This is a genomic window from Pacificispira spongiicola, from assembly GCF_012926505.1.
GTDB classification, from domain to species: domain Bacteria; phylum Pseudomonadota; class Alphaproteobacteria; order UBA8366; family Aestuariispiraceae; genus Pacificispira; species Pacificispira spongiicola.
Window position 1 is genome coordinate 57672 of the sequence record NZ_JABBNT010000002.1, and the last position, 230686, is coordinate 288357.

General features: G+C 60.4%; 226 protein-coding genes, 1 tRNA gene and 1 riboswitch (2 of these 228 only partly in view). Of the genes, 101 read left to right on the forward strand and 126 right to left on the reverse strand.

The window, feature by feature from the left end; all coding sequences use genetic code 11:
• The 5 genes in view from HH303_RS05510 to HH303_RS05530 are tightly spaced (at most 2 nt apart) and all read right to left on the reverse strand, a layout consistent with a single transcriptional unit that may run on beyond the window.
• A protein-coding gene (locus HH303_RS05510) for a TrbI/VirB10 family protein (protein ID WP_169624240.1) crosses the window boundary here: on the reverse strand, positions 1-415 show its 5' end (the start). 674 nt of this gene lie to the left of the window's left edge; the window shows 415 of its 1089 coding nt (coding positions 1-415); its start codon is at positions 413-415; its stop codon lies beyond the left edge, outside the window.
• On the reverse strand, positions 415-1395 hold the full coding sequence (locus HH303_RS05515) for a TrbG/VirB9 family P-type conjugative transfer protein (protein ID WP_169624241.1): 981 nt from the start codon (positions 1393-1395) through the stop codon (positions 415-417). Before HH303_RS05515 ends, HH303_RS05510 begins: the two co-directional genes overlap by 1 nt.
• Complete coding sequence (locus HH303_RS05520) at positions 1392-2117, reverse strand: VirB8/TrbF family protein (RefSeq protein ID WP_169624242.1); 726 nt, start codon at positions 2115-2117, stop codon at positions 1392-1394. The genes HH303_RS05515 and HH303_RS05520 overlap by 4 nt, the downstream gene beginning before the upstream one ends.
• On the reverse strand, positions 2105-2287 hold the full coding sequence (locus HH303_RS05525) for a hypothetical protein (RefSeq protein WP_169624243.1): 183 nt from the start codon (positions 2285-2287) through the stop codon (positions 2105-2107). The genes HH303_RS05520 and HH303_RS05525 overlap by 13 nt, the downstream gene beginning before the upstream one ends.
• A 2-nt stretch (positions 2288-2289) precedes the next feature.
• Complete coding sequence (locus HH303_RS05530) at positions 2290-3447, reverse strand: hypothetical protein (RefSeq protein ID WP_169624244.1); 1158 nt, start codon at positions 3445-3447, stop codon at positions 2290-2292.
• A 19-nt stretch (positions 3448-3466) separates the two neighbouring features.
• Between HH303_RS05530 and HH303_RS05535 the strand changes: the two genes are divergently transcribed.
• Together HH303_RS05535 and HH303_RS05540 are read left to right on the forward strand one after the other, a co-directional pair.
• Positions 3467-3961, forward strand: a complete 495-nt coding sequence (locus HH303_RS05535) for a hypothetical protein (protein ID WP_169624245.1) — start codon at positions 3467-3469, stop codon at positions 3959-3961.
• Between the two features lies 1 nt (position 3962).
• Entirely contained in the window at positions 3963-4316 is a 354-nt protein-coding gene (locus tag HH303_RS05540) for a hypothetical protein (RefSeq protein ID WP_169624246.1), read from the forward strand.
• 12 nt (positions 4317-4328) lie between these two features.
• On the opposite strand, the gene HH303_RS05545 is transcribed toward HH303_RS05540, so the two are convergent.
• The 10 genes from HH303_RS05545 to HH303_RS05590 form a co-directional block, all read right to left on the reverse strand.
• Positions 4329-5060, reverse strand: coding sequence for a hypothetical protein (locus HH303_RS05545; RefSeq protein ID WP_169624247.1), 732 nt, complete (start codon positions 5058-5060; stop codon positions 4329-4331).
• On the reverse strand, positions 5057-5611 hold the full coding sequence (locus HH303_RS05550; protein WP_169624248.1) for a hypothetical protein: 555 nt from the start codon (positions 5609-5611) through the stop codon (positions 5057-5059). Before HH303_RS05550 ends, HH303_RS05545 begins: the two co-directional genes overlap by 4 nt.
• Before the next feature lie 29 nt (positions 5612-5640).
• Positions 5641-8007 (reverse strand): VirB4 family type IV secretion system protein, encoded by a 2367-nt coding sequence (locus HH303_RS05555; RefSeq protein WP_169624249.1) that lies wholly within the window; start codon positions 8005-8007, stop codon positions 5641-5643.
• Positions 8004-8324, reverse strand: coding sequence for a hypothetical protein (locus HH303_RS05560; RefSeq protein WP_169624250.1), 321 nt, complete (start codon positions 8322-8324; stop codon positions 8004-8006). The genes HH303_RS05555 and HH303_RS05560 overlap by 4 nt, the downstream gene beginning before the upstream one ends.
• Positions 8325-8327: 3 nt before the next feature.
• Positions 8328-8645 (reverse strand): hypothetical protein, encoded by a 318-nt coding sequence (locus HH303_RS05565; protein ID WP_169624251.1) that lies wholly within the window; start codon positions 8643-8645, stop codon positions 8328-8330.
• A gap of 11 nt (positions 8646-8656) precedes the next feature.
• Positions 8657-9052: a hypothetical protein gene (locus HH303_RS05570; protein WP_169624252.1), complete on the reverse strand. Its 396-nt coding sequence runs from the start codon at positions 9050-9052 to the stop codon at positions 8657-8659.
• Between the two features lie 23 nt (positions 9053-9075).
• Positions 9076-9804, reverse strand: a complete 729-nt coding sequence (locus HH303_RS05575) for a nucleotide-binding protein (protein ID WP_169624253.1) — start codon at positions 9802-9804, stop codon at positions 9076-9078.
• Positions 9805-9816: 12 nt separating this feature from the next.
• Positions 9817-10140 carry a TraK family protein gene (locus HH303_RS05580; protein ID WP_169624254.1) on the reverse strand — a complete coding sequence of 108 codons (324 nt, stop codon included), beginning with the start codon at positions 10138-10140 and terminating at the stop codon, positions 9817-9819.
• Between the two features lie 617 nt (positions 10141-10757).
• Positions 10758-11489 carry a response regulator transcription factor gene (locus tag HH303_RS05585; protein ID WP_169624255.1) on the reverse strand — a complete coding sequence of 244 codons (732 nt, stop codon included), beginning with the start codon at positions 11487-11489 and terminating at the stop codon, positions 10758-10760.
• Positions 11486-13441, reverse strand: coding sequence for a PAS-domain containing protein (locus HH303_RS05590; RefSeq protein WP_169624256.1), 1956 nt, complete (start codon positions 13439-13441; stop codon positions 11486-11488). The genes HH303_RS05585 and HH303_RS05590 overlap by 4 nt, the downstream gene beginning before the upstream one ends.
• A gap of 255 nt (positions 13442-13696) precedes the next feature.
• Between HH303_RS05590 and HH303_RS05595 the strand changes: the two genes are divergently transcribed.
• The 7 genes from HH303_RS05595 to HH303_RS05625 all read left to right on the forward strand — a co-directional run bounded on the left by HH303_RS05595 (position 13697) and on the right by HH303_RS05625 (position 20607).
• Positions 13697-14452, forward strand: a complete 756-nt coding sequence (locus HH303_RS05595; RefSeq protein ID WP_169624257.1) for an ABC transporter ATP-binding protein — start codon at positions 13697-13699, stop codon at positions 14450-14452.
• Positions 14445-15158, forward strand: a complete 714-nt coding sequence (locus HH303_RS05600; RefSeq protein WP_169624258.1) for an ABC transporter ATP-binding protein — start codon at positions 14445-14447, stop codon at positions 15156-15158. The genes HH303_RS05595 and HH303_RS05600 overlap by 8 nt, the downstream gene beginning before the upstream one ends.
• A gap of 22 nt (positions 15159-15180) precedes the next feature.
• Positions 15181-16386 carry an ABC transporter substrate-binding protein gene (locus HH303_RS05605; RefSeq protein WP_169624259.1) on the forward strand — a complete coding sequence of 402 codons (1206 nt, stop codon included), beginning with the start codon at positions 15181-15183 and terminating at the stop codon, positions 16384-16386.
• Between the two features lie 36 nt (positions 16387-16422).
• Positions 16423-17340 (forward strand): branched-chain amino acid ABC transporter permease, encoded by a 918-nt coding sequence (locus tag HH303_RS05610; protein WP_169624260.1) that lies wholly within the window; start codon positions 16423-16425, stop codon positions 17338-17340.
• 3 nt (positions 17341-17343) lie between these two features.
• Positions 17344-18297, forward strand: a complete 954-nt coding sequence (locus tag HH303_RS05615; protein WP_169624261.1) for a branched-chain amino acid ABC transporter permease — start codon at positions 17344-17346, stop codon at positions 18295-18297.
• A gap of 32 nt (positions 18298-18329) precedes the next feature.
• Positions 18330-19952 carry an acyl-CoA synthetase gene (locus HH303_RS05620; RefSeq protein ID WP_169624262.1) on the forward strand — a complete coding sequence of 541 codons (1623 nt, stop codon included), beginning with the start codon at positions 18330-18332 and terminating at the stop codon, positions 19950-19952.
• 385 nt (positions 19953-20337) lie between these two features.
• Positions 20338-20607 (forward strand): GFA family protein, encoded by a 270-nt coding sequence (locus tag HH303_RS05625; protein WP_169624263.1) that lies wholly within the window; start codon positions 20338-20340, stop codon positions 20605-20607.
• 146 nt (positions 20608-20753) lie between these two features.
• On the opposite strand, the gene HH303_RS05630 is transcribed toward HH303_RS05625, so the two are convergent.
• The gene (locus HH303_RS05630) at positions 20754-22466 is read right to left on the reverse strand and encodes an adenylate/guanylate cyclase domain-containing protein (protein WP_169624264.1); all 1713 of its coding nucleotides are present in this window, start codon (positions 22464-22466) and stop codon (positions 20754-20756) included.
• A 212-nt stretch (positions 22467-22678) separates the two neighbouring features.
• Between HH303_RS05630 and HH303_RS20260 the strand changes: the two genes are divergently transcribed.
• The 5 genes from HH303_RS20260 (at position 22679) to HH303_RS05655 (ending at position 27712) form a co-directional block, all read left to right on the forward strand.
• Positions 22679-23518: a metalloregulator ArsR/SmtB family transcription factor gene (locus HH303_RS20260; protein ID WP_169624265.1), complete on the forward strand. Its 840-nt coding sequence runs from the start codon at positions 22679-22681 to the stop codon at positions 23516-23518.
• 16 nt (positions 23519-23534) lie between these two features.
• Complete coding sequence (locus tag HH303_RS05640; RefSeq protein WP_169624266.1) at positions 23535-24548, forward strand: ArsJ-associated glyceraldehyde-3-phosphate dehydrogenase; 1014 nt, start codon at positions 23535-23537, stop codon at positions 24546-24548.
• Entirely contained in the window at positions 24545-25783 is a 1239-nt protein-coding gene (arsJ, locus tag HH303_RS05645) for an organoarsenical effux MFS transporter ArsJ (protein ID WP_319637321.1), read from the forward strand. The genes HH303_RS05640 and arsJ overlap by 4 nt, the downstream gene beginning before the upstream one ends.
• The gene (arsB, locus tag HH303_RS05650; protein WP_169624268.1) at positions 25780-26826 is read left to right on the forward strand and encodes an ACR3 family arsenite efflux transporter; all 1047 of its coding nucleotides are present in this window, start codon (positions 25780-25782) and stop codon (positions 26824-26826) included. The genes arsJ and arsB overlap by 4 nt, the downstream gene beginning before the upstream one ends.
• Positions 26827-26944: 118 nt before the next feature.
• Positions 26945-27712 carry a hypothetical protein gene (locus HH303_RS05655; RefSeq protein ID WP_169624269.1) on the forward strand — a complete coding sequence of 256 codons (768 nt, stop codon included), beginning with the start codon at positions 26945-26947 and terminating at the stop codon, positions 27710-27712.
• A 20-nt stretch (positions 27713-27732) separates the two neighbouring features.
• On the opposite strand, the gene coaD is transcribed toward HH303_RS05655, so the two are convergent.
• Positions 27733-28239, reverse strand: a complete 507-nt coding sequence (gene coaD / locus HH303_RS05660; protein WP_169624270.1) for a pantetheine-phosphate adenylyltransferase — start codon at positions 28237-28239, stop codon at positions 27733-27735.
• Positions 28240-28312: 73 nt separating this feature from the next.
• Positions 28313-31159, reverse strand: a complete 2847-nt coding sequence (gene gyrA / locus HH303_RS05665) for a DNA gyrase subunit A (RefSeq protein WP_227421595.1) — start codon at positions 31157-31159, stop codon at positions 28313-28315.
• Positions 31160-31371: 212 nt separating this feature from the next.
• Between gyrA and HH303_RS05670 the strand changes: the two genes are divergently transcribed.
• A complete protein-coding gene (locus tag HH303_RS05670) occupies positions 31372-32088 on the forward strand; it encodes a glutamine amidotransferase-related protein (RefSeq protein ID WP_169624271.1) in 717 nt (238 codons plus the stop codon).
• Positions 32089-32337: 249 nt separating this feature from the next.
• Here HH303_RS05670 and HH303_RS05675 read toward each other — a convergent pair whose 3' ends face one another.
• The 9 genes from HH303_RS05675 to HH303_RS05715 form a co-directional block, all read right to left on the reverse strand.
• Entirely contained in the window at positions 32338-33642 is a 1305-nt protein-coding gene (locus HH303_RS05675; RefSeq protein WP_169624272.1) for a solute carrier family 23 protein, read from the reverse strand.
• A 272-nt stretch (positions 33643-33914) separates the two neighbouring features.
• Complete coding sequence (gene ssb, locus HH303_RS05680; protein ID WP_169624273.1) at positions 33915-34457, reverse strand: single-stranded DNA-binding protein; 543 nt, start codon at positions 34455-34457, stop codon at positions 33915-33917.
• A gap of 111 nt (positions 34458-34568) precedes the next feature.
• Positions 34569-35090 (reverse strand): Hpt domain-containing protein, encoded by a 522-nt coding sequence (locus HH303_RS05685; RefSeq protein ID WP_169624274.1) that lies wholly within the window; start codon positions 35088-35090, stop codon positions 34569-34571.
• A 147-nt stretch (positions 35091-35237) separates the two neighbouring features.
• Positions 35238-35750 (reverse strand): response regulator, encoded by a 513-nt coding sequence (locus HH303_RS05690; protein WP_169624275.1) that lies wholly within the window; start codon positions 35748-35750, stop codon positions 35238-35240.
• 145 nt (positions 35751-35895) lie between these two features.
• Complete coding sequence (locus tag HH303_RS05695) at positions 35896-36780, reverse strand: SapC family protein (RefSeq protein ID WP_169624276.1); 885 nt, start codon at positions 36778-36780, stop codon at positions 35896-35898.
• Positions 36781-36806: 26 nt separating this feature from the next.
• Positions 36807-37502, reverse strand: coding sequence for an ABC transporter ATP-binding protein (locus HH303_RS05700; protein WP_169624277.1), 696 nt, complete (start codon positions 37500-37502; stop codon positions 36807-36809).
• Complete coding sequence (locus tag HH303_RS05705) at positions 37495-38742, reverse strand: lipoprotein-releasing ABC transporter permease subunit (RefSeq protein WP_227421643.1); 1248 nt, start codon at positions 38740-38742, stop codon at positions 37495-37497. The genes HH303_RS05700 and HH303_RS05705 overlap by 8 nt, the downstream gene beginning before the upstream one ends.
• Complete coding sequence (gene proS, locus HH303_RS05710) at positions 38739-40082, reverse strand: proline--tRNA ligase (RefSeq protein ID WP_169624279.1); 1344 nt, start codon at positions 40080-40082, stop codon at positions 38739-38741. The genes HH303_RS05705 and proS overlap by 4 nt, the downstream gene beginning before the upstream one ends.
• 76 nt (positions 40083-40158) lie before the next feature.
• Positions 40159-40734, reverse strand: a complete 576-nt coding sequence (locus tag HH303_RS05715) for a hypothetical protein (protein ID WP_169624280.1) — start codon at positions 40732-40734, stop codon at positions 40159-40161.
• A gap of 139 nt (positions 40735-40873) precedes the next feature.
• Here HH303_RS05715 and HH303_RS05720 point away from each other — a divergent pair, with 139 nt between their 5' ends.
• Genes HH303_RS05720 through HH303_RS05730 form a run of 3 tightly spaced genes read left to right on the forward strand, consistent with a single transcriptional unit; the run spans position 40874 to position 43258 of the window.
• Positions 40874-42130, forward strand: a complete 1257-nt coding sequence (locus HH303_RS05720) for a tetratricopeptide repeat protein (RefSeq protein WP_169624281.1) — start codon at positions 40874-40876, stop codon at positions 42128-42130.
• A gap of 43 nt (positions 42131-42173) precedes the next feature.
• Positions 42174-42530 carry a CidA/LrgA family protein gene (locus tag HH303_RS05725; protein ID WP_169624282.1) on the forward strand — a complete coding sequence of 119 codons (357 nt, stop codon included), beginning with the start codon at positions 42174-42176 and terminating at the stop codon, positions 42528-42530.
• Between the two features lie 5 nt (positions 42531-42535).
• Positions 42536-43258 (forward strand): LrgB family protein, encoded by a 723-nt coding sequence (locus HH303_RS05730; protein ID WP_169624283.1) that lies wholly within the window; start codon positions 42536-42538, stop codon positions 43256-43258.
• Between the two features lie 60 nt (positions 43259-43318).
• Here the strand turns inward: HH303_RS05730 and HH303_RS05735 are convergent, their stop codons facing one another.
• The 4 genes from HH303_RS05735 to HH303_RS05750 are packed head-to-tail and all read right to left on the reverse strand — an operon-like array spanning position 43319 to position 48043.
• On the reverse strand, positions 43319-44401 hold the full coding sequence (locus tag HH303_RS05735; protein WP_227421596.1) for a BMP family ABC transporter substrate-binding protein: 1083 nt from the start codon (positions 44399-44401) through the stop codon (positions 43319-43321).
• 50 nt (positions 44402-44451) lie between these two features.
• Entirely contained in the window at positions 44452-45375 is a 924-nt protein-coding gene (locus HH303_RS05740; protein ID WP_169624284.1) for an ABC transporter permease, read from the reverse strand.
• A gap of 5 nt (positions 45376-45380) precedes the next feature.
• Positions 45381-46454: an ABC transporter permease gene (locus HH303_RS05745; protein WP_169624285.1), complete on the reverse strand. Its 1074-nt coding sequence runs from the start codon at positions 46452-46454 to the stop codon at positions 45381-45383.
• Positions 46451-48043 (reverse strand): ABC transporter ATP-binding protein, encoded by a 1593-nt coding sequence (locus HH303_RS05750; protein ID WP_169624286.1) that lies wholly within the window; start codon positions 48041-48043, stop codon positions 46451-46453. The genes HH303_RS05745 and HH303_RS05750 overlap by 4 nt, the downstream gene beginning before the upstream one ends.
• Before the next feature lie 314 nt (positions 48044-48357).
• Positions 48358-48435: riboswitch (SAM riboswitch) on the forward strand.
• 357 nt (positions 48436-48792) lie between these two features.
• On the opposite strand from HH303_RS05750, the gene HH303_RS05755 reads away from it, so the two are divergent.
• Together HH303_RS05755 and hemB are read left to right on the forward strand one after the other, a co-directional pair.
• Positions 48793-49356 carry an OsmC family protein gene (locus HH303_RS05755; RefSeq protein ID WP_169624287.1) on the forward strand — a complete coding sequence of 188 codons (564 nt, stop codon included), beginning with the start codon at positions 48793-48795 and terminating at the stop codon, positions 49354-49356.
• 79 nt (positions 49357-49435) lie between these two features.
• Positions 49436-50431, forward strand: a complete 996-nt coding sequence (gene hemB / locus HH303_RS05760) for a porphobilinogen synthase (RefSeq protein ID WP_227421597.1) — start codon at positions 49436-49438, stop codon at positions 50429-50431.
• Between the two features lie 13 nt (positions 50432-50444).
• On the opposite strand, the gene HH303_RS05765 is transcribed toward hemB, so the two are convergent.
• Complete coding sequence (locus tag HH303_RS05765; protein ID WP_169624289.1) at positions 50445-50969, reverse strand: hypothetical protein; 525 nt, start codon at positions 50967-50969, stop codon at positions 50445-50447.
• Positions 50970-51857 carry an alpha/beta fold hydrolase gene (locus tag HH303_RS05770; RefSeq protein WP_169624290.1) on the reverse strand — a complete coding sequence of 296 codons (888 nt, stop codon included), beginning with the start codon at positions 51855-51857 and terminating at the stop codon, positions 50970-50972.
• 120 nt (positions 51858-51977) lie between these two features.
• Between HH303_RS05770 and HH303_RS05775 the strand changes: the two genes are divergently transcribed.
• Both HH303_RS05775 and HH303_RS05780 read left to right on the forward strand, forming a co-directional pair.
• Positions 51978-54236 carry a penicillin acylase family protein gene (locus HH303_RS05775; RefSeq protein WP_169624291.1) on the forward strand — a complete coding sequence of 753 codons (2259 nt, stop codon included), beginning with the start codon at positions 51978-51980 and terminating at the stop codon, positions 54234-54236.
• Between the two features lie 16 nt (positions 54237-54252).
• Positions 54253-55638 (forward strand): L-serine ammonia-lyase, encoded by a 1386-nt coding sequence (locus tag HH303_RS05780; protein WP_169624292.1) that lies wholly within the window; start codon positions 54253-54255, stop codon positions 55636-55638.
• Between the two features lie 24 nt (positions 55639-55662).
• On the opposite strand, the gene HH303_RS05785 is transcribed toward HH303_RS05780, so the two are convergent.
• Entirely contained in the window at positions 55663-56154 is a 492-nt protein-coding gene (locus HH303_RS05785) for a flavin reductase family protein (RefSeq protein ID WP_169624293.1), read from the reverse strand.
• 170 nt (positions 56155-56324) lie between these two features.
• On the opposite strand from HH303_RS05785, the gene HH303_RS05790 reads away from it, so the two are divergent.
• From HH303_RS05790 to HH303_RS05855, 14 genes are all read left to right on the forward strand, one after another.
• Complete coding sequence (locus HH303_RS05790) at positions 56325-57131, forward strand: class I SAM-dependent methyltransferase (protein ID WP_169624294.1); 807 nt, start codon at positions 56325-56327, stop codon at positions 57129-57131.
• A 186-nt stretch (positions 57132-57317) separates the two neighbouring features.
• Positions 57318-58184, forward strand: a complete 867-nt coding sequence (gene motA / locus HH303_RS05795; RefSeq protein ID WP_169624295.1) for a flagellar motor stator protein MotA — start codon at positions 57318-57320, stop codon at positions 58182-58184.
• A 68-nt stretch (positions 58185-58252) separates the two neighbouring features.
• On the forward strand, positions 58253-59311 hold the full coding sequence (locus HH303_RS05800; protein ID WP_169624296.1) for a flagellar motor protein MotB: 1059 nt from the start codon (positions 58253-58255) through the stop codon (positions 59309-59311).
• Positions 59312-59320: 9 nt separating this feature from the next.
• Positions 59321-60196 carry a flagellar motor protein MotB gene (locus tag HH303_RS05805; RefSeq protein WP_169624297.1) on the forward strand — a complete coding sequence of 292 codons (876 nt, stop codon included), beginning with the start codon at positions 59321-59323 and terminating at the stop codon, positions 60194-60196.
• Between the two features lie 56 nt (positions 60197-60252).
• Positions 60253-60738, forward strand: a complete 486-nt coding sequence (locus HH303_RS05810) for an RDD family protein (protein ID WP_169624298.1) — start codon at positions 60253-60255, stop codon at positions 60736-60738.
• A gap of 123 nt (positions 60739-60861) precedes the next feature.
• Positions 60862-62340 (forward strand): circularly permuted type 2 ATP-grasp protein, encoded by a 1479-nt coding sequence (locus tag HH303_RS05815; RefSeq protein WP_169624299.1) that lies wholly within the window; start codon positions 60862-60864, stop codon positions 62338-62340.
• Positions 62341-62342: 2 nt separating this feature from the next.
• Positions 62343-63323: an alpha-E domain-containing protein gene (locus HH303_RS05820; protein WP_169624300.1), complete on the forward strand. Its 981-nt coding sequence runs from the start codon at positions 62343-62345 to the stop codon at positions 63321-63323.
• A complete protein-coding gene (locus tag HH303_RS05825) occupies positions 63320-64051 on the forward strand; it encodes an arginyltransferase (protein WP_169624301.1) in 732 nt (243 codons plus the stop codon). The genes HH303_RS05820 and HH303_RS05825 overlap by 4 nt, the downstream gene beginning before the upstream one ends.
• Positions 64052-64135: 84 nt before the next feature.
• The gene (locus HH303_RS05830) at positions 64136-64759 is read left to right on the forward strand and encodes a LysE family translocator (protein ID WP_169624302.1); all 624 of its coding nucleotides are present in this window, start codon (positions 64136-64138) and stop codon (positions 64757-64759) included.
• 327 nt (positions 64760-65086) lie between these two features.
• Positions 65087-66187 (forward strand): TRAP transporter substrate-binding protein, encoded by a 1101-nt coding sequence (locus HH303_RS05835; protein ID WP_169624303.1) that lies wholly within the window; start codon positions 65087-65089, stop codon positions 66185-66187.
• A 211-nt stretch (positions 66188-66398) separates the two neighbouring features.
• Positions 66399-67397, forward strand: a complete 999-nt coding sequence (locus tag HH303_RS05840; protein ID WP_169624304.1) for a TRAP transporter small permease subunit — start codon at positions 66399-66401, stop codon at positions 67395-67397.
• A 70-nt stretch (positions 67398-67467) separates the two neighbouring features.
• Positions 67468-70143 carry a TRAP transporter large permease subunit gene (locus HH303_RS05845; protein WP_169624305.1) on the forward strand — a complete coding sequence of 892 codons (2676 nt, stop codon included), beginning with the start codon at positions 67468-67470 and terminating at the stop codon, positions 70141-70143.
• Between the two features lie 91 nt (positions 70144-70234).
• Positions 70235-70750 (forward strand): TRAP transporter small permease subunit, encoded by a 516-nt coding sequence (locus tag HH303_RS05850; RefSeq protein ID WP_169624306.1) that lies wholly within the window; start codon positions 70235-70237, stop codon positions 70748-70750.
• Positions 70747-72495: a TRAP transporter large permease gene (locus HH303_RS05855; protein ID WP_319637323.1), complete on the forward strand. Its 1749-nt coding sequence runs from the start codon at positions 70747-70749 to the stop codon at positions 72493-72495. Before HH303_RS05850 ends, HH303_RS05855 begins: the two co-directional genes overlap by 4 nt.
• Positions 72496-72552: 57 nt before the next feature.
• Here the strand turns inward: HH303_RS05855 and HH303_RS05860 are convergent, their stop codons facing one another.
• The 19 genes from HH303_RS05860 to tpiA form a co-directional block, all read right to left on the reverse strand.
• A complete protein-coding gene (locus HH303_RS05860; protein ID WP_227421598.1) occupies positions 72553-73179 on the reverse strand; it encodes a biotin transporter BioY in 627 nt (208 codons plus the stop codon).
• 120 nt (positions 73180-73299) lie between these two features.
• Entirely contained in the window at positions 73300-73716 is a 417-nt protein-coding gene (locus HH303_RS05865) for a DUF6314 family protein (protein ID WP_169624307.1), read from the reverse strand.
• A 4-nt stretch (positions 73717-73720) separates the two neighbouring features.
• The gene (gene parC / locus HH303_RS05870) at positions 73721-75952 is read right to left on the reverse strand and encodes a DNA topoisomerase IV subunit A (protein ID WP_169624308.1); all 2232 of its coding nucleotides are present in this window, start codon (positions 75950-75952) and stop codon (positions 73721-73723) included.
• 76 nt (positions 75953-76028) lie between these two features.
• Complete coding sequence (locus HH303_RS05875) at positions 76029-77279, reverse strand: MFS transporter (RefSeq protein WP_169624309.1); 1251 nt, start codon at positions 77277-77279, stop codon at positions 76029-76031.
• A 136-nt stretch (positions 77280-77415) separates the two neighbouring features.
• Positions 77416-79011, reverse strand: a complete 1596-nt coding sequence (gene ggt, locus HH303_RS05880; RefSeq protein ID WP_169624310.1) for a gamma-glutamyltransferase — start codon at positions 79009-79011, stop codon at positions 77416-77418.
• A gap of 109 nt (positions 79012-79120) precedes the next feature.
• Complete coding sequence (locus HH303_RS05885) at positions 79121-79981, reverse strand: universal stress protein (protein WP_169624311.1); 861 nt, start codon at positions 79979-79981, stop codon at positions 79121-79123.
• Positions 79982-80020: 39 nt separating this feature from the next.
• Positions 80021-81511, reverse strand: a complete 1491-nt coding sequence (locus tag HH303_RS05890; RefSeq protein WP_455011039.1) for a SulP family inorganic anion transporter — start codon at positions 81509-81511, stop codon at positions 80021-80023.
• Between the two features lie 138 nt (positions 81512-81649).
• A complete protein-coding gene (locus tag HH303_RS05895; protein ID WP_169624312.1) occupies positions 81650-82090 on the reverse strand; it encodes a flagellar basal body-associated FliL family protein in 441 nt (146 codons plus the stop codon).
• A 60-nt stretch (positions 82091-82150) separates the two neighbouring features.
• Positions 82151-83143 (reverse strand): thiamine-phosphate kinase, encoded by a 993-nt coding sequence (gene thiL / locus HH303_RS05900; protein ID WP_169624313.1) that lies wholly within the window; start codon positions 83141-83143, stop codon positions 82151-82153.
• On the reverse strand, positions 83136-83618 hold the full coding sequence (gene nusB, locus HH303_RS05905; RefSeq protein ID WP_169624314.1) for a transcription antitermination factor NusB: 483 nt from the start codon (positions 83616-83618) through the stop codon (positions 83136-83138). Before nusB ends, thiL begins: the two co-directional genes overlap by 8 nt.
• A gap of 20 nt (positions 83619-83638) precedes the next feature.
• Positions 83639-84097, reverse strand: coding sequence for a 6,7-dimethyl-8-ribityllumazine synthase (ribH, locus tag HH303_RS05910; RefSeq protein WP_169624315.1), 459 nt, complete (start codon positions 84095-84097; stop codon positions 83639-83641).
• Positions 84098-84124: 27 nt separating this feature from the next.
• Positions 84125-85285 (reverse strand): 3,4-dihydroxy-2-butanone-4-phosphate synthase, encoded by a 1161-nt coding sequence (ribB, locus tag HH303_RS05915; RefSeq protein WP_169624316.1) that lies wholly within the window; start codon positions 85283-85285, stop codon positions 84125-84127.
• Between the two features lie 7 nt (positions 85286-85292).
• On the reverse strand, positions 85293-85901 hold the full coding sequence (locus HH303_RS05920; RefSeq protein WP_169624317.1) for a riboflavin synthase: 609 nt from the start codon (positions 85899-85901) through the stop codon (positions 85293-85295).
• Positions 85902-86021: 120 nt separating this feature from the next.
• On the reverse strand, positions 86022-86255 hold the full coding sequence (locus HH303_RS05925) for a YdcH family protein (protein WP_169624318.1): 234 nt from the start codon (positions 86253-86255) through the stop codon (positions 86022-86024).
• An 89-nt stretch (positions 86256-86344) separates the two neighbouring features.
• Entirely contained in the window at positions 86345-87619 is a 1275-nt protein-coding gene (gene eno, locus HH303_RS05930) for a phosphopyruvate hydratase (RefSeq protein ID WP_169624319.1), read from the reverse strand.
• Positions 87620-87646: 27 nt separating this feature from the next.
• Entirely contained in the window at positions 87647-88483 is an 837-nt protein-coding gene (gene kdsA, locus HH303_RS05935) for a 3-deoxy-8-phosphooctulonate synthase (RefSeq protein WP_169624320.1), read from the reverse strand.
• An 85-nt stretch (positions 88484-88568) separates the two neighbouring features.
• Positions 88569-90209, reverse strand: a complete 1641-nt coding sequence (locus tag HH303_RS05940) for a CTP synthase (protein WP_169624321.1) — start codon at positions 90207-90209, stop codon at positions 88569-88571.
• Between the two features lie 135 nt (positions 90210-90344).
• The gene (gene secG, locus HH303_RS05945) at positions 90345-90695 is read right to left on the reverse strand and encodes a preprotein translocase subunit SecG (protein ID WP_169624322.1); all 351 of its coding nucleotides are present in this window, start codon (positions 90693-90695) and stop codon (positions 90345-90347) included.
• Between the two features lie 105 nt (positions 90696-90800).
• A complete protein-coding gene (tpiA, locus tag HH303_RS05950) occupies positions 90801-91550 on the reverse strand; it encodes a triose-phosphate isomerase (RefSeq protein WP_169624323.1) in 750 nt (249 codons plus the stop codon).
• Between the two features lie 217 nt (positions 91551-91767).
• Between tpiA and HH303_RS05955 the strand changes: the two genes are divergently transcribed.
• Genes HH303_RS05955 through HH303_RS05965 form a run of 3 tightly spaced genes read left to right on the forward strand, consistent with a single transcriptional unit; the run spans position 91768 to position 95784 of the window.
• The gene (locus HH303_RS05955; protein ID WP_169624324.1) at positions 91768-93648 is read left to right on the forward strand and encodes a peptidylprolyl isomerase; all 1881 of its coding nucleotides are present in this window, start codon (positions 91768-91770) and stop codon (positions 93646-93648) included.
• A 2-nt stretch (positions 93649-93650) separates the two neighbouring features.
• The gene (gene trpE, locus HH303_RS05960) at positions 93651-95159 is read left to right on the forward strand and encodes an anthranilate synthase component I (RefSeq protein ID WP_169624325.1); all 1509 of its coding nucleotides are present in this window, start codon (positions 93651-93653) and stop codon (positions 95157-95159) included.
• Positions 95160-95175: 16 nt separating this feature from the next.
• The gene (locus HH303_RS05965; RefSeq protein WP_169624326.1) at positions 95176-95784 is read left to right on the forward strand and encodes a pyridoxamine 5'-phosphate oxidase family protein; all 609 of its coding nucleotides are present in this window, start codon (positions 95176-95178) and stop codon (positions 95782-95784) included.
• A 6-nt stretch (positions 95785-95790) separates the two neighbouring features.
• Here the strand turns inward: HH303_RS05965 and HH303_RS05970 are convergent, their stop codons facing one another.
• Positions 95791-97041 (reverse strand): divergent polysaccharide deacetylase family protein, encoded by a 1251-nt coding sequence (locus tag HH303_RS05970; RefSeq protein WP_169624327.1) that lies wholly within the window; start codon positions 97039-97041, stop codon positions 95791-95793.
• A gap of 202 nt (positions 97042-97243) precedes the next feature.
• Between HH303_RS05970 and HH303_RS05975 the strand changes: the two genes are divergently transcribed.
• The 6 genes from HH303_RS05975 to lexA all read left to right on the forward strand — a co-directional run bounded on the left by HH303_RS05975 (position 97244) and on the right by lexA (position 102244).
• A complete protein-coding gene (locus HH303_RS05975; protein WP_169624328.1) occupies positions 97244-97828 on the forward strand; it encodes an anthranilate synthase component II in 585 nt (194 codons plus the stop codon).
• A 21-nt stretch (positions 97829-97849) separates the two neighbouring features.
• Positions 97850-98899 carry an anthranilate phosphoribosyltransferase gene (trpD, locus tag HH303_RS05980; RefSeq protein WP_169624329.1) on the forward strand — a complete coding sequence of 350 codons (1050 nt, stop codon included), beginning with the start codon at positions 97850-97852 and terminating at the stop codon, positions 98897-98899.
• Positions 98896-99699: an indole-3-glycerol phosphate synthase TrpC gene (gene trpC, locus HH303_RS05985; protein ID WP_169624330.1), complete on the forward strand. Its 804-nt coding sequence runs from the start codon at positions 98896-98898 to the stop codon at positions 99697-99699. The genes trpD and trpC overlap by 4 nt, the downstream gene beginning before the upstream one ends.
• Before the next feature lies 1 nt (position 99700).
• Positions 99701-100192: a cyclic pyranopterin monophosphate synthase MoaC gene (gene moaC / locus HH303_RS05990; protein ID WP_169624331.1), complete on the forward strand. Its 492-nt coding sequence runs from the start codon at positions 99701-99703 to the stop codon at positions 100190-100192.
• The gene (locus HH303_RS05995; protein WP_169624332.1) at positions 100189-101400 is read left to right on the forward strand and encodes a molybdopterin molybdotransferase MoeA; all 1212 of its coding nucleotides are present in this window, start codon (positions 100189-100191) and stop codon (positions 101398-101400) included. Before moaC ends, HH303_RS05995 begins: the two co-directional genes overlap by 4 nt.
• Before the next feature lie 148 nt (positions 101401-101548).
• Complete coding sequence (gene lexA / locus HH303_RS06000; protein WP_169624333.1) at positions 101549-102244, forward strand: transcriptional repressor LexA; 696 nt, start codon at positions 101549-101551, stop codon at positions 102242-102244.
• Here the strand turns inward: lexA and HH303_RS06005 are convergent.
• Positions 102201-104396 carry a ComEC/Rec2 family competence protein gene (locus HH303_RS06005; protein ID WP_169624334.1) on the reverse strand — a complete coding sequence of 732 codons (2196 nt, stop codon included), beginning with the start codon at positions 104394-104396 and terminating at the stop codon, positions 102201-102203. The genes lexA and HH303_RS06005 overlap by 44 nt on opposite strands.
• Positions 104397-104536: 140 nt before the next feature.
• Here HH303_RS06005 and gltX point away from each other — a divergent pair, with 140 nt between their 5' ends.
• Positions 104537-105940 (forward strand): glutamate--tRNA ligase, encoded by a 1404-nt coding sequence (gene gltX, locus HH303_RS06010; protein WP_169624335.1) that lies wholly within the window; start codon positions 104537-104539, stop codon positions 105938-105940.
• Positions 105941-106082: 142 nt separating this feature from the next.
• Positions 106083-107384, forward strand: a complete 1302-nt coding sequence (locus tag HH303_RS06015) for a citrate synthase (RefSeq protein ID WP_169624336.1) — start codon at positions 106083-106085, stop codon at positions 107382-107384.
• A 52-nt stretch (positions 107385-107436) separates the two neighbouring features.
• On the opposite strand, the gene lpxB is transcribed toward HH303_RS06015, so the two are convergent.
• From lpxB to HH303_RS06095, 16 genes are all read right to left on the reverse strand, one after another.
• Positions 107437-108600, reverse strand: coding sequence for a lipid-A-disaccharide synthase (gene lpxB / locus HH303_RS06020; RefSeq protein ID WP_169624337.1), 1164 nt, complete (start codon positions 108598-108600; stop codon positions 107437-107439).
• Positions 108597-109433 carry an LpxI family protein gene (locus HH303_RS06025; protein WP_169624338.1) on the reverse strand — a complete coding sequence of 279 codons (837 nt, stop codon included), beginning with the start codon at positions 109431-109433 and terminating at the stop codon, positions 108597-108599. Before HH303_RS06025 ends, lpxB begins: the two co-directional genes overlap by 4 nt.
• Before the next feature lie 32 nt (positions 109434-109465).
• A complete protein-coding gene (lpxA, locus tag HH303_RS06030; protein ID WP_169624339.1) occupies positions 109466-110269 on the reverse strand; it encodes an acyl-ACP--UDP-N-acetylglucosamine O-acyltransferase in 804 nt (267 codons plus the stop codon).
• A complete protein-coding gene (gene fabZ / locus HH303_RS06035; protein ID WP_406610908.1) occupies positions 110262-110738 on the reverse strand; it encodes a 3-hydroxyacyl-ACP dehydratase FabZ in 477 nt (158 codons plus the stop codon). Before fabZ ends, lpxA begins: the two co-directional genes overlap by 8 nt.
• 28 nt (positions 110739-110766) lie before the next feature.
• Positions 110767-111792, reverse strand: a complete 1026-nt coding sequence (lpxD, locus tag HH303_RS06040) for a UDP-3-O-(3-hydroxymyristoyl)glucosamine N-acyltransferase (protein ID WP_169624341.1) — start codon at positions 111790-111792, stop codon at positions 110767-110769.
• A gap of 14 nt (positions 111793-111806) precedes the next feature.
• Positions 111807-112421 carry an OmpH family outer membrane protein gene (locus HH303_RS06045; RefSeq protein ID WP_169624342.1) on the reverse strand — a complete coding sequence of 205 codons (615 nt, stop codon included), beginning with the start codon at positions 112419-112421 and terminating at the stop codon, positions 111807-111809.
• A gap of 1 nt (position 112422) precedes the next feature.
• Positions 112423-114753 carry an outer membrane protein assembly factor BamA gene (bamA, locus tag HH303_RS06050; RefSeq protein ID WP_227421600.1) on the reverse strand — a complete coding sequence of 777 codons (2331 nt, stop codon included), beginning with the start codon at positions 114751-114753 and terminating at the stop codon, positions 112423-112425.
• Positions 114754-114997: 244 nt separating this feature from the next.
• Positions 114998-116104 carry an RIP metalloprotease RseP gene (gene rseP, locus HH303_RS06055; RefSeq protein ID WP_169624343.1) on the reverse strand — a complete coding sequence of 369 codons (1107 nt, stop codon included), beginning with the start codon at positions 116102-116104 and terminating at the stop codon, positions 114998-115000.
• 15 nt (positions 116105-116119) lie between these two features.
• The gene (locus HH303_RS06060) at positions 116120-117280 is read right to left on the reverse strand and encodes a 1-deoxy-D-xylulose-5-phosphate reductoisomerase (protein WP_169624344.1); all 1161 of its coding nucleotides are present in this window, start codon (positions 117278-117280) and stop codon (positions 116120-116122) included.
• On the reverse strand, positions 117277-118149 hold the full coding sequence (locus HH303_RS06065; protein WP_169624345.1) for a phosphatidate cytidylyltransferase: 873 nt from the start codon (positions 118147-118149) through the stop codon (positions 117277-117279). Before HH303_RS06065 ends, HH303_RS06060 begins: the two co-directional genes overlap by 4 nt.
• Positions 118146-118880 carry an isoprenyl transferase gene (locus HH303_RS06070; RefSeq protein WP_169624346.1) on the reverse strand — a complete coding sequence of 245 codons (735 nt, stop codon included), beginning with the start codon at positions 118878-118880 and terminating at the stop codon, positions 118146-118148. The genes HH303_RS06065 and HH303_RS06070 overlap by 4 nt, the downstream gene beginning before the upstream one ends.
• A gap of 32 nt (positions 118881-118912) precedes the next feature.
• Positions 118913-119467 carry a ribosome recycling factor gene (frr, locus tag HH303_RS06075; RefSeq protein WP_169624347.1) on the reverse strand — a complete coding sequence of 185 codons (555 nt, stop codon included), beginning with the start codon at positions 119465-119467 and terminating at the stop codon, positions 118913-118915.
• A 112-nt stretch (positions 119468-119579) separates the two neighbouring features.
• Complete coding sequence (gene pyrH, locus HH303_RS06080; RefSeq protein ID WP_169624348.1) at positions 119580-120308, reverse strand: UMP kinase; 729 nt, start codon at positions 120306-120308, stop codon at positions 119580-119582.
• Positions 120309-120462: 154 nt separating this feature from the next.
• Positions 120463-121389, reverse strand: coding sequence for a translation elongation factor Ts (tsf, locus tag HH303_RS06085; RefSeq protein ID WP_169624349.1), 927 nt, complete (start codon positions 121387-121389; stop codon positions 120463-120465).
• A gap of 220 nt (positions 121390-121609) precedes the next feature.
• On the reverse strand, positions 121610-122464 hold the full coding sequence (gene rpsB, locus HH303_RS06090) for a 30S ribosomal protein S2 (RefSeq protein ID WP_169624350.1): 855 nt from the start codon (positions 122462-122464) through the stop codon (positions 121610-121612).
• Between the two features lie 173 nt (positions 122465-122637).
• A complete protein-coding gene (locus tag HH303_RS06095) occupies positions 122638-124491 on the reverse strand; it encodes an ABCB family ABC transporter ATP-binding protein/permease (RefSeq protein ID WP_227421601.1) in 1854 nt (617 codons plus the stop codon).
• 194 nt (positions 124492-124685) lie between these two features.
• Here HH303_RS06095 and HH303_RS06100 point away from each other — a divergent pair, with 194 nt between their 5' ends.
• Complete coding sequence (locus HH303_RS06100) at positions 124686-125534, forward strand: universal stress protein (RefSeq protein WP_169624351.1); 849 nt, start codon at positions 124686-124688, stop codon at positions 125532-125534.
• A 30-nt stretch (positions 125535-125564) separates the two neighbouring features.
• Here HH303_RS06100 and HH303_RS06105 read toward each other — a convergent pair whose 3' ends face one another.
• From HH303_RS06105 to HH303_RS06115, 3 genes are all read right to left on the reverse strand, one after another.
• A complete protein-coding gene (locus HH303_RS06105) occupies positions 125565-127013 on the reverse strand; it encodes a sodium:proton antiporter (protein WP_169624352.1) in 1449 nt (482 codons plus the stop codon).
• Between the two features lie 66 nt (positions 127014-127079).
• Positions 127080-128339, reverse strand: coding sequence for an MFS transporter (locus HH303_RS06110; RefSeq protein WP_169624353.1), 1260 nt, complete (start codon positions 128337-128339; stop codon positions 127080-127082).
• Positions 128340-128447: 108 nt separating this feature from the next.
• On the reverse strand, positions 128448-128963 hold the full coding sequence (locus HH303_RS06115) for a Panacea domain-containing protein (RefSeq protein ID WP_169624354.1): 516 nt from the start codon (positions 128961-128963) through the stop codon (positions 128448-128450).
• Positions 128964-129092: 129 nt separating this feature from the next.
• On the opposite strand from HH303_RS06115, the gene HH303_RS06120 reads away from it, so the two are divergent.
• The 14 genes from HH303_RS06120 (at position 129093) to HH303_RS06185 (ending at position 144575) form a co-directional block, all read left to right on the forward strand.
• Complete coding sequence (locus HH303_RS06120) at positions 129093-129803, forward strand: CoxG family protein (protein WP_169624355.1); 711 nt, start codon at positions 129093-129095, stop codon at positions 129801-129803.
• 180 nt (positions 129804-129983) lie between these two features.
• A complete protein-coding gene (locus HH303_RS06125) occupies positions 129984-130472 on the forward strand; it encodes a (2Fe-2S)-binding protein (protein WP_169624356.1) in 489 nt (162 codons plus the stop codon).
• Positions 130473-130604: 132 nt separating this feature from the next.
• Positions 130605-132980: a xanthine dehydrogenase family protein molybdopterin-binding subunit gene (locus tag HH303_RS06130; protein WP_169624357.1), complete on the forward strand. Its 2376-nt coding sequence runs from the start codon at positions 130605-130607 to the stop codon at positions 132978-132980.
• Between the two features lie 30 nt (positions 132981-133010).
• Positions 133011-133799, forward strand: coding sequence for an FAD binding domain-containing protein (locus HH303_RS06135; RefSeq protein WP_169624358.1), 789 nt, complete (start codon positions 133011-133013; stop codon positions 133797-133799).
• Between the two features lie 120 nt (positions 133800-133919).
• On the forward strand, positions 133920-134747 hold the full coding sequence (locus HH303_RS06140) for a tetratricopeptide repeat protein (RefSeq protein WP_169624359.1): 828 nt from the start codon (positions 133920-133922) through the stop codon (positions 134745-134747).
• A gap of 2 nt (positions 134748-134749) precedes the next feature.
• Positions 134750-137593, forward strand: coding sequence for an intermembrane phospholipid transport protein YdbH family protein (locus HH303_RS06145; protein ID WP_169624360.1), 2844 nt, complete (start codon positions 134750-134752; stop codon positions 137591-137593).
• 65 nt (positions 137594-137658) lie between these two features.
• Positions 137659-137862: a YnbE family lipoprotein gene (locus HH303_RS06150; RefSeq protein ID WP_319637325.1), complete on the forward strand. Its 204-nt coding sequence runs from the start codon at positions 137659-137661 to the stop codon at positions 137860-137862.
• The gene (locus HH303_RS06155; RefSeq protein ID WP_227421602.1) at positions 137834-138232 is read left to right on the forward strand and encodes a YdbL family protein; all 399 of its coding nucleotides are present in this window, start codon (positions 137834-137836) and stop codon (positions 138230-138232) included. Before HH303_RS06150 ends, HH303_RS06155 begins: the two co-directional genes overlap by 29 nt.
• 120 nt (positions 138233-138352) lie before the next feature.
• Positions 138353-139285 carry an AAA family ATPase gene (locus HH303_RS06160; protein WP_169624361.1) on the forward strand — a complete coding sequence of 311 codons (933 nt, stop codon included), beginning with the start codon at positions 138353-138355 and terminating at the stop codon, positions 139283-139285.
• Positions 139282-140553, forward strand: coding sequence for a vWA domain-containing protein (locus HH303_RS06165; protein ID WP_169624362.1), 1272 nt, complete (start codon positions 139282-139284; stop codon positions 140551-140553). Before HH303_RS06160 ends, HH303_RS06165 begins: the two co-directional genes overlap by 4 nt.
• Entirely contained in the window at positions 140550-140873 is a 324-nt protein-coding gene (locus HH303_RS06170; RefSeq protein WP_169624363.1) for an XdhC family protein, read from the forward strand. Before HH303_RS06165 ends, HH303_RS06170 begins: the two co-directional genes overlap by 4 nt.
• A 3-nt stretch (positions 140874-140876) precedes the next feature.
• Positions 140877-141569 (forward strand): XdhC family protein, encoded by a 693-nt coding sequence (locus tag HH303_RS06175; protein ID WP_169624364.1) that lies wholly within the window; start codon positions 140877-140879, stop codon positions 141567-141569.
• Positions 141569-143185 (forward strand): NTP transferase domain-containing protein, encoded by a 1617-nt coding sequence (locus HH303_RS06180; protein ID WP_169624365.1) that lies wholly within the window; start codon positions 141569-141571, stop codon positions 143183-143185. Before HH303_RS06175 ends, HH303_RS06180 begins: the two co-directional genes overlap by 1 nt.
• Before the next feature lie 85 nt (positions 143186-143270).
• Positions 143271-144575, forward strand: a complete 1305-nt coding sequence (locus HH303_RS06185; protein WP_169624366.1) for an NAD(P)/FAD-dependent oxidoreductase — start codon at positions 143271-143273, stop codon at positions 144573-144575.
• Here the strand turns inward: HH303_RS06185 and HH303_RS06190 are convergent.
• A complete protein-coding gene (locus HH303_RS06190; protein WP_169624367.1) occupies positions 144572-145186 on the reverse strand; it encodes an exopolysaccharide biosynthesis protein in 615 nt (204 codons plus the stop codon). The two genes, HH303_RS06185 and HH303_RS06190, sit on opposite strands and share 4 nt — an antisense overlap.
• Positions 145187-145267: 81 nt before the next feature.
• Positions 145268-145585, reverse strand: a complete 318-nt coding sequence (locus HH303_RS06195; protein WP_169624368.1) for a hypothetical protein — start codon at positions 145583-145585, stop codon at positions 145268-145270.
• Between the two features lie 269 nt (positions 145586-145854).
• On the opposite strand from HH303_RS06195, the gene HH303_RS06200 reads away from it, so the two are divergent.
• A complete protein-coding gene (locus HH303_RS06200) occupies positions 145855-146487 on the forward strand; it encodes a MarC family protein (RefSeq protein ID WP_169624369.1) in 633 nt (210 codons plus the stop codon).
• Positions 146488-146542: 55 nt separating this feature from the next.
• On the opposite strand, the gene HH303_RS06205 is transcribed toward HH303_RS06200, so the two are convergent.
• From HH303_RS06205 to HH303_RS06215, 3 genes are read right to left on the reverse strand one after another with little or no spacing between them, the layout of a single operon-like run.
• The gene (locus HH303_RS06205) at positions 146543-147292 is read right to left on the reverse strand and encodes an ABC transporter ATP-binding protein (RefSeq protein ID WP_169624370.1); all 750 of its coding nucleotides are present in this window, start codon (positions 147290-147292) and stop codon (positions 146543-146545) included.
• Positions 147286-148362, reverse strand: a complete 1077-nt coding sequence (locus HH303_RS06210; protein ID WP_227421603.1) for a FecCD family ABC transporter permease — start codon at positions 148360-148362, stop codon at positions 147286-147288. Before HH303_RS06210 ends, HH303_RS06205 begins: the two co-directional genes overlap by 7 nt.
• Entirely contained in the window at positions 148352-149491 is a 1140-nt protein-coding gene (locus tag HH303_RS06215; RefSeq protein WP_169624371.1) for an ABC transporter substrate-binding protein, read from the reverse strand. The genes HH303_RS06210 and HH303_RS06215 overlap by 11 nt, the downstream gene beginning before the upstream one ends.
• A 370-nt stretch (positions 149492-149861) precedes the next feature.
• On the opposite strand from HH303_RS06215, the gene HH303_RS06220 reads away from it, so the two are divergent.
• Both HH303_RS06220 and HH303_RS06225 read left to right on the forward strand, forming a co-directional pair.
• Positions 149862-151082, forward strand: coding sequence for a GTP-binding protein (locus tag HH303_RS06220; protein ID WP_169624372.1), 1221 nt, complete (start codon positions 149862-149864; stop codon positions 151080-151082).
• Positions 151082-151729, forward strand: coding sequence for a DUF1826 domain-containing protein (locus tag HH303_RS06225; RefSeq protein WP_319637326.1), 648 nt, complete (start codon positions 151082-151084; stop codon positions 151727-151729). Before HH303_RS06220 ends, HH303_RS06225 begins: the two co-directional genes overlap by 1 nt.
• On the opposite strand, the gene dnaE is transcribed toward HH303_RS06225, so the two are convergent.
• The 3 genes from dnaE to HH303_RS06240 all read right to left on the reverse strand — a co-directional run bounded on the left by dnaE (position 151726) and on the right by HH303_RS06240 (position 156921).
• Complete coding sequence (gene dnaE, locus HH303_RS06230) at positions 151726-155226, reverse strand: DNA polymerase III subunit alpha (protein ID WP_169624373.1); 3501 nt, start codon at positions 155224-155226, stop codon at positions 151726-151728. The genes HH303_RS06225 and dnaE overlap by 4 nt on opposite strands.
• A gap of 188 nt (positions 155227-155414) precedes the next feature.
• Complete coding sequence (locus HH303_RS06235) at positions 155415-155936, reverse strand: PAS domain-containing protein (RefSeq protein ID WP_227421651.1); 522 nt, start codon at positions 155934-155936, stop codon at positions 155415-155417.
• Positions 155937-156027: 91 nt separating this feature from the next.
• The gene (locus tag HH303_RS06240) at positions 156028-156921 is read right to left on the reverse strand and encodes a helix-turn-helix domain-containing protein (RefSeq protein WP_169624375.1); all 894 of its coding nucleotides are present in this window, start codon (positions 156919-156921) and stop codon (positions 156028-156030) included.
• Between the two features lie 223 nt (positions 156922-157144).
• Here HH303_RS06240 and HH303_RS06245 point away from each other — a divergent pair, with 223 nt between their 5' ends.
• The 6 genes from HH303_RS06245 (at position 157145) to HH303_RS20045 (ending at position 162452) form a co-directional block, all read left to right on the forward strand.
• Positions 157145-157999 carry a fatty acid desaturase gene (locus tag HH303_RS06245; RefSeq protein WP_169624376.1) on the forward strand — a complete coding sequence of 285 codons (855 nt, stop codon included), beginning with the start codon at positions 157145-157147 and terminating at the stop codon, positions 157997-157999.
• 60 nt (positions 158000-158059) lie between these two features.
• Positions 158060-158665 (forward strand): NUDIX domain-containing protein, encoded by a 606-nt coding sequence (locus tag HH303_RS06250; protein ID WP_169624377.1) that lies wholly within the window; start codon positions 158060-158062, stop codon positions 158663-158665.
• 57 nt (positions 158666-158722) lie between these two features.
• Complete coding sequence (locus HH303_RS06255) at positions 158723-159724, forward strand: cysteine synthase A (protein ID WP_169624378.1); 1002 nt, start codon at positions 158723-158725, stop codon at positions 159722-159724.
• A 125-nt stretch (positions 159725-159849) separates the two neighbouring features.
• A complete protein-coding gene (locus tag HH303_RS06260) occupies positions 159850-160566 on the forward strand; it encodes an alanyl-tRNA editing protein (RefSeq protein ID WP_169624379.1) in 717 nt (238 codons plus the stop codon).
• A gap of 3 nt (positions 160567-160569) precedes the next feature.
• Positions 160570-161439 carry a 3-mercaptopyruvate sulfurtransferase gene (gene sseA / locus HH303_RS06265; protein ID WP_169624380.1) on the forward strand — a complete coding sequence of 290 codons (870 nt, stop codon included), beginning with the start codon at positions 160570-160572 and terminating at the stop codon, positions 161437-161439.
• Positions 161436-162452, forward strand: coding sequence for a GNAT family acetyltransferase (locus tag HH303_RS20045; protein ID WP_227421605.1), 1017 nt, complete (start codon positions 161436-161438; stop codon positions 162450-162452). The genes sseA and HH303_RS20045 overlap by 4 nt, the downstream gene beginning before the upstream one ends.
• Before the next feature lie 79 nt (positions 162453-162531).
• Here HH303_RS20045 and ccoP read toward each other — a convergent pair whose 3' ends face one another.
• From ccoP to ccoN, 4 genes are read right to left on the reverse strand one after another with little or no spacing between them, the layout of a single operon-like run.
• On the reverse strand, positions 162532-163401 hold the full coding sequence (ccoP, locus tag HH303_RS06280; RefSeq protein WP_169624381.1) for a cytochrome-c oxidase, cbb3-type subunit III: 870 nt from the start codon (positions 163399-163401) through the stop codon (positions 162532-162534).
• A gap of 11 nt (positions 163402-163412) precedes the next feature.
• Positions 163413-163601 (reverse strand): cbb3-type cytochrome c oxidase subunit 3, encoded by a 189-nt coding sequence (locus HH303_RS06285; RefSeq protein WP_169624382.1) that lies wholly within the window; start codon positions 163599-163601, stop codon positions 163413-163415.
• A 12-nt stretch (positions 163602-163613) separates the two neighbouring features.
• Positions 163614-164342, reverse strand: a complete 729-nt coding sequence (gene ccoO, locus HH303_RS06290) for a cytochrome-c oxidase, cbb3-type subunit II (protein WP_169624383.1) — start codon at positions 164340-164342, stop codon at positions 163614-163616.
• A gap of 16 nt (positions 164343-164358) precedes the next feature.
• Positions 164359-165840 (reverse strand): cytochrome-c oxidase, cbb3-type subunit I, encoded by a 1482-nt coding sequence (gene ccoN, locus HH303_RS06295; protein ID WP_406610923.1) that lies wholly within the window; start codon positions 165838-165840, stop codon positions 164359-164361.
• Positions 165841-166006: 166 nt separating this feature from the next.
• On the opposite strand from ccoN, the gene HH303_RS06300 reads away from it, so the two are divergent.
• Positions 166007-166171 (forward strand): hypothetical protein, encoded by a 165-nt coding sequence (locus HH303_RS06300; RefSeq protein ID WP_169624384.1) that lies wholly within the window; start codon positions 166007-166009, stop codon positions 166169-166171.
• Positions 166172-166223: 52 nt separating this feature from the next.
• Here HH303_RS06300 and HH303_RS06305 read toward each other — a convergent pair whose 3' ends face one another.
• The gene (locus HH303_RS06305; RefSeq protein ID WP_169624385.1) at positions 166224-166784 is read right to left on the reverse strand and encodes a TetR/AcrR family transcriptional regulator; all 561 of its coding nucleotides are present in this window, start codon (positions 166782-166784) and stop codon (positions 166224-166226) included.
• A gap of 208 nt (positions 166785-166992) precedes the next feature.
• On the opposite strand from HH303_RS06305, the gene HH303_RS06310 reads away from it, so the two are divergent.
• On the forward strand, positions 166993-167457 hold the full coding sequence (locus tag HH303_RS06310; RefSeq protein WP_169624386.1) for a nuclear transport factor 2 family protein: 465 nt from the start codon (positions 166993-166995) through the stop codon (positions 167455-167457).
• Here HH303_RS06310 and HH303_RS06315 read toward each other — a convergent pair.
• Entirely contained in the window at positions 167454-168587 is a 1134-nt protein-coding gene (locus HH303_RS06315) for an NAD(P)/FAD-dependent oxidoreductase (RefSeq protein WP_169624387.1), read from the reverse strand. The genes HH303_RS06310 and HH303_RS06315 overlap by 4 nt on opposite strands.
• Before the next feature lie 94 nt (positions 168588-168681).
• Here HH303_RS06315 and metC point away from each other — a divergent pair, with 94 nt between their 5' ends.
• Entirely contained in the window at positions 168682-169881 is a 1200-nt protein-coding gene (gene metC / locus HH303_RS06320) for a cystathionine beta-lyase (protein WP_169624388.1), read from the forward strand.
• Between the two features lie 36 nt (positions 169882-169917).
• Here the strand turns inward: metC and HH303_RS06325 are convergent, their stop codons facing one another.
• From HH303_RS06325 to HH303_RS06390, 14 genes are all read right to left on the reverse strand, one after another.
• The gene (locus tag HH303_RS06325) at positions 169918-171030 is read right to left on the reverse strand and encodes a LysM peptidoglycan-binding domain-containing protein (RefSeq protein WP_169624389.1); all 1113 of its coding nucleotides are present in this window, start codon (positions 171028-171030) and stop codon (positions 169918-169920) included.
• Complete coding sequence (locus HH303_RS06330) at positions 171027-171668, reverse strand: protein-L-isoaspartate(D-aspartate) O-methyltransferase (RefSeq protein ID WP_227421606.1); 642 nt, start codon at positions 171666-171668, stop codon at positions 171027-171029. The genes HH303_RS06325 and HH303_RS06330 overlap by 4 nt, the downstream gene beginning before the upstream one ends.
• A 42-nt stretch (positions 171669-171710) precedes the next feature.
• Positions 171711-172490 carry a 5'/3'-nucleotidase SurE gene (surE, locus tag HH303_RS06335; RefSeq protein ID WP_169624390.1) on the reverse strand — a complete coding sequence of 260 codons (780 nt, stop codon included), beginning with the start codon at positions 172488-172490 and terminating at the stop codon, positions 171711-171713.
• Positions 172490-173767, reverse strand: a complete 1278-nt coding sequence (serS, locus tag HH303_RS06340) for a serine--tRNA ligase (protein ID WP_169624391.1) — start codon at positions 173765-173767, stop codon at positions 172490-172492. The genes surE and serS overlap by 1 nt, the downstream gene beginning before the upstream one ends.
• Before the next feature lie 49 nt (positions 173768-173816).
• Complete coding sequence (gene tatC / locus HH303_RS06345; RefSeq protein ID WP_169624392.1) at positions 173817-174725, reverse strand: twin-arginine translocase subunit TatC; 909 nt, start codon at positions 174723-174725, stop codon at positions 173817-173819.
• Positions 174722-175423 carry a Sec-independent protein translocase protein TatB gene (tatB, locus tag HH303_RS06350; protein ID WP_169624393.1) on the reverse strand — a complete coding sequence of 234 codons (702 nt, stop codon included), beginning with the start codon at positions 175421-175423 and terminating at the stop codon, positions 174722-174724. Before tatB ends, tatC begins: the two co-directional genes overlap by 4 nt.
• 95 nt (positions 175424-175518) lie before the next feature.
• A complete protein-coding gene (locus tag HH303_RS06355) occupies positions 175519-175758 on the reverse strand; it encodes a twin-arginine translocase TatA/TatE family subunit (RefSeq protein WP_169624394.1) in 240 nt (79 codons plus the stop codon).
• 108 nt (positions 175759-175866) lie between these two features.
• Positions 175867-176928 (reverse strand): ABC transporter ATP-binding protein, encoded by a 1062-nt coding sequence (locus HH303_RS06360; protein ID WP_227421607.1) that lies wholly within the window; start codon positions 176926-176928, stop codon positions 175867-175869.
• A gap of 84 nt (positions 176929-177012) precedes the next feature.
• Positions 177013-177690, reverse strand: coding sequence for an SMC-Scp complex subunit ScpB (gene scpB / locus HH303_RS06365; RefSeq protein WP_169624396.1), 678 nt, complete (start codon positions 177688-177690; stop codon positions 177013-177015).
• Between the two features lie 16 nt (positions 177691-177706).
• Positions 177707-178642: a segregation and condensation protein A gene (locus HH303_RS06370; RefSeq protein ID WP_169624397.1), complete on the reverse strand. Its 936-nt coding sequence runs from the start codon at positions 178640-178642 to the stop codon at positions 177707-177709.
• 31 nt (positions 178643-178673) lie between these two features.
• On the reverse strand, positions 178674-179687 hold the full coding sequence (nagZ, locus tag HH303_RS06375; RefSeq protein ID WP_169624398.1) for a beta-N-acetylhexosaminidase: 1014 nt from the start codon (positions 179685-179687) through the stop codon (positions 178674-178676).
• Between the two features lies 1 nt (position 179688).
• Positions 179689-180639, reverse strand: a complete 951-nt coding sequence (locus tag HH303_RS06380; protein WP_169624399.1) for an SPOR domain-containing protein — start codon at positions 180637-180639, stop codon at positions 179689-179691.
• A 99-nt stretch (positions 180640-180738) separates the two neighbouring features.
• Positions 180739-182571 carry an arginine--tRNA ligase gene (gene argS / locus HH303_RS06385; RefSeq protein WP_169624400.1) on the reverse strand — a complete coding sequence of 611 codons (1833 nt, stop codon included), beginning with the start codon at positions 182569-182571 and terminating at the stop codon, positions 180739-180741.
• A gap of 36 nt (positions 182572-182607) precedes the next feature.
• Positions 182608-183765, reverse strand: coding sequence for a deoxyguanosinetriphosphate triphosphohydrolase (locus HH303_RS06390; RefSeq protein WP_169624401.1), 1158 nt, complete (start codon positions 183763-183765; stop codon positions 182608-182610).
• 152 nt (positions 183766-183917) lie between these two features.
• On the opposite strand from HH303_RS06390, the gene erpA reads away from it, so the two are divergent.
• Complete coding sequence (gene erpA / locus HH303_RS06395; protein WP_169624402.1) at positions 183918-184283, forward strand: iron-sulfur cluster insertion protein ErpA; 366 nt, start codon at positions 183918-183920, stop codon at positions 184281-184283.
• On the opposite strand, the gene HH303_RS06400 is transcribed toward erpA, so the two are convergent.
• Entirely contained in the window at positions 184280-184729 is a 450-nt protein-coding gene (locus tag HH303_RS06400) for a hypothetical protein (protein ID WP_169624403.1), read from the reverse strand. The genes erpA and HH303_RS06400 overlap by 4 nt on opposite strands.
• 86 nt (positions 184730-184815) lie before the next feature.
• On the opposite strand from HH303_RS06400, the gene HH303_RS06405 reads away from it, so the two are divergent.
• Entirely contained in the window at positions 184816-185259 is a 444-nt protein-coding gene (locus HH303_RS06405; protein ID WP_169624404.1) for a MarR family winged helix-turn-helix transcriptional regulator, read from the forward strand.
• Here the strand turns inward: HH303_RS06405 and amt are convergent.
• Complete coding sequence (gene amt / locus HH303_RS06410; protein ID WP_169624405.1) at positions 185246-187144, reverse strand: ammonium transporter; 1899 nt, start codon at positions 187142-187144, stop codon at positions 185246-185248. The two genes, HH303_RS06405 and amt, sit on opposite strands and share 14 nt — an antisense overlap.
• A gap of 246 nt (positions 187145-187390) precedes the next feature.
• On the opposite strand from amt, the gene xth reads away from it, so the two are divergent.
• Genes xth through HH303_RS06425 form a run of 3 tightly spaced genes read left to right on the forward strand, consistent with a single transcriptional unit; the run spans position 187391 to position 189434 of the window.
• Positions 187391-188167, forward strand: a complete 777-nt coding sequence (gene xth / locus HH303_RS06415; RefSeq protein WP_169624406.1) for an exodeoxyribonuclease III — start codon at positions 187391-187393, stop codon at positions 188165-188167.
• Positions 188168-188188: 21 nt separating this feature from the next.
• The gene (locus HH303_RS06420) at positions 188189-188611 is read left to right on the forward strand and encodes a GFA family protein (RefSeq protein ID WP_169624407.1); all 423 of its coding nucleotides are present in this window, start codon (positions 188189-188191) and stop codon (positions 188609-188611) included.
• 22 nt (positions 188612-188633) lie between these two features.
• Entirely contained in the window at positions 188634-189434 is an 801-nt protein-coding gene (locus HH303_RS06425) for a hypothetical protein (RefSeq protein ID WP_169624408.1), read from the forward strand.
• On the opposite strand, the gene HH303_RS06430 is transcribed toward HH303_RS06425, so the two are convergent.
• The gene (locus HH303_RS06430; RefSeq protein WP_169624409.1) at positions 189409-190374 is read right to left on the reverse strand and encodes an agmatinase; all 966 of its coding nucleotides are present in this window, start codon (positions 190372-190374) and stop codon (positions 189409-189411) included. The genes HH303_RS06425 and HH303_RS06430 overlap by 26 nt on opposite strands.
• A 15-nt stretch (positions 190375-190389) precedes the next feature.
• A complete protein-coding gene (gene ilvD / locus HH303_RS06435) occupies positions 190390-192105 on the reverse strand; it encodes a dihydroxy-acid dehydratase (protein ID WP_169624410.1) in 1716 nt (571 codons plus the stop codon).
• A 359-nt stretch (positions 192106-192464) separates the two neighbouring features.
• On the opposite strand from ilvD, the gene HH303_RS06440 reads away from it, so the two are divergent.
• Both HH303_RS06440 and glnA read left to right on the forward strand, forming a co-directional pair.
• Entirely contained in the window at positions 192465-192803 is a 339-nt protein-coding gene (locus HH303_RS06440; RefSeq protein WP_169624411.1) for a P-II family nitrogen regulator, read from the forward strand.
• Between the two features lie 65 nt (positions 192804-192868).
• Positions 192869-194281 carry a type I glutamate--ammonia ligase gene (gene glnA / locus HH303_RS06445; protein WP_169624412.1) on the forward strand — a complete coding sequence of 471 codons (1413 nt, stop codon included), beginning with the start codon at positions 192869-192871 and terminating at the stop codon, positions 194279-194281.
• Positions 194282-194362: 81 nt separating this feature from the next.
• Here the strand turns inward: glnA and HH303_RS06450 are convergent, their stop codons facing one another.
• Positions 194363-194956 carry a TetR/AcrR family transcriptional regulator gene (locus HH303_RS06450; protein ID WP_169624413.1) on the reverse strand — a complete coding sequence of 198 codons (594 nt, stop codon included), beginning with the start codon at positions 194954-194956 and terminating at the stop codon, positions 194363-194365.
• 64 nt (positions 194957-195020) lie between these two features.
• Here HH303_RS06450 and HH303_RS06455 point away from each other — a divergent pair, with 64 nt between their 5' ends.
• Together HH303_RS06455 and HH303_RS06460 are read left to right on the forward strand one after the other, a co-directional pair.
• Positions 195021-195605 (forward strand): NAD(P)H-dependent oxidoreductase, encoded by a 585-nt coding sequence (locus HH303_RS06455; protein WP_169624414.1) that lies wholly within the window; start codon positions 195021-195023, stop codon positions 195603-195605.
• 25 nt (positions 195606-195630) lie between these two features.
• A complete protein-coding gene (locus HH303_RS06460) occupies positions 195631-196125 on the forward strand; it encodes an anthrone oxygenase family protein (RefSeq protein ID WP_169624415.1) in 495 nt (164 codons plus the stop codon).
• 4 nt (positions 196126-196129) lie between these two features.
• Here the strand turns inward: HH303_RS06460 and HH303_RS06465 are convergent, their stop codons facing one another.
• From HH303_RS06465 to HH303_RS06475, 3 genes are all read right to left on the reverse strand, one after another.
• Complete coding sequence (locus tag HH303_RS06465) at positions 196130-197224, reverse strand: metal-dependent hydrolase (protein ID WP_169624416.1); 1095 nt, start codon at positions 197222-197224, stop codon at positions 196130-196132.
• Positions 197225-197388: 164 nt separating this feature from the next.
• The gene (locus HH303_RS06470) at positions 197389-198273 is read right to left on the reverse strand and encodes a hypothetical protein (protein WP_169624417.1); all 885 of its coding nucleotides are present in this window, start codon (positions 198271-198273) and stop codon (positions 197389-197391) included.
• 189 nt (positions 198274-198462) lie between these two features.
• On the reverse strand, positions 198463-199425 hold the full coding sequence (locus HH303_RS06475; RefSeq protein WP_169624418.1) for a threonine/serine dehydratase: 963 nt from the start codon (positions 199423-199425) through the stop codon (positions 198463-198465).
• Between the two features lie 110 nt (positions 199426-199535).
• Here HH303_RS06475 and HH303_RS06480 point away from each other — a divergent pair, with 110 nt between their 5' ends.
• Entirely contained in the window at positions 199536-200027 is a 492-nt protein-coding gene (locus HH303_RS06480) for a PAS domain-containing protein (protein WP_169624419.1), read from the forward strand.
• Between the two features lie 2 nt (positions 200028-200029).
• On the opposite strand, the gene HH303_RS06485 is transcribed toward HH303_RS06480, so the two are convergent.
• On the reverse strand, positions 200030-200869 hold the full coding sequence (locus HH303_RS06485; RefSeq protein WP_169624420.1) for an alpha/beta hydrolase: 840 nt from the start codon (positions 200867-200869) through the stop codon (positions 200030-200032).
• Positions 200870-201107: 238 nt separating this feature from the next.
• On the opposite strand from HH303_RS06485, the gene HH303_RS06490 reads away from it, so the two are divergent.
• Positions 201108-201647, forward strand: a complete 540-nt coding sequence (locus tag HH303_RS06490; protein ID WP_169624421.1) for a hypothetical protein — start codon at positions 201108-201110, stop codon at positions 201645-201647.
• 84 nt (positions 201648-201731) lie between these two features.
• Complete coding sequence (locus HH303_RS06495; RefSeq protein WP_169624422.1) at positions 201732-202208, forward strand: PAS domain-containing protein; 477 nt, start codon at positions 201732-201734, stop codon at positions 202206-202208.
• 71 nt (positions 202209-202279) lie between these two features.
• Here the strand turns inward: HH303_RS06495 and aspS are convergent, their stop codons facing one another.
• On the reverse strand, positions 202280-204070 hold the full coding sequence (gene aspS, locus HH303_RS06500; RefSeq protein ID WP_169624423.1) for an aspartate--tRNA ligase: 1791 nt from the start codon (positions 204068-204070) through the stop codon (positions 202280-202282).
• A 178-nt stretch (positions 204071-204248) separates the two neighbouring features.
• On the opposite strand from aspS, the gene HH303_RS06505 reads away from it, so the two are divergent.
• Both HH303_RS06505 and nhaA read left to right on the forward strand, forming a co-directional pair.
• Positions 204249-205445, forward strand: coding sequence for a cyclic nucleotide-gated ion channel (locus HH303_RS06505; protein WP_169624424.1), 1197 nt, complete (start codon positions 204249-204251; stop codon positions 205443-205445).
• Between the two features lie 63 nt (positions 205446-205508).
• Entirely contained in the window at positions 205509-206714 is a 1206-nt protein-coding gene (nhaA, locus tag HH303_RS06510) for a Na+/H+ antiporter NhaA (RefSeq protein ID WP_169624425.1), read from the forward strand.
• Between the two features lie 6 nt (positions 206715-206720).
• Here nhaA and HH303_RS06515 read toward each other — a convergent pair whose 3' ends face one another.
• Positions 206721-208418, reverse strand: coding sequence for a SulP family inorganic anion transporter (locus tag HH303_RS06515; protein ID WP_169624426.1), 1698 nt, complete (start codon positions 208416-208418; stop codon positions 206721-206723).
• A 128-nt stretch (positions 208419-208546) separates the two neighbouring features.
• On the opposite strand from HH303_RS06515, the gene rnd reads away from it, so the two are divergent.
• Positions 208547-209713: a ribonuclease D gene (gene rnd / locus HH303_RS06520; RefSeq protein WP_169624427.1), complete on the forward strand. Its 1167-nt coding sequence runs from the start codon at positions 208547-208549 to the stop codon at positions 209711-209713.
• A gap of 2 nt (positions 209714-209715) precedes the next feature.
• Positions 209716-210966 (forward strand): M23 family metallopeptidase, encoded by a 1251-nt coding sequence (locus tag HH303_RS06525; RefSeq protein WP_169624428.1) that lies wholly within the window; start codon positions 209716-209718, stop codon positions 210964-210966.
• Between the two features lie 9 nt (positions 210967-210975).
• On the opposite strand, the gene HH303_RS06530 is transcribed toward HH303_RS06525, so the two are convergent.
• Entirely contained in the window at positions 210976-211734 is a 759-nt protein-coding gene (locus tag HH303_RS06530) for an RlmE family RNA methyltransferase (protein WP_169624429.1), read from the reverse strand.
• Between the two features lie 242 nt (positions 211735-211976).
• On the opposite strand from HH303_RS06530, the gene HH303_RS06535 reads away from it, so the two are divergent.
• Positions 211977-213587: an EAL domain-containing protein gene (locus tag HH303_RS06535; protein ID WP_169624430.1), complete on the forward strand. Its 1611-nt coding sequence runs from the start codon at positions 211977-211979 to the stop codon at positions 213585-213587.
• Positions 213588-213614: 27 nt separating this feature from the next.
• On the forward strand, positions 213615-214136 hold the full coding sequence (locus HH303_RS06540; protein ID WP_169624431.1) for a GNAT family N-acetyltransferase: 522 nt from the start codon (positions 213615-213617) through the stop codon (positions 214134-214136).
• 38 nt (positions 214137-214174) lie between these two features.
• On the opposite strand, the gene HH303_RS06545 is transcribed toward HH303_RS06540, so the two are convergent.
• Positions 214175-214248, reverse strand: a tRNA-Gln gene (locus tag HH303_RS06545).
• A 247-nt stretch (positions 214249-214495) separates the two neighbouring features.
• Between HH303_RS06545 and HH303_RS06550 the strand changes: the two genes are divergently transcribed.
• From HH303_RS06550 to HH303_RS06565, 4 genes are all read left to right on the forward strand, one after another.
• Positions 214496-215194 carry a glutathione S-transferase family protein gene (locus HH303_RS06550; protein WP_169624432.1) on the forward strand — a complete coding sequence of 233 codons (699 nt, stop codon included), beginning with the start codon at positions 214496-214498 and terminating at the stop codon, positions 215192-215194.
• A gap of 312 nt (positions 215195-215506) precedes the next feature.
• Positions 215507-215734: a DUF1127 domain-containing protein gene (locus tag HH303_RS06555; protein ID WP_169624433.1), complete on the forward strand. Its 228-nt coding sequence runs from the start codon at positions 215507-215509 to the stop codon at positions 215732-215734.
• A 299-nt stretch (positions 215735-216033) separates the two neighbouring features.
• Positions 216034-216618 (forward strand): cold-shock protein, encoded by a 585-nt coding sequence (locus HH303_RS06560; RefSeq protein WP_169624434.1) that lies wholly within the window; start codon positions 216034-216036, stop codon positions 216616-216618.
• Positions 216619-216746: 128 nt separating this feature from the next.
• Positions 216747-217586, forward strand: coding sequence for a class I SAM-dependent methyltransferase (locus HH303_RS06565; RefSeq protein ID WP_169624435.1), 840 nt, complete (start codon positions 216747-216749; stop codon positions 217584-217586).
• Here HH303_RS06565 and HH303_RS06570 read toward each other — a convergent pair.
• The 7 genes from HH303_RS06570 to HH303_RS06600 form a co-directional block, all read right to left on the reverse strand.
• Positions 217583-217969, reverse strand: coding sequence for a GFA family protein (locus tag HH303_RS06570; RefSeq protein WP_169624436.1), 387 nt, complete (start codon positions 217967-217969; stop codon positions 217583-217585). The two genes, HH303_RS06565 and HH303_RS06570, sit on opposite strands and share 4 nt — an antisense overlap.
• Positions 217966-218514 carry a gamma carbonic anhydrase family protein gene (locus tag HH303_RS06575; protein WP_169624437.1) on the reverse strand — a complete coding sequence of 183 codons (549 nt, stop codon included), beginning with the start codon at positions 218512-218514 and terminating at the stop codon, positions 217966-217968. Before HH303_RS06575 ends, HH303_RS06570 begins: the two co-directional genes overlap by 4 nt.
• Positions 218504-219442, reverse strand: a complete 939-nt coding sequence (gene murI, locus HH303_RS06580; protein ID WP_169624438.1) for a glutamate racemase — start codon at positions 219440-219442, stop codon at positions 218504-218506. The genes HH303_RS06575 and murI overlap by 11 nt, the downstream gene beginning before the upstream one ends.
• A 19-nt stretch (positions 219443-219461) precedes the next feature.
• On the reverse strand, positions 219462-220445 hold the full coding sequence (gene argC, locus HH303_RS06585) for an N-acetyl-gamma-glutamyl-phosphate reductase (RefSeq protein ID WP_169624439.1): 984 nt from the start codon (positions 220443-220445) through the stop codon (positions 219462-219464).
• 87 nt (positions 220446-220532) lie between these two features.
• Positions 220533-221561 (reverse strand): M48 family metallopeptidase, encoded by a 1029-nt coding sequence (locus tag HH303_RS06590; protein ID WP_169624440.1) that lies wholly within the window; start codon positions 221559-221561, stop codon positions 220533-220535.
• Entirely contained in the window at positions 221548-222651 is a 1104-nt protein-coding gene (locus HH303_RS06595; protein WP_169624441.1) for a YjgN family protein, read from the reverse strand. The genes HH303_RS06590 and HH303_RS06595 overlap by 14 nt, the downstream gene beginning before the upstream one ends.
• A 21-nt stretch (positions 222652-222672) precedes the next feature.
• Positions 222673-223755 (reverse strand): YjgN family protein, encoded by a 1083-nt coding sequence (locus HH303_RS06600; RefSeq protein ID WP_169624442.1) that lies wholly within the window; start codon positions 223753-223755, stop codon positions 222673-222675.
• A 186-nt stretch (positions 223756-223941) separates the two neighbouring features.
• On the opposite strand from HH303_RS06600, the gene HH303_RS06605 reads away from it, so the two are divergent.
• Positions 223942-224688 (forward strand): hypothetical protein, encoded by a 747-nt coding sequence (locus HH303_RS06605; RefSeq protein ID WP_169624443.1) that lies wholly within the window; start codon positions 223942-223944, stop codon positions 224686-224688.
• A gap of 7 nt (positions 224689-224695) precedes the next feature.
• Here the strand turns inward: HH303_RS06605 and HH303_RS06610 are convergent, their stop codons facing one another.
• The 3 genes from HH303_RS06610 to HH303_RS06620 form a co-directional block, all read right to left on the reverse strand.
• Positions 224696-224917: a DUF2061 domain-containing protein gene (locus HH303_RS06610; RefSeq protein WP_169624444.1), complete on the reverse strand. Its 222-nt coding sequence runs from the start codon at positions 224915-224917 to the stop codon at positions 224696-224698.
• 103 nt (positions 224918-225020) lie between these two features.
• Positions 225021-225521 carry a GNAT family N-acetyltransferase gene (locus HH303_RS06615; RefSeq protein ID WP_169624445.1) on the reverse strand — a complete coding sequence of 167 codons (501 nt, stop codon included), beginning with the start codon at positions 225519-225521 and terminating at the stop codon, positions 225021-225023.
• Positions 225522-225531: 10 nt separating this feature from the next.
• On the reverse strand, positions 225532-226551 hold the full coding sequence (locus HH303_RS06620; protein ID WP_169624446.1) for a zinc transporter ZntB: 1020 nt from the start codon (positions 226549-226551) through the stop codon (positions 225532-225534).
• Positions 226552-226569: 18 nt separating this feature from the next.
• Between HH303_RS06620 and HH303_RS06625 the strand changes: the two genes are divergently transcribed.
• From HH303_RS06625 to plsY, 3 genes are read left to right on the forward strand one after another with little or no spacing between them, the layout of a single operon-like run.
• Complete coding sequence (locus tag HH303_RS06625; RefSeq protein ID WP_169624447.1) at positions 226570-227529, forward strand: aspartate carbamoyltransferase catalytic subunit; 960 nt, start codon at positions 226570-226572, stop codon at positions 227527-227529.
• Positions 227526-228836, forward strand: a complete 1311-nt coding sequence (locus tag HH303_RS06630; protein ID WP_169624448.1) for a dihydroorotase — start codon at positions 227526-227528, stop codon at positions 228834-228836. Before HH303_RS06625 ends, HH303_RS06630 begins: the two co-directional genes overlap by 4 nt.
• Positions 228833-229462: a glycerol-3-phosphate 1-O-acyltransferase PlsY gene (gene plsY, locus HH303_RS06635; protein WP_169624449.1), complete on the forward strand. Its 630-nt coding sequence runs from the start codon at positions 228833-228835 to the stop codon at positions 229460-229462. The genes HH303_RS06630 and plsY overlap by 4 nt, the downstream gene beginning before the upstream one ends.
• Before the next feature lie 71 nt (positions 229463-229533).
• Here the strand turns inward: plsY and HH303_RS06640 are convergent, their stop codons facing one another.
• The gene (locus HH303_RS06640; protein WP_169624450.1) at positions 229534-229917 is read right to left on the reverse strand and encodes a tellurite resistance TerB family protein; all 384 of its coding nucleotides are present in this window, start codon (positions 229915-229917) and stop codon (positions 229534-229536) included.
• A gap of 161 nt (positions 229918-230078) precedes the next feature.
• On the opposite strand from HH303_RS06640, the gene dprA reads away from it, so the two are divergent.
• Positions 230079-230686, forward strand: partial view of a DNA-processing protein DprA gene (dprA, locus tag HH303_RS06645; RefSeq protein WP_169624451.1) — the 5' portion only. It continues 574 nt past the right edge of the window; the window shows 608 of its 1182 coding nt (coding positions 1-608); the start codon lies at positions 230079-230081; its stop codon lies off the right edge, out of view.

The window sequence follows — 230686 nt, forward strand, 5'->3', positions numbered from 1 at the left end:
GCGCGATCGCCGCCAGAGGCCTGGCGCTCAACGGATCGATACCATCGAGATCCGACACGGTCGACGCGGCGATCCGCACAAGGCCCGTATCCTCCGTCGCACGGGCCGGGAGCGCGGCCGCAAGCGCCAGACGGAACGGGTTCGGCGCCGGCGGCTCAACGAAGACCGGCTCCGGCAGTGCCACAGGCAACGGCGCCACGGGCGCGGCCTGTTCGCGTATGACGATCGGCGGGAAGTTTGGGGTCGGCGCCGGCGCGGGCGGCGGCGGTTCGGCTACCGGTTCGGGCGGTGGAGGTGGCGCGAAGGTCCAGACCTCCTTGTCCTCCGCCGGAAGATCGACCGCCTCCGGCGGGGCGCCGGGCTTGCAGATCCCGCCCAGTGTCAGGCCGAGCGCCAAGGCCGCTTCGCAGAGCATCACGCCGCCCCTTCCGGATAGCGGATGCACAGATAGCGCGCCCCGGATTTGAGCGTGATGAGACGCTGCGTGCTCTCGACGATGAAGGTCGCGCCCTGGACGCGCGTATTCACCAACTCGTCCACGCCGTCGACGGTCACATAGGCCGTCGGAAGCTCCACATCCTTCCACGCCTGACCGAAGCGGATATAGGTGAAGTAGTCGTCCCTAAAGACCGTCTCCGGCCGGAGCCCGTCATCGCCCCACAGCTCATACTCGCCCCAGCCCCGCAACCTGTCCGGATCGAAGCGCGCCTCCTGGACATAGTCGCCTTCTTTGCTTTCCGGGGCGGCGGTTTCCAGCCCGTCGATCGCCTGCGCAAGATCGCCGGCCGGCCGGCCCGCCATCGAACCGGATGATGACATCGAGACCGAACCGACAAGATCCGGCCCGTCCTTCTCGATTCCGCCGACCAGGCGCACGACGAAGTCGGTGATATTCTCCGAGTTGAAGGCCTCGGCCCGCAGATAAAAAGGATAGACTGCGCCCGATGTCCCATAGACGACGAGGTTCGTATCCACCCCCATCGTCAGCGGCTTGACCGCGATCAACCGAGACGATCGCGATTCCACCTTGAAAGCCGCCGTATCGCCGAGATCGGCCGCCTTGAACATCTCGCCATCCGGCAGTTCTAGGACCGTGACCATCTGTTCGCGCAGCCGGACCTTATACGTACAACGCGCGCAGGCCTTGTATTCGAAGACGGCGCTGCCCTCGTCGCCCTCGTCCCAGGCCTCCTGGATCTGTCCTCCGACCCGCGCCCGGCGCATCGCACCGAACTGCCCGTCGGCCTGCGCCTCGGCCTGCCGCACAACATCCTCGGAGACCGGCATGGGCGGCGGGTCCGAGGATGGTGGCGGTGTGAACGGGGTTTGTGCCAGGACCGGGCCAACCGGCAGGCACGACAGAAGGAACGCAGCGGCGAGAAGGTCGCGCTTCATGAATTTGCCCTTTCTTTGAGGGAGAGATCGAGGACCGTAATACCCAGCGGGTTTTCGAAGCGATCCGCCTCGCGCACCGTCTGCGGCCTGGTCGTAATAGAGAGATAGGCACGGATTTTCCGGGTCTCGACCACAGCCCCCCGTCGGGTATCGGTCTGGACCAGGTCGACCGCGTACTTGAAGACGCCGCCATGGAAGCTCTCGATCCGATCGACGCTTTCGACGGTGATCGATCGTGTCAGCCCGGTATCGAGCGCGGCCTGAATCGCGCCGCTGTCGATCCGCTCCTTGCGGAAGCGTTCGTAAAACGCCTTGTCCGACATGGCGAAGGCCTGGCGGAGCCGTTCCGTCTGCGTCACCGGATCGATCTCCAGGAGCGAGCGGACATACCACCGTGCCTTCTGCTCCAGCAGCAGACCGAACCCGTCGACGGCCTCAGAGATCGGCTCGATCCGGATCAACTGGTTCTCGACCGCATCGTGCCGCACCAGGGCGATCTCCGTCGTCTTCAACGGGAAGAGATGCGAGAGCGCGGTCAGCGCCGTCGTCAGCGACAGAGCGAGAACCACATTGGTCGCGGCGGAGATGCGGAGCATCCAGGCAAGCCGGCGATGCGCGATCTCGAAGCTGTAGGGATCGGTGCGGCGCACGGCATCATGCCGCCCGGTCACCGCCTCACGCCGCCGGAAGAGTGCCCGCCCGGGAAGGCTCAGCTCAACCATTCGAAGCCGCTCCCGTCATAATCCAATTGAAGGCAGGCGCAGGGGCTCGGCCGCATGAAGTCCGCCCCATCACCGTTGTTGCGGGGCATTTCCGTATTATTCGTCGTCTGGCAGCCGCACACGGCCAAAAGCGCCAGGCCGGCCGCGATCAGGATCGGGAGCCGATGCATGGTTATTCTCCTTTCAGATTGGTGAAGCCGGCCTGCATTTTGTCGCGGTAAGCCTGCGCGATCTCCGCCGCCCGCAGCGCCACCGCGCCCGCCGGTGTGGCGCCGAGTGCCTTGCCGGCAAAGAAGGCGGCATTGGAGGCAGCCGACCCTGCCGCCCCTTTGGCAGCCCCCATCGCGGCCTGTGTGCCGGATGCGTTCTGGAACGCCTTCCCGGCTGCGATCCCCGACGCGGTCGCGCCGGCGGTGATGACGCCGACGCCGGTATTGGTCAGCGCGGATTCCGTGATGGAGTTCGCGATCCCTGTTGCCTCGGTCATGAAGGCCGTACCCATCCAGCCGAGCGCCACGGCCAGGATGAAGGCGGGATTTGTGATCGAGGCCCATTCGCCGACATCGACCCCTTCCTCCCCGACGCCAAGCGACGAGACGCCGTAGAGCATGACGGCCAAGGCGGCCGTCGCGCCGAACAGCACCATGAAGGACGAGATCACTGTCTTGACGCCCTTCACCGCCATCTCGCGGCCCCAACCGAAGCCGAAGCCGAGCATCATGTAGGGCGACAAGGCCGACAGCATCATGATCCGGAAGATCGAGATCACGACCTGGCTGAAGTAGACGATCAGGACGATGCAATAGGGCAGCAGCAGCACGATCGCCGCCAGGATCATCAGCGGATTGGTGATCGACCACTCCCCGGCGATCTCCCAGGCCATGTTGATGACCTTCATGAGACCTTCCTCGGCGGCACTCACGAGCGCGTCCATACCGGTGCCAAGATCGCCACCCGCAGGGATAGAACCGCCGCCTTGCCGGCCGACCGTCAGAGCAACGCTCGCCGCCGCCCCCATTGTCTTCAGAGAGGCTTGATAAACAATATTAACAAGCCCTGGGCCTTGGCCTCCCAGGAGAACGGATGCTACAATCACAAAGATAAATTCTTGCGAGATCGCAAGCGGATTGGCCCGGCCGATGGAGAGCTTGATGCCTTGGATGACAACCCACACCCCGACGATTGCCATGAACAGCAATTGCATCGGAACAAGCAGCGCTTGGCTCAGATCCTGGGTGAAGGAGTTCGCGAGGTTCACATACTCCGTCACAATCGGGACGAGCAAGCCCTCCGCTACAACCTCAGAGCCTCCGAACGTATTACCGGCCATTGCTGTCCTCCTCGTAGCGATGGTTTTCGGCATCGCTACTCAAGCGAATGCGGCGCCCGTGCGTGCGGATCAGTTCTTTAATTTCGATAGGGCTAAGTCTGTTTGGAGCAGTACAAAGGACCTCGCCGCGCTGAACGACTTGGCTGAGCCGCTTGACCCTGGCGACGAGTACAAAAAATGGATCAAACGCTATAATGAGAACCCAAACGCCGCAGCCGACGAACCGATCGCGAAGCGCATGAAGGAACTCCACGATCTTTGGCTGACCTACAATGTGTGGAACGAGGCCTATCGAATGTATCTCTACGCTCGAGACGGTGCCGGGATGTCTTTCAACCGGGTGCACACAATGCTCGACTGCGCATCGATAGCCATGAAGGCCAAGCTGTTCACGAACGACTGCAACGCGCTTCCCGACTGGCGGAAGCCGGAGAGCAAACTCCGTGACGAGGAACTCGCCCTGAAGAAGCGCACGCAGATGAAGCAGAACGGCACTTGGAAGTGGGGAGAGTGACATGGAATTGATGACCGAGGCAGCCGGGTGGTTTCTCGGATTGATGTCCGCCATGTTGGCTACAGTTCTACTTCTCAGCCTTGTTAAATATGCGATTTTGGTTCTGATCGCGCTCTTTGGTGATTTCCTAACCCGTCCCTGGCAGGACGACTTCGGGATGTTCGCAGCCTGGTGCGTTGCAATGGGTGAACGGGCCAATGAACAGGAACGCCGCAGAACCGAGAAAGCGAAGTCCGCACGGAAGAACCCGAACCGTCCTATCGGAGGCTCGATTACCGGCGAAGCCATGTTGTTCGACGGCGACCCTATGAAAATCAAGGCAGCACGCCGCATCAGAAACGCCTTTTTCGAATAGGCATTCATCGGCTCACTCCTCCTCTTCCACGGCGATGATGCTGTCGACCGGGACGCCGGCCTTCATGATGAAGGCCGCCTGAAGCTTCAGCATCGTCGCCAGGATCTGGTTCTGCTGCGCGAGCGCGCGCGCCGTCATGACCTGGCCCTGTGCGATCAGGTTCAGCCGTTCATTGCTCTGTTGCGTGGCCCGAACGTTGGTCTCGTATTCGTCTGCCGCCTCGTTCAGTTGCACGGCCGTGTCGGCCGCCATGTCACCCTGCGCCAAGGCTTTTGATGTCACATCGACCAGGATGTTTTCGCGGCGCGTGTTGACCTCCGCCCGCAGATCCGTCTGCTCGCCAAAGGGCAGAGCGTTCTTATCGGACGGATCGATCCAAAGCGTCTGCCGATAGACGCTCGACCGATCGCAGATCGACCCGAAAGATATGTCCTCGAAGTCGAGACTTGGCATGAGTTTTGTGAGGTCGGGCAGCAGGCACTGCGCATCCTGACGAAGCTGGCTCCCGATTTTCGCCATGTTGAAGACCGGCAAGGTGATTTGTCCCGCCGCGCCGACCGCATCCAGCTGCGATTGCAGTGTCGAGACCATCTCCGTCAGCTGCTCGATCTGCTTATTAGCCGCCTCAAGCGCCTTTCGCAGTTGCTCGATCGCCACCGCGTCATGCGTCGGGTATTCCGCACTCGCCGGGACCGCGACGATGAGCAGGGCGGCCGCAACGCCGCTTCTAAGAAGGTGCTTCATTTCGCGCCACCTTTCCCAAAGACGGCTTCCGTTGCGGCCAAGATCGCCGGCGGCACCGCCGACTTATGGCCGTAACGCATCAGCGCCTGCGCCATCGTCGCGGCCGACCGGCATTTGAGGGGATCGACACCCTGGCGATCCGCATGGAAGGACCAGAAGTGGACGGCGGCCGCTTCGAAGGCCGAGAGCCATCGGCGGCTTTCCTCGTCCCAATGCGGCAGCAGGATGTATGTGGGCATTTCCGGGGTGGCGCGATGCAGGATCGACCCCGGCGCTAAGAGATCCTCAACCGTCGTCAATCCGGCAACGGACGACAGCCCCCGCGTCTCTCCCGGTTTGACGTCCGGCAGGTTCCGATCCGGCCAGGCGCGCATACCCGCCGCTGTGGCAAGCGCCCTCTCCGGTTTGGTGGCGGCAAGATTGCTGCAAAGGTCCGCATAATAGTCGAGCGTCAACGGCGCCAAACTATCGGCCGCGACAAGCGCGAAGGCGAAGAGGTCCGGCGCGGCGTCCCGCAATTCGTTACCGGTCAGCCACTCCCGCGCCGTCATAAACGGTCGCACCGACCCATCGGCCGGCGTTACAGGTAACGCGCCCATTCCATACCCCAGTTCTGTTTAAGATCGTTGAGACGTTGAACCGAGGACGGTCCGGAATCGTAAAACCGCGTCACGTCGCCGAGCGCGCCCAGGTCGACATCGACGATCGCACTTTCCTCGAAGCCGGCAGCGGCATCCTGTTTGACGACGAGCACACGGCGTTGCCCCGGCGCCGGCGGCGTCATGATGAAGCCGATCTGCTCGCTGTTCAGGTTGAAGCGTTGCAGCGCCGTCAAATTGGCTTTCGGATTCGGGAAGAAGATCGTCGTCGCGGTGTTCTCGACCACCGCTTCGGCGACGCCGCTGTCGAACAAGGCGGTCGGGTCCTGGAAGGCGACACCGATCGCGCCGTTCAGCTTGCGGATCTCGCGATACCATTCCGCGACCAGGCTCTTGAAGCCGGCATTGCGCATCAGGTTCGCCGCCTCATCGATGAAGACGTTGAACCCGCCGACATCGCCCAACTGGTTATGCGCCGCCGTTTCGATCGCGGACGCGATATGCGTTACGATCGGCGGCCCCAGGACCGGATCGCCGAGCGCCTCGTTCATGTTGATGCCGACCAGGAAAGACTGCCCAAGGAAGCCGCTCAGACTGTCCCGGGGCGCATTGAAGATATGCGCGTTCAGGCCCGCATTCCCCTTCCCGTCCGTCACCCATTTGGACATGGACCGACGCAAACCCGACCGCTTGCGGAAGGCAAACTCATAGATCGCATCGAGCGTGCGTTCCGGCGGGGCGAGTTTGAAGGCAAGCTGGACGGCATGCGCCAGGTCCGCCTCGTCCTCGTCGTCGGTGCTCTCCTCGTCGATCAGGGATTTGAGCGCGAGATAGATCCGCTTCCGGGTCGCGACCGTTTCCGCCCCGACATCGAGCGGGTTCAGCGCCAGGCTATCGTAGGATTGATACGCCCCGCCGAAGGCCTCGACCATGAAGCGCGCGCCTTCCTTGCTGTCGAAGACGTAGGAGCGCACATCGGTGAACTTCGCGAGCCCGCCCAAGAGATGCATGATCAACGTCGACTTACCGCCGCCACTGGGCGCGAAGACCAGGTAATTGCCGATCGAGCGTCGTTTCTCGGCCACATGGAACTGGAACGCATAAGCCTGGCCGGAGGCGGTCTGGAACAACCGCACCGGCCGGTCCCCGTAGGGGCTCTTCTCAAGGCCGATGGCCGCATAATGGAACGGCCAAAGCGCTGCGATCGGACTGTCCAACAGCCGCAGCGGCCGCAGCAGATGATCGTTCCCGGGAATGCGGTTGAACCAGACGACCGGGGCGCCGGCCGTCTCCACGGAATAGACGACACGATAGCGCCCGAAGACGCCGGTAATCTCGCGCACCAGCTCGTCGAGCGCCTCACTCGTCTCAGCGCGGGCGATCACCTGGAACTGCGTGGTCCAGACATTGGCCTCGCCATTGTTCAGAAGTTCGATCGCCGCCCCGTATTCCGCCGAGGCGGAGGGATTGCCGATCAGCCCCAGATCCAGCTCGCGCTTCTTGCGCACCATCAAGGCAAGCTCGCGCGTCGCAGATCCTGGCAGACAGACCTGCGAGACCTCGACATCGCCGGGGATCGCCAGAACCTCGCCCGCGATCCGCCCGCTCACCGCCTCCGGCCAGCTCCGGACGGAGACGATCTTCTGGACTCTAGCGGTTGGGACGGCGGTCGCGATCGTGCCTGTCGCCTTGTCCACGCCGAGATCGGATGCCGGCAGCGCACCCGACAGGTTCTCCGCGATGGACGGCAGATCATGGCGCAAGTCGCCGCAGATCAGGAAGTTGACGAAGCCGGTCAGCGGGCACGGTGCATCGTCCCGCTCCGGCCGTTCGAGAAGATGCGGGCGATAGAGCCCCAACCCGTTCAGGACCTTGCCGCTCCCCTCAAGGAGTTTTCGATATTCCTTCGACCCGACGACAAGGAACCAGTCAATAAAGTAGCTTTCGCGATACCGCCGACGTTCCGCCTCACCGATCTCCGCTAGGGTCTCCGACGGCCAATCCGCCTCGAAGGCAATGTTCCGCTGCCGCTTGACCCCGAACACCCGGACCGACAGGCCGAGCTGTCCCAGTTGCAGCAACGCCGCGCTCCGCCCCGACAACAGGATCTCCTGCTGTTCCGGCGTCTGTGCGTCGTAACTGACGCCGGTGATCCGGAAGACCCTAAACAGCATGCCGGATTTGAGGCGAGCGGTTTGCCGATCCGGTTCGATCCGGTCGAGCTCCAACTCGTCGGCCAGCCAGTCATGCTCGACGGAGCCGAGCACGAGGTTCCGACCCAGCCGCGTTGCAAGCGCACCGGCGCCGAGCGCCAAAAGACCCGTGGTCGCGATCTCCTCCCAGATCATCGCGCCCGCCCCCGTCGCTTGGAGGGCACGCCGCCGGCAAGAAGGGCGCGGGCCTTCTGTCCCTTCCAGAACCGGTTCGGCACGAGTGCCAGCGTCTCGAAGTGATGATCGGCCCGGGCCCGTTTCCACAACCAGATGAGCGCGATCGCCGTCAGCACGATCCAGGAGACATAGGCGACCATGACCTGGCCCAGGAGGGAGGCCACGGCAAAGACGGGCACAGGCAGCCCGGCCGCGATCCCCGCCAGTTTGGGCGGCAGACCGAAGATCGTCATCGGTCTCTGCATCGAGGTCAGGATCGCGGCCGAGGCTTTCATGGATCAGCTCAACAGCGCGCGGATCGCCGCCGGCCCGGCGACAATCATCAGGCCGCCGATGATCCGGAAGGCCAGTTGTTCGAACTGGAGCTTCCCGGTCGCCGTCGCATAGATACCGTTCGCGATGATACCGATGCCGACGATCACCGCGCCGATATCGACAAGGCCGACTTCCAGATCCCCGAAGAGATCCGTCGCCGGTTGGACCCAGTCCGCTGTCTGCGCCCGCGCCATGGTAGAGGAACCGGCCACACCGAGCGCAGATACCGCCCCCGATAGTACCGCACGGCATGCCGGATGACCCTTGAATGAGAATTTCATGGGGAGACCTCCTATTTGAGCAATTGCAGGAAGAAGAAGAGGGAGAGCGCGGCCGCGCCGGAAGAGACGAATGCCAGCACGCCGACCGCCCAGGCGATCCGGCGCATGCCGGCCTCGGCCGCGTTGGCAATACGGGTCTGTTCCGAGATCTGCGCGATCTTCTCCCGCAGGCTCTCGGTCAGGGTCTCGGATTGGAACGCCGCGACCGTCTCGCCAAGGTTTGCCGAAAGTTCTCCGACGATCTCGCCGACACTTGCCCTGACCGCCTCGTGATGACGGTCGAGCATCGCCTGATAATCCTCGAGGAAAGCCGCATGGACGGTGTGCAGAACCAGGACCGGATCGTCCTCGTCCATGGTCAGGCCATGAACTTCCCAGATCCGCGTGCGCAGATCCGCGAGGCTCATATGTGTCTGAGGAGCCGTCCCGCTCACAGCAGCGCCCTTTCCATTTCGGAGAAGACGGCCCGGGACACCGACTTGAGGCGCTGGCGCGCCATCAACCCGAATTCCGGACTCCCGACAGCTTCGTCGTAGGTCAGGCGGGCTTTCAGCATCGCCTCGATATCGGCCCCGAACGTCTCCTTGCGGAGCTGCGGCAGGTGCACGAGCGCCGTTAGGCGATCGGCGCATTCCTTGTAGATCTGGAACTTCTCGAAGGTCTTGCCGCCCTTCTCGATCCGGCCGAAGAACTCGTTCAGCCAGACCACGATCTCGGCATCGGGGAAATAGGACAGGATATGCTCAAGACCGAGCACCGTGTCCTCGAGCGCCTGGCCGCCGGTCACGACGGAATGCAGTCGGATCGTATGCCCTTCTGCCTTCAGGAAGGCGGGCACGTCGTTCTCGACCATGTACGCCACGAGCGGCAGGAAGGTCGATGCGCCGTTGTCCACGACGACCACCGCATCCTCCGGCGCCGTCGCGATGAGTTCAATCAGCGCGTCGAAGTTGCGCGGGTTCACCTCGTCCGCCGTCTCGCCCAGGCGCAGGCTTTCGACACCGAAGGCCTTGTAGCCGGCGAAGGTCTTGTTGACGGGATCGGTATCGACGCAGAGCGGCGCCTTGCCCTGCCGATGATAGTATTGAGCCAGGTTGGCCGCGACGTAGGATTTGCCGACGCCGCCTTTACCCTGGAGGGTCATGTTTACGAGTGCCATGTAAGATTCCTTCTAGATCTTCGCCTTCTTCGCCGGATCGAAATCCGGACGACGAATGGCAAAAGGAGCCCCGTCCACTTCGTGAATGGATGGGAACCTTGTTTCGTTATTTGATTTGAGGAAGTGCTTGTCACCCGATGGGGTCGAAGCGGTCCGGTCGCGGGTCGATGCCTTCAACCGCCCAACTTGGCGGTAGAACGCGGCTTGGGAAATCGTAATGGCGCCTCGCGCCTTCAGGATATCGAAGACTTCGAGAACCGTATGCCCTGCCTTTAGGAACGCCAGTATCTCAGGCCCTACGGCAAGTATTTCGGCTTTGCCCTTGTAGCGTTTCACCGACTCTGATCCTACTTCCTCTTGACACCATGAGCGTTTCCCGCTCAGGGTCTGTTAGAAGCGAATCAGCAATTTGGATTCACTTTAGTCGGCTTGTAGTGCCCACCACCGCTTTCCGCTGATTCGCTTTCGATCGATCCTATGGTCCCACTGGGGACGTATAGCGATGCCTGCGATTTTAGACTTTTTCGCGTTTGTTTGTTTTTTTTCATTACCTTCCGGTTCCGCACAGACACATTTGTTAACAACACAAGATCGCAGCACATCGGGATGCGCCCGGTCTCACGGCGGTGATCTGAGGATGGCAGCGCATCCGTCGCCCTCTCGTTATCCGAGTTGCACTGCCAAGAGAGTCAACGATTACATTTTCCACCGAAATACAACGCCCCCGTGCACTGCGTGAGATTTCCATTTTTATCATATAGATAACCAGCAGAATACAGTTTCACCCACTATAAAGCTTACCTTTACGCTTTCCTCATAGCGGGCGACGCCAGGAACGGAATATTGTCGGCGCGGACTTCGAGCGGCAACGGAACGTGATCCCCGAAGGCGTCAAGAAAACTAGGGGTTATTCAGGTGACAGACGCCACAAATCCAAGGGACGCAGGCTCTCGCTATTCCGTCGTGTCTTGCCATTGAACCGGTTTCGTCAGCATGTATCCGGCGCCGTAGACCGTGCGTATTATCGGCGGACCACTGCTCTGTTCTTGAAGATGTTTCCTTAAGCGGGAGACATTAACGTCGACGGCGCGGTCTAATGAATTCTCGCGCCCCGCGGCATCTAGTAGGTAGTCGCGCGTGAGAATACGGTTCGGCGCCATCAGAAACGCCTCCAACAGACGGGCTTCCGCCGTTCCGAGCATGATCTCCTCGCCGCCATCGTAGGTCAGACCGAACGTACGAATATCGTATTTCAGGCCGCCGAAGAGGGCGATCCGGCGCTGGCTTTTCTGCATGACTGGACGGTTGGTGCGTCGAAGGACGCTTTTGGTCCGTGCCACCAGTTCACGCGGGTTGAAAGGTTTGCCAATATAGTCATCCGCTCCCAATTCCAGGCCGACGATGCGATCGGCGTCGGCGGATCGTCCTGAAAGTATGATGATGGCCAAATCGGGCGACATCTTACGCAGTTGGGGCACCAAGGTCAGACCGTCGAGTTCCGGAAGACCAAGATCCAATATTACCAGATCGTGCTTGAGCGTTTCGAACTCCACGAGAAAGGTGGACGGGTCGTGATAGGAACGGGCATCGAATCCATAATTCTGCAACGTTTTCACAATGAGGCTGGTCACTGCTTCCTCGTCGTCGAGAATGCCGATCAGGGCGGGGCCGGTCGACTTGGTCATGATCCGGTTTCCAGCCGGTCCATCACGGACCGAAGCGCTTCGGTCGTAAATGGCTTGCTCAGCACCGGGAACGGACAATCCTTCACCTCGCCGTCGGCAAGATCGGAAGAGAACCCGGTAATCAAGGCAATCCCAAGGCCGGGAGCGCGGAACTTGGCCTCGTCCGCCAGCGCGAGACCGTCCATCTGACCGGGCATGACAATATCGGAAATCAGAAAACGAATCTCCTCGGTCGCGTCCACCAGCGTAAGAGCGTCGGCAGAGTTTTCCGCCTCCAGAACCTTATACCCAAGGCTCAGGAATTGCCCTCGCACGACTTTCCGGACGGCCTCGTCGTCTTCGACGAGCAGGACCAATCCGCCTCTGGAAGCGCTCGCTACGGTGCGACGATCATTCGTGACCGTCTCCTTCGGTTTTGGCGGCGGTGGCGGTGCCGTGCTCGCGGGAAGGAAAAGACAAACTCTTGTGCCTTCGCCAGGCGCGGATGAGACGCGGATTTCGCCATCGGATTGTTGCGCAAAGCCATATACCATACTCAATCCAAGGCCGCTGCCCGTACCGAATTCCTTGGTGGTAAAGAACGGATCGAAAAGGTGTGGAAGCACCTCTTCCTTGATGCCGCACCCCGTGTCCCGAACTTCAATACAGACCCGCTTAGGTGCCGCGTCCAGGGTATCGGGAGGACCCGGTGAGGCTTCTTCCTCGAAGACGTAGAATGTGATCCTGCCGGCGCCGTCGATTGCGTCGCGCGCGTTCAATGCCAAGTTTAGCAGCGCGTTCTCGAGTTGGTTCGCATCGACATGGACGGCCGGTGGCAGGCCTTTAATGCATGTGGTGACTTCTATGGAACTGGGCAGCGATCGGCGCAGAAGACGGGAGATATCGGCAATGATACTCTCCACATCCACCCGTTCGGCCTTCAAGGGTTTTTCACGCGCGAACGAGAGGAGGCGGTTGGTAAGTTCGCTGCCTCGTTCCGCCGCATGGATTGCCGGTCGGATGTACTCGGCAACCATGGGGTCTGCACGGGATCTCTCCTCCAAGCCACGGAGATTTCCGATGATTACCGTCAACAGGTTGTTGAAGTCGTGGGCAAGGCCGCCGGTCAACCGGCCGACAGCCTCCATTTTCTGAGCCTGACGCAGGGCCGCGTCTTGCACTTTTCTTTCGGTAACATCGAGCGCCATGACGAAGCACCCGTGGACCAAACCGTCGTCTCCCAGGTCTGGGACCAGCGTGGAACTGATGTCCGAAACAGTGCCGGAGGATTCCTGCCGACGATACTCGTAGCTCGTGGTCTCGCCGTTCAGTGCCGTATCGATATGCGGCGCAACGGTTTGCATGACATCGACATCGAAGACATCTTCGACCCGCTGTCCGACAATGGTCGTGACCTCGTACCCAAAAAACTCGGCATAGCGACGATTGGCAAAACGGTAGATTCGGGATCGATCAATATAGGCGATAAGAGCGGGAACGGTATCCGTGATGAGCCGCAGCTTCGCCTCGCTTTCGGAAAGCGCCTTTGTACGGATCGCAACCGCTGACTCGAGTTGCGCTTGGCGCTCTCGATCCGATGTTACGTCGGTATAGGTCGTAACGAATCCGCCCCCGGGCAGCGGGGTCCCCCGCACCAGCAGCACTTCGCCGGTCGGTCTCCGACGCTCGAATTCATGAGGCGTGAAGCGTGCCGCCCTCTCGACCCGCTCCTTTACGAGCAGTTCGACATCTCCGTCGCCATACTCTCCGCGCAATGCGTTGTATCGCATGAACTCGGAAAAATGCGTCCCAGTCTTGGCCAGATTTTTGGGAAACTCGAGCAATTCGAAAAACCGTTCGTTCCACCCGATCATTTCCAGGCCGGCGTCGAACACGGTGAAGCCTTGATCGATTTGATCGAGAGCGGCTTGGAGCAGCTCCAGCCGAACCTTGCCCTGCGTGTCATTATCCATCGATTTGCGGATCGGTTATCGCTCAGTGGCACCGTAGATGAAGAGTATTAGACAAGATAAATCGACTGTAAGTCTATACGAAATATATTGAATTTCCTTTGAAACACTTTGACACATTGAATCGGAACTGGCGACACACCTCCCCTGCACAGTCGTTCGAGAATAAAGAACCGACCGCATTTAAAGCGGTCTTTACGGGAGGAACCAGGTCGGTACTACGCTCGCCCGGCAGCGTCGTAAGCGACCTTTTCGACGATGACCGACACGATACTTGAAACAAGAAAACTGCGGAAAGAATTCAATGGGTTCGTCGCTGTCTCGGATGTGGATCTGAGCGTACAACGCGGCACGATCCACGCCGTCATCGGGCCGAATGGCGCGGGAAAGACGACGCTCTTCAATCTTCTGACCCATTTTCTAAAACCCACGACGGGCGTCACCATCTTCAACGGGCGCGAGATAACCGGTCTCCCGCCCCACCGGATCGCCGATTTGGGTATCGTTCGATCCTTCCAGATATCCTCGGTGTTTCCGCATCTCACGGCCCTGGAGAACGTGCGGATCGCGGTTCAGCGACGCAACGGCGTGGGACGGAACTTCTGGACGTCGGAACGATGGCTGACGAAGTTTAACAGCGAAGCGTGCGGATACCTGGCGGACGTCGGGCTTGAGAAGTTCGCAGATACACAGGCCGTCGAATTGTCCTACGGCCGGAAACGCTCTCTCGAAATCGCGACGACCCTGGCGCTCGACCCGGAACTCATGCTGCTCGACGAACCGACGCAAGGCATGGGGCACGAAGATGTGGCGCGGATCACCGAACTTATCCGGAAGGTCTCCGCGAACCGCACAATCCTTATGGTCGAACACAATCTGGGCGTCGTGGCGAACCTGTCCGACACGATCACCGTGATGCAGCGAGGCGCCATCCTGGCGGAGGGCGACTACGACCACGTTTCCCGGCATCCCGAAGTTATAGAAGCCTATATGGGGGGTGGCGGTCATGCCTGAACCGGCGATCCTGATCGACGTGAATGATCTGAGTGCTTTCTATGGCGAGTCCCACGTTCTTCATGGTGTCTCCCTAACGATCCGGGCCGGAGAGGTCGTTACGTTGCTGGGGCGGAACGGTGCCGGCAAGACGACGACGTTGAAGTCGATCATGGGGATCGTTCGCCAGCGTCAGGGGTCCATCAAGATCAACGGGCTGGAAACGGTCGGCCTTCCGTCGAACAGGATCGCACGGCTCGGTGTTGCATTCTGTCCGGAGGAACGGGGGATTTTCTCGAGCCTGTCGGTAGAAGAGAACCTCCTCTTGCCGCCCATCATTCAGCCGGGCGGTCTCGGCTTGGATGACCTTTTCACCCTTTTTCCGAACATTCGTGAGCGTTTGTCGACCCGGCAGGGTACGCGCCTTTCCGGCGGCGAGCAGCAGATGCTCGCTATTGCCCGCGTCCTGAGAACCGGCGCGAGGATTCTCATGTTGGATGAGCCGACCGAAGGGCTCGCCCCTGTCATCGTGGAGCAGATCGGTGAAGCCATTCTCGCGCTCAAGGCGCGCGGTTTCACAATCGTACTCGTCGAACAGAACTTCCATTTCGCGTCAGGTCTCGCCGACCGCAACTACGTCATGGAAGACGGCGTGATCGTTGAAATGGTTGCCCGGGAGGAGGTTCGGGAAAAAGCCGGCCTGCTTCAGGAATATCTCGGTGTTTAAAACAGAACTGGGAGGAAATGTGATGTTGAAGAATCTCTCGCTCGCCGCGACGCTCGTGGCGATAGGAAGCATGCCGGCCGCGGCGGAAAAACTCTCCGATAATGCGGTGCGTATTGGGGTCATGACCGATATGGCCGCGGTTTACGCGGATTTGTCCGGCCAGGGGTCGGTCGTGGCGGCGGAAATGGCTATCGAGGATTTCGGTGGCACGGTATTGGGGGCGCCAATCGAACTTGTATCGGCGGATCACCAGAACAAGGCCGATATCGCCGCGGCGAAAGCGCGGGAATGGATCGACACCGACGGTGTCGACATGCTGACGGATCTTGTGACGTCCTCCGTCGCGCTTGCCGTGCAGGAAGTCGGCAAGGAAAAGAACCGTGTCATCATGGTCGTCGGGGCGGCGACGTCCCGCCTCACCGGCGAGAACTGCACGTCGACGGGGTTCCACTGGGCCTATGACACGTATGCGCTGGCGAATGGAACCGGCACGGCCGTCGTCAAGAACGGCGGCGACTCCTGGTTCTTCCTGACCGCGGACTACGCGTTCGGCCACTCGCTGGAAAGCGATGTCTCGAAGATCGTCGAGAAAAATGGCGGAACCGTCGTCGGGGCCGTACGTCATCCATTCCCCACGACGGATTTCGCCTCCTTCTTGCTGCAGGCGCAAGCGTCGGGCGCGAAGATCATCGGTCTTGCCAATGCGGGGTCCGACACGATCAACGCGATCAAACAGGCATCCGAATTCGGCATCGTCGAAGGCGGCCAGAACCTGGCCGGGTTGCTGATGTTTATCACGGACGTGCATGCGCTCGGGCTCGACGCCGCGAAGGGTCTGTTCATGACCACGGGATGGTATTGGGACCTCAATGATGACACCCGCGCTTGGGCTGCGCGTTTCGAGGAAAAGGTCGGCCGCAAGCCGACGATGGTTCAGGTGGGAGTCTATTCCGCCGTCCTCTCCTACCTCAAGGCGGTAGAGGCCGCGGGAACCGACGAGGCGACGGCCGTCTCCGAAGCCCTTAAATCCATGGAGATCAACGACGTCTTCACCACCGGCGGCAAGGTATATGCGAACGGTCGAATGGCCCATGACATGTACCTGGTCCAGGTCAAGAAGCCGGAGGATTCTTCCGGCGCGTGGGACTATCTCGACGTTGTTCGGACGATCCCGGCGGCGGAAGCCTTCCAGAATCCGGCCGAAACCGGCTGCCCGATCACGAACTAACCCACGAATGACACTGCCGCCGTCTGGGAGGAGTTTATGACGACTATCTTCGACATGCCGATTGCAATCCTGGGGTTGCAAATCCTTATCGGACTTCAAAACGGCGCCTTCTATGCCCTTTTGTCGCTCGGCCTCGCGGTGATCTTCGGCATGATGAACGTCATAAACTTCGCCCACGGTGCGCAGTATATGCTGGGGGCTTTTCTCGCCTATATCCTGCTCTCATGGCTCGGCCTTGGTTATTGGTGGGCGTTGCTCCTGGTACCGCTTCTGGTGGGCATATTCGGTTTGGCCGTCGAACGGCTATTCCTGCGGCACCTTTATCATTTGGATCACCTTTACGGCCTGTTGCTGACCTTCGGCCTCGTGCTGATCGTCGAAGGGGTGATGGTCGATATGTTCGGTGCGTCCGGGCTGCCCTATTCCAAACCCGATCTTCTGCAAGGCGCGGAACGCATTCCGCTCAGCTGGGTAACCGGGAACGAGCGGGACATAATGATGATGCCGGTCTATCGGCTTTGGGTCATCGCCGCATCGATCGTGGTCTGCCTCATCGTATGGTTCGCCATCGAGAAGACGCGTCTGGGCAGCTATCTGCGCGCGGCGACTGAAAATCCGACGCTGGTGCGGGCCTTTGGAATCAATGTCCCGATCATGGTTATGCTGACCTACGGCTTCGGCGTCGCTCTTGCCGGTTTTGCCGGTGTGCTGGCGGCGGGTCTCCAAGCGGTGACGCCGCATATGGGCTCCAGCCTGATCATCGTGGTTTTCGCCGTGGTCGTGATCGGCGGCATGGGGTCGATCATGGGATCGATTCTGACCGGATTTGTGCTGGGATTGATAGAAGCAGTTGTAAAGATCGCCTATCCGGAAGCCACCAATATTGTGATTTTCGTCATCATGATCTGCGTCCTTTTGGTCCGCCCGGCAGGTCTGTTCGGAAGGGAGGCATAAGAGATGAGTGTCCCTGTTCAAGCGCGTGCGGGGCGGTTCAATGCCGTCCATGTCCTCGTCTTTGCGGGCGCCCTGATTGCCCTGGGGGCGCTGCCGTTCGCCGTCTATCCGGTATTTCTCATGAAGGCGATGTGTTTTGCGATCTTCGCTTGCGCCTTCAACCTGCTGCTTGGCTTTTCCGGTCTGCTTTCCTTCGGTCACGCCGCGTTCTTCGGTTCCGCGAGTTATCTCTCCGCCTATGCGTTGAGCGCATGGGGACTGTCGGCGGAATTGTCCATTCTCTTCGCGACCGTGTCGTCTGCGGCGCTTGGGGCCGTTTTCGGGGCAATCGCAATCCGCCGACAGGGAATCTACTTCGCGATGATCACGCTGGCCCTTTCGCAGATGATCTACTTCGCCGCGCTCCAAGCGGACTTTACGGGCGGGGAGGATGGCATTCAGGGGGTCACGCGCAACCCGGTCTTCGGTTTGATCGATATCACGGACAACCTCAGCAGCTACTACTTCGTGGCGGTGATTTTCGTCTTCGCCATGTTTGCGGTCTATCGCGTGGTGCACTCGCCGTTCGGACAGGTGCTGAGGGCGATCCGTGAAAGCGAGTCGCGGGCCAAGTCCCTGGGCTATCACACGGATCAGTACAAGCTGGTGGTGTTTGTTATTTCGGCGGCGCTGTCCGGACTTGCCGGCGGCACCAAGGCGCTGGTCGTGCAAGTGGCGAGCCTGACCGATGTGACCTGGCAGATGTCGGGCGAAGTCGTCTTGATGACGCTGTTGGGCGGGATGGGTACGGTCTTCGGTCCCGCTGTGGGCGCGGTGCTCATCGTGACACTGCAAAACTTCCTCAACTCGTTCGGATCGCTGGTCACCATTCTAATCGGCGCGATCTTCGTCGTCTGCGTCATGTTGTTCCGACGCGGCATTCTGGGTGAGTTGCAGGCCCGGTTCGGTCGCAAGTGAAGGGTTCATATCATGACGACAGGAGTGGCACGATGACCAACGCATACGCATCCGGCTTGGGGGCGAACGCGGCCAACTATGTTCCCTTGACGCCGATTTCATTTCTGCGCCGGACGGCGAGCGTCTATCCGGACCGTGTCGGCATCGTCCACGGAGAAATCCGACGAAGCTGGGCCGAGATCTATGAGCGATGCAGGCGGTTGGCGTCGGCGCTCTCCCGGCATGGAATCGGCCGTGACGATACGGTCGCCATCATGGCGCCGAACGTCCCAGCATTTATCGAAGCGCATTTCGGCGTTCCGATGTGCGGCGCGGTCTTGAACTCTCTCAACATCCGGTTGGATCCCGAAGCCATCGCCTTCATCCTGAACCATGGGGAGGCAAAGGTCCTTTTGACAGACCGCGAGTTCTCCGGAACGATTGAGGCCGCGCTAAAGCACGTCGAAACCAAGCCACTGGTGATCGATATCGACGACCCGCTTGCCGAAGGCGGCGCGCTTATCGGTGTCTATGAATACGAAGATTTCCTGGCAATGGGCGCCCCCGCGTTCGAGCCGATTCCGCCGCAGAACGAGTGGGATGCAATTGCCCTGAACTATACGTCAGGTACGACAGGCGATCCGAAAGGCGTCGTCTACCATCACAGAGGGGCATATCTGAATGCCCTGGGGAACGTGGTGAGCTGGGCGATGCCGCATTTCCCAGTGTATTTGTGGACCCTGCCCATGTTCCATTGCAACGGTTGGTGCTTTCCCTGGACGATCACGGCGATGGCCGGGACTCATGTCTGCCTGCGGAAGGTGGTGCCAGAAGCAATCTTCAAGGCGATAGCGGACCACGCGGTTACCCATCTGTGCGGCGCGCCGATCGTCATGAGTATGATGGCCGAGTTTTCCGCGTCCCACCCCCGGAACTGGGATCAGCCGGTCTCCATGATGACAGCCGGTGCAGCGCCGCCGGCGGCGGTAATCGGGGCGATGGAGGAAATCGGGATATCCGTAAACCACGTATACGGTTTGACGGAGGTTTTCGGCCCTTGCGTCGTTTGCGCCTGGCATCCGGAATGGGATTCCCTGCCCTTGGAGCGGCGTACCGTTCTAAAGGCGCGGCAGGGGGTGCCGTATGAGGTGCAGGAGGACATTATGGTTGCCGATCCGGACAGCATGGAACCTGTGCCGCCGGACGGAACGTCGATCGGCGAGATATTCCTGCGCGGGAATATTGTCATGAAAGGCTATTTGAAAAACCCGGAAACGACCGAAGCGGCCTTCGCCGGCGGCTGGTTCCATAGCGGCGATCTCGCGGTTATGCACCCGAACGGATATGTCGAAATCAAGGACCGGTCCAAGGACATCATCATTTCGGGCGGCGAGAATATCTCATCGGTCGAGGTGGAAGACGTACTCTATCGACACCCCGATATTCTGATGGCTGCCGTCGTCGCAAAACCGGATGAAAAATGGGGAGAAACGCCATGCGCATTCGTGGAGTTGCGGGCGGGTTCGTCAGCGACCGCAGCGGATATCATGGCGTTCTGCCGCGAGCGTCTCGCCGGGTACAAATGTCCCAAGTTTGTCGTCTTTTCCGAATTGCCGAAAACGTCGACCGGCAAGGTTCAAAAATTCCAACTACGGGAACAAGCAAAGTCCCTGTGATCTCCCCGTGACCTCTCTGTGAAACTCGGCGTCTTCTCCTTAACGGGCGAGGCGCCACTCTTCACGCAAGACGCGCGTAGGACGACGAAATCGACCTGTGCGGCGGTCATAAGGTTGCCGGCCCCTCTCTGTCGCCGGCTGATTTCCGCCGATCTTTGCGATCGCCATTATTCTGGGCTGAATGGCAACGTAAGTCCGGGCAGCCGCCATCATCGTTTCGGCCTAGAGCTTTGCGCACCCTGGCCGCGCACCTGGATTGTGACAAAAGACCCGAGATATCGACCGTATTCATCAAGAATCTGCGCGCTGTTTTTGACGCGTGTGAACACTGCCCGGCCTACAGAGCCTCAAGGCGTGCACGAAACAATGTGCAGCCATCTGGAAGATGAGATCGAACAATGTCGCGGAACCCTGCCTCGGCCATGCATGCGCGACCGTGGACAGCGGCAACGACAAGGCTTACGCGTTTTGTCCGACCTGCGGTTCGTCGGTCCATGTCACCTTCTCGGCCATGCCAGACCTGATCGCAATTGCCGCGGCGAGCCTCGACGATCCCGGCCTGTTCCGTCCCGAGGCGCTCACCTGCAGCATTCGGGGCCATGCATGGGATCCGATCGACCCCGAGCTTCGGCACTTCGAACGCATGCCGAGTTGATTCCACAAGAAACCCTGGTTCCCCTCTCAAACAACAGGACTTGAAGTATGAGTTCCGATGGAAACTACGAGATCGGATTTACGGTCAACAAGGACCCGCCAACGGCTTTCAGCGCCATCATTGTCCCTGTCCCCAGTTACTAGAAGCTACTTGTGCGTTAAACGCCAGACGCCGTCCCATCCGTTATCGGGCGGGGTCTGCATAAACTGTTCAATACGGTTTAACATCGTACGAGCGGGGCCGTCTTCGGGGTCGAGGCGCAGACAGGCTTGCATCGATTGCGCAGCGCCCGTCCAATCGCGATCGCGATAACGTCCGATCCCGTCAGCATACAAGGACAACACCTCTTCGGCACGCTCCGGCACGGGTTCATTCGCGATCAGCTCATAGATGTGAACCGGCTCGCTTTTTCCGACAAAGGCCAAGCTGTCGACATATCGGGTAACGTAGTTTTCGGGAAGGGTCGCCTGTGTGTTCTGGCATATCAGAATTTGGGTACCATAGAGCTTGCTGGCGCTTTCCAAACGCGAACTGATGTTCACAGTATCGCCGATTACCGTGAAGTTGCGTTTGTTCGGCGAGCCAATGGACCCCACCAACACGTCCCCTGTCGCCAATCCGATCCGCACATTGATTTTCGGCGCCCGAAGGCGCAGTCCGGTGATCTCGGGAATCCGGGTTTGAAACTGACGAACGCAGTCCAATTGTTTCAACGCGGCGTCGCAGGCGTAATGACCGGTCTCCTCTGCCCGCACGAAGGGCTCGCACCAGAAGGCCATGACGGCATCGCCGATAAACTTGTCCAACACACCCCCGGTTTCGCCGATAGGCTCTCCAACCACCTGAAAATACTCATTCATCAAACGGACGAGAGCAGCAGGCTTGAGCAGTTCGCTAATGGACGTATATCCGGCGATATCGGTGAACATCACCGTCGCATCCTGTTTCGTCGCCGCCGAAAGCTCTTCCTCATCTTCTCCCGTTTCGTTAATCAAGCTTTCGATGACACGCGGGTCGAGATACCGGCCGAAAATCGCCTCCGTTTTTTCCTTTCGCCGTAATTGTCCAATCATCTCGTTGAAGGCATGGGCAAGATCCGCGACTTCGTCATTACCCCGAACCACGATTTGAAGGGATAAATCACCGTCGCGTACAGCATGCGAAGCGGATTGAAGATTCCGGATACGCGCAACAATCGCTTGCGTGAGAATTCCGGCCAACAGCAATCCCAACGCGGCCGCGATACCCGTAACCAGATTTTCGAACGAGATCGCTAATACCTCGTCCGTTTCCGTTTGCTGGGCCAGACCGTCTGCAACGATACGAATCTCTCGCTCCAAAGCATCTTGGGCGGCTTCAAACGCGGCCACCTGCTTCCTGACGAGCGATACCACCTCCAGGCTTTCTTCAGACGACTGTTCATCGTCCCGCTCTCGCAACATGTCATATGCATCCTGCAATCCACGGTGCGCATCGACCAACGCGTCCAACCGCGCCGCCGCGTCGGTCAGCGAAAGACGACGATCGACGTTCGTCAACGCGCCGACGGCATCATGGAGTTCGGCGGCCATGGCCCTCGCAAGGGTCTCAAATGTCTCCGTCCGAAGTTTGTCGCCTTGCAACTGATTAGCGGCATCGTCCGATACCCTGTTTTCCTCTGAAAACGTCAGTTGTTCCCGCCACACAACTTCGCGTAGATCGTCGGACCTTTCCAAAAGGGGAATGATATCGTCGACCAGCACCGCAATTCGTCGTTCCGTGCTTGCGACTCGGTTTGTGGAAATATACGCGGCAATAACCATCACCCCTGCCAAGCAGACGGCAATGCCGAATATTTTAGCGCCGATCGAGACTCTCAACTTAGCTGTTCCCTAACGATGCTACCGGACAATGATGCTCGACGTGTCATATACGTCCCTCTTATCAACAGGAAACAAGGCCGGAAACACGCGTTTACAACAATTTTAACAGTGTTTTAGGGGCATTCCTCGACGCCCGCGCGACCAATGACACAAATCTTTAATTCAATAATCGTTGAAACACTGAATATCTGTCTTGTATAGGTATGCGCATGAACTTTACGACAGCGTCTCAACTTTTTGCGGCCCTGTCCCACGAGGTACGGTTGAAGGTCTTTCACGTGCTCGTTCGGGTCGGGGAGTTATCGGCAACCGAATTGGCGGAATGCGTCGGGCTGCGCCCGTCTGCCCTGTCCTTTCATCTAAAGGACCTGCGCCAAGCCGGCTTGGTCGAGACGCGCCGCGACGGACAGTGGATTTACTACTCCGCCAACTTCGCCGCCCTGACGGCGTTTCGTTGGCTGATGACAAAAAACGGTTGGTCAGACATGCAGCCCAATCCGACAGAAGGAAACTTTCCGATGAACAGCGATAACCGCGTTTACAATGTCCTGTTTCTTTGCACGGGTAATTCCGCCCGCAGCATCATTGCGGAATGCCTCCTGAACCGCGAAGGCATGGGTCGTTTCAAGGCCTATAGCGCGGGAAGCCAACCCAGGGGAGAAATCGATCCGATCGCCGCCGCCCTGCTGCAACGAAACAATTTCAGTCTTTCGGACCTTCGATCCAAAAGTTGGGACGAATTTTCCGGCGATGACGCGCCGGTGATGGATTTCGTCTTCACCGTTTGCGACGACGCGGCGGGCGAAGTCTGCCCGGTATGGCCGGGACAACCGATGACCGCGCATTGGGGTGTACCCGACCCGGTGAAATTCGAAGGCACGGAAACGGAACGAACCTTGTTTACCGCGGATGTCTTTCGCATGCTGACCAACCGGATTTCGATCTTCTGCGCCCTGCCCTTGCAGTCTCTCGACAAACTGTCGCTGCAACGCAAGTTGGATATGATCGGCAAAACCGAAAACACGAAATCCGATTTTCAATCCGCCTAACGAGGATACCGCCGGTATGGCATTGAAAGTTGCAATCAACGGTTTCGGACGCATGGGCAAATTGGCCCTGCGCGCAGGCTGGGATAACCCGGCGCTCGACGTCGTCGCCGTGAACGAAATCAAGGGCGGCGCGGAAATCGCCGCCCATCTTTTGGAATTCGACAGTGTCCAGGGCCGTTGGCCGCATAAGATAGATTGGACGCCGGAAACGATTTCGGTAGACGGACGGGATATCATCTTTTCCGACTTCAATTCACCGGAAACCTGTTCCTGGACGGGTGATGACGTCGATGTCATCCTGGACTGTACCGGCAAGTTCCTGACCGGTGAACGGTTGAACGCCTATCTGGAGAAAGACATCGGCCGCGTGTTGGTCAGCGCCCCGGTCAAGGACGGTGCCGCCCTCAATCTGGTTTACGGAATCAATCATGCCGAATTCGACCCGGCGTCGCATCGCATCCTGACGGCCGCATCTTGCACGACAAATTGTCTAGCCCCGGTTGTGAAGGTCATTCATGAGGCGCTGGAAATCGTCCACGGGTCGATGACGACCATTCACGACGTCACCAACACCCAAACTCTGGTGGACGCACCGCATAAGGACAAGCGCCGTGCGCGGTCCGCGTTGAATGCGTTGATCCCGACCACGACCGGATCGGCGACCGCAATTACCCTGATCTATCCGGAATTGAAGGGCCGCCTGAACGGGCATGCGGTGCGGGTACCGCTGTTGAACGCCTCCCTGACCGACTGCGTTTTCGAAGTCGCGCATGACACGACGGCGGAAGAGGTGAACGACCTGTTCCGCGCGGCGGCGGCGGGTAACCTGTCCGGAATCCTGGGGGTCGAGGAACGCCCCCTGGTGTCGACCGACTTTCAGGGTGACCCGCGATCCGCCGTGATCGACGCCCCCTCCACCATGGTCATCGACAAGCGTCAGGTGAAAATTTTCGCCTGGTACGACAATGAATGGGGATATGTGAACCGCATGATCGATATCCTTACCCTGATCGCCGGAACCCGTTCGTGACATCCGATCTACGGCAGTATGCGGCGGTTACCGCAGCCTATTGGGGCTTCACGCTAACCGACGGCGCGCTGCGTATGTTGGTCCTGCTGCACTTCCATCATCTGGGATTCACGCCGGTCGAACTCGCCTTCCTGTTTCTGTTGTACGAAAGCATGGGTGTCGTCACGAACCTGATCGGCGGATGGCTGGGTGCGCGGTACGGCTTGCGACACACATTGTTCGCGGGTTTGGGTTTACAGGTGATCGCCCTCGCCGCCCTGTCCTTCACCGGGGCCGATTGGGCCGTCAGCCTGTCTGTCGCCTATGTCATGGGCTGTCAGGCCGCATCCGGCGTCGCCAAGGACCTGACCAAGATGTCGTCCAAATCCGCTGTGAAATCCGTCGTTCCCGAAGGCCAGGACGGCCATCTGTTCAAATGGGTCGCGCTCCTCACCGGTTCGAAGAACACATTGAAGGGCGTCGGTTTCTTTCTGGGCGGAGTCTTGCTGGAAGGATTCGGCTTCAAGACCGCGTTGTGGGTGATGGCCGCAGCGCTTTTTGTCGTCCTTATGCTATCCCTCGCCATGGTGCGCGGCGATCTGGGCAGGGCGAAGACCAAGGTCCGCCATACCGACATTCTCTCCAAGAACCGGGATATCAATTGGCTGTCCGCCGCGCGGATCTTTCTGTTTGCCAGTCGGGACATCTGGTTCGTCGTCGGTGTCCCTGTATTCCTTTACACGGCGATGGGATGGAGTTTCGATGCCGTCGGCGGGTTCATGGCCGTTTGGGTCATCGGTTACGGCTTTGTCCAGGCCGCATCACCCAGGATATTGCGTGCCGTGACGTCGAGGGAGTTTGGGACACGTGCCGCCTTGGTTTGGATCATTGTCTTACTATCCGTCACCGTCGGACTGGCGTTTGCGATGCAAACCATTGACGGCGAACCATTCGCCGGAACGGTTTTGATCCTCGGCCTGTTCGTCTTCGGGGCGATATTCGCCATGAATTCGGCCGTGCATAGTTGGCTGATCGTCGCCTTTTCAGACTCCGACAAAGTCGCCCTGAATGTCGGGTTTTACTATATGGCCAATGCCTGGGGCCGATTGATCGGAACATTGCTGTCCGGCATCGTCTTCCAGCTCGGCGGCCTGCAGGCGACATTGTGGGGCGCCTGTGGGCTGGTCGTCCTAGCCCTAATCTTCACCATACCGCTGGCAACAAAACACCTTAACTCGGGAGCCGCCCCTCAATGACCGATACAGCCGAAACGTCGCCCCCCGCCCTCGGGATCTTCGAACGATGGCTCAGTGTATGGATCCTACTCGCGATACTGGGCGGTATTGTAATGGGCAATGTCACGCCCGGCCTGATAGAAGCCATCGCCGGGGCGGAGGTTGCCTCGATCAATCTTGTCGTCGCGGTCCTGATCTGGGCGATGGTCTATCCGATGATGGTCGGTGTCGATTTCGCATCGGTTGCCGGTATCGCTCGGCAACCCAGGGGCCTTCTGATTACGCTGGCCGTCAATTGGCTGATCAAACCGTTCACCATGGCCATGCTGGCCGTGCTGTTCTTCGATACCGTCTTCGCACCGCTGATAGCACCGGAAGACGCGGCACAATATACGGCGGGCCTCATCCTTCTGGGCGCCGCCCCCTGCACCGCGATGGTCTTCGTCTGGTCGCAACTGACGCGCGGCGATGCGACCTATACCCTGGTTCAGGTATCCGTGAACGACCTTATCATGGTCGTCGCCTTCGCGCCCATCGTGGCCTTCCTGTTGGGCGTGACGGATATCACAGTGCCTTGGGAAACCCTGATACTGGCGACGGTGTTATATGTCGTCCTGCCGTTAATTGCGGGGGCCATCACGCGCCGGAAACTCGGCAGCGCCGACCGTATCGCGGCCTTCACGGCACGGATCAAGCCCTGGTCCGTCATCGGATTGATTGCCACGGTCGTGATCCTGTTCGGCCTGCAAGGCAGCGTCATCGTGGATCGGCCCCTTTCAATCGCCCTGATTGCAACGCCGATCCTGGTGCAGAGCTACGGCATTTTCGCTATCGCCTATGCCGCCGCCTACATCCTGAAGGTGCCGCATCGTATTGCCGCCCCTTGCGCGTTAATCGGCACGTCCAATTTCTTCGAACTCGCCGTTGCCGTCGCCATCAGCCTTTTCGGGCTGAATTCCGGCGCGGCCCTGGCAACCGTGGTGGGCGTTCTGGTCGAAGTCCCGGTGATGTTGTCGCTCGTCGCCTTCGCCAATCGAACCAAGAAAAGGTTCAATCCAGGATAAGAATACCAAGGCGCGTATTTCTCATTTTTCACTTTCCTAGACGATAGTGACTCTGATACCCAGATCGTGGTTCGGTACTACTGAACCGCGTATCCGCGCGTATCGGAGACTCTGGATCATGACCACGTTAAACGAGCGCCTGTTCGACGGAGAACAAGTTACTGTTGTCCTGGAACCGGATACGGACAATCCGGGGCTGAGCATCCCCATGGCGCCGTACAAGGAAAATCTCTTTTTGCCGTTCCTGTGCAGCGACGGAACACGGTTGATCGGTGCTGCCCGCCCTGCGCAAAACTATGTGAATGGGCATGGTGCTGTGACTACTGCCAGCGGATTCGTCTATGTCGACGGCTTTCCAATTTACCTGAATTACGCCATGGACGGCCCCGTGGGGACCGCCGCGTCGACTGGAATGTCGGTAAACGCGTTGGGTGCGCGCGGATACAACCGCATGACCTTCGCCTATCGCAACAAATCGGATATCGTCTGGTGCACTTGGGATGATGCGAACGATCTGTCGGCATTGGTGGAATCGATTGAGGCTGGGAACGAACACTTCGTCGTATTTCAAGACCGCTACGGCTATATCCGCAGTTATCCGGTCGACCTGATTTTCGCGTATAAGGACGGGTCCGGGTTCGAGCTTTTTACGGAATCCATCACCCTACCCAGCGTGTTTCTGGACCCGATCGCCTTGTTCGACAAATTGCATAATGCGTTCGCCGAAGAACTGGAAACCCATAACGATCGGTTCGGCATCAAGATCAACACCGACACCTATTGCACGAAGTATCGTCTGGATCATACCGGAATGGTGAAAAAGCACGTACCCGGCGGGTTCGCCGAACAAGGCGTTTCCGAACGTGTCGCGATCCTGAGCAACTGAACTTCGGGAACGGTCCCCGATCAGCTGAATTTCTCGTTCAGCCGTTCCATGACACGGGGGCTGACGAACTCCTGGATATCCCCGTTCAACTGCCGGATTTCCTTCACGAAACGGCTGGAAATGAACTGGTGGCGTTCGGACGCCATCAGAAAGACCGTTTCGACATTCCGATTCAGTCGGGCATTCATGCCGGTCATCTGGAATTCGTACTCGAAATCGGATACGGCCCGCAATCCGCGCACGATCAGTTCGGCCCCGACATTGACCGCGTGGTGCATCAACAGGCCTTCGAAGGGCTGAACCTCGACACGGCCGCGCACCGGGTCCGGCAGGGATTCCACTTCCGCCCGGACCATGGCGGTCCGTTCGTCCAGGGAAAACAGCGGACCCTTCCCCGCATTGACCGCGACGGACACGATCAACCGGTCGCATAAATGCGTCGCCGCGCGCCGGATGATATCGAAATGGCCGTTCGTGATCGGATCAAAGGTGCCAGGATAAATCCCGACCCGTTCGATGGTACCCATGCTTCACTCCCGCGACTTCGAACCGTTTTATGCCGACCCCTTTTCGGTCGCGAGGGTCTTATAGCCCGGTTCCTCATACATCGGAAGCAGAACCGTCTTGCACTGCAGCATCGCCGTCGGGTGCATCGCCGTCCGGCGGGATATCGACCGGTTCGCCATCGGCATCCAACTCACCGTCCAAGTCGCCGTTCGCATCTTCACGCAGGCGCGCGACGGATACGACCTTCTGATCGTCACCGACATCGAAGACGATGACGCCCTTGCTGCCGCGGCGACGGGACGAAATACCCTTGCCGTGAATACGAATAATCTGACCGCTGTCGGCGACCATCATTAATTCGTCCAGGGACGGATCGAACAGGAAGACCGCCGCAACTTCCGCGCCGCGCAGGTCCATGTTGTTGATCCCCTGCCCGCCGCGACCGGTGACGCGATAGTCATAGGCGGACGCCAATTGCCCCATGCCGCGGTTGGAAACGGTCAGGATGAATTCTTCCTGCGCCGCCATTTCCCCGAACTTCGGTTCTTCCAACTGGGCCGCGCGTTCCGCGTCGCGTTGGCGGTCCTCTTCGTTGCTGTATTCCCCGGATTGCAGACGTTTGGCCGCCGCCTGGGCGCGCAGATAGTCGTCGCGTTCTTCCGAAGTGAAACTGCCGTGATTGAGAACAGACATGCCGATCACGCTGTCGCCGTCCGCCAGACGAATCCCGCGCACACCGGTCGAGGTCCGACCGGAGAAAACGCGGACATTGCCGACCTCGAAGCGAATGCATTTGCCCAACCGCGTCGACAGCATGATGTCCTGATCGTCGCTACAGACGCTGACCGACACGAGGCGGTCGCCTTCGTCCAGCTTCATCGCGATCTTGCCGTTCGACTTGATATTCGTGAAGTCGGACAGCTTGTTGCGGCGAATCCCGCCCGACGCCGTGGCGAAGACCGCGTCCAGCTGACCCCAACTTTCCTCGTCCTCCGGCAGCGGCATCACCGTCGTGATCCATTCATCCGGCGACAGGGGCAGCACATTGACCATGGCCTTGCCGCGCGATTGCGGCGCGCCCGCCGGTAGACGGTAGACCTTCATGACATAGGCCATGCCGCGCGACGAGAAGAACAGAACCGGCGTATGGGTAGAGGTCACGAAGACGCTGGAAATCGCGTCCTCATCCTTCATCGACATGCCGGTGCGGCCCTTGCCGCCCCGGCGCTGCGCCCGATAGGTGGTCAACGGCGTGCGTTTGATATAACCGCCATGGGTCACCGTGACGACCATGTCCTCACGCTGGATCAGGTCTTCGATATCGTGTTCGAATTCATTTTCCAGAATGACCGTGCGGCGCGGATCGGCAAAGCGGTCGCGGATATCCACGAATTCGTCGGTCAGGACCTGCATGCGGCGCGGATGCGACGCCAGGATTTCCAGGTAATCCGTGATCCGGACCTGAATATCGCGGGCTTCTTCTTCCAACTTCTCGCGTTCCATCCCGGTCAGTCGCTGCAAACGCAGGTCCAGGATGGCGCGGGCCTGCCGCTCGCTCAGCCAAGCGTTTTCACCCTCGACACGGCCTTCCGGATCGTCGATCAGCTTCAGATAGGGCAGGATTTCACCGGCCGGCCAGGCGCGGCCCATCAGTTCGGCGCGGGCCGTCTGCGGGTCCGGGGCCTTGCGGATCAGTTCGATCACCGGGTCCAGGTTCAGAATGGCGATCATCAGACCGGCCAGGATATGCGCCCGGTCCCGGGCCTTCGCCAATTCATAGGCCGTGCGACGCTTGACCACCTCTTCGCGGAAATAGACGAAGGCGCCGATAATGTCCTTCAGCGTCAGGGTCTTCGGCTGGCCGTCATGCAGGGCCAGCATGTTGACCGGGAAACTGGTTTGCAACGGCGTGTATTTGAACAGTTGCGCCTTGACGACTTCCGGTTCGACGCCGCGTTTCAATTCGATCACGACCCGGACGCCATCCCGGTCGGATTCGTCGCGCAGGTCGCCGATCCCTTCCACGATCTTTTCACGCACCACTTCAGCAATGCGCTCCAACATCCTGGATTTATTGACCTGATACGGGATTTCCGTGACGATTAGCGCTTCCCGATCCTTGGAAACAGCCTCTACCGAAACCTTGGAGCGCATGACGATCGAGCCCCGTCCGGTATTGTAGGCGGCACGAATGCCGGATCGGCCGAGAATCTCCCCGCCGGTCGGAAAATCCGGTCCTGGGATGATCTCGTTCAACTCGTCGATCGTAAGCTCGGGATTTTCGACATAGGCGATACAGGCGTTCAGCACCTCGCCCAAATTGTGCGGCGGAATATTGGTCGCCATCCCGACGGCGATCCCGCCCCCGCCATTGACCAGCAGCGCAGGGAAGCGCGCGGGAAGGACGGTCGGCTCAACTTCGGATTCGTCGTAGTTCGGCTGGAAATCGACGGTATCCTTGTCGATATCGTCCAGCATGGTTTCGGCGGCCTTGGACAGGCGCGCCTCCGTATAACGCATAGCCGCGGCCGCATCGCCGTCCATGGACCCGAAATTGCCCTGGCCATCGATCAGCGGCACCCGCAGGGAGAAATTCTGCGCCATACGGACCATGGCGTCGTAAATCGCGCTGTCGCCATGGGGGTGATACTTACCCATGACATCCCCGGCGATACGCGCGGATTTACGGTACGGTTTCGTGGAGTCGAAACCGTTTTCCTTCATCGTATAGAGAATGCGGCGGTGAACCGGCTTCAACCCGTCCCGCACGTCTGGCAGCGCGCGGCTGACGATCACGCTCATCGCGTAATCGAGGTAGCTGCGCTGCATTTCCTCTTCGATAAGGACGGAGGAAATATCGAATCCCGACGGCGGCGTGCCGGGGGCGGGAGCGCCGGGTTCAGGGGCGTCGGGGCCGGTGTCGTTTTGATCGTCGGACAAGGTTCAGAACGTCGCTTCTACTTCAGTATCGGAAAGTGGGATCGGAAGTCCCGGCGGAGGGATCGCAACCCGAAGTCTTATTCGGCACGACCGACCGTATATCTAGCATGTCCGCCCCCCACCGAACAACCAGATAAGGGGAATTTGACGGAATTTCAGCGGTTTAAATCGCTTCTTTTCGGTACCGTAATCCCGTGGTTAGACTGCAAACCATGACAAGTGATTCTCTCGGTACCGTCGTCCTGGTCACGCACCACCGACCGGAAAGCTATGATACCGCGTCGGACCACCTTCAGGCGCTTGGATATCGCCTGGAATGGGTGTGTCCGGCCCTGGGTCAGGACCTGCCCGATATCCGCCCGGATCACGTCGGGGCGATCATCTATGGCGGGCGCTATTCCGCGACCGAAACCCGGCGCTACCCTTTCATGGCGAAGGAATTGGACTGGACCGGCCGCTGGCTCGCCACGGGCCGCCCCTTCCTCGGGCTCTGCGCCGGAGCGCAGGTGATGGCAGTCGAACTGGGTGCCGCGCTACGCCCGAATCCCGAGGGGTTGAGTGAAATCGGCTATTTCACGCTGGACCCGACACCGAAGGGCGCGTCCGTTTTTCCGTCACGCATGATGGTGGCGCAGTGGCATTTCCTGGGATTCGATCTGCCGTCCGACACGGTGCGGTTGGCGACATCGTCCATGTTCCCGAACCAAGCCATACGGTTTGCCGAAAACGCTTTCGGATTTCAGTTCCACCCGGAAATCAGCATGGAACAGCACGAATTGTGGCTGGAACGACAGATCGATATGACGACGATCCCCGGCGCGCAGGACGTACCGACGCAGCGTAAGCTGGCCGATGTCTATCACGGCCCGATGAAGGAATGGTTCATCGGGTTCCTGGAAAAATGGATCCGGGGGGCGGTGCCTTACTGACACGCGGTTTCGTCTGCCTCGCATTGCTGCAATCGTCGCTGTTTCAGTCCCGGCACGGCCATCAAATCGTCCCCCGTCCCGACTGTCGGCGCCACCGCCCCCTCGCGGTCCCGCGTTTCGCACGCCGTTATTGGAAATACACCAAGGCAAAACACCGTCATCAGGATGAAGCGCATTGTGCTCTCCGATCAAAGAAAAACCGGCGAGGCATTACACCCCGCCGGTTCAAAATCTAGAGCGACTTGACGCTTAGTCGAGCGAGTCGAACATTGCCTCGCTTTCGTCCTCCTTCGGACGGCCCGGCAGTGCCAGATTCAAGACGATGCCGACGATGGCGGCAAGCGCCATCCCCGCGATCTGGATATTTTCCGCGACCTGGATCGTCGCGCCGCCGACGCCGATCACCAGGATGACGGAGGCGATCACCAAATTACGCTTCTGCGAGAGATCGACCTTGCTGTCGACCATCATGCGCAACCCGCTGGCGGCAATGATTCCGAACAGCATGATGGAAACGCCGCCCATGACCGGAACCGGGATCGTGCGAATCAGCTCCGCGAATTTCCCGATGAAGCCGAACACGACGGCCAGCACGGCCGCGCCACCGACGACGTAGATCGAGAAAATGCGGGTAACCGCCAGCACGCCGATATTCTCGCCATAAGTGGTATTCGGCGGACCACCCAGGATCGCCGCCAGCATCGTCGCCAGACCGTCGCCCAAAATCGAGCGATCAAGGCCCGGATTGCGTAGAAAGTTACGCCCGACGACCTTACTGAGGACGATCTGGTCGCCGATATGTTCGGCCACCGGGACAATGGCCGCCGCGATGAAGGCCAATACGATCGCGCCATTCAGATCGGGCGAATAGGTCACGAAGGGAATGGAGAAATCCGGCACCGCGAAAAAGGCGGCGGCCGCGACTGGGCCGAAATCCACAAGGCCCAATGGGATCGAAACGACATAGCCGACAACGACGCCGACCAGCACCGGGACCATGGAGAAGAAGTTCTTCATATAGACCGCGCAGCCGATGGTGACGGCCAGCGTGAACAGGGCGACACCGAACTTCACCCCGTCATAGGTGCCGTCCGGCGCTCCGGTTCCGGTCGTCGCCATGTCCACGGCAACGCCGGCAAGCCCGAGACCGATCACCATGATAACCGGGCCGACGACAACCGGCGGAATGATGCGCAACAGCCAACCGACGCCGAATACGCGGATCAGAATGGAAATCGCGACATAAACCAGACCGGCGAAGAAGCACCCGATCAGGGCGGCGTTGGCATCCGCCGACGCCGTCGCGACGATGATCGGCGCAATGAAGGCGAAGCTGGAACCGAGATAGGCCGGGATGCGGCCCTTCGTTATGACGATGTACAGCAGTGTCCCCGCGCCGCTGCTGACCAGAGCCACGGCGGGATTGAGGCCTGTAATCAGCGGCACCAGCACTGTCGCGCCGAACATGGCGAACAGGTGCTGAAGGCTTAGAAGCGCCCAGACGGGCAGCGCCGGACGTTGTTCGACGTCCAGAACGGCAGTGCGATCACTCATCGCGAAACCCCCTTTTTCAGAACGGTTGTTCGCATCGACCAACCTGTTTTATCGAAACACGGCGGAAATCAACGCGCCCCCCGGCGCAACCGGTTCCACCGCCCGAACCGGATAAACGGGTTCAGGCAAAATTAACGCGATGGCATATAGCGATTCAGCGAAACTGGGAAAGACTATTGCCCATTGACCGAAAATCCACGGGCTCCACCCTATCCGCAGACAGCAAAAGGCCCGCGTCAAAAACGCGGGCCTTCACGTCGTTATCGGACGGATCAGAACGGAATTTCGTCGTCCAGATCGGCGCTGTAGTCGCGACCGCCTCCGCCTTGGCCACCACCTTGACCGCCGCCTTGGCCACCGCCATAGCCGCCACCGCCGCCCTGGCCTCCGCCATAACCACCGCCGCCGCCATAGCTGCCCCGGTCGTCATAGCCGCCACCGCCGCCACCCTGACCGCCGCCACTGCCGCCGGGGCCGTCCAGCATGGTCATGTTGCCGCTGAAACCGCGCACGACGACCTCCGTCGAATAGCGGTCCTGGCCATTTTGATCCTGCCATTTACGGGTTTGAAGCTGACCTTCGATCAGCACCTTGGCGCCTTTCTTGAGATACCGTTCAGCCACTTCCGCAACCTTGCCGAACAGCACAACGCGGTGCCATTCCGTGCGTTCCTGGCGATTTCCTTCACGGTCGTTCCAGCGTTCCGACGTCGCGATCGACAGGTTCGCGACCTTGTCGCCGGACTGCATGCTGCGCACGTCCGGATCGGCCCCCAGATTGCCGACAAGAATGACTTTGTTGAGGCTTCCGGACATTGCCAGCTCCCTATTTCATGTGGTCACGGGGTTCCGAACGGTCCCGCATCAGCTCGTCGGCGGCACTCTAAATCACCATACCCCGCCTTAAAAGCGGAACCCGACACGGATTTACACTCCGGGCCCGACTTCCTTTTCGACGACTTCCGTCAACGCCTTCACGACCTGCTGGGCCATTTCGTCGCCACTCCCCTTGATCGACTGATCATAAACGACCTGAAGCGTTTTAACGTGCTGGTCGACAAGGTCCGGACGGACCGGCTTATCGTCCGGCCGTTCCCGGACATAGCGACAGAAATTCCGCCCGACTTCCGTGATCAAGGGAAAACCGAAAGTGGCCCCCTGCCCGCGCATGTTGTGGATTAGACGAAACAGCCGGTCCAAATTTTTCGCGGACGGGTCCTTGCGATAGGCCGCGGCGAACAGCTTCATCTGGTCGATGTCCTGCGCCAGCTTATCGACATATTCGGCCGCCATCTTTTTGACGATGGCTTCCGCTTCCTTGAAGGCGTTTTCCGGATTCACGCCACCGGTTTTCGGCACCTTGCGCGCCAAAACATTCGGACGTTCGATGACCTCATGCCAGGACCGGCCCGCGCCGTCCGGCACTTTCGGTAAATCGTTCTTACCCATACTGTCCCCTTATCCGGATATTCCCCGGAAAACCACGCCCACTCCCGTTCCCCACGGACACAATAACAAGCCTTCCCCCGAATCAGAAGCGCAACATACCCTAAGGATACCCAGGCGGCGGCCCCGTAACGGATTTTCAGATATCGGTTAAATCAGAAGCGCGTCTTCACTGGATGCGCGGCGGTCGATTCCGTCAAAGGTCGGCAGATTCAAACGCCGACGGCAGGGGCCGAAAAAAGTTGCCGTGCGCACGAAAGGTCGCGGGTTTTCGATAATGTTAAGGAGCCGCGCATGCAGCGACCGGGCCGCGACAGGCTTTGCCAGGAATTCCGTAATACCGAAGTCACGGGCACTCGTGACTTTCGTCTTTTCGGTATAGCCGGTCAGCATGATGACGGGGATGTATCGACTGGGACTGTCGGGATCCTGCCGCACGCGGTGGACGAAAGTCGGGCCGTCTTCCGGTTCCATTTCCCAATCGGTCAGAAGAATGTCGAAATCGTCGTTATAGAGCAGATCCCAGGCGTCGATCCCATCGGTCGCCGTGCGGATATAGCCGACGCCCAAGGTCTCCAACATACGCTCCAAAATATTACGCATGAATTTGCAGTCGTCGACGACCAGCATGCGCACGTTTCTGAAATCATAGTTCTTGGACATGGTTCTACTACGCGCGCCTCATGGACTCGCGAGGCACGATTCGCCGCCTCAATAACACCCCAGCCCTCCTTCGGGTACAATACCTGTCCCCAAATCTCAAGACTTTAGAGTTATTTACCGAGCGAGTACCGGCGGAAGTAGAATTTCAAGCCTTACCGCCAAGTCCGGTGAAGTCCAAGGCCCCGTTATCGGCGATCGACTTGGCACGGAAATTGGCGCGGTGGTGCAGCCTTCCCATATTCCCGAGCGATAGGAAATGCGCGTCGGCAAGCGCCAGCCAGCCCCGCCGATAGAACAGCAAGGCGTCGCTATCGGGCAGCTTCCGCAGCTTTTCCTCGTCGATCACCTTAAATCCGGCGAACAGCAGCTTCTGTCCGTTCGCCAGGGTGATTTCCATCTGACGTTCGGCGAGCAGATCGCGTTCGATGCAGGCATTCACAAAGGCGCGGGTCCGGGCCTGTTCCTTGGAATATGCCGCTGCAAAACTACCCATCTTGGCGATCAGCGGGGTCGGCTTTCCGTCCTGGAACAGCGGCGACCCTTCGGTCTTCGAAATCAGGGGGGATTCCACGTCGAGGCACAGCATAACGCCGTCCTGCCCCTTCTTGGAATCCTGCAACAATACGAAAGGCGCGCGACGCAGGATCGCGGGAATGTAACAGCCTTCCTTCCAACCTCCGTCTTCCGCGACGAACAAGTTCTCGCCAGGACGCAGCCCCACCATGGCAACGGGTTGAATTTCCCGGCTACCCGCGAAAATGATCGGATAATGCCGGGCGGACGGCATGAATTCCACGACGCTAAGCGGCACCGTATGCATGCCCGCGGCATAGGAAAAATCACGACCCTGCAGAATACGCAGCGACGCATGCCGCTTCGGATCCAACGGTTCCGCCCGTTTGGCCAAACCTGCCGCCCCGCCCGATTTCGCGTCGGCAGGGCGTTTTTCCGCTTCCCTCACTCCAGATGCTTCGGTCACCGTGCCGCTGCCTCCGGCATTGTCTCGAACCTTCGTTTGACTTCGATCCATTCCGTCAATGAACCGATCCTCATAGCCTAAGTTGGATTGTCCTCATAGGAAACGAGTTTTCCATCCTGCAACGTCACGACCCGGTCGAGCCGACGCGCCAGCCCCACATTATGCGTGGCGATCAGGGCGCTCATGCCCCGTTCTCGCACCATGGATAACAACAGATCGAACACATGATCGGATGTCCCGGGATCCAGGTTTCCCGTCGGTTCGTCGGCCAAAAGGACCGCCGGTCCGTTCGCAAGCGCGCGCGCCACCGCAACGCGTTGCTGTTCCCCACCGGACAGTTTCGCCGGTCGATGCGTTGCGCGTGGCGTCAGCCCGACGCGTTCCAGCAGATCCCCTGCGCGCTTCGACGCTTCCTTTCGTGACAACCCGGCAATCATGCAGGGCAGCATCACGTTTTCCAGGGCCGAGAATTCCGGCAACAGGTGATGAAACTGATAGACGAAACCGATCCCATTGCGGCGGATGGCCGTGCGTTCCGCATCGCCCAATCGCCCACACGCCTTGCCGTCGACAAAGACGTCACCGGATTGCGGTCGTTCCAACAGTCCCGCAACATGCAGCAAGGTCGACTTCCCGGTCCCGCTGGGCGCGACCAGCCCGACCGCCTCCCCGCGTCCCAATTCGACGGATGCGCCGTCAAGGACTACCAACGGATCGGAGGCCGTTTCGTAAACCCGCCGAACGTCGCGCAGCGCGAGCATCGCCTCACTCATAGCGTAGCACCTCCACCGGATCGAGGCGCGCCGCGCGCCAGGCCGGATAGATCGACGCCAGCAGACTGATGGCCAGGGCAAACGCGATGGTCAGGCCGACTTCCATCGGGTCGATCTTCGCGGGAAGCTTTGACAGGAAGTAGATTTCCGCATCGAACAGGGTCAAACCCGACAAGGATTGAATCCATTGCCGTATGGTTTCGATATTCGTGGCGAAGGATATCCCCAGAGTCGCGCCCAGAACGGTCCCGATCACACCGACGGAACTGCCGGTCATGAAGAAGATTCTAAGGATCGCCCCGCGTCCCGCCCCCATGGTGCGCAGGATCGCAATGCCCCGCGCCTTGTCCTGCACCAGCATGATCTGGGACGAGATGACATTGAACGCCGCGACGACGACAATCAGCGACAGAATGAGCGCCATGACATTGCGTTCGACTTCCAACGCATTGAAGAAGCTGACATTTACCCGTTGCCAATCCGTCGCATGATAACCGGGCGGCAGCATCTTGTTCAGGTCGAAGGCAATGCGTCGCGCATGATCCGCATCGTCGGTCATGATTTCGATCGATCCGGCCGCGTCGCCCGTCTTGAAGAAAGTTTGTGCCTCCGGCAGCGGCATATAGATATAGGTATTATCGAATTCGTACATGCCGACTTCGAAAATGCCGTCGATCCTAAAGGCCTTCATCCGTGGCACGGTACCGAAGGCCGTCACCGTGCCGGTCGGTGAAATCAGGGTCAGATTGTCCCCGACGGACAGGCCGAAACGATTGGCCATGCGGACACCGATCAGAATACCCTCCCCGCCGCGAAATCGATCCAGGCCCCCGGCGATGATGGAATCCCGCAGGATCGGGCGCGCCTCGAAATCCGCCGCGCGCAGGCCGCGTACCAACGCGCCGCCCGCCGCGTTTTTCGCGCTGGCCATGACCTGACCTTCGATCAGCGGCGTGGCATAAACGACATGTTCCGATTTCATCAGTTGTGCGGCGAGGTTCTGATAGTCCTCAATCCGCCGTTCCACGCTGGTTACCGTCAGATGGCCGTTCAACCCGATGATTCGACCCAGCAATTCCGCGCGAAACCCGTTCATCACCGACATGACGATGATCAGCGTGGCGACACCCAGCATGATGCCCAGCAACGAGAACCACGCCACGACGGAAATGAACCCTTCCTGTCGCTTGGCCCGTAGGTAGCGGAAGGCGACCAGACGCTCGACGGCTGAAAACATCAGCCCGCCAACCGCGCAAGCGCCGCTTCGGGGGACAGTTCTTCCTTCACGCCGGTCTTCCGGGATTTCAGTTCCACCACGCCGGCGGCGACGCCTTTCGGTCCGACGACGATCTGCCAGGGCAGTCCGATCAGGTCCATATCGGCGAATTTCACCCCGGCGCGTTCGTCGCGGTCATCATACATGACATCGACACCCGCCGCCTGAAGCTTCGCGAACAAATCCTCGCAGGCCGCATCGCAGGCCGCGTCTCCGACGCGCAGGTTGATCAGTCCGACCTTGAACGGTGCAACCGCCTCCGGCCAAACGATGCCGTTATCGTCGTGGCAGGCCTCGATAATCGCGCCCGCCAGACGCGACACGCCGACACCGTACGACCCCATCTGCACCGGTACGGACTCACCGTCCTTGGTTTGCAGTTTCGCATTCATCGGCTCGCTGTATTTCGTGCCGAAGAAGAAGATATGTCCGACTTCGATTCCACGCGCCGACAGGCGTTTATCCTCAGGCACTTCCGCCTGATACTTCGCTTCGTCATGCTGTTCGTCGGTGGCCGCGTAGTAGCTCGTCACCTTGCCGATGACGTCGCTCATCTGGGCGGGGTCGCGATGGTCGATATCGGCATTGAGGAGGTCGAGTTCCAGCAGATCGGAATTGCACCAGACCTGGCTTTCCCCGGTTTCGGCCAAAATGATGAACTCATGGCTCATGTCGCCACCAATCGGACCGGTATCGGCGGCCATCGGAATCGCCTGAAGTCCCATCCGTGCGTAGAGCCGCAGATAGGCGACGAACTGCTTATTGTATGAAATCCGCCCGTCTTCCGGTGTCAGATCGAAAGAATAGGCATCCTTCATCAGGAATTCGCGACCGCGCATGACGCCGAAACGGGGGCGTACCTCATCGCGGAATTTCCACTGGATGTGATACAGCATCCGCGGCACGTCCTTATAGCTTTTGGCGTGTTCCGCGAAGATATCCGTGATCATTTCCTCGTTCGTCGGACCGAACAGCATGTCGCGGTCGTGCCGATCCGTGATGCGCAGCATTTCCTTACCGTAATCGTCGTAGCGCCCGGATTTACGCCACAGTTCCGCCGACTGAATGGTGGGCATCAGCACCTCGTGGCAGCCGATCCGGTCCATTTCGTCACGCACAACCTGTTCGATCTTGCGCAGTACCCGATAGCCCATAGGCAGCCAGGAATAGATCCCCGCCGATTCCTGACGGATCATCCCCGCCCGCAGCATCAGACGGTGGGACACGATTTCCGCCTCGCTGGGCGTTTCGCGCAGCGTGGGCATGAAATATTCGCTAAGGCGGACGGCAGGGGACAAACGCATGAAAGGCGCACCTTGGAAAAGTAGGGTTTCGAGTCGCGCGCAATCTAGGGGGAATAACGCATTCCGTAAAGGCGCGTCACAGGCCCAGCGACGACTTGCAAAGCGCGAGAACCTCGCTTTCCGTCGTGCCGTTCAGCCGCTTCCCGTCCAATGTCAGCGCACCGGAGGCCAGATCGAATTTTATCGTGCCGAAACTGGTGGAAGACTCCGAGAACACATCGGCCAGATCGCCGTTCCCGGCATAGGACAGAGGATTGAGCGACAGTTCGAAGGCGATTTCCTTCGGCAGGATATCCGCCGCGGTCAGGCTGCCCGACAGTTCGGCGCCGGTAACGGCGTTACCCCGCACGTCGACCCCCGCAACATAATCCGCCCCGGCAACGTCCGACCGTCGGATCAAGCGGCGGCAATCCGCCTTTGACATGTTCAGCAGAAAATCGGGTTTCGCGTCCGGCCTGGGCGCACCAGACGGCACGCCGGAACCGCCGGATGTCGGGGCCGTCTCGGTCGCCGGCGGCGGCGCGGCGGGCGTGACGGCGTTTCCGTCCCCACCGGCATTGGTGAAGGGATTGTCCGGTGTTTGTGCAACGCCGCTTCCCGACGCCGCAAGTGCCGCCGACATGACCAACAAAATGATAATTGCCCTGTTCATGCCCCATTCTAAGCAAAGTTCGGGCCGATCCGGAAGAAATGTTAAGGGGCAAGACCGGGTCGGTGCTTGCATCGTTCCGTATCCCGCTTAACTTCATATCCCGTACCGCATGCGGTAATGTTCTGGACGGAGGTGCCCCATGCAGGTGGCAAAGATCGCCGCGCTCGCGCTAACCGGATTGGTCGGATTGGCCGGACCGGTCGCGGCGCAGCAACAGGAACCGCAAGTCGCCGTGGAAATGCGGCGATGTATGTCGGGCGACCTACCCGGCCGAGACCGCCTCGCCGCCTGTGACGCGGTGCTGGAAAACGACGCCCTGAACCGCGAAGGAACGGCGTTGATGCTGGCCTATCGCGGGGCGGCGAAAACCGATCTGTTCGATTTTTCCGGCGGCGTCGACGATCTGACCCAAGCCCTGGCGTTGGAACCGAACAATACCGGCTATCTGCGTGGGCGGGCGCGCGCTTTCCGTCAGATGGAGAAGTATCAACGCGCCATCCAGGATCTGGATCTCGCGCTGGAAATTGCCCCAAAATTCTCTGATCTCTATGTCGACCGGGCCGGAAACCTTGCCGATCTGGGTGAATATGACGCGGCGTTCCGCGATTTGGATCATGCGGAACGCCTCGACCCCAGCAATCCCGAAGTCGATGTCATCCGCGCCGGGCTGTTGATCGATCGCGGACGGCCCGACGAGGCCGTGGAGGCATATCGAAAAGCCGCTGATTTGCGGCCGGACCTCCCCGAAATTGACGTCCGCCTGGGCTTCGCCACTTTTTTGAGCGGGGACGCGGACACGGCGATCGGTCTTTTGGACAAGGCCGTCGCGGAGGGATACGACGACCCGGACGCCTTCCTCTATCGCGGTCTCGCCAATCACGCCGCCGACCGGGATGTCGAGGCGGAAGCCGACTTTTCCAATGTCATCGAACGGGACCCGACGCTCGCACTTGCCTGGCACCGCCGGGGCGTCATCCGTATGGAGCGCAAGGACTTCGAGGACGCACGGGCCGATCTGGACGTTGCCGCGCAATTGTCGCCGTCATCCGATTATTTGAACACCCTCGCCTGGCTGCTCGTTGCCGCCGACGATCCGGCGGTCCGCGACCCGGAAGCCGCGCTGACCTATGTCGACCAGTCCATCGCGCTCGACGAAAACGCCGACAATACCGACACGGCGGGTGCGGCCTATGCGCTATTGGGCAATACCGAAGACGCGGCGCGCTATTATTTCCGGGCGATGGAACTCGGCGGGGTCGAACGGATTCGCCAGTATCAGCAGTATCTCAAGCAACGCGGCTATTTCGACGGCCGTGTCGACGGTGTGGATGGGCCGGAAACCCGATCGGCGATCCGGGCCTTCGCCAAGGACAAACGCGTGCTATTACTCGACTAGGGGCAACGCGCCCCCGCAATGATGCACAAAGGGGGCCGATCCATTGCTGACCTATCTGACACTGATCTTCGCATGCCAGCTTGCAGGTGAACTTATCGCCCATGCGCTGCATTTGCCTGTTCCCGGACCGGTTCTGGGCATGGTTCTGCTGTTCGCCTTTCTGCTGGTGCGTGGGAAAATTCCGAAAGACCTTGCCACCGTTACCGACGGACTCCTCAGTCATATGTCGCTGTTGTTCGTACCGGCGGGTGTCGGAGTCATGCTGCACTTCCGGCTATTCGGCGACGATTGGCTGCCCATCGCCGCGGCGTTGATCGTCAGCACGGCCCTGACCGTCGTCGTGACCGGCTTGATGATGGCGTGGCTGGGCAAGCGCGCCGCGACGGATATCGAAGGCTGACCGCCATGGAAGACCTTCGCGATATCTGGGTTTATCTCAGCGCCACCCCGCTTTTGCATCTGACCCTGACTCTCGCCGCGTTTCGCCTAGGGGCATGGATCTATACGCGCAGCGGGATGAATCCGGTCCTGAATCCGGTCATGATCGCAACGATCCTGATCGTGGCAATCCTGCTCGCGACCGACACGGATTATCAAAGCTATTTCGACGGGGCGCAGTTCGTGCATTTCCTGCTGGGGCCCGCGACAGTGGCGTTGGCGATCCCCCTATATCGGCAATTCGACAAGGTTCGGCGGTCCGCCCTGGCGATTTCCGTCAGCATCCTGACAGGCTCCCTGACCGCCAGCCTGTCCGCGGTTGCCATCGGATACTTCCTGGGCGCCTCCCATGACGCGACCGTGTCCTTGGCCCCGAAATCGGTAACCGCCGCCGTCGCGATGGGGATTTCCGAGAAACTGGGAGGCCTGCCCTCCTTCACGGCGGTCCTGGTCATCCTGACAGGGATAACCGGCGCCATGATGGGACCATTCCTGCTGACCCTGTTCCGCATCAAGTCATGGCCCGCGCGCGGCCTGGCCATGGGTACCGCGGCGCATGGGATCGGGACCGCCCGCGCCTTGCAGGTGAACGAGGTCGCGGGGGCGTTTTCCGGTCTCGCCATGGGGTTGAACGCCCTGGCCACGGCGATCCTGCTGCCGCTGATATGGACAGTTCTGTTCGCCGCATAAGGAAAGGGCGCTTCCGATTTCCCGGAAGCGCCCTGCCCGATTAATTGGCCGAAACGAAAATCAGCCCGGCACTTTGCCGTTCACGCCTTCCACATACCAGTTCATGCCCAGCAGATCGCCGTCAGACAGCGTGGCACCCTCTGCCACGACAACCTCGCCTGCCTGGTTTTTGATCGGGCCCATGAACGGATGGCTGGTTCCGGCGATGATCGCTTCTTCCATCGCCTTGGCTTCGGCGACGACGTTTTCCGGCAACGCCTTGTTGAAGGCCGACATGTTGACCATGCCCGTGCTCAGGCCGCCCCATGTGTCGGTCGATTCCCAGGTGCCGTCGAGCGCCGCCTGGACGCGGTTGATATAGTAGGGGTCCCAATGATCGACGATGGCGGTCATATGGGCTTCCGGGCCGAAGCGTTCCATGTCCGACGCCTGACCGACGGCCCAGATGCCGCGTTCCGCCGCCGTCTGCACCGGCGCCGGGGAATCCGTATGCTGCAGCAGGATATCCGCACCCTGGTCGATCAGGGCCTTGGCTGCATCGGCTTCCTTGCCCGGATTGTACCATTCGCCGATCCAGATCGGGGTAACCTCGATCGCCGGATTGATGCGCCGCGCCGCGACGGTGAAGGCGTTGATGCCGCGGAAAACCTCCGGAATCGGAACCGACGCGACGTAACCGACCTTGTTCGTCTTGGACATGTGCCCCGCAAGGACACCGACAACGGCACGGCCCTCATAGAAGCGCGCGGCATAGGTCGACATGTTCTTTTCACGCATGAAGCCGGTCGCATGTTCGAACATGACGTCCGGGAACATCTTCGCAACCTTCAGTGTCGGGTTCATATACCCGAAGGACGTCGTGAAAATCAGCTTGTGACCCGACCGCACCATCTGGGTAATGACGCGTTCGGCATCGGCCCCTTCCGGCACGCTTTCGACATAGCTGGTTTCGACCTTGTCCCCGAAGGCCTTTTCAACCGCCAGACGCCCCTGATCGTGCTGATAGGACCAGCCGTGATCGCCGATTGGGCCGACATAGATGAAACCGACTTTCAGCGGATCCGCAGCGCGGGCCGGCAGTGCCGCCGACGCCCCGAGCGCCAAGGTCATCGCTGAGAACGAACGACGCGTTAGCTTAGTCATGATTACACTCTCCCTCTCTTCTCCATATTGAAAACATGATCCGTCGGCCCCTAACCGTCCGGATGGAAAACCTTGCCGATGCTGGCCGGTGCGTTCAGGCGGATGCGCGCAGCGTCGCGCGAAATCACGACCAGAACGACGATCGTCGCCAGATAGGGCGTCATATTCAGGAACTGCGACGGGATATGGATGATCCCCATGCTTTGCAGATGCAATTGCGCCAGCGTCAATCCGCCGAACAGATAGGCGCCCAGCAGGACTTTGCCCGGCTGCCATGTCGCGAAGACGACAAGCGCAAGCGCAATCCAGCCGCGACCGGCCGTCATCGCCTCTGCCCACATCGGCGTGTAGGACAGGGACAGGAATGCCCCGCCCAAACCCGCCATGGCCCCGCCGAACAGGACCGCCAGCAGGCGGATGCGGATCACCGGGTAACCGATGGCATGGGCCGCCGACGGATTTTCGCCGACAGACCGCAGGATCAACCCGGCACGGCTGCGATACAGGAACCACGCGACCGCGCCCGACAGGACGATGGACAGATAGACGAGGCCGTCCTGCCCGAAAAAGATCGGCCCAAGGACGGGAATATCGGTCAGACCCGGAACATACAGCTTGGGCAGCGCCGGCAGCGGCGTCCCGACATAGCCGCGCCCCAGAAGGGCGCTGAGGCCGATCCCGAACAAGGTCAGGGCCAGTCCGGTCGCCACCTGATTGGCCAAAAGGCCCAACACCATGATCGCGAACAGAAAGGCAAGCGCCATCCCCATCGCGGCCCCGGCGGCGGCGGCCAGCATCCCGTTCCCCGTTTCCACACCGACGATAAAGGCGACAACCGCGCCGCCGAGCATCATGCCTTCGACACCCAGATTGAGGACGCCGGATTTCTCCACCACCAATTCCCCCATGGCGGCGAATAGAAGCGGTGTCGCGGCGGCGATGACCGACAGAACGATCGGTGCGAGACTTTCCATGCTCCCTACCCCTCTTCCGACCGACGGCTGCCGAAACGGATGCGATAATGCGCCAAAACGTCTGACGCGAGCAGGAAAAACAGCAACATGCCCTGAAACACCCCAGTCACGGCGAGCGGCAGGCGCATCACGATCTGCGCGGTCTCCCCGCCGATATAGCTGAGCGCCATCAGAAGCGCCGCCAGCAAGATGCCCACCGGATGCAGCCGCCCCAGGAAGGCGACGATAATCGCGGTGAAGCCGTAGCCGGGCGAAATCGACGGGGTCAATTGTCCGATGGGTCCCGAGACCTCAATCACCCCCGCCAGTCCGGCAAGCGCGCCGGTGGTCAGCAAGGTTACCCAAACGACCTTCGAACTGCTGAACCCGGCATAACCCGCGGCGGGAGGCGTCAGGCCGACGACCTTGATCTGGAAACCGATCAGGGTGCGGGAAACGACGAACCACGAAACAACAACGGCGAACAATGCGATCGGGAAGCCGATATGCATCCGGGAGTTTTCGAACAAGGTCGGCAACGTCGCGGAGTCGTGGAACAGCCGCGACTGAGGGAAGCCGAACCCCATCGGGTCCTTCCACGGCCCCGTCACCAGATAGACGAGCAACAGGCCCGCAACATAGGTCAGCATAAGACTGACCAGGATTTCATTAGCGTTGAACCGAACTTTCAGGAACGCCGGTATCGCGGCCCAGAATGCCCCTCCGACCATGCCGCCCAGCAGCATCAGCGGCAGCAGCCACGGCCCCTCCACCCCATAAAAGGCGAGCGCGACCCCGCCGCCGGTAATCGCGCCCAGGATCAACTGCCCTTCCGCGCCGATATTCCAGACATTCCCTCGGAAACCGAGCGCCAGCCCCACCGCGATCATGGCCAACGGCGTCGCCTTCACGGTCAGTTCGCTCAACCCATAGAGGTCGGAAATCGGCAGGATGAAATAGGCGTGCAATGCCTCCAACGGGTCGAAGCCGAGCGCCGCAAACATCACCGCACCGGACAAAATTGTCAGTCCTACCGCCAGGACCGGTGTGGCGTAGAGCCAGAAGCGGGACACTTCGAGACGGCGTTCCAAGGCAATCATGCGGGCGTCGCCTCCGTCGGCGTTTCGAACAACCCGCCCATCAGCAACCCGACATCCTCCGCGCTTGTGGCATGGGTCGGGCGGCTTTCCGACAAATGACCGTCGAAAATGACCGCGACGCGGTCCGAAATCGTGAACAATTCATCCAGATCCTGGCTAACGACAATCACGCCGGCGCCACTGCGCGCCAGATCGACAAGCGCGGTTTGAATTGCGGCGGCGGATCCCGCATCGACGCCCCAGGTCGGCTGCGCGGCGATCAACAGTTTCGGGTCCTGCATGATCTCGCGCCCGATGATGAATTTTTGCAGGTTCCCGCCGGATAGGCTGCGCGCCGCGGCACCGCTACCCGCGCTGACAACGCCGAAGGCGGAAATAACCTGTTCGGCCTTTTCCCGGGTCTTGGAGAAGGAAATCAAACCGCGCCGCACCAATTTCCAGCGACCCCAGCCGCTCAGCAGCGCATTCTCTTCCAATGCCAGATCCGGCACGGCACCATGTCCCAGCCGTTCTTCCGGGACGAAAACGATGCCCATGTCACGACGACCGCGCGCGCCGACCCGGCCGATGGACTTTCCTTCGAACCGAACCCAGTCATCGCGTTGCGCTATGCGTTCACCGCTTAGCGCCGCCAGAAGCGTATTCTGCCCGTTGCCGGCAACACCGGCGATACCCAGAACCTCACCCGGTCGAACAGACAGGCAGATATTCTTAAGGCTCGTACCGAAGGGGGACGCGGCTTCCATACTCAACCCCTCGACGGTCAACAGTGCATCGCCGTCTTCCGTGTGAACCGGCTTTCCGATTTTCGGACCGTCGAAAGATCGCCCGATCATCATCGCCGCCAGGGAATTCGGCGTTTCCTGCGACGGATCGCAGCTATCGACCACTTTCCCGCCGCGCAGGATCGTCGCACGGTCGCACAGGTCCCGAATTTCCTGAAGCTTGTGAGAAATATACAGAACCGTTCGCCCGTCCGCCTTCAACCGGCGCAGCACGTCGAACAGCTTGTCGACCTCCGCCGGGGTCAGGACGGATGTCGGTTCGTCCATGATGATCAGCTTCGGGTCCTGCATCAGACAGCGGACGATCTCGACGCGCTGACGTTCCCCCACCGACAATTCATAGACGATGCGATCGGGATCGAGCGCCAGACCGTATTCGTTGCTCAGCCGTTTGATTTCGGCGACCAGCGCCGGGTCGCGCCCTGTTCCGCGACTGAGCGCCAGGGCGACGTTGTCCGCGACGCTCAATGTCTCGAACAGGGAGAAATGCTGGAACACCATGCCGATGCCCAGAGTCCGGGCAGCGGCGGGATTGGCGATCTCGACTTCCTCGCCTTCCCATAAAATCCGGCCCGAATCGGCGTGTTGAACGCCATACAGGATTTTCACCAGGGTGGACTTCCCGGCCCCGTTTTCACCCAACAGCGCGTGTATCTCGCCGCGTTCCAAATCGAGGGAGACATGGTCGTTGGCAACACAGCCGGGGAACCGTTTTGTAACGTCGCGCACCGAAAGCCTCATCGGGATTTCGGCGGTTTTTCCTGCATTCACGGCTGTTTTGGAAACGCTCGTATCGACCTGCATGGAAAGTTTCTATATTGCGTTGCAATACTTTCCAAGGGACTACATGTCGATTTCATGAATTTTTGCCGTGACCAAATCAAATTAATTCCCTATGCTCACAACATATTCAAGCGACAGTGAGGACCGCCAAGGACCTCCGGCAAGTCGCCATGACCCAAGTTTAGGGAGGGTCGTTGCGGGTTTCTCGTAACATCGAGGCAACGCTTTAGTGCGGGACGTAGAAGTTGGGAATGGGATGACGGGATCGCCTCAAGCGGTCCCGTTTCCGTTTTTGGGGTATTCCCTTCTTGACGACGCCCTTATCCCTGCCCTAAGTTTCGATCAGCGCCGATTTGAAGCTCAGCTTGCGGGCGCTTTACAAATGCAGCTAAAGCGGGACGGCACAAACCGCCCGGCACATGCTGCGGCGGTTTTTCTTTTGGCTTCGGTATACTACCGGGCGTGGGAACGACCGACCGCCGGTTCTCCAAACACCGGCTTTGTAATTTCCCCGCAAGCCTCCCCCGACAATCGACGCATTCGATGGCGAACGGCTTTCATTCGGCCCGACGCGCATCCGCGGTGATTTGAGGATCAGCTTGCACCGCGTCATCAACTGCTAAAGCGACGCCAGGGTCGATGTCCTTCCATTCGGGACGAAGCCGACGGCGCGGATCCTCGTTGGAGAAATCCGGAGCCCCGGAACCGAGCGGTCTAAACAGGCACCGCATCCGGTTCCGGGCGCGCCGAAAACGAGAGGATGCAAGACAATGACGACGACCGTTCACACCCCGATTTCCGCAACCTTCGACGCCGTGGCCGAGCGTATCGCCCAGGACCCGTCCGCCGCGATCGCCCGGTTCGAAGTCCATTCGCGCCAAATCGCCGGTCTGCATAGCGAGGTCGAGGCAGGCGATTTCCTGCTGACCGTCGACGAGCCCACTGCCCATGGCGGTCAGGGGTTAGGCCCCAACCCGGTACAATTGATCCTGGCGGCCATCGCGTCCTGCCAGGAAATCACCTATCGCCTCTATGCCGACCGTCTGGGAATTCCATTGCGCAGCGTCGCCGTGTCGGTTACCGGCGATATCGACCTGCGCGGTCTGTTCGCGCTGGACGCCGGTACGCGGCCCGGTCTGCGCGGTCTGGATATCCGCGTCGACCTGGACAGCGACGCAGATCCGGAACGGCTGGACTATCTGAAACGCACCGTGGATGCGCACTGCCCGGTCCTGGACATCATCCGGAACGCGACGCCCGTCGCCGCCCGGCGTGTTTCCGAATCCGACATCGATCGTGCCGAAACGCCGTTCCTCGCCGGGCTTGCGGGCTAATGTCGCACAGGATTGCAGACCCGAGGACGCCCCGGTAGGCTGCCGCAGCTTTGCGAAAATGTTTGGGGAGTACACGACCATGGCCTATCCGGGGCGCTTTCCGACCGTGCGGATGCGGCGGAACAGAACCAACGCGTCCATTCGGGCCATGGTGGCGGAAAACCACCTGACCCCGGCTGATCTGATCTGGCCGATCTTCGTCATCGACGGGGACGACTGTCGGGAACCGGTTTCCGCCATGCCGGGCGTGAACCGGATCAGCGTCGATCTGGCCGTTAAGGCGGCGAAGGAAGCCGAAGCGCTCGGCATTCCGGCGATTGCCCTATTCCCCAATACCGATCCGGCCTTGCGCGACGAAAAAGGCAGTGAGGCTTACAATCCCGACAACCTCGTCTGCCGGGCGACCCGCGCGATTCGCGAGGCCTGTCCCGATATGGTGATCGTCTGCGATGTGGCGCTGGACCCCTATACCAGTCACGGTCATGACGGACTGATGTCGGGGAACGAGATCGTCAACGACGCGACCCTGGAAGCGCTGATCCGCCAATCGCTGGTACAGGTCGCGGCGGGCTGCGATACGCTCGCCCCGTCGGACATGATGGATGGGCGCATCGGCGCGATCCGCCAGGCCCTGGACGATGCCGGATATCAGAATACCCGCATCCTTTCCTATGCCGCCAAATACGCCTCCTGCTTCTACGGCCCGTTCCGGGAGGCCGTAGGCTCTTCCGGCGCGTTGAAGGGCGACAAGCGCACCTATCAGATGGACCCGGCCAATTCGGACGAGGCGCTGCGTGAGGTCGAGCTCGATCTGGCTGAAGGCGCCGACATGATCATGGTGAAGCCGGGCATGCCCTATCTGGATATTGTCCGGCGCGTGAAGGAGAGCTTCGCGGTACCGACCTTCGCCTATCAGGTATCGGGCGAATATTCGATGCTGGCCACCGCCTTCGAACTGGGCCGATTGGACCGCGACCGCGGCATTCTGGAATCGCTGATGTGCTTCAAGCGGGCGGGCGCCGACGGTGTTCTGAGCTATTTTGCGGTGGACGCGGCTAAGCTTTTAAACGAATAGGGATTCTGAACGATTAGGAATTCGGCGGCCGGTCCACGGCGGCGAGGTGATCCAGAACCGCCCGCATCGCGTTGGCCAATTCCGGGCGCGGCTTATCCTGTTCCAGCGCCGTACGAAGCTGCCCCACAGCCTCTTGCGCCAAAGTGATTTGCCGGTTGAACCAAGGCGTCGGTACGTCGTCCAGCGGTTTGCGGTCGCCGGGCGTCATGTTTTCGGGGGGGGCGGCCTCTCCTGGACGCAGGGATGTGATCGCGGGCGGCGCCACCTTTTCCCCGGCGCGTATCTCCGTTTCTGCCAGACGGAAACGGTTCAAGGCATCCGTCACTCCCTGCACCCCCGCCCAAATTTGCCGGTCCGTGGCACTGCCGTCGCGGGTGCGGATCAACAATTCCTGCGTCAGCGTGCGGACCGATTCCAATCCGCGGTCACGGTCATCGGCAAAAGCTTGCGCCAGATTCAGCAGCAAGACCGCCAATGCGACGGACAGGGCCAACAGAATCGAGGGCCGACGACAGAGCTTTCCCGCGAGAACGAACATTCAAACTCCTGACGCAGCCCATTTCACAACGGTTTCGATCTGGTCCGGTACCATCAGCGTCGGCGCATGGCCGCAGCCTGGAACCTCCACAAGATGGGCGCGCGGACCGCGTTCGGTCATCGCTGTCGCCGTATCCGAGGGCAATAAATCCGATTCCGCCCCGCGCAGCAGTAAAATTGGCACGGTCAGCATGTCCCATAGCGCCCACAGATCGACATCCGCGATATCGCCCTTAAAGGCATCCGCAATGCGACGGTCATAGGTATTGGTCCACGTCCCGTCCACGTCCTGACGCAAGGACAGGGCCGCCAGATACCGCCAATCCTCATCCCGTGTCAGACCGAAGGGTTCGTAAGCCAGACGAACATGGTTTACGGCATCGTCGAAGGAATCGAACCGCCAGTCCCGTCCGACATATTCGCCGATCCGTTCCAACGCGGCCTTTGGAATGAAGGGGCCGACATCGTTGATCATCATACGGCGGATCGGCTGCCCTTGAAGGCCCGCCAGCCCCATACCGATCAATCCGCCCATGGAGGTGCCGATCCAATCGACCTCCCGCAGATGTTCGGCGGCCAGCAAGGCGGCGATGTCGGAAATGTATTGCGGTGTTTCGTAGGTCGCATGCGGCCCCAGCGTCCCGGATCGACCGCGCCCGACGATATCCGGCGCGATAACCCGGAAGCCCTCTGCGCATAAAGCGGCCGCGACCCGGTCAAAATCACGCCCACTGCGGGTCAGGCCATGCACGCAAAGGATGGTGCGTCCCATCTGCTTCTTCGGAACCCAATCCGAATAGACCATGTCGTGAAACCCGCCCATATGAAGGCAGCACACCGACTTCTCCAAATACGGTTTCTCACCCAAGGCGGCATCCACAGCCAGCATGTCGCAATCCTTTCGCGTGCCCCAATTCGCGTTGTGATCGCGACCATGCCCAATGCCGGGGCTGCATTCAATCACCGCTTACGCTAGAAAGACCGAAGGGCGAAAATGAAGGGGATTGGAATGAAAAAACTTCTTGGAGTCGTATTCCTGACTCTCCTGCTCCTCATCGGCGGCATGGTCGGGTATCTGCGTCTCATCGGTGAACGTGGGCAATTGGTTCAATCTGGTACTGTCGCCCTGCCCGCCCTTTCCGCCCCGGTTTCCATATCCTTCAGTGCAGAAGGCATTCCGACGATCATGGCCGATACGATGGCCGACGCCTATCGCGCTTTGGGTTACCTCCACGCGGCCGAACGTCTGTGGCAGATGGAAATGACGCGGCGCATCGGCGCCGGGCGTATGTCGGAAATCCTGGGCAGTCCGATGGTGGACATCGACCGCCTGATGCGCGAATTGGGGATTTATCGGGATGCGCAAGCGCAGGTCGACCGCCTCCCGCCGGAAGAATTGGCAGCCTTCACGGCCTATGCCGATGGGGTGAACGCCTACTTGTCCGCGCCGGACACCGTATTGCCGGTCGAATTCGCGCTGCTGTTCCACACGCCGGAACCTTGGGAGCCCGCCGACAGCATGGTCTGGGCACGGTTGATGTCGCTGCAACTGTCCGGCGACGCGTTTGCCGAAGACCGACGCGCAGGGTTGATCGACTTGCTGGGTCCGGACCGGTTCGCGCAGCTATTCCCCGATCACAGCGAATCGCCCGCGACCATGAACAAGGATAACCGGGAAGCTTGGTTGGGGGGATACGATGCCTCCAACGCCTGGGCCATCGCGGGCGCATTGACGGAAAGCGGCAAGCCGATACTCGCCAACGATCCGCATCTGGGCATAAACCTTCCCGGCACATGGTATCTGGCCCGGATCGAAACGCCGGAAACGACCCTCGTCGGAGCGACCGCGCCCGGGGTCCCCTTTCACATCCTGGGGCATAACGGTCATATCGCCTGGGGCTTGACGACGACCCATGCGGATACGCAGGACATCGTGACCCCGACCGACAGCCAGCTTGCGCGCGCAACGCATCGGACGGAAGTTATCGACGTCCGCTTCGGCGACGCGCAGCAGGTCGACGTCACGGAAACGCCGGTCGGCCCGCTTCTGTCCCGCCTCGGTGGGGGACGGGCCCTGTCCTGGACCGGGCTGGGAGCGGAAATCCGCTCCGCCTCCGCCCTTTATAGACTGAACCGGGCCCGTAACTGGGTGGAGTTTTCGGAAGCGGCCGACCTGTTCGACGACCCAGTGCAAAACCTATTCTATGCCGATACGGACGGACATATCGGCATGCGGGTCGTCGGCAACCTGCCGCTGCGTTGGGCAGGCAGGGACGGCACTGTGCCGTCGGACAAACCGTGGCTGGGCACATTGCCGTCATCGCGTCTACCGGGTCTGGTCGATCCGGATAACGGCCTGATCCTGAACGCCAACAACCGGATCGTCAGCGCAGACTATCCCTATCGTGTTTCCGCCCGGTTCCAGCCGAGTTACCGGATCGACCGATTGATCGAATTGACCGCCATGCGCGACCGGAAGTTTAGCCTGACCGATAGCCAGGCGTTTCAGACCGATACGCTGTCCACAGCTGCGCGCCGGCTTGTCCCGCATTTCCTGTCCGCCGAACCGAATACCGGCCTTGCCCGCGACGCCCTTACGATCCTGGACGGATGGGATTTCCGGATGGACCGCAACGCCGCCGCCCCGGCGATCTATATGACGCTATTGAACGAATTCGTCCGCGTCGTGCTGGAAGACGAGGTGTCGGACGATCAACTGAAACAATTGTGGTCGGCCAACGCACCCTTCGCAGAAACCGTCCTGACTCAAGCACCGTCCTGGTGCGATGAAACCCGCACAGCGCCGGCCGAATCCTGCGTCTGGGCGCTGTCATCTGCCCTGGAACGGGCCGTGCTGGTTTTGAAAAAGGCACAGGGCAATACGGCGGAAAACTGGAGATGGGGCGAGGCGCACAAGGCACCGATGGCCAGCATGCTGTTCGACCGGATTCCCGGCCTGGGCTGGATCGGCAATCGACCGTTGGAAACGCCGGGCGGCGACCACACGTTGAACCGCGGGCAAAGCCATGGCGGGTCCGGACGGCATCCGTTCGATCACGTCCATGGGGCCGGGTTCCGCGCGATCTATGATCTCAACGACTTGGATAACAGCCGGTTCGCGCTGGCGGGCGGGCAGTCCGGGAATCCTTTCTCCTCCCATTATGCCGATCTGCTGGAACCCTGGCGCGACGGTCGCTATTTCAGAATTCCCGGGCGCACGGGCGATATACCGAAGGACGAAGACGCCGTATTGCTGCTGAAACCTTAATCAAATAGGCGGCAGCATGTTCCTCAGCGTATTCGACCTGTTCAAGATCGGTATCGGTCCGTCCAGTTCCCACACCGTTGGCCCCATGGTCGCGGCGGGACGGTTCATCGACATGCTGGATGCCAACGGACATTTCGACAATGTCGCATCGGTGACCTGCAGCCTGCATGGTTCCCTGGCTTGGACAGGCAAGGGGCATGCGAGTGACCGCGCGGTGTTGCTGGGTCTTGCCGGGAAACGGCCCGACGCGATCGACCCGGATGAGGCCTTCAACCTCGTCCACCAAATCGATGCGGAACTTCACGTGTCCCTGGGCGGGCGCAAAGCCATCCCGTTCAATCGCGAAGATCATCTGATCTTCGATTTCGGCCCGCCCTTGGCCGGGCATGCGAATGGCATGATCTTCAAGGCGATGGATGCGGCTGGCGCCGTTCTACAGGAACAAGTTTACTATTCTATTGGCGGCGGATTCGTGGCGACACCGGACGAATTGGCCGGTAAGGACGGGGCAGGGTCCCTGCCCGTTTCCGAAGTCCCCTTCCCGTTTAAAACCGCCCAGGAAATGCTGGAGATGGGCGCGAAATCCGGCCTGTCGATCGCGGAAATGAAGCTGGCGAACGAATGCGCCGTGCGCGATGCGAAGGAGGTTCTGGCCGGCCTGGACCGTCTTTGGTCCGTCATGCGGACCTGTATCGACCGGGGCCTGAAAAACGACGGATTGCTGCCGGGTGGATTGAACGTCAAACGCCGCGCGAAATCGATCCTGTCGGAGTTGGACCGCGAACGTCAGACGAACCGACGCTACGATCATACGATCATGGATTGGATCAGCCTGTTCGCCATCGCGGTGAACGAAGAAAACGCCGCGGGCGGCACGGTCGTGACGGCCCCGACGAACGGCGCGGCGGGGATCATTCCCGCGACCCTGCGCTATTACGAATCCTTTATTCCGGACGCGAACAAGGACGGCATCCATACATTCCTTCTGGCGGCCGCCGCGATCGGCGGGATCATCAAGCACAACGCCTCCATCTCCGGCGCGGAAGTCGGTTGTCAGGGTGAGGTCGGATCGGCATCCGCGATGGCGGCGGCGGGCCTTGCGGCGGCCCTGGGCGCGACCAACATGCAGGTGGAAAACGCCGCCGAAATCGCCCTGGAACATCATCTGGGCATGACCTGCGATCCGATCGGCGGGCTGGTCCAAATTCCCTGCATCGAACGAAACGCCATGGGGGCGGTGAAGGCAGTAAACGCCTGTTCCCTCGCCATGAAGGGCGACGGGACGCATTTCGTCCCGCTGGACGCGGCGGTCAAGACGATGAAGAAGACCGGCGACGATATGCGGTCGGAATACAAGGAAACCAGCCAGGGCGGTTTGGCGGTCAACGTCGTCGAATGCTGACGGCGGCGGATTGTTCCGCCACGGTTAGAGTTTGACGTATCCGCCGCCGTAATACATCAGCGGTTTCGCCGTCGGATCGGCGGACATGACGATACCGACCACCCGGCCTATCATGACCGTGTGGTCGCCGCCGGGGACTCGGCTTTCCGCTTCGCACAGAATGGCGCACAGACTGTCGCGGATCAGCGGCGCACGGGGTTCTTCCGCGACTAGATCCACATTTTCGAACCGGTCCTGATCCTTCACCGCCGCAAAGCGATTGGACAGCTCCTGTTGGTCTTCGCACAGGATATTGACCGCGAAATGCGACACGTCCTGAAACGGTGCGTGGCTGGTGGCGGCCTTGTCGATGGAAAACAGAACCAAGGGCGGATCCAGCGAGACCGATGAGAAGGAATTCACGGTCAGGCCCCATTTGCGCCCGTCGCGGTCTGTCGCCGTCGCGATGGCGACGCCCGTCGCAAACCGCCCGCAGGCCGCTCGGAACGCCGCCGGTGTCACTTCGTTCTTCGTCATACCCCGTCCCGTCCCCATTTTCATCGGCGCAACAATGTTACACCTTAAGGCCCTGGCGATTTTTCGTTCCGCCGGGCATACCATGGTTAATCCATTGAGGAAAAGCGGAGGAAGCGAAAACCGCCCTTTATATGGCCCAACCGCCCCATCGATCCAGTATGAGCGAACCAATGGACACCAATCGTTTTCTAAGAGGCCGCCGCCCAATCGCCGTTGCGATCCTGTCGCAGGGCGTCGCAACCGTCGGGACTTTGGGCGTGGTGCAGGCACACTACGCGGTCACGGCGACGGACCTGCCGCTTTGGGGGAAGTTGACGCTTGCCGGGATACTCGCCGGGGCAACGGCACTTTTGCTGCAAGCCCGCCTGACCTGGGCTGTGCTCCTGACCTTGCTGCCGACGGCGTTCGTCCTGGCCTTGCAATTGGACCTGCCCGCCTGGGTTCCCGCAGCAGCCTTGACTCTACTGGTTCTCGCCGCAGGAAACAGTCTGGGCGACCGCGTACCGCTCTATCTCAGCAATAGGGAAACACTGGACAAGTTGACCGCATTGGCGCCGTCCGGCGAACCGATCCGGGTGATCGATCTGGGATGCGGATTCGGGGCCGTTCCCCGCGCCTTCGCCAAGACTAATTCTCATCCGGAAAGCCGTTTCGAGGGTGTCGAGTCAGCCATTCTCCCTTTCATCGTCGCGCGTCTATTGGCCGTTCTACGTCGCGATTCCCGGATCGCGATCCGCTATGGCTCCCTCTGGCGCGCCGATTTATCCGTCTACGATCTTGTTTATTGTTTTTTGAGCCCGCACCCCATGGGATCACTGTTCGAGAAAGCCGTCGATGAAATGAAAAGCGGAGCCCTATTCGTTAGCAATTCCTTCGACGTTCCCGGCATATCGCCGACCCGCACGATCCCCATCGAGAGCGGTCGGTCGACCGGTCTTCTGATCTGGAGCATGCCGCCGGAGGACCGGGACGAATAAACCTGTAACCGTCAGACGATAGCGGTGATGGACAGAAGGCCCTGACTCCGACTAAAGTTCGCCGACTCCGGCTGGATGAGTACGGGGGAGTATGTAGCCGCGTCCATTTCGATCCCCGGGCGGCTGCATATGATGAAAGCGGCGGGAAATTTCGGACCGCCACAGACGGAAGGTCATTACGCTTCTATGTTCGTTATCATCGGAATTTTAGCGGTTATCGGCTGTGTTATCGGCTCCTATATGGCGATGGGCGGGAAGCTCGGCGTTCTCAACCAGCCCTTCGAATTTACCCTTATTTTCGGCGCGGGCGCGTCGGCCTTCATCATCGCCAACCCCATTCGTGTCGTGAAAGGCGGTCTGGGTCGGCTGGGCGGGATTTTCAAAGGCCCGAAATACAAGAAAGCCGACTATCTGGAACTGCTGACGATGCAGTATCAGGTCTTTAAGCTGATCAAGCAAAAAGGCGCACTGGCCGTCGAACAACACATCGAAAATCCGCATGATTCCAAACTGTTCGAGCCGTTTCCTAAGTTTCATCATGATCATCATGCCATCGAATTCTTTTGTGACTATCTACGCCTGATGACCTTGGGGACCGACAACCCGCATGAGGTCGAGGCCCTGATCGATTCCGACCTCGAAACGCATCACGTCCACGACCACCAGGTCGCCCATGCCCTGACCGGCATGGCCGAAAGCTTCCCGGCGCTGGGGATCGTCGCGGCGGTGTTGGGGGTTATTAAGACGATGGGCTCCATCAACGAACCGCCGGAAGTGTTGGGGAAACTGATCGGCGGGGCGCTGGTCGGGACCTTCCTGGGGATTCTGCTGTGTTATGGTTTCTTCGCCCCGTTCGCCAGCAATGCGAAGGCCATCATGGAAGAGGAAGCAACCTACTTTAACTGCATGAAGGCCGGGATCCTGGCGCATCTGGCGGGCTATGCCCCCGCCGTGTCGACGGAATTCGCGCGAAAATCGCTGGCACCGCATAACCGGCCGACTTTTGCGGAAGTCGAAACGGCGGTCGAATCGCTGCCCCCGGTCGCCGTCTAACATTGCGGCGGACGGGCCCGGCACGACCGCGCGGCCCGTCGCGTCTTGAAAGGGAGTAACCGACGGACATGGCGGATGGCGGTCTCCAAGGCGAAGCGGTAAAGCCGCTGATCCTCAAAAAGAAGATCAAGATCCCCGCGGGCGCCCATGGCGGCGCCTGGAAGGTTGCCTATGCCGACTTCGTGACCGCGATGATGGCCTTCTTCCTGCTGCTCTGGCTGCTGAACGCAACAACCGAGGAGCAGATGACCGGCTTGTCGAACTATTTTGCACCGCCGGCACCGTCTTCGTCGGAAGATCAAGGAATCGGCGAGGCCCTGTCCGGCATGGTCGCGACGATGGACGGTGCGATGCGTTCCGCCTCCTCCCCCCCGACCACCAGCATTGCGATCCCCAGCTACGGTTCCGAAGACCTGGGTCAGGAAACGGGGGAACAGCGCCAGTCGGAGGAAATGACCGAAATCAATCTGGGCGACGCCACCGCGGAACGCCAGGAACAGGAAATGCTCGACGACGCGATGGCGAAGTTGAAGCAATCCATCCAGGAAGACCCGTTGGTCCGTGACCTTCAGGACAGCATCATGTTCGATCTGACCGATGACGGGTTGATGATCCAGCTTCTGGACTATCAGAAGCGGGAAATGTTCGAACCGGGCACCGCGACCATGACGCGCCGCGCGGTCCGCCTTCTGGCGTTGATCAGCGGAATCTTGGTCGACCTGCCCAACGATATCGCCATTACCGGCCACACGAATGCCGGCGCCCAGCCCGGTGCGACGCCAACCTACGGCAATTGGGAATTGTCCAGCGACCGCGCCGCGACAAGCCGCGACTGGATGGCGTCCAACGGTTTTCCGCCGGGCCGCCTCGTTCGGGTCGAGGGTAAGGCCGACAGCGACCTCTTGGACAAGCGCAATCCGGAAGACGAACGCAATCGGCGCATCTCGCTATTGCTGTTGCGGGAACATAAACCCGCCCCGAAGAGACCTGCCGCCGACCCGACGCGCACGCCGTCACCGAACCAACCCGGCGGAACATCGGCGCCTTCCTCCGCCCCCGCCGCGGCACCGGCTCGTGATCCGGGTGGTTTGGCCCCGCCGCCCTTACCCCCCCTGCCGCCGAGTTAAGGGGCGACCATGGCCAAACTAGACCAGCAAGTCATCGTCAAGAAGGTGAAGGTAAACGAGGAAGGCGCCCATGGCGGCGCCTGGAAAGTCGCCTATGCCGATTTCGTGACGGCAATGATGGCCTTTTTCCTGTTGCTGTGGCTCCTGAACGCGTCGGAACAGGAAGTCCTGGACGGGTTGTCGAACTATTTCACACCGACCACACGGACCAGTTCGTCCCCATCGGGGTCAGGCAACGTTTTCGGCGGGGCGACACCCAACGATCCCGGCCCGACCCAGGACAAGCAAACCCAATCTCCCGACGCGACGGACGGCAGTTCGCAGGGCGACCTGAATTCCGAACAGGAAGAATCCGGGCCGAAGGACGAGGACAGCACCGGCAGTCCCGGTCAGGTCAATGCCGACGAGGAAGAAAAACGTTTCAATCAGGCGAAACAGTATCTTGAAACCCAGATTGAGGAATTGCCGCCGGAGCTGCAAACCTTGAAGGAAACGATCAAGCTGGACGTCACGGACGAAGGCCTGCGCATTCAGCTTGTCGACAGCCGCGACAAGGCCGGGTTCGAACCCGGCACCGCCACTCTGACGGATCACACGAAACTGGCGTTGCGGCTATTGGCGGATATCGCGGCGACCTTGCCCAACCCGATATCGATCACCGGTCATACGGGGATGGGCGAAGGCGACGACGGCGGCTGGCCCCTGTCGATCGCCCGTGCGAATTCCGTCCGTCGGGGTCTACAGTCAAACGGCGTTCAGGAAGGACGGTTCGACACAGTGATCGGCGTCGCCGATACGGACCCGCTAATCCCCGAAAACCCGTCTTCCCCGCAAAACCGACGTATGTCGATCGTGCTGCTGAGACAGGCCGCCCCACCGGGATAGGACCGGTTGGCATCCTTGCAAATCAGCATCTTCGTCCCGATATCGGGATCATGAGCATGAACGACACCGAGAAAGCCATGTCCAATCCGATCGAGATGCAGACTACCCGTGACGGCGACGACCGTTTCGCCGATCCCCGATTCTGGGAAGGGTGCCTTGGCAAACGCGTGACCGGATATCTGGTGGACCTCCTGGTTTTCGGGGCGATCTGGTTCGCCCTGGGCGTCGTCGCCGTCCTCTCTCTTGGTCTTCTCGCGCCGGTGACAGCCTTTCTCTGGGCTATCCTGCCGCTGGCCTATCACACGCTGATGGTATCGGGGCGGGGTGCGACCATCGGACAGCGCTTCGCCGGATTGCGCGTCGTCGACGCGTCCACCGGGGAAAACCCGTCCCTGATTCAGGCGTTTCTGCTCGCCTGCCTGTTCTATATCAGCCTGTCCTTCGCGATGCTGCCGCTGCTTTACGTGTTGTTCGATGCGAAGGATCGCTTCCTGCACGATCTGATCAGCAACACCCGGACGTTGCGGGCTGAAAACCTCTAGAAGCAGAATTGCTGTTGTAATCCCAGTGCAAGCCTCCATACTCGTCTTAATAAAAAGGTAAATGTTGCAAGCGCGGGTCGTTCAAGGAACGGGGTCGGAACGTCCACCCGTCGAAGGGAGACTATGAAACAGCAGCAGCATTCGGGTAGCGTCACGTCTGAGGGACCGGACATTCTTCCGGGGTATGACCCACAGGGTTTTTATTGCGAGATCACGAGCCTGGCCAAGGACGGGTCTGTCGCGGACACAGCGCTGCTCGAACGATTACGCACCTTGGACGGCGCCGAATTGTCCGCCCGCGCGGAAGACGCCTCCAGAGAACTTTATAACCTCGGCATCACTTTCACCGTTTATTCCAACAGCAGCATGATCGACCGGATTTTGCCGTTCGACGTTCTGCCGCGCGTGATCCACGCGAAAGAATGGGAACATGTCGAAGCAGGCGTCGAACAACGCGTCGAAACGCTGAACCAATTCATCCGCGATATCTATCACGACAAGAAATGCCTTAAGGACGGGATCATTCCCGCCGATCTGGTTCTCGGGAACAAGAATTTCCGGAAACAAATGGAAGGCATCGACGTTCCCGGCGGCGTCTATGTTCATGTCTGCGGCACAGATCTGGTGCGCGACGGTGAAGGCACCTTCCGCGTGCTGGAAGACAATGCCCGCACGCCGTCCGGCGTATCCTATGTCGTCGAAAACAGGCATATGATGCAGCGCGCCTTCCCCGATCTGGTGGACGATATCGGCATCCGATCCGTGGAGGATTACGGCCCGCGTCTACTCCAAGCCATGCTGGACGTGGCCCCGCCGGGCGTCATGGACCCGCAAGTCGCCCTGCTATCGCCTGGGACATATAATTCCGCCTATTTCGAGCATATCTTCCTTGCCCGCGAAATGGGCGTTCCTCTCGTCGAGGGTCGCGATTTGGTCGTGGACGACGACAAGGTCTACATGCGCACAACCGAAGGCCTGGAGCAGGTTCACAGCATCTATCGGCGCATCGACGACGACTTCCTGGACCCCAGGGCGTTCCGGGAAGACAGCCTGTTAGGCGTTCCCGGCATTTTCGAAGCCTATCGCAAAGGGAACATCACCCTGGCCAACGCGATCGGCACCGGCGTCGCGGACGACAAGGCGGTCTATGCCTATATGCCGCGCCTGATCGAATACTATTTGGGCGAGGAAGCCCTGCTTCCCAACGTGGAAACCCATATCTGTCGCGAACCGGACGGGTTGAAATACACACTCGACAATCTCGAAAACCTGGTCGTGAAACCGGTTGGCGAATCCGGCGGCTACGGGATTCTGATCGGTCCGCGCGCGACAAAGGAAGAGATTGAGGAAATCCGTGCGAAATTGATCGACGATCCGGCGAATTTCATCAGCCAGCCGATGATCGAACTATCGGTCTGTCCGACATTGATCGACGGCATGGTCGAACCCCGGCATGTCGACCTGCGGCCCTTCTGCGTGACCGGGAAATCCAGTTGGGTCCTGCCCGGCGGGTTGACGCGCGTCGCATTGAAAAAGGGCTCTCTGGTTGTGAATTCCAGCCAGGGCGGCGGCTCCAAGGACACCTGGGTACTGACGGACTGACCATGACACAGCAAAGCCTCCTTGCCCGCTATGCCGAAGATATCTTCTGGATGGCGCGCTATATGGAACGCGCGGACAATCTGGCGCGTCTTTTGGAAGTGAACGAGGTCTTCGCCCGCGACCGACGCGGCGCCCATAATTGGGACGCCATCATCGATCTGAACGCGGACCGCGAAGCCTTCACCAAGCGATACGGCACCGCGAAACCGACCAGCACCGCCTATTTCTATATGTTGGATCGGGAAAACCCGTCCTCGATCATCAGCGCGGTCCGGGCCGCTCGGGAAAACGCTCGTGCACTGCGCCCCCTGATTTCGACGGAGATGTGGACGCATCTGAACATCTTCTACAACGAATTGCTGGAGATACCGGCGGATGCGACGCGCGTGCCCAACATGGCCCGGTTCTGCGAACGGATTCGCAATGCCTGCCATGCCCATAGCGGTATCACGGAGGGTACCTTCTATCGCGATCAAGGTTGGTACTTCTATCAATTGGGCATGATGATCGAGCGGGCGGACCAGACGACCCGGATCGTCGATGTGAAATATCACACGCTGCTGCCGAGCGCGGCGGAAGTCGGTTCCCTGCTCGACCTCAGTCAATGGAACGCGCTGCTGCGGTCCGCCGCCGGGTACCATGCCTATCGACGCGTCCATCCCAGCGGGATCGAGCCAAGCGCCGTCGCCGAATTCCTGATCCTGAACCGACGGTTCCCGCGATCTGTCCGCTTCTGTATCGGGGAAGTTTCGGCGATCCTGTCGCAATTGATCTTCAAATTCCAATTGTCGCGCGGCGGCAGCGTCGCGGCGGTCGTGGACCGGGTGCACCGTCGGATTGAGGAAACCGACATCGAAAAGATCATTTCCGACGGCATGCATGAATTCCTGGACACGGTCCAAATAGACCTGAGCGAAATCACCAGTGCGATGAACCTTGCCTATTTCGGGCATGACACGATAGACGAGGAAAGCGTCGCATGACCCTGCAACGGCCCCTCGCCCCGATTGTCTTCCATCGGTCGGGACCGATGTCCTGTCCCTATCTGGGCGGCCGGATCGAACAACAGCTGTTCATGGAACTGGGCGGGCCGACGGCGCAGGACACATTCGAACATCTAAGCCAGTACGGATTTCGGCGATCGCATCACATCGTCTACCGCCCGACCTGCCGAAACTGCAATTCCTGCATTCCGGTGCGCATTCCCGTAGCCGCGTTTGAAGAAAAACGACGGTTCCGGAAAATCCGCAACCGCAATGCTGATTTGATCCGGCGGGATGTCGGCCAGATCGCAACGCAGGAACAATATCGCCTGTTCCACCGCTATGTCCGGTCACGCCACGGCGACGGCGATATGGCCGGGATGACGATTCGCGACTATTCGAATCTGGTCGTCGCCAGTCCCGTCGATACCGTGCTGCTGGAATGGCGGCACACCGATTCGGATCAGTTGATGGCAACCTGCATCACCGATCGGCTGCGCGACGGCTATTCCGCGGTCTACAGCTTCTTCGATCCGGATGCGGAGCGTCGGAGCCTCGGTACCCATGTGATTTTGTCGTTGATCGACCTCGCCCGCGAACGCGGTTTGCCCTTCATCTATTTGGGCTTCTGGGTCCCCGGCAGTCCCAAGATGCACTACAAGGCGGCCTTTCAACCGCTCGAAGGCTTCCGCAATGGATGCTGGCAGCCCGTGGGCACGAACGCGTAAATCATCGCGCCTGTGAATTCGCCTTTCCGGCGGCCGCCAATTTGGCGATAACCTTGCCAGGACTTCTCCTTTGGCTGCCCCCGCATGGTCGATCTTCTCGTTTTCGCACCCGCCTGTTTCGCGCTCAATCTCGCCTTCGGTCCGAATAACCTGCTCGCCATGAATCATGGCGGACAGGGCGGCATCCGTTTCGCGACGGCGGCGTCGACCGCCCGCCTTCTGGTGTTCGCCCCGATGATCGCCGCAAGCGCGCTCGGCCTCGGCGTCTTGCTGGCGGCTTCCGCAACTGCCTTCAGCGTGATGAAACTGATCGGGGCCGCCTACCTGATTTGGATGGGCATTAAGCTGCTGCGGTCGCGACCGGATGCGGATGATATCGATTCGGTGCGAAAAGGTCCGACTTTGCGGATCGCCTTCCGGCGCGAGGGGTTGAGCGCGATCAGCAACCCGAAAGCAATTCTGATATTCGCGGCCTTCTTTCCGCAATTTGTAGACGTTCAGGCCTATTGGGAAAGTTACGCAATTCTGGGCACGGTGTTCCTGCTGCTCGAAATGCTGGCGATCCTGATTTACGCAACCGTTGGGCATTTCGCGGCGGCCTTTGCCGCAACACGGCTGCACTGGTTTCAACGGGCGTCCGGGATCGGAATGCTCGTTTTCGGTATCTTGCTGCTGTTAAGTCCCCAGCCCGTATCGGCGTCGCGGTAACCATAATCGATATAACATATTGAAATAAATACATTATACTCGCTCGGCAGCGGTCAGACCCGAAAACCTGAAAATAACAAACCGATCCCCAAACGATGAGCATCTGTGTCAAAATTTCACAGATTGGCCCTTTGGGCTGTTGCAGGCTTAGGATTTTGGGTTATAACTTTTCGTAATCAGCTTCACAGATGGGGCTGGATAATAAATCCAAATGGAGGATACGTCGAAAATAGACCCCCACCATTTGGGTTGAAACCTCGTTCATGCTTTTTTCGGCATACCGCCGGATTTGCGTGTTCGAAAGGGACGTCACGAAGAGGGAGAATCATGAAACGTCGCGACTTTCTTAAGGCCGGTACCGTAGCTGCCGGCGCAGCCGCCATCACCGCCGCTTCCAACCTTCCGAAGCCGGCCATCGCGCAAGACCGGATCGAGATGAACATCGTCTCCACCTGGCCGCGCGACTTCCCGGGCCTCGGCACCGGTGCGCAGCGTTTCGCGCAGCGCGTTCAGGACATTTCCGACGGCCGCATTCAGGTTCAGTATTTCGCCGCGGGCGAACGCGTCGGCGCCTTCGATGCCTTCGACGAAGTCGCGTCGGGTAATGCGCAGGCCTATCACGGCGCGGATTACTACTGGAAAGGCCGCCATCCCGGCTGGGCATATTACACGGCCGTTCCGTTCGGCCTGACCTATGTCGAAATGAACGCCTGGATCCGCTTCATGGGCGGTCAGGAACTCTGGGACGAACTCGGTGCCGAATTCGGAATCAAGGGCCTGCCGTGCGGCAGCACCGGGGTCCAGATGGGCGGCTGGTTCAACAAGGAAATCAACTCCGCCGACGACCTGAAGGGTCTGAAGATGCGCATGCCGGGCCTGGGCGGCGACGTCCTGGCGAAGCTGGGCGCGTCTCCGGTGTCCCTGCCGGGCGGCCAGATCTACGAAAACCTGGTTTCGGGCTCGATCGACGCAACCGAATGGGTTGGCCCGTGGAACGACTACGCCATGAAGCTCTATGAAGCGGCGAAGTACTACTATTATCCGGGTTACCATGAGCCGGGTTCGATGCTGGCCGTCGGCATGAACAAGTCCTGGTGGGAAGGCCTGTCGGCCAACGATCAGATGTTGATCGAATCCGCCGCGACAGTCGAAAACGATGTCATGATGTCGGAATTCAACGCCAACAACGGTGCCTATCTGCGCAAGCTGATCCAGGAACAGGGCGTTCAGGTCCGCAAGTTCAACGATGACGTCTATGACGCCTTCGGTGAAGCATCGGCGGAAGTCTTCGAAGAAGCCCGCGCGCACAGCGATCTCGCGAACCGCATCCACGAAAGCTTCCTGGCGGCGCGTGCCGACGTCGGTGGCTGGATGAATCTCGCGGATGCTGCCTACACGCAGCAGCGCAACCGCGTTCTGGGCGTCTGATCGGACGACCGTTACCTACAAAAGGACGGGACCTCCGGGTCCCGTCCGATTTGTGGTTTCTTCAATTCCTTTTGGCCTCACGTCGGCAGCCATCCCGTTTTGGATCGGCGGAACCGTATACAGCCTGTAGGACCAATCATTTAGCAAGTGTGGGGCGGGTATGAGCTCAGTTATCAACGACGCGGCCGTCAATCCGGAAAGAGTCGGTCCCATGGACACCAGCACCTGGAAGACGCGTGCATTCGGATGGTCTCTTGTCGCCTGCACATTTATCTATATTGCCAATAACATTCTGAATGTCGGCTTCGAATTCCCAGGCGCGACGCTCTTTTACGCGCTTATCGGGCTATCGGACGGCAACGCGCCCAAAGACAGTGGCGCGGGGGTTCTTTCCACCTTTCAGTTCTTCTCTTATCCGGCCGGCGTTTTAGCGGCCGTTTTGTTTTCGTTGAAGACGCCCGACCGCACGCTGCGCGGCGACGCGGCCAGCATGACCGGTATTACCAATTTCATCATCCGTGTCGCGTTCTGGTCGGTCGTGCTGATCGGTATTGCCGATGCGCTGATATCCTTCCTGCGCGTCGAGGGTTTTCTGGACGTCCTGGTCGGCGAGAACCTGACGACGGAATTGGGCCGGTCCCGCTTTCGGGCGCCCTATTTCCATTTCCCGCTCGTGATCCTGTCCATTCTGATCGCGACCCGTGTGAAAAGCCTCGGCTTCCACTGGCTCGGCCTTTTGATCGTCGTGTCCGAACTGCTGATCGTCATCACCCGCTTCGTCTTCTCTTACGAGCAAGCGTATCAGGGCGATTTGGTCCGCTTTTGGTACGGTGCCCTGTTCCTGTTTTCCAGTGCCTATACATTGCTGGAAGACGGCCATGTGCGGGTCGACGTGTTCTATACCGGCTTCTCCGATCGCATGAAGGGCCTCGTCAACGCCGTCGGCTCCATCATTCTGGGGACCACGCTTTGCTGGACGATCATGATCTTCGGCATGTGGGACAAGCTGAGCATCATCAATTCGCCGATTGCGAACCTGGAAGTCTCACAGTCGGGGTTCGGCATGTATGTGAAATTCTGGATGGCCGGTTTCCTCGCCATCTTCGCGGTGACGATGGCCGTGCAGTTCGCCAGCACCATGCTGGAGGGCGTGGCGGATTTCCGCGGCGATCCGGGTAAGCGGGAAATCGGCGGTAGCGCCGCCCATTGACGGTTATCAAAGACGCGCAACGGTGACTGACGACGAACGGCGGATACGCCCAAAGGAATTGAGTTAACCCATGGAACTGTTCTTTCTCCTTCTTCTGATCGTGCTCATGGCGGGGGCTCTCGCCTCCGGTTTCCCGGTCGCTTTCGCCCTGCCCGGCTCCGCCATCCTGACCATTTCGATCGCGGCTCTCTGCGGTTACGTCTTCGAAGGATCGCCGGACGTCTACTTCGCCCAAGGCGGCGCGACGAACTGGCTCAGCGCCGGGGTGACGAACTTCCGCGGCGTCTATTGGGAGGTTGAGCGGGATACACTGATCGCCATTCCGCTGTTCGTGTTCATGGGGATCATGCTGCAGCGCTCCAAGATCGCCGAAGATTTGCTGATTACCATGGCCCAACTGTTCGGTCCGGTGCGCGGCGGCTTGGGGATTTCCGTCGTCTTCGTCGGGGCGCTGTTGGCCGCGACGACCGGGATTGTCGGCGCGACCGTGGTGGCCATGGGGCTGATTTCCCTGCCCGCCATGATGCGGAACAAATACGCGAACTGGCTTTCCACCGGCACCATCGCGGCATCCGGCACCTTGGGTCAGATCATCCCGCCATCCATCGTGCTGATCATCCTCGCGGACCAGCTATCGAACGCCGTCGATCAGGCCGGTTCCTCACGGACCGCCATGTACAAGGCCGCGACCGGCGAGTTTTCCATGCCCAGCGATTTCGGCGTCGTTTCGACGAGCGCGGGCGACATGTTCATGGGCGCCATGGTGCCAGGTCTTGTGCTTGTCGCCGTGTACATGGTGTTCATCTTGGTGGTGGCCTTCCTGAAAAAGGACATTGCCCCGCCGGTACCCTTCGAAGGCAAATACGACCGTGCCTTCCTGGCAAAGATCCTGCTGGCCCTGGTGCCGCCGCTGACGCTGATCTTCGTCGTGCTCGGCTCAATCATCGCCGGGATCGCGACCGTGAACCAAGCAGGCGCAGTCGGCGCAGTCGGCGCGACCGTCATGGCGGGGTATCGCCTGTATGACGGGAAACCGCGTGCCTACTGGCCGGCCATTCTGGCGACGCTGTCCATCGCGGCAACCTTGGTGATCACCTCCACCTTCCATGTGAATGTGAAGGCGATCCATTCGACCAACGACGTCATCGGCGTCACCTTGGCCGTCATCACTTGCGCCCTGTTCCTGTTCGCCGTCGCATGGAGCGGCTGGCGTACACTGAAGATCGACCGCACCATGCAGGGCGTTCTGATCGAAACCGCGAAGACGACCTCTCTCGTCTTCATCATCCTGTTGGGCGCGGCCATGCTGACCGCCGCCTTCCGTGGGTTCGGCGGTGAAGAACTGGTGAAGCAATTCCTGGAAGGCCTGCCCGGCGGATTCTGGATGCAGTTCATCATCGTCATGGGTGTGATCTTCATCCTGGGGTTCTTCCTCGACTTCATCGAAATCGCGGTGGTCGTTGTACCGATCGTCGCCCCGATCCTGCTGGCCGACCCGTCCGCGAACGTCACCGCCGTGTGGCTGGGCGTGATGATCGGTCTGAACATCCAGACCAGCTTCCTCACACCGCCCTTCGGCTTCGCGCTGTTCTATCTGCGCGGCGTCGCCCCGCCGGTCGTCCGCACAATCCAGATGTATAAGGGCGTCATCCCCTTCATCTCGTTGCAATTGCTGGCTCTGCTGATCGTCGGCATGAACCCGCAACTGGTGAACTACCTGCCGACACGCATGTCCCTTCTGTCGGAAACGGCACCGCCGCCGGCGAATCCGCGTTTGCAGATTTGCATCGAAAACTATGTCGAAGAACAATTCGCGGCGAATGGCGACAGCCTGCGGGCCGCGATCGACGCGGCGCGGGGCTGGGATATGTCCGGCCTGCCGAAGCCGATGCAACGCGATATTTCGAAGGCCCTGGACCTCGCGTCGCAGTCGTTCGGCGCGCTTGCCGACGCCCGCGCGACGACGGCTGCAATCGATGAAGCGGCGGTCGACTATCGTCCGATTCTGACGGAAACGCGCCGGATCGAGGCCGATATCGCCCTGCACGACAAACATATCGAAGAGGCGCAGCAGGAGTTCGACCGCGCAAAACGCATGGAGGGCGACGAAGCCGCCGAGCGTGCGGCGAGATTGACCGAAACTCTCGCCCGCCTGAAGGCGGAACGTGAAGCCCTGCTGGCGGCTGCTCCCGAAAACTGGGAAGCCGCGCATAAGGAGTTCGCAAAGCTGCTGAGTGCGGAAAAGAAAGCCTATCTGGGCTATCGCCGCACTGTGGACAGCGCCTATGAGCCGATTGCGGTGGCGATTCGGACCTTGAAGGGCGGCGAGGAATTGCAGGCGCTGCAGGAAACGGTTGCCGGCCTAGCGGGCACCATCCGCGAGAAAACGCCGGAAGAAGTCGAAGACGCCTTCAAGGATGTGGAATCCATGGTCGGTGACGTGGAAGGCGCCGGCGATATCCGCACCGCCCTCTCCAAGGCGCGACGCGCCATGCGCGTGACGAGCAGCAACCCGGCCGACCCGGAAACTGCGCTGCAGGAACACGCCAACGCCATGGAGCTGCTGAAAGCCGATATCGAATGGCGGACCGAGGCAGCATCGAGCCTCCTTGCCCAAATGGAAGCGTATGAGGAAGCGATCCGCAGCACGATCGGATTGCGTCAGCAGCAGCGCTTGCCGCGCGAGGTCGCGTTGTATGTTGCGTCCTGCAACTCGGGCCATCGGGACATCTCATTGTACTTCTAATCGCAACCAGCGTTCGGTTAGGAAAGGCCGCGCCGGAAACGGGGCGGCCTTTTCCTTTGCACAATCGCCAAACCGCACTAAGCCTTATGGCATGCGGAATTTCCTGACAGAACTGGCCGATCGGATCGAGGCCGCCGTCGATTGCGCCGGGCGGGTGGCGCAATGGCTGGTACCGCTTTTCGTAATGCTTGCCTTTGCCGGAACCATTCTTCGCCACGCCTTCGGGTTGGGGTCGGTTTTCTTGCAGGAATCCGTATTGTATCTGCATGCCACGGCGTTCCTGATCGGCGCGGCGGTCGCCCTGTTGGCGGACCGGCATGTTCGGGTAGACATCTTCTACCGGGACGCATCCCCGCGCCGGAAAGCCATCGTCGACATGATCGGCGGCATTGCCGCCCTGCTGCCCTTCTGCGCCGTGGTCGCCTATACAGCCCTGCCCTATGCCGTGCGCAGCTGGGCGATCCTGGAACAGTCGCGGGAAACGACAGGCGTGCCGCTCGTCTTCCTGTTGAAAAGCCTGATCGTCGGCTACGCCGTCATTCTGTGGCTTCAGGGCCTTGCCTCGACGATCCGGAACGGACTGCGGTTGGCGGAGGGGCCATCGTGACCGATATCGCCCCGTTCCTGGACATCGCCCTGTTCATCACGACCTGCCTCGCCTTGATTTGCGGGTTTCCCGTCGCCTTCACCCTGGCGGGGACGAGCCTGATGTTCCTGGGCCTGCATCTGCTGCTGGGCGGCGATACGCTGATCGGCAACCTGCCCGCGCGGATATTCGGCAGCGCGATGATGAACGAGACGCTCCTCGCCATCCCGCTGTTTCTGTTCATGGGGGCCATGCTGGAAAAAAGCCGGATCGCGGAAGACCTGTTGACCGGACTGGCGCGCCTGTTCGGGGCACGGCCCGGCGGGTTGGGCTTGTCGGTCATTCTGGTCGGCGCGATGCTGGCGGCCTCCACCGGCATCGTCGGCGCGACCGTCGCGACCATGGGTATGATTTCCCTGCCCGCCATGCTGAAACGCGGCTACAGCCCCGCCCTTGCCAGCGGCACCATTTGCGCGGCGGGCACGCTGGGCCAGATCATTCCGCCGTCCATCGTGCTGGTCATCCTGGGAGACCAGATTTCCACCGCCTATCAGGAAGCGCAAAGCGCCCTGCAACAGCAGGCATGGGCAAACGGGAATACCGACTTCGTTCCAGGTGCCGTTTCGGTCGGGGACTTGTTCGCCGGGGCACTGATTCCCGGACTCATTCTCGTCGTCCTATACCTGATCTTCATCGGCGTGGCGGCGCATTTGAAACCGACCCTTGCCCCGCCCGCGACCGGCGGTTTGGACGATGCAGAAAGCGGCGCGGACCTCTTGAAGGCCCTGGCACCGCCCGCCTTGTTGATCGCCGCCGTGTTGGGCTCGATCCTGACAGGCCTCGCTCCACCGACCGAAGCCGCCGCCGTCGGCGCCGTCGGGGCGACCATGCTGGCCGCCTATCGAATGCCTGCCGATAATCACAGAGTGCCGGAAACGCCAATCGCCGGGCTGCTGGCGGCGCTGCTTGGCGGACTGACGCTCGGTGGGATCGGTGGGGCGTTCATTGGTGAAGGGTCATCCGCCTTCGGTCTTCACGTCGCCATCGGTGCCGGGATCGGGGCTGTCGTCACTCTGGCCGCCGTCCGTAGTGGCGGCCTGGCCAGTCTTTCGACCCGGCTGTCCCGGTTTGAAAGACCGGCAATTCTGGCCGGGATCGCAGCCTTTCCCGGCATGTTGCTGGTGCCGGTCCTGGCCCCCTATCTCGCGGTTCTTTTGGGGTTGGGCGTCCTGGCCGCGTTTTCCCGGTCCTGGCGCGCAGGATTGCTGCAACCGGTCAGCCGATCGGTCTTCGAAACGACGGCCATGATATTCTCAATTCTGATCGGCGCCGCCGTCTTCGGCCTCGTATTCCGGGATTTGGGCGGGGATGACAGTATTGCGAAAATCCTGAACGCCTTGCCGGGGGGGACCGTCGGCGCGATGGCCGCGGTCATGCTGACCGTTTTCGTTCTGGGCTTCTTTCTGGACTTCGTCGAAATCTGTTTCGTGGTCGTGCCGATCGTCGCCCCGATCCTGCTGTTGGACCCGACGGTCAATCCGGTCTGGCTGGGCGTCATGCTGGCCTTGAACCTGCAAACCAGCTTCCTGACGCCGCCTTTCGGATTCGCTCTGTTCTATCTGCGCGGGGTCGCCCCGGTCCAGGTGAAGACGAGCGACATCTATCGCGGCGCCCTGCCCTTCGTGCTGCTGCAATTGGCGGCACTTGCCATCCTGGCGACCTTCCCCGCCCTGTCCGAATGGTTGCCCGGCCTGATCTTCGGATAAAGAAAAAGCCCGGCCAAAAAAGGCCGGGCTTTCCGAAAATCAAACTGTCCTTGCGGATCAGCGCTTGGCGGCCAGTTTCCAGGCCGTCGGCAGAACTACGGCGGCAAGCGCGGTTTTCACCAGTCCGCCGACGATGAACGGCGCAACACCGGCGGCATAGGCGACCGGTAGCGCGTCGGACAGGGAGATGCCCTTCGATCCGGCGATCAGCGGCGTCAGCCACAGAAGGCCAAAACCGAAAATAGTGACCGTCCCCATGGCATTCGCGGCGAAGGTGCGGATCGGCCCGCGATCCCAACCCCGTTCCGCCAGGAACCCAACCAGAACGGCAGCGACAAAGAAGCCGACCAGATAGCCGCCCGTCGGCCCCATCATGTAAGCGACGCCGCCACCGCCCGCGAAGACCGGAAGACCGGCAGCGCCTTCGGCCAGATAGGCCAGAAGGGTCGCACCGGCGAGACGCCAGCCATAGGCCATGGCGATAACCAGAACCGCGAAGGTCTGCATGGTCATCGGCACCGGCACCATCGGCACGTTGATTTTCGCGGCAATCGCCATCAGGGCGCTACCGGCGACGACAAGGATCGCATTCCGGACCCAGCGGCTCTGCCCTTCGGCACGCCACAGCGTATTCGCCAAAGTGGGCATACGAGGGTTCGGCATGGTCGCCATCGAATTGGACATAGGTTTTAACTCCCTTCCCAAAGAAACTCGGTGTCCCCGTGCAAAGACGGGACAATCACAGGCTTATAGACCAGATTTCAGGCAACGTCATGCCTCTATGAATTGGTATTCTCAGCAGTGTTACCGGGCCATGCGGCGGTAATCCGTCACCATGGCGTAATTCTTCCGTGGCCCGGTTACACGCCAGCCCAGGAGGAATCGCATCGCATCCACGGGTTTCAGTCGCGCCCGGTACAGGTCTTCGCCACACAGATGCTCCCCTTTGCTCGGCATCAATGAAAGATCCAGACCGACCAATGGATATCCATCGGCATAATGAATATCGATCCGATCAGCAGAGACATCCCACAAGGTCATGCGCCGCGCCGTATTTCCGGCAAAAACCAAGTCTTCGCGGCATTGAAACCGGCCCGGCGCCCATTCCGCGAAATTGACCCAGCCTGTCCCGCGTTGCCATCTCGACAGGGTAAAATCCCAGACCAGACGGGTCAGGACCCAGGCCCCGTCCAGGTTCCCGCCCGCCGTAAATCCCGACACGGGATCAGGAGAACTTGTTGGACCGCGGGAACCCGGCGGGCGGCATGCGACCCGCGGCGGCGCGTTTACCGACCCATGGCGTCAGGTCCAATTCCGTGCGCATGCGGTCGCCGATCTGCCAAGTCAGGCCCTCCGCCTTCGCGAAGGTCTTGATATCGCTCATCCCGCCGTCCCGGTATTTCTGCAACATGACACCGCGCCCGCGCGCCATTTCCGGCAATTCATCCAAGCCGAAAACCAGCAGCTTACGGTTTCGACCGATCACCGCCACGCTGTCATGACCGGCGGCGACCGGCGCACAAACGGCGGCCTCTACCTTGCCCGACACGTTCAGAATCTGTTTGCCGTTGCGGGTCTGGGCGACGACATCGCTTTCGGGAATGACAAATCCGCGCCCGTCGCTGGAAGCGACCAGCAGCTTCCGATCCGCCTCATGCACCATAAGGGTGACGATTTCGGTATCGTTCGGCAGGTCGATCATCAAACGCAGTGGTTCGCCATTGCCGCGGCCGCCCGGCAGTTTGTCGATACCCAGCGTGTAGAACCGCCCGTTACTGGCGAAGACCAGCAGCTTATCCGTGGTTTGGGCTTGAATCTGAAAGCGCGGCCCATCGCCTTCCTTGAATTTCACATCCGCGTCACCGGCCAGGTGGCCCTTCATCGCCCGAATCCAGCCCTTGGCGGAACAGACGACGGTGACCGGTTCTTTTTCGATCATGGCTTCCAACGGCACGATCACGCCGGACGGCGCGCTGCCCATTTCCGTGCGGCGGCGGCCCAGCGGGGTTTCCGGGCCGTATTCCTTTTTCATATCCCGGATTTCTTCCGCGATGCGTTTCCATCGCAATTCATCGCTGCCCAGAAGTTCCAGCAAACCGTTAAGTTCCGTCGTTAACGATTCGTGTTCCTTACGGATTTCCATTTCCTCAAGCTTCCGCAAGCTGCGCAAGCGCATGTTCAGGATCGATTCTGCCTGAAGCTCCGTCAGGTTGAACGTTTCGATCAAGGACTGCTTCGGATGGTCCTCTTCCCGGATGATGCGGATCACCTCGTCCAGGTTCAGATAGCAGACGAGATAGCCTTCCAGGATTTCCAAACGACGTTGGATCTGATCGCGGCGATGTTCCGTGCGCCGGACCAGAACCTCATGTCGGTGATCGAGGAATTCCTGCAACGCCTCGCGCAGGTTCACGACCTTCGGCACCTTCCCGTTGCCGGTCAGAACATTCATGTTCAGGCCGAAGCGCGTTTCCAGTTCCGTCTGCCGATACAGGCTTTCCATCAGCATTTCAGGATCGACATTGCGCGATTTCGGTTCGATCACGATGCGCACGTCTTCCGCCGACTCGTCGCGGATATCACCCAGAATGGCGATCTTGCGTTCCTGGATCAGTTCGGCGATGCGTTCAATCAAACGGGATTTCTGAACCTGATAGGGAATTTCGGTGATGACGATCTGCCACAGACCGCCCTTCATATCCTCCTTTTCCCAACGGGCGCGAATACGGAAGGAACCGCGCCCGGTCGCATAGGCTTCGGCGATCGCTTCCGGGCTTTCCGCCAGGATACCGCCGGTCGGGAAATCCGGGCCCGGCACGAATTCCGTCAGCTTCTGGATCGATGCATTGGGATGTTTGATCAAATGCTGCAGCGCGTCGCAGAGTTCCGCCACGTTATGGGGCGGAATGTTGGTTGCCATGCCAACCGCGATCCCCGCCGCGCCGTTGGCCAGCAGGTTCGGGAAGGCGGCGGGCAGAACCACCGGCTCCGCGCCTTCCCCGTCATAGGTCGCGCGGAAATCGACGGCATTCTCGTCGATCCCGGCCAGCAACCGGTTCGCGGTCTGGGTCAGGCGCGCTTCCGTATAGCGCATGGCCGCCGCGTTATCACCGTCGACATTGCCGAAATTCCCCTGCCCGTCGACCAGCGGATAGCGCACCGCGAAATCCTGCGCCAGACGAACCATGGCGTCGTAAATCGCGCTGTCGCCATGGGGGTGATATTTACCCATGACGTCGCCGACGATACGCGCGCATTTCTTGAATCCGCTTTCGGGATTGAGCTTCAATTCCCGCATGGCGAAGAGCAGCCGCCGATGCACCGGTTTCAGACCGTCCCGCGCATCCGGCAGCGACCGCGAGGTGATCGTGGACATGGCATAGGCGAGATAACGCGTGCTCAACGCATCGGCGAGCGGCGTCGGACGCACCTCAAGGGCGGCGGTTTCTTCGGACATGGGCATTCTCCAGAGGCTTGCCGAGATATTGTATCCGGCAAGCCTGGGAACGCAAGATATCGCGTAAAATTATCGCTTATTCCGCCGGGATCGCGCGGCGTTTGATATGACCGTGCAGGAACATCACGCAGAGCGCGGCGACCGTCACCGGGCCCAGGATGGTCAGGGACACGACCTGCCAACCATAGGCCTGTTGGATCGCGCCGGACATCAGGCTGCCGAGCGCGACGGAGCCGAAGACCATGAAATCGTTCAGCCCCTGTGCCCGTGCCTTTTCCTCCGGCCGATAGGCATCGGTCAGCAGCGTCGTGCCGCCAACGAACATGAAGTTCCAGGCCACCCCGACCAAAACCAGGGCGGAGAAGAATTGGATCAGTTCGATCCCCGTCATGTTGATCGCAACGGAGGCCAGATAGAGCAACGCGCCCGTCAGGATGATACGGGTCGCGCCGAAGCGACGGATCAGGGACCCGGTGACGAAGCTGGGCGCGAACATGGCCAGCACATGGCCCTGGATCACGAAGGCGGCGTCTTCGAAGACATGGCCGCAGTCAATCATGGCCAGGGGCGTCGCCGTCATCATGAAGGACATGGTGGAATACCCCACCATCCCGGACAAAACGGCGATCATGAATTTCGGGTCCATCGCGATCTGCATCAGCGGACGGCCGCGGTCGTCCCCCGGCTTCGGGCGCGGCGGCGTCGGGATGCGGATGAACTGCAACACCGCGATCGTCAGGAACGACAGCGCGGCAATCGCAACATAGGCCCCGGCGAACAGAACGGGTTCCAGGATATCGCGGGTATGTTTGGCGATTTCAGGACCGAAAATCCCGGCCACGATCGGCCCGATCATGACATAGGAAATCGCCTTCGCCTTGAATTCCGGCGAGGCCGTATCCGCGACGGCGAAACGGTATTGCTGCCAGAAGGAATTGTGGACGCCCAGCAGGAAACCGCCGACGACGAACAACCAGAAGCTTTGCTGAAACAGCGCATAGGCGGAAACCGCCGCCGCCGCAATGCCCATCATCTGTCCGAAGGTGAAGCCGAGACGCCGCCCGATCCGCCCCATCAACAAAGCCGCCAGCGGGGCCGCCGCCATGGTCCCGACGAATTGCATCGACAGGGCCAGGGTGCTGAGCGCCTTTTCGTCGAATTCCCCCAAAAGCGGCAGCCAGTACGTCACGTCCGGCCGCGCCAGATAGGCCCCGGCCAGGGCGGTGACCGTCATGACGAGGCTAGCCCCGGTATTGCTGAGCGCGAGGGCGCCGCACAGCAACAGGGCATTCCGTTTCGTCGGGTCGTTTTGAACCGCAGCCGTCATCCGCTTTTCCACCTACATCGACACTTCGCACTCCTTCGATGGCCGAAGGACGGCAAACGGTCAAGATCACATTCAGGAAAAAGAATTTGGACGGAATGGAGTCCGCCCAAATTCCTTTCTAGATCGATTTCCCGGATCAGTATCCGAGCGCGCAGCCGTCCTTGCGCGGTTCGGAACCGCCGGTTAGGACGCCCTGTTCCCAGTCGATATAGATTGCCTGCGACCCGCCGATCGGCTTGCCCGGCTTTTCGAGCCGGTGCCCGCGGGCCGTCAATTCATCGCGTATCGCCTGGGGAACCGTATCTTCGATTTCGACCGTGCCGGAAAACGGATCGGGCATGAAGCGCGGCGCATCCATCGCTTCCTGAATATCCAGACCGTAATCGATATAGCGGGTCAGGAACTGCATATGACCGAAAGCCTGATACTCGCCGCCCATCACGCCGAAGGACAGGACCGTACGGCCGTCCTTCGTCGCCATGCCCGGAATGATCGTGTGCAGCGGGCGCTTGTTCGGCGCGATTTCGTTCGGATGACCTTCTTCCAGAGAGAAGCCCATGCCCCGGTTTTGCAGCAGAACCCCGGATTCCGGTGCCATCAACCCGGCACCGAACCCGTAGAAAACGGTGTTGATGAAGCTGCAGGCATTCCGATCCTTGTCGACAACGGTTATATAGACCGTGTCCTTATGCGGCGGCAGCGCCAGGTCCTGCGGCGGGTCGCCTGCCTTCTTCATGTCGATCGCGTCGCGGATCGTCGCGGCATATTCGTCGGACAGCAGTTCTTCGACCGGCACCCGACCGAATTGCGGATCGGACAGATACAGCGACCGCGCGCGATAGGCCTTCCGTCCCGCTTCGATTTCCTGGTGGATGCGGTCGGCGGTGATCGGCCCCGCCGACTTGTCGACGTCCATGCCCTGCATGACATTCAACAGCATAAGGGCAATCACGCCCTGCCCGTTCGGCGGGCATTCCCAGACGGTCAGGTCGCGGAACTTCGTCGAAATCGGCTCCACATAGTCGCCGGAGACATTGGCGAAGTCTTCCAGCGTGTGCAGCCCGCCCTTGGAACGCAAATAGTTGACCATGTCTTCGGCTACGGCACCCTTGTAGAAGGCATCGCGTCCGCCTTCCGCGATCTTTTGCAGCGTCGCGGCCAGCTTCGGCTGGCTGTGCCGCGTGCCGACGGCGGGAACCTCGCCATTCACCAGGAAGGTTTCGGCCAGGGTCGGTTCGGCGCGCAGGATTTCCTCTTCATCCTTGAAATCCTCATGCACCCGAGACGAAATCGGATAGCCGTCGCGGGCGTAGGCGATGGCCGGTGCCAGGATGTCGGCGAAGGGCAGCTTGCCGTGGTCGCGATGCAACTGGCACCACGCATCGACGGCCCCCGGCACGGTGACGGCATGGACGTCGCGGCCAATCGCTTTGTAGCCGCGTTCCCGATACCAGTCGCCGGTCGCGGCGGCGGGCGCCTTGCCGGACCCGTTGAAAGCCACAATCTTGTCGCCGCCTTTAGGCGAATAGAGACAGAAATTATCACCGCCGATGCCGGTCGATCCCGGTTCGACAACGCATTGCACGGCGCAGGCCGCAATCGCGGCATCCATGGCGTTGCCGCCGGCTTGCAGAATTTGAACGGCGGTTTGCGTGGCCAGTGCATGGGACGTCGCCGCCATGCCATTCGTCGCGTGAACCGGGGAACGACCCGGCAGTTCCAAATCCCGCATAATTTCTCTCCCTAAGCACACGGCGGACGCCGCGTTGAAACGATTTCTCGCCCGCGAATTTAGACGCTTCGGGCGATTTGGCCAGCCCTCAACGGGCACACCCTCCGCCTCATCGGAACAGCATCACCGGAACACGGCAGGACCGAAGCATTTCCGCCGTCGTGGAGCCGATGATCAGCGTCCGAATGCGGGAATGGCCATAGGCGCCCATGACCACCAGATCGATTTGGTCGCCTTCGACGGCGTCCCCAATCACCGTTTCCGGCAGGCCCGGCCGAACATCCGTCGTCACGGTGTAGCCCGCCGACGTCAACTTCCGTTCCGTTTCGGCCAGCCGGTTGCGCGCCTCCGCCGTATCCGGTCCGACCGTCAGAACCAGGCAATCCAACCCCTTGAACAACGTGCTTTGGCACAAGTGATCGACCGCCTTGTCGACGCTGCGGCCGCCATCGTCGGCGATCAGGAAGCGGCGCACGGGTTTGAAGGCGCGAGAGGCGACCAGGACCGGCTTTGACGTCGCGCGCACCACGCGTTCAAGGTTAGATCCCAGATGCCCTTTCGCAAAATCCGCCGCTTCGCCGCGCTTCCCGATCAGGACCAAATCCTGATCGCCTTCCAGGTCGGTGACGGTTTCCACCAGATCGCCGATACGCAATTTTGTCGAAACCTCGTCGACGCTGGCATCCTTCAGGTGCCGTTCGGCGTCTTCCAGGACCGCGCGGCCCTTCTGCTGTGCCAGTTTCGCACGCTGGGCATCCAGATCGGCCAGTTCCGCCAGCAGCGCGCTGCGCGCGCCCAGGCCGATGCTGCCGCTCAAATTCATGCTGTCGCCGCCGATACCGTCGCGGCGTCCCAGCACATGCAACAGCGTCACCCCGGCATTCGCCCCCTTCGCGACCCAGGCCGCGTGATCGCAAACGCTTTGCGCATATGTGGACGTATCCACAAGGGCGAGAATTTTCTTATCCATGGTCCCTCCCGAAAGGGTTCTTCGTTTTTAAAGCCCGGCTCAATGCCCCAGAAGACGGTCCATGGCACCCGGCTTATCGTGGATGCCCAATTTGTCGACGATGGTCTCGCTGGCTTCGTTCAGGCCGACGATTTCGACCTCCGCCCCTTCGCGGCGGAATTTCAGGACCGCCATGTCCAGGGCGGTTACGCTGGAAATATCCCAGATATGCGCCCGACTGACATCGATCCGAACTCGTTCCAGGGCTTCCTTGTAATCGAAACTTTGGCTGAAAGCCTCCACGGATGCAAAAAACACCTGGCCCTGAACCCGATAGGTCCGTTCTTTACCGTCCTCGGACAGGGTCGATGTGACCCGGAAAATCTGCGCGATCTTCCCGGCGAAGAATATGCCGGACAGCAGGACCCCGACCAGAACGCCGATGGCCAGATTGTGGGTGGTGACGACCGCCGCGACCGTCGCCAGCATGACGATGGACGAACTGCGCGGATGGAATTTCAGGTTTCGGATCGACGACCAGCTGAATGTCCCGATGGACACCATGATCATGATCGCAACCAGGGCCGGCATGGGGATACGGCTGACCAGATCGCCCAGGACCAGGATCATGAACAACAGCAGGATACCCGCCGCAAAGGTCGACAGACGCCCGCGCCCGCCGGATTTCACGTTGATCATGGACTGACCGATCATCGCGCAGCCCGCCATGCCGCCCATGAATCCGGTGACGAAATTCGCCAGACCTTGACCGACGCATTCGCGGTTCTTGTCGCTACGCGTATCCGTCAATTCATCGACAATGGACGCGGTCATCAGTGATTCCAGAAGACCGACCGCCGCGACCGCCGCCGAATAGGGCAGAATGATCTGCAATGTTTCGAAGGTCAGCGGAATATCGGGGAGCAGGAAAACCGGCAGGGTCGACGGCAATTCACCCATATCGCCCACGGTGCGCACGTCCATACCGAAACCGATGGAAATCGCGGTCAGGACGATGATGCAAATCAGCGGTGACGGCACGGCCTTGGTCAGGCGCGGGAACAGATAGATGATCGCAAGACCCGCCGCGACCATGACATAGGTTATCCAGGTGACGCCGATCAGTTCCGGCAGTTGCGCCATGAAGATCAGGATGGCGAGCGCATTGACGAACCCCGTCATCACCGATCGGGATACGAATTTCATCAGATTGCCCAGCTTCAGGAACCCGGCGACAACCTGCAACACCCCGGCCAGGACAGTGGCGGCCAACAGATATTGCAGACCATGGTCCCGGACCAGGGTCACCATCAGAACCGCCGTCGCGGCGGTCGCGGCGGAAATCATACCGGGACGGCCCCCCGCGATCGCCGTCACCACGGCGATGGAAAAAGACGCATAAAGCCCGATTTTCGGATCGACTCCGGCGATAATCGAAAAGGCAATGGCCTCCGGTATCAGGGCCAGGGCGACAACGAGACCGGCGAGAAGGTCGGCCCGGATATTTCCAAACCATTCCCTGTGCAATTTTCCTAAATCTATAGAAAACAATGACTTCTCCCGATACTCGAATGTCAGATCTTACGGAAAGGCGGTGACGCGCCCCAGGATTGTGCACCGCAGCATGGGGTTTAGCCGTCTTGCCCATGCATCGCAAGCAGGCTTGGCCGATTTCCGCGAAAATCGGCGTTATTTTCTCTGCTTGAACGCGTTCTGGATCAGCACGTCATGGACGACCCCAGGCCCCAGGGTTCGATTGGCGATGATGTGCAGGCGCCGTTTGATCGCCTTGACCAAAATGCGGTCTTCCACCGACACCGCCGCGAAATAGCCGTTAAGGTCGGTGATGAAGGCATTTCGAACACGGGGCAGCAGGCTGGTCGCGAATTCCTCGTTTTCGGGACCGATCGTCTCCAGTGTCACGTTCAGGACGACATAATTGACGACCGCACCGCCCCGAATGACCGGGATACGCAGAGGCTGCATCTCAACGAAGCGGAAATCCGGTTCCGGTGGCGGAGGCGGCGGTTCATTGGATGTGTCGGTGGCCAGGACGAAGAAATAGTAATACCCGCCGCCCCCGCCACCCAGCAGGAACATCAAAATCAGCAGGATCAGAATCTTCTTCACGGGTCCGAACGGCCTGTCAGGTCACTTGTTGCGGCGAACCATAGCATAGGGCCGTGATTCCTAACTATGCCGAAAGCCTGTCTGCAGGAAGGTCAGCGCTACGCCGTCCGAATCCCGAACCGTCACCCCCGATCCGGCAACAATCGACCCGATGAGAGTAACCGGTGTTCCGCTGCGCGCCGCCGCGTCCCGAATTGCCTGTTCCGGCCCGGTAATCAGCAATTCGTAGTCGTCCCCGCCGGTCAACATATCGGCGAACAGGTCGGGATTGTCGGCCACCTGTTCTCCCGCCTCATCCGACACGGGGATGGATGGCGCGGCGATATCCGCACCGACGCCGGACGCGGCACAAATATGGGCCATGTCGGCAATCAGTCCGTCGGAAACGTCCATCGCCGCATGGGCCGCGCCGACCAAGGCCCGACCAAGCGCGATACGCGGTTGCGGCAGCAGATAACGCTGGCGCAGGTTTTCCGCCTCCATGCTAGGCGGCAGACGTCCCTGTGCCGCCAGCAAGCCCAGAAACCCGTCCCCTATGGTACCGGATACAAATATCCCGTCGCCGACCTGCGCCCCGGACCGTTTCAAGGCTTTGCCGGTCTCCACACTGCCCATCGCGGTAATGGCGATGGAAATCGGTCCCGGCGTGGACGTGCTGTCCCCACCCATTAGCGTCAGATCGAATTCCGCTTGATCCGCCGCCAGCCCTTCGCAGAAACCGGCGATCCAGTCTTCGCCGATCCGCTTCGGAAGGCTGAGAGACAGGAAATAGCCCATCGGTTCCGCCCCCATCGCCGCCAGATCGGACAGGTTGGTCCTCAAGGCTTTCCGGGCAATGTCGGCCGGTGTTTCGTCACCGACGAAATGGACCGTTTCGACCAAGGTATCCGCGGTGACGACGAGATCCCTTCCCTGCGGCGAACGGATCAGCGCCGCGTCGTCCTTCAGGCCGAGCGCGCCGTCATTTCCCGACGCCAGCGGGGCGAAATAGGTGGCTATGCGATGAAATTCGCCGGTACCGGACTGCAATTCCTGATCGGGGCGGTCAGGCATGTTCCCCATCACGAAGAACCTTTGCCAGCCGGTCCAAAAGACCGTTCACATAGCCGGTTTCCGCCACATCGTAAAAGGCGGCGGTCACGGTCAGATATTCGCTGATCACCACCGGCGCGTCGATATCGTCGCGTCGGGCCAATTCATAAACACCGGCCCGCAGGATCGCGCGCAGCACGGATTCGAGCGACGTCACCTTGCGCCCGCCGTCCATTGCCTCGCCCAGCATGCGGTCGAAATCTTCCGTCGCGGCGGAAACGCCGCGCACCAGTTCGGCAAAGAACTCACCGTCAGCCTGGATCGTTTCCCCGTCCAGATCGGCGGTACCGCCGCGCAGCCGGAAGGTATCGATCGCTTCCAGCACGCCATGGCCGGAAATTTCCATTTCATACAATGCCTGCACGGCGGCAAGGCGCGCGGCACGACGTTTCGCGGCGCGGGACGGTTTTTTCGGTTTCGTGTTTTCGGTGCTCATCGAATTTCTCGTGCCTTCGCTTACTTGGACAGGCCGAAACGACGGCGTAAGGCTACCATACCCAAACAAGCCGCGGCGGCATCCTTGCCTTTGTTCTTTTTGGAAACGCTCGCACGGGCCCAGGCCTGATCCGCATTCTCGGCGGTGACGACGCCGTAGCCGATGGCCAGTTGTTCGCGCACGGCGAGATCCTGAAGGCCCCGGGCGCTTTCGTTGCAAACATAGTCGTAATGGGTCGTTTCGCCCCGGATCACGACACCCAGAGCAATATAGCCGTCATAGGGCTGCGCCCCGACATTCGCCCCGGCATTCGCCATGGAAATCGCTCCCGCCAGTTCGAAGACGCCGAAAACCTCCAGACGGTCATAGGTCGCGCCCTGCGCGTCCAATTCGGCGACGGCGCCACGCGCCAGTTCCGCCGACATATCCACGTAATACGGCGCTTCGACAATCAAAATATGGGGCGCCTTGTCGGCCATCTTTAAATCTTTCCAGAACTTTATGAGTTACTTTTCAAGCGCGCGACGGTCGACGATCTTCAAGCCGTAGCCTTCCAGCCCGATTACCGTTTTGTCGGAATTGGACAGCAAGACCATATCCGTGACGCCCAGATCGGTCAGAATTTGCGCGCCGACACCATAGTCGCGCAATTCCCCCGATCCCTCGGTGGATTTGTTTTCGCGCACCCGCACCCGGTCGGACAGCGATTTCGCATAGGGTTCGCGGATCACCACGACGACGCCCCGGCCTTCTTCGCCGATACGGTCCATCGCCTTTTGCAGATCGCCCGCCTTGCCGCTGGCCGTGTCCATCAGCACGTCGTCAAAGACGTTCAGGGCATGCATGCGCACCAGAACCGGACCGCCCGCCGTGATATCCCCCTTCACCAGGGCGACATGTTCCGCATAGGACAAGTTGTTCACGTAGACATGCATGTCGAAATCACCGCCATGGACGGAGGTGATTTTGGTGCTCTCGCTGCGTTCCACCAAATGATCGTAACGGCGGCGGTAAGCGATCAGGTCCGCAATCGCACCGATTTTCAGACCATGGTATTGCGCGAATTGAATCAGTTCCGGCAAGCGCGCCATTTCGCCGTCGTCATTCATAATCTCACAGATCACGCCCGACGGATTCAACCCGGCCAGCCGCGACAGATCGACCGCGGCTTCCGTATGGCCCGCACGGACGAGAACCCCGCCTTCCCGCGCCAAGAGCGGGAAAATATGGCCCGGCGTGGTGATATCGGACGGTGTGGCTTCCGGCGCGATGGCGGCGGCGATGGTGCGCGCGCGATCGGGCGCGGAAATCCCGGTCGTGACGCCTTCCCGCGCCTCGATCGACACGGTAAACGCCGTGCCGAACCGGCTGGCGTTTTTCTGCGGCATCAATTCGATACCCAGGCGATCGACCTGCGCGCCTTGTAGTGCCAGACAGATCAGGCCGCGACCGTATTTCGCCATGAAATTGATGGCTTCGGGCGTCGCCATTTGCGCCGGAATGACAAGGTCGCCTTCGTTTTCGCGATCTTCGTCGTCCACCAGCACGAACATACGCCCGTTCCGCGCTTCCTCGATGATTTCCTCGATCGGCGACAGAAAGGCGATATCGTCGGCGGCACGCGCGATATCCTGTTTCGAAACGGTGACGGGATCGTCCTTGCTCATCCGGCGATCATCCTTCTTTCCCGAGAAGCCGCGCAACATATCGGGCCAGGGCATCGACCTCAAGGTTTACGAAATCCCCCGACCCGGCCTCGCCGAAGCCGGTGACGGCTGCCGTATGGGGAATGATGTTCACGCCGAAAGACCCGTCCGGATTCACTTCGTTCACCGTCAGGGACACGCCGTCCAGCACGACCGACCCCTTGGGCGCGATATATCTGCGCAGCGGCTCCGGCGGCAGGAAGGTGAAGCGCAGGCTGTCGCCTTCCGGGTCGCGCGACATAATCTTCGCAATCCCGTCGACATGCCCCAGAACGAAATGACCGCCCAGCTCGTCACCCAGGCGCAGCGCGCGTTCCAGGTTGATGCGCGTGCCGACCGTCCAGCCGTCCAACGTGGTTTTGGAAAGGGTTTCGGTGGAGGCCTCGACCGCGAACCAGCCGGTTCCGGCATCGGTGCGCCCTGTCTCAACGACGGTCAGGCAGCAGCCCGAACAGGAAATCGACGCGCCGAGGTCGATTTCCTCCACCTTATAGGCGGTTTCGATGACAAGGCGCGTATCGCCGCCGTCTTCCCGAACGGCGATGCGACCGCGATCGGTAACAATCCCTGTGAACATGGGCGAGAGCGCTTTCCTAACTGTCCAACAACGGCATCGGTTCTATCCAGGCCGTTTCGTGCAGTGTATTTACGCTTCTCGCCCAAGAAGGCAAACCCGCGATTGCCGATCAGTCCCCAATCAATCCAGGAAGGTCAGGATTTCGTCCAGCATCTTCAGACGCTGCTTCTTCAGGTCTTCCAAGTGAAAATCGTCCATCGGCTCGACATCGGTCTCGCCACGGTGAATTTGGCGATTCAGCTCGTGATAGTCGTCCGACAGCTTCTTGAAATGCGCATTTTCCTGACGCAGGGCCGAAATCTTGTCGGCTTTGTTCGGGAATTCGGCGGCCAATTCGTGCGGCGTATGACTCATTGAGTATCTCTCCTCCTCGTTTGTCCAACGCACCCTAGCCGGATCAACCGATCGACGCGTTGCGTTGGATCAAACAGCCTTGGAAGCGGTTACGATTTCGCCAAGAACGCCCCGTCATAAACGGCAGCCGAATCCAGTTCTTCTTCGATACGAAGCAATTGATTGTACTTCGCCAAACGGTCGGACCGGCTGAGAGAGCCGGTTTTGATCTGGCCGCAATTCGTTGCGACCGCCAGATCCGCGATTGTCGCATCCTCGGTTTCGCCGGAGCGGTGGGACATGACAGCTGTGTAGCGCGCCTTATGCGCGGTTTCGACGGCTTCCAGCGTTTCGGTCAGGGTGCCGATCTGGTTCACCTTGATCAGGATCGAATTCGCCGTGCCCTTGGCGATTCCGTCGCGCAGGCGGGCCGGGTTGGTGACGAACAGGTCGTCGCCGACCAACTGGCACTTGCCGCCGATCGTATCGGTCAGCAGCTTCCATCCGTCCCAGTCGTCTTCCGCCATGCCGTCTTCGATGGACGCGATCGGATAGGCGTCGACCAGGGCTTTCAGGTAATCGACATGCTGGGCGGAGGTCAGCTTCTTGCCTTCCCCGGTCATGTCGTAGACGCCGTCCTTGAAGTATTCCGTCGACGCGCAATCGAGCGCTAGCACGACCTCGCTGCCGACCTTGTAGCCGGCGGCTTCGATGGCCTGCATGATGAAGTCGAGTGCTTCCGTCGCCGAAGACAGGTTCGGCGCGAAGCCGCCTTCATCCCCGACATTCGTGTTGTGACCGGCCTTCTTCAACTGACTTTTCAGGCTGTGGAAGACTTCCGCCCCGCAGCGCAGCGCGTCGGCGAAGGTTTCCTGACCGATCGGCATGACCATGAATTCCTGGATGTCGATCGGGTTGTCGGCATGGGCCCCGCCATTGACGATATTCATCATCGGCACCGGCAAGCGCGTTGCGAAGGCACCGCCGACATAGCGGTAGAGCGGCAGGCGCGCAGCGGCGGCGGCGGCTTTCGCCGTCGCCAGGGATGCCCCCAGGATCGCGTTCGCGCCGATGCGGCTTTTCGTGTCCGTGCCGTCCAGATCGCAGAGCGCGCGGTCGATGACGACCTGTTCTTCCGCTTCCGCCCCGACCAGCAGGTCGAAGATTTCTGTATTCACCGCATCGACGGCGCCCAGCACGCCCTTGCCGCCGTAGCGTTGACCGCCGTCGCGCAGTTCGTGGGCTTCGTATGCACCGGTGGAGGCTCCCGACGGCACCGCCGCGCGGCCGAAGGATCCGTCTTCGAGGGTGACTTCCACTTCGACGGTCGGATTGCCCCGGCTGTCGAGAATTTCACGGCCATGAACGTCGATGATCGCGGTCATAAGCGGTTTCCTCTCACTCTGCTTGTGTTACGCGCCCTTGGCGACGCGGTCGAATTGCTGAAGCCGGGACAGAAGCGCTTCCATCTGATCCAGCGGTACCATGTTGGGTCCGTCGGACGGCGCATTGTCCGGGTCTTGATGGGTTTCCATAAACAGGGCGGCCACGCCGACGGCAACCGCGGCGCGCGACAGGACCGGCACGAACTCGCGTTGCCCGCCCGTCGAACCGCCGCGACCACCCGGCTGCTGCACCGAATGCGTCGCGTCGAACACGACGGGCATGCCCGTATCTTCCGCCATGGTCGGAATTCCCCGGAAATCGGTCACCAGCGTATTATAGCCGAAACTCGCCCCGCGTTCCGTCACAAGGACGTTGGAATTGCCGCTGTCGACGATCTTGGCGACGACATTCTTCATGTCCCAAGGGGCCAGGAACTGCCCTTTCTTGACATTGACCACCCTGCCCGTCTTGGCCGCGGCGACCAAAAGGTCGGTCTGGCGGCACAGGAAGGCCGGAATTTGCAGGACGTCGACGACGCTCGCCACCTCGGCGCATTGGCCGGGTTCGTGCACATCCGTCACAACTGGCAAACCTGTGACTTTCTTGACGTCTTCGAAAACCGCCAGCGCCTTTTCCAACCCAACCCCACGCCCACCGGACAAGGATGTGCGGTTCGCCTTATCGAAACTGGTTTTGTAAATTAGATTGATGCCGAGCCGGTCGCAGATTTCCTTCAGCGCCCCGCTCATATCCAAGGCATGTTCCCGGCTTTCCATCGCACAAGGCCCGGCAAGCAGGGTGAAAGGCTGGTCATTGGCGATTTTGTAATTGCCGAGTTCGACCGTGTGCTGCGAAACGGACATGGGCATCCTTCCGAAATAGAATCAGGGACGGCCCGGTCATGCCACAGACATGACCGGGTGGCAAAGCCTGAATATGGATTCCGGATCAGACGAGGCGGCTGGTCTTGACCGCTGCCTCGATGAAGCCCTTGAACAACGGATGCGGCGCGAAGGGTTTGGATTTCAGTTCCGGATGGAACTGCACCCCGACGAACCACGGGTGATCGCGGCGTTCAACGATTTCCGGCAGCACGCCGTCCGGCGACATGCCGCTGAAAATCAGGCCCGCGGCTTCCAGCTTATCGCGATAGGCGACGTTCACTTCATAGCGATGCCGGTGCCGGTCGTAGATATGACGCTCGCCATAAATTTCCGCGACCCTGGAGCCCTCTTCCAGGATACAAGGATAGGCGCCGAGGCGCATCGTCCCGCCCAGATCGTCGCCTTCGCGGCGCGTTTCCACCTGGTTGCCGCGCTTCCATTCCGTCAAAAGACCGACGACCGGTTCCTTCGTCGGGCCGAATTCGGTCGACGAGGCATTCGGGATACCCGCCAAATTGCGCGCGGCCTCGATCACGGCCATCTGCATGCCGAAGCAAATGCCGAAATAGGGAATGTCGTGTTCCCGCGCGAATTTGCAGGCCGCGATCTTGCCTTCCGCCCCGCGTTCCCCGAAACCGCCCGGCACCAGAATGCCGTGGACGTTTTCCAGGTAGTTCAGCGGGTCGTCCTTTTCGAAGATTTCCGATTCGACCCAGTTCAGCTTCACCCGGACATTATTGGCGATCCCGCCATGCACCAAGGCTTCCGCCAGGGACTTATAGGCATCCAACAGAACCGTGTATTTGCCGACGACGGCGATCGTCACCTCGCCTTCCGGTGCGCGGATGGCGTGGGTAATGTCCTTCCACCGCGTCAGGTCGATTTCTTCGGCCTCGCCGTCCTTCATCATGCGGAAATAATCCAGGACTTCGACATCCAGGCCTTCCTGATGATAGGTCAGCGGCACGGCATAAATCGTGTCGACGTCGAGGGCGGAGATAACCCGGCTTTCCTTGACGTTGCAGAACAGCGCGATCTTACGCTTTTCGCCCTTCGGAATTTCCCGTTCGGCGCGGCACAGCAGGATGTCCGGCTGAATCCCGACCGACAGCAGTTCCTTCACCGAATGCTGTGTCGGTTTGGTCTTCAACTCACCCGCCGCGCCGATCCAAGGCAACAGCGTGCAATGGATATAGCAGGCGCGGTCGCGGCCCAGTTCGTTGCCCAGCTGACGAATGGCCTCCAGGAACGGCAGGCCTTCGATATCGCCGACCGTCCCGCCAATCTCGCACAGGACGAAGTCCTCATCCGTGATGTCGGACAGGACGAATTCGCGAATGGCATCGGTCACGTGGGGGATAACCTGAACCGTGCCGCCCAGGTAATCGCCGCGCCGTTCCTTCGCGATGACGTCGGAATAGATGCGGCCCGTGGTCACGTTGTCGGTCTGACGCGCCGGAACGCCGGTGAAGCGTTCGTAGTGGCCAAGATCGAGATCGGTTTCCGCGCCGTCGTCGGTCACATAGCATTCGCCATGCTGATACGGGCTCATCGTGCCCGGATCGACGTTCAGATAGGGGTCCAGCTTGCGCAGGCGGACCTTATAGCCGCGCGCCTGCAACAATGCGCCCAAAGCTGCCGAGGCCAGCCCCTTGCCGAGAGAGGAAACCACGCCGCCCGTGATGAAGATGTATCGTGCCGACATGGGAGGTCACTGTATCCTTTGCATAATCTCTGACAAGTCCAAACGCACCGGTTCGGACCCACTGTTCCAAAGAAGAAGGCGGCTTTGAGGCCGCCTTCGGTATTTTCGCGGGAATTCCGCTGGTTTGGGGTCGGATTACTCCGACGTCGGAACGACCGGCGCCGACGGATCGGCGGGCGCTTCGGTCTGGGATTGCGGCAGCGTGGCCCCCGGCGCCGGGGCGGAATCGAAAATCGATTCGCTGTCGCGTGCGCCGCCCGCCAGAATCGCCAGCGCCAAACTGGTCACCAGGAAGCAGGCGGCCAGAATAGCCGTCGTGCGGGTCAGCGCATTCGCCGCGCCGCGCGCAGAGAACATGCCCATACCGCCACCGCCGCCGGAGCCGCCGCCCATGCCGAGCGCGCCGCCTTCGGAGCGCTGCAGCAGCACCACGACGACAAGCGCCACGGCAATCAGCAGATGGATGATCAGCAATACCTGTTCCATGGTCGATCTCGATCCCGGTTCGGTGCGTCAAATTTCGGTTCGGCGGGTATGTAGACCTTCAAGCCCGAAAGTTAAAGTCCTAGTTTGCAGTTCGACAGACGCCGATTAGCCCTTCGACGCGGCGGCAATGGCCAGGAAATCGTCCGCCTTCAACGCGGCCCCGCCGATCAAACCGCCGTCGATATCCGACTGCGCCAGCAATTCCGCCGCATTTCCGGGTTTCATCGATCCGCCGTACAGAATGCGCATTCCCGATGCCGTATCCGCGCCCAGGCCGCCGGAAAGATGCGCGCGGATATGAACGTGAACCGCGTTCGCTTCTTCCGCCGTCGGCGTGCGTCCGGTGCCGATGGCCCAAACCGGTTCGTAGGCGATGACCGTATTTTCCGCCGTCGCACCCTTCGGAACGGACCCGTCGAGCTGCGCCGAAATGACCTTCATCGTGTCGCCCGCATCGCGTTCGGCTTCGGTTTCCCCGACGCAGATCACCGCGACCAGACCGGCGGCATAGGCGGCCAGTGCCTTTTCAGAGACCTGCGCGTCCGTTTCGCCGTGATCCTGACGGCGTTCGGAATGGCCCAGGATTACGTGGCTACATCTCAGATCCTTCAACATCGCCGCGGAAACGTCGCCGGTATGGGCGCCCTTCTCTGCCGCGTGGCAATCCTGCCCGCCCAGCTTGACGGTGCTGCCCTTCAAGGCCTGCGCGACCGCATGGATCAACGTCGCAGGCGGGCAGACAAGGATTTCACACCCCGACGCGTCGCCTTGCGCCACCGCTGTGGCCAGCGCCGTTCCGTCGGCCAGCAAACCGTTCATTTTCCAGTTACCGGCAATCAGCGGGGTGCGGCTCATCGGGTGTCTCCTTCCATCTTCTTTTTGCATATGGTGAATGGGCATTTACCACGCACATTCGGGAAGGCCAATGCATCGCGATGAACGGTGCGGGATTCCTTGGATTTCCGATTGCCCGCCCGGATGGCCGCTTCTATGATCCGCCCGCCGCCAGGGAGAGCGGCCCGGCCCGCAGATGCAGGCGCGGTCCCACGAATAACAGAGCGTCGATCCGATCATGTTGCAGCAGTTGCGTTCAACCACCGGCTCCTGGATCGCCAAGGGCATTCTCGGCCTTCTGGTCCTCAGTTTCCTCGGTTGGGGTATCGCCGACTATACCAATGTCAGCACCCGGTCGACGACGGCCGCTGAAGTCGGCGACATTGAAATCGGCTATACGGAATTCGCGAACACCTATCAGACATTCCTGCGCCGCCAGGGGTTGAGCGCCGTCGATGCCGATGTCGCGCGCCAACTGCGCCTTGCCGATTCCGTGTTGAAAAACATGACGACCCGCGCGCTGTACGAAGCGGAAGCGAAATCCCAGAACCTGACGGCCAGCGATGCCATGGTTCGGCAGGAAATCGAAACGCGACCGGAATTCCAGAACGCGACCGGTCAGTTCGACCGTCTGCGCTTCGAAAATGTCCTGATCCAAAGCGGCCTGTCCGAAGGCGCGATGGTCGAAATGCTGCGCCGCGATTCGGCGCGGGCCCAACTGATCGACGCCGTAACCGCCGGCAGCGCCGCCCCGTCCGCCATGGTCGACCTGTTGTTCCGGCATTTCGGCGAACGCCGTTCCGCCGCCTATGTCTCTTTTCCGCTGGACTCCGTTGACGTTCACGGCGAACCGGACGACGCGGCGCTTCAGGCCTTTTTCGACGAGCGTAAGGAAGATTTCCGCCGCCCCGAACTGCGCAGCCTGACCTATGTGCTGATCTCCCCGGAAGCACTGGCCGAGGAAATCGCGGTTGACGATGCCGATATCGCCGCCTCTTACGAAGCGCGCCACGATGAATTCGTGCAGCCGGAAACCCGCGATCTGGCGCAAATCCTGTTCCCGACCGAGGAAGCGGCCCGCGAGGCCGCCGAGACGCTGAAAGGCGTCGGCATGGACGAATTGCCGGGCAAGATCGAAGCCCTGGGTCTGAAACTGATCGACCTGGGCACTTTCGAACGCGACACGGTTCCGAACGAGGGCCTCGCCGACGCAAGTTTCGCGATCGACGCGCCCGGCGCGACCGACGCCTTCCAGGGGGCCTTCGGCTGGTCCGTTGCCGTGGTGAAGTCGATCACCCCCGGCAACGAACCGACCCTGGACGACGTGCGCGACACGATCCGCGACGATCTGGCCCTGGACCGAGCCTATGACGAGGTGTTCAAGCGGGGCAATCATCTGGAAGACGCCTTCGGTCAGGGCCAAACGCTGGAAGAAGCCGCCGCGACCGCCGATCTGCCGGTTGCCAAGGTGGATGCCGTCGATGCGCAAGGCCGCGGCCCCGATGGGTCGCCGGTTGACGACCTGCCCGCCGGCCTGACCTTCCTGCGCACGGCCTTCGACCTGAATGACGGGGAAGTCAGTTTCCTGGAAACCACGGAATCGAACGCGATGTTCATGGTCCGCGTCGATGCGATCACGCCCGCTGCCATTCCGGAACTGGCCGATGTCCGTCAATCCGTCGTCGATGCCTGGAAGGAAGACCGCCGCGAGGCTGCCGCCGAAAACAAGGCGAAAACCCTGGTCGGCCGCCTGGAAGCCGATGCCGATATCGAAACCCTGGCCGCCGCGTTGGGTCTCGACCATGGCACCGTCGACAGCTTCGCCCGCACGGGACAGAGCACGCAGGGCGCGGGGCTTCCCGAAACGCTGGCGCGCGAATTGTTCGGCAAGAAGGAAGGCGAAGCCGCCTATGCCCAGGATGGCGACCGTTTCTTCGTCGCCCGCGTGACCGGTATCAAACCGGCGGACGCCGCCGCCGAACCGGCCTTCCGCGACAATCTGGCGGATACCGTCGCCGTCGGCATGTCCCAGGACCTGAATGAGGAACTGGGCAAGGCGCTGGCCGGTAAATACCCGATCACGACCAATCCGGCCGTGTACGAACAGGTTTATCAGTAATCATGGACTGCCTGCCCGACTTCGACACTTTCAAGGAACGCTACGAGGCAGGCGAGGCACAGGTCGTCTACACCCGCCTCGTCGCGGATTTGGAAACCCCGGTTTCCGCCTTCATGAAACTGGCGGACAACCGGCCGGAAGCTTTCCTGCTGGAATCCGTCGAAGGCGGCGCGGTGCGGGGCCGGTATTCCTTCATCGGTCTGAAGCCGGACGTGATTTGGCGCTGCTTCGGCGACAAGGCGGAACTGAACCGCCGCGCCCTGATCGACCCGACGGCGTTCGAGGCCCATTCCCTGCCCGCGCTGGCCTCCCTGCGCGCGTTGGAGCAGGAAAGCCGGATCGACATGCCGGACGAATTGCCGCCGATGGCCGCCGGTTTGGTCGGTTATATGGGGTATGACTGCGTCCGGTTGGTCGAAAATATTCCAGACGGCAATACGGATGTGTTGGGTCTGCCGGACGGCATCTTCATGCGCCCGACCCTGATTGCCGCCTTCGACAATATCGAAGACGTGGTCACGATCGTAACGCCCGTCCGCCCGGATGGAGAGACCAGCGCCGTCGCCGCCTATGAAAAGGCCCTGGAACGCTTGGCCGATCTGCGGGACGGTCTGTCGCGCCCCCTTCCCTATACGATGGACCCGCGATCCAGCAACGCGCCGGATGCCGAACCCGTCTCCAACATGACGCAGGACGACTATTGCGGCATGGTGGAAAAGGCGAAGGAATACATTCTGGCGGGCGACATATTCCAGGTCGTGCTGTCGCAGCGGTTCGAACAGCCGTTCGACCTGCCGCCCTTTTCGCTGTACCGCGCCCTGCGCCGGACGAATCCGTCGCCCTTCCTGTTCTATATGGCGTTCCGACGCTTCTCCATCGTCGGGTCCAGCCCGGAAATTCTGGTGCGCCTGCGCGATGGCAAGGTCACGATCCGCCCCATCGCCGGGACCCGCCCGCGCGGCGAGGATCGCGACGAGGACCTGCGCCTGGAACAGGAATTGTTGGCCGATCCGAAGGAACGCGCGGAACATCTGATGCTGCTGGACCTGGGCCGGAACGATGTCGGGCGCGTGTCCAAGATCGGTACGGTGAAGGTCACGGAACAGTTCATCGTCGAACGCTACAGTCACGTGATGCACATCGTTTCCAACGTCGAAGGCGGTATCAAGGACGACGAAGACGCGCTGACGGCCCTGATGGCGGGATTCCCCGCCGGAACCGTGTCCGGCGCACCGAAGGTGCGCGCGATGGAAATCATCGAGGAATTGGAACCGGACCGTCGCGGCATCTATGCCGGCTGTATCGGGTATTTCGGTGCCGACGGATCGATGGATACCTGCATCGTGCTGCGGACCGGCATCGTGAAGGACGGCAAATTGCTGATCCAGGCCGGGGCCGGGATCGTGGCGGACAGCGATCCGGTATCGGAACACCGGGAATGCGTGAACAAGGCGAAGGCCCTGGTGCGCGCGGCACAGGAAGCGGTCCGCTTCGCATCAGGACGAAACTGACGAAAGGGAAAACGGTATGACCACCGTGACGACGATCGAGCAACTCGAAGAAATCTACGGTCCGGTCAATCCAAATTCCCTGACGAAGGAAATAGATTATATTTCCGACCACTACCGGGCCTTTATCGAGGCATCACCCTTCGTCGTCCTGTCGACGGTCGCCCCAGAAGGCCTGGACAGTTCCCCGCGCGGCGATCCTGCCGGTTTCGTCGAAGTCGAAAGCCGCAACACGGTTTTGATTCCAGATCGCAACGGCAACAACCGCATCGATTCCCTGCGGAACATTGTCCGGGACCCGCGCGTGTCGCTGCTGTTCCTGATCCCCGGCGTGGGGGAGACCCTGCGCATCAACGGGCACGCGGAAATTGACACCGATCCCGTCCTCCTCGCCCGGTTCGAAATGCAGGGCAAACTGCCACGCAGTGTCCTGCGGGTGACGGCGGAACGGGTCTATTTTCAATGCCAGAAGGCGCTGGCGCGGTCCAAACTGTGGGACCCGTCCATCCAGATCGACCGCAAGTCGCTGCCGACGGCGGGTCAGATCCTGAAGGCACTAAAACCGGATTTCGACGGCGACCGATATGACGCCGACTATCCGGAACGCATGAAGCGGACGATTTACTAAACGCCGCTAGCTGCGGGCGACGGGCATCATGTCGCGGACGATGGCGGATACGGGAACAAGCTGAAATCCCTTCGCTTCAATCGTCTTCAGCCAGGGGCCGACGACGGCCAGCGTTTCGTCATGCGGATGGCCGATGGCGATCGCATGACCGGTGCGCCGGGCGGTTTCCTCCACCCGTTGCAACTGCTTGCGTATTGACGCCGTGTCAATCACATGATCGAGGAAAACATCACGCACCGCATAGGGAACGCCGCTTTCCGCCGCAACCTTGTAGCCCTGCGAATCCGTCGTCGTGATCGAATCCACGAATAGGAGGCCCCGGCGTTTCAATTCCGCCATGACAAGGCGCATGCCGTCCCGGTCGGCGGTGAAACGACTGCCCATATGATTGTTGATCCCGACATAGCCGCCGATCTGATCCAGGTTCCAATCCAGCCGCCGGATAATTTCCGACGGTCCCAATTCCTTCTGCAGCGCGTTCGGTCCCGGATCGACAGACAGGTCCAACGGCGCCATCGGCATATGCACCAGGATTTCGTGACCGTTCCGACGCGCATCGGATACCAATTCCTTCAAGTGGTACCCATAGGGCAGGAAAGCCATGGTCAACGGCCCCGGCAGCGCCATGGCCTTGCGGCTGCGTGTCTGATCGATCCCCAGATCGTCGAAAACAATGGCGATCCGGGGGCGGCCGTCCGCCGGGGCCACGGCAACGGCATAGGTCTGCCAGGGTTCTTCCGCCACAGGCCGAAGCGGCGCGACTTGCGGAATATCAACCGACGACGCGGGTTGTTCCGGAATACGCTCCGATACGGGTGGCACGGGCAGCGGGCTGGCATAACTTGCCACCTGCGGCGCCGGCTCGCGGACCGAATCGGGGCCGGCGTTCGGATCCGGGCGCACCGGGTCGGGTTGCGCGGCAAGGCTTTCCTCATAAAGGCGCTTCGCCTGATCGGAGCCTTGGACGATCACGGGAAGCGGGCTTCCCTCCGGCAGGCCGATGTCTTCCAGGGGCGGCATCTGCAAGGCCGTGCTCGCCATCGGGCGCGGCCCGTCATCCGGTCCCAGCCATATGCCGAGACCGGTGCCGAGTCCGACACCGATCATCAAGATCGCGCCCATCACTGCGGCCTGCACGATGGGACGACGCCGATACCAGGGTTTGACCTGCACCCGATGGGCAATGCGGCGACCCGACGGATCTTTCGATCGGGTCGTTTTATGGGCCGGTTTATGTTTCGCGCGGCGCGGCGCCATTGTCCCATCCTGGATCAAAACGAAAGATCGAATTCGCGCTGCGAAGCCTACTGGATTCCCATCGCCGGTCCAATCCTGTCGCAGGCGGCCCCTTGCGGGGTTGCTTTCCCTGGGTGAAGCCGCTTGTTATAACCTCGGGCGGTCACAAGATCGCCCCACAGAACGCAACGCCGAACCATCGGATAACGGCCGGGTCAACGCCATGTACCTTCTGATCGATAACTACGACAGCTTCACCTACAATTTGGTCCATTTTTTGGGCGATTTGGGGGCGGAATGCGCGGTCTGGCGTAACGACAAGATCACGGTGGACGAGGTATTGGCGCAAAAGCCGCAGGGAATCGTCATTTCCCCCGGCCCCTGCGACCCGCCGAAGGCCGGTATCTGTGTCGACCTGATAAAGGCCGCGGCGGAAAACGCCGTCCCCCTGCTGGGCGTCTGCCTGGGGCATCAATCCATCGGCTATGCCTTCGGGGCAACGGTGGAACGCGGCCCGGTCCCGATGCATGGGAAGGTCTCCCCGATCCACCATCAGGGAATCGGCCTGTTCGAAGGGTTGAAGGACCCGCTCTCCGTGACGCGCTATCACAGCCTTGTCGTCGCTGAAAAGAACCTGCCCGACTGCTTCCGCATCACGGCGCAGACCGACGACGGCGTCATCATGGGCATGGAACACAAGACCGCGCCGCTGCACGGTGTTCAGTTCCACCCGGAAAGCATCGCGTCCGAAGAAGGGCACGCACTACTGAACAACTTCCTGAAACGGACGCGCAATGACGGTGCGTGAGAGATATCGGGGGCGAATGGCATGAGCGGCTTCATGCAGGATATGAAGGGCCTGATCGCGAAGGTCGTGTCCGGCGAAACCCTGACGGTGCCGGAGGCCGAACGCGCCTTCGACATCATCATGTCGGGCGACGCGACCCCGTCCCAGATGGGCGGTTTCCTGGCCGCGCTACGGTTGCGCGGGGAAACGGTGGAGGAAATCACGGGCGCAGCGAAGACGATGCGGGCCAAGGCCTCGCGGATCAGCGCGCCTGCCGGTGCCATGGATATCGTCGGTACGGGTGGCGACAAGCTGGGAACCTATAACGTTTCCACGGCTGCGGCGGTGGTCGTCGCGGGCTGCGGCGTCACGATCGCGAAACATGGCAACCGCGCGGCATCGTCGAAATCCGGCACGGCGGATGCGCTGGGTCAGCTGGGGGTCGATCTGGATTGCCCCTTCCCCAATATCGAACGCGCGATCCGTCAGGCCGGGATCGGCTTCATGATTGCCCCGCGCCACCACGGCGCGATGCGCAACGTCATGCCGACCCGCGTCGAACTGGGCGTCCCGACGATCTTCAACCTGTTGGGGCCGCTATCGAACCCGGCCATGGTGACGAAATACCTGATCGGCTGCTTCCTGCCGGAATTCATCGAAAAGATGGCCTGGACCCTGGCCGATCTGGGGGCGGAGCGCGCCTGGGTCGTGCATGGGCACAGCGGCATGGACGAAATCAGCACGACCGGCCCGACCCGCGTTGCCTCGCTTCAGGACGGCAAGGTCGAAAGTTTCGACATCGCCCCCTCTGATGCGGGCCTGAAGGAAGCGAACCTGAAAGACCTTCTGGGGGGCACGGCGGCGGAAAACGCCCAGGCGATCCGCGACCTTCTCGACGGTCGGGAAAGCGCCTATCGCGATATCGTGCTGTTCAATTCGGCGGCGGCGCTGCTGGTATCCGGCATGGCGGACGATTTGACCGCCGGTGTCGCCCAGGCCGCGGACAGCATCGACAGCGGCCGCGCGAAGCAGGTTCTGGCCGATCTGGTCCGGATCACCAACGATTACCCGAAGGAGGCGACGCCGGAATGAGTGACGTCCTCGCCAAGATTTGCGCCGATAAACGCGATCATATTGCCGCCCGCAAGGCGGAGGTGCCGGAAGCCGAGATCAAGGCACATGCGGCCTCCGCCCCCGTACCGCGCGGTTTCTCGGATGCCTTGGCACGCAAGGCCGATGCCGGCGACTATGCGCTGATCGCAGAAATCAAGAAGGCGTCCCCGTCCAAGGGCCTGATCCGCCCGGACTTCGCCCCCGTCGCTTTGGCTCGTGCCTATCGCAAGGGGGGCGCGGCCTGCCTGTCGGTGCTGACGGACGAACCCTATTTTCAGGGCCGCGACCAGTATCTGACGGCGGCGCGCACGGCGGTGGACCTGCCGGTCCTGCGCAAGGATTTCATGATCGATCCCTATCAGATCTACGAAGCCCGCGCCCTGGGGGCGGATTGCATTCTGCTGATCATGGCGGCCCTGGAAGACAGCCAGGCGGCGGAACTGGAAGCCTTGGCCATGGAATTGGGCATGGACGTTCTGATCGAAACGCACGATGCGGAAGAAATGGAACGCGCATTGCGTCTCAAGTCCTCATTGATTGGCGTAAATAATCGTAATCTCAAGACGTTGGAGGTTGATCTTAAGACAACGGAAGAGCTGTCGAAGATGATTCCGGACGGCCGTGTCCTGATCGCGGAAAGCGGTCTTTACGGACCGGACGACCTCGCCCGGATGGCCCGCGCCGGGGCGATGCGATTCCTGGTCGGGGAGTCGCTGATGCGGCAGGACGATGTCGAAACGGCCACCCGCACCCTGCTGGCCAAGCAAGAGGCGGCGTAAGATGGCGGCAAGCGGCCTGACCCATTTCGATTCCGACGGCAACGCCGTCATGGTCGATGTTTCGGCGAAAGAGCAGACGGCGCGCAGCGCGACCGCGCGCGGACTTGTCCGCGTGGCACCGGAAACCTTCGCCGCCATCCGCGACGGTCAGATCAAAAAGGGTGACCCGTTGAGCGTCGCGCAACTGGCCGGGATCATGGGGGCGAAACGCACGCCGGACCTGATCCCGCTGTGCCATCCGTTGTCCCTGTCCTCGGTAAAGGTCTTTCTGTCGCTGGACGAGGGCGAATGCGCGGTCGCGATCGAGGCAACGGTAAAGCTTACCGGCCAAACAGGTGTGGAGATGGAGGCACTGACAGCCGTTTCCGTCGCCGCGCTGACCGTCTATGACATGGTGAAGGCCATCGATAAGGGCATGCGCATCACCGATATCCATCTGGTCCACAAATCGGGCGGAAAATCCGGGGAATACCGGGCGGAGTCCGCCTCGTGATACCGGTTGAGGAGGCCCGCGCCCGTATCCTGGCGGCGCTATCCCCGGTCGGCGTTGAAACCGTCGCCCTGTCGGAATCGTTGGGCCGTGTCCTGGCGCAACCGGTGACCGCGCGACGGTTACAACCGCCGAAAGACCTGTCCGCGATGGATGGCTATGCCTTGCGTTTCGAGGATATCGGCACCCTGCCCGTCACCCTGTCCGTCATCGCGGAAGTGCCTGCGGGCGGGTCGTTCGAGGAAACGGTACCGGCAGGCGCCTGCGTGCGGATTTTTACCGGCGGTCCGCTGCCAGACGGAACGGACACCATCGTCATTCAGGAAAATACGGACGCCGACGAGGCCGCCGGAACCGTGACAATCCTGGAAGGGTCGCCGGAAGGCCGCCATGTGCGCCGGGCCGGTCTGGACTTCGCGCCCGGTGACATCCTGGTCGATACCGGAAAGCGCCTAGGCGCCCGCGACATCGGACTGGCAGCAGCCGGTAATGTGCCCTGGGTCACGGTATACCGGAAGCCGCGCGTTGCGATCCTGTCGACGGGCGACGAAATTGCCCTGCCCGGCGATCCGATTGGGCCAAACCAGATCGTCAGTTCCAACGGCCCTGCATTGGCGGCGGCCGTCACGGCGGCGGGCGGCGTACCGACCCTGATGCCCATCGCGCCGGACGATGCCGAAAGCCTGCAAGCCCTGGCCCGGAACGCGGCGGGGCACGATTTGTTGCTGACCACGGGGGGCGCATCGGTCGGCAAACACGACCTGGTCGGCAGCGCGCTTGCGGAAACCGGCCTGGAACTGGATTTCTGGAAAATCGCCATGCGCCCCGGCAAGCCCCTGATGTTCGGCAGCTTCGCCGGAATGCCGATGCTGGGCCTGCCCGGCAATCCGGTCTCCGCGCTTGTCTGCTTCCTGCTGTTCGGACGTCCCGCTTTGACGCGGTTGGCCGGGGCGTCAAATACCGGCGTGACCTTCACCCCGGCGCGGCTGGGATCGGCCTTGCCGGAAAATGACCGCCGCGAAGACTATCTGCGCGCCGACCTGCATCGTGATGAAAGCGGTCACCTGATCGCCACGCCGACGCAGCGGCAGGACAGTTCGATGATGAGCACCCTGTCCCAGGCGGGCGGGCTGGTTCGTCGGCTGCCGCACGCCCCCGCTGCCGAGGCGGGCGCCACCGTTGACGTCCTGGTCTTTCCGGACGGGTTCTGATCCCTTGCGGCGACCAACGAGAACATTTGTGTCCCGAATGTTCTGATTTATCTCTTGACACAAAGAGCGAACAAAATTAGTCCAAGAGCATCCAAAGAGCAGTGGGCTGGCGAAACCGGCCCGATAACGGGATAAGGAGCCAACGGCAATGCTGACCCGGAAACAATACGAACTTTTGATGTTCATCCACGACCGTCTACAGGATTCGGGTGTTTCCCCATCCTTCGAAGAAATGAAGGAAGCATTGGACCTGAAATCGAAATCCGGGATTCACCGCCTGATCACCGGGTTGGAAGAACGCGGTTTCCTCCGTCGCCTTCCGAACCGTGCCCGTGCACTGGAAGTCGTGCGCCTGCCGGAGAACTCCGCGCCCGAACAATTGCCGATCCGCAATCGTCGTGTCGACATGCTGCGCCAGAAAGAAGTCGGTAGCCGCAAATCGATGATGCGCGGCGGCGGCAACACGGTTCAACTGTCGCTGTATGGCCGCATCGCGGCGGGCACGCCGATCGAAGCCCTGCGCGACCATTCCATGCTGGTTGACGTTCCCGCCACGCTGCTGGGCCGGGGCGATCACTACGCCCTGGAAGTCGAAGGCGATTCCATGGTCGATGCGGGCATTCTGGACGGCGATACGGTGATTATCGAACGCACCGAACACGCCAGCACTGGCGACATCGTCGTCGCCCTGGTCGAAGGCCATGAAGTCACGTTGAAACGCCTGCGCCGCAAGGGCGACAGCGTCGCGCTGGAGCCGGCAAACCAGAATTACGAAACCCGCATCTACCGCCCTGATCAGGTCAGCGTTCAGGGACGTTTGGTAGGGCTTCTGCGGAAGTATTGATCTCGACCGCTTTTATATACCCGGTCCAGGGCCGTTGACCGCGATGGGCGGAGACACTGTCTAGGACCGGCCCCGCCCGTGTCAGAAAGATCGCCGTCACCCCGTCTCGGCGCAGGTCCGCCGGACCCAAGGCCGGGCGTTCCCGACACAGGCCGGGATGCGGCTGGACCGACAGCCGGGCGACATCGGCCATCAGGCAATCTTCGACCATGCCGCGCGGATCGGTCGACAGCGCGATCACGACCCGCCCGGACACGCCGTTCATGTCCTGTGTTGTAAAAACACAGCCGGCGGGATCGCAGCGGATCGGACTGTCGCGCAGGGACGCCAGATCCTGCCAATCGCCCAGGATCGGCAGGGCCGTCTTTTCCGACCAAACCGATTGAGCGAATTTATCGCGGTTTCGGCGTTCCACCCACAAGCCGCCGTCCCAGACAACGGCCGCCTGCCCCGCCTCGTCATGCAGGATCGCGATTGGAATAGGCGTGAAACCGCAAGACGCGATCCCGGCCAGGACCACGGGAATGCCGATATAGCGCCATCGCCGCTTCCACAGCGCGCACCATAACCCGCCCACACAAATCGCGGCCAACCCAGCCATCGGAAAGGGCGGCAGTTGATATCCCGCCCCCGGCAGCGCCGCCACGGTGTCCGCAATCCAAAGCACCGCGTCGATACCCCATCCGGCGGGGATCAGCGTCCAATGTTCCAGCCCTAACGGCATCGCTGCCAAGGACAACAGACCGAACGGCATGACGATGAAGGTGACGACGGGAATGGCCGCCAAATTCGCCAAAACCGAATACTGCGCCACCCGTCCGAAATGATGCACGGCGAAGGGAAAGGTCGCGGCCCCGGCAATGACGGTCGTCAGGCATACTGCCGCCAGATAAAAGCCGATCCGCCGCAACGTCGTCCGATCCCGACCGGGATCCAGCTTCACGGTTTCATAGACGGCGACAAGCGCAATCACGGCGGCAAAGGACAATTGGAAACTGGGGCCGATGAGGCTGTGGGGCGCCAAGACGATCACCGCCGTTGCCGCGACGGCAACCAACCGCATCGATATTGCCTGCCGGTCCGTCAAAACGGCCAGCAGGACAATGCCGGTCATCAGAAAGGCGCGCTGTGTCGGGACAGTCGCCCCCGACAGAACGAGATATCCCGCCGTCGCCAGGAGCGCGCCCAAGGCCGCCCATTTCTTGATCGGTCGGTCCCGCGCCCAGGCCTCCCGCAGGGCAAAGCCGATGCGCAGCGTTCCGAAGGCGATCATCGCCACCATACCGATATGCAGGCCCGATATGGCCAACAGATGCGCCAAACCCGACAGGCGCAGATTTTTCAGAACCGCCGCGTCCAGGCTGGACCGATCCCCCGCCAGCAAGGCCGCAGCAACGCCACCTCCCAGCCCCGGCAGCGCCAGACGCAACCGGTCGGACACATCGTTCCGAAACCGGGACACGGCCAATTTCACGCGATCATAGGCCGATGGGGCGCCTTGGCGCGGCACCTCTCGCCAAGAGGAAAGCGCGAAGCCCACGGCGCCCAATCGATCGAACCAGGCCGTGCGCGCAAAGTCGTAAGCGCCGGGATAGGACGGGCGCGGTGGCGGCGATAGGCGTGCCGACAGGCGTATCCGCGACCCGACGTCCGGCACCGCCCCCACCCGGAGCTTCACGCGCACCGCATAAGGCATGGCCTCCGTATTTCGGCGCCAATCGAGCCTTTCCAGCCGAACGCGGGCGCCGTCCGGGAAATTCTCCACCGCCACGACGCGGCCCGTTAGCCCCCGATAAAATCCCGCACGGTCGAGAACGGGCGCGGCGCTGCGGTGGGTCTCCCAAGACGCGATCACACTTCCCGTCGCGGTGATGGCGACCAGAATAGCGCCGGCAGCCGCCCCCGGTCCGACAAAATGCCAAAGCGCCATCCCGACTAGCGACGCAACGCCGACAATGCCAAGGGCGATGCGAATATCCGGCTCCATCGGCAACAGAAAGTAAACGACGACCCCCGCCCCTAGGAACACCGGCGCCCACAGCGCCCAGCGTTCCCGTTCCGCCGCAACCGTTCCCGACAAGGCCGCGACCGCCACGGCAACAACCCCGCGTCGTCGGATATCGGTCAGATGTACGGCGACAGGCCTTACCATGGAACCCCCTCCCGGAATGCGACCATAGAGAGTTGTGATGACACATACCAGTTCCGGACGGCGGGCTTTGCCGAAATCACTCCCGCATGGTAGAGAGCGGCCAGATTTAAGAATGCTGATTTACCGTATCAGGAGCCGCCATGACCGTCGTGACCCGCTTTGCCCCTTCCCCGACCGGATTTCTGCATATCGGCGGCGCGCGCACGGCCCTGTTCAACTATCTCTATGCCCGGCACCATGGCGGCACCTACAAGCTGCGCATCGAGGATACGGACCGCAAACGCTCTACCCAGGAGGCGATCGACGCGATCATGGACGGGTTGTCCTGGCTGGGCCTGAACGGCGACGGCGACATCCTGTTCCAATCCAGCCGCGCCGACCGCCACGCGGAGGTCGCAAAGGCCTTGCTGGACAGCGGCCACGCCTACCGCTGCTATTGCTCCCCCGAAGAGTTGGAAGCCATGCGGGGGACGATGAAGGAAGAAGGGCGCAAGACGCCGTATAACGGCTATTGGCGTGACCGCGACCCGTCGGAAGCCCCGGCCGGTGTCGACCCAGTCATCCGTATCAAGATGCCGCGCGACGGCGGCGCGACGACGATCAAGGACCTGGTGCAGGGCGACGTCACCATCGAAAATGACCAGTTGGACGATTTCATCCTGCTGCGGGCGGATGGAACACCGACCTATATGCTGTCCGTGGTGGTGGACGACCATGATATGGGCGTGACGCATGTCATTCGTGGCGACGATCATCTGGTGAACGCCTTCCGGCAGTTCCACCTGTTCAAGGCCGCCGGATGGGACGTTCCCGCTTTCGCGCATATCCCGCTGATCCACGGGCCGGATGGGGCGAAACTGTCGAAACGGCATGGGGCACTGGGCGTCGAGCAGTATCGCGAGATGGGATACCTGCCCGAAACGTTGAAAAACTACCTGTTGCGCCTCGGCTGGTCTCATGGGGATGAGGAGATTATCTCAGAAAACCAAGCCATCGAATGGTTCGATCTCGATGCGGTCGGTCGCTCGCCATCGCGTATGGACTTCCAAAGGTTGGAAAACCTGAACGGCCATTACTTGCGGGAGGCCGATCCCGGCCGTCTGGCAGATATGATCGCCCCGGCCCTGGGCGTTGACGGCGATGAAGGCCTGAAGGCGCGCCTTGCCGCGGGGATGCCCGGCCTGACGCAGCGGGCGAACACTATCCCGCAATTGGTCGACGCCGCGCGATTCTATGTCGAACGGCCCCGATTTCCTCTGGAAAATCCGAAAGCGGCGAAACTCGTCGCGGGCGAAGGCCCCGCCGTCGCCAAGGATTTCGCGGAAACCGTCCTTGCCGGTATCGAAAATTGGACCGAAGCTACTTTGCACGACGCGCTCAAAAACTATGTTGAGAGTAAGGGAATTGGCTTCGGGAAAATAGGGCAACCCGTTCGGGGTGCTTTAACGGGTACGAATGCGTCGCCCGACCTTGCGCAAGTCATGGCCGTTTTGGGCCGCGAAGAGACTTTGGCACGGATCGACGCACTGCCTCTGAACGCCTGATCCGCGTTATTGTGCACCGCGTCATTACCGGGTAATGTTCCGCGGCAATTTCGGGAATTGCTAGATTTCCGCGATTTTTGGGGAGGGTGTCCCTCATCTCGAATGCGGGATCAGCCCAATTAAAACGATAAGGAGGCTCCTCATGAGCGACACTTCCAACCATACAATGACCCTGACCGATAATGCGACGGGGCAGAGCTGGGAACTGCCGGTAATGGAGGGGTCCGTCGGACCGAAAGTTATCGATATTCGGAAGCTCTACGGTCAGAGCGGCTATTTCACCTACGACCCGGGCTTTACCTCGACCGCATCCTGCGACAGCGCCATCACGTATATCGACGGTGACAAGGGCGTTCTTTTGCACCGCGGTTATTCGATCGAAGATCTGGCGGAAAACTGCGATTTCCTGGAAGTTTGCCACCTGCTGCTACGCGGGGAACTGCCGAAGGCACAGGAACTCGAAGATTTCCGCAACACCATCACCTATCACACGATGGTGCATGAACAACTGATGAACTTCTTCCGCGGCTTCCGTCGCGACGCGCACCCGATGGCCGTCATGGTCGGTGTCGTCGGCGCGTTGAGCGCGTTCTATCACGACTCCACGGATATCAACGATCCGGAACAACGCATGATCGCGTCCCACCGGCTTGTGGCGAAGATGCCGACGATCGCGGCGATGGCCTATAAATATTCCATCGGTCAGCCGTTCATGTATCCGCGCAACGACCTGAGCTATGCGCATAACTTCCTGCGCATGACCTTCGGGGTTCCGGCGGAAGACTATGAAGTTGCCCCCGCCGTCGTCCGCGCCATGGACCGGATTTTCATCCTGCATGCCGACCACGAACAGAACGCCTCGACCTCCACGGTCCGTCTGGCGGGCTCTTCGGGCGCGAACCCGTTCGCCTGCATCTCCGCCGGTATCTCCTCGCTGTGGGGCCCGGCGCATGGCGGCGCGAACGAGGCCGTTCTGAACATGCTGACGGAAATCGGCGACAAGAAGAATATTCCGGAATTCCTGGCCCGTGCGAAGGATAAGGACGACCCGTTCCGCCTGATGGGCTTCGGCCACCGCGTCTACAAGAACTACGACCCGCGCGCCGGCGTTCTGAAGAAAAGCTGCGACGAGGTTCTGGATCAGCTCGGCGTGCAGGATCCGCTGCTCGAACTCGCCCGCGAACTGGAAAAGATCGCCCTGGAAGACGACTACTTCGTACAGCGCAAACTGTTCCCGAATGTCGACTTCTATTCCGGCATCATCCTGAAGGCGATCGGCTTCCCGACCAGCATGTTCACCGTGCTGTTCGCCCTGGCCCGCACGGTCGGCTGGGTCGCCCAGTGGAACGAAATGATCGCCGACCCGCATCAGAAGATCGGCCGTCCGCGGCAACTCTTCCTGGGTCACGATCAGCGCGAATTCGTCCCGGTCGACAAACGGTAATTTGGCGCTCGACCGCCTGCATAGCAAAACGGCCCCATCCTCGGGGCCGTTTTCATTTCAGGGCATCAAGTACCGCCCGCGCGGCCGCCTCGCTGGGGCTTCCCCCGTCCTCAGGCGATAACTGCGCCAGATAGGGGCGCAAAGCCGCTATCTGATCCTTCCCCACGGGACCGGTCATGTGGTTCAGAACCGGAGCCAGTTTTTCGACGGTGCAGTCGTTCTGAATGAATTCCGGCACTACGGCGCGATCCGCCAGAATATTTAGGATATGGGCAAACCGCGCTTTCACGATCCGGCTCAGTATTTGATAGCTGATCGGGCTGATGCGATAGGCGATGACGGTCGGCGTGCCGGTCAGGGCCAATTCCAGGGCGACAGTGCCCGACGCGGCCAAGGCAGCGTCCGATGCCGCCATCGCCTCGTACTTCTCGCCTTGATCCGCGATCGGCATCGCTGTTACCGGCCAAGCCGCCAATTCCGCCTCCACCGTCTCACGCAGATGCGGAACGGTCGGAACGACGCAAACGACCTTTCCGCCCGGCTGCGACGATATTCGTGCGATCGTGTCACGAAAGACCGGAAGCAGCCTTTCGATCTCTCCCCGACGCGATCCAGGCAAAACGCAGAATAGGCGTACTGTGTCGGCGATACCGTGGCGCGCCCGAAATCCATCTCCCGTGACCGTCGCGGCTGGGCTTTCCAACACCGAGTGGCCCACAAACGGCGCGGTCAACCCGACCTTCTCGAAATAGGGCGGTTCGAACGGCAGGAGGCACAGAAGGCGATCGAACAGATCCCGAAACGCAAAGACGCGTTTCGGGCGCCATGCCCAGACCGTCGGCGCCACATAGTGAACCTTTGCGAAAGGCGTGCTCCCGCAAGCTTTTGCCAAGCGTTTGTTGAAACCCGGCGCGTCAATGGTCACCATGACATCCGGTTCGAAACCGACGGCGGCCTGGGCGGCTTCTCTAATTCGTCGCTTCAGTTTCGGGATATGGGGAAGGACTTCGACAAGCCCCATGACGGCCAAATCAGAGATCGGAAACAAGCTCGTCAGGCCCTGCCGTTCCATTTCCGGTCCGCCGACCCCGCGAAACTCTATCGGACCGCCATGCAGGCGCTTAAGCGCCGCCATCAAGCGTCCCCCCAGAAGGTCCCCGGAACTTTCCCCCGCCGACAAGAAAATCCTCAACGGACGGGGCTGTCGGGACGTCATTCGCCCTCTCCCGGTACGGCGATCAGGAACAGGCCGGCCTCATCCGCCAAACGAATCGCTTCTTCCCGCTCCAACATGATGCTGCGGCCAGCCTCGATCGCGATACCGATGAACCCGTGCTGAATGGCATTGCGGACGGTTTCCGCGCCGACCGTCGGCAGGTCGGCCCTAGTGGTTTGGCCGGATTTGCTGAGCTTCACCAGCACCGGGCCTTCCCCGGCCCGTTTCAAATCGCCACAGCGCGCGATTAAGCCGTCTGTGCCTTCCACGGCTTCAATTCCCAAGACCAAGCCATCCTGAATTACCACGGCTTGCCCGACATCTTGCGCGGATAGGGCTTTCAGGACGTCCCGACCTTTTTCGATATCCGATGCGGCGCGGTCTGACGGCGAGACAGCGCCCAATACGCCTTTTTCCAACCGAACCTCATCCAAGATGACATCGGTCGGATGAACGGTTATATCGTATTCTTTCTTTAGAAAATCGATGACCCCCCGCAGCAACCCGTCGTCGCCACGACGCAACACGCCGTGCGCCAGAATCCGGGTCGTCAGCGAATCCGGCATCAGCTCCAACATCGATGGACGCCGCGTCGCACCGGCAAAAACCAGGTCCGAAATATCTTCCGCCTGCAATGTCCTTAGGACGGGGAGCGTCGCCCCCAAACGGAAGTCTTGAACCGGAAAACGTCCCGCGAACTGGGCGATATCCGCTTGCCCTCGGATCGCGAAGACATGAACGTAAATCCCGTTCGACGCCGCTTTCTCCGCGATGCGGAGCGGAAGTTCCCCCCTGCCGGCGATGATGCCGAGTTTCTTGAAAGGCGGTGTCATGCCGTGAAACCCCGCATGGACGATGAACCGGGTCAGTCGGCCCCACCCAGGGACCGTGGCTGCGTCAAACCGCGGCTGGACTGTTTCTTGACGAAATCGACGATCTGGCTGACCGCTTCTTCGTTGCCAAACATTTCCGCAACGTCGTCGACACGTTCCTGCAAGGTTCCTTCGTCCGCGAACAGCATACGATAGGCCGACCGCATGTGATGGATCGTATCCTTCGTGAAACCGCGCCGTTTCAGGCCGACGACGTTCAAACCGCACAGGCTCGCGCGCTCCCCCAGGACGGAGCCATAGGGGATAACGTCATGCTCAACGCCCGACATGCCGCCGATCATCGCATGCGGCCCGATACGCACAAATTGGTGTACGGCGGATAGGCCCCCGATAATCGCGAAATCGCCCAGGACAACATGCCCCGCCAAGGTAGCGTTGTTCGCCAGGATGACATGGTCGCCGACAAGGCAGTCATGGGCGACATGCGCGCCGACCATGAACAAGCCGCCGTCACCAACTTTTGTCAGCATACCGCCGCCGGCCGTGCCTGGATTCATCGTCACATATTCGCGGATTTTGTTGCGCGCACCGATTTCCAGTCGCGATTCCTCGCCACCGTATTTAAGATCCTGCGGCGCCAACCCTATACAGGCGAATGGAAAAATCTCGGTTTCCGCCCCGATCACTGTGCGCCCACCGATAACGACATGGGAATGCAGCACCACACCGTCGCAAAGCTCGACATCCGGCCCGACCGTGCAGAACGGGCCGATCTTGACCGAATCGGCTATACGCGCGGCCGGATCGATAACGGAACTCGGATGGATATCAGGCATTCTCATCCCGATCCCGGATCATCGCCGCAAAGACGGCTTCCGCAACCAACTTTCCGTCGACGAAGGCCTCGCCGCGAAATTTCCAAACCGCGCCGCGGTTTTGTTTCTTGGAAACATGCACTTCCAAACGATCTCCCGGGACGACGGGGCGGCGAAACTTCGCTTCCTCAATGGACATGAAGTAAACTAGTTTCCCTTCGGATTCCGGTCCCAAGCTCGTCACGACCATGACACCGGCGGTCTGCGCCATGCTTTCGATGATCAGCACCCCTGGCATAACCGGCTTGCCGGGAAAATGGCCTTGAAAATACGGCTCACCCATCGACACGCATTTAATCCCGATTGCTTTCTCGTAGGGGACAACTTCATCGACGCGGTCCACCAAAAGAAAAGGATAGCGGTGCGGAATCCGCTCCATAACCCGAAGAACATCAATGTCTTTCACGGCTTCCAATGTCGTATCGTTCATAGTCATAACTCGTATTTTTTAGGGTTCTTCAATTTTTTTCCGGCCTGCTCATGGCCTTTTTCAGGAATGCATGCTGCCGCAGCCACTGCCGAACCGGGACTGCGGGTAACCCCCCCATAATCGCCTTAGGTTCGACATTCTGAATTACACCACATCTCGCGGCAAGCTGCGCACCGGAACCGACGGTCAAATGACCGGCAACGCCGCTTTGCGCTCCGCACACAACAAAATCGCCCAAAATGGTACTTCCCGCGACTCCAGCCTGTCCGGCGATCACACACCCCTTCCCGAGAACGACGTTGTGCCCGATCTGAACCAAATTGTCGATCTTGCAGCCGTCCCCGATCACCGTATCCGGCCCCATACCGCGATCAACACAGCTATTGGCCCCGATTTCGACAAAATGTCCGATTTTGACGGCACCCAGCTGAGGGATATCGACATATCCGTCCCTGTCCATCGCGAAACCGAACCCGCGTGTGCCAATACGAACACCGGAATGAATACGGCAATGATCGCCGATATCCGCATACCCGACATAGGCAGCCGGTCCGATCCAGGTACCGGCGCCAACCGTCACCCCTGTATCGATCACGGCGTTCGCACCAATCCATGCGCCGTCGCTGATCACGGCACCTTCCGCAACCCGCGCCCCCGGATCTATCCGTACGTTTTCCCCGATCGTCGCGCTGTCATGAATACTTGCCGCGGGATGGATCAAGGGTTCCGGGGTCGGCTCCGGGTAAAACGCCTGCGAAATCAGTGCGAAGTCATAGTACGGCCTACGGGATACGACTCCGACGGTCCCCAGAGGCAACATGCCGACATACTTCTCTTCGAGTATGACCGCTGCGGCCGTAGTTTGCGCCAGTTTCTTGACGTATCGCCGATTAGCGAGGAACGAAACACTCGCTGCATCGGCCGATTCTATCGCCGCAGTGCCTTCAATCAGCCTGTCCGACGCATCCGGGTCGGAAAGCTGACATCCGACGTTACGCGCGAGTTCTCCAAGCGTGAATGGGCCATGTTTGGAAAAAAATCTTGGGTCCGGCACCCGATTATTCTCCGCTACTTTTCGACGATCGGCGTAAAATTAACCTTTTGCAGGCGCTCATCGAGCCGTTTGATAATATCTTTCGTAATATCAATGTCTGCCCTGGCGTAAACAATTGCGGATTTATTGCGAGCGCCATCGAGCACAAGGTTCAAATTCATTTCGTCAGCGATCTCGACGACGATTTCCTGCATTTGCTCGGAAATACGGCGCTGTGCTTCGTTCAAGGCGGATTCTAGAATTTGCTTACGCTGCCCCATCACTTGATTTTGCTTACGCAGCTTCGCTTCGAATTCATCCCGCTTCGCCGCAAAAGCTTCCGGTGCCAAAATCGACTGTTGTTCGGATAGGGCCCTACCTTCTTCTTCCAATTCACTCTGCGTCTTCCGCAATTCCTCGACCATGCGATCGTTTTCTGCCTTGAACTTGACGCGGAGATCCTTCCAAACAAGCGCTTCAGCCTGAATTCGCGTGGAATCGACGACCGCTGCATGCAGCGGCTCGACATCCTGCGCGAAGGATTGGGGCGCAGCAAAACAGACCGTCGACAATGCGAGTGCCGCCGCGGTCGCATTACGCATCGTAATGATCGACTGGCGCCATTTACCGGATTTAAGCCCGGAGGTCATATTAGAACCTCGTTCCGAAGTTGAACCGGAAGAATTCCGTCTTGTCGAAATTCTCCTTGGTGATCGCTTGCGAGAAATCCGCACGAATTGGTCCGAACGGCGACGACCACAGAATACCGAAGCCGACAGCGGAACGCATAGACGGTTCGTCCTGAATCGTGGAACCCGTATCGTCAACTTCCGTCAAATAACCGACGTCAGAGAACAGGGCACCGCTGACGCCGAATTCATCTGGCAGACCGATGGGAAACTGCAATTCGACGGTACCCGTGGCGATGCGTTCCCCGCCAAGCGCATCCTCGCTCGCGCTATCACGAGGACCGGCGCCAGCGAATTCGAAACCGCGTAGGTTATCGCCGCCGAGCAGGAACCGATCGTTAAGTCGAATATCGTCTCCGAGCCCCAACAAGCTACCAACTTCCGCCTTTGTCCCAAGACGTACGGAATCTGTAAACGGAATATACCAAGCGCCGCCAAGCTTCGTCCGAAGATACCGCACCGAACCACCAATCCCGGCCATGTCGGTAGCCAAGTATACTTGATAACCATCGGTCGGGTCGACACGGCTGTTACGGCGATCAAAGGTAAGCGTTTGGCCGACGGAGGAAATATATTCGTCCCCCTCTTCCGCACGGATGAACCGATTGGCGGAATCGCCGATATTTTCGATTGTTTCCAAGGCGAAGCGATAACGAACCTGCTGACGCCAATCTTCATTCAACTCATACCCGAAACGGACGCCTGCACCGGTTTCCTGGCTGTCGTAAGAAGCGACGTCCTGATTGTCCCGGATAACATGGAACAAATCGATCCCCGCCGACAGATTCCGGTCCAGGAAGTAAGGTTCCGTGAACGAAAAATCGACCATCTGGGTGCGCTGAGAAATTGTTGTCGAGAGGCTCAGGTCTTGACCTCGCCCCAACAGATTGCGTTCCCGCATCGAAATGGTACCCAACGCGCCATCGGTGCTTGAGAATCCGGCCCCCACCGACAGCTCGCCGGTCGACTTTTCCTTAACATCAACCTGCACAACGGTTGAATCAGGCTCCGTGCCCGGCACGTTGGTAACCTCGACATTATCGAAAAACCCGAGATCTTCTATTCGTTGCCGGGACCGACGCAATTTGGCCGAGTTGAAAGCATCCCCTTCGACCAGCAGGAATTCGCGGCGGATAACTTCATCCAAAGTCCGAACGTTTCCGCGGATATCCACCTTTTCGACGTAGACGCGCGGCGCTTCTTCGATCTGGAACGTGATGTTGATCTTGAGATTGTCTTTGTCTCGATCGACGATAGGAACAATATCGACGAAGGCGAAGCCCTTTTCGCCAAGCGCATTGGTCAGCGCGACGATCGTGTCGTCCACGGCATCCGCGTCATACCAATCGCCCGTTTCAAGATCGATTACGTCCTTCAACGGCTCCGGATCGATATCGTCGATCTTCGACACCAAGTCGAATTCGCCGAATTGATAACGCGGGCCCTCTTCCACCGTAAAGGTGATGAAAAACGCATCCTGCTCCTCGGTCAACTCGGCCACGGCGGACACGACGCGGAAATCCGCGAACCCGTTGGCTAGATAGAAGCGACGCAGTAATTCGCGGTCGAAGGTGAGCTTGTCCGGATCGTAGGTGTCGGAATTCGAAAGGAACCGGTACCAACGGCTTTCCTTCGTCACCAGTTCTTCGCGCAGGGCACTGTCGGAGAAATACTCGTTGCCGACAAAGCTTACCTTCTCGATACCGGTCAGCGACCCTTCCGAAATCTCGAAGACCAAATCCACACGGTTTTGCTCAAGCTGGATGACCTTCGGTTCGACTTTCGCGGAAAAACGGCCCCGACGGCGATACAATTCAAGAATACGCTGAACGTCGCTCTGCACACGGGTCCGAGTGTAGACGACGCGCGGACGCAGTTGCGTTTCCGCGGCAAGGACATCGTCGTCCAACCGGTCGTTTCCTTCGAAAGCGATACGGTTGATGATCGGGTTTTCAACCACGCGAATCTGCAATTCGCCGTTCGCCATCTCCATGGCGACATCCGCGAACAGGCCGGTCGCGAACAAGGTCTTCAACGCCTCGTTCACGCCGCGCGCGTCGATCGCGTCGCCCTCACGGACACCAATGTATGACAGCACCGTTTCACGTTCGATGCGTTGCGCGCCGGTAACGGTGATCGCGCGAATTGTCGGGGAGCCCGGCTGAACTTGCGGCGTTGACGGCACCGCCTGCGTCCCGCCTTGCGGCTGCGGCGCAACCAATGGAACCGTTTGCCCCATCGCCACATCGGACGCGAACACGGCCGCACAAACGGCGCCCGTCGCGGTCATCATTTTGATCCACCGACCGAAACCGGCTGCCATTCCCTCACCCACGCACATCGTCACCGATATGATTCCTCAGCACAGAAACAAACACCTCCACGACTCGACGGTGAGCCAAGAGGCTTGAATCATCATTCGAGCCGGTCCCCCGATAGTCGGAAAACCGGCTCATTGTTACCGTATCACGGAATGAGATTAAACCTGAAAATACTCCAAGAATCAAATTCCTAAGTTTCGGATTCGCCGAAGGGAATCAAATCACGCCGTGTTCTTTGAGCAATTGCACGATATCGTTTTGCATCACAATCACCATGACCAGGAGCAGAACGGCGAGACCACCGCGAAGCAGGTATTCCTGCGCCTTTTCACCAAGCGGCTTCCGGCGCACCGCCTCGATCGCATAGAACAGCAAATGCCCGCCGTCGAGCATCGGCACCGGCAGAAGATTAAGCAGCCCCAGATTGATCGACAGCACCGCAACGAATACGATGAGGTCGAGCGCGCCGCGTTGTGCCACCTGATTCGACATGTCGACGATTTTCACCGGACCGCCCATGTCGTCGAGGCTTCGGCTGCCGGTAAAAATCTCCCCGATCGAGGTCAATGTCAGAATGCTGTAGTCCCAAGTCCGTTCCGTCGCCATCACCAGCGAATCGATCGGGCCGAAGGTCACGACCTGGAAGGGACGGTGCACCCCGATTGCAAAGGCTTGTATCTCTTCATTGAAACGCGGGGTCAGGTATTTCGTCGCCGTCTGGCCGTCGCGCGAAATCTTGACGATCAATTCCCGACCGTCGCTCCCACGGATGCTTTCGACGAATCCATCCCAGTCACCGATCTCGCGACCGTCCACGGACAGGATTTTATCGCCTTCCTGCAAGCCCGCCTCATCGGCCGGACTGGATTCGACAATCGCGCCGATACCATAATCCGCGATATCTTGGGGTTCCCGTAGGCCGGCATTTCCGAACAACAGCGCCATCACGAAAATGGCGAAGATGAAGTTGGCCGCGGGACCGGCAAAGACGATCGCAGCCCGCTGAGCGAGGCTCTTGTGGTCGAAAGAAACCTTCTGCTCTTCTTCCGTCACCGCCCGACCGGTATCGCCCTGGACATCCTCCATGCTGTGTTCGCCGAACATCCGAACATAGCCGCCGAGCGGAACAATGCTGAATTTCCAACGGGTTCCATGACCGTCGGTCCAACCGAACAATTCCCGCCCGAACCCGATGGAAAAAACTTCGATCCGCACGCCGCAGAGCCGCGCGACAAGGTAATGCCCCATCTCATGCACATAGACGAGGATGCAGAACACCAGCACCGCGTTGAAATACCCGATACCGCCGACAATACCGTCCATAGTCCCTACCCGTCTTTACTCGGCCGCCAGAACGATACGCTCTCCGGCGCGCGCCCGTGCTTCCGCATCAATGTCGAAAACGTCGTCCAATGTTTCGATACGCCGCGGCGCGACGGCGGACAAAGTCTCTTCGACAAGTCCGGCAATCGCGCCGAAAGAAATCTTTCCGGCCAGGAACGCCGCCACGGCCACCTCATTCGCCGCGTTCAGTACAGGTGGCGCGTGCGGCCCGGCTTTCAAGGCGTCCCGCGCCAATGTAAGCGACGGAAAACGGTCCTCGTCGGGCGTCTCGAAATCAAGGCGCGACAAGGTCGAAAAGTCCAATCGCGCCGACGGGCTTTCCATCCGCCCCGGCCAAGCCAGCGTGTTCGCGATCGGCGTGCGCATATCCGGCGCGCCGAGCTGCGCCAGAACGGAGCCGTCCGCATATTCCACCATCGAATGGATAACCGATTGCGGATGCACGACAATTTCAATCATGTCTTCCGGCATATCGAACAGATACCGAGCCTCGATAAGCTCCAGCCCCTTGTTCATCATGCTGGCGGAATCGACCGATATCTTCGCCCCCATGCTCCAATTCGGATGTGCCACCGCCTGAGCCGGTGTCGCCGCCGTCATGGCCTCGCGCGTCCAGGTTCGGAAAGGCCCGCCCGATGCCGTCAGGATCAGGCGCGTTATCCGGTCGCGATTCCGGTCTTCGAAAACCTGAAAGATCGCATTGTGTTCGGAATCGACCGGCAAGAACCGCGCGCCGTGCCGGGCAATCTCCTCCACCATCAACTGACCGGCGGAGACGAGGCATTCCTTGTTGGCGAAAGCGACCATTGTCCCGGTTCGGATCGCCGCCAGCGTCGGGCGCAGTCCGACCGCGCCGACGATGGCCGCCATGACGTAATCCGACGGGCGTGCGGCGACTTCCTCCAACGCATCGGGCCCCGCCATCGCTTCACAATCGGTACCTGAGAGCGACGCCTTCAAGCTGTCGTAAAGCGCCGGATCGGCGATAGCGGCGGCCTTCGCACCGAATTCACGGGCGGCTCGCGCCAAGAGATCGACATTTCTATGCGCGGTAAGGCCGATTACGTCGAAATCGTCCCGGTTGCGGCGGATAAGATCGAGTGTGTTTTGGCCGACCGATCCCGTCGCGCCAAGAATCGTGACACGGCGCGTCATACGCCGAACTCCTGCAACAAAAGCCACGGACCCAGCCCCATCAGGGACGCCCCGAGAAACCCGTCGAACCGGTCGAGCAATCCGCCGTGCCCCGGTATTAGATGGCTGGAGTCTTTTTTTCCGGCCCGACGCTTCAGCCAGGATTCGACCAGATCGCCGATCTGGGCGCAAATCGACAGGCCCGCGAGGACCGGCAACAGCGGCAAGAGACCCGGCGCGTCGAGTTCGTTGCGCAACAGCCACGCCGTCAACGCGCCCAGGATAACGGCGCTGACGACACCGCCGATCGCGCCGGACCATGTCTTGTTCGGACTGATCCTGGGCGCGAGCTTCGGTCCACCGAGACGACGGCCCGTGAAATAGGCGCCGATATCCGTCCCGATGACTGCCGGCACCAGCAGGATCAACGGCGGCACGTGGTACAGATCCGACCGCAGTTCGGACAGCACGATGACAAGACACCCGCCACAAACAGACGCCGTTGCCACAATTCCCCAGGGAAAGGCCTTCTTCGCACTGGCCGCGCTCCACGCGATCAACAGGCAGGCGCCGATCAACAACAGGGACAGCCAAACCGGCCCCCCGCCTCCGACGCCGCCGAAATCCGGCAGCGCGGGCATGAGGATAAGAAGGGAAAGCACCGACGTCGCGATGGCGATGGCGCGCCGCCAGATACCGACGGCCTTCGTGAGGTTCAACGCCTCCCAAACCATCCCACCGGCCAGCAGTGCGACGAAGGCGGTAAAGAAGGAACCACCGATATACAGTTCCACCGCCGCGATCAGAATCATGACAGCGCCGGAAACGGCGCGAACCTTCAGGTCCGTCGGCAAGGTTTGCTGAGACGTTTTTGATGCGCCGCCGGTCACGCGTAGCTCACCGTCGCGCCGAAACGGCGGTCGCGGCGCTGATATTCAGCGACCGCGTCCAAAAACGCCTGTTCGTCGAAATCCGGCCACAGGACATCCGTGAAGACGAATTCAGTATACGCGCACTGCCATAGCAGGAAGTTGCTGATCCGTTTTTCCCCACTGGTGCGGATCAACAGGTCGGGGTCGGGCAAGCCTGCCGACCACAGGTTATTTTCAAATAGGCTTTCGTCGATATCCGCCGGGTTCACGTCGCCACGGCGCGCCTGTTCCGCCAAGCGGCGCGCGGCTTCGACAATTTCCGCCCGACCGCCATACGACAAGGCGAGTGTGAGTGCCAGGCCGTCATTCCCCGCCGTCAAACGTTCCGCATCCTCGACCAAACGCTGGATATCGTCTGCAAGACGGTCGCGTTCACCGATCACCCGGAACCGGACATTCTTGGAGTGCAGATCGGCGATCTCGGACTTCAGGTACCGGCGCAGCAACCCCATCAGGTCACTGACTTCCTCTTCCGGCCGCCGCCAGTTTTCGGACGAGAAACTGAACAGGGTCAGGTAGGACACGCCCAGCTTGCCGGCGGCCTCAATCGTGCGCCGCACGGCCTCCGCACCTTCGCGGTGGCCGGCAACGCGGCGTTTGCCGCGGTGTTCCGCCCAACGACCGTTTCCATCCATGATAATGGCGACATGGACCGGGGGCGTCGGCGCTATATCCAGATGTTCCGTCATCTTGCCCATTTCGGAGTGGCGGAGCCGGTGGCTCAGACCTGCATGATATCCTTTTCTTTGTCGGCAAGCGCCGCGTCGATCTTGGACACGAATTCGTCGGTCAGTTTCTGGATATCGTCCTGACCGCGATGCAGGTCGTCCTGATTGATCTCGCCATCCTTTTCCTGCTTTTTCAGGTGATCGATGCCGTCGCGCCGAATATTCCGCACGGCGATGCGCGCCTGTTCAGCGTATTTCCCAGCCACTTTCGACAGTTCGGCGCGGCGTTCCTCGTTCAATTCCGGCAGCGGAATGCGCAGCACCGTGCCTTCCGTCATGGGGTTGAGACCCAGATCGGATTCGCGAATCGCCTTCTCGACGGATTTGACCATCGAATTGTCCCAAACCGTGACGGACAGCATGCGCGGTTCCGGCACGGCGATGCTCGCAACCTGGTTCAGCGGCATGGACGCACCATAGGCGTCGACATGAATCGGGGTCAGCAAATCGGCGGAAGCGCGACCGGTGCGCAGCCCCTGAAATTCGGTAGCAAGCGCGTCGAGCGCGCCCTGCATGCGACGTTTGAGATCCTTGGTATTCGCAGACATCGTGGTTTTTTCCCAATTTTCTTATTTCGCGGGCCTTGTTGACCCGGATTTGATCCGGATGGAGTTGTATACGCTTTGCCCCGCCCGGTCCAATCGAACTCGCACCCGATCGTCAGTCTTCGACGATCGTAAACTTGCCGCGCCCCTGCACCACTTCCGCAAAAGCACCCGGATCGTAAAGCGAAAAGACCAGGATCGGAATGCCGCGGTCCCGGGACAGGGTGATCGCCGCCGCGTCCATGACCTGAAGGTTGTCCGTCAGGACCTGCTGATAGCTCAAACGGTCATAGCGTTTCGCATTCGGATCCTTCATCGGATCGGCGGTATAGACGCCGTCGACCTTCGTCGCCTTCAGCATCGCATCGCAATCCATTTCCGATGCGCGCAGCGCCGCCGCCGTATCCGTGGTGAAGAACGGGTTCCCCGTCCCCGCCGCGAAGATGACGATGCGGCCCTTCTCCATATGCCGCGTGGCGCGTCGGCGGATATAGGGTTCGCAGACCGTCGCCATCGGGATCGCCGATTGCACTCGGGTCGGGACGCCCTTCGCTTCCAGGGCCGACTGCATGGCAAGCGCGTTCATGATCGTGGCCAACATGCCCATATAGTCGGCAGTGGTCCGTTCCATCCCCTTCGCCGCGCCGGACACGCCACGGAAGATATTGCCGCCGCCGATGACGAGGCAGACCTCGCATCCCAGTTCCATCACCGACTTCACCTCGTCGGCGATGCGACCGACGACTTCCGGGTCCAGACCGAATTCCCGGTTACCCATCAGGGCCTCCCCGGAAATCTTCAACAGCACACGTTTGTACTTCAGTCCGGTTCCGTCGGCAGCCATCGTCATCTCCTTTTTTGGGGCGGCTGCATTGTGCCGCCAGTCTGCGCCCCACGCAAAACAGAAAGTTGCCCGAAATCGCATGGGGAAGGATTCCTCCGGGCAAAGAAAAAGGGCCGCTCCCGGTCGGGAACGGCCCTTTTCAAACCATCGGGTCTTAGCCCTTCATCGCCGCAGCGACTTCAGCGGCAAAGTCCTCTTCCTTCTTCTCGATGCCTTCACCGAGTTCGAAGCGGACGAAGCCGGTCAGGGAAACCGGGGCGCCGACATCGGCAGCCGCGTTTTCGACGACCTTCTTCACCTTGTTTTCGCCGTCAACGACGTAGACCTGCTCCAGCAGCACAACTTCTTCGTAGTACTTGCGGATGCGGCCTTCGACCATCTTTTCGATGATGTTGTCCGGCTTACCGGATTCACGGGCCTGTTCGATCAGAACGACGCGTTCGCGTTCCAGGTTGGAGGCATCGACGTCATCGACCGTCAGTGCTTCCGGACGGGCGGCGGCGACATGCATCGCAATCTGCTTGCCCAGGGCTTCCAGTTTCGCCTTGTCACCGGTCGATTCCAGCGCGACCAGCACACCGATCTTGCCCAGGCCCGGCGCCGTGGCGCTGTGGACATAGCCGGCGACCACACCGTCCGTGACGGACAGCGCGATGGAGCGGCGGAAGCTCATATTCTCGCCGATCGTCGCGATGTTGTGGGTCAGCTGTTCTTCGACCGTGCGGCCCGTTTCCGGATAGCCCGCGGCCAGCGTCTTGGCGGCGTCGCCGTCATTCGCCAGCGCGATTTTCGCCACTTCGCCGACGAAGCCCTGGAAGGTTTCGTTGCGCGCAACGAAGTCGGTTTCCGCATTGATTTCGACAACCGCGCCCTTCGTGCCCTCGGTCACGACCGCGACCAGACCGTCGGAAGCGACACGACCGGCCTTCTTGGCCGCAGCCGCGAGGCCCTTCGTGCGCAGCCAGTCAACCGCGGCTTCCATATCGCCGGCGGTTTCGGCCAGTGCCTTTTTGCAGTCCATCATGCCCGCGCCGGTTTGTTCGCGCAGATCCTTAACCATGCTCGCCGAAATCTGGCTCATGGAACGGCTCCTCTCGTCTATCTGTTATCGCAATGCCGCCCGTTGGCCCGCACCGCGAATGAAAATCGGTTCGAATTCAGAAACGCCGCGACCGTCCCCAACCATCTGGGTCCCGGTGCGCGGGAAATCGGGGGCGGGCTTAAGCTCGGTCGGGTATGTGCCACGAGTCCATGACAAATGGACGACAGTGGCGAACCGATGCGCCGCCCCCTTATTCCAATCAGGCGTTGGCCTGGGTTTCTTCGGCCGGAGCTTCCTCCGCCGGGGCTTCTTCAGAAGCGGCTTCCGCTGCCGGAGCAGCTTCTTCGGCCGGAGCCTCTTCCAGGGCCGGCTCCATGGCCGGTTCGGCGGATTCGCCGATATCGATGCCCGCACGGCCCATCGATTCCTGCAGGCCGCCCAGAACCGCACCGGAAACCAGGTCGCAATACAGGCTGATCGCGCGCATGGCGTCGTCGTTGCCCGGAATCGGGAAGGTCACGCCCGCCGGATCGGAGTTGGAATCGAGGATAGCGACAACCGGAATGTTCAGGTTGTTGGCTTCCTTGATCGCGTTCGCTTCCTTGTTGGTGTCGATAATGACGATCAGGTCCGGCAGGTTGGACATGTCCTTGATGCCGCCCAGGGCGCGGTCCAGCTTCTCGCGTTCGCGCTCCAGACCCAGGCGCTCGCGCTTGGTCAGGCCCTGCAGGTTGGCTTCGTCTTCGAACTGGGCTTCCAGCGTCTTCAGACGCTTGATCGAATTCGCGATGGTCTTCCAGTTGGTCAGCATGCCGCCGAGCCAGCGGTGGTTGACGTAGTACTGGCCGCATTTCAGCGCATATTCGGCGATGATCGACTGGGCCTGACGCTTCGTGCCGACGAACAGGATACGGCCGCCGGCGGCGCCGACGCGGGAAATTTCTTCCAGCGCGCGGGTCAGCATCGGAACGGTCTGTTCCAGGTCGATGATGTGAATGCCGTTGCGCTCGCCAAAGATGAACGGCTTCATCTTCGGGTTCCAGCGGCGGGTGGTGTGACCGAAATGAACGCCCGCTTCGAGCAGCTGACGCATGGTAAATGTCGGAACGGCCATAAAATGGCTCCTTTTCTTCTCCGGTTAATCCTCCACGAAGCCCTTGGTGAAGCCGGGTATCTCCCGGCACCGGACGGAACGTGCCATATGACGGCCGCATCCCGGAAAGCTCCGTGTGTGTCGTGGCGCGGCGTATATACCGCCAAACCGGGGATGGCAAGCCCTCGCTGCCGTTACACCGGCGGGTCGGTGTCGTCGCCCTGCTGCTGACGCCGCCACATTTCGAGATACAATCCCTCTTCCGCCAGCAGCGATTTGTGCGTGCCGCGTTCGACGATGCTCCCGTCGCGCATGACGATAATCTCGTCGGCATCCACCACGGTGGAAAGGCGGTGAGCGATCACCAAGGTCGTGCGGCCCGTGCTGACCTCTTTCAGGGAGGCCTGAATTTCGCGTTCCGTCGCCGTGTCCAGCGCCGACGTCGCTTCGTCGAACAGCATGATCCGCGGGGCCTTCAAGATCGCGCGGGCAATGGCGACCCGTTGCTTTTCCCCGCCGGACAGTTTCAGTCCCCGTTCGCCGACGACGGTGTCGTATCCGTCCGGCAGGGCCGTGATGAAATCATGGATACGCGCCATTTCCGCCGCCCGCCGTATTTCTTCCGTCGATGCGTCCGGTCGGCCATAGGCGATGTTGTATTCGATCGTATCGTTGAACAGGACCGTATCCTGCGGCACGATCCCGATCGCCGCGCGCACGCTTTTCTGCGTCAGGTCGCGCAGGTCGTGCCCATCGATCCGCACCGCGCCGTCCTGCGGGTCATAGAATCGGAACAACAGGCGGCTGATTGTGGATTTTCCGGCCCCGGACGGCCCGACGATGGCCAGCATCCGCCCCGGTTCGACGGTAAAGGAGACGTCTTTCAGGATCGGCCTGCGCGTATCGTAGCCGAAGAAGACGTGATCGAAGGTCAGCCGCCCTTCCGGCGCTTCAAGACGCACCGCGCCGGGACGGTCGGTGATTTCCTGCGGGATGTTCAGGAGGGTGAACATATCCTCCATATCCGTCAGGGCTTGTCGAATCTGCCGATAGACGAAGCCCAGAAAGTTCAGCGGCATGTAGAGCTGGATCAGATAGGTATTCACCAGGACGAAATCGCCGATGGTCATCCGGCCCGCCTGGACCCCGTCCGCCGCCAGGACCATCAAGGCGACCAGCCCTGCCGCGATGATCCCGCCCTGACCGATATTCACCATGGACAGGCTGGTCACGGATTTTACGGACGCATCCTCATACCGGCGCAGCGCCCAGTCATAGCGCCGTTCCTCATGCCCCTCGTTGCCGAAATATTTGACGGTTTCGTAGTTGATAAGGCTGTCGATTGCCCTGGTATTCGCGCGGCTGTCGCTTTCGTTCATATTGCGCCGGAATTTCAGACGCCATTCCGTCGCCGTCAGGGTGAAGGCGATATAAGCGATGATCGTGGCCAGTGTCACCAACGCGAAAGTGTAATCGAACAGCCCCCACAGAATCCCGCAGACCATGACGATTTCGAACAGGGTCGGCAGGATATTGAAAAGTGTGAAGGACAGAAGAAAGTCGATCCCCTTCACGCCGCGTTCGATCAACCGGTTCAAGCCGCCGGTCTGCCGCTCTAGGTGATACCGCAGGCTCAAGGCATGCAGATGGCGGAAGGTCTGTAACGCGACCGTTCGGATCGCGTGCTGCGCGACGCGGGCGAAAAAGGCTTCCCGCATCTGCTGAAACACGACGGACAACAACCGGACCAAGCCGTATCCGACCAGCAGGGCGACCGGAATACCCGCGATTCCCATGGCGGTCGGCAGGAAACTGCCCTCGCTTGCCGCCTTCCCGCTGAGCGCGTCCACCGCGTCGCGATAGAATAAGGGAATCGAAACGGTGCTCAGTTTCGCCAAGACGATACAGACCAGCGCCCCGATCACCCGGGCGCGGATAATGGGCATTCCCTTCGGCCATAGATAGGGAAGCAATGTGCGCAGCGGCGCCCGTCTGGCGGACCGGAAATTGTCGTCCACCGACGGGTCCTCGGCGGGAACAGACGACATGGTTAAAACGCTCCGACAAGAAACCGGCCGCAGAGTGGCACGATCCCCCCGGAAAGCAATTGCGAAAAAGGCGCTATCGGCAAAACGGCGTTTAAAGCCGTCAACCTATTGTCGCCGTTCGACGATTGCATTGCCGTAGCCGGGGCGATAGCCTGCGCAAACCCGAAAAAGTCGACTGGATCGAGGATTACGCAATGGCGATAAGCACGCTTCTGGTGCATTTGGCTCCCGACCCCGATTGCGAAACCCGGCTGAAAGCCGCGGCGAAACTCGCACAGGAAATGGGGGCGCATCTGGTGGCCCTTTACGTTGCGACGCCGGTCCACCTGCCGCCGGGTGCGGAAGGACGCGGCGCGTCCGCCGTGTTCCTGCAACAGGCTCGCGAGAAAGCCCGCGAGAAGGCCACAGCAATCGAAAAGCTGGTCAAGGATATCTGCGCGGATGCCGGAATCACTTACGACTGGGCCTATGGGGAAGCGGATCACCTCGACCATCTGCTGGAAGAAGTTCACCACGTCGATCTGACGATCCTCAATCAGGTCAGCTTCGACAGTTTCGAAGACCGGTTGATGTATCAACTACCGGAAAAACTGGTCATGGGTGCCGGTGGACCGGTCCTGATCCTGCCCAAGGGCATGACGGAAATCGGGCTGAAGAAAATCGGGACGGTTCTGGTCGCCTGGACCTATTCCAAGGAAGCGATCCGCGCCATGCGCGACGCTCTGCCCTTCCTGCAGCAAGCCGACGCGGTGAAGCTATTCACCTGCGGCGCGCTGCCGAAATCCAAGAAGGACCGCGAAGCCGCGGCCGCCGCCGAACCGGTCGTCGAATATCTGAAGCGTCATGGCGTGAACGCGGACCACATCATCCATTCCATTTCCGGCCATGCCGGGGAGGAAATCCTGGATACCGCAGAAACGATCCATGCCGACCTGATCGTCATGGGGGCCTATGGCCACACATCCCTGTTGGACAAGCTGTTCGGGTCAGCCAGCCGCTACGTCATAGGACATACGTCGGTACCGGTACTAATGTCGCACTGACGCGCCGACGGGTAGCATCCTTACGGCGGTCTACACGAAGAACACCACCGTCACGATGGCGAAGAGCGGCAACAGGATTCCGCAAGACCAGACCATATAACCGAAGAAGCTGGGCATCGGGACGTTGTTTTCCTCGGCGATCGCGCGAACCATGAAGTTCGGCGCGTTCCCGATATAGGTATTCGCCCCCATGAAGACGGCCCCGGCGGATATCGCCAGCAGCGTCGTCGCCATCGGCCCCATCAGATGTTCCGCATCCCCGCCCGCAGTGTTGAAAAACACCAGATACGTCGGCGCATTGTCCAGGAAGCTGGAAAGCGCGCCCGTCGCCCAGAAATACATCGCGTGGACCGGTTCGCCATTGTGGCTGACGAGGGACACGATGGGTTCCAGCGCCCCGGATGTCCCGGCCTTCAGAATCGCGATTGCCGGAATGATGGTGACGAAAATCCCGGCGAACAGCTTACCGACTTCCACGATCGGGCCCCAGGTGAATCCGTTCGCCCGGCGGCTTTCCAACGGCGTCATCCGCCAGGAAATCACCGCGATCGCCAACAGAAGGACATCGCGCGTGACGTTCTGAATATCGACCGGCACATGGTAGACATCGACGGAAATGCCGGGCTTCCAGATACCGGACAACAGCACCGCGCCGACGACGCCGCCCAGCAATAGAATGTTGAAGCCGCCTTCGATCCCCAACGGCTTATAGGTTTCGCCTTCCGCGAGCGTCAGTTCCAGCCCTTCCTTACGTTCCCGCCCGTAAAGGACGGTATCGGTCAGGAAATAGCCGACCAGCAGGATGCCGGACACGAAGGCCATCGGCAGCAGCATTTCCGTCGTCGGCCAGAAGAAGGACACCCCCTTCAGGAAGCCCAGGAACAGCGGCGGATCGCCCAGCGGCGTCAGGGAGCCGCCGATATTCGCCACCAGAAAGATGAAGAATACGACCGTATGAGTCTTATGACGGCGCTGCTCGTTCGCGCGGATCAGCGGGCGGATCAACAGCATTGCCGCGCCGGTCGTCCCCATCCAGCTCGCCACGATGGTCCCGATCAATAGGATCGCCGTATTGACCGCGGGCGTCCCGGCCAGATAGCCGGTCACCCGAACCCCGCCCGCCACGGTGAACAGCGACAAAAGCAGGATGATGAAGGGCAGATATTCCAGGAACAGCACATGCAGCAGTTCATACAGTGCCAGTTCATGACCGTAGACGACGGTGAACGGCACCAGGAACAACAATGCCCAGACAGCGGAAACCTTGCCGAAATTGTAGTGCCAGAACTGCGGCGCAACCAGCGGCATGATCGCGATAGACAACAACATGCCGACGAAAGGAATCGCCCATAACAGACCCATCGACGCGCCGTTCAGATGCGGTACCCCCGCCCCACCGGCGGCCATGGCCGGTTGAACGACGCCCATGCAGAACAACAGGGAAGCGGTTGCGACGATGGCTGTTTTCAGTCTCTGCACTGGGTGGTCCTTCCGGGGTTATCGCGAAGTGTCACCATTGCTGTCTAATCGCGCATCGCGGCAAGATCAAGGAACGCGGGCCTCGGATTCCGGCTCCGCCGATTCCGCCGCATCGGCACGCGGGTCGATTTCGAATACGACAGGCGTGCTCTTCGGGACAGGCTGGAACCCTTCCGGCGTCGGCTCTGCCCTTTGCGGACGGGCGCGCATGCGCCACAGGATGAACAACCCGATGCCGCCATGCACCGCCGCCGTCCACCAAAACAGGGCCTGATGACCCAACAGGCTCATCATCGTCGATGCGGGCATGGCCCCGATCAAGGCGCCGATCCCATAGAGCAACAGCAATCCGCCGCTGATCGATACGAAATCTTCCGGCTGGGCCCGGTCGCCCGCATGCGCCACCAATATGGCGTAAATCGACTGCGCGAAGGCCCCATAAACGGCGGCCAACCCCAGAATAGTCCACACGCCAACGCTGAACGACAGCGCCACCCCGAGCACACTGGCCCCAAAGAAACACACAAGCACCGGAATACGACGGTCGACCCGGTCGGACAGCAATCCGACAGGCCATTGCAGAACGGCATTCCCCAAAATCACCGCGCTGATCAACATCCCGACGGTTTCGGTGGACAGCCCGATCCCTTGCGCGAATAGCGGCGACAGGCTCCAGAAGGCGCCATTCGCCAGTCCGACCCCCAGACAACCGATCGTGGCCACCGGGGATGTCGCATAAAGATTCCTTAAATCCAGCTTCGCGGTACGCAGGGGTGTCGGTGACGGCGATGTCGTGATCGCAATCGGCACCAGCGACAGGCAGACCGCCATGGCCGCCACTAGGAACAGTGTGATTTCCTTCGCCGGGATAACAAGGAAGACCTGCTGACTGGCCACCTGCGCGGCGATGTAGCACAGGGTATAGATCGCCAGGATCCGCCCACGCCCGCCCGCCCCAGCCCGCTCATTCAACCAGCCTTCGGCGACCATCAACATGCCGGCGCTCATCAACCCGTAGGAAAAACGCAAAACGACCCAGGCGACCGGGTCGAAGAACAGAATAAAGCCCAGCGTCACCGTCGTCGTAACCGCCGCCATGGCCCCGAAGGCACGGATATGTCCGACACGGCGAACCAGCCACGGGGTCGCCTGACAGCCCAGGATAAAGCCGATATAATAACCGGTCCCCATGGCCCCGACGAAAATCGCGTCGAATCCTTCCTGGCCCGCCCGAATGGGCAGCAAGGTGCTCATCAAGGTATTGCCGCCATACAGCAGCATGATGCTGGCTAACAGCGCCGCAATGGACCCAAACACACCGGTCATTGCCGGCTCCCCGTTCCTAACGTTTTTCTGTCTTGCCCGACCCTAGCGTGAAAAAGGGGCCGATTGCCAGATACTAGACGGCGGCCCCGGCCGTTTACCCGCGCCAGTTTACCCGCGACGGGCAACCGGCTTTGCCGTCGGCACCCATTTGCGCAGGATACGGCCGTCCTGGGTCTTCACCTGACTGTCGGCGGACGGCTTTTTGGTAAAGTGATCGACGATGGCGTTAAACGGGATAACGGTTCCGGGTTCCTTACGCCAGGCCCGGCGATAGACGTCGCTATGCGCCATCATGCGGTTCAGATATTCCGCCGAATGGTGCCCGTATTTCCGCCAGATTCGATGCAGGAAATTCTCTGCCTCCGGCACCATCTTGTTAATCGCGATGGGCGGGCGGCTGTCTTCGAATATGTGAAAGACGGTCGGTTCCGTGGGGCCGGTTTCTTCGGCGATAAAAACGGCGGGCATCAGCATCCGGCCATGGGTCTCGGCGGCATAAAGCGCTTGGGCGATCCACAGCAGGCGCTGAAGCTTCTGCGCCGGGACGTGCAAATCCTCCCGCCGTCCCTGATCGAAGAACCACAGGGCCACATCCAAGGTCGATTTTACCACCGGTACCGTCATATCCGAACTCTATCCCTTGATTTGCAATGCGCGCTATCCTTGGTATAGCAAAGCCAATGCCAAATTACAGGTTCGGGGACCGGTGTCCCCTTGCTTAACCAAACGCACACCAGACACGGGAGGCTTTCCATGGACATGCAGGGCGAATACCGGATTCCGGCGAAACGCGAAACGGTCTGGGAGGCGCTGAACGATCCCGAGGTCCTGAAAGCCTGCATTCCCGGCTGCCAGGAACTGACGCGGACGGAAGACGGCGGTTTCGAAGCCAGCGTGAAGGCGAAGGTCGGACCGGTCAGCGCGACGTTTAAAGGCGCGGTGCGGCTGGAAAACGTCAATCCGCCCGAAAGCTACACCATCGCCGGTGAAGGCAAAGGCGGCGCGGCGGGTTTCGCCAAGGGCGGCGCCGATGTGAAGCTGACCGAAGACGGCGATGAAACGATCCTGAATTATGAAGTGAAGGCCCAGGTCGGCGGCAAGCTGGCCCAGATCGGCGCGCGTCTGGTCGATTCCACGGCGAAGAAATACGCGACCGACTTCTTCGCGACCTTCGCGGAGATCGTGCAGTCCCGCGCGGGCGGTGCCCAGACGGAAGACCAGACGGAACAAGCAGCGCCAGAACCGTCAGCGGCAGCCCCTACCCCGGCGCCGGAAAGCGGAGTGGAACCGGCCCCGGTAGAAGCACCGGCGGCAAACGAAGACAAAATCCGCGAGGACGCCACCCGCGCGGCGACGGAGGCCGCCCGCAAAACCGGCGCGAAACGCAAAGGGTTTTCCCCGACCTACTGGATCATCATTCTGATCATCGCACTGCTGGGGCTGACCCTGATCTTCAACGGTTGACGGTCTGCACCGTCGGATTGAAGACGTTTCCGGCGGCGCTTTCATACAGCTTTAACGATATTCCCTCTCACCGCCCCTTGACCGCGATAGGCAGCGGTCGCAAACTCTCTGCCAAGCGCGTTCCATTGAGGATGCGGCGCGGCTCGATCCGGAGCCGGAACACATAGGGAGGAATACCGCATGCCAACCGTTTCCATGACGGTCAACGGCAAGCAGGTAAGCGGCGAAGTAGAAGCCCGCACCCTGCTGGCCCAATTTATCCGAGAAAATCTTGAACTGACCGGCACCCATATCGGCTGCGACACCAGCCAGTGCGGCGCCTGCGTCGTCCATGTGAATGGCAGTTCCGTGAAGTCCTGCACCATGCTGGCGGTGGAAGCCGACGGTGCCGACGTGACGACCATCGAAGGTCTGGCCATGGACGGCGATACCCTGCACCCGATGCAGGAAGCTTTCCGCGACAATCACGGTCTGCAATGCGGATTCTGTACCCCCGGCATGGTGATGAGCGCCATCGACCTTGTCGATCGGAACCCGAATCCGACGGACAGCGAAATCCGCGACTGGCTGGAAGGCAATATCTGTCGCTGCACCGGATACCATAACATCGTGAAGTCGATCGCTGCCGGCGCCGCCGCGATGCGGGGCCAGAAAGCGGCCGCGGAATAACCGCCCGATTTCACCGCCCAGCGTAACCGCTTGGACTTACCGTCGACAGTACGGCCATAGGGCCGCCCGCGCGGGACCGACATAAAAACAACGGCAGTGCGCGGTTCAGGGATTTCATCTGGGAGAAACGCCATGAGTGCCACCGGAATCGGCGCCTCAGTAAAACGGAAGGAAGATTTCCGCTTTCTGACTGGGCGCGGCAACTACACCGACGATATCAATCAACCGGGCCAGACCTACGCCTATATCCTGCGCAGCAGCCATGCGCATGCGAAGATCAAGAAGATCGACACCGCCGACGCGAAATCCGCGCCGGGCGTGCTGGCCATCTTCACCGGCGAGGATATGCAGGTCGGCTCCCTGCCCTGCGGCTGGGCCGTCAACAACAAGGACGGCAGCCCGATGAACGAACCGCCGCACCCGCCGCTGGCGCAAGGCAAGGTTCGCTATGTCGGCGATCAGATCGCCGTCGTCATCGCCGAAACCTATGCCCAGGCAAAAGATGCCGCCGAACGTATTGTCCTGGACCTGGAAGAACTGCCCGCCGTAACGACGGTCGATGCCGCCATCGCACCGGGCGCGCCGCTGGTTCACGACGACCTTGCGCCAGGCAATATGTGCTACGACTGGGAAATCGGTGACGAGGCGGAAACCGACGCGGCATTCAAGGGAGCCGCGCATGTCGTTTCCATCGACGTCACCAACAACCGCCTTGTCCCCAATGCGATGGAACCGCGTGCGGCCATCGGCGACTACAACAAGGGAACGGGCGAATATACGCTCTACACCACCAGCCAGAACCCGCATGTGATCCGGCTGCTGATGGGGGCCTTCGTCCTGCAACTGCCGGAACACAAGCTGCGCGTCGTCGCGCCGGATGTCGGCGGCGGTTTCGGCTCCAAGATTTATCACTATGCGGAAGAAGCCATCGTCACCTGGGCGTCGGAAAAGGTCCGCCGCCCGATCAAATGGACGGCGGAACGGTCCGAAAGCTTCGTTTCGGACGCGCATGGCCGCGACCATGTCACCCATGCCGATCTGGCGTTGGACGCGTCGGGTAAGTTCCTGGGACTGAAGGTCTATACCAAGGCCAATCTGGGCGCCTATCTGTCGACCTTCTCCACATGCGTGCCGACCTATCTCTACGCCACGCTGTTGGCCGGGGTCTACACGACGCCCAAGGTCTATGCGAATGTGAAGTCGATCTTCACCAACACGGTGCCGGTCGACGCCTATCGCGGCGCGGGCCGCCCGGAAGCCACCTATCTTCTGGAACGCCTCGTCTCCAAGGCGGCGCGCGAACTGGGCATGGATCAGGTGGAAATCCGCCGCAAGAACTTCATCCCGGCGGACGCCTTCCCCTACCAGACGCCGGTCGCCCTGCAATATGACAGCGGCGACTATGAAGCGACCTTGAAGAAAGCCATGGAACTGGCCGACTGGAACGGTTTCGCCGCTCGCAAGGCGGAAGCCGCCGGTCGCGGAAAACTTCGGGGCATCGGCATTTCGACCTATTTGGAAGCCTGCGGCATCGCGCCGTCGGCGGTGGTCGGGTCGCTGGGCGCCCGTGCGGGCCTGTTCGAATCCGCCAATGTCCGCGTGCATCCGACCGGATCGGTGTCGATCTATACCGGGTCGCACAGCCACGGTCAGGGGCACGAGACGACCTTCGCGCAATTGGTGTCCGAAACCTTGGGTATCCCGATCGAAAACGTGAATATCGATCACGGCGATACCAACCGCATCGCCTTCGGCATGGGGACCTACGGCTCGCGGTCGCTCGCGGTCGGCGGGGAAGCCATCATGAAGGCGCTGGGCAAGGTCGTGGACAAGGCCAGCAAGATCGCCGCCCATCTGATGGAAGCATCGGCGGAAGACGTGGAATTCAAGGACGGCAAGTTCACCGTTGCCGGGACCGACAAGGAAGTCGATTTCGGCACGGTCGCGCTGACGGCCTACGTTCCGCACAACTACCCGCACGAAACGCTGGAGCCGGGTCTGGAGGAAAACGCCTTCTACGATCCGATGAACTTCACCTATCCGGGCGGGTGTCATATCTGCGAGGTCGAAATCGATCCCGATACCGGCGTTACCAAGGTCGTCAATATGACGGCGGTGGACGATGTCGGACGGGTCATCAACCCGATGATTGTGGAAGGCCAGATTCACGGTGGTCTCGCCCAAGGCATCGGGCAAGCCCTGCTGGAAAACTGCGAATACGACGAAAACGGCCAGCTTCTGTCCGGCTCCTTCATGGATTACTGCATGCCCAGGGCCGATAACTTCCCGGGCTTCCAGGCGACGACGGAAAGCACGCTGTGCGCCCATAATTCGCTGGGGGTGAAAGGCTGCGGGGAAGTTGGGGCCATCGGCTCGCCGCCCGCCGTCATCAATGCCGTGCTGGACGCGTTGGCGGATAAGGGGGTGACCGACATCTCCATGCCCGCGACGTCGCATAAGGTCTGGCAAGCCATCCAGAACGCCCAGATGCCCGCGGCCGCCGAGTAACGGTACGCGAGAAAGAAAAGGAAGAAACAGATGTACGACTTTTCCTTCCAATCCCCGGCCAGCGCCGCCGACGCGGCAAGCGCCCTCGGCGCGGCGGAGGACGGCAAGATCCTGGCCGGAGGTCAGACCTTGCTGCCGACCATGAAGCAGCGTTTGGCGATGCCCAGCGACCTGATCTCCCTGAAGGGATGCCGGGATCTCGTCGGGATTTCATCCGACGGGTCGACGCTGACCATCGGGGCCATGACTACCCACGGCGCGGTCGCCGCCTCGACGGAGGTCGCGAAGGCGATCCCCGCCCTGTCGGCGCTTGCCGGTGGCATCGGCGATCCGCAGGTCCGCAATCGCGGCACGCTCGGTGGGTCCCTGGCCAATAACGACCCGGCGGCGGATTATCCGGCGGCAGTTCTGGGCTTGGGCGCGACCGTGGTCACGACCAAACGGGAAATCGCGGCGGACGACTATTTCCAAGGCATGTTCGAAACGGCCTTGGACGATGACGAGATCATCACCGCCGTTCGCTTCCCGATTCCGCAGGCCGCCGGTTATGCCAAATTCGACAACCCGGCCTCCCGTTATGCGCTTGTCGGCGTCTTCGTTGCCAAGACCGCCGCCGGACCGCGCGTCGCGGTGACCGGTGCGGGTCAGGGCGGCGTGTTCCGGGCATCCGATATCGAAGGCCAAATCGCATCCGGGCAGGAACCGAACAGCGCCTCCATCGATGAAGGCGAGTTGAACGGCGATATCCATGCCTCCCCGGCCTATCGGAAACACCTGATCGGCGTCATGGCCAAACGCGCCTTGGCGTCCGCCGGATAAATCCCGGCAACAGCCTCACTCCTTTAAGGGCCTCGCTTCCGAAACGGTGGCGGGGCCCCTTTCTTTTCGGCACACTGTCCTGAATGAAGACGGGAAATCGGCGGGGAAATCGGCGGGACGATGGGGCGGTCCAGAACAATTCGGACAATTCAGGCGGCTTTTTGCGCCGCCACAGCTCTGTCAGTACAAGGCAACGCCGTTGCCCAAACCGCCGATTTGGACACGTTGACGCTGACCTGCGCCGAACGGACGGCCACACCGGAAGATCGGATCGCCGCCTGCACCCGCCTGATTGACGAAGCCTTCCTGACGGAATTGTCGGACTATGCCACGGCCCACCTGAACCGTGCGGACGCTCTGGCCGCCCAAGGTCGCCCCACGGACGCCTTGGGCGATCTTGACACCGCATTGGACTACGATCCCTATTTCTATGCGGCCTATATCCTGCGGGGGGATACCTTATTGAAAATTGGGGAACGCTATCGCGCGATCTCGGACTTCACCGTCGCGGCGGGCCTGAACCCGCTCTCGTCGGAACCTTATGCGAAACGCGGGATCGCCCTTTACGCCCATAAGGAATACGTCCAGGCCATTGCCGATCTGGAAACCGCGCTGGGATACGATCCTGCGAATGAAGACGCCCGAACGACACTGGCCTGGATATTATCCACCGCCCCGGATCCCGCGTTGCGCGACGGCATGCGCGCCCTGGACCTTTTATCCGAACGGACCGCCATTTCCTCCGCCGACCAACTGATCCAGGCCGCCGCCCTGGCAGAGGCTGGACGGACCGAAGACGCCCTCGCCCTCTATCGGGATCTGGCAGGGCACAGCGACCGGATACCGGACTATCTGCGGGCACTGGGATATGACCCCGGCGACGATTTCGATGCGGCCCTGCGCGCCTGCCTGGATGCCGGTTGCCGGATCGGCGCACCGTCGGAATGACAATGTCCGACTTGAGCGCAAACACGCGACTGGTGGAGCCTGAACTGCCGCCACCGGATCGGTCCTACTTGTGGATCGGTGCGGTTCAACATGTCGCGGCCTTTCTGGCCGTCATGATCTTCCTGGCCGGTCTGGCATGGGCGACCCGCATCCCGTTGACGAATGCGCTTCTCCCCCCGATCGCGTCGACTCTGATCGACCAACCGGTGACCCTGACCGTTTCCAGTCTCAACGCCGACCGGATCGAAATTGCGGACCTGTCCGTGCAGAATGGCCCGGCGGCGGATCGCCTCATCCTGACGCGGCGGGACGACCGGCTTGATTCCGTAACCGTGGAAGGGTTGACGGCGCATGTCGTTGTCGCGCCGGACGGGACCGTTTCGCTTCCCGGCCTTGAAAATCTGCTCAATGGAAAGTCGGACGACACAGCACAAACTCTCGCCGTCCCGTTTTCCGCGCTGACATTGTCGGATATCGATATCCTGGCGGACACGCCCGTCGGTCGGGACCGTGTGACCGGCAATATCCGGGTGGCGTTCCAGGCTGCGCCGGACCTGTTTCCGTTGACCGCCGCCATCGGACTGGAAGCATCCGACAGCGACAGCGCGATCAGCTTCGATATCGGCCTGGCGGGCGATCGGCTTTCGGCCCAGGGCGCGGTTGATCTGTCCCTATCTCATTGGGGACGCTTCCTGCCCGGCGTCACGGCGATCGATGGACGCGCCACCGGCTCGGTAGATTTCGAAGGCCTGCTCCCGCAGGAAATCGCCACGCCGGACAGTCTGCTCGCCGCCTTGACCGGTCAGGCGGATGTCACCTGGACAGGCATAACCCTGTCCCTTCGCGACATGCCCGACATTGCGGTACAACCGGGGAGCGCCACGTTGTCCCTGGGCGGCGGGCAAGCGGTTGTCGACCGCCTGACCGGGATGGAGGCCCGCGCGGACGGTTTGCCCGCAAACATTCGAAATCTATTGCCCGACGCCTTCGCGGACTTCGCGGACAGTGCGGTGCAAGTCGCGTTTTCCGGGCACTCGGATATCCCCGTCGCCGTGTTCCGTCCCAATACGGCAGGCGGCTGGGGAATTGCCCTGAACGGCACCCTCGACGGAAGTGTCGGGCCGATCGCCGTGTCAGTCACACCCAGCCGCATCGACCTGGACAGGACCGGAAACGCGACCGCGCTATCGATCGACTCCGCCAGTCTGGATGCGATCCGGGGGCTGTCCCTGCCGCGCGACGTCGAACTGCATCTGACGCTCGGTTCCGGCGATATCGATCTGACGACGCAATCCGCCTTACCGGACCTGACATTCCCCTATCAATTGGAAGCGGTATTGCATGGTGACGTCATAAAGCCGATCTGGGTCCGCACGGCCGAGTTGGAGGCTGCCGGAACTCTGTCCCTGTCGGGGGAGCGGATCGATATCGCATTCGACCCCGGTACATCGGCCCGGATCGACGGTCTGACCGGAACAGGCGATATCCGCTTGTCGCCGCGTCTGCGGGTCGATATCGCAGGCCGCGACCCGGCGCGGCTGAGCTTTGCCACCGACGATCCCGTTGGAACGATGAGTCTGACCGCATCCGCCCGTTTGGGGGAAACCAGTGTCGCCCTGCCGAACGGCGGTCCGGCCCTGGCCATATCGCGTCATCCGGTATCCCTGAACTACAGCCCAGACGGCATCGTCCTGGCGGCGGGACCGGCGGATATCCGGGACCTGAAAACCGGCGTATCCCTGACCCGCGCTGCCATTCGGGTCGAGGAATCGCAAGGGATCGGCACCTTGTCCCTTTCCGGATCGGGTATCGCCGTTCAGGGCGATCCGGTATTGCCGGGCCGCGTGACCGCCCAATTCGCCTTCGACAGGGACGGATCGCTGTCCGGTCCCGCCACCTTGGCGGATGGCCGGGTGCATATCGCCGTCGACCGGCGGGACGGTGTCCTGGCGGTAGAAACCGATCCGATCGCCTTCGGCCCCGGCGGTTTGACCTATGCCGACATCCTGCCTCAGGCGATGCGCGACGATTTGGGCATCGCCCCGACGATTTCCGGCATTGTTACCGCCGCCTACCGGTCGGACGGCGACTTGCAACTGACCCTCAACGATTTGGGCATCGGCCTGCCCGAAGCAACCGTGTCGCGGTTGAACGGAACACTGGCCTTCCAGGCAGACAGTCTGCCCGCGACGCGCGGGTCGCAATCCCTAAAGGGGTCGCTGATCCTTCCGGGATTGGGCACCCTGCCCATGACCGGCCGTTTCAGCGTTGCACCGGACGGCACCGCGTCTATCGACACATTCACCCTGGCGCTTTTTTCCGGTGAATTGGCGCTGGTCGGCGGCCGGTTCGACCCGGCGGGCCCATCGCTGGACGGGACGGTGCGGGTTCGGCGCATGGACCTGTCCCAGTCCCTCGCCGCGCTATCGGTCCAGGGCGTGTCCGGGACCGGCATGGTTTCCGGCGCGATCCCGATCCATGTCAGCGCCAATGACGCGGTCATCAAAGCCGGTACGCTGGCCGCGGAAGGGGATGGCGCCCTTTCCATCGACAACGATACCGTCAATCAGGCCCTCGCCAGCGATCAGCAAGCGGTCCAATTGCTGGTCGATGTCCTGAAGGATTTCCAGTATGACGAATTGGGGGCGGAATTGGACCTGCCACCGAACGGCGACGGGCGGATCGGGCTAAGGTTGAGCGGTAGGAACCCCGCCGTTCTGGATGGACACCCATTCAAATTGAATGTGAATATTGAAAGCGATTTCCATAATTTATTCGATATACTTAAACAAATACTTTCGCTTTCCGGGAAACTGGCCCGCTCATTCGGGCAAAATTCCCCTTAAGTCGCCCTTTTCGCGCCACCATTTCCCCCCTAAACTGATCGCATCGAAACAAGAGGATAGACACGGTGCACAATCCGGCACGGAGTTTCCTGATATTGGCCTTCGCGGGCGGGTTGCTGGCAGCGTTGGGCGCCTGCACGCCGACCGTGAAGGTGGAAACCCCGCAGGAACCGATCACCATCAATCTGAACGTGAAGCTGGACGCCGATGTGCGCCTGCGGCTTATTGAAGAGGCCAAGGATGATGTCGAAGATAATCCGATTTTCTAACTCTGGCCGATTTTCCAGTCCGGGCCGATTTTCCCGCACCCGCCGCGCCTTTCTGGCCCTCGCCGCCCTGTTCACCGTGTCGGTGACGGGCCTTCCGGCCATGGCCGCGGATTCGCTGGACGGTCCGCGATCCGCGGGGATCGTCGGGGAACGCTTCGACGGGTATGCCGTTGTTCGGGACGGCGCCGACAGTTCCGTTCAATCCCTTGTCCAGACGATCAATGCCAAGCGACAGGCTTATTATCAGGCCAAGGCGGCGGAACAGAACGTCGATATCATGACCATTCAGGAAGTCTACGCGAAGGCGATCTTCGACAAGGCGCCGAAGGGCTGGTGGTTCCTGACCCCATCCGGCTGGACCCAGAAGTAAGCCCCGTCCCCACCTGTTTCTCCTGACCGATAGGCCGACAGGCGGGTTGAGGGCAGCCCGCCGACTGCTATATCGTCATGGGCGTATCGCCATAATCATAACAGGTTTCGGGGAGATTCCATGTCGTCCGCAAGCGTGCTGCCGCAATCCGTCGAAGATACCCTGACCCTGCTGTCGCAGGGACGCTACGTCGCCGACCGTTCTCTGGCGACGGCCCTGTTTCTGTCCTTGAAACTGCACCGACCGCTGTTCCTGGAAGGGGAAGCCGGTACCGGCAAGACGGAAATCGCGAAAGTCCTGTCCCAGACTCTGGGCCGACCGCTGATCCGTTTGCAATGTTATGAGGGCCTCGACATCGCCTCCGCGGTCTACGAATGGAATTATGCTCGGCAGATGATGGAAATCCGCCTGACGGAAGCGACCGGCGGCGCGGATCGCCTTGCCCTGGAAAGCGATTTGTTTTCCGAACGCTTCCTGATCAAGCGTCCGATCCTCCAAGCCCTGGAAACCTCGACGGCAGGCCGTGCGCCGGTGTTGCTGATCGACGAATTGGACCGAACCGACGAACCGTTCGAGGCCTTCCTGCTGGAAGTCCTATCCGATTTCCAAGTGACGGTCCCCGAATTCGGCACGGTAAAGGCGGAGGAACCGCCGCTGGTGGTGCTGACGTCGAACCGAACGCGCGAAATCCACGACGCGATCAAGCGGCGCTGCTTCTACTACTGGGTCGATTATCCTGACGCATCGCGCGAATTGGAGATCCTCAAGGTGAAGGCGCCCGAAGCGCCGGAGGCCCTGAGCCGCCAGATCGTCGCCTTTGTTCAGAAAATCCGCACGCTGGACCTGTTCAAACTGCCCGGCGTGGCGGAGACCATCGACTGGGCCCAGGCATTGACGCAGTTGGACCGGCTGGCCCTCGACCCCGATACGATCAACGACACGCTGGGCGCGTTGCTGAAATACCAGGACGATATCGCCAAGCTGCGCGGGTCGGAGGCCGCCCGCATCCTGGATGAAGTGAAGATAGAATTGGCGGAAGCAGGCGCACTATGACCGACAAAACGGCCACGCCCGCCCCTGACTTGGCCCCCAACCTCGTCCTTGGCGAGGTCGACGGCGGACGGCTGGCCGAAAACATCATGCATTTTGCGCGCGTGCTGCGTGCGGCGGGCCTGCCCGTCGGTCCCGGCAAGGTCCTGCAGGCGTTGGAGGCGGTCTCCGCCGTTGGCGTCGCCGACCGGCAGGATTTCTACTGGACCCTGCACGCCGTCTTCGTGAATCGGCGCGATCAGCGGGAATTGTTCGATCAGGCGTTTCATTTCTTCTGGCGCAATCCGAACCTCCTGGAAAAGGCCATGGCGATGATGCTGCCCGCCATGAAGGGGGAACAGCCGCCGGAACGCCCCGAGATGGCGACGCGCCTTCAGGAAGCCCTGGCCAAGGAACGCCCGCCGGAAGAAGCCGGGTCAGACGGCGAGGATGAAGAAGAAAGCTTCGACATCGACGCCAGCCTGACCTGGTCGAAAAGCGAGGTTTTGGCGGAAAAAGACTTCGAGAAAATGACGACGGCGGAGCTGGAAGAAGCACGCCGCGCCATTCGCCGCCTGCGCCTCGCCTTCCATCCGGTGCCGAGCCGCCGTTTCTATGCCGACCCGAAAGGCCACCGCACCGACTTGCGCGCAACCTTACGCCGCGCGGCGCGGTCGGGCGGCGATATCGCCAAACTGTCGATGCGCAAGCGCCGCCGTCGCGTGCCGCCACTGGTCGTGCTGTGCGATATTTCGGGATCGATGGATCGCTACGCCCGGATGATGCTGCATTTCATTCATGCGCTGACCAACGACCGGGACCGGGTACACAGTTTCCTGTTCGGGACGCGACTGACCAACGTGACCCGCACCATGCGGCGCAAGGACCCGGACGTTGCCGTCGATCAATGTGCCACCCTTGTCGCGGATTGGGCGGGCGGCACGCGGATCGGCCACACATTGGCGGAATTCAACCGCGACTGGTCCCGGCGTGTCTTGAGTCAGGGGCCTATCGTATTACTGATTTCCGATGGGCTGGACCGGGACGGTGCGGCGGGGTTGGAGGCGGAGATGGATCGCCTACATAAGTCCTGCCGGTCGCTGATCTGGCTGAACCCGTTACTGCGATGGGACGGCTACGAACCGAAGGCGAGCGGCGCGCGTGCGATGATCCGGCATGTCGACAGTTTCCGGCCGATCCACAATCTGGACAGCCTCACCAAGCTGGCGGACGCCCTGACCCACGGCGCGCAACGGCAAAATCTGCGGGAATGGAAGGAACTGGCGGCATGAGTGAGATAATCGATCCCCTGACCCAGGCGAAGGAATGGCAAGACCAGGGGAAGAAGGTCGCCCTGGCGACGGTCGTTGAGACCTGGGGCTCCTCCCCCCGCCCGCCGGGCAGCCAGCTTGTCGTCAATGAGGATGCGGGATTCGAAGGGTCCGTGTCCGGCGGCTGTATCGAAGGCGCGGTCGTGACCGAAGCCATGGATGTGATGGAAACCGGCGTGCCGAAGCTGATGGAATTCGGCGTGTCCGATGCCATGGCCTGGGAAGTCGGTCTGGCCTGCGGCGGGACCGTGAAGGTCTTCGTCGAAAAGCTGGAGGCCTGAGGCATGAAACGGGCCTTTCTGGAACGCCTGGAGGCCGCACGGCAGGCGAAGCAGCCGACCGTTGTGGCGACGCGCCTGTCCGACGGCGCGCAGGCGTTGATCGTCGATGGCGACGTGGTCGCAGGCGACCTGGCCGTTACCCCGGCGATTGCCGACGCCGCACAGACCGCCCTGCGGCGCGATAAATCGGGAACGGAGGATGGCGTCTTCCTGCAAATCTTCAATCCGCCGCTGCGTCTGATCATCGTCGGGGCGGTGCATATCGCCCAGGTCCTGGCGCCCATGGCGACCCTGTCCGGATACGGCGTCACCGTCATCGATCCGCGCGGAGCCTGGGCCAGCGCGGAACGATTCCCCGATATCGCCGTCATTCAGGACTGGCCGGAAGAAGCCATGCAATCCCTTGCCCCCGACCGGCGGACGGCGGTGGTGGCCCTGACCCACGATCCGAAATTGGACGATCCGGCATTGGCGGTCGCATTGGCGACCGACGCCTTCTATGTCGGGGCGCTGGGCAGCAAGAAAACCGCCGCTGCCCGTGCCGTCCGTCTGAAAGACTCCGGTGTGTCCGACGGTGCCATCGCCCGTATCGACGGCCCGATCGGCATGAATATCGGGGCAGTCTCCCCCGCCGAAATTGCCGTGGCGATCCTGGCCAAAATCACCCTGACCCTGCGGGGACCGAAAGGCGGCTGATGCGGTTCGGCGAAATCCCCAGCCGGGACGCGGAAGGGTCGATCCTGGCCCATTCCGTCACCCTGCCCGGCAAGACGCTGAAAAAGGGCCGCGTATTGGCTGCCGCTGACATTGCCGCGCTAACCGACGCCGGTGTCGATACGGTGATCGCCTGCACCCTGGGATCCGACGATGTGCATGAGGACAAGGCCGCGACCGATCTGGCGGCGGCAGCGACCGGAACCGGCCTGTCCAGAAGCGCGGCGTTTACCGGACGGGTCAATCTGATCGCGGATACCGACGGCATCCTGGTGTACGACCCGACGCAGTTGAACGCGCTGAACAGCGTGAATGAAGGTATCACGCTGGCCGCCCTGCCCCCCTATTCCCGCGTCGCGCCACGTCAGATGGCGGCAACGGCGAAGATCATTCCCTTCGGCGTCCCGGCGGAGGCCCTGGCATCTGCCTTGCCGACGGAACCGTTGTTCACGGTGCATCCGTTCCGGCCCGTCACTCTGGTCCTGATACAGACCGTATTGGACGGAACGAAATCGTCCGTTCTGGACAAGACCGACCGTGTCATGGAGCAGCGGGCGGCGGCCCTCGGGGCGACCCTGGCACCGCCTGACCGCTGCGCCCATTCCGAAGCGGCGCTGGCGGATGCCTTGTCCCGCGCCGCCGAGACCGCACCCGCCGCGATCACGGTCGTCGGCGCGTCCGCCATCGTGGACCGTCGCGACGTCATTCCGGCAGCCATCGAACGCTGCGGCGGCACGATCGACCATTTCGGCATGCCGGTCGATCCCGGCAACCTGCTGCTATTGGGCCGGATCGGGTCTATTCCGGTGATCGGCGCGCCGGGATGCGTCCGGTCCCCGAAACCGAACGGCTATGACTGGGTGATGGAGCGGCTCGTCGCGGGCCTGCCCGTGACGCCGCAATCGATTATGGCCATGGGCGTCGGCGGGTTCCTGAAGGAAATTCCGTCCCGGCCCCGGCCGCGCGCGCAAGAAGACGACGACGGCCAGCCCGAACGCCCCCGGATCGCGGGATTGTTATTGGCGGCGGGCCTATCCCGTCGCATGGCGCCGCGCAACAAGCTGTTGGAAGACCTGGGCGGTATCCCCGTCGTTCGGCGGTCCGCCGAAATCCTGCTGGCCTCCGATCTGGAAGGCGTCGTGGCCGTCACCGGCAATGCCGCCGACCGCGTGAAAGCCGCTCTGGACGGGCTGGATATCGATTGCATCGACAATCCGCTGTTCGATCAGGGCATGGCTGAATCGGTGAAGCGCGGCCTGACCCGCCTGCCCGGCTGGGCCACCGGGGCGCTGTTCGCCCTGGGCGATATGCCGACCCTGAAGGTCGATACCGTCAACCGTCTGATCGCTGGGTTCGATCCGACGGAAGGCCGGTCCATCTGCGTGCCGGTTTACAACGGGCAACGCGGCAATCCGGTCCTGTTCGCCCGACGCTATTTCGCGGAGATCATGGACCTTTCCGGGGATCGCGGCGCGAAATCCCTGATTGCCGCCTATCCCGACGAAGTCGCGGAAATTCAGGTCGACGATCCGGGCGTTCTGGTGGACCTCGACACGCCCGAAGCCCTGGCCGCCATACGCGACAAATTCGGGTCTTGAGCATTCGCACGGCGCGCCCGATAGTGCCGCTGGAATTGTTCATACAAATAACCGAACAGCACATCATCGAACGAATGGGGACGTTATGACGGAACAGTACGATGCCATCGTGATCGGCGCGGGCGTAATCGGCAGCGCGGTCGGACTGGAACTGGCGCGCAAGGGCTACAGAACGCTGAACATCGATAAGCTGCCGGCGGCGGGCTACGGCTCCACCTCCGGCTCCTGCGCGATCATCCGCACCTATTATTCCACCGTCGACGGCTCGGCCCTCGCCTATGAAGGCTATTTCTACTGGAAAAACTGGCAGGATTATCTGGGCCTGGACGACAGCGACGACATCGCCGTCTTCCACGAATGCGGCACCATGGTGATGAAGGTCGAAGCCAACGGCTATATGGCCCGCGCCAAGGACATTGCCGACGAAATCGGCGTCAGCTACGAAGAATGGACGAATAACGACATCCGTCAAAAGATGCCGCATTACGACCTGCGCTGCTACCATCCCGCCAAACGCCCGGAAGACGACGGGTTCGGCGAACCGACCGGCGGCGAAGTCGGCGGCGCGCTTTTCTTCCCACAAGGCGGCTATATCAACGACCCGGCCCTGTCCGCGCAGAACCTGCGCGCGGCGGCTGAGAATCTGGGGGGAAAGTTCAAGTTCAACGCGGAAATCGTTGAAATCAATAAAAATGCAGATGGCTCCGTTTCCGGCGTAACGCTGAAGGACGGCACCCGGATCGACGCGCCGATCGTCGTCAACGTCGCCGGACCGCATTCCGCCAAGGTCAATGCCATGGCGGGCGCTCTGGACGACATGAAGGTCGGCACCCGCCCTTATAAGCAGGAGGTTGTCCATGTCCCGATGCCGGTTGAGGGCTGGTACGAAAACGGCTGGGTCACGTCGGACAGCGATATCTGCTGCTATACAAGGCCGGAGAAAGGCAACTTCCTGCTGATCGGATCGGAAGATCCGCCCTGCGATCACCAGATCGAGGTCGACCCGGACGATTGGGACCGGAACTTCTCCGAACAGTGGCGGGTCCAGGCGCTGCGCATGGCGCAACGTATCCCGTCACTGGGCATCCCCAGCCAGATGAAGGGCGTGACGGAACTGTACGATGTCGCCGACGACTGGATTCCGATCTACGACAAATCCTGCGTACCGGGTTTTTACATGGCGATCGGCAGTTCCGGGAACCAGTACAAGAACGCCCCCGTCGCCGGTAAGATGATGGCGGAACTGATCGATGCAGAACGCAAGGGCCGCGACCATGACAAGGATCCGGTTCAGTTCCACATGGCCTATACCGGGCGGAACCTGAATATCGGCTTCTTCTCCCGTCTGCGGGAAATCAACAAGGACAGCACCTTCTCCGTCCTCGGCTAAAGGCCGTTCAGCAGATAGACGCCCAAACCGACCGCCCCGGCGGCGACGGCCCCTGCGATGAGCGCGAGGAGCCCGTCGTCGCTGGTCAGCGCGAGACCGAAAGCGGCAATGGCCAGCGCCGGGACCGTTGCCGCGAAGGGCACGAAAGCGAATGGGATCATCAACAACGACATCCCGACGGCCAACAGAATGCCGCCTAGCAGAAACGGCTGGTCCAACAGGAACGATAAGCGCGGTTTCAGCAACCGATCCACTGTCCGCGCCACCGGACGGGCCCAGCGCAGCGCGGCCTGCCCCTTCTCCGGGGTCAATTCGATCGCCGTCAGTCGCTTCGGCAGCCAGATCGCGCCGGGCGACAACAGCATCTGCCCCGCAACCACAAGGCAAAGAAGCGCGGTCGCCAGCGTCACGCCGGGAATGGCCCCGATCGGCCCGGCCGCCAGGAAACCCGTGAGGAACAGGACCGGCCCGTGGCTGCGCCGCCCAAAGGCGGTGAGTGCATCCCCGACGGTCGGCTTCTGGTCAGTCCCGGTTCCGGAGCTATCGGACTGAAGACAGTCCTCCACCCCATCCAAAAGATCGGACAGGTTCTTCGGCGTCTTGTTTGTCATCTTTTTTTCTGTCGGAAACGGCAATCGGCGCCCCGCATATCGCAGGGCGCCGACACCTAGGGTGGGAAGGGACGGGTTCGGTTACGAACTACCGTCCGTCATTTCCTTCCATTCCTGTTCGAAGTCCTGCCAATTTTCCTGGAACGCCTGCTTCGCGGCCTCCCAATTCTCGTCGGCGGCTTCGGTCATTTCGGTCCAACTTTCCTGAACCTCCGCCCAGGCGGCCTTGGCGTCGTCGCTCAGGTCGCCGTCGTTCATTTCGGCCTGTTTGGCCTCGATCATCTGGTGGACCTGCGACTCGTAGGCCTGACGGTCCGGGTTGGTTTCCCCGCTGGCAAAGGCCATCGGCGCGGCGGCCAGGCCAAGAGCAACGGTCGCTGCAGTCAGAAGCGGTTTCATTCCATCCTCCTCTTCCATGCCCGCCACAGATCGCCGTACGCGGCATCATTGCCGGTCGACTTGCGGCGTGGGTGACTAGATGGGAACGACCGTTCTCGGAACAACAAAAACCATTGATATTTCGGCCTTTTTCACAAAATCGCCAAATTTCACACTCTATGGAAACAGGGCGCTGTCCAGCGATTGGCAAGGGATAGCGTTCCCCCGCACGCCCATCCGTGCCAAGATGTCGCCACGTTTCGATTTAGGTCGCATTTGGGGGAATTTTTATGCTTGAAACGGCGTTGGTGGCCTTTGCGACCCTGTTCGCCACCGTCGGCCCTTTCGACGTGGCGATTATCTTCGCCTCCCTGACCGCGGATCAGACGCCGCGTCAGCGGATGCGGATGGCGGTCAAGGGAACCCTGGTCGCGACCGCGATCCTGATCCCCTTCGCCTTCGGCGGGGAATTGGTCCTGAATCTATTCGGCATCACCCTGCCCGCCTTCCGCATCGCGGGCGGTCTGCTGCTGTTCCTGATCGCCATCGACCTCGTCTTCGCGCGCCATTCCGGCGGCACATCCATCACGGACGAGGAAAACAAGGAAGCCACGGCCAGTCAGGATATTTCCGTTTTCCCGCTGGCGACGCCGCTGATCGCCGGACCGGGTGTCATGGGGGCCCTGGTCCTTGCCATGACCCACGCAGAAGGCCATCCGGTGGAACAGGCCCTCGTCATCCTAGCCCTTATCGGCGTGATGGCGGTTACGTTGATCTGCATGTTGTTGACGTCACAGCTCCAGAAATATCTGGGTCGCACCGGCGTCCATGTCATCTCCCGCGTCTTCGGTGTGATCCTGGCGGCGCTCGCCGTTCAGTTCGTGCTGGATGGGCTGGAAGGCAGCGGTCTCTTACCGACTTAGTCTTTTTCGAATACGGGTTTCTAACGCGACCGTCGGATCGGGACGCGATCCGGGGTCAATCCGGCATCTCCACAATCAGTTGCGGCACGCCACGAGAACACGGCTCGATACGCGCCTTTACACCATAGACGCGCCAAAGCGTGTCGGATGTGATCACCGAGGCAGTCGGACCGCAATCGACAAGCCGACCCGACTGCAAAAGCATGGCCTGGTCCGTGAAGCGGAGCGCATGTCCCAGGTCATGCAGCGCGACCAAGATCAGCATGCCGCGGTCGCGCGCAATGCGTTTCAATAAAGCGAGGAAGCCGATCTGACGATTGAGGTCGAGTGCCGCCGTCGGCTCGTCCAGCAGCAGGATTTCCGGTTGTTGGACAAGTGCCTGGGCAGCGCCGACCATCTGTCTTTGGCCGCCGCTGAGATTGCCCAATTCCCGTTTGGCGATTTCCGAAATACCGAGCTCCGCCAGAGTGGCGTCGACCCGGTCGAGATCTTCGTCGGAAACCTTCAGCCGCCGCCCCTGCATACGCGCAAGAAGGACGGACTCATACACCGTTAGGGCGGCATTCGCCCCAGTATCCTGTGGCATATAGACGATCGGGCGGCTGCTCTCGGCACCATCCACGCAGACCGCACCCCCGCCTTTCAGCAACCCGAAAATTCGACGGAACAAGGTCGATTTGCCGGCGGCGTTCGGCCCCAGCAACCCCACGACTTGCCCACCCGGAAATCTGGGCGTCGTCACCTCTCTAAGAATTTCTTCGGATCCATATCGCGCGGTCAACCGATCCAACTGCAAGCCTACCATGTCGAACTCTTCTTATTCAGGATCAGGTATAGAAAGAACGGAATGCCGACCAGCGAGGTGACGATGCCGATCGGGATGATCGTGCCCGGCAGGATCATTTTCGACAGGACGGAGCCGACAGACAGCAGAAGCGCACCGCACAGCGCCGCTCCCGGCAGGAAAAACCGCTGATCCTCGCCGACCAGAATCCGCGCGACATGCGGACCGACAAGACCTATGAAGCCGATCGTTCCCACGAAGCATACGGCGATCGCCGCCAGGACGGACACGAGCACCAGCACCTCCAACCGCAGGGCCTTCGGGTTCACCCCCATGCTTTCGGCTTTCGCATCGCCCAGCCGCATTGCCGTCAGGGCCCAGCCATGTCGGGCCAACAGAGGCAATACCAAGGCCAAGACACCGGTCGAAATCCAAAGCTTTGTCCATGTCGCCTTGGTCAAACTGCCCATGGTCCAAAACACGACGGCGGAAACAGCCTGCTGATCCGCGAAAAATTGGATCAACGCCATCAACGAATTGAATACGAAGACCATGGCAATCCCCAGCAGGACAATCGTCTCGATCGTCACACCGCGCCGCATGCTTAACGTATGGATCAGGAAAGAGGTCAGCATGGCCATGACGAAAGCATTGATCGGGATCACATAGTCGACGGCGGCGGGGACCAATACGACACCGAAAGCAAGCGCCAGCGCCGCGCCGAAACTGGCCCCGGCGGAAATGCCGAGCGTGAACGGGCTCGCCAAGGGATTGCTGAGGATTGTTTGCATTTGCGCACCCGCGACAGCGAGGCTTGCCCCCACGGTGAGCGCCATCAGCGCGACCGGCATCCGGATTTCCCACAAAATCACGCGCGCCTGAACATCGACGGCGTCCGGCGTAAACAAGGCGGCAAACACCTCTCCCAGACTGTATCGCGCCGGGCCGAGCGCCAAATCGGCACAGGTGCTTAAGAACAGCGCGGCAACAATGCCGACCAGGATGGCCTGGCGGCGAAAGACAAGGGCGCGGTAAAAACCGCGCCCCTCTGCCATATTGCCGGGCACCGACGACATCGGTTTACTCGTCATTCAATGAGATCCAATAGCCCGGCTCGTAGGCAACCGGCAGGAACCGGTCATGCAGTTCGATAAGCGTCGCCTCCGGATCAAGGTCGGCAAACAGCGCCGGATGCAGCCATTTCGCAATCCGTTGAACCGCAACGAAGTAGTAAGGGCTGTTGTAGAACTGATGCCATATCGCATGGAAATTCCGCGATTTCTGGGCGGCGATTCCGGTCATCGCCGTGCGGTGCGTCAAGGCTTCGAGCTTTGTCCGCGCAGCTTCCATATCCGACCCGGGCCCCATGCCGACCCAGCCGCCGCCGGGTACATAGGCGTCCCAATTACCGCCGGTGACGATGACGTGATCCGGGCTGGACGCGATAATCTGCTCCGGATTTAGCCGACCGAAGGTATTGGGGATAATGCCGTCGGCGATGTTGGTGCCGCCCGCAATCTCGACATAGTCACCGAAATTGCCCGGCCCGAAGCTCATGCAACAATCCTCGGAATAACCGCCTGCCCGGTCGATGAACACTTTCGGACGGTTCGGAGCCGCTTTCGCGATCACGTCCTCGACCTTCGCCATCTGCGCGTCGGAAAACGCGACGAAGGACTCGGCCTCGTCCTGCTTGCCGATCAACTGCCCCATCAAACGGACCGACGGGATCGTATGGGCAAGCGGATCTTCGCGAAAATCGATATAGACAATCGGGATGCCGAGGGCGGCCAGTTTATCGTCATAGCCGGAATCTTCGGTCGCGGTCTGCGCCTCGATATTCATCAACACGACATCCGGTTTCAACGCGGCCGCCTGCTCGACATCGAAAGTGCCGTCCTTGAACCCGCCGAAGGTCGGAATTTCTTTTAATTCAGGGAACTTCGCAGCGTAACGGGCATAGGAATCCGGATCCGCCTGAGAAAAATCCTCCCGCCAGCCAACGACACGCTTGAAAGGATCGTCCCGCTCCAGAACCGCCAACAAATAAATCTGTCGCCCTTCGCCCAGGATCATCCTCTCTACCGGCAGATCAACAGTGACTTTCCGGCCGACAATGTCGGTAATTTCCGTTTGTTCTGCATAGGTCGGGCCGAATGGCGCGAAGGCGGTCGCCGCGAGTACGGCCCCCGCAAAAAGCGAGATTTTGGTCTGATGCATGGATATCCCCTGATGTGCGCTCCGTCCTGACATTTTGAACGGGTCAGTATTGCGAATTACACGCAGTAGCACATTTATTGAAAGTGATTATCAATGTCAAATGGGGTGAGCCGAAACAACAAAAGAATCAGGAATAGGAATCAAGCCATTGATATATTGTTTATTTTCGATGCGCCTCGCCACGATATCTCCTTTTTCCCTTACGCCACTCCCCCATGGACCGGGTGTCAGGTTCTTGTGTCCCGTAGGGGTCGCGAAATCCGTCTTCAAACATTCAAGGCTTCGATAGACGAAATTTGGCTTGAGATTTATGTTTCTCCTAATATGTTATGATATAACATTTCTGATGACTATACGGAAGAGTAAGAAAATGTCCGCGCCCGACACCCGATTGCCCGTTACCGTTCTGTCCGGCTTCCTGGGCTCCGGTAAGACGACGCTCCTCAACCACGTTCTCAACAATCGCGACGGTCGGCGTGTCGCGGTCATCGTCAACGATATGAGCGAGGTCAACATCGACGCGGACCTGATCCGCGACGGTGGCGCCGACCTTTCCCGCACGGACGAGAAACTGGTGGAAATGACCAATGGCTGCATCTGTTGCACCCTGCGCGACGACCTGCTGGCGGAGGTTCGTCGGCTGGCGGATGAAGGCCGGTTCGACTATCTGCTGATCGAATCCACGGGCATATCCGAACCCCTGCCCGTCGCCGCGACATTCGAATTCGAAGATGAAGACGGAAACAGCCTGTCTCAGGTCTCGCGCCTGGACACGATGGTGACCGTCGTCGACACGGCAAACCTGCTGAACGACTATGCCAGTCACGACTTCCTATCGGACCGGGGCGAGAGTCTGGGCGAGGCGGACGACCGCACCCTCGTCGATCTGTTGGTCGACCAAATCGAATTTTCAGATGTCGTCGTCCTGAACAAGGTGTCGGACGCCGGCCCGGAAAAGCTGGATGCCGCCCGCAAGATCGTGACGGCCCTGAACCCCGATGCGCGGATCATCGAAACCGACTACAGCGCCGTGCCGGGGGACCAAATATTCGATACCGGCCTTTTCGATTTCGAAGAAGCGCACAAGCATCCGCTCTGGGCCAAGGAATTATACGGTTTCGCGGATCATACGCCGGAGACCGAGGAGTACGGCGTTTCCTCCTTCGTCTATCGGGCGCGCCGTCCCTTCCACCCGTTGAAGGTCGATAAAATCCTGAACGGCGACCTGCCCGGCGTCATTCGGGCAAAAGGGCATATGTGGATCGCCACACGCCCGGATTGGGTTGCGGAATACTCCCTTTCCGGCGCGATCAGCAGCATCAAGCCGTTGGGCAATTGGTGGGCGACCGTTCCGCACGCGCAACGTCCGGACAATCCCGACGCCGTGGCCTATCTGGCCCGGCATTGGCAGGACCCGTTCGGCGACCGGCGCCAGGAACTGGTTTTCATCGGGTCCGGTATGGACAAGACCGCCATCACCGCCGCTTTGGACGAGGCCCTTGTCGGCAGCGACACCGAATTCACACCGGAAGATTGGGCCTTTCTGGCCGACCCGTTCCCCGTCTGGAAACGTCAACCGGAGGCCGCATAGTGGCCGACGCAGCGTTACGCATCCCAAAGACGGAACCGGCTCAGGACTCTCCTGCGAATCTTGTGGCGGAAGCGACATCACCGGACATCCTAAACGATATTTGGTTGCCCGGTCGCGCCGTCACCATTTGGCGGCGGAAACCGCAGCCGACGTTTCAGGATTGGATTGACGCCGTCGCACCCGACCGCCTGCCGCAGGGACGCGTCACCCTGACGCCCGACCGCGCCGAAGACGCCGTTACCGTCCTGTGTGACCAGGTGGGACTGGCCCCGTCTCCCAACAGGTCGATGCTGACCGGGGATATCGCCGCCCTGGCCGCAATTTTCGCCCGTGTCCTGTCTGTCGATTTAGTTCGCCTGCGTCTGGATGTGGTACAGGACAATGCCTGCACCTTGTTCCATGCCGACACCGTTCCGGCGCGTCTGTTATGCACCTATCGCGGACGCGGCACCGAATACGGCGTGTCCGATGACGGCGACGCCCCGCGCACCGTAACGTCGCTGCCCACCGGCTCTGTCGGGCTGTTTCGCGGCCTGCTGTTCGCAAAGGACGAACAAACCGGAATTGTCCACCGGTCGCCGCCGATCGAAGGAGCCGGCGAAACCCGGTTGCTGTTGGTCATCGACGTCGTGTCGGAAAATCCCTAAAGGTCCTGCACGTCCACGATGCCGGGGATGGCCTTCACGGCTTGGCGGAAGGCGGCGGTGACTTGGTAGCCCTTGTCGAGGGCGAAATCGACGTCGCCCTGGTCGGTGTCCAGCGCGCGCAATTCGATGCGGCCCCGTCCCGGTTTGGCATGACCTTCGAAGATCGCGCGCAGTTTGGGGATGTCGCTGTCGCCGTTGACGATGATGCGCATGCCTTTCGCGGCCTGGGCGGCTTCCTCGTCCAAGGACTTTACCGAATTCGCGGTCAGGCGGAGTTCGGCGTCCGGCCCCTCGCCTTTCTTGTCGACGTTCACGACCATCAGAAGCGGCTGGCCGGAATCCAAGAGTTCCCGTGCCCCGGCGAGGACTTCGGAAAACAGCGTGACTTCGAAATTGCCGGTTGCGTCGGACATGGCGACAAAGGCCATTTTCGACCCACGCGAGGTGGTCATCAGCCGACGACCGCCAACGATCCCGGCCAGTTTCACGCCCTTGGACAGGGCGACACGGCCGGATTGGACGTCGCTCCACTTACTGACCCCCAGTTTGGCGCAGGACGCCTCATAGGCTTCCAACGGGTGAGCGGACATGTAGAAACCGATGGCGTCGAATTCGTTCGACAGCTTTTCCGTCGGTCCCCATTCCGGGACGTTCTGCAGCTTCGGGCGGTTCTGGGTCGACAGATCGCCGCCGAACAGGCCCGCCTGGGCGCTGGTCCGATCCGCCTGCGTCGCCGATCCATGGCCCAGGACGTTTTCCAGGCTTTCGAACAGGCGTCGGCGGTTCGGTTCCAGGGAATCGAAGGCCCCGGCCTTGGTCAGGTTTTCGACCAGCCGCTTGTTCAGCGCCTTGCTGTCCACCCGCTCCGCAAAGTCGAAGACATCCTTGAACGGGCCGCCCTCATTCCGCGCGGCAATGACACTTTCCATCGCGCCCGACCCGACATTCTTCAACGCCGCCAGGGCATAGCGAACGCAGCGGTCGCCGTTTTCATCCTTTTCCACCGAAAAGGCGACGTCCGATTTGTTCACATCCGGCGGCAGCAACCCGATCTTCAGCCGCGCGATTTCCTCACGGAAGACGTTCAGCTTGTCGGTATTGTGCATGTCGAGCGTCATGGACGCGGCCATGAATTCCACCGGGTAATTGGCCTTCAGCCACGCGGTCTGATACGCGACCAGCGCATAGGCGGCGGCGTGCGACTTGTTGAAGCCATAGCCTGCGAAGGCGTTGATCATATCGAAGATCTGGTTCGCCTGTTTCGCGTCGACGTCGGAATGTTCCTTGGCCCCGGCAACGAAAATGGCGCGCTGTTCGTCCATTTCCGCCTGGATCTTCTTCCCCATCGCGCGGCGCAACAGGTCCGCACCGCCCAGCGTATAGCCCGCCAGGACTTGGGCCATCTGCATGACCTGTTCCTGATAAATCGGGATGCCGAAGGTTTCCTTCAGAACCGGTTCCAGCTTCGGATGGGGATAGATCGGTTCCTCTTCCCCATGCTTGCGCTTGATATAGGTTGGGATGTTTTCCATCGGCCCCGGTCGATACAGGGCCACGACGGCGATCAAATCCTCCAGCCGGTCAGGCTTCAGATTCTTCAGCACGTCGCGCATGCCGGAACTTTCCAACTGGAACACGCCGGTCGAAATCCCGCGGCAGAGCATGTCGTAGCTTTTCGGATCGTCGAGCGGGATTTTGGCGATATCCAGCGGCGCGTCCCGGTCGTCGCGCAGGTCGATCAGACGGCGTGCCTTGTCGATCACGGTCAGCGTCTTGAGGCCCAGGAAGTCGAACTTCACCAGACCGGCCTGTTCCACGAATTTCATGTTGAACTGCGTCACCGGCATGTCGGAACGCGGATCGCGGTACAGCGCGACGAGCTGATCCAACGGTCGATCGCCGATCACGACCCCCGCCGCATGGGTGGAGGCATGGCGGTACAGCCCTTCCAGCGCCTTCGCCATGGTGACGAGGCGCGAAACGGCCTCGTCCTCGTAAATCTGCTGCTGGAGGAGCGGTTCGCCCTCGATCGCCTGCGCCAGCGTCACCGGGTTGGCCGGGTTGTTCGGCACAAGTTTGCAGATGCGGTCGACCTGGCCATAGGGCATTTGCAGCACACGTCCGACGTCGCGCAGCACGGCGCGGGCCTGCAACTTACCGAAGGTGATGATCTGCGCGACCTTGTCGAAGCCGTATTCCTTCTGGACATAGCGGATCACCTCGTCCCGGCGGTCCTGGCAGAAGTCGATATCGAAGTCGGGCATCGATACGCGTTCCGGGTTCAGGAAGCGTTCGAACAGCAGCGCATATTTCAGCGGGTCCAAGTCGGTGATCGTCAGCGCCCAGGCAACGACGGACCCCGCGCCGGACCCACGCCCCGGCCCCACCGGGATATCGTGGCCCTTCGTCCATTGAATGAAGTCCGCAACGATCAGGAAATAACCGGGAAAGCCCATCTGCCCGATGATACCCAGTTCATAAGCCAGACGGTCCCAGTAAGGCTTGGCGACTTCCTCCCGCGTCGCCGCGTCCATGTCGTCGGTATAGACCTCGTTCTCAAGACGCTCTCGCAGCCCGGCTTCGGCAAGGTCTTTAAGCGCCTCTTCCGACGTGCGGTCGCCGCGCTTGGTGTAATCCGGCAGCAGCGGTTTGATCTTTTCCGGCATATAGGCGCAGCGCTGCGCGATCACGACAGTGTTGTCCACCGCCTCCGGCAGGTCGGCGAAGAGTTCGCGCATCTCCCCCGCCGTCTTGAAGCGGTGATGCGGCGTCAGCTTCCGCCGGTTCGGATCGGTCAGCACCGTCCCCTGGGCGATGCAGAGCAGCGCGTCATGCGCCTCATACATCTTTTCTTCCGGGAAATAGCAGTCGTTGGTCGCCACCAGCGGAATATCGAGTTCATAGGCGAAGTCGATCAGGATGGGTTCGATCTTTTCCTCATCCACCAGAAAATGCCGCTGGATTTCGACATAAAGGCGATTGGAGAAGATGTCTTTCAGATGCTTCAGGCAAGCCTCCGCCGCCGCATTCTGACCGTCGACCAGCAAGCGCCCGACCGGCCCGTCGATCCCGCCGGTCAGCGCGATCAGACCGTCGTGGCATTCCGCAAGATCCGCCATGCCGATTTGCGGCGTTTCCCCGGCCTCCGTATTCAGGAAGGCGCGGCTGACGAGCTTCATCAGGTTCAGGTATCCGGCCTCGTTCTGGACCAGCAGGACCATCTTGTCCGGCGCGGGTTTCGGCCCATGCGCCTGCGGTCCGTCGCGTTCTTCCCGGCGCAGGCTGATCTGCACCCCGGTTACGGGCTGCACCCCGGCGCCGGAGGCCGATTGCGCGAATTCCAACGCGCCGAACAGGTTGTTCGTATCGGTGATCGCGCAGGCCGGCATATGCTGCCCGGCGCAGGTCTTCACCAGATCTTTGACGCGGATCGCCCCTTCCGCCAACGAATAGGCGGAATGGACACGAAGGTGAACGAAGGCGACTGTATCGGACATAACCCGGAGTCTATGCGAGTCCCGCCCCCTGTCACCGGGAACGGTCGCGAACATCTAAAATTCTTCGGGATAAGGCTGTGGATAGACCGCCGACATTGTAGTTCACGGCGGCAAACGACGATTGGACGGGCCCTTAGGGTGTCTATGCCGGTGCCGTGTCCCGGATTAAACACCCGGCGGCGGCGCGGTCATGGTTTCAACTCCCAGACCGGCTGTCCCTTAACCACGCAGGTAAGAAAATGCGTGACGTGATTGCCGTCCTTCGACAAGGGCAGATCCAGATAGCACAACTTTATATGCTCGCGGTTGTGCCAGTATTCCGGTCCGGTGCTGACACCGATAAGACGCTCGTCCACCAGGGCGCGAAAATACAGAAGGTCCGTCTTGTTTTCGATTTTGTAACTCATGTCGCGCAAGGTCGTCCCCGTCAGGTTGGCCCCGTAGGTTTCAGACGCTGCGGTTCCACATAACCTGAAATAAAGGTCGAACGGATCGTGCCGAACTTCAAACAGGACGAGATGGGCATGCCAACCGACGAAATCGCGCATTTCGAAATCGCGCCATGCCGGTAGTTTCTCGCCGTCTCTTTTGCTGTTCCAAATTGCGAGTAACGGATCAAAGACGGGAAAGGGTGTCCGCACGCTGTCTGTCGGAAATGCCAGATACTCCCACCCCGAACCGGTGGTCCACCTTCTTATTTGTTCCGTCATCGTCACCCTATTCGGGAACAGGGCCTAAACCGCGTTCCAACAAGCATCGCGCCCCGCCGATCAACATAGTGCGGAACTCTGATAACTAGAATTAATTTATCCCAACGCTCTTTCTCAAGCTCAGGATATATCCGGGCATTTCATGGGCTTGAACCTTCGCGGCCCGGATCAACCCATCAAAGTGATCGGACAGGGTGCGGATATGTTCGCGCGTGTTGAAGACGAAATACATCTGCCCCAGAAAGACGGCCGCGCGTTTCGGACCGAAAACCGTATACGGCACGGAAAACATGCGCCGCCCGTCGAACAAATAGAGCCGGACACGCGGATAAAGTTCACTGAGCAAGGCCGCCATGTAATCCAATTGATCCAAGCGTGCCTTGACCGGAAGTTCGCACCAGACGCCGTTTCCCTTGGCGAATGACTCCATCATTTGCCAGGAGCAACAAATTTCCATTTCCGCCTCCGGTACACGGGATTGGGCAAGGCGGTTCTCTATGCTGGTCTTTGCCTCTGCTTCCGACTTCGCCTCATAGGTCGCGTATTCATAGGCAAGCACGGCATCCGTCTTCACAAGATCCGGAATGGACGACGGAACGTAACGCACCTTGTACCCCACGGATTCGGCGTGCCAATGCTCAATCAGGCTGTCGTCGGTTTCCGCGGACCCGGTCATGGCGATTTCAACCGTTTCCCGCAAAATGGCGGCGCCTCGCCCCGGCTCCTCCGCCAGCCCCAACAGCCAGTCCGTGCTGACCTGTAGCGCCGTGGCCATGGATGCGACCGTATCCGCGCGGGGCAAACGATCGTTCGACCGCGACAGCAATTGCGACAGTGTGGACCGATCGATGCCGATGGCACGGGCCAGACCGGACTGGTTGATTCCGACACGGTCCATCGCGCTTTCCAAACGCGATCTGAACGCCGCAACGGTTTCCCGACGATCCGCACTACGCCCAATGGGCATTTCAGCTTTCTTGACCATCGTATCCATATCTAACGATTGATTACTTTTGTCAACATTTGCTTCGTTTTGTTTACAAGATCAACGTTTCCAAAACAAACCTGTCAGGAGTAGTCAGGAGGAACCGATACTTCTCAGAAAAGGCAGCGTTCCCATGGCGTCCCTAGCCGGTTTACCCCCCACTGAAATTCCGATCCCTTCCGCGCCACGAACACGCGCTGCCTTCGCAGAATGGCCGACATGGATGGTCTGGGCCGGTGTGCATGCCGGGTTTATCGGGGTGACGTGGTACTGGACGGCCTTACCTTTCTGGGTCGTACTACCGATCTTCGCCTATCTGCATTGCCTCGATTCCCATCTGATCCACGAAGTCCTGCACGGTCACCCGACCCGATCGGCCCGGATCAATCGCTGGCTGATGGCAATTAATTTGAACGGTTGGGTTCCCTACGAGATTTACCGTGACAGTCATATCGCGCATCACCGAACAGACCACCTGACACATCCGGAAAAAGATCCCGAAAGCTACTATGTGACGGACCGCGATTGGCGGACCTTACCTGCCCCCATTCGCTGGCTGCTGACGGCCAATAACAGCCTGATCGGTCGCATGATCTTCGGGCCGGTCATTGCCATCCCAAGATTTTTTCTAGCGGAACTGCGCCGCATCGCATCCGGGGATTTGCGCTATTTGCCTGCTTGGGGAATCCTGATCGTCAACGACATTGCGCTGGGTTACTGGACCTTCGGCGTCTGCGACATTCCCGTGTGGCAAGCCGCCTTGGCAATTTACGCCGGAATGGGGTTGGCGACGGTGCGATCCTATATCGAACACCGCCCGGCGGAGGACCAGGACGCCCGCACGGCCATCATCGAAGGTGGACCGTTGATGCAGTTGCTGTTCCTCAACAACTGTTTCCATCTAGTCCATCACGATCAACCCGACCTGCCCTGGTACGAAATTCCGTCGGCCTATCGTCGCAATCGGGATTCCTGGATTGCGCGAACGCGCGGCCATTGGTTTCCGGGCTATTGGACGGTTTTCAAGCGCTTTGCGATCCGTCCCAAGGATACCCCCGTCTTCCCAAGCGATATCTGATCGAGACTTCCGAATTCCAATCGCTATACTCCCGCCGGATAGCGACTAACGGAGACGGAAGTGACCCAGGATCGCAAGGTGGAAGTCGTCAAAAAGGAAACGCCGTTCCAGGGATATTTCCGGGTCGACCGATATCATCTGCGGCATTCCCAGTTTCAGGGCGGTATGGGGAATGTCGTTTCGCGCGAAATTTTTGAACGCGGTCACGCCGCAGGCATTATCCCCTATGACCCCGTTCGGGACGAAGTCGTGCTGATCGAACAGTTCCGGCCCGGTGCCTTTGCGGCCGGCGATCCCGATCCCTGGATGATCGAAGTCGTCGCCGGGATCGTCGACGAGGGGGAGACGCCCGAAGATGTCGCGCGGCGCGAAAGTGTCGAGGAAGCGGGCGTGATCCTTGACAATCTGCATCCTATCGGCCGGTTTTACATGACACCGGGCGGCAGTTCGGAATCGATCACCCTGTTCGTCGGTCAATGCGATGCAAGCAAGGCCGGCGGTATTCACGGTCTGGACGAAGAAGGCGAGGATATTCGGGTATTCACCGAACCTTTCGACACCGCCCACCGCATGGTTTTGAACAATCGCATCAACAACGCCATGACCGCTATGGCGGTGCTGCTGCTGGCTTCTTGCCGGGAAACCTTGCGGAAGGAATGGGCGTGACCTATTTAACGGTCAATGGCGGAGGAAACTCCTAATTCACACAGAAAGAATGCGCTTATGACCTTCCGATCCGATTTCACCGATGCCGTCGGCAACACCCCCTTGATCAAGCTGAAACGCGCGTCGGAGGAAACCGGCTGCACAATCCTGGGCAAGGCCGAATTCCTCAATCCCGGCGGGTCGGTGAAGGACCGCGCGGCGAAATACATCATCCTGGACGCGGAAGAACGCGGCGAACTGGAACCGGGCGGCCTGATCGTCGAAGGCACGGCGGGCAATACCGGGATCGGTCTTGCCAGCGTCGGCAATTCGCGCGGCTATCGCACCTTGATCGTCATCCCGGAAACGCAAAGCCAGGAAAAGAAGGACGCTCTGAAACTGCTGGGCGCGGAACTGGTCGAAAACGTCGCCGTTCCCTACAAGGACCCGCGCAACTACGTCCACACGGCGAAACGCATTGCCGAAGAACGCAAGGCGACGGAACAGCACGGCGTGCTTTACGCGGATCAGTGGGACAACCTGTCCAACCGCACCGCGCATATCCGATCGACCGGGCCGGAAATCTGGGACCAGTTGGACGGTAAGATCGACGGCTTTTCCTGCGCCATGGGAACGGGCGGCACTCTGGCGGGGATGAGCCTGTATCTGAAAGGCCAGAACAAGGACATCAAGATCGCCGCCGCCGACCCGATGGGTGCGGCCATGTATAACTGGATCAAGACCGGCGAATTGAAGGCGGAAAGCGAAGGGTCGATCGCCGAAGGCATCGGCCAGGGCCGGATCACCGGCAATATCGACGGCGCGGAATTCGACGACGCCTATAAAATTCCGGATGCGGAAGCCCTGCCCATCGTGCATCGCCTGCTGAAGGAAGAAGGCCTGTGCATGGGCCTGTCCACCGGCGTGAACATCGCGGGGGCCATCCGTCTCGCCAAGGATTTGGGGCCGGGCCATACCATCGTGACGGTGCTGTGCGATTGGGGCCACCGTTATATGGGCAAGGTCTGGAACCCGACCTTCCTGAAGGACAAGGGCCTGCCCGCGCCGGATTGGCTGTAAGCGCCTTCCTTTCGAATTGAGATGGCAAGCCCTCTCCCTCATCGGGAGAGGGTTTTTCATACCAGCCGTCTTTCCTTTTCGGCCTCCCTGACTAGGCTGTCGGAAACCGATTAAGGGAGAGCGCGATGACCGACCGTACCGAAGAACTGTTCCGACAGGATTCCTACCGAAAAAGCTGCGACGCGACGGTTGTGGAGGTCAATGATCGCGGCGGCATCGTCCTGGACAAGACGGTTTTCTATTATACCGGCGGCGGCCAACCGGGCGATTCCGGCACATTGCGTTTCGACGGCAGTGAGATCCGCATCGCCACCACCGTTCAGGCGGAGGGCGACATTATCCATGTCCCCGAGGAAGGACAGACGCTGCCGCCCGTGGGGACCGCCGTCACCGCCGAAATCGATTGGGACCGGCGCTATAAGCTGATGAAGATGCACACCGCCATGCATCTGCTCTGTTCCATTGTGCCCTGCGGCGTCACCGGCGGGCAGGTCGGGGAGGAGAAAAGCCGCCTGGACTTCGATGTCGGCGACCACACGCTGGACAAGGACGCGCTGACAAACGAATTGAACCGCCTTGTCGCGGAAGATCATGCGCTGGAGACATTCTGGATCACCGACGCGGAATTGGACGGCAATCCCGACCTTGTCCGCACCATGTCCGTCCAGCCGCCGCGCGGGTCCGGCAAGGTCCGTCTGGTAAAAATCGGTGATGCGGTCGACCTGCAACCCTGCGGCGGAACGCATCTGGCGCATACCGGAGAGATCGGACTTCTGCGCGTCGGCAAGATCGAAAACAAAGGCGCCCGCAACCGGCGCGTCAACATTCACCTGGAGGGATAATCCATGTCCCAATTCCCGCTCGTTTCCCCGCAATGGCTGAAAGGCCGGTTGGACGATCCCAAGACGGTCGTTTTGGACGCAACCTATCACCTGCCCAATGTGAACCGCGACGCGAAGGCCGAATTCCTGGCGGAACATATTCCCGGCGCACGGTTCTTCGACATCGATGGCGTGAAGGACAAGACGGATCCCCTGCCCCATATGGTTCCGTCGCCGGAAGACTTCGCAAAGGTCGCTGCCGGTTTGGGCATTTCGAATGACAGCCATGTCGTCTGCTATGACGCCTACGGTTTGTTTTCCGCGGCGCGTCCGTGGTGGATGTTCCGCCTGTTCGGCCATGACTCAGTATCGGTCCTCGACGGCGGTCTGCCTGCCTGGAAAGCAGCAGGGTTGCCGGTGGATAGCGGCGCCCCCGCCCCGGTTACGGCCGGCCGGTTCGAAGCCTCCTTCCGGCCGGAGCTGATCCGACGCCTCGCCGACGTCACCGCGAACTTGACGTCCAAGCAGGATACGATCCTGGACGCCCGATCTGCGGGCCGGTTCGACGGCACGGCGCCGGAACCGCGCCCGGAACTGCGCGGCGGGCATATTCCGGGGTCCCTGAACCTGCCCTTCAGCGATCTGGTCGACCCCGACACAAAACGGGTCAAGGACATCCACGCCCTGGAATCCTCCTTCCGAAAGGCGGGGATCAAACTGGGCCGTGACAAGGTCGTCGCATCTTGCGGTTCCGGGGTTACGGCCTGCGTCCTGGCGCTGGGCCTCAGCCTTCTTGGCGACGATACGGCAGCAGTCTATGACGGGTCCTGGTCGGAATGGGGCAGCCGTCCCGACACGCCCATCGACAATCCGAACGGAAAACAACATCCATGAACATTCGCGAATGCACGGATGCGGATATTCCGCATCTGGTAACGCTTTGGCAGGAATGCGGCCTGACACGGCCCTGGAACGATCCGGAAGCGGATATCGCATTGGCACGGCGCTATGCGGGATCGACCGTTCTGGTCGGGGAAGTCGACGGGGCCGTCATCGCCTCCGCCATGGCCGGATTCGACGGGCATCGGGGCTGGATCTACTACGTCGCCATTTCGCCCGATCATCAAGGCAAGGGCCTGTCCCGCCCCATCACGGCGGCGGCGGAAAACTGGCTGCGCGATCTCGGCTGCCCGAAGGTGGAACTGATCATCCGGGAAGGGAACGAGAAGGTCCTGGCCGTCTATGACGCCCTGGATTACCAGCGCGAGCCGCGCATGCTGATGGCGAAATGGCTGGTCGAACCGCCCGCCCCGTCGGCGGATATGGGCGACCGCCTGTTGGATGTAACCATCACCTATCTGGAAATGACAGCGCGCCCCGACCGACCGATGCCGCATCCGCCCGCAACCGAACAACCGCTCAGCCTCCAGCGTCTGCATGAACCGACGGTGTCCTATTATCGCTACCTGCAACACACGGTCGGCGATCCCTGGCTGTGGTGGGAACGGCGCCTAAAATCCGACGGAGAACTCGCGGCGATCATTCACGACGACGCGGTGGAGATTTACGTCCTCAGCCTGGGCGGGGTTCCGACGGGATTCGTGGAATTGGATTTCCGCGCCATGCCGACGGAGGCAGAAGTCGCCTATTTCGGCCTGCTGCCGGAATTTATCGGTCGTGGCTTCGGCCCCTATCTGCTGCAATGGGCGATCGATTGCGCCTGGAACCGCAGCCCGGCACCGGAAAAGCTGTCGGTGAATACCTGCACCCTGGATCACCCCAAGGCCCTGGCCGGGTATCAGAAGGCTGGGTTCGAGGTCGTCGGGCAGGAAACCAAACAAGTCCCCGACCCTGTGCGGGCCGGGCATATCCCGAAATCGGTAAAAATCCTGACGCCCGGATACTGACGACACCCGCGTGCGAAACGAAAAGGGCGGCCCGACCAGGCCGCCCTTTCCTATTTTGTACGAACCTATACGCGGGTTCTTACTGACCGCCGCCCAGCGAGTGGACATAGACCGTCAGCATCTTGATCGTGACCGGGTTCAGACGGCCAGCCCATGCCGGCATGACGCCGTGGCGGGGCTTGGAAATCTGATTGACGATCGCGTCGTAGTTATCGGCATAGAGCCAGACTTGATCGTTCAGGGCCGGTGCGCCGAGTTCCTTGTTCCCGACACCGCCTTCCATATGGCAGGCGACGCACTGTTCCTCGAAAACCGCGGCCCCTTCGGCAGCAGCGGAGGCATCGTGCTCATGGCCGGTCAGGCTCAACACATAATTGGCGACCTGCTCGATCTGATCCGTTTCCAGAATGCCGTCGCCGAAGGCGGGCATTTCCGAAAACCGCGTGTCGTCGTCCTTGTCCCAACGGATACCGTGCTGGATGGTTTGCTGGATCGTTGCCAATTCACCGCCCCACAGCCAGTCGTCGTCCTGGAGGCTGGGATAACCCGGACCGCCTGTCGCGCCCGACCCGTGACACGGCACGCAGTTTTCGGCGAAGGCCGCCCCACCGCCCGCGACGGAGAAGGCCAGCATATCGTCGTCGTGACGGATCTGTTCCAGGTCGGACGTCGCGATACGGTTCAGGATTTCGCCCTTCGCCGCGTCGGCCGCCGCCAATTCCTGTTCGACCTCGACACGGGCGGAATAACCTTCCGTACCCTCGAAATAGGTCGTCCCCAGGGGAACCGACGGGAACATCACGGCATAACCGATGGACCAAATGATACAGGCGTAGAAGACATAGAGCCACCAGCGCGGAAGCGGATTGTTCAGTTCCTGAATGCCGTCCCAGGTATGGCCGGTCGTCTCAACGCCGGTGACCGAGTCTTTTTCAATCTTCGTCGGCATGACATGCCTCCTCAAGTCCGGTGCCGGGTGGTGTGCCCGACATCGTTATCGTCGTTCTCGAATGGGATACGCGCCGCGTGATCCATCTCTTTCTGGCGCTTCTTGCTGGGCCAGAAGGCATAGGCGACGGCGATGACGAACATCGCCAGAAGCCACGCATTCCACCCGGCATTCGCCAGTTCAACGATAGAGTCCCACATGATGCGATCCTCCTATTGCCGTAGGGCGTCGGCGTCGTACTGGCTGAAATCGACCAGCGTGCCGAGCATCTGAAGGTAGGCAATCAGCGCATCCATTTCGGTCAACCGGGTCGGATCGCCATCAAAATCGCCGACCACGGCGCCCGGATAGCGTTCCTGCACGGCATCCCAATCCCCGTCCGGATCGGCCTGGGCGACCAGGTCGTCATGGGCGGCGGCGATCATCTCTTCCGAATAGGGCACACCGACATAGGTCAACGCCTTCAGGTGATCCGCGATATCGGCAACGTCGAGATCGCTTTCCGCCAGGAAGGGATAGCCGGGCATGATCGATTCCGGTACGACCGCGCGCGGATTCTTCAGGTGAAGATCGTGCCAGTCATTGGAATATTTACCGCCGACGCGGGCCAGATCGGGTCCGGTCCGCTTCGATCCCCACTGGAACGGATGGTCGTACATGCTTTCCGCAGCGATCGAATAGTGACCGTAGCGTTCGACCTCGTCCCGGAACGGGCGCACCATCTGCGAGTGGCAGTTGTAGCAGCCTTCGCGGATATAGATGTTACGCCCGGCCAGTTCCAGCGGCGAATAGGGCCGCACACCGCGAACCTTTTCGATCGTGCTTTCGATGGTGAACAGGGGCACCAATTCGACAATCCCGCCGATGGCGACCGTGACCAGAACCAAAACCGTCATCAGCGAGATGTTGGTTTCGACGAATTTATGTTTGATCAAAGACATCTTATCGCCTCCCCGATCATTCGGCAGCGGCCGGCGCGACGCCGAAGCGGGTGACCGCCCCTTCTTCACGCGTATGGCCCTGGATCGTGCGGATCAGGTTGTAGACCATGATCAGGCTGCCCAGCAGGAAGAAGACCCCGCCAATCGCCCGGATCACATAGAAGGGATGCATGGCCGCCACGGTTTCCACGAAGCTGTACTGCAGGAAGCCGAGGTCGTCATAGGACCGCCACATCAGACCCTGGAGAATACCGGACACCCACATCGAGGTGATGTAGAGGATGATCCCGATGGTCGAAATCCAGTAGTGCCACGCGACCAGTTTGATGCTGTACAGGCGATCGCGGTTCCACAGGACCGGCACCAGATAATAGACCGCACCGAAGCTGATCAGCGCGACCCAGCCCAGCGCACCGGAATGCACGTGGCCGATGGTCCAGTCGGTATAGTGGCTGAGTGAGTTGACCGCGCGCACCGACATCAACGGCCCTTCGAAGGTCGACATGCCGTAGAAGGCCACGGCCGTCACCATGAAGCGCAACACCGGATCGGTCCGCAGTTTTTCCCACGCGCCGGACAGGGTCATGATCCCGTTGATCATACCGCCCCAGCTGGGCATCCACAGCATCACGGAAAACACCATGCCCAGCGTCTGCGCCCATTCCGGCAGCGCCGTATAGTGCAGATGGTGCGGGCCGGCCCAGATGTAGAGGAAGATCAGCGACCAGAAGTGGACGATCGACAGACGGTAGGAATAGACCGGACGTTGGGCCTGTTTCGGAATGATATAGTACATCATGCCCAAGAAACCCGCCGTCAGGAAGAACCCGACCGCGTTATGCCCGTACCACCACTGCGTCAGCGCGTCCTGAACCCCGGAGAACAGCGAGTAGCTTTTTGCCCCGAAGAACGACACCGGCATGGAGATGTTGTTCACGACATGCAGCATCGCGACGGTGACGATGAAGGCCAGATAGAACCAGTTCGCCACATAGATATGCGGTTCCTTTCGGCGCATGATCGTGCCCAGGAAAACGATCAGGTAGACGACCCAGACCAGCGTCAGCCAAAGATCGACATACCATTCCGGTTCCGCATATTCCTTGCCCTGCGTGATCCCGGTGACGTAACCGAGAGCCGCCATGACGATGAACAGCTGATACCCCCAGAACAGGAACATCGCTACTTCCGGCCCGCCATAGAGCGGCGTCCGACAGGTGCGCTGCACGACATGCAGCGACGTTGCCAGCAGCGCGTTCCCCCCGAACGCGAAAATCGCCGCAGAGGTATGCAGCGGCCGCAGGCGCCCGAAGGACAGGAATGAAACGTCGAAATTCAGAAGGGGGAAAGCCAACTGAAGCGCGATAAACACGCCGACCGTAAAGGCCGTAACCCCCCAAAACATCGTGGCGACGGTAAAACACCGCACGACGGTTTCGTTGTATTGCGGTGTCCCGACGGGTTCCCCCATCACCGCAGAGGCTTGCGAAGCACTCATCTCTCTTATCTCCAACCGCGTTCCGGGTTACACTTTAACCCGCTGGTAGTGATGCCGTTTATGATCCATTCGTGACTTTGTCACATTGATACAGGTCAAGGTACGGCATACTCGTCTGGGTTAAGTGTAACCGAAGATTTGCCGAATGTGTTAAAGGAGCGAAGAAATGGGCAATTGGGCGATGGGAATTTTCATGTCGATCATCGCGATCCTGGGGCTTTTCCTCTCCAGCGGGGCTGCGGATCACACGATGCAATGGGTCGGCTTGCTTCTGGCCGGTTTCGGTATCGCGTATAATTACAGCCTGATCATCCGCAATACCGGCCATTAGAGACCCGTATTCACCGAATCGGGCCCGCCAGCAATCGGCAACCCGGCAATCGTCAGCCCGGTAATCCGGACAGCAAGGCCGCGGCAGCGGCCTTCGCGTCTTTTGCCGGATCCTTTTCGTGTCCCAGATGGGCGGTAACGATCGCCCCTTCCTTCAGTAGCAGCAGCATCCGCGCCAAGGCCGCCGGGTCATCGGCCCCAGCCTGCGCCGTAATTTTTTCCACCTGACCGAACAACAGCCGCTTGTGTTCCGCCGCCTGCGCATGGATCGGATGGGCCGGATCGGGATATTCCGACGCGGCCTTAATAAACATACAGGATCTGAATTCAGGTTCCGCGAACCACTCCCCCAACGCGTCGAACAGAGCCAACAGCTGCCCTTTCGGAGTCTCCGCCTCCTCCATACGGGAAAATAACCAAGTCCGGAACTGTTCGTCCCGCAGCTTCAGGACCGCAAGAATCAGGTCTTCCTTGCTGCGGAAGTGTTTGAACATCGTCGTCTTCGAGATGCCTGTTTCCGCCGACAGCAGGTCCATACCCGCAGCGTGGAAGCCCTCACGGTAAAAGATCGTCAGGGCGTTTTGCACCAGTTCATCACGCTTGCTCGGACGCATAAAACCTCCCGCTTTCACCACTTCCCAGATATTCCACGGCGATTAACTTACAATTTAACCGATTGATTTATAAATATTTTATCGATCTCTCTGAATTCCCGAAACGCAATCTATCCAAAAATCGGACGAATGTCAGTTGACTTTATTTACCGATCGGTACATTTACGAAAAGCAAACTGTACTGATCTGTTCACATAAGGAGCATACCATGACCCGCCCGCCCGTTCCGCCATTCACCCAGGAAACGGCTATTCTGAAAGTGCGCGCCGCCGAAGACGGCTGGAACCGTCGCGACCCGGAGAAAGTCGCCGAGGCCTATACACTCGATTCCGATTGGCGAAACCGCAGTGAATTTCTCATCGGGCGCGATGCGGTTCGTGATTTCCTGACCCGAAAATGGGCCGAAGAACGGGAATATCGCCTGATCAAGGAATTATGGGCCTTCACCGACAATCGAATTGCCGTGCGCTATGCCTATGAAGCCATGCGTCCGGACGGCACGTGGTTTCGGGCCTATGGCAATGAGAACTGGGAATTCGCCCCGGACGGCTTGATGGCCGTGCGTCGCGCGTCGATCAACGACCTGCCGATTTCCGAATCGGACCGCCTGTTCCATTGGCCGCTGGGGCCGCGCCCCACCGACCATCCCGGCCTGTCCGAGCTGGGGCTTTAATGTCCCGAGTGCCCCAGTTTTTCGGATACATGCCGCGCAATCGCAAGGGACGCGGTCAAACCGGGGCTTTCGATCCCGTACAGGCAGACGAGACCGGGAACGCCATGCGCATCCGGTCCGTCTATCCTGAAATCGTCACCGACGGCCCCTGCCGGGTTCAGTTTCGGTCGAATGCCGGAATAGCCCGGCGACAATGCCGCCGGATCCATGTCGGGGTAATAGCGGCGGATCGCGTCCGCGAATCCGTCTCCCCGTCTCGGGTCGACCCGATAGACATCCGGGCTTTCCGGTCTATCGATCCATTCGGTATCCGGCCCGAACCGTGTGCGTCCCTGCATGTCGATGGTGACATGGACCCCAAGCCCCGCCTTCGCCGGAACGGGATAGATCAGGCGGCTGAACGGTGATTTTCCGGACAGCACGAAATAATTGCCCTTACAGAAATATTGATCGGGAATCGCGGTTGCGGGAAAGCCGTCCAGGGATCGGACGACGTCCTGACTGTACAATCCGGCGGCAATGATGACGGTTCGCGCCTTGACGGACAGGGCGGCCGCCCCGCCCGTGCGAATTTCGGTGCCGTCTTCATGGACCTTTCCGCCCGCGACCGGCGTGTCGAAAGCCAGCATCGCCCCATGCGCCTCGGCGTCGCCCTGATAGGCCAGCATCAGGGAATGACTGTCCACGATCCCGGTCGATGGGGATATCAGCGCCTTGGTGCAAGCCAGGGCCGGTTCCAACTCCATGGCTTCCGCCCCGGAAATCGGCTTCAGCGCATCCTCGCCCGTCACGCCGTTGCGTTCCGCTTTCGCCAAGATGCCGTCCAGAACCACGTCTTCCGCAGCTGTCGTCGCGACAATCAGTTTCCCGCATTGACGATGCGGTACCCCCCGGTCCCGGCAATAGTCGTAAAGCCTGCGCCGCCCCTCGACACAAAGACGCGCCTTCAGGCTGCCTTCGGGGTAATAGATACCGGCGTGAATGACCTCGCTATTGCGCGAACTCGTCCCCGTGCCGATCGCCGATTCCGACTCGACCACAATGACCTCGCGGCCTTGCTCCGCCATTTGCTTTGCACAGGCTAGGCCGACGACTCCGGCCCCGATAATCAGGCAGTCCACATGATCCATAATTCGACAACTCTTTCGGCTTAACGGGGGAATTGCATTTCCGCCGCCGTTACTTAGGCTGCATCTCCTCTGGTACTAAAAAATGGATTCGAGCATGAGCTCCAACAAAAGCACACGGGATGACACAATTGCGGTTCACGCGGGCCGTCGCCCCCTGGACAATTTCGGCGTCGTCAATCCGCCGGTCTTTCGCGCCTCGACGATCCTGCACCCCACACTGGATTCCTGGGAAAACCGCCACAAGGAAAACGTCCACAAATACGGCAAGCATTTTGTCCGCTATGGGCTGCACGGCACGCCAACGCAATTTTCCCTGCGCGATGCGTTAAGCGAAATCGAACAGGCGGAGGATACGGCCCTGGTGCCCAGCGGCATGGCCGCCTGCGCCATCCCCTTCCTGGCCTATGCATCACCGGGCGCGCATTTCCTGATCACCGACAATGTCTATGAACCCGTGCGCCGACTGGCCGAAGGCTACCTGAAGCAACTGGGCTGCGTAATCGAATATTTCGACCCGCGGATCGGTGGCGGCATCGCCAACCATATCCGCCCGGAAACGAAGATGATCTGGCTGGAAAGCCCGGGCTCGCTGACCATGGAACTGACGGACGTTCCCGCCGTTGTCGCCGCCGCGAAAAAGGCCGGAGTCGTGACCGGGATCGATAATACCTGGAGCGCCGGGTATTTCTTCAAGCCGTTGGCCATCGGCGTCGATATTTCGGTCCATGCCTTGACGAAGTATCAGGGCGGGCATTCCGACGTCATGCTGGGCAGCGTGTCCTGTGCTACCCCCGAAACCTTTGAAAAGGTGCAGATGGCGATTGCGGCGACCGGCATGGGCGCCAGCCCGGACGATACCTATTTCGTCCAACGCGGATTGCGCAGCATGCCGACGCGCCTGAAACACCATCACGAGGCGGGGCTGAAAGTCGCAAAATGGCTGGAACAGCGACCGGAAGTCCGGATGGTCATGCATCCGGGGCTGGAAAGCCATCCGGACCATGCCCTGTGGAAACGTGACTTCTCCGGGGCCTGCGGCCTGTTTTCCATCCTGATCGACCCGCCCAGCCGGGCCGCGTTGGAATCCATGATGGAAAACTACAATTATTTCGGCATCGGCGCGTCCTGGGGCGGATTCGAAAGCCTGATCGTCACCAGCTTCCCCGGTCGCCTGCGCACGGCCGTGCCTTGGACAGATTCCGGGACCGTCCTGCGCCTGCATATCGGCCTGGAAGATCCAGACGATCTGATCGCCGATCTGGAAGCCGGTTTCGACCGATTGGCCAAGGCCTGACCTTTTAGACACGGGGACCTCACGGTCCCCGTTTTCTCAGCTGGTCAGCAGAAATCGACGCGGGTCCAGGGCTTCCCGGCCTTTGCGAATTTGGAAATGCACTTGCGGGCTATCGACCGTGCCGGTCGAACCGACCTTTGCAATGGCCTGCCCCCGCGTGATGACCTGCCCGCGCGTCACCAGCAGTGTGTCGGCATGGGCATAGGCGGTGACATAACCGTCGGCATGTTTCACCAACACGATATTACCGAAACCTTGCAGCCCATCCCCGGCATAGGCGACGACCCCGTTTTCGGATGCTCGGATCGCGCTGCCGCGCGGCGCGGCGATATTGATGCCGTCATTGTGCAGCCCCTTCCCCTTCGGTCCGTAATTGGACACAACCTTGCCCCGGACGGGCCACAGGAACCCATCCCCGGTCAAGGCAGGCGGTTGCGGGATCGGCCCGACCAAACGCGGCGGCGGCGCGGGCTTCCCATACGGATGCGGCAAGCCCGCAGTATCGTAACTGGGCAGGTCCGGCACTTTGGCCGGGGGTTGCGTCACCGGTTCGGGCGCCGGCTGCGGCGCGGGCGTCGCGGGTGACGGAACCTGCGCCGCCATCCCTGGGCTGGACGGTTTAGCTTCCGGCCTTGGGGCACCGGTGGTCGCGGGCGGCGCGGATGGGCTGACCGACACGACGGTCCGTTGGGTCTGCGTCGATGCCGGGATCGCCAGTTTCTGACCGACCTTGATGGTGAAGGGCGATTGGATGCCGTTCACGCGCACCAATTCGTTCATGGCGACATTGTATTGGCGCGAAATGCCGTAAACCGTTTCCCCGGCACGAACGGTATGGACCCTCGCTTTCGGCAGGCGCAGCACCTGACCGACCTGAAGCTCATAGGGCGGGTCCAAACTGTTTTCCACGATCAGGGAACGCAGCGGCACACCATAACGCCGGGAAATCGAATACAGCGTTTCGCCCCGCTGCACCCGGTGCTGATCCCCGGAAATCACGGTATCGGAAAAGCCGCCCGTCGTACGCCCGCTGCCCTGCCCGCCGCTGGGGACCGACGACCCGTCGAAGATGCGAATCTGCGGTCCCGAACTTCCCCCGCATCCGACGAGAAGCAATAGCAAGGCGCCGCTGGCGATTCTGCGGATCACGATTCCGCCTCCACGCCCGGCAATAGCGGCACGAAGCGCACGCCGCCCAGTTCCACCCAGTCCATCCCGGCGTCGGTGCGCGTCCCGCGCAGCAACCTTTGCGGATGATGGGCATCCCCGACCGGCGCGACGATAATGCCGTCCGGTGCCAGTTGATCGATCAGGGCCTGTGGCACTTCCATCGCCGCCGCCGTGACGATGATGCGGTCGAAGGGCGCCTGTTCCGGCCAGCCCGCCATCCCGTCGCCGTACCGGGTGACGATATTGTGCAGGTCGAAATGCTTGAACAGGGATTCGGATTCGCGCAGCAGCGGCTTGTGGCGTTCGATCGTATAGACCCGCCGCGACAGACGGCTCAAAATCGCGGCCTGATACCCGGACCCCGTGCCGATCTCCAGCACCTTGCATCGTTTGTTGAGCGCCAGGGCCTCGGTCATCATCGCGACGACAAGGGGCTGCGATATCGTCTGCCCGCGACCGATCGGCAGCGCGGAATCGTCATAGGCATGGCGCAGGAAGGTATCCGGCACGAAATATTCGCGCGGGATCTGTTCCAGGGCGGTTAACACCGCCTGGTCGCTGATCCCGTTACGGCGCAGCGTCAGAATCAGCCGCGCCCGTTCGGACTGCAGATCCATCGCAATCACGGTCTCGTCCAGATATCATGGCCAGTGCTAGGTTTAGAGCGCTTCGGCAGCCTCGCGCAAGAGCGCGTGGTTGGTTCTGTCGCAGGTGATTGGGGTAATACCGATCCGCCCCGCGGCCACGGCGCCCAAATCCGTGCCGTCCAGACCGCCCGTCCCCTCGCCGCCATGATGCAGGCGATAGCGTCCGGGCACGCCTGCGACCTCGCTGTAATAGAACGTATCGCCGACATCGCTCTGACGACAGATCATCGGGTCTTCCGAGGTAGTGGAAATCGGGAAATTCACCCCGTAAATCGTCGCGGTCGGAAAGCCGAAGCTGCAAATACGCCGCACCACGCCCGGCAAAAGTCGCGCAACCTCTTCCCAGGTTTCTTCCGTCACCGCCTGTTTCGGCGGATGATCGGCGCTGAGCGCGATGGCCGGGATGCCGTTCACCGCCGCCGACAAGGCCGCCCCCACGGTCCCGGAATAGATCAGGTCGCTGCCGATATTGATGCCGTGATTGACCCCGGACAGGACGAGGTCCGGCGGGGTTTCAGTCATCAGCAGGCGCAGCGCCGCCTGGACGCTGTCTGCCGGGCGGCCTGTGACGGCAAAGCGGCGCTCGCCACGGTTCAGGATATCCACTTCCCGACGAAGGGAGACCATGGCGGAGGCCCCGCTGTGCCCTTCCGACGGGGCGCAAACCCACAATTCCCCGACATGCGGACGGATAGACTCCTCCAACACGCCAAGGCCATGGGCGTCGATCCCGTCATCGTTGACGATCAGAACCCGCGCCGTCGACAAATCTATCGGCGTCCGGACACTCATCAGCCCGCAGCCCCGATGACCTCGATCCCACCCATATAACCGCGCAGGGCTTCCGGAACCGTGATCGTCCCATCGGCATTCTGATAATTTTCCAAAACCGCGATCAGCGTGCGGCCGACGGCCAGTCCCGACCCGTTCAGGGTATGGACAAACCGCGTGCCCTTCTCGCCCGCGCTGCGGAAGCGCGCCTTCATGCGACGCGCCTGAAAATCCCCGCAATTGGAACAGCTTGAGATTTCGCGATAGCGATCCTGGCCGGGCAGCCAGACTTCGATATCGTAGGTCTTGCGCGCGCCGAAGCCCATATCGCCGGTGCACAGCACGACCGTGCGATACGGCAGGCCCAAGGCCTGCAAAATACCTTCGGCGCAGGCCGTCATCCGTTCGTGTTCTTCTTCCGACTTATCGGGATGCACGATGGACACCATTTCGACCTTGGAGAACTGGTGCTGGCGGATCATGCCGCGCGTGTCCTTGCCCGCCGCGCCCGCTTCCGACCGGAAGCACGGCGTCCATGCGGTGTAACGCATCGGCAAGTCGGTTTCGTCCCAGATCTTTTCCGCCGCCGTATTCGTCAGCGGTACTTCCGCCGTCGGGATCAGCCAGAATCCGTTATCCGTATGGAACAGGTCTTCCGAGAATTTCGGAAGCTGCCCCGTGCCGAACACGGCATTGTCGCGCACCAGGAAGGGCGGGATCGCCTCCGTATAGCCGTTCATGCCGGTATGGGTGTCCAGCATGAAATTGGCGAGCGCCCGTTCCAGACGCGCCAAGGCCCCTTTCAGGATGACGAAGCGGGCGCCGGACATGGTCGCCGCCGTTTCGAAATCCATGAGACCGAGCGCCTCGCCCAGTTCGAAATGTTCTTTCGCATCGAACGAGAACGGCTTCGGATTGCCGACTTTGCGGATTTCGACATTGTCGTCCTCATCCGCGCCAAAAGGCACATCCTCGAACGGCAGGTTCGGCAGGGAACACAAAAGCCCGTCCAGCTTTTCCGCATGCTCGCGCTCTTCCGTTTCCGCTTGGGCGAGACCGTCTTTCAGGGCCTGAACCTCGGCGATCAGGTCGTCGGCGTCTTCGCCCTTCGCCTTCCGCTGGCCCACTTCCTTGGACACCGTGTTGCGACGGCTCTGCATGTCCTGCATGCGGGTTTGGGCGGACCGGCGCGACTCGTCCAGCGACAGGATCACGGATGCCTGCGGTTCCAGGCCGCGCATCTTCATCGCGGCATCGAACGCGTCCGGGTTTTCGCGGATGAACTTAAGGTCGTGCATGTCACACCTCGTCTAAACTCTGAAATTTCAACGCAAAGGAAGTATTGGATTACGGGCCGTATTCAGACGTGTCGCCGTCGGACTTGGACTTCTTGGATGAGCCCTCTTCCTGCTTTTCGGCGGACTCTTCGTCCTCGTCGTCATCCTCTTCCTCGTCATCGTCCCCGATGCCGAGTTCCTTGTCCCGACGGCGCTTGCTCGCCTCGATCAGGGTCGCGCACCAGATGGAGATTTCGTAGAGCAGGATAATCGGCACCGCGAGCCCGATCTGGCTGAGCGGGTCCGGCGGCGTCAGGATTGCGGCGGCAACGAAGGCGATCAGGATCGCGTAGCGCCGCTTTTCCTTCAGGCTCTTCGAACTGGTGATGCCGACCTTGACCAACAGCGTCAGCAGAACCGGCAGTTCGAAACACAGGCCGAAGGCGAAAATCAGCGTCATGGCGAAAGACAGATATTCGCTGACCTTCGCTTCCATTTCGACGCGCACGCCGTCCATGGCCGACTGTTCGAAGCCCAGGAAGAAGTTCAGCGCCACCGGCATGACGAGGTAATAAACGAAAGCCGATCCCAGGATGAACAGGAACGGCGTAGCCAACAGGAACGGCAGGAAAGCCTGACGTTCATGGCGGTACAGGCCGGGGGCGATAAAGGCCCACATCTGGCTGGCGATCAGCGGGAAGGTGAAGCAGAAGGACGCGAAGAACGCGACCTTCATCTGCGTGAAGAACCATTCCTGCGGCGCCGTGAAGATCATGCGTCGGCCGGCTAGGTCCTCCCCCCACGCCTGGACCAGCGGCCCCGCCAGGAAGGTGTAAATCTGCTCCGCGAAAGCGAAGGCGATGAAGAAACCGATCACCAAGGCGCCGACGGAGATCAAGAGCCGCTTACGCAGTTCTTTCAGATGATCCATCAATGGGGCCTTCGAGGCCTCCATTTCATCATCGTCTAACGCGCTCATGCGTCATTGTCCTTGGGCTCTGATTTGATCTGGGGCGCCGGGGTCGTCGCGCTGGGCGACGGAGAGGGCTTTGCTTCAGCGGTTTTCACAGTAGCTTTTTTCACGGCGGCTTTTTTGGCGGCAGTTTTTTTGGCAGTGGCCTTCGTGGTCGCCGTTTTCTTGGCGGCAGTCTTCGTCGCTACTTTCTTAGCGGCCGCTTTCTTGGTGGCGGTCTTCGTCGCCGCTTTCTTAACCGCAGCCTTCGATACGGTTTTCTCGGCAGCCGCCTTTTCGGCTCCAGCCCCGCCGGTCGGCGCGGGCTTTTCGTCCGCCTTCGTGTCCGCAGGCTTCGCCGTGTCGGATTTCGCGGGATAGGACGCGGTCGGATTCATCGCCGACGGCGCGTTCGCGATCTTCCGCGCGGAATCGACCTCATCCTTCATTTCCTTGACGGATTTGTCGATTTCCCCGGTCGGATCGATATCCTTCACCCAATCGGAAGAACCGTTCTTGACCTTGTTGAATTCCTTTTTGACGTCCTCAAGGTCCGCCTCACGCGCCATTTCGTCCATGGCGCTGTGGAATTCGTTCGCCATCGATCGCGCCTTGCGCATCACCCCGGTAATCGTTCGGAACACACGCGGCAATTCCTTCGGACCGACGACAAGGACGGTCACGACGGCAATCACCATAAATTCCTGCCAACCGAAGTCGAGCATGGCTCACCGCAAGTCTGAAGTCATAAACACACCCGCCCCAACACACCCGCCCCGTCGCGCGGGTTACACCACGCGCCGGGAACGGGCCAGATCCGTCAGCTCTTGGCTGCCGTGTCCTTTTTGGAGTCGGCCTCGTCCGACGCGGAATCGTCGGCGATGCGCTTGGCATCGGCGTCCGCCGCCGGGGCGTCCGCCTCTTCCTTCATGTTCTTCTTGAAGGATTTCAGACCCTTGCCGAAGTCGCCCATGATGCTGGAAATCTTGCCCTTACCACCGAACAGCAGAACGACAATCACCAGCACAATCAACCAATGCCACCAAGAAAAGGCACCCATGAAACTATCCCCTGTAGCCTGCCGATTTGCGATGAGCGTTACCTTCCCACCCCATCCGGCCGTTTGTCTTCCCGGACCGCACACGCGGCCCGAAATATCCATGTTTCGCTATGTAGCCTCTCCGACCGGAAAAACAAAGACCTGACTGCGATCCAAATCCACGGAAAATACAGAACCGGCCTCCGGCAGGAACCGACCGGGAACGCGCGCGTGCAGATGCAGTTCTATTTCCGACCCGACGCAGGTGCATAAATGCAGCAGGCTGGTCCGCCCCAGCATACGCGAGGCCAGTACTTTCACCTGGGCCCTTCGTCCCTCGTCTACAGGCACAAGGGTCAGCGCTTCCGGGCGGATCACCAGTTCGACCATGCGTCCGTCGGCAAAACCCTGACACGCGAAGCGTCCGATCGGCGTTTCCGCCATACCGCCGGACACGGTCACGTCGATCCGGTTCACATCGCCGAAGAACGCGGCAACGAAGCCGCTGTTCGGATGTAGGTAGAGTTCGTCGGGCGGGCCTTCCTGCTGTACCTTCCCGGCGCGCATGACGACGATCCGGTCGGCCATATGCATCGCCTCTTCCGCATCATGCGTGACCATCAGCACCGCCGCGCCGGTCGATTTCAGGATATGCAGCGTTCGGTCCCGTACCGCCTCGCGCAAGCGTGCATCCAGGCCGGAAAAGGGTTCGTCCATCAATACCGCCTTCGGCCTCGGCGCCAGGGCGCGGGCCAGGGCGACGCGCTGCTGCTGCCCACCGGACAGTTCATGCGGATAGGCATCGGCATATTCGGTCAGGCCAACCTGTTCCAGGACTTCCGCGACCCGCGCCTTCGCCGTCGCGCGGTCATGCAGACCGAAGGCGATATTCGCGGCGATCGTCATATGCGGGAACAAGGCATAGTCTTGAAAAACCAGACCGATTTCCCGCTTTTCCGGCGGTACCGTCAAATTGGCTGTGGAAACGACCGTCCCATCCAGTTCAACCGAACCGGATTGCACGTCTTCCAGCCCCGCCGCGATCCGAAGCGCGGTCGTCTTGCCGCAACCGGACGGACCCAACAGGCACACCACCTCCCCCGGATAGACTTGCAGGTCCAAGCCACACACGGACGGACGGTCGCCGTAGAGGTGATGCACCGCCTTCAATTCGATTGTGGGAACCGTCATTGCGCCAAACTTATCCATAACCGCCAGATCGGCCCCAGCCTATTGAGACTGAAACGCAGGCTCAACACTTGCTTTCAGGAAGGATCACTCGTCCAGCACGATCTGCTCTTCGGTTTCGACGGCGTCGAACAGATCGTCGTTTTCCAAATAGGCTTCCCGTTCCGCCGCGTCGGCAAGGTCTTCCTCGTCTTCGCCGTCGGTATCGTCGGCCTGCATGGCGATGGCGCCCAGATTGGGACGGCTGTCCAGCAGACCCGCCGCCTTCAGTTCCTCGATCCCCGGCAAGTCGGTCAGGTCTTCCAATCCGAAATCCGCCAGGAACTGCTCCGTCGTGCCCCAGGTCACCGGTTTCCCCGGCGCGCGGCGGCGGCCGCGCGGACGAATCCATTCCGCTTCCAGCAGGGCGTCCATCGACCCTTTCGACAGGGCGACGCCGCGGATTTCCTCGATCTCCGCCCGCGTCACCGGCTGGTGATAGGCAATGATCGCCAGGGTTTCCGTGGCCGCACGCGACAGCTTTCGCGGCACCTCGCGTTCCAACACCATATAGCCGGACAGGTCTTCCGCCGTACGGAAGCACCAGCCCTTCCCCACCTTTACCAGCACCACGCCGCGCGCCGCATACATGCCCTGCAATTCCTCCAGCAGCGACGGCAGATCGACGCCTTCCGGCAGCCGTTCCAGCAGGACCGGGTCCGGGACCGGCTCTTTCGCGGCAAAGAGCATGGCTTCGAGAAGGCGTAATTGTTGGAATCGATCCATATTGTTTTTCAACTCGTTACGAGTCGTCCTTCATGTCGTCGAAGAGATCCAGATCGTCCGGATCCAGCGGGTCTTCATCGGCGGCCAGCGCATCCGAAGGCGGTTGCGACAGATCCGCCCCAGGCTTGGCCCGCATGTAGATCGTCCCGAAAATGCCGGTCTGGCGAATTTCCACCAGTCCTTCCTTGGACAGTTCCAGGCTTGCTGCGAAGGTCGATGCCATGGCGGACCGACGCAGCAACGGGTCCTCGCTTTCATAGGGAATGAAGCGTTCCAGCGTTTGCCAGTCGGGCATGTCTCCCAGAATGGCGCGCAACCGCCTTGCGGCCTGCTCCATCGACACAAGGCGCGTCGGCATGATGCGCAACTGGCCGCCGACATCCTGCTTGCGCCGGATATCGCCATAGACCCGCAGAAGGTCGAGGAGATTGGATTCGTAAACCGCCCGGTTGGACACGCGCAGCCGTTCCGGCATGCCGCGCGCAAAAAAATCCTGTCCGAGGCGCGGTCGATCGAAAAGCTGCTTCGTCGCGCCCTGCATCGCCTCCAGCCGTTGCAGCTGGAAAGCCAGCCGGGCAGCAAGTTCCGCCGGGTTTTCCTCATCGTCTTCGGAATGCGGCGGGGGCAGCAGTAGCTTGGATTTAAGATAGGCGAGCCAGGCCGCCATCACCAGATAGTCCGCCGCCAGCTCCAGGCGCAGTTCCCGTGCCCGGTTGACGAAGGCGAGATATTGTTCGGCAAGCGCCAGAATGGAAATCTTGTGCAGGTCGACCTTCTGGTCGCGGGCCAGGGTCAACAGAAGGTCGATCGGTCCCTCGAATCCGTCCAGGGCCAGGACGAGCGCATCCATGGAGACGGAAACCGCCGGTCCCGCATCTTCCTGAAATGCGCCGATTCGATCGGCATCGTTCTGCGTCGTATCCGTCCCCGACGACACCAAGCCTTCCCCCATTCGTACTGCCTTCCGGTTTGCCGGAAGAGTGTCAGCTTGCCAAGAGCGCGGTCAATTCGTCCAGCGCTTCCGTAGGATCGAAGCTGCCCGTACCGGTCCGCAGCGGTGCCGCGCGATCCCAACGCTGTACGGCAGCGGCGGAAAGAGGCCCCGTCCCGTCCATGACCGCCGTCATTTCGCCCATATCGCCGTTGCAATGCAGGACGAGGTCGCAGCCCGCCGCCAGACTTGTTCGCGCCCGGTCCGCAAAACTGCCGCCAAGCGCCCTCATCGATAGATCGTCGCTCATCAACAATCCGTCGAAGCCCAGCGTTTCGCGGATATACCCGATCACGGCCGTCGACTGCGTCGCGCAATTTTCCGCATCCAGCGCGTCGTAGACGATATGCGCCGTCATGCCCAACGGAATGCCGTTCAAAGCCTTGAAGGGCACGAAATCCGTGGCCTCCAGCACATCGAGCGGTTCCGTGACGCGCGGCAGGTCGTGATGGCTGTCTGCCGTCGACCGGCCATGACCGGGGATATGTTTCGAAATCGGCAACACGCCGCCGTCCAGCAATGCCTGCGCCGCCATGCGTCCGCACGCGATGACGGTATCCGCATCGTCGCCATAGGCCCGATCGCCGATCACGTCATGCGCGCCCGGCACGGGGATGTCCAGGCACGGCACGCAATCGACATCGATCCCCAGATCGGTCAATTCCCGCGCGATGAGACGATAGTTGAGCCAGATCGCCCGCAACCCCTTATCGGCATCCCGGCGATACAGGTCCCCCAGAACTCGGCCCGTCGGGGCCTGTCGCCAATGCGGCGGACGCAGGCGTTGCACACGCCCGCCTTCCTGATCGATCAGGATCGGCGCGTCGGCCCGCCCGACGGAGGACCGCAAATCCGCGGTCAACGCACGGATTTGATCGGGGGTATCCACGTTTCGGGCGAACAGGATGAAGCCCAGCGGATTGGCATCGGCGAAAAAGCGTCTTTCAGCATCGCTCAAACGAAGCCCTTCGCACCCGAAGAGAACGGCGGAAACAGGTGATGTCATGTTATTTTCCGGGGGCGACGGGGATACAGGCGACGCTTTTCGCCTTCAATTGCGCGCAAAGAGCTTTCGCGGCATCGGCACTGGCCAAGGGGCCGCCGCGCACGCGGAAATACTGAACGCCGTTCACGGTTGCCTGCTGTATTTCCAGCGCCAAGGGCCCAAGGAGGTCCGGGACAGCTTTCTGACGCTTCGCCCATTCGGCCTTCGCATCGGCATCGCTTTTCAGCGCGGCGATCTGAATGCGCCATCCGTCGCCCGCATTCGTCGCCGGGGCCGAGGCGGTTTGCGTCGGCGGAGCTGTGACGGTCGGTTGCGGAGCCGTTTCCGAGGGGGCCTCCGCCGTCGCGGCAACCTCTGCGGTTTCACTGCCGGCCACGGGTGGTGCCTCCAATGGCGCAGCCAAGGCCGGTTCCGACGGCGGCGGCGGTTCGACGGGCTGTGCCGGGGCTTGCGTCTGCGCGGGGGCCTGAGTGGCTGTGCCGGGCGCTGGAACGGGCTCGCGCGTCGCGTTTTGCGCGGACGGCATGGGCGGCGTCCCGGACGGCAAGGTTTCGGCGATCATCGCAGACTCATTCTGCGTCGGTTGCGCCGGCGGCAATTTCGGTTCTTCCGGCGGCGGCAGGATGCGTTCCACAGATGTAGAATCGGCACCTTCCACGCCGGCAACGCGGTCATAGACGCTTAATTCGGTACCGGCGATTTCCCGACCGCCGCGATCGGTCGGCGCGACCTTGGTCTGCCCTTCCGGACGCAACAGCGGGGCAGCGGTCTCGCTCCCTTCCCGAACGCCGGAGGTATACGCGTACCAGACGATCCCGGCCAGCGCGAGAACCGACACGACGCCAACGGCTATCGGCAGGATGCGAAGCCCCTTGCTCGCACGCGGCGCGCCCCGGCCATCGGCCAGTTCGCCAAGCTCGCGGTCCAATTCGTCATATTCCGAGGCGATCATGCGCTGTTCACTCCAGGCAATAGCATGCCCCCATTCGCCCCAACATGTCAGGATGTGGGGAGCGGACCCGCCGGGATCAACCTTCCGAAACGACTTCGGTCAGTTCAATTCCTCGACCGGCTCCACACCGAATACGGACAGCCCCGATGCGATCACGATTCGGACGGCCATGACCAGCGCCAATCGCGCCTTCGTCACGTCCGCATCGTCAGCTTGGATGAAGCGGAGCGCCGTGTCTTCCTTGCCCTTCGTCCACCAGCCGTGGAAGGCGGAGGCAAGGTCATAGAGGTAATAGGCGATACGGTGGGGTTCTTCGGCCTCCGCCGCGGCCTCAACCTGACGCGGCCATTCGGCCAGCAGTTTGACGACCGCCTTTTCCGACTCCTCCGTAAGGCGCGACAGATCGGCGCCTTTCAGGGCGTCGGCGGATATATCGAGGCCCGGCATCTGATCCGCCGCCATGCGAAAGACGGAATGGCCGCGCGCATGGGCATACTGGACATAGAAGACCATATTGTCACGGGACTGTTCCTTCACCGCGCTGAGGTCGAAGTCCAGCGGCGCATCGGATTTGCGGGTCAGCAGATAGAAGCGCACGACATCCTTGCCGACCGCGTCGACCAATTCGCGCAGGGTCACGAAGTTCCCCGCCCGCTTGGACATCTTCACCGGTTCGCCCTTGTCCATCAGGCGCACCATCTGGCACAGCTTGACCGTCAGCGAGGCTTCGCCGTTCGATACGGCCTTCACCGCTGCCTGCATCCGCTTGACATAGCCGCCGTGATCCGCGCCCCAGATGTTGATCTGGTGGTTGAACCCGCGCTGATACTTGTAGCGGTGATAGGCGATGTCGGACGCGAAGTAGGTCCAGCTACCGTCTGATTTCTGCAACGGCCGGTCGACATCGTCGCCGAATTGCGTCGCGCGGAACAGCGTTTGTTCGCGCGGCTCCCAATCTTCCGGTTTCTGCCCCTTCGGCGGTTCCAGGATGCCGCGATAAATCAGGTCCTGTTCGGTCAGCCAGTTCAGGACATCGCTAACCTTGCCGCTTTCGATCACGTCGCGTTCGGAAACGAATTCCTCCTGCGTAACGCCCAGTTCGGCGAGGTCTTCCTTGATGCGTTCCAGCATATGCGCGACGGCGAAAAGCCGGATTTTCGGCATCCATTCGTCGACCGGACGGCCTTTCCAGGGACCGTTCCCCTCCTGCAGGGCAAGGCTGCCGCCATATTCCCGGTGCAGGCCTTCGGCGACGGGGATCAGATAATCGCCTCGATATTCCAGATCCTTGTCCGGAACGCCCATGGAGTCCATGAAGCCCTTGATCGCCTGTTCATCGGTGATGTCGTAGACTTCCGGCTCCAGGATTTCCAGATAACGCCAATAGACGGCCCAGCCCATGGAATCGATCTGGGCGCCCGCATCGTTGACCCAATATTCCTTGCAGACGTCGAACCCGGCCTTGGCCAGCAGCCCCGCCAGCGCATCGCCGACGACCGCGCCGCGCGCATGACCGATATGCATCGGGCCGGTCGGGTTGGCGGATACGTATTCGACATTCACCTTACGCCCGCCGCCCAGATCGCTGTCGCCATAGGACGTGCCCAGGCGCAGGATTTCGCTGACAACCGATCGCCACGCGCCGTCGGCAAGACGCACGTTGATGAAACCGGGACCCGCGACATCCGCCGACGCCACTTTGTCGCCCGCCGTCAGCAGCGCCGCGAACCGGTCGGCCAGATCGCGGGGCTTCAGGCTTGCGGGTTTCGCCAGAACCATCGCGGCGTTGGTCGCCATATCGCCATGGCTGGGGTCGCGCGGCGGTTCGACCGTGACGCGGCTCAAATCCGTCTCACGGGGCAGAACGCCCTCTTCGATCAGGGTTTCGGCGGCGCGAACGAGGTCGGCCTTGATGTCGCTAAACAGGTTCATGCGAAAACTCGTCCCGGATTAATCGGTCTGCGGTGGTCAATCCTCACCGCGGAAGATGCGCTTGTGCAGCCGCTTTGCGAAACGGTCCGTCATACCGGCGATATAGTCGGCGACGATCCGTTCCCACGGTTCGTTGACCGCGCGGGGATACGCTTTCAGCCAGTTCATGTCCAGCGCGTCGCGCACTTCCGTGAAATAGGTAAACAGGTCCTTGATGATCCGCGCGCCTTCCTGACGCTCCCGCGTGACGGAGGGGGCACGGTACATGACGTCATATAGGAACGCCTTAATCTGGCGCTCGTTTTCCTTCATCGCGTCGGTGAACCGGACCATCGGCACCCCGGCGTTGCGCACGTCTTCCGCGCTGATCGGCTTGTGCTTTTCCAGGTTTCGGCGCGTGCAGGTCAGAACATCCCCGACCATGTCGCCGATCAGACGACGCACAGCCTCGGACACTTGGACGGGCTCAGGCGCGTCCGGTTCTTCCTTCCGGACCTCCGCGAAGGCCTTCCCGACATGCGGGACCGTGTCGCAAATCTGGTCGACCGTGAACATTCCGGCCCGGAAGCCGTCATCCATGTCGTGATGGTTATAGGCAATATCGTCCGAGATCGCCGCAATCTGCGCCTCGATCCCCGCATGGGTGTGGATTTCCAGATCGAAGCGCGGGTTCAACCAGTTCAACGTGACGTTCAAACGGTCGTCGGGAATCGGGCCGTTGTGTTTCACAACGCCTTCCAACGTCTCCCAAGTCAGGTTCAACCCGTCGAAATGCGGATAACGCTGTTCCAGCAGGACCAACACGCGCAACGCCTGATCATTGTGGTCGAAGCCGCCAAAATGCGTCATGGCAAGATCCAGGGCATCCTCGCCCGCATGACCGAATGGCGTGTGTCCCAGATCATGGGCCAGCGCGATGGCCTCGGTCAGGTCCTCGTCCGCGCGCAGAACCCGCGCGATCGACCGGGCGATCTGGGAAACTTCCAAGGAATGGGTCAGTCGGGTGCGCAGATGGTCGCCTTCCGGCGAGATGAAGACCTGCGTCTTATGCTGAAGACGTCGGAACGCCGTGCAATGGATGATCCGGTCACGATCGCGCTGAAACGGCGTGCGCGTGCGCGACGCATCCTCTGGAACCATACGCCCCCGCGACTGTTCCCAGTCCGTCGCATAAGGAGCCCTGAATACCGACATTTCCGCCCTGCCCTTCCAATCCCGCAACGCAAACCGATACACCGCCTTGCCCCCGGCGCACCGATTGACTTTCTTATCGGAACACATAGGTATAAGACCAGCCTAGCAATGTGCTAGTGTAGGCAAAATGGCAACCAGTTTGGAACCTTTCGATGTCTGATCCGTTCGCGCTCGACACCTTGGATGCACCCCGCGAAATGACGCTGTCCGACGCGGCGGTCAAACGCCTGTCCAAGCTGATCGAAGCGGAAAAGAATCCGGGCCTGATGCTGCGCGTCACCGTTTCCGGCGGCGGTTGTTCCGGTTTCCAATACGGCTTCGACTTCGTCACACGCGCCGGCGAGGATGACCTGATCTTTGAAAAAGACGGCGTGAAAGTCGTGACCGATACCGTTTCCATGGACCTGCTGGCCGGGTCGGAACTGGATTTCGTCGACGATCTGGTCGGGGCCTATTTCAAGGTCAACAATCCGAATGCGACGTCGTCCTGCGGCTGCGGCACCAGCTTTTCGGTTTAAGCCGACAGTCGCTTTCCGCGCAGTTTCAACCCATCGCGTAGATTCAGCGTCAGCAGCGTGATGTTGCAGGCGCCCGCCGCCAATTCCAGATACTGGACGGGATAGGGTATCCCCTGCCCCTGTAACGCGCGCCATCCCAGATACACCGCGCAGGGTACAAGAATACCCAGCCCTATCACTGCGACGACTTTCATGCGTAGGTACTTTGTGGCCGTCATCGTATCCCGGCGTTTTTTCGCCAGAGAAGCCCCCGCCGCGCCGGTTGCCGCCAAACACGGCACCAGTCCCAACAGCCCCCATAGGATCGCCAGTTTTACGTCGTGTTGAAATCCGGCATCGCCGGACACCAGCGCCGCGGTTGACGATACGAAGAATGTCGACACGACGGCCAGGGCCAGCACCCCAGTTACTGCGTGGGCGGGAACCGCAATCGATTTACCGGACATGATGGATCTCCTTGACGGGAAGCGACAAGCGCTTATTAATAGCATACTATCATTTTTATATAGCTTGCTATCTAATGGAGATCAAGATGGATTTCGATCGCCACCAATCCGCAGGTTACATGACCAATTGGGCCGCCCGGCTTTTTGCGAAATCGATCGATAAGCGCTTATCGTCCCTGGACGTCGCCTCCGGGCAATTGCCGATTTTCTTCGCCCTGGCGGGCGGACGTCAGGCGACACAGGCGGAATTGACGAAGATCGCCGCCATTGAACAACCGACCATGGCGGCGACCCTGAACAGGATGGAAAAGGCGGGACTGATCGCGCGCCGACCCGACGATACCGACAGGCGGCGGACGATCGTTCAACTAACCCGGAAAGCGGAGGAAAAAGCGCAAGCCATCCGTCAAGCCGTGGAAACGGTCAACGGATTGGCCTTGGCATCCCTGTCCGACGCCGAACGCATCGCCTTTCTGGACATGCTGGGGCGGATTTGCGTGTCCCTGGCCGACGATGTCACGTCCGGTTGACGGTCGCGTCCTCCGCCATCCGATAGGTGCCTTTACCGGACCGCTTCGCCGCATACATGGCGCGATCCGCGGCGGTGAGCACGGCCGCGGACGACTTTGCGATCCCAGACGGCCCGAACCGCGCGATGCCGATGGAAAGCCCGACCAGCGCGTCCCCGCCCTTCAGCTCGAACGGCCGGGAAATCGCCTTCAGCATTTCGCGCGCGACCGTTTCCGGCAATTCATTCGACGCAAAGGGACCGGGAAGCAGAGCCGAGAACTCGTCTCCGCCCAATCGGGCAAGGATACCGCGATCCGCGATTACCGTTTCCAGCCGCTGGGCAACATGCAGCAGCAATTCGTCCCCCGCATCGTGGCCCAATTGGTCGTTCACGGCCTTGAACCCGTCCAGATCGAAATAGAAGACCGCGCCGTCGGCATTTTCATTCGCGGCCTTGCTGAGCGTCTGGTCCAGCAATTCCACGAAATGGCGGCGATTGGACAGGCCGGTCAACGGGTCCGTGTAAGCCTGTCGTTCCAATTCCTCCAGCGCCATTTTACGGCGCTCGGTTTCGCGGTTAAAGCGTTCCCGGACCGCATTATAGAAGGTCGCGATTTCAGACGCCTCGGAATGTTCTTCAACCTGCACCGCCATGCCGAAATTGCCGGTACGCGCCTGCTGGTTCAATTGCCCGACCAGATCCAGCAATGCCGATGTCGCACCGTGTTCGGAAATGTTCAGTCCCTTGCGTTCCTCGTCCGCCGTCACACGCAGCGGGATCACCATATTGATCAAGCGGAACGCCACATAGGAAAAGATGAAAATGCTGGCCCCGACTGAGACGACGCCCACGGACTGGATGCCGAACTGCACCAACCGCGACCCTCCCGTCAGGACATCCGCCGGGGGAAAGATTCCGACAGCCAGCGTGCCCCAAATCCCGGCCACCAGATGCGACGGCACCGCGCCGATCGCATCATCGATTTCCAGCATTTCTAGCAGCAGCAGCGACAGGACGGTCAAAACACCTGCGACACATCCGATTATCGCGGAATCGATCACGGTGACGAGATCGACCGACGCACAGATTGCAACCATCCCCGCTATAACGCCGCTGATGATCCGATCGACCTCCGGAAAGCCGGTCAGCTTCCAGCTCATCGCCATGGCGCCGATCCCACCCATGGCCCCGGCGATGGAGGTATTCACGACGATATGCGGGACACGACTGTCCAGCACCAGCGTACTGCCGCCGTTGAACCCGAAGAAACCGAACCACAGCAGGAACACGCCCAAAACGGCGATAGGCAGATTGTGTCCCTCGATCTGCCGTCCGCCCGGTCCGAACCGACCGATACGCGGACCGATCACGATGATGGCGGCCAGTGCAATCCATCCGCCGACACTGTGTACAACAGTCGACCCGGCGAAATCGAGGAATCCCATTTCACCCAGCCATCCCGTCGCCTGCCCCACATCCAGGCCGTTCCAGATCCAATGTCCGACCACCGGATAAATCAACCCAGCCGCCAACAGGGTCACGACAATATAGCCGGAAAACCGCATCCTTTCGGAAACGGCGCCGGAAATGATTGTCGCGGCGGTCCCGCAGAACATCAGTTCGAAAATGAAGAAAGTCGTGGTTTCCGGATCGGCCTGATCCAGATCGGCGATCGCGAACGGACCGATCCATCCATTCGTGCTGTCCCCGAACATGATCGAGTAGCCGATCAAGGTGAACAATGCGCTGCTAAGGCAAAAGTCGATCAGATTCTTGATCGCGACGTTGATCGAATTTTTCAACCGAACCATGCCGGCTTCGACACAGGTGAACCCCGCCTGCATCAAGGCGACAAGGAAACTTGCCAACAACACCCAGGTAACGTCTTGCGTTAAAGTCGTCATCCATCTGCCCCTCAACAGATCCGGTTCACGCCGTCCCCATAAAACAGCGCAAAGCCGATATTCCCATCGAAGCGACCACCCGAATTGGTTGCCGCCGACCTCCCCTGGATGTTCTTTTATTATTCACTATTAATATAAATTCGTTACTCATTCCTTTATTTTTGTTCCAAATCGTCAGCATAAAATTTTTCGAACCCCATGCACCCCGAGATTGCGCGAGGTATCGGAGTCTGCCTAACTACCGCCATGCAAATCGCGACCTTCAATGTGAATTCGGTAAAGGCCCGTCTGCCCCGTGTCCTGGAATGGCTGGAGGCGGCGCAGCCGGATGTGGGCTTGCTTCAGGAACTGAAATGCGTGGATGAGGAATTCCCCCGGCTGGAGATCGAGGCCTTGGGCTACCACATCGAAACGCATGGTCAGAAGACCTATAACGGCGTGGCGATCCTTTCCAAATCGCAGATCGAGAACGTCCGGCGCGGTCTTCCCGGCAGCGACGGCGACGAACAGGCACGCTATATCGAGGGAACGGTGGAGGGCGTCCGCGTCGCGTCCATTTATCTGCCGAACGGGAATCCGGTCGACAGCGAAAAATTTCCGTACAAGCTGTCCTGGATGGACCGGCTGGCCGATCACGTTCGCGATACGCTGATCCCGTCCGAACAGCCTTTCGTTCTGGGCGGCGACTACAATGTCTGCCCGACCGATGACGATATCTATGACCCGGTCGGCTGGGCCGACGACGCCCTGTGCCGTCCGGAAAGTCGCAACCGGTTTCGTCGGCTACTCAATCTCGGACTGACGGAGGCCTATCGTGCTCTGCATCCGAACGAGGCCCATCGCTATTCCTATTGGGACTACGTCAAAGGTCGCTGGCAGAAGGACGAAGGACTGCGGATCGATCACCTGCTGCTGTCGCCGCGTGCCGCGGACCGCTTGCAGGAATGCGATATCGACAAAACGCCGCGCGCGAAAGAAAAGCCATCGGACCACACGCCGGTTTGGTGCAAACTGGCCGCCTGATCAACATACGGGAGGCGAGCCATGTCCACTGAAATCATACCCCCGGAAAAGCGGACCGGCGGTTGCTTGTGCGGCGCGATCCGCTATGAAATTCCATACGACCTTGTCGGCTATGCCGATCACTGCCATTGCAGTATGTGCAGGAAACAAGCCGCAGCGGTGGCCGTGACCTGGACGGCGACCAAGCGCGAGGATTTCAAACTGACGCGCGGGGCACTGACTTTTTATCATTCCTCCCCCGGCTGCCGACGCGGCTTCTGCAACACATGCGGCACGCCCATCGCGTTCTATGCGGACGCAACGCCGGAAGAGGTCGGCCTGACCATGTGCAGCCTGGACGACGAGTTCATCGAACCGGCGGTCATCCATTCGGAATTCGGGTCGGGATTACGGCAGTTCGTTCTCGACCCGCATCTGCCGACGCAGGAAACACCACCGGACTAGTTCGATGCCCCCCGACGCTTCAATGCTCTCCCAATTCCTGGAAACGGGGTGGGTGCGCTTTCCCTTCGACCCCGCCTTGCGCGACTGGCTGACGCGCAGCGGCCCGGCGATTCAGGCGACGTTGACCGACCCGGACAATGCGGAATGGTGGCGCTATGGCGATACGTGGTTCGCGGGCGTCAACGTCCTGCCGAACGATGCGCGCGGCGCCGTTCCGGGCGGCCTTTCCCTTTCGGGGCTCGCCGTCGATTTTGTCCGGGACGGGTTAGGCTTCTCCGGCGATTGGGAACCGGGACAGGTTTCCGTGTGCCGCTCCGGATATCCGCGACCGGCGCCGGATGAAAGCGCCGCCGTTTACGCTTTCCGGCGCGACCGGGACGCCGCCCATATCGACGGGCTGTTGCGCGAGGGACCGGACCGGCGTCGGTTCTTGCGCGAATACCATGCTTTCGTCCTGGGCATCCCGGCGACGGATCACCCGGCGGAGGCCGCGCCCTTCACCGTCTGGGAAGGGTCGCATTGCCTCATCGGCGATTGGTTGCGTCAAACCTTCACTGGAATTCCGCCGGGCGATTGGGACGCAATCGACCTGACCGACGGCTATCACGCGACCCGCAAACAGATATTCGATACGTGCAAGCGGGTAACGGTCGCCGCCAAACCCGGCGAGGCCTATCTCGTGCACCGCCATGCGCTGCATGGCATGGCGCCCTGGCCGCAAGATTTGGGCAGCCGGGGTATCGGTGATCGCACCATCGTCTATTTCCGACCGGAGCCGGCGGACCGGTTATCCTGGCTTAGCGACGATAATATCCGGCCCTGACGGCCGCCCCGATGAAATTGCAGATCAGCCGTTCCGCATGCACCATCGTGATGCCGCCGACATCGCGGGACGGGGCGATTTCAACAAGGTCCATGCCCAGGACACGGCCCTTCCCCACCAGCCCGTGGATCAGTTGGCGCATCTGCAACCAGGTCAGACCGCCCGGCGTCTGCGCCATCACGGCAGGCATAATCGTCGGATCGACTCCATCCGCATCGATGGTCAGGTAATAAGGACCGCCGTCCGGAATGCGATCCAGTACCGCCGCCATGCCGATTTCGTGCAATTCATAGGCGGTGACGATATCCGCGCCGTAGGTGCGCGCATCCTCGACCTCGCCCGTTCGCGCACTGCCGATCCCGCGAATGCCGATCTGGACGATCTTGTCGAACCAGGGCATTTCCGACGCGCGGCGAATGGGACTGGAATAGCCGTTCTTCTCGCCGTTCACCTCGTCCCGCCAATCCAGATGGGCGTCGACATGCACCAGCGTGATGCCGGTTTCCCCCGTCGCTTCCAGGGCCCGCATGACGGGGATCGGAATCCCGTGATCGCCGCCCAGAACGATGGGGGTCGCCCCGGCGGTCAGTATCTTCCGAACGACCGCTTCCGCCCGACGGTAATGTTCCGCGTGATCCGACATATCCGCTGTGACATTGCCGCAATCGACGACCCGGATATCCTGCCCGTCCAACAACGGGCCACCCAAGTCCCAATCAAAATGCGTTTTCGTATAGACCGTATCGATCAGGGCCTGCCGCAGCGCATCCGGCGCCCGGCTTTGATCGTTCGCCATCGCGTCGGGGCTGTAGGGCATGCCAAAGGGAATGCCCAGGATCGCAATATCCGCCTGTAATGCGTCGAGGTCGCCCGCGAAGGGGAAATCCAAGAAAGTGCGCAGCCCCCCGGTCGGCGGTGCGGTTAAACGCGTTTCCGTCATACTGGTGGGTCCTTGCTATATATCGGCGTAGCAGTGCGTTTCCGCCTTGCCGCCCGGATGAGTCACGGCCCCTTTCACCGCCGGGCCGACGGTCTGGGCGTACCGCCACAGCGCGCCGGATTGGAAATTGGTTTCCCGTGGGGTCCAATCCTTGCGCCGTTCCGACAAGTCGTCTTCGGACAAATCGACCTCAATCGTCCCGGCGACGGCGTCCAGCGTGATCATATCCCCGTCCTTCAACAGCCCAATCGGGCCGCCGACCGCCGCTTCGGGCCCGACATGACCGACGCAGAATCCTCGGGTCGCGCCGGAAAACCGGCCATCGGTAATCAGGGCGACCTTGTCGCCCATCCCTTGGCCGTAAATCGCCGCCGTGGTCGCCAGCATTTCGCGCATGCCGGGACCGCCCTTCGGCCCTTCGTAACGGATCACCAGCACCTCGCCTTCCTTATAGGCGCGGGCTTCCACGGCCTTATAGGCGTCTTCCTCACAATCGAAGACCCGAGCCGGGCCGGTGAATTTCTGGTTCTGCATCCCGGCGACCTTCACGATCGCCCCTTCCGGCGCCAGATTGCCGCGCAGACCGACGACACCGCCCGTCGGCGTGATCGGGTTCGATGTCGGGCGCACGATGTCCTGGTCCAACGGGAAATGCACATCGGCCAGGTTTTCCGCGATGGTCTTACCGGTCACGGTCAGGCAGTCCCCGTGCAGATACCCGCCGTCCAACAAAGCCTTCATGACGATTTCCACGCCGCCGATTTCGTATAGGTCTTTCGCGACATACCGCCCGCCCGGCTTCAAATCCGCGATATAGGGCGTGGATCGGAAGATTTCGGTAACATCGTTCAAATCGAAATCGATCCCGCATTCATGGGCGATTGCCGGAAGATGCAGCCCGCCATTGGTCGATCCGCCGGTCGCGGCCACGACGCGCGCGGCGTTTTCCAATGATTTCCGGGTGACGATATCGCGCGGTCGGATGCGCTTTTCCAAAAGGGTCATCACCGCGCGGCCCGACGCTTCGCAGAACGCATCGCGGCTTTCATAGGGTGCAGGCGCCCCGGCCGATCCCGGTAGGGCAAGGCCGATCGCTTCCGACACGCAGGCCATGGTATTCGCGGTAAACTGGCCCCCGCAGGACCCGGCGGACGGACAGGCGGCGCATTCGATGCCGTGCAGTTCTTCCGCGTCGATCTGACCGCTGGAAAATTTACCAACGGCCTCGAACACGTCTTGCACGGTCAGGTCCCGGCCCTTGAACCGGCCCGGCAGGATCGATCCGCCATAGATAAAGACCGACGGCACATTCAACCGCACCATGGACATCATCATCCCCGGCAGCGACTTGTCGCACCCGGCCAGCCCGACCAAGGCGTCGTAACAATGCCCGCGCATGGTCAATTCCACGGAATCGGCAATCAGGTCGCGACTGGGCAGAGAGGAATACATCCCCGCATGCCCCATGGCGATACCATCCGTCACGGTGATCGTGGCGAATTCGCGCGGCGTGCCCGCTGCGGCCTTAACGCCCTTCTTCACCGCCTGCGCCTGACGCATCAGGGCGATGTTACACGGCGCAGCCTCGTTCCAACAGGTCGCGACGCCGACGAAAGGCTGCGCGATTTCATCTTCCGTCATGCCCATCGCATAATAGTATGACCGGTGCGGTGCACTGGACGGTCCTACGGATACATGGCGGCTGGGCAGTTTCGTTTTATCGCAGGACATGGCGCTCCCCCAAGGATGGATTCGTTAGCGTAGGATTATCGTTATTTGGTCGACGAAACCGTAGAGCGCCCGTTCGCGAAAGGGAAGCGCGGACAAGCATGTTGCTCCATCATCAGTATGTGATGCCTATTTTTTCATCAATTGGTCAAAATTCATACAGTCACATTCCCGCAACACAACCCGTCCGCAAAGCAATTAAACGATTGAAAATAATTGGGAATACTGTTCCAGTCCGAAGTGGCACGGGACATGCTGTTAAATCACCTAAACAGTGGTGGATTGGCCCGTCTTTACGGGGGCCAAATATGTGTCGTCATCGCGCCGCCATGAGGCGCACTAGCGAGGTTTAAGGAAAGCCGATGAAAAAGATCGAGGCGGTTATCAAACCGTTCAAGCTGGACGAAGTTAAGGAAGCGCTTCACGACGTCGGCATTCAGGGGATCACCGTTACCGAGGCGAAAGGCTTCGGGCGGCAAAAGGGGCACACGGAGCTGTATCGCGGCGCGGAATATGTCGTTGATTTCCTGCCCAAGGTGAAATTGGAAATCGTCGTTGACGACGCGCTGTGTGAACGCGCCGTCGAGGCGATCCAGAACGCGGCCAAGACCGGCCGGATTGGCGACGGGAAAATCTTCGTCTCCAGCATCGAACAGGTCATCCGCATCCGCACCGGCGAGACCGGCAGCGACGCGGTTTAAGTCCACCGGCGCCCCTCCCGGGGGGCCGCCTCACGCCCTGACTATCGATTTAAAAGGAAATCACCATGTCGGACGCAATCAAAAAAGTAATGGAAATGATTAAGGAAAACGACGTTCAGTATGTCGATTTCCGCTTCACCGACCCGCGCGGCAAATGGCAGCACACGGCGCAGCATGTCTGCACGATCGACGAAGACGTCTTCAAGGACGGTATCATGTTCGACGGTTCGTCCATCGCCGGTTGGAAGGCGATCAACGAATCCGACATGATCCTGATGCCGGACGCCGAAAGCGCCTGCATGGACCCCTTCACGGTTCAGCCGCAGATGATTGTCTTCTGCGACATTCTGGAACCGTCGACCGGTCAGCCGTATGATCGCGACCCGCGCTCGACCGCCAAAAAAGGCTTGGCCTACATGGAAAGCCTGGGCATCGGCGACACGGCCTATTTCGGCCCGGAAGCCGAATTCTTCGTCTTTGACGACGTTCGCTATTCCACCGAAATGAACAACATGTCGTACAAGCTGGACTCCACGGAAGGCCCGTACAACAACTACTCCGACTTCGAAGGCGGCAACCCGGGCCACCGTCCGGGCGTCAAGGGCGGCTACTTCCCGGTTCCGCCGGTCGATAGCGAAACCGACCTGCGTGCCGAAATGGTCACGACCATGATCGGCATGGGCCTGCAGATGGAAAAGCATCACCACGAAGTGGCGCCGTCCCAGCACGAACTGGGCATGCGTTTCAACACGCTGGTGAAAACCGCCGACAGCATGCAGATTTACAAATACGTCGTGCACATGGTCGCCCATCAGTATGGCAAGACCGCGACCTTCATGCCGAAGCCGATCGTCGGCGACAACGGTTCGGGCATGCACACGCACCAGTCGATCTGGAAAGACGGCAAGAACATGTTCGCCGGCACGGGTTATGCGGATCTGTCCGAATCCTGCCTGTACTATATCGGCGGCATCATTAAACACGCGAAGGCCCTGAACGCCTTCACGAACCCGTCGACCAACAGCTACAAGCGTCTGATCCCGGGCTTTGAAGCGCCGGTGCTGCTGGCCTACTCCGCCCGCAACCGGTCGGCCTCGATCCGTATTCCGTACGACTCGAACCCGAAAGGTAAGCGTCTGGAAGCCCGCTTCCCGGATGCCATGGCGAACCCGTACCTGGCCTACACCGCCATGCTGATGGCCGGCCTGGACGGTATCCAGAACAAGATCCACCCGGGCGACCCGATGGACAAGGATCTGTACGACCTGCCGCCGGAAGAGCTGGAAGGCATCCCGACGGTTTGCGGTTCGCTGCGTGAAGCGCTGGAAAGCCTGGACGCCGATCGCGCCTTCCTGAAGAAGGGCGACGTCTTCACCGACGATCAGATCGACGCCTATCTCGAACTGAAGTGGGAAGAGGTCTACCGCCTCGAGCACACGACCCACCCGGTCGAGTTCGACATGTACTACTCCTCGTAATCCACGATTACGCGGACGTCATGATGCGGCCCCGTCTCGAAAGAGGCGGGGCCGTTTCTTTTTTGTCGGTCGGTGAGAGGACTAGGTCCAGCGGGCAAGCAGCGTTTTGCGCGCGATGGACAGGATTTCGGCGATGTATCGCTTTTGCGGCCAGCCGCAGTCAATGCGCAGATGTTCCCAGGTCCGAACGGACAGCAAGGTCCACAGCATATCGACCGCTTCCTTTTCCGTCAGGCTCGGCGTCAGGGTTCCGTCGCGTTTCAAGTCGCGGATCGCGGACTCACAGCCTTCCCGCAAGGCACGCATCCGGTCCGCCCAGGCTGTTGCAGCCTCCGGGTCGGTATCCTTCATGGCCAGGATGGCCTGAACGACACCATAGATTTCCGGGATGTAATTCCCCCACGCCTCGACAAAGGCGTTGATCCGTTCGCGTCCGTTCCGTGCCGTGCGGCTGGGCAACAAGCGTGCCTCAATATTCTTTGTCCGGTCGATGTGCCGGGTCGTTTCGGTCAGCAGTTCAGCGCGGCTGGGAAAATGTAGATAGACCGCCTGGCGGCTGATCCCGGCGGCCTTCGCAATGTCGCTCATCCGGACACCGTTACCTTTTCCTTCCTCCAGGAGCTTCCAGGCGGCGTCGAGAATCTTGCTGCGCGTATCGATTCCATCACTTGACATGGCGTCAATATACAGTTAGTTGACGTCATGTCAATTTACACCGTGTCAAGCAAAGGAAACGACGATGAGCCGGAAGATATTCATTTGGGTAGCCCATCCCGCCGCCCAATCGCTTTGCGGCGCCTTGGCCGATTCCTATCAATCGGCCGCACACGCGGCAGGTGCGGATATCCGGCGGCAAGACCTGTCCGACATGGTATTCGACGCCCGATTCGAAGGTTATGGCCGCGACACGCCTGCCCTGGAACCCGACCTGAAAACGTGGCGGGAAAACATCGGTTGGGCCGATCACATCCTGATCGTTCACCCTTACTGGTGGGGCGCCATGCCTGCGATGGCAAAGGCCGTGTTGGACCGCGCGCTGACACCCGGCTTCGGCTTCCGATATCCGAACGACACATTGAAATGGACGAAACTGCTGACCGGGCGGACCGCCGACGTGATTATCACCTCCGACACGCCACCGCTTTGGGACACGCTGATTTACGGCCGTCCCGGCCGGCGCGTCATCAAGAACCAAGTGCTGGACTTCTGCGGGATCAAGGCCCGTTCCGTCGTCCAGTTCGGCTCCGTCAAAATGGCCGGTTCCGCGAAGATTTCACGCTGGATCGAAAAGGCCGGCCGCCTCGGCGCCCGCGCCGCCGCCTAACCTCTATCTCGGAAGGAACTCACTCATGTCGATCGATTGGACGGTCTATGCCCTTCTCGCCGCTGGTCTGGCCTCTGCGCTGGTCGCCGGTGTCTTTCAGTCTTTCTCCGACTTCATCATGCGCTCCCTTTCGGCGGCCCGCCCAATCAGCGGGATCGACGCGATGCAAATGATCAATCGGAAAGTCTATCGCTCCCTCTTTCTGGTCCTGCTGTTGGGATTGGTCCCCGCACTACCCGTATTGGCCTGGGCCATAAGCGCGGACCTGTCCACAGCCGCCATGACATGGACGATCGCGGGAAGCACGGTCTATGGGGTCTTCGTCTTCCTGATCACGCTTGCCGGAAACGTCCCGATGAACAAACGCCTGGACCGGCTGCCGACGGACAGCGCGGAGGCCGCCGCTTATTGGACCGTCTATCGGCGTGTCTGGACACGGTGGAACCATGTCCGAACCGTCGGGTCGGCGATCACCGCAGTCTGCCTTACCGTCGCCGCGACGATACAGGCCGCAGCCTAACCGGTCAGCATTTGGTCGAACCGACCCGCGCGGAGAGGGCGGCGAAATCAGTGCCCAAGGCATCTTCTTCCGCCGTGCGCGGCACTGCAATTCCTCGGATACCAGACAGCAACCAATCCAAATCGCCCGAGGCGTTCCGCTGAGACGCGACCCGGATCGGCGGCGCGGTTTCCACCAAGCCGCCATCGACATGGCGCGCCACATCGAAGCGGAAAACATAATTCGGCGTCAGCCCCATGCGTAAATCGGCAATGGCAACGTCGCCGTTTTCAATTTCCTCGATACGGTAGAAGCCTTTCGCGAAGTCGGCGAGCCGTCGAAAATCCGGAATCGCATCCAGGCATGCGCCTTCCGCCGGTGTCCGCGCATGGACATAGACACGCGTTGCATCCTGCCCGGCAAAGAGCGGCACATAGATATTCGCGTACCGGTCATCCGCCAGCACGATCACCTTCCAGAATAAGGTGTTGAACGGCGTCGGAATGCTCAACGCCTCTCCCGCACCCAAGGTCCTGCCCAGCGCGGTTTCCGCCTTGGCCAGCGCCCATTGCTGGGCTCCGAGGGTCCAGGCCAGATAGCCGCTGGACAGGACCAATCCGACGGACAGTGCCTTGCGGATCCCCCCGTTCCATTGCCGCAGGCACAGAGCCCAGATCGTCGCGACCAAAAGCGGCAGGGTGTAGAGCGGATCGATGATGAAGACAGACCCGATGCCGACCGGATAATCCGTTATCGGCCAAAAAAGCTGCGTGCCGTAGATGGTGAAGGCGTCCAGCAGGGCATGGGTCGTAAAACACAAAAAAGCCGCCGCATAGACCGGCACACGGTTTTCGGAAGCATTGTCCCGAAAATACTTGAAGAGACGCAGGATTGCCTCCCCGAAGATCGGGGTCGCCAGGGCATGCATGACCAGGGAATGCGTCGCGCTGCGATGCAGAACGAAACTGTCGACCGGGTCGTCGAAGGGATAGAACACGTCCATATCGGGCATGGAGCCCAGAACACCGCCCAGAACCGCCGCCTTGCGCGGCCCCAAACACCGCCCCAGAACCGACGTGCCGACGCAGGCACCCAATACGAACTGTGTCGCGGAATCCATGGTACTTCTGACTCCGGCAAATTACTTGTGGCAATGTGGAAATACGACGTCAGAGATTGCCACCGATTACCGTATCATCAACCCTATAAAAGAATCACTCTCTTAAAAGCGATCAATTGTGTGGAATCTTCGATCGCTGAGAATATATTATTCCTGGACGGCAGTTAAATATCCGATACTGAAAACGTACAACTATTTCCAGTCAATGAAAATAATGTGAATCTTTTTTCTTTATAAAAGAACGAAAATCCAACACTATGACGAGTCGAATAAGACGTTAAATTATCCCCTGTAAAGTAATCCACTGCATCAAAATAACAATATCCAGAGTAAAAGCTTATATCTGTTACGCTAATCTGAACAATATTATCACCAATATCGAAATAGGCAATTTTCTGATTAGGTATTACTATTTTTGTATACCCAACAATTTCAAAGGCTCCTAGTTGTTCGGAGATTCTTTCAATTTTATCGGAATCCGAACCTTTTCTGAAAACATTTTCTTTTAGATAATTATTTTCCGACTCAACTTCCAAGACCTGTTTTTGAGCTGCCTCTAACTCTTCTCTCATTACAATAACTTTGTTCTCTAAATTTGATATCACTCCATCCTTTTCACGTATTTTGAGCTGCAGCGCCTCTACCTCTCCTCGCGAAGCTTTGCTTTGGAGCAATGCCGCGTTCAGTTCATGCTGAAGTTCCTTCAACTCATCATTTGAATGCGTACTGTTTCTTAGTTCGTTAACTTCGGCAGCGTGTTTCGCGACCAGGGCATCGTAAGCCTGTTTCTTTTCGTTTAAGGAAGCTTCGGCTTGGCTTAGTCGCACTGCCGCTTCTTCGAGCCTATTTTTATTGAGCTGAAGTTCTGAGACCAGTAGCTCGTTCCGATCCGAAAACTCGTCAACCTCGAACCGAAGCGATTCAATTTTCTGATTTAAATCGGCCGTTAGCGCATCAAATTGCAGCGCGCGCTCAACCCGTAGATCAAGCGATATTGGGCTGATAATCCAAGGGAAAATACGATCATGCGGCATTACGACGGTCAGCATAAAGCCTCCGAGCACCGTCATGCCCGTCAAAAAAGCACCAAAAACCCTAACTGCAATCCAGAAATCTGAGCTCCTACGCCTTTCCACATCACCCTCTCGGCCAAGGATATAGGATACGCCGGGCCGTGCCCCCATTCGTTTTAGTTGAATTTATTTGGAGTTATCAACAATTTCCTGGGTGAGCCCTGATTATTTTACGTCGTATTCGCCGGTTTCTTCCGATGCAATAAAGGTCGACGGATCGGCGTTTCCGCCGCACAGCAATACGCCGACCTTTTCGCCCGGTTCCGGCACGTAGGCACCACTGATCAGGGCCGCCATCGCCGTGGCGCCGCCCGGTTCCAATATTTGTCGCAATTCTTTCCAGGCAAGCCGCTGCGTTTCCAAAATCGCCTCGTCGCCGACCAGGATCGACCGATCCACATAGGCCCGCGCGGCGGCGAACCCGCGATCCCCGATTCGACGGGCCCCCAGGGAATCCGCGGTTCGGCCTGAGATAGCGACATCGACCGGCTGGCCAGCCGCCAGGGCGCGGTTCAAGGACGGCGTCCCCTCACCTTCCACCGCGACGATCCGGGTACGCCCGCGATACCAGGACGAGATCCCACCGATCAGACCGCCGCCGCCCACCGCAACCAGAATAGTGTCCAAGTCCGGGGCCTGATCGTCCCATTCCAGGCCGACCGTCCCTTGCCCGGCCAGAACGACGTCCTGGTCGTAGGCATGGATCATCAGTGCGCCGGTTTCCGCCTGACGCGCCTGACATGCGGCCAGCGCTTCGGCGAATTCGCGTCCGACGACCTGAACGTCCGTGCCGTAGTCTCGAAGGCGGGCCAGCTTTGCCGGGGAGACGATTTCCGGCACGAAGATTTCCGCGCGATGGCCCAACGCCCGTGCCGCATAGGCGACCGCCGCGCCATGGTTGCCGCCGGACGCCGCGATGACGCCGCTGTCCGACAGGCCCTGAGACAGCATCGCGTTGAACGCCCCGCGCGCCTTGAAGGAGGCGGAGTGCTGAAGATGCTCCAGCTTCAGGCACAGCGTCCCCGGAACCCCGAATTCGCCTTCATTGAGCCACAGTATCGGCGTTCGCCGGATGTAGGAACCAATCCTGGCGGCAGCCTGCCGGATATCGTTCGCATCAGGAATCATGGGGACCTCGCCGATAGGGGAAACGTCGGTCGAAGCGGCATGGCCCGACCCGGAGAAAGTTGAATCCGTTCACCGATTGTTAATGTTGAATACCTTAAAGGATGGGTCAAATGACAAACGCTTCCAGTCTTTCGACCTACAAGGTCGACCCACTTTTGAAACGACTCGATGCCCCTGAACATATTCAGGCCAAGGCACTCTATGACTATTGGTGCAGCAAATCCCAGGACGGCAAACCGCCGAAGCGCACGGATATCCATCTGGACGAATTGGCCGCACTGCGATGCGCGGACCGCTGCTTCATCATCGAACCGTCCGGCGACGGCGATTGGCAGTATCGACTTCTCGGCACCACGATCGCGCGGTACTACGACCGCGACGTCACGGGCATTCCCTTCAGCCAGCATATGCCGGAACATCTGGCGGCATCCGCCAACCGCTTTTCCAACGAGGTCGCGGAAACGTTGAAGCCCCTGTTTCTGTTGATCGACTACAAACGGCACGACTATTCCGGCATTATCGAAACCATGTCCCTGCCCATCATGGCGCGGGACGGAAAAACGGTCTGGCTGTTCGGCGGCTCCTTCTTCAAATCCGCCTGATTCTAATCGGTGACGTCCGCAATGAAGGCCGCCACATCGTCCAGGAAACCGAATTCATAAAGGTCCGTATGACCGCCGCCGGGTTTGAAGGCGAACGTCTTCGGCTCGTTCGCCGCGTCAAACAACGCACGGCCGTGCCGGATATCGATCACCCGATCCGCGTCACCGTGACCGATCAAGATCGGTATATCCACGGATTTGATACGGGCCGCGGAATCGAATCGGTCATGTAGCAATCGGTCGACCGGGACATACCAATAAACCCGCCGCGCGACGGCAACGACGCTGTCATACGGCGCATCCAACACGATTCCCGCCGCGATCCGACGTCCTTCCAAAGACGCCTCCGATACGAGGGCAACGGCAATCCCGGTGCCCAAAGACTCGCCGTAGAGGATCGTTCGTTCCGGTCCGATCCCTTGCGCGCGAAGCCACGCCAGCACCGCCCGACCATCGGCGATCAATGCCTCTTCGCTGGCAATTCCGCCGCTGCCGGCATTGTATCGATAGGTTGGCAGCAGTGCCCCCCAGCCACGCCCCCGATACAATCCCATGCGGACCTCCCGGTCGGTCTGATTTCCCGCATTACCGTGAAAATAAACGATAACCGGGCTTTCCGGCGTCGCCGGGGGAAGCCACCAGCTGTAGAGATCAAGCCCGTCATGGGCCGGGATCGACAGAATCTCCACGGCATGGGCCAGAACGCCTTCCGGGTGCGGCCTCTCGTCGGTTGGGTGGTAGAGCAAATGACGCTGCGCGACATACAAGACCCCCACAAGCGCCAAATAAGCCAGCGCCGCGCCGCCCAAGACAATTCCCGATACCCAATAGACAAATGACACGTCGAACTCCATATGCCTGTAACGGTCCACCGCCCGAAGTACGGAATGGGGTCCGTACCGGCTTGGCGATAGGGTGAGTAATAGAGTATGCGGGCCAACGAAAGCTAGATGTAGACGAAACGCAAAGAATCGTTGAATATTCAAATGACTTTGCGAGTCTGTTAGCGTTAGGAATGGGGTGGTGTTTTTGGCTCATGGCCAGTATATCCACCGGGGTGCAGGACAAGGGATATACTAAATGACGGATTTGTCCCGAGAGGAACTTCGGGCACACCTTTCGGCGGTGGAAGCGCAGGTGCGGGCTGCGCTGCGTATTGTCGCGGCCGAATCGAAATCCGTTCAGCAGGCCCATAGCGCCCTTCGCGCCGACCTGTCCGCCGCCCTTATCCGTCTGCAATCGGAAATGAACGACGGCACGAAACGGGTCGACGGAAAGCTGGACAAGGCCATTTCCGAAATCAACGGTCTGTCCCGGCAGCGCCGGATGACAGCCGCCATCCTGACGACCATGGTTTTGCTGTTCGGCATCACCTTGGGCCTATTCGCCGGCGGCGGCTGGTATATCCTGTCCCAGGACGGCCGCCCCGCCTTTGAAATGCCCAATATGTCGAGCCAGTCATCCGGTCAGCGTCAATCGTCCGGTGTCGCCGCGCCGACGGGCAGTACCTCTATCACGCTGCCGTCCTCGTCTTCTACGGCAACATCAGGGCAGCAATCCTCCGATCCGGCTCCGGCAGAGTCGGAAGACCAGCCGCGCCGTGTTTTTTCCGCCCAATAATGCCGCTGTATTTCCATTCCCTGGCGGAGCGGAAATCACATCCTATCGCCGCCGTCCCGGCCCCCTAGAAGAATACAGCGCGCCGTGCCCAGTAAATCCGAAGACCCGGTCGTAGAGCGACTGACCGAACCGCAGCATCCCGACGCGACGGAACTCTTCGCCCTTTGGCGCAGTAAATGCGGCGACAACGGACAGTTGCCGTCCCGTGAGGATCTGACCCTTAAGGAATTGTGGGCCCTGCGCTGTGCCGATCGCAGCTTTATTCTGGAACCCCTGCCCGATGGCGACTGGCAATATCGGTTGTTGGGCAGCCGGATCACGCAATTCTATGGCCGCGACGTATCCAACATCCCCTTCCGGCAGCATATGTCCCCGGATGAGGCCGAGGCGTCGATCGCTCTGTCGAATGAAGCAGCACGCGATCGTAAGCCGGTCTTCCTGCGCATGCGGTATGTCGGCAAGACCTATTCCGGCATCATCGAGACCATGTCCCTACCGATCCTGGCGCGTGACGGGAAGACGGTCTGGCTGTTCGGCGCGTCTTTTTTCACGAACGAATAGAGAGCCGGTCCCAAAATGAAAAGGCCGCGCCCTTTGGGGGAGCGCGGCCTTGATCCAGTTTGCAGCGACGATCAGTCCAGCGCGTCGAGATCCGCCGGCAGATCCAACGCGATGTGAACATCCTGAAGCTGGCGTTCGGACACGGGCGCGGGCGCGCCCATCATCAAATCCTGCGCCATCTGGTTCATCGGGAAGGCGATGACCTCGCGGATGTTTGTCGTCCCTGCCAGCAGCATGACAATCCGGTCGATCCCCGGCGCGGAACCGCCGTGAGGCGGCGCGCCCAGTTTCAGCGCGTTGATCATGCCGCCGAAACGGGTATCGACCACTTCCGGGCCATACCCGGCAATGTCGAAGGCCTTGTACATGACTTCCGGCAGATGGTTCCGAATCGCGCCGGAGCTCAATTCGATCCCGTTGCAGACGATGTCGTACTGATAGGCCAGGATCGACAGCGGATCCTGCGTTTCCAGCGCTTCCATCCCGCCCTGCGGCATGGAGAACGGGTTATGCGAGAAGTCGACCTTCTTCAGGTCTTCGTTGTATTCGAACATCGGGAAATCGACGATCCAGCAGAATTCGAACCGGTTTTCGTCAATCAGGCCCAGGTCTTCGCCGATCTTCGTCCGCGCCGTACCCGCGAATTTTGCGGCGTCATCTGCCTTACCGGCGGCAAAGAAGATCGCGTCGCCCGTCCCGATCCCGGCGATATCCGCCAGTTGCGCGATACGGGCCTCGTCCAGGTTTTTTGCGATCGGACCGGCCGCGCCATCTTCGCGCCAGACGATATAGCCGAGCCCCGGCTGCCCCTGGCTTTGCGCCCAGGAATTCATTTTGTCGAAGAAGCTGCGCGGCTGGGCGGCGGCGCCCTTGACCGGAATACCGCGCACGACCGCGCCGCCGTCGACCAGTTTCGCGAAAATCTTGAAATCCGATCCGCGGAAGGCTTCGGACACGTCGACGATTTCAATCGGGTTGCGCAGGTCCGGCTTGTCGGACCCGTATTTCAGCATGGCTTCCGCATAGGGAATTTGCGGGAACGGCATCGCGGAAACCTCGCGACCGTTCGCGAATTCCTCGAACACGCCGTGCAGGACCGGTTCGATCGCCTGGAACACGTCTTCCTGGGTGACGAAGGACATTTCGAAATCGAGCTGATAGAACTCACCCGGGCTGCGGTCGGCGCGGGCGTCTTCATCGCGGAAACACGGGGCGATCTGGAAATACCGGTCGAAGCCGGAGATCATCAGCAACTGTTTGAACTGCTGTGGCGCCTGCGGCAGGGCATAGAACTGACCCGGATGCAGACGCGACGGCACCAGGAAGTCGCGCGCGCCTTCCGGCGAACTGGCCGTCAGGATCGGCGTCTGGAATTCGGAAAAGCCTTGCGCGACCATTCGACGGCGAACTGACTGGATCACCGCATTGCGCAGCAGGATGTTGCGATGCATTTCCTCGCGCCGCAGATCCAGGAAGCGGTTCTTCAGGCGAATTTCCTCGGGATACCCCGCATCCTGGTTCACCGGCATCGGCAACGGCTCGGCGCGCGACTGGACGTGGCATTCGCTGATATAGACCTCGACCTCACCCGTCGGCAGGTTCGGGTTGATGGTTTCCGCGGACCGCTTCACCACCTTGCCGGTCACCGTGATGACCGATTCAAGGCTCAGGCCCTCAATCAAGCCCAACAGATCGGAACTGACGTCGATCACGCATTGGGTCAGGCCGTAATTGTCGCGCAGATCGACAAAGAGCAGGTTTCCGTGATCGCGCTTGCGATGGACCCAACCCGACAGCCGAACTTCCTGACCGGCAGTGTCCGCCCGAAGTTCGCCGCATGTATGCGTGCGATATGCGTGCATGATAACGCTCCAATTTCCGATGACCTGACGAGTCTCGAGACCCGCGAATATCGGGCGGGAAAGGGCCTGTTTCCGTCGGGAATGTCAACCGTGTTGTTCGGATGGCGATGCCCGGTAAACCCGTTGGCGACATGCTTGTCTCTCGCCAAGGGCAGACGACTCCGCTTACCGTCGCGGTATGCGACGACTGCGGCACAGTTTATTCCGGATCATCGGCGGTTGGGGCGCCCCCGGCCCCGGCGCCCGCATCTTCGACGGTCTGCTGGTCGCGATCATCGTCGTCAATCTGGTCGCGGTGACGCTGGAGACCGTCCAACCCGTGGCGCAACGCTTCCCCGTCCTGTTCGATGTGATCGAATATGTCTCCATCGTCATTTTCACGTTGGAATATCTTGCCCGGTTATGGGTTTGCGTCGAAGACGGCCGTTATCACGACCTCCCGCCGTGGAAGGCGCGCATCGGATTCGCCCTGTCGCCGATGGGGCTGATCGATCTGGCGGCGGTGTTGCCGTCGCTGCTGATCCTTGCCGGGGTACCGTTGGGGCTGGACCTTCGGGTTTTGCGGACGTTGCGGATGGTGCGGGTGCTGAAACTGACGCGCTATTCGCGGGCCATGCAATCGATCGTCGCCGCCCTACAGCGGGAAAAGCGCACCATGGTCGCGGCCCTGCTGATCGTGGTCATCGCCCTGCATTTCGCGGCGACGGCGGTTTTCCTGGCGGAACACAAGGCGCAGCCGGATGTTTTCGGCTCCATCCCCGATGCCATGTGGTGGTCCCTGGCGACGCTGACGACCGTCGGCTACGGCGACATGGTCCCGCATACGATCCTGGGGAAGCTGATCGGCGGGGTCGTCATGCTGTCCGGGATCGGGTTGTTCGCCCTGTGGACCGGTCTGTTCGCGTCCAGTTTCGTAGACGAACTGCGCCGCCGCGATTTCAAGGTCAGTTGGGAAATGGTGGCGCAGGTCCCTGCTTTCTCCCGTCTGGAGGCCACCCAGATCGGGGAAATCGCGACCCTCCTCCAGCCGTTGATCGTGCCGCCGCGCCATCTGATCGTGCGAAAGGGCGAACATGCCGACCGTATGTATTTCATCGCGTCGGGCGAGGTGGAGGCGGAATTCTTTCCCGAGCCGATGCGCCTGGGACCGGGCGAGTTTTTTGGGGAAGTCGGGCTGTTGCATGGTAACATCCGCGACACGACCGTCGTTTCCTTGTCGGAAACGCAATTAATGGTTCTCGACGCGGATCAGTTCTTCGAATTGATGAAACGTCACCCGGAGGTCAATCGGATGATCACCGAAACCGCCGCGCATAGACGGTATGATCCGCAAAAAGCGCCGGAAACGGACGATCAACCTGTTGAAAATTCCTAACAACCCCCCATTTCGGGGCGATATGCCAATGGTCTGTCAATAATAGTGGGGGATAGAGAGTCGATGCCGGTTAAGGCTGTTTACAATACCGTTGTTCGCGCGTTGGGTCATGAAACAGCGCCGGGCCTCGTCCTGATCGCGGCGGCAGTGGCCGCCCTTTTGGTGATGAACTCCTCGCTCGCGCCCCATTATACGGCCGCGCTCGATACGCATTTTACGATTTCTTACGGCGATTTCGGCCTGTCCAAGCCATTGCTGCTATGGATCAACGATTTCCTGATGGCGATCTTCTTCTTGTTGGTCGGCCTTGAAATCAAACGAGAAATTCTGGTCGGGAATCTGGCCGACCGGCGCACGGCCACCCTGCCCGCGCTTGCCGCGCTGGGGGGAATGATCGTACCGGCGCTGATTTACGCGGCCTTCAACTACGACAATCCCGGCGCCCTGGACGGCTGGGCCATCCCGGCGGCGACCGACATTGCCTTCGCATTGGGGGTTCTGGCCCTTTTGGGAAGGCGCGTTCCGACGTCGCTGAAGGTCTTCCTGCTGGCCATCGCCATTATCGACGATTTGGGCGCGATCGTGATCATCGCGCTGTTCTATACCGCCAACCTGTCCGGCATCGCCCTGATCGTCGCGGGGCTGGTCCTGGCGGCGATGATCATCCTGAACCGGATGCGCGTCCTGTCGATCACCGCCTATCTACTGCTGGGCGCGGTGCTGTGGGTCGCGGTGCTGAAATCTGGCGTGCACGCTACCCTGGCCGGGGTCGCCGTCGCCTTCTGCCTACCCATGAAGGGCGCGACGGAAGACGAAGAAGGACCGCTCTACGTCGTCGAACATTCCCTGGTGAATTGGGTGTCTTTCGGAATCATGCCGATTTTCGCCTTCGCGAATGCCGGTGTCTCCCTGGCCGGCTTTACCCTCGCATCGGTGCTGGAACCGGTGTCCGCCGGGATCGCGGCGGGCCTCTTCTTCGGCAAGCAGATCGGCGTTTTGGGCGCCTGCGCCCTGGCCTGCGCACTGGGCGTCTCCCGTCTGCCCGCCGGCACGAACTGGCGTCAGATCTGGGGCGTTGCCCTGCTGGCCGGTATCGGCTTCACGATGAGCCTGTTCATCGGCAATCTGGCCTTCGATACGGCGGAACAGGCCAAGGCGGTTCGCGTCGGCGTTCTGTCCGGGTCGATCATTTCCGCGGTCTTGGGCTATGTCGTCCTGCGCTGGTCGCATCGGGCAGCGGAAAAGCGGGTTGCCGATCCGCATTATTGATCAGGACTATCGACGCAGGCGTTCCAACGCTGCGTCGATGGTGTCGGCGAATTCGGTATCCGGTTCGGCCACACCATGCGCTTCCAGCATGGACCGAACCGGTGCCGACGCGCCGGTGATGAAGAAACGTACCCCGACACGTTTTGCCTTCCGTGCCGTTCCTTCCAGGACATTCGCCGCCGTCGAATCCAGGAACGGCACCTGACTGCAATCGATCACGACATGTTTGCGATGTTCGGATATCCGGTCCAGAACCCGTCCGACCGTCGACGCCGATCCGAAAAAGAACGCGCCGGAAATACGGTGTACCTCGACATTCGACGGCACACGCCCGCCATCGGAAAAGGTGCCGCCCGTCGCCACCGTATCGGCCTGATCCTCCAGCATCAGCGGTGCCTTCGTTTCCACCGCCAGGGCCTTGCCCATCCGATCGATGAACAGGATCGCCCCCAGGGCGAAGCCGACGACAATGCCTTCGGTCAAATCGCGCAACACGACCAGCAGGAATGTTACCGCCAGCACGATGGTATCGCCACGCGACGCGCGCAAAATGGCGACCAGTGCGTGCTTCTCGATCATGTTGTAGGCGACGACGACCAGAACGCCGGCAAGGCTGGCGAGCGGGATATAGGCGGCCAGCGGTGCGGCGATCAGCATGAAGCCCAACAGTATCGCGGAATGCAGCATCCCCGACACCGGGCCGATCGCGCCGGACCGCACATTGGTGGCGGTGCGGGCGATGGTTCCGGTCACGCAGAAGCCGCCGAAGAGAGACGCACCGATATTCGCCACGCCCTGAGCGACGAGTTCGCAATTCGACCGATGCCGACGCCCCGTCATGCCGTCGGCGACAATCGCTGATAAAAGCGATTCAATCGCCCCCAGCAGCGCGAAGGCTACGGCATCCGGCAAAAGTAAGAGGACCCGGTCCGGACTGAAATCCGGCAGGGCCGGCATCGGCAGCGTCGAGGGAATCCCGCCGAATTTCGTGCCGATGGTTTCCACCGGCAATCCGAACAGCGCGGTGGCCAGGGAGGTTACGACGACCGCGATCAGCAATCCCGGCCAGGACGGCGCAAACCGGCGCTGCAACAGGATGATCGCGACGGTTCCGATGGCCAGCCCGGTGGCGGCGATGCTGACGGTCGGTGCGGCGGCGGCCAAGGCCGCCAACTTTTCCAGAAATTCCGCCGGAACCTCCCCGGTCGGCATCAGGCCGAAAAAGTCACGCAATTGGCTGGTCAGGATGATAATGCCGATCCCCGCCGTGAACCCGATCGTCACCGGATAGGGGATTAGTTTCACGAAAGTGCCCAACCGTGCATAGCCGATGAGTATCAGAATGATCCCGGCCATAAAGGTCGCCAGTACCAACCCGTCGACACCGTGTCGGGCGACCGTGGCGGCCACCAGGACGATGAAGGCCCCTGCCGGACCGCCGATCTGAAATCGGCTGCCGCCTAAAAGAGAGACGAGGAAGCCGCCGACGATCGCGGTGATCAGCCCCCGTTCCGGCCCGACGCCGGAGGCAATGGCGATGGCCATCGACAACGGGAGGGCGACAATCGCGACGGTCAGGCCGGAAATGCCGTCCTGGCGTAGTTTCGACCAGCCATATCCTTCCTTCAGAACGGTGATGAGCTTGGGCGTAAAGAGTTCACGGAAGGTCGGCCGTGACTCCTGGTCAGCGGTAAAATCGGGCATGACGGTCCAGATGGGCAGCGACGGGAAGGTTCTGAGCGAAGACTATTCCTGCGGCCCGTTAAACGGAAGAGCGAATTTCCGCGCTTCGGCCTTCCCCTGCCCGCACGACTCGTCTATACGCGGTCGTTATGTCCAAGGCCCTGATTTCCACGACGGATGCTTTATCCGAATATTGCCGTTCCATCGCCGATGCCCCCTGGGTGACGGTCGACACCGAATTCATGCGCGACAAGACCTACTGGCCGAAGCTTTGCCTTCTGCAGATCGCCGCGCCGGGCGACGATACCGAACGGGCCATCGACCCGCTGGCGGAGGGTATCGACCTCGCCCCGGTCTTTGAAATCATGCGGAATCCCAAGCAGATCAAGATATTCCATGCCGCGCGGCAGGATTTGGAAATCTTCTATAATCTGATGGGGGAGGTTCCGGCCCCGATTTTCGACAGTCAGGTCGCCGCGATGGTCTGCGGCTTCGGCGATCAGGTCGGATACGAAGCCCTGGTGAAAAAAATCTGCCGGGCCGAACTGGACAAGTCCTCCCGCTTTACCGATTGGGCACATCGTCCATTGACCGATCGGCAGATCACCTATGCCCTGTCGGACGTGACGCATCTGCGCGACATCTACCTGTTTCTGTCGCAAAGGCTGGCGGAAACCGACCGGTCGCATTGGCTTGAGGAAGAAATGTCGATCCTGTCCAGCGCCGATACCTATCGCAACGAGCCGGAAGACGCTTGGCGTCGGGTGAAGGTTCGGGGCGGCAAGCCGCGGTTTCTTCAGGTCGTGCGCGAAGTTGCGGCCTGGCGCGAACGCGAGGCGCAGGCCCGCGACATCCCGCGCAACAGGATCATTAAGGACGACTCTCTGCTCGACATCGCTGGCAGCGCGCCGAAATCCCTGGAGGATCTGGCCCGCATCCGCGGTCTTGGCCGGGGGTTTGCGGAAGGCAAGCTGGGGCAAGGCGTTCTGGATGCCGTCGAACGCGCCATGGCGGTCCCGAAAGACGACCTGCCCCACCCACCGAAGCAGGAAGCCTTGCCGCCCGGCCTGGGCCCGATGACCGACTTGTTGAAGGTTTTGTTGAAAAGGAACAGCGAATCCGCCGGAGTAGCATCGCGCCTTATCGCCAATGCCGACGATCTGGAGCGGATTGCCGCGGATGATTCCGCAGCCGTGCCAGCCCTATCCGGTTGGCGTCGGGAATTGTTCGGGGAGGATGCCTTGTCCCTAAAGCATGGAAAAATTGCCCTGACCGGTGGGGATGGCGGCATTGATGTGATCCGGAAGGAGGGATGACAATGAGGCGGATAATCGTAGGGCTTGTCGTCCTTGTCGCCCTGATCGGCGTAGGGGTCGCCGGTCTCCAGCTCCTCGGCCGGATGCAAAGTGACCAAGACGGCAGGGTCGCGCAAACGACGATTTCGTCCGATACCGACAACCAGAACGATTCCGACGGTGACGGCGACAGTGAACGCGCGCCGATCGGCCTGGAACCGGCCGAAGGCACCATCGCCCCGATTGGGGAAGCCATCGGCGACGCGGTCAAAGACGGTGCGGCGGAAGTCACCGACGCCGCGAAGGATATCGCCCCGATGCCCGCCGTGGAAACCGGGCCGTTTCGTCTGTCCCTGCCCATCGACTGCGACCTGGGCAATGATTGTTACATCCTGAATTACGTGAATGCCGGATCGGAAGCGGACCCCCGCGACTATACCTGTGGGTCTCTGACCTATGACGAACATCGGGGTACGGATTTCCGGCTGATCGACTATAAGCAGATGGAAGACGGCGTGAACGTCGTCGCCGCCGCGCCGGGCACTGTCACCGTGGTCCGCGACGGCATGCCGGATGCGAATTTCAAGCTTTTCGGACGCAGCGCCGTTACCGACCGCGGTCGCGGCAACGTCGTCGGCGTCGATCACGGCAACGGAATCATTACCGGCTACAGCCACCTGAAGCGCGGCTCCATCACCGTCAAACCGGGCGATGTGGTCCAACGCGGCCAGACCCTGGGTCAGGTCGGCCTGTCCGGTCTGACCGAATTCCCGCATGTCCATTTCGAAGTCATGCAGAACGGAACCTTCCTGGACCCGTTCACCGGTGCGGCGCGGCATGAAGGCTGTGGTTTGTCGGGCGAAAGCATGTGGCGGGACGACCTGATGGACGGGTTGCGCTATCCGCGGACCCTGATCATGCGGACCGGCTTCGCCGACGAGCCGTTGAACCGCGCCGCCGTTGAATACGAGCTGTTCAACCGACCGATTAATGCCGACTCCACCGGCTTGGTCTATCATATCTATCTGGCGGGCATTCATCCGGGGGATGGCTTCGTCGCGGAAATCACCGACCCGCAGGGACAGCGGTTCGTGAAATCGGGGCGCCGGTTCGACACTTATAGCCAAAGCCGCCTTCTCGCCGTCGGTCGACAGGGCCTGAACGCGCCGCTCATCCCCGGCACCTACACCGCCCATTTTCAGTATTATCAAAAGAACGACGACGGCACGGATACGGTAACCCTGGACTTCACCGATACCGTGGATGTTCAGTAAGGGCGCGCCCTAGGCGTCCTCACCCATTCCGCCGTCGCCGGTTTTGTCGTCTGCTACACGCCGAAAGCCGATCGCGACGACATACATTTCCGGGGATTCCTTGCGACTGGATTTCGGCTTCATGTGATAGACACGTTCGAAATCCTGTTTCAGCGTCTTCAAAAGGCCGCTTTCCGTACCACCCGCAAAAACCTTGGCTACAAAAGCTCCGCCGGGCGCAAGGACTTCCTGGGCGAAATCATAGGCCAGTTCCACCAAGGCAACGATCCGCAGGTGATCCGTCGGCGGGTGGCCCGTCGTATTCGCGGCCATGTCGGACAGGACGACATCCGCCTTGCCCCCCATCACGGCTTTCAACCGATCCGGCGCGTCGTCATCCATGAAATCGCCGACCAGCAGCGTCGCGCCCGGAATCGGTTCGCATTCCAGAAGGTCGATACCGACGACCTGTGCATCCGCGCCGCAACGGTTCAGTGCGATCTGGGTCCAGCCGCCGGGGGCGCATCCCAGATCGACGATCCGGGCGCCGGGATGGAGGATATTGTATTTGTCGTCGATCTCCGCGATCTTGAAGGCTGCACGCCCACGATAGCCCAGCCGTTTCGCTTCCTGCACATAGGGATCGTTGAGCTGCCGATCGAGCCACAATGTCGATGACAGTTTGCGACCCCGCGCCGTCTTCACCCGAACGCGCGCACTGCGAATATCGGACGCCTGACGATGGGGCGACGAAGATTTTCCGCCCCCCTTACCCGTTTTCTTCGCCATCGGTCCCGAACCTTTCGCCAAAACGTCACATTGCTCCAGTAACTACGAGACCGAGACCCCAAAGGGCAAGGGTTTCCGAGATATCCGAAGCACCGCGAGTCCAATGAGGCTGGATCATTGAACGAAATATCAGATATCATTAAAATGCTAACTTTATTGTACGACAATGATCTGCTGGAGATATGTCAGCCCGCACCTCGATCCGTGCGGCCAATATCTGAACACATCCAAGGGCTAGATAAATGAATCCATTATACAGCCCGACGCGACGGATACTAAGGGGCGTCCCGCCGATCATCGGCCTCTTATTCTTCTTCGGAACCGCCATTCTGATTTGGATGGGTATTTCCGCACAGATTCAGTCCGACCTTTTATCGTTGCAAAACCGTATCCTGGAACGAGGGAAACGGGTCGCTCTGCACCTGGATCGAACGTTTTTCGAGCTCAGCGTTTTGGACAATCCGGGATGCAATCCCCTCTTCCTTCAGGGAATGCGTCGGTTGCTCTATGTCTACGATCAGATTGGCGACATTGAATACGTCCCCGATCCGTCGACGGACCGGACCGTAGCCACCTGTTCCGCCGTCGCGGGCGTCTTCGAAACACCGCATGTCTATCCCGAGCCGCTGGAAGCCAATACCAAGCGCAGCCGCATGATGTGGCGGGACGTGAAACTGCCATTCGAACGCTACCTGAACGGCTTCGCCATCCGCGAGGGACAATTCATCATCCTGATTAACGAAGCCGGCATGCTGCACGGTTTCGAACAGGAAGTTTATGAAATCTACGCGCCACAGGAGGACGGCAGCGGCTTTTCCGGGCATCTGGCGGGCATTATCGGCCTCTATCGGGACGTCGTGGTGAATAAAAGCAATCCCCTGATAGCCAATCTATATGCCAATGCCTGCTTGCCGTCCGGTTTGGGGTTCTTCTGCATCGCCACCAAGGAATCCTGGAGAACCCTGCATAGGAAATACGGCTTCCTGCTGACCCTGGGCATCATGTCGTCGCTTTTGATCGGCACCTTGGCATTTGCTCTTTCCCATCGAAACCTGAAGGAACGACTAAGTCAGACCGGCCGAATTCGAAATGCCGTGCGCAAAGGGGGCGATCCATATTACTGCGTCTATCAGCCGATCGTCCGGCTGAGTGACGGCCGCATCGTCGGTTGCGAGGTTTTGGCAAGATACGAAGACGAATTCGAAAAGATTTACCCAGATACTTTCATCCCCATCATCGAACGCCAAAACCTGACATGGGAATTTACCACCATCATCATGCGTCAGGCATTCGACGCCCTGAAGCCGGCGATCGAGGCCGACCCGAATTTCAAGATTTCGATCAACTTCTATCCGCGCGACCTAGAAAAACGTTTTTTGCAGCGCCTATCGGACAGCGAACAACTGCGCTATGCCGCCGCGAATGTCTATACGCTGAACTGCGAGGTGCTGGAAACCGGGATCGGCGATATCGATAGCATCGAAGACGCCATCAACTACCTGCACGGACAGGGGTTTCAAGTTTCCATCGACGATTTCGGGACAGGCTATTCCAATCTATCGCAACTACGTGAAATCAACGCGGAATTCCTGAAAATCGATAAATCCTTCATACAAGGCCTGGATCAACACGAAGCCTCCATTCGATCCAGCCTCGTCCCGCATATCGTCGAAATCGCCGGGATTATCGGTGTCGGCGTCATTGCGGAAGGTATTGAAACCCCGGAACAGGTGGCGATTTTGCAGAAGATCGGCGTGGAATACGGACAGGGATACTTTTTCTCCCATCCGATCGAGCGGGACGCCTTCCTGCAGAAGCTGTTCGCCCAGCCGCATTATATCGCGGCCGCCTAGGGCGGGTATCACGAATGAGAGCGCCGCATGTCCCTGAATATCACGATCCGACCGGAGACCGACGACGACACGGCGGCCATTCACGACATCACAGTCGCCGCCTTCGCCGACCTCGAAATCAGCAACCATACGGAACAATTCATTGTCGAGGCCCTGCGCCTCGCGCACGCATTGACCGTCTCGCTGGTTGCGGAAGTCGACGGACGGCTTGTCGGCCATATCGCATTCTCTCCCATAACCCTATCGGACGGCACGAAGGGGTGGTATGGGCTTGGTCCCGTATCCGTCGCGCCCGATTGTCAGCGACAGGGCATCGGCACGGCCTTGATTGAGGAAGGATTATCGCGCCTTAAAAAATTGGGCGCTCACGGATGCTGTCTTGTCGGTCACCCAGAATACTATCCAAGATTCGGGTTCCGGAACCGTCCAGAACTGACATTGGACGGCGTTCCGCCCTATGCGTTCTTCGCATTGTCATACGACAGCACCTATCCAACGGCCACCGTAACGTTCCATGAAGCCTTCGCGGCGGATATCAGCCCCAAATAGATAAAGCCGACCCATGGAAGAACCATGGATCGGCTTTTTGGCTGGGGAACCTGGATTCGAACCAGGACTAACGGAGTCAGAGTCCGTGGGTCTACCGTTAACCTATTCCCCATCAGAGTGCCCGCGCCGCGACGCGACGTGGACGGGCGCGGTAATAGCGACTTCGAAGCCGGAGGTCAACGCCCTCTCTTCGATTTCCGGGAATGCCGCTTCCACCGAAAAGGGTTCCGTCAACACCCTCCGCTCTTCCGCACCGACAGTCATCGGTCACCGTGGCGTTAATTCCAGCTTCCCCAAAGCGGGGTGGATGGTTATATTGGAACGATCATTCCATTATAACCATCCAAAGCGAGAACGTCATGGACCTACACCTCTACGAACTTTGCGGTCGAGACCCGGACTTGCGTTTCAGCCCCTGGGTTTGGCGCACCCGCATAGCCTTGGCGCATAAGGGCCTACCCTACACCCCCGTTCCATGGCGCTTCACCGACAAGGAGGCCATCGCCGCGACCGGTCAGGGAAAGGTTCCCGTCCTGAAACACGGTGACAAATGGATCTTCGATTCCTGGGATATTGCTCTGTACCTGGAGAACACCTTCCCCGACCGCCCCAGCCTGTTCGGCGGCCCGGTGGGGTTTGCCGCCGCCCAATTGATCCGTGGATGGGCCGATCGGCTGGTGCCGACAATCGCCCCCCTCGCCGTCTTGCCCGTTTGGACGCTTCTGAACGACAAGGACCAAGCCTATTTCCGCGAAACCCGGGAAGCACGGTTCGGAAAGCCGCTGGAGGATGTATGCGGCGACACTCAGGTCCGCATTGATGCTGTAACGGCGGCACTTGCCCCGATGCGCGACATGCTTGCGCATCAATCGTTCATTGGCGGAGACACGCCCCTTTATACCGATCATATGGTCTTCGGCGGCTTGCAATGGCTGCATAGCGTTTCGCGGGTCACCCTCTTCCAGGACGGCGACCCGACGGCCGATTGGTTTGAACGAATGCTGGATGCCTATGACGGGGCCGCGAGAAAGGCCAAAACTTGCGCCGATGCCGCCTAACGCCTGACCTGCGGAAAGCGTGCCCTGTGGTCGATGTCACCCGGGCGGAGTTACGGTGCAAAGCGTCGCTTCCACGCGGAATTTGATCCGCTAGAACCTCAATCGCCGGGACCTAGTCGCAAAAACGACGGTTCCGGCATTTTTTTGTTCTAAACGCGCCCATTTCTGGCTGGCGTGAGGCATTCACTTTTTGCATTACCCTCCTCTGCTTTCTGCAATTGTTCCGCGGACTGAAAAGCCTCATTTCACCGATGTGCCGCGGGGAATTCCGCGCCGCACAACAGACAAACCGCCGCTATAGGAGATTATGAAATGGCTGTTACCCTGACGAACCGCACCGACGCTTCCGTTTCCCTGAAAGATATGGTCGCACGCGCCGCTTACGATGTCGTTGCCGCTTTCGAAGTCGCCGCCAACGCGACCGTCGAATTCTACCACCGTCGTAAGACCGCCGCTCAACTGAACGCGCTGTCCGACGAAATGCTCGCCGATATCGGTCTGAACCGTGGCGACATTGAAGAGATCGTAGCCCGCCGCTGACCCGACCGCTTCAGCCGGTCTCTCGCAAGTTTGCGGGTAGATCAGGCAGAGTAAAGCGGCGGTAATTCTCAGAAAACCCCATCCGAGGCGACTCGGGTGGGGTTTTCCTATTTGCGGAACAAATGCAACCAATATCGTTTAACCCGTAGACGCCGGAACGGATATGCCGTAAGACTCTTGGGTCAAAGGGGTGGCATTCGAGGAGGAACGCCTTCCCAAAGGTGGAGGCCGGCGCGGGGTAGACAAGAATAATTTCCAGTTTTGCCGGCCGGGGAGTTGCGAAGGAGCGCCAGTTTCACATGAATCGCCGTTTACCGCCCGCCGTTGTGCAAGAGCGGGTGACTGTAAAAGTCAAATGGTTCAATCCGACCAAGGGCTTTGGGTTCGTAGTACCGGATGATGAGGACGGGTCGGACGCCTTCCTGCATGCCTCGGTATTGCCGATTGAGGATGCCCATTCCATGGCCGAAGGGGCAACATTGGTTTGCGATCTGGCTCAGGGTCAGAAGGGACTGATGGTTGCAACCGTCTATTCCGTCGATATGTCGACAGCCGTCCCCGGTGGTGGTGGCGGTGGTGGCGACCGCGGACCGCGACCCGGCGGGTTCGGGGGCGGCCCCGGCGGATTCGGTGGTCCGGATCGCGGCCCACGCCGCGCACCGGCAGGCCCGCCAGGAGACCCGGGCGAAGGCACCGTCAAATTCTTCAACGATGCCAAAGGATTCGGCTTTGTGACGCCGGATGATGGGACACAGGACGTTTTCGTTTCCGCCCGCATCTTGGGACGTGCCGGCATTCAATCGTTGGAAACCGCGCAGCGTGTCCGTTATGTCGCCCGACAGGGGGACAAGGGGCCGATGGCGGAACGGATCGAACTGCTGTAGCCGAACGGTCTGTGGCAGTACTGGAATTCGGTAAAACGCACCTGCTTGCGGCGGGTGCGTTTTCGCTTTTATTGTCTTCGACACCGCCGATTTACCCTGGCCGCAAGGCCCGAAAGTGAGACTAAGCGATGTCGTCCGACAGGAATTCCGATCCGCCCACTCATATGCGTATCCGAGATCACTGGACCGACAAGGCCGAGGCATGGCATGCCCAAGCCGATGCGATGGCCCCGCTTGCCGACCGCTTCAACCGACCGCTGATGGAAGCGATCGGCCTGGAAGCGGGGCATTCACTCCTCGACTTGGCGAGCGGTGCCGGCGAACCCGCCTTCACGGCGGAGAAGATCGTCGGCGAAACCGGTATGGTCGTCGCGACGGACTTGGTCCCCGCTATGCTGACCGGGCTGCGCCGCAGGGATCGCGAAAAACGCCTGCGCTTCGTGGCCGCCGATATGCAAAAACTACCCTTTGCCGACGGTGCGTTCGACCGCGTCACCTGTCGTTTCGGCATCATGTTTCCGCCCGATGTCGATACCGCGCTTTCGGAAACGCGCCGCGTCCTGAAACCCGGCGGACGAGTCGGGTTTATGGTCTGGCCGCCGGAACCGCTTCAAACGCTGTTTCATGTCCTCGCGGAAGCCGTCGACTTTTGTCTGGGGGAAGCCCGCGACGACCATTTCCACCGCATGTTCCGGTTCTCGGAACCGGGATCGCTGACCACAGCCATGGCCGTGGCGGGATATGGGGATATGACGGAACGGGACCTGTCTTTCACGCCGCGCGCGCCCGCCGACCGCCCATTCTGGCGGCCCCAGCTGCACATGACCTTCGGCGATCGCGTTCACGGCGTGGACGAGGCCGTCCTCGACCGGCTGGACAAGGAAATCAAAGAACGGTTGGAACCCCTGCGCGACGGCGGCAGCTATCAGTTGCACACCACTATTCGGATCGTCACCGGAACGCGCTAAACGTCCGGCAGGTCGTAATAGTCGCCCTTATCTTCGACGAAGATGTTTCGCACGGTCTTCAGCCCCGTCTTTCCGTCCATCGTCCCGGCAGTAATCGCGTAACTGTCATGCCCGAGGCGATGATAGAACAGGTTCCCGCCGCATCGATTGCAAAAGCCGCGCTCCGCGAAGTCCGATGACGGGAACCATGTCAGGGTCTCATCCGACAAAAACGTTAGACGGTCTTTCGGAATAGACGTCATGGCCACGTAATGGCCCGACGTCTTGCGGCACTGATTGCAGTGGCAGGTGGTAACGTCCGGCAACGGACCGTCCAACCGGTAGCGCACCCCACCGCACAAGCAACCGCCTTCCCGGACGTCCAGCTCTTGATTGTCACTCATTCAACACCTCCCCCGTTGACGCTTTCCGCGTGTTTCCGCGCCAGACCGACATAATGGGTATGCGTCCACCGCATCATGTCCAGATCCTTGTCCGTCAGGTTCCGGACGCATTTCGCCGGGGCGCCGGTCCAAAGTTCCCTCGTGCGGACCCGCTTGCCCGGCGTAACCAGTGCGCCGGCGGCGACCATCGCCCCGGATTCCACCACCGCGCCGTCCATCACCACCGCCTTCATGCCGACAAAGGCCTCGTCTTCCAAGGTACAGGCGTGGATCAGCGCCATATGGCCGATGGAGACGCGATCGCCGATATAGGTCCCCTGTCCATGTGTCGCGACATGGATGATCGTTCCGTCCTGAATGTTCACATCGCGGCCGATCCGGATTTCGTTGACGTCCCCCCGGATGACGCAACCGTACCAGACCCCCGTACCCGCGCCGATCTTCACGTCGCCGATGACCTTCGCCCCCGGGGCGACGAAAACACCGTCTTCCAATTCCGGGACGATACCGTCGAAAGGTAGAACGTCTCTTGCATCATGCGTCATGGCTGGTCTCCTCCCCTTCAGTCGTCTCGTCGGCTTTCGGCGGCACAACGGGGACCGGCTCCGGCTTCGGTTCCGCCCAACCGCTCAAATGGCGGAAGTCCAAATCCGCCCCGAAGAAACGGGACGACACCTCGCGCACTTTCTGCGGGTCGCCGCTGGTCAGGAATTCTACCGTGCTATGCTCGGTCCCGGTATCCCGGAATTCCGGATGCCGTCCCAAATACTGAACCAGCGCCTTCGCGACGATATCCGGTTGCGACATCAACCGCGTGTCCGGCGGCAAGGCTGCCCGGAAATGCGCCTCCAGAATGGGATAATGGGTGCATCCAAGAACCACGATATCGATCTTGGCGCTACCCGCCTTGGCCAATAGCTGATCGCAATAGCGCGCGACCGCCCGACGCATGAGATCGTCGTCGAGGCCTTCTTCCACCGCCTCCGCCAAGCGGGGGCAGGATTGCTGAATGACCTTTAAATGCCGCGCGCGCAACTTCACTTCCGCCGGGAAAGCGCCGCTTTCAACCGTCCGGCGCGTCGCAAAGACAGCGATCGTCTGCGGCGGCCGCTTCGGGGAGTAGGCGGAGACACCCTGAACGTGCCATTCCTGCCCCGTCAGGGCCTCGATCATCGGGACGAAGACACCCAGAACCCGGCAATCCGGCGCATGTTTCGGCAACCATTCCTGCTGCAATCGACGCAGGGCGACCGCGCAAGCCGTATTACAGGCGATGATGACCAGTCGGCAGCCGCGCGAAATCAATTCCCCCACCCGCCGGCGGGTCAGTTGATAGATTTCCTCGTTCGAGCGCATGCCATAGGGCGCGAAGCCATGATCGCCCAAATAAAGAAAACGCTGCTGCGGCAAGGCGTCTACCAATGCCCTCAGGACGGTCAATCCGCCATGCCCTGAATCGAAGACGCCGATCATCGCCCGGCGATCCCTTGCGTCAGGCGGCGGAGGAACGATCGATGCTGGCCGGGCGGTCCAGCCCCTGCCCTTCCGGCAGTCCCAGCATGATATTCAGGTTCTGAACCGCCTGCCCCGATGCCCCCTTGCCCAGATTGTCCAACTGACCGATCACCACGGCCTGTTGCGTTTCAGCATTGCCGAAGACATGCAGGCGCAGTTCGTTGGTGTCGTTCAGGCCTTCCGGCTCCAGCTTACCCATGGCCGCTGTTTCCGACAAAGGCGCGACGCTGACATAGGACTGTCCGTCATAATGCTTGGTCAGCGCAGCATGGATATCGTCCACCGACGGCTTGCCCGGCAAGGCCCAAAGTTGCAGCGGGATTTGCACCAGCATGCCCTGCGCGAAGCGGCCGACACTGGGCACGAAAAGCGGCGCATGGGACAGGCCGCCCCAGGCGCGGATTTCCGGGATATGCTTATGCGCCAACCCCAACCCGTAGACGCGGAATGCCTCATCCGTGTGGTCGGGAGAGGACGGATCCTCGAAAGCCGCGATCAATTGCTTGCCGCCGCCGCTATAGCCCGACACGGCGTTGATCGTGACGGGCCACTCCACCGGTACCAGTCCGGCGGAGACCAGCGGATGCAGGATCGACACCGACGTGATCGCGTAACAGCCGGGATTGGTCACGAACCGTGCCTGCGCAATCTCCGCGCGGCTATCCGCCTCGTATTCCGGGAAGCCATAGGCCCAGCCCGGCGCTGTCCGATGAGCGGAGGAGGCGTCGATCACGCGCACGGATTCGTTCTCGATCAACGATACCGCTTCCTTCGCCGCCGCATCGGGCAGGCACAGGATCACGACATCCGCGGCATTCAGCGCTTCACGGCGGGCTTCCGGATCCTTACGGCGGGCGTCGTCCAGACGGATGAAGTCGAACTCCTCCCGTCCGTCGAGCCGGCTTTTGATCTGAAGGCCGGTGGTCCCGGCTTCCCCGTCGATGAAAATGCGCGCCGCCATGTTCCTGTCCGTTCGGCTGATGATTGATCCGGCGACATGCATACACGCTTTGCCGCCTATCGCAAACAGGCCACGGCTACAAAGACCTTATTCCCCACCGGAAACCGTCTCCAACCGATCGCGCAGACCGGGATGGGTCGACAGGATGCTGGTCTCTTCACAGCTTTCGCCGCAATCCTTGTAGACACGACGCAACAAGGCGATCATCGCATTTGGATCGCGTCCCAATTTGCGCATGATTTGTGCCGAGGCCAAATCGGCCTCCGTCTCGAATTCCCGATTGTATGAAAATTGGACGATCCCCGCGCCCATCGCCGCAATTTCCTCGGCAAAGGACGATCCGTCACCCAAAATCAAGAGCGCCAGGACCGAAATCCCCGCGGCCCGCACGACTTGTCGCATTGAATGCCGTTCCCGGATATGGGCCACTTCATGCGCCAAAACACCCGCGATTTCATCATCGGATTCCGCGAGAGCGACCAAGTCGTCCAACATCACCACGGTGCCGTCGGGTAAGGCAAAGGCATTCGCCCCGAAATAGTCCGATTTTCGAAAAACCAGACGCGCCCGCCCCGGCGCCAAATCCGACGCGCGCAATATTTCGGTGAAAATCGCCCGCATTTTAGCTTTTCTCGCGGACGGCAATTCCGATTTGTCGAACACGGCACCGTCCAATTCCCGGAAGGTGGATTGTCCGATGGACCGGTCCAAAGACACCGGCACGGCGCGGGCCACATTGTCGGCCGCGATCGGATAGCCGAACCACAACACGAAGGGTAAGGCCAAGGACGCCAAAATCAGCGCCGTCCAGCGCATCGGCGTTAATCCATGGAAACGCTTTACGCGGCCCGCCTCCCTTCCGAAGAGCATGTCGAACCCTGTCGGACCGTTGCTTTCGAAGGCCTGGCCGTTCGGAAACCGGACGCGCCACGGCATGCCACGAACCGGCGGATCGATCTGCACAGAGCCAAGCGGCGCGGAAACCGTCTGATTGCCGTCCGCGTCGAAGGCCAGCACGCGATCCCCCAGGCACCGGATCGTCCCCGGTTGGAACCGACTACTGCCGGAATCGAACAGCCGTCCGGCAATTTCTTTCTTCGGATCAGAAGGTTCCACCGAGCAATCCGTCCGTTATACCTTCAAGACTCCCAAGTTCCGTGGCCGCCGCATTTCCACCGTCCTCGCCATGCGATTTGAACTCATCCAAAGACCCCGCAGCGACCATCACCAAATAATTTGTCTGTAGTCGTTTCGACCATATGGTCGCCCACGGAATCAATAAGCCGATGGAGATCGACGCAAGGAACCAAATGCCACACAGGGTAAAGCCGTACCGGATTATCGGGATCGTGCTGGAAAAGCGATGCCCGCCAGCCAACGTCACGCCATTCAGCACAGCGTTCCTGAAGGCCGCCTTATATACCGTAAAACAAACGGCGATCAGAAAAATGACGACGACGGTACAGATAATCGAGCCGACCGGTATTACCATTGGCTGCGCGTCGGATATCAGCACTTGAAGTGGCGCGGTGACCGTCCAAGCCTCCGAGAAGGAGCCATTCATCAGAACGCCGATGACAATGGCGGCGATACCACAGGCAATTGCCGAAAAGAAAACCAAGTAAACCTTCCACAGACGCATATCCAAGGAAAAGGCCCGATCGCCAAATCGCATATTGTCCGCGATGAAGCGTGCCCCGACGCGCTGAACCCAGGGCCACGCCAGGCACAAAGAAAGCGGAATCAGGATCGGCGCGAGAATGAAGGCCTTAAACGCTCTCGAATAGTCCTCAACAAAGTCGAACCGAACATTCCGGTAACTGGTATTGCGCAGTTGAAAACGCAGTGCGCGGATCACAAGCCAGGGCATACCGAAAATAAACGCCATGGATAAAAATCCGGACATGAAGCCGGGTTGAAAATAGGCCATAACGTTGTAGCCGACGATCGCGGCAACCGCGATCAATCGACCGATCAGGATCGTGATGGGCCGGGCGTGGTAATCGAATCCATGCCCATCCAGCTTTGTATGGCCGAGAAGATAGCGCCGTCGTTCCACCGTGCCCCAGGCGTCGTAAATCCCCAATGTCACGACCGCCAGCAGGAAGGTCCGTAAACAAATCAGGAAGTAGTCCTTGGACTGGCCCGTGAATACGAATTTCAACCGACGCTCGGATGGCGTGGTCGTCTGGATACTCCCGTCCATATGCCGCTCTCCCCCGAAACCTTAAAAGGCGCCGCCGACAATGCCTTCCATCACGCCGGTTTCCGCGCCGACGGCATCACCCGCATCACGTTCCCGCCCCTTGAAATCATCCAGATCCCCCTGTGCAATCATGACCGTATGGTCCATCTGATAGCGACGGATACGCACAACCGCCCAGGGAACGGCAAATCCGAGAGAAAGTACCGCAACGATCCAGCTGCCAAGCACAAACAATCCGTATCGCCAGGGCCGTAGGGTCCCTTCAAACTTGTGACGTCCGTCCAGCACGGCCCCGCAGAGCACGGCATTGCGGAGGGCCGCTCGGTAGCTCATCGCTGCCAGAACAAAAGCAGGAAGCATCAGCAGATATACGACCATGATCAAACCGCCGAACAATTCTCCCAGGGCTTCCGGCCGATCCGTCAAAGCAGCGATTTCCGATCCGTAGAGCGCCCCTAAAACCCCGCCGATCACGGCGCCAATGAGGACGAGGAGAGGAATGGCGACCAACAAAACGCGGTACATCCCGCCAACCGTCATTTCCAGGGAGAAAGGCGCATCGCCGTATTTCATATGACGCGCGACATATTGCGCCTGCGCCCGCGTGACCAATGGACTTGCAAGACCAAGCGCAAATACGGCCAGGAACGGCAACAGCACAAAGTACCAGAGCGCCTGAAAATAGTTACCCTTGAAGTCGAACCGCAGGTTCCGATAGCTCATGTTTCTAAGCGTGAAGCGCCACGCGCTGTTAATGAGCCACGGCAACAGAACGAACATGCCCAACGCAGCCCCCAGGGCGACTTCCTTCGGCCAAATCCGGGCGAAAATATTGATATCGATAATCGCGGCGACGACGATCAGTCTGGCAAGAAGAATCACCCACGGCTTGGCATGATAGTCAAAACCGTGCCCATCCAGTTGGGTGTGCCCCAAAAGGTAGCGGCGGCGTTCCACCGTCCCCCATGCATCGTAAATCCCCAGCGTCACCATCGCCAGCAGGAACGTCCGCAGGCAAATGCCGAAATAGTCCTTGCCCGTCCCCGAAAACGAAAAAGGCAGGCGACGTTCTTCCTGCGCCGCCGATTGCATACTGCCGTCCATTATCCCCTCACAAATCCCCACCGATACCATCGTGCTTCAAGATTAACCGGCAGGGTATGAGAGGCAAATGTAAAAGCTATCTTTGATTGAATAAATCGGGTCGCGGCCAAATTCGCTCTTGCGAGTTCCAGTTCGGCTGTCCAGTTTCTTGCCGACCGTAACCGTTCCCGCGGAGAAGGATCCGGAATGCCGACCCTATCGATTGGCGCAGTGTTGTCGCAAAGCGTGACCGTCCTGAAGGCCAACTTCCTCGCCTTCTTCCTGATCGGCGCCCTGATGAGCGCCCTGTCCGACGTCACATTGATGATGCTGGGTATGGGCGCATTGGTGGACGGCAAAGCGACGCCCCAGCAAGTCATCACCAATGCCGGCGGCGCCTTACCCGTATTGGGCGCGATCCTGGTTTCCACATTGCCGTTCTATGCCTTCGGTCTGGGCACGATCAGTTATGGTGCCGTCCGTTACATGCACGGTAATCCCGCAACCGTCGGCGAATGCCTGATGCGTGGAGCGCGGTCCCTGCCCTCCTTGTTGCTCGTCGCCCTTCTCTCCTGGATCGGGGTCACCATCGGCATGGCATTTTTTGTCATTCCCGGCGCCATATTGCTGACACTCTGGTATCTTGCCATACAGGTGGTCATGGTCGAAGGTCTCGGCATCTTCTCCTCCCTCAACCGCAGCGCGGCCCTGACAAAGGGGCAACGCTTCACCCTGTTCGGCTTGCTGGTGATCCTGCTGGGGATTAGCCTGCTGATAGGACTGATTGTCAGCGTCGCAATCTTTCCGCTCTCCCTCATCGGCCTAGACATGGTCGCCAATATGGTGATCAGCGGCATTTTGATGGCGTTCACCGCCGTCGTGGCCGCCGTGGTCTACACGATCCTGCGGGAAGAAAAGGATGGCTTGCGACGCGGCGACCTCGCCAACGTCTAACGGCGGGTCAGCCTTTCGCGACCGCCGTGCCGTCCTGCGCGCCCAACTTCCGGTTTCGGTTTGCCCAAATTTTTTCGTGGACCGTATAGGCGACCGTCTGGATCGCCGGTTCGATGACGCCGATCCCCAGCGCGATCCGCCAATCACCCGACAGCGCATAGGCAACCGCGACGGCGACGGTCAGGTGCATCGCCCCGTAGCTGGCAGTTTTTGCGATCTGTCTGGCCATAACGGCATCCTCCGTTAAAAAGGGTGATGCATTATTTATAATGTTTCTAATAATCGTTCGCAATTCATATTTCTGCTGCCGACGAAAATACTCCCGCGCCCAATCAAACCGGGGGTGAGACCGGGCGACGCAGCAACGAAACGGCCTTCTTCCCGCCTTCGGTATCCTGTTCGCCGACGGTGACGAAACCCAACGCCGCATGGAACCGCAGAGACCCACCGTTGAACGGTTTCAAATTCACTTCGCAGGTGACCGCGCGCGTGCCGGGCCGCGCCGCAGCCAGGGCAAATACATCTTCATACAGTGCTTGTCCGACGCCCCTGCCCCGCGCCGCGTCGGAAACCATAATGCGATCCAGATACAGAAAATCGTCCATGCGACTGTCGAACCACAGATAGTTCATGCTGTCATGGTCGATACCGGGGGCCAGCGTCATGGCGACACCGACCGGTGCGCCGTCGATTTCAGCCACGCGGGTGGACGCGGTCTTTTCCACCAGGGCCCACAGACGGTCGGGGGAAAGATCATTCACGGCGGGCAGACAGGCGACATTCAACGCATGCAGCCAGTCCGCCTCTTCAGGTAGGATATCGCGTATTTTCATGGACGGGGATTTAGAGCCATTTGTACTTTTTGAACAGCCCCCAAACGCCCCCGGCAACGGCGAGGATCAGAATGCAGACGATCCAAAAGGCATAAGGGCTTTCCATCCCCGGCATGCCGCCGACATTGATACCCAACAAGCCGGTCAGAAACCCCAGCGGCAGGAATATCCCCGTTACAATGGACAAGGTATACATCGCCCGGTTCATCCGCGTATTCCGCGCGTCCGCGATTTCTTCCCGGATGAACTGCGTCTGGTCGCGCAACACGTCCAGATCTTCCAGCACCCGGGCCGTGCGTTCCCGAATTTCCGTGAACTGCGCCTGGGCGCGTTTGTCGATGACCGTGTCGAAGCCGCTCGCCGCGCGGGCCAGCGCTTCTCGTTGCGGCATCATATACCGGCGCAATTCCAGAACGCGGCGGCGCAGATTCGCCAACTCTCCCTCATCGGGCGATGGAGAATCTTCCAGAATATCCACCTGATCGTCCAACTGCATGACCAAATCGCCGATCCGATAGGTCAGTCGGTCCGCCACGGCCGTCAAGACGGCAACGGCATTCTTCGCCCCCCGTCCGTTTTCAAGCGCCGTCCGGATATCGTCCACCGCCCGCAACCTGGGCAGGCGCGCCGTGACCAGCCGTCGCCCATCGGAAAATCCGCGAATCGAAACCATGTCTTCGGGCATTGCGCCTTCGTTCAAATTGACGCCGCGCAGGTTGATCTGGATGCCGCCCGGCACCTCGTCGAACCGCGGACGGGTTTCGGGTGCCAGCATCGCCTCCGCCACCAGCGGGTCCAACCCCGCCCCGCTACGGATCCAGGTCGCGGATTCCTCCATCGACCGATTCAAATGAATCCATAGGTTTGCATCGCCTGCGGCCCAGGCCGCGCGTGCGTCTTCGGCGCTTAACTGAGTCGCGCCGCCATTACCGTCCAGCCGATAGCAGCAGATGAATGCGGGTTCTTCCATGAAAGTACCGAAACCGGATTCGAAGAACACGTCGAGAGTATCTTGCCAATCGCCGCGCATCGCCTATAGTCGCCGCCGATGACGCAGCAACCGGATCATGCCTTCCCTCACCGCCATCTTCTTGGCATCGAAGGCCTTTCTCCCCTCGATATCAGTCTTATCCTCGACCTCGCCGATTCCTATGTGGATCAATCTCGCCGGATCGATAAGAAATCGGAACTGATGAAGGGGCTGACGGTCATCAACCTCTTCTTTGAGAATTCGACCCGCACACGCACCTCCTTCGAGGCGGCGGCGAAGCGTCTGGACGCGGATGTGATCAACATGAGCGTATCGTCCAGCTCGATCAAAAAGGGCGAAACCCTGATCGACACGGCGATGACCCTGAACGCCATGCACCCGGATGTCCTGGTCGTGCGGCATGCCAATTCCGGCGCCGTGCAGCTTTTGTCGGAAAAGGTCGACGGCGCGGTGATCAATGCCGGGGACGGCCGCCACGAACATCCGACACAGGCCTTGCTGGACGCGCTGACCATTCGGCGGCGGCGCGGTACGATCGGCGGCCTGACCGTCGCGATCTGCGGGGATATCGCGCACAGTCGCGTCGCACGATCCAATATTCAACTCTTGCAAATCATGGGTGCGCGCGTCCGCCTGATCGCCCCGCCGACCCTGTTGCCGTCCAAGCCGGAACGCTTCGGGGTGGAGGTCTTCACCGACATGCGCGAGGGCCTGCAGGACGTCGACATCGTCATGATGCTGCGCCTGCAACTGGAACGCATGCAGGGCGCCTTCGTCCCGTCGGTGCGGGAATATTTCCACTTCTTCGGATTGGACCGGCAGAAACTGTCCTATGCGAAGCCGGACGCGCTGGTCATGCATCCGGGCCCGATGAACCGGGGCGTGGAAATCGACTCCGAACTGGCCGACGATATCGACCGGTCGCTGATCCGCCAGCAGGTGGAAATGGGCGTCGCCGTCCGGATGGCCTGTCTGGACGTCCTGACCAGACCCTTGCGGGAAGGAGCGGCCCAATGACCGGCGCCCCGGGACGCATCGCCTATCTGAACGCCCGTCTGCTGGATCCGGAAACCGGGCTGGACACGATCGGCGCCCTGCTGGTCGAAGACGGGCGCATCGCCGATTTCGGGTCGCACCTGTTCAAGACTGGCGCGCCGTCGGTGAATGAGGTCGTCGATTGCCGCGGCCATTGCCTGGCGCCCGGCCTGATCGACATTCGCGTGCAACTGCGCGAGCCGGGGGAAGAGCACAAGGAAACCATTGCCAGCGCCAGTCTCGCCGCCTCGCATGGCGGGATCACGACACTGGTGCAATTGCCGAATACCCAGCCGGTCATCGACGACGTCTCCGTCTTGGAATTCGTCGCCCGCCGGTCACGGGAATTGAAGGGTACGAAGGTTTTCAGTTACGGCGCCCTGACCAAGGGGCTGCAGGGTGAGGAAATCAGCGAGATCGGGTTGCTGACCGAGGCCGGCGCCGTCGCCTTCACCGACGGGGAACGGGCGCTGACCGATGCCAAGGTCATGCGGCGGGCCATGAGCTATGCCCGGACCTTCGATGCCATGATCGTCCAACATCCGGAAGAGCCCAGCCTGGCAAAGAACGGCGTGATGAACAGCGGCGAGTTGGCGGCGAAGTTGGGCCTGTCCGGCATTCCGTCGGTCGCGGAGGTCATCATGATCGAACGCGACCTGCGCTTGCTCGAAACCGTCGGCGGACGGTTCCATTTCGCCCATGTCACGACGGCGGCGGGGATTGAGGCGATCCGCAAGGCGAAAGCGGCCGGAATGGACGTTTCCTGCGACACGGCACCTCATTACTTCGCCTTGAACGAGCTCGCCATCGGGGATTACAGAAGTTTTGCAAAAGTCTCCCCGCCCCTACGTTCCGAAGAGGACCGTCAGGCCGTGGTCGCCGGACTGGCGGACGGCACCATCGATATCGTCGCGTCCGACCACGCGCCGCACGATCAGGATTCCAAACGACTGCCCTTCGACGAAGCCGCTTTTGGCGTCGCCGGGCTGGAAACCCTTCTGCCGCTGGTATTGAGCCTGTATCACAACGGGCATATGTCGCTGATCGACGCATTGTCGCTGGTCACGATCCATCCGGCGAAGCGGTTTCGACTGACCGGCGGGCGACTGAAGCGCGGCGCGCCCGCCGATCTGGTCCTGTTCGACCCGGACCTCGCCTGGCGCGTCGATGAGGACGCCTTGCACAGCAAATCCAAGAACTCCGCCTTCGGGGGACGTCCTGTCCAGGGCAAGGTGTTGCGAACCATGGTGGACGGTCGTCCGCTCTTCGTCGCGGAAAAGTCGAAATGATGATCTTGCCCACCGATTGGATCGCCTTGTTGGGCGGATATCTTCTGGGCAGCGTTCCCTTCGGTCTGGTGCTCGCGCGGCTTGCCGGTTACGGCGACATCCGCAAGATCGGGTCCGGGAATATCGGAGCGACCAACGTATTGCGTACCGGAAACAAGCCGCTGGCGCTTGCCGTACTGCTGTTGGATAGCGGCAAGGGCGCGATCGCGGTCCTGTTGGCCCGATACGCACTGCCGGATATCATGACGCCGTCGGTTCTCGCTCCTGCGCTGGCCGGGGTCGCCGCCGTGCTGGGCCATAATTTTCCGGTCTGGTTGGGCTTCAAGGGCGGTAAGGGCGTCGCGACGACATTGGGTACGCTGATCGCCCTGTCCTGGCCGGTCGGACTATCCGCCTGCGCCACATGGTTGGTCGTGGCAATGCTGTTCCGGTATTCGTCGCTGGCCGGGATACTGTCCCTCGCCGCCGCGCCGATTTTCGCCCAATTCGTTTTCGGCCCCGCGCCGATCCTGACCCTTGCCGCGCTGTTCCTGGCTATTCTGGGCTGGATTCGTCATCACACGAATATCCGTCGCCTTCTGAAAGGCGAAGAGCCGAAAATCCGGCAGAAAAAAACCGCGGGCTGACAGGCGATTGCCTGACGGGCGATTATCTGACGGGCGATTATCTGGCGGGCGTATGATCGAGGCGACACGCCTCAATTCTCGAATTTCAGCCCCCAGGCCTTGCCGATATCGCGCAGCAACATGTTTTCGTGTTTGTGGAGTTGGCGGTCGGCAATCGCGACCCGCATCAGCATGACATAAACTTCCTGACGCAGGTCCAAGTCGTCGATCTGGTGCAGCACCACGTCCAGTAAGGACGCACCGCCGATTTTTTCCATTTCGCTATAATAATTGTTGAGGGCCGCCATCAGCGCTTCCGGCTGACGGCCCGGATCGTCCTTCAGGCTCGGCCCCAACTCGTTCAGGCAATCCTGAATTTCCGAAAATTCGACATCCTTGCGCTTGCCGTCCGCATCCAGCGTCAGCATCAGCAGCCAGAGGCATGCAGCCGTCGAATTCTTTTCCGGAATGGCCATGGCCCCCTCCTCTACGTCCCGTCCGGTCGGACTATCGGGTCGGGACCCTATCCCCGTCAACCCCGCCGAAAACCCTGATTCCGAGAGAGCCCTCAGAAAACCCCTATTAGATAGAAATTGCCGTTGCCGATCCGACATCACTGTCGCACGATGCGGCCACCATGACGATACATACAGTTATAGACGACAAGGAACGCGTGAACCGACTGCGGCTGATCCGATCGGAAAATGTCGGTCCGGTTACCTATCGTCAGTTGATGCGGCGTTTCGGTTCCGCCGGTGCCGCCCTGGATGCGCTACCGACCCTGGCGTCTCGGGGCGGGCGCAAGTCGCGGCGGCTGGTGATCTGTCCGCCGGGTGACGCGGAACGGGAGATCGAGGCCCTGCACGCCATCGGCGGGCGGTTCCTTTATATCGGACAGGCAGACTATCCCGCTACCCTGGCAGCGGTGGAAGACGCCCCGCCCGTCCTGGCCCTGCTGGGGCGGTCGGAATTGCTGACGCAAACCATTGTTGCCATCGTCGGGTCGCGAAACGCCTCAACCAACGGCAAGCGGTTGGCGGGGCAATTCGCCAAAGCCATCGGCAATGCGGGTATCACGGTTACATCCGGTCTGGCCATGGGGATAGACACGGCGGCCCATGCGGCCAGCCTGGATACCGGCACCGTTGCCGTCGTTGCGGGCGGCATCGATGTGATCTATCCACGTGAAAACACCGGCCTGTATCACGAAATCGCGCAACGCGGCGCCATCGTCGCGGAACAACC

Excerpts from the sequence above, each read along its gene's own strand:
- lpxA (WP_169624339.1), bottom strand. The coding sequence starts at position 110,269 with ATGCCTGATATCCATCCGAGTTCCGTTATCGATCCGGCCGCGCGTATA.
- HH303_RS06450 (WP_169624413.1), bottom strand. The coding sequence starts at position 194,956 with ATGTCAAGTGATGGAATCGATACGCGCAGCAAGATTCTCGACGCCGCC.
- ccoN (WP_406610923.1), bottom strand. The coding sequence starts at position 165,840 with ATGAGTGCTTCGCAAGCCTCTGCGGTGATGGGGGAACCCGTCGGGACA.
- HH303_RS06530 (WP_169624429.1), bottom strand. The coding sequence starts at position 211,734 with ATGGCGAAGAAAACGGGTAAGGGGGGCGGAAAATCTTCGTCGCCCCAT.
- HH303_RS06570 (WP_169624436.1), bottom strand. The coding sequence starts at position 217,969 with ATGAGTGACAATCAAGAGCTGGACGTCCGGGAAGGCGGTTGCTTGTGC.
- HH303_RS05525 (WP_169624243.1), bottom strand. The coding sequence starts at position 2,287 with ATGCATCGGCTCCCGATCCTGATCGCGGCCGGCCTGGCGCTTTTGGCC.
- HH303_RS05820 (WP_169624300.1), top strand. The coding sequence starts at position 62,343 with ATGACACAGCAAAGCCTCCTTGCCCGCTATGCCGAAGATATCTTCTGG.
- rnd (WP_169624427.1), top strand. The coding sequence starts at position 208,547 with ATGTCCAAGGCCCTGATTTCCACGACGGATGCTTTATCCGAATATTGC.
- HH303_RS06170 (WP_169624363.1), top strand. The coding sequence starts at position 140,550 with ATGAGTGAGATAATCGATCCCCTGACCCAGGCGAAGGAATGGCAAGAC.
- HH303_RS05800 (WP_169624296.1), top strand. The coding sequence starts at position 58,253 with ATGGCGGATGGCGGTCTCCAAGGCGAAGCGGTAAAGCCGCTGATCCTC.
- HH303_RS05815 (WP_169624299.1), top strand. The coding sequence starts at position 60,862 with ATGAAACAGCAGCAGCATTCGGGTAGCGTCACGTCTGAGGGACCGGAC.
- lpxB (WP_169624337.1), bottom strand. The coding sequence starts at position 108,600 with ATGACGTCCCGACAGCCCCGTCCGTTGAGGATTTTCTTGTCGGCGGGG.
- HH303_RS06425 (WP_169624408.1), top strand. The coding sequence starts at position 188,634 with ATGCTCTCCCAATTCCTGGAAACGGGGTGGGTGCGCTTTCCCTTCGAC.
- HH303_RS06600 (WP_169624442.1), bottom strand. The coding sequence starts at position 223,755 with ATGGACGGCAGTATGCAATCGGCGGCGCAGGAAGAACGTCGCCTGCCT.
- HH303_RS05560 (WP_169624250.1), bottom strand. The coding sequence starts at position 8,324 with ATGAAAGCCTCGGCCGCGATCCTGACCTCGATGCAGAGACCGATGACG.
- amt (WP_169624405.1), bottom strand. The coding sequence starts at position 187,144 with ATGACGACTTTAACGCAAGACGTTACCTGGGTGTTGTTGGCAAGTTTC.
- lexA (WP_169624333.1), top strand. The coding sequence starts at position 101,549 with ATGCTGACCCGGAAACAATACGAACTTTTGATGTTCATCCACGACCGT.
- HH303_RS06260 (WP_169624379.1), top strand. The coding sequence starts at position 159,850 with ATGACCGACCGTACCGAAGAACTGTTCCGACAGGATTCCTACCGAAAA.
- arsB (WP_169624268.1), top strand. The coding sequence starts at position 25,780 with ATGACCGATACAGCCGAAACGTCGCCCCCCGCCCTCGGGATCTTCGAA.
- HH303_RS05715 (WP_169624280.1), bottom strand. The coding sequence starts at position 40,734 with ATGAACAGGGCAATTATCATTTTGTTGGTCATGTCGGCGGCACTTGCG.
- dnaE (WP_169624373.1), bottom strand. The coding sequence starts at position 155,226 with ATGTCCGATACAGTCGCCTTCGTTCACCTTCGTGTCCATTCCGCCTAT.
- HH303_RS05845 (WP_169624305.1), top strand. The coding sequence starts at position 67,468 with ATGGAACTGTTCTTTCTCCTTCTTCTGATCGTGCTCATGGCGGGGGCT.
- HH303_RS05625 (WP_169624263.1), top strand. The coding sequence starts at position 20,338 with ATGAGATCGAACAATGTCGCGGAACCCTGCCTCGGCCATGCATGCGCG.
- HH303_RS06440 (WP_169624411.1), top strand. The coding sequence starts at position 192,465 with ATGAAAAAGATCGAGGCGGTTATCAAACCGTTCAAGCTGGACGAAGTT.
- HH303_RS06070 (WP_169624346.1), bottom strand. The coding sequence starts at position 118,880 with ATGACGGAACATCTGGATATAGCGCCGACGCCCCCGGTCCATGTCGCC.
- parC (WP_169624308.1), bottom strand. The coding sequence starts at position 75,952 with ATGTCCGAAGAAACCGCCGCCCTTGAGGTGCGTCCGACGCCGCTCGCC.
- HH303_RS05520 (WP_169624242.1), bottom strand. The coding sequence starts at position 2,117 with ATGGTTGAGCTGAGCCTTCCCGGGCGGGCACTCTTCCGGCGGCGTGAG.
- HH303_RS06115 (WP_169624354.1), bottom strand. The coding sequence starts at position 128,963 with ATGACGGTACCGGTGGTAAAATCGACCTTGGATGTGGCCCTGTGGTTC.
- HH303_RS05655 (WP_169624269.1), top strand. The coding sequence starts at position 26,945 with ATGACCACGTTAAACGAGCGCCTGTTCGACGGAGAACAAGTTACTGTT.
- serS (WP_169624391.1), bottom strand. The coding sequence starts at position 173,767 with ATGCACGACCTTAAGTTCATCCGCGAAAACCCGGACGCGTTCGATGCC.
- plsY (WP_169624449.1), top strand. The coding sequence starts at position 228,833 with ATGATGATCTTGCCCACCGATTGGATCGCCTTGTTGGGCGGATATCTT.
- HH303_RS06455 (WP_169624414.1), top strand. The coding sequence starts at position 195,021 with ATGAGCCGGAAGATATTCATTTGGGTAGCCCATCCCGCCGCCCAATCG.
- ccoO (WP_169624383.1), bottom strand. The coding sequence starts at position 164,342 with ATGTCTTTGATCAAACATAAATTCGTCGAAACCAACATCTCGCTGATG.
- metC (WP_169624388.1), top strand. The coding sequence starts at position 168,682 with ATGAGCTCCAACAAAAGCACACGGGATGACACAATTGCGGTTCACGCG.
- HH303_RS06405 (WP_169624404.1), top strand. The coding sequence starts at position 184,816 with ATGGATTTCGATCGCCACCAATCCGCAGGTTACATGACCAATTGGGCC.
- HH303_RS05940 (WP_169624321.1), bottom strand. The coding sequence starts at position 90,209 with ATGTCGGCACGATACATCTTCATCACGGGCGGCGTGGTTTCCTCTCTC.
- HH303_RS06100 (WP_169624351.1), top strand. The coding sequence starts at position 124,686 with ATGGCGATAAGCACGCTTCTGGTGCATTTGGCTCCCGACCCCGATTGC.
- HH303_RS06045 (WP_169624342.1), bottom strand. The coding sequence starts at position 112,421 with ATGACCTCCGGGCTTAAATCCGGTAAATGGCGCCAGTCGATCATTACG.
- HH303_RS05775 (WP_169624291.1), top strand. The coding sequence starts at position 51,978 with ATGAAAAAACTTCTTGGAGTCGTATTCCTGACTCTCCTGCTCCTCATC.
- HH303_RS06205 (WP_169624370.1), bottom strand. The coding sequence starts at position 147,292 with ATGGTAGGCTTGCAGTTGGATCGGTTGACCGCGCGATATGGATCCGAA.
- HH303_RS05540 (WP_169624246.1), top strand. The coding sequence starts at position 3,963 with ATGGAATTGATGACCGAGGCAGCCGGGTGGTTTCTCGGATTGATGTCC.
- rpsB (WP_169624350.1), bottom strand. The coding sequence starts at position 122,464 with ATGGCCGTTCCGACATTTACCATGCGTCAGCTGCTCGAAGCGGGCGTT.
- nusB (WP_169624314.1), bottom strand. The coding sequence starts at position 83,618 with ATGAGCACCGAAAACACGAAACCGAAAAAACCGTCCCGCGCCGCGAAA.
- HH303_RS05840 (WP_169624304.1), top strand. The coding sequence starts at position 66,399 with ATGGACACCAGCACCTGGAAGACGCGTGCATTCGGATGGTCTCTTGTC.
- coaD (WP_169624270.1), bottom strand. The coding sequence starts at position 28,239 with ATGGGTACCATCGAACGGGTCGGGATTTATCCTGGCACCTTTGATCCG.
- HH303_RS06200 (WP_169624369.1), top strand. The coding sequence starts at position 145,855 with ATGCTTGAAACGGCGTTGGTGGCCTTTGCGACCCTGTTCGCCACCGTC.
- trpC (WP_169624330.1), top strand. The coding sequence starts at position 98,896 with ATGAGTGACGTCCTCGCCAAGATTTGCGCCGATAAACGCGATCATATT.
- murI (WP_169624438.1), bottom strand. The coding sequence starts at position 219,442 with ATGATCGGCGTCTTCGATTCAGGGCATGGCGGATTGACCGTCCTGAGG.
- HH303_RS05590 (WP_169624256.1), bottom strand. The coding sequence starts at position 13,441 with ATGGATAATGACACGCAGGGCAAGGTTCGGCTGGAGCTGCTCCAAGCC.
- HH303_RS05610 (WP_169624260.1), top strand. The coding sequence starts at position 16,423 with ATGACGACTATCTTCGACATGCCGATTGCAATCCTGGGGTTGCAAATC.
- HH303_RS05675 (WP_169624272.1), bottom strand. The coding sequence starts at position 33,642 with ATGAGTGATCGCACTGCCGTTCTGGACGTCGAACAACGTCCGGCGCTG.
- surE (WP_169624390.1), bottom strand. The coding sequence starts at position 172,490 with ATGAGTGTCCGGACGCCGATAGATTTGTCGACGGCGCGGGTTCTGATC.
- bamA (WP_227421600.1), bottom strand. The coding sequence starts at position 114,753 with ATGATGACCGCGACGGGCGCCGTTTGTGCGGCCGTGTTCGCGTCCGAT.
- HH303_RS06145 (WP_169624360.1), top strand. The coding sequence starts at position 134,750 with ATGTCCGACTTGAGCGCAAACACGCGACTGGTGGAGCCTGAACTGCCG.
- HH303_RS06245 (WP_169624376.1), top strand. The coding sequence starts at position 157,145 with ATGGTCTGGGCCGGTGTGCATGCCGGGTTTATCGGGGTGACGTGGTAC.
- motA (WP_169624295.1), top strand. The coding sequence starts at position 57,318 with ATGTTCGTTATCATCGGAATTTTAGCGGTTATCGGCTGTGTTATCGGC.
- HH303_RS05955 (WP_169624324.1), top strand. The coding sequence starts at position 91,768 with ATGTTGCAGCAGTTGCGTTCAACCACCGGCTCCTGGATCGCCAAGGGC.
- HH303_RS05965 (WP_169624326.1), top strand. The coding sequence starts at position 95,176 with ATGACCACCGTGACGACGATCGAGCAACTCGAAGAAATCTACGGTCCG.
- HH303_RS05730 (WP_169624283.1), top strand. The coding sequence starts at position 42,536 with ATGGAAGACCTTCGCGATATCTGGGTTTATCTCAGCGCCACCCCGCTT.
- HH303_RS06315 (WP_169624387.1), bottom strand. The coding sequence starts at position 168,587 with ATGGATCATGTGGACTGCCTGATTATCGGGGCCGGAGTCGTCGGCCTA.
- HH303_RS06420 (WP_169624407.1), top strand. The coding sequence starts at position 188,189 with ATGTCCACTGAAATCATACCCCCGGAAAAGCGGACCGGCGGTTGCTTG.
- HH303_RS06140 (WP_169624359.1), top strand. The coding sequence starts at position 133,920 with ATGGGGCGGTCCAGAACAATTCGGACAATTCAGGCGGCTTTTTGCGCC.
- HH303_RS05735 (WP_227421596.1), bottom strand. The coding sequence starts at position 44,401 with ATGACTAAGCTAACGCGTCGTTCGTTCTCAGCGATGACCTTGGCGCTC.
- HH303_RS05740 (WP_169624284.1), bottom strand. The coding sequence starts at position 45,375 with ATGGAAAGTCTCGCACCGATCGTTCTGTCGGTCATCGCCGCCGCGACA.
- trpD (WP_169624329.1), top strand. The coding sequence starts at position 97,850 with ATGAGCGGCTTCATGCAGGATATGAAGGGCCTGATCGCGAAGGTCGTG.
- ilvD (WP_169624410.1), bottom strand. The coding sequence starts at position 192,105 with ATGTCCTGCGATAAAACGAAACTGCCCAGCCGCCATGTATCCGTAGGA.
- HH303_RS05585 (WP_169624255.1), bottom strand. The coding sequence starts at position 11,489 with ATGACCAAGTCGACCGGCCCCGCCCTGATCGGCATTCTCGACGACGAG.
- HH303_RS06125 (WP_169624356.1), top strand. The coding sequence starts at position 129,984 with ATGCCAACCGTTTCCATGACGGTCAACGGCAAGCAGGTAAGCGGCGAA.
- HH303_RS06165 (WP_169624362.1), top strand. The coding sequence starts at position 139,282 with ATGACCGACAAAACGGCCACGCCCGCCCCTGACTTGGCCCCCAACCTC.
- HH303_RS06130 (WP_169624357.1), top strand. The coding sequence starts at position 130,605 with ATGAGTGCCACCGGAATCGGCGCCTCAGTAAAACGGAAGGAAGATTTC.
- aspS (WP_169624423.1), bottom strand. The coding sequence starts at position 204,070 with ATGCACGCATATCGCACGCATACATGCGGCGAACTTCGGGCGGACACT.
- proS (WP_169624279.1), bottom strand. The coding sequence starts at position 40,082 with ATGCGTTTGTCCCCTGCCGTCCGCCTTAGCGAATATTTCATGCCCACG.
- HH303_RS05695 (WP_169624276.1), bottom strand. The coding sequence starts at position 36,780 with ATGGATCGAAGTCAAACGAAGGTTCGAGACAATGCCGGAGGCAGCGGC.
- HH303_RS06215 (WP_169624371.1), bottom strand. The coding sequence starts at position 149,491 with ATGCATCAGACCAAAATCTCGCTTTTTGCGGGGGCCGTACTCGCGGCG.
- HH303_RS05830 (WP_169624302.1), top strand. The coding sequence starts at position 64,136 with ATGGTCGATCTTCTCGTTTTCGCACCCGCCTGTTTCGCGCTCAATCTC.
- HH303_RS05785 (WP_169624293.1), bottom strand. The coding sequence starts at position 56,154 with ATGACGAAGAACGAAGTGACACCGGCGGCGTTCCGAGCGGCCTGCGGG.
- HH303_RS05575 (WP_169624253.1), bottom strand. The coding sequence starts at position 9,804 with ATGGCACTCGTAAACATGACCCTCCAGGGTAAAGGCGGCGTCGGCAAA.
- HH303_RS05595 (WP_169624257.1), top strand. The coding sequence starts at position 13,697 with ATGACCGACACGATACTTGAAACAAGAAAACTGCGGAAAGAATTCAAT.
- HH303_RS05535 (WP_169624245.1), top strand. The coding sequence starts at position 3,467 with ATGGTTTTCGGCATCGCTACTCAAGCGAATGCGGCGCCCGTGCGTGCG.
- HH303_RS06540 (WP_169624431.1), top strand. The coding sequence starts at position 213,615 with ATGTCCCTGAATATCACGATCCGACCGGAGACCGACGACGACACGGCG.
- HH303_RS05765 (WP_169624289.1), bottom strand. The coding sequence starts at position 50,969 with ATGTTCGTTCTCGCGGGAAAGCTCTGTCGTCGGCCCTCGATTCTGTTG.
- HH303_RS05780 (WP_169624292.1), top strand. The coding sequence starts at position 54,253 with ATGTTCCTCAGCGTATTCGACCTGTTCAAGATCGGTATCGGTCCGTCC.
- moaC (WP_169624331.1), top strand. The coding sequence starts at position 99,701 with ATGGCGGCAAGCGGCCTGACCCATTTCGATTCCGACGGCAACGCCGTC.
- HH303_RS06490 (WP_169624421.1), top strand. The coding sequence starts at position 201,108 with ATGACGGATTTGTCCCGAGAGGAACTTCGGGCACACCTTTCGGCGGTG.
- HH303_RS06400 (WP_169624403.1), bottom strand. The coding sequence starts at position 184,729 with ATGTCCGGTAAATCGATTGCGGTTCCCGCCCACGCAGTAACTGGGGTG.
- HH303_RS05570 (WP_169624252.1), bottom strand. The coding sequence starts at position 9,052 with ATGAGCCTCGCGGATCTGCGCACGCGGATCTGGGAAGTTCATGGCCTG.
- HH303_RS05670 (WP_169624271.1), top strand. The coding sequence starts at position 31,372 with ATGACAAGTGATTCTCTCGGTACCGTCGTCCTGGTCACGCACCACCGA.
- HH303_RS06605 (WP_169624443.1), top strand. The coding sequence starts at position 223,942 with ATGCCGACCCTATCGATTGGCGCAGTGTTGTCGCAAAGCGTGACCGTC.
- HH303_RS06180 (WP_169624365.1), top strand. The coding sequence starts at position 141,569 with ATGCGGTTCGGCGAAATCCCCAGCCGGGACGCGGAAGGGTCGATCCTG.
- pyrH (WP_169624348.1), bottom strand. The coding sequence starts at position 120,308 with ATGGCTGCCGACGGAACCGGACTGAAGTACAAACGTGTGCTGTTGAAG.
- HH303_RS05685 (WP_169624274.1), bottom strand. The coding sequence starts at position 35,090 with ATGGGTAAGAACGATTTACCGAAAGTGCCGGACGGCGCGGGCCGGTCC.
- HH303_RS05850 (WP_169624306.1), top strand. The coding sequence starts at position 70,235 with ATGCGGAATTTCCTGACAGAACTGGCCGATCGGATCGAGGCCGCCGTC.
- HH303_RS06535 (WP_169624430.1), top strand. The coding sequence starts at position 211,977 with ATGAATCCATTATACAGCCCGACGCGACGGATACTAAGGGGCGTCCCG.
- HH303_RS05920 (WP_169624317.1), bottom strand. The coding sequence starts at position 85,901 with ATGTTCACAGGGATTGTTACCGATCGCGGTCGCATCGCCGTTCGGGAA.
- HH303_RS06195 (WP_169624368.1), bottom strand. The coding sequence starts at position 145,585 with ATGAAACCGCTTCTGACTGCAGCGACCGTTGCTCTTGGCCTGGCCGCC.
- tatB (WP_169624393.1), bottom strand. The coding sequence starts at position 175,423 with ATGCTCGACTTCGGTTGGCAGGAATTTATGGTGATTGCCGTCGTGACC.
- secG (WP_169624322.1), bottom strand. The coding sequence starts at position 90,695 with ATGGAACAGGTATTGCTGATCATCCATCTGCTGATTGCCGTGGCGCTT.
- HH303_RS06390 (WP_169624401.1), bottom strand. The coding sequence starts at position 183,765 with ATGTCGGTATTCAGGGCTCCTTATGCGACGGACTGGGAACAGTCGCGG.
- HH303_RS06525 (WP_169624428.1), top strand. The coding sequence starts at position 209,716 with ATGAGGCGGATAATCGTAGGGCTTGTCGTCCTTGTCGCCCTGATCGGC.
- HH303_RS06310 (WP_169624386.1), top strand. The coding sequence starts at position 166,993 with ATGACCCGCCCGCCCGTTCCGCCATTCACCCAGGAAACGGCTATTCTG.
- HH303_RS06615 (WP_169624445.1), bottom strand. The coding sequence starts at position 225,521 with ATGAAAATACGCGATATCCTACCTGAAGAGGCGGACTGGCTGCATGCG.
- HH303_RS06575 (WP_169624437.1), bottom strand. The coding sequence starts at position 218,514 with ATGACGCATGATGCAAGAGACGTTCTACCTTTCGACGGTATCGTCCCG.
- HH303_RS05810 (WP_169624298.1), top strand. The coding sequence starts at position 60,253 with ATGAACGACACCGAGAAAGCCATGTCCAATCCGATCGAGATGCAGACT.
- HH303_RS06060 (WP_169624344.1), bottom strand. The coding sequence starts at position 117,280 with ATGACGCGCCGTGTCACGATTCTTGGCGCGACGGGATCGGTCGGCCAA.
- HH303_RS05790 (WP_169624294.1), top strand. The coding sequence starts at position 56,325 with ATGGACACCAATCGTTTTCTAAGAGGCCGCCGCCCAATCGCCGTTGCG.
- HH303_RS06120 (WP_169624355.1), top strand. The coding sequence starts at position 129,093 with ATGGACATGCAGGGCGAATACCGGATTCCGGCGAAACGCGAAACGGTC.
- HH303_RS06550 (WP_169624432.1), top strand. The coding sequence starts at position 214,496 with ATGGACCTACACCTCTACGAACTTTGCGGTCGAGACCCGGACTTGCGT.
- HH303_RS06255 (WP_169624378.1), top strand. The coding sequence starts at position 158,723 with ATGACCTTCCGATCCGATTTCACCGATGCCGTCGGCAACACCCCCTTG.
- argC (WP_169624439.1), bottom strand. The coding sequence starts at position 220,445 with ATGGCGGCGCGCATTTTCATCGACGGGGAAGCCGGGACCACCGGCCTT.
- erpA (WP_169624402.1), top strand. The coding sequence starts at position 183,918 with ATGTCTGATCCGTTCGCGCTCGACACCTTGGATGCACCCCGCGAAATG.
- HH303_RS05690 (WP_169624275.1), bottom strand. The coding sequence starts at position 35,750 with ATGTCCAAGAACTATGATTTCAGAAACGTGCGCATGCTGGTCGTCGAC.
- HH303_RS06175 (WP_169624364.1), top strand. The coding sequence starts at position 140,877 with ATGAAACGGGCCTTTCTGGAACGCCTGGAGGCCGCACGGCAGGCGAAG.
- ccoP (WP_169624381.1), bottom strand. The coding sequence starts at position 163,401 with ATGCCGACGAAGATTGAAAAAGACTCGGTCACCGGCGTTGAGACGACC.
- tsf (WP_169624349.1), bottom strand. The coding sequence starts at position 121,389 with ATGAGCCAGATTTCGGCGAGCATGGTTAAGGATCTGCGCGAACAAACC.
- HH303_RS05565 (WP_169624251.1), bottom strand. The coding sequence starts at position 8,645 with ATGAAATTCTCATTCAAGGGTCATCCGGCATGCCGTGCGGTACTATCG.
- HH303_RS06565 (WP_169624435.1), top strand. The coding sequence starts at position 216,747 with ATGTCGTCCGACAGGAATTCCGATCCGCCCACTCATATGCGTATCCGA.
- HH303_RS06480 (WP_169624419.1), top strand. The coding sequence starts at position 199,536 with ATGACAAACGCTTCCAGTCTTTCGACCTACAAGGTCGACCCACTTTTG.
- HH303_RS05545 (WP_169624247.1), bottom strand. The coding sequence starts at position 5,060 with ATGAAGCACCTTCTTAGAAGCGGCGTTGCGGCCGCCCTGCTCATCGTC.
- HH303_RS06505 (WP_169624424.1), top strand. The coding sequence starts at position 204,249 with ATGCGACGACTGCGGCACAGTTTATTCCGGATCATCGGCGGTTGGGGC.
- nhaA (WP_169624425.1), top strand. The coding sequence starts at position 205,509 with ATGCCGGTTAAGGCTGTTTACAATACCGTTGTTCGCGCGTTGGGTCAT.
- trpE (WP_169624325.1), top strand. The coding sequence starts at position 93,651 with ATGGACTGCCTGCCCGACTTCGACACTTTCAAGGAACGCTACGAGGCA.
- HH303_RS05700 (WP_169624277.1), bottom strand. The coding sequence starts at position 37,502 with ATGAGTGAGGCGATGCTCGCGCTGCGCGACGTTCGGCGGGTTTACGAA.
- HH303_RS05640 (WP_169624266.1), top strand. The coding sequence starts at position 23,535 with ATGGCATTGAAAGTTGCAATCAACGGTTTCGGACGCATGGGCAAATTG.
- HH303_RS20260 (WP_169624265.1), top strand. The coding sequence starts at position 22,679 with ATGAACTTTACGACAGCGTCTCAACTTTTTGCGGCCCTGTCCCACGAG.
- HH303_RS05515 (WP_169624241.1), bottom strand. The coding sequence starts at position 1,395 with ATGAAGCGCGACCTTCTCGCCGCTGCGTTCCTTCTGTCGTGCCTGCCG.
- HH303_RS05745 (WP_169624285.1), bottom strand. The coding sequence starts at position 46,454 with ATGATTGCCTTGGAACGCCGTCTCGAAGTGTCCCGCTTCTGGCTCTAC.
- HH303_RS05750 (WP_169624286.1), bottom strand. The coding sequence starts at position 48,043 with ATGCAGGTCGATACGAGCGTTTCCAAAACAGCCGTGAATGCAGGAAAA.
- HH303_RS06135 (WP_169624358.1), top strand. The coding sequence starts at position 133,011 with ATGTACGACTTTTCCTTCCAATCCCCGGCCAGCGCCGCCGACGCGGCA.
- argS (WP_169624400.1), bottom strand. The coding sequence starts at position 182,571 with ATGAACCTGTTTAGCGACATCAAGGCCGACCTCGTTCGCGCCGCCGAA.
- hemB (WP_227421597.1), top strand. The coding sequence starts at position 49,436 with ATGGCCTATCCGGGGCGCTTTCCGACCGTGCGGATGCGGCGGAACAGA.
- ribH (WP_169624315.1), bottom strand. The coding sequence starts at position 84,097 with ATGGCCGACAAGGCGCCCCATATTTTGATTGTCGAAGCGCCGTATTAC.
- HH303_RS05925 (WP_169624318.1), bottom strand. The coding sequence starts at position 86,255 with ATGAGTCATACGCCGCACGAATTGGCCGCCGAATTCCCGAACAAAGCC.
- HH303_RS06460 (WP_169624415.1), top strand. The coding sequence starts at position 195,631 with ATGTCGATCGATTGGACGGTCTATGCCCTTCTCGCCGCTGGTCTGGCC.
- HH303_RS05970 (WP_169624327.1), bottom strand. The coding sequence starts at position 97,041 with ATGGCGCCGCGCCGCGCGAAACATAAACCGGCCCATAAAACGACCCGA.
- HH303_RS05555 (WP_169624249.1), bottom strand. The coding sequence starts at position 8,007 with ATGATCTGGGAGGAGATCGCGACCACGGGTCTTTTGGCGCTCGGCGCC.
- HH303_RS05530 (WP_169624244.1), bottom strand. The coding sequence starts at position 3,447 with ATGGCCGGTAATACGTTCGGAGGCTCTGAGGTTGTAGCGGAGGGCTTG.
- HH303_RS06285 (WP_169624382.1), bottom strand. The coding sequence starts at position 163,601 with ATGTGGGACTCTATCGTTGAACTGGCGAATGCCGGGTGGAATGCGTGG.
- frr (WP_169624347.1), bottom strand. The coding sequence starts at position 119,467 with ATGTCTGCGAATACCAAGGATCTCAAACGTCGCATGCAGGGCGCGCTC.
- kdsA (WP_169624320.1), bottom strand. The coding sequence starts at position 88,483 with ATGTCCGTTTCGCAGCACACGGTCGAACTCGGCAATTACAAAATCGCC.
- HH303_RS06240 (WP_169624375.1), bottom strand. The coding sequence starts at position 156,921 with ATGGTCAAGAAAGCTGAAATGCCCATTGGGCGTAGTGCGGATCGTCGG.
- HH303_RS05885 (WP_169624311.1), bottom strand. The coding sequence starts at position 79,981 with ATGGATAAGAAAATTCTCGCCCTTGTGGATACGTCCACATATGCGCAA.
- HH303_RS06630 (WP_169624448.1), top strand. The coding sequence starts at position 227,526 with ATGACCGGCGCCCCGGGACGCATCGCCTATCTGAACGCCCGTCTGCTG.
- HH303_RS05770 (WP_169624290.1), bottom strand. The coding sequence starts at position 51,857 with ATGCTGGCTGTGGATGCCGCCTTGGGTGAGAAACCGTATTTGGAGAAG.
- HH303_RS05755 (WP_169624287.1), top strand. The coding sequence starts at position 48,793 with ATGACGACGACCGTTCACACCCCGATTTCCGCAACCTTCGACGCCGTG.
- HH303_RS05550 (WP_169624248.1), bottom strand. The coding sequence starts at position 5,611 with ATGACGGCGCGGGAGTGGCTGACCGGTAACGAATTGCGGGACGCCGCG.
- HH303_RS05835 (WP_169624303.1), top strand. The coding sequence starts at position 65,087 with ATGAAACGTCGCGACTTTCTTAAGGCCGGTACCGTAGCTGCCGGCGCA.
- HH303_RS06005 (WP_169624334.1), bottom strand. The coding sequence starts at position 104,396 with ATGGTAAGGCCTGTCGCCGTACATCTGACCGATATCCGACGACGCGGG.
- HH303_RS06515 (WP_169624426.1), bottom strand. The coding sequence starts at position 208,418 with ATGCCCGATTTTACCGCTGACCAGGAGTCACGGCCGACCTTCCGTGAA.
- HH303_RS06155 (WP_227421602.1), top strand. The coding sequence starts at position 137,834 with ATGATGTCGAAGATAATCCGATTTTCTAACTCTGGCCGATTTTCCAGT.
- HH303_RS06370 (WP_169624397.1), bottom strand. The coding sequence starts at position 178,642 with ATGGGGGAAGGCTTGGTGTCGTCGGGGACGGATACGACGCAGAACGAT.
- HH303_RS06625 (WP_169624447.1), top strand. The coding sequence starts at position 226,570 with ATGACGCAGCAACCGGATCATGCCTTCCCTCACCGCCATCTTCTTGGC.
- HH303_RS06610 (WP_169624444.1), bottom strand. The coding sequence starts at position 224,917 with ATGGCCAGACAGATCGCAAAAACTGCCAGCTACGGGGCGATGCACCTG.
- tpiA (WP_169624323.1), bottom strand. The coding sequence starts at position 91,550 with ATGAGCCGCACCCCGCTGATTGCCGGTAACTGGAAAATGAACGGTTTG.
- HH303_RS06475 (WP_169624418.1), bottom strand. The coding sequence starts at position 199,425 with ATGATTCCTGATGCGAACGATATCCGGCAGGCTGCCGCCAGGATTGGT.
- HH303_RS06355 (WP_169624394.1), bottom strand. The coding sequence starts at position 175,758 with ATGGGTGCCTTTTCTTGGTGGCATTGGTTGATTGTGCTGGTGATTGTC.
- HH303_RS05615 (WP_169624261.1), top strand. The coding sequence starts at position 17,344 with ATGAGTGTCCCTGTTCAAGCGCGTGCGGGGCGGTTCAATGCCGTCCAT.
- HH303_RS05720 (WP_169624281.1), top strand. The coding sequence starts at position 40,874 with ATGCAGGTGGCAAAGATCGCCGCGCTCGCGCTAACCGGATTGGTCGGA.
- HH303_RS06330 (WP_227421606.1), bottom strand. The coding sequence starts at position 171,668 with ATGGATCTGCAGTCCGAACGGGCGCGGCTGATTCTGACGCTGCGCCGT.
- HH303_RS06595 (WP_169624441.1), bottom strand. The coding sequence starts at position 222,651 with ATGGACGGGAGTATCCAGACGACCACGCCATCCGAGCGTCGGTTGAAA.
- ggt (WP_169624310.1), bottom strand. The coding sequence starts at position 79,011 with ATGCGGGATTTGGAACTGCCGGGTCGTTCCCCGGTTCACGCGACGAAT.
- glnA (WP_169624412.1), top strand. The coding sequence starts at position 192,869 with ATGTCGGACGCAATCAAAAAAGTAATGGAAATGATTAAGGAAAACGAC.
- HH303_RS05600 (WP_169624258.1), top strand. The coding sequence starts at position 14,445 with ATGCCTGAACCGGCGATCCTGATCGACGTGAATGATCTGAGTGCTTTC.
- HH303_RS06110 (WP_169624353.1), bottom strand. The coding sequence starts at position 128,339 with ATGACCGGTGTGTTTGGGTCCATTGCGGCGCTGTTAGCCAGCATCATG.
- HH303_RS06210 (WP_227421603.1), bottom strand. The coding sequence starts at position 148,362 with ATGACGAGTAAACCGATGTCGTCGGTGCCCGGCAATATGGCAGAGGGG.
- fabZ (WP_406610908.1), bottom strand. The coding sequence starts at position 110,738 with ATGAACGATACGACATTGGAAGCCGTGAAAGACATTGATGTTCTTCGG.
- HH303_RS05605 (WP_169624259.1), top strand. The coding sequence starts at position 15,181 with ATGTTGAAGAATCTCTCGCTCGCCGCGACGCTCGTGGCGATAGGAAGC.
- xth (WP_169624406.1), top strand. The coding sequence starts at position 187,391 with ATGCAAATCGCGACCTTCAATGTGAATTCGGTAAAGGCCCGTCTGCCC.
- HH303_RS06025 (WP_169624338.1), bottom strand. The coding sequence starts at position 109,433 with ATGACACCGCCTTTCAAGAAACTCGGCATCATCGCCGGCAGGGGGGAA.
- thiL (WP_169624313.1), bottom strand. The coding sequence starts at position 83,143 with ATGCCTGACCGCCCCGATCAGGAATTGCAGTCCGGTACCGGCGAATTT.
- rseP (WP_169624343.1), bottom strand. The coding sequence starts at position 116,104 with ATGGACGGTATTGTCGGCGGTATCGGGTATTTCAACGCGGTGCTGGTG.
- HH303_RS06160 (WP_169624361.1), top strand. The coding sequence starts at position 138,353 with ATGTCGTCCGCAAGCGTGCTGCCGCAATCCGTCGAAGATACCCTGACC.
- HH303_RS06555 (WP_169624433.1), top strand. The coding sequence starts at position 215,507 with ATGGCTGTTACCCTGACGAACCGCACCGACGCTTCCGTTTCCCTGAAA.
- HH303_RS05825 (WP_169624301.1), top strand. The coding sequence starts at position 63,320 with ATGACCCTGCAACGGCCCCTCGCCCCGATTGTCTTCCATCGGTCGGGA.
- HH303_RS05860 (WP_227421598.1), bottom strand. The coding sequence starts at position 73,179 with ATGTCCAATTCGATGGCGACCATGCCGAACCCTCGTATGCCCACTTTG.
- HH303_RS20045 (WP_227421605.1), top strand. The coding sequence starts at position 161,436 with ATGAACATTCGCGAATGCACGGATGCGGATATTCCGCATCTGGTAACG.
- nagZ (WP_169624398.1), bottom strand. The coding sequence starts at position 179,687 with ATGACATCACCTGTTTCCGCCGTTCTCTTCGGGTGCGAAGGGCTTCGT.
- HH303_RS06015 (WP_169624336.1), top strand. The coding sequence starts at position 106,083 with ATGAGCGACACTTCCAACCATACAATGACCCTGACCGATAATGCGACG.
- HH303_RS06190 (WP_169624367.1), bottom strand. The coding sequence starts at position 145,186 with ATGACAAACAAGACGCCGAAGAACCTGTCCGATCTTTTGGATGGGGTG.
- tatC (WP_169624392.1), bottom strand. The coding sequence starts at position 174,725 with ATGAGCGCGTTAGACGATGATGAAATGGAGGCCTCGAAGGCCCCATTG.
- HH303_RS06305 (WP_169624385.1), bottom strand. The coding sequence starts at position 166,784 with ATGCGTCCGAGCAAGCGTGATGAACTGGTGCAAAACGCCCTGACGATC.
- HH303_RS05875 (WP_169624309.1), bottom strand. The coding sequence starts at position 77,279 with ATGACGGCTGCGGTTCAAAACGACCCGACGAAACGGAATGCCCTGTTG.
- HH303_RS05620 (WP_169624262.1), top strand. The coding sequence starts at position 18,330 with ATGACCAACGCATACGCATCCGGCTTGGGGGCGAACGCGGCCAACTAT.
- HH303_RS06220 (WP_169624372.1), top strand. The coding sequence starts at position 149,862 with ATGTCCGCGCCCGACACCCGATTGCCCGTTACCGTTCTGTCCGGCTTC.
- HH303_RS06470 (WP_169624417.1), bottom strand. The coding sequence starts at position 198,273 with ATGCTGACCGTCGTAATGCCGCATGATCGTATTTTCCCTTGGATTATC.
- ribB (WP_169624316.1), bottom strand. The coding sequence starts at position 85,285 with ATGAGCAAGGACGATCCCGTCACCGTTTCGAAACAGGATATCGCGCGT.
- HH303_RS06095 (WP_227421601.1), bottom strand. The coding sequence starts at position 124,491 with ATGTCGTCTGTTCCCGCCGAGGACCCGTCGGTGGACGACAATTTCCGG.
- HH303_RS06465 (WP_169624416.1), bottom strand. The coding sequence starts at position 197,224 with ATGGATTCCGCGACACAGTTCGTATTGGGTGCCTGCGTCGGCACGTCG.
- scpB (WP_169624396.1), bottom strand. The coding sequence starts at position 177,690 with ATGGATCGATTCCAACAATTACGCCTTCTCGAAGCCATGCTCTTTGCC.
- HH303_RS06430 (WP_169624409.1), bottom strand. The coding sequence starts at position 190,374 with ATGACGGAAACGCGTTTAACCGCACCGCCGACCGGGGGGCTGCGCACT.
- HH303_RS06235 (WP_227421651.1), bottom strand. The coding sequence starts at position 155,936 with ATGACGGAACAAATAAGAAGGTGGACCACCGGTTCGGGGTGGGAGTAT.
- HH303_RS06360 (WP_227421607.1), bottom strand. The coding sequence starts at position 176,928 with ATGACGGTTCCCACAATCGAATTGAAGGCGGTGCATCACCTCTACGGC.
- HH303_RS06640 (WP_169624450.1), bottom strand. The coding sequence starts at position 229,917 with ATGGCCATTCCGGAAAAGAATTCGACGGCTGCATGCCTCTGGCTGCTG.
- sseA (WP_169624380.1), top strand. The coding sequence starts at position 160,570 with ATGTCCCAATTCCCGCTCGTTTCCCCGCAATGGCTGAAAGGCCGGTTG.
- HH303_RS06300 (WP_169624384.1), top strand. The coding sequence starts at position 166,007 with ATGGGCAATTGGGCGATGGGAATTTTCATGTCGATCATCGCGATCCTG.
- HH303_RS05805 (WP_169624297.1), top strand. The coding sequence starts at position 59,321 with ATGGCCAAACTAGACCAGCAAGTCATCGTCAAGAAGGTGAAGGTAAAC.
- HH303_RS05975 (WP_169624328.1), top strand. The coding sequence starts at position 97,244 with ATGTACCTTCTGATCGATAACTACGACAGCTTCACCTACAATTTGGTC.
- ssb (WP_169624273.1), bottom strand. The coding sequence starts at position 34,457 with ATGTCCGGAAGCCTCAACAAAGTCATTCTTGTCGGCAATCTGGGGGCC.
- HH303_RS06380 (WP_169624399.1), bottom strand. The coding sequence starts at position 180,639 with ATGATCGCCTCGGAATATGACGAATTGGACCGCGAGCTTGGCGAACTG.
- HH303_RS06185 (WP_169624366.1), top strand. The coding sequence starts at position 143,271 with ATGACGGAACAGTACGATGCCATCGTGATCGGCGCGGGCGTAATCGGC.
- HH303_RS06560 (WP_169624434.1), top strand. The coding sequence starts at position 216,034 with ATGAATCGCCGTTTACCGCCCGCCGTTGTGCAAGAGCGGGTGACTGTA.
- HH303_RS06620 (WP_169624446.1), bottom strand. The coding sequence starts at position 226,551 with ATGCGCGGCGATTGGCAAGATACTCTCGACGTGTTCTTCGAATCCGGT.
- eno (WP_169624319.1), bottom strand. The coding sequence starts at position 87,619 with ATGACCGCGATCATCGACGTTCATGGCCGTGAAATTCTCGACAGCCGG.
- gltX (WP_169624335.1), top strand. The coding sequence starts at position 104,537 with ATGACCGTCGTGACCCGCTTTGCCCCTTCCCCGACCGGATTTCTGCAT.